This window comes from Citrobacter sp. Cpo065, assembly GCF_030332805.1.
Taxonomy (GTDB): Bacteria; Pseudomonadota; Gammaproteobacteria; order Enterobacterales; family Enterobacteriaceae; genus Citrobacter; species Citrobacter portucalensis.
Genome location: NZ_JAOWHC010000034.1, coordinates 496,005 through 726,690, shown reverse-complemented (window position 1 = coordinate 726,690; position 230,686 = coordinate 496,005). Strand labels below are relative to the sequence as shown.

General features: G+C 50.9%; 204 protein-coding genes, 3 tRNA genes, 1 other RNA gene, 5 pseudogenes and 1 other annotated feature (1 of these 214 running past the window's edge). Of the genes and pseudogenes, 110 read left to right on the top strand and 103 right to left on the bottom strand.

Annotation, left to right across the window (positions count from 1 at the left end; all coding sequences use genetic code 11):
- Positions 1-13, bottom strand: partial view of a SpoVR family protein gene (locus OGY68_RS19540; protein WP_003833557.1) — the beginning only. Its footprint begins 1,520 nt before the window's first position; 13 of the gene's 1,533 nt are visible here — the first part of the coding sequence; its start codon is at positions 11-13; its stop codon lies off the left edge, out of view.
- Positions 14-335: 322 nt separating this feature from the next.
- On the opposite strand from OGY68_RS19540, the gene OGY68_RS19535 reads away from it, so the two are divergent.
- Positions 336-1,634 (top strand): D-amino acid dehydrogenase, encoded by a 1,299-nt coding sequence (locus tag OGY68_RS19535; RefSeq protein ID WP_003833553.1) that lies wholly within the window; start codon positions 336-338, stop codon positions 1,632-1,634.
- Positions 1,635-1,646: 12 nt separating this feature from the next.
- Positions 1,647-2,717 (top strand): catabolic alanine racemase DadX, encoded by a 1,071-nt coding sequence (gene dadX, locus OGY68_RS19530; RefSeq protein WP_048235226.1) that lies wholly within the window; start codon positions 1,647-1,649, stop codon positions 2,715-2,717.
- Positions 2,718-2,821: 104 nt separating this feature from the next.
- On the opposite strand, the gene OGY68_RS19525 is transcribed toward dadX, so the two are convergent.
- Both OGY68_RS19525 and ldcA read right to left on the bottom strand, forming a co-directional pair.
- Entirely contained in the window at positions 2,822-4,555 is a 1,734-nt protein-coding gene (locus OGY68_RS19525) for a potassium/proton antiporter (RefSeq protein WP_057066789.1), read from the bottom strand.
- A gap of 97 nt (positions 4,556-4,652) precedes the next feature.
- Positions 4,653-5,567, bottom strand: a complete 915-nt coding sequence (gene ldcA, locus OGY68_RS19520; RefSeq protein WP_057066787.1) for a muramoyltetrapeptide carboxypeptidase — start codon at positions 5,565-5,567, stop codon at positions 4,653-4,655.
- Positions 5,568-5,665: 98 nt separating this feature from the next.
- On the opposite strand from ldcA, the gene emtA reads away from it, so the two are divergent.
- On the top strand, positions 5,666-6,277 hold the full coding sequence (emtA, locus tag OGY68_RS19515) for a membrane-bound lytic murein transglycosylase EmtA (RefSeq protein WP_016153365.1): 612 nt from the start codon (positions 5,666-5,668) through the stop codon (positions 6,275-6,277).
- Positions 6,278-6,288: 11 nt separating this feature from the next.
- On the opposite strand, the gene ycgR is transcribed toward emtA, so the two are convergent.
- Positions 6,289-7,023 (bottom strand): flagellar brake protein YcgR, encoded by a 735-nt coding sequence (ycgR, locus tag OGY68_RS19510; RefSeq protein ID WP_008785008.1) that lies wholly within the window; start codon positions 7,021-7,023, stop codon positions 6,289-6,291.
- Positions 7,024-7,224: 201 nt separating this feature from the next.
- Here ycgR and OGY68_RS19505 point away from each other — a divergent pair, with 201 nt between their 5' ends.
- Positions 7,225-7,479, top strand: a complete 255-nt coding sequence (locus OGY68_RS19505) for a GlsB/YeaQ/YmgE family stress response membrane protein (RefSeq protein WP_003020908.1) — start codon at positions 7,225-7,227, stop codon at positions 7,477-7,479.
- A gap of 772 nt (positions 7,480-8,251) precedes the next feature.
- Here the strand turns inward: OGY68_RS19505 and OGY68_RS19500 are convergent.
- The 19 genes from OGY68_RS19500 to OGY68_RS19410 form a co-directional block, all read right to left on the bottom strand.
- Positions 8,252-10,222, bottom strand: coding sequence for a TonB-dependent receptor plug domain-containing protein (locus tag OGY68_RS19500; RefSeq protein ID WP_275382846.1), 1,971 nt, complete (start codon positions 10,220-10,222; stop codon positions 8,252-8,254).
- Between the two features lie 23 nt (positions 10,223-10,245).
- Entirely contained in the window at positions 10,246-11,103 is an 858-nt protein-coding gene (gene modD, locus OGY68_RS19495; protein WP_057066782.1) for a ModD protein, read from the bottom strand.
- A complete protein-coding gene (locus tag OGY68_RS19490; protein ID WP_032943738.1) occupies positions 11,100-11,912 on the bottom strand; it encodes a class I SAM-dependent methyltransferase in 813 nt (270 codons plus the stop codon). Before OGY68_RS19490 ends, modD begins: the two co-directional genes overlap by 4 nt.
- Before the next feature lie 9 nt (positions 11,913-11,921).
- The gene (locus OGY68_RS19485; RefSeq protein WP_057066780.1) at positions 11,922-12,683 is read right to left on the bottom strand and encodes an ABC transporter ATP-binding protein; all 762 of its coding nucleotides are present in this window, start codon (positions 12,681-12,683) and stop codon (positions 11,922-11,924) included.
- Complete coding sequence (locus OGY68_RS19480) at positions 12,680-13,639, bottom strand: FecCD family ABC transporter permease (RefSeq protein ID WP_394810792.1); 960 nt, start codon at positions 13,637-13,639, stop codon at positions 12,680-12,682. Before OGY68_RS19480 ends, OGY68_RS19485 begins: the two co-directional genes overlap by 4 nt.
- Before the next feature lie 26 nt (positions 13,640-13,665).
- A complete protein-coding gene (locus tag OGY68_RS19475; protein WP_057066776.1) occupies positions 13,666-14,688 on the bottom strand; it encodes an ABC transporter substrate-binding protein in 1,023 nt (340 codons plus the stop codon).
- Between the two features lie 207 nt (positions 14,689-14,895).
- Positions 14,896-16,608, bottom strand: coding sequence for an alpha,alpha-trehalase (locus OGY68_RS19470; RefSeq protein ID WP_057066774.1), 1,713 nt, complete (start codon positions 16,606-16,608; stop codon positions 14,896-14,898).
- Between the two features lie 170 nt (positions 16,609-16,778).
- On the bottom strand, positions 16,779-18,209 hold the full coding sequence (gene dhaM, locus OGY68_RS19465; protein WP_008785000.1) for a dihydroxyacetone kinase phosphoryl donor subunit DhaM: 1,431 nt from the start codon (positions 18,207-18,209) through the stop codon (positions 16,779-16,781).
- 10 nt (positions 18,210-18,219) lie between these two features.
- Positions 18,220-18,852 carry a dihydroxyacetone kinase subunit DhaL gene (dhaL, locus tag OGY68_RS19460; protein ID WP_020996617.1) on the bottom strand — a complete coding sequence of 211 codons (633 nt, stop codon included), beginning with the start codon at positions 18,850-18,852 and terminating at the stop codon, positions 18,220-18,222.
- Between the two features lie 11 nt (positions 18,853-18,863).
- A complete protein-coding gene (gene dhaK / locus OGY68_RS19455; RefSeq protein ID WP_008784998.1) occupies positions 18,864-19,934 on the bottom strand; it encodes a dihydroxyacetone kinase subunit DhaK in 1,071 nt (356 codons plus the stop codon).
- Between the two features lie 275 nt (positions 19,935-20,209).
- The gene (locus OGY68_RS19450; RefSeq protein WP_057066772.1) at positions 20,210-22,321 is read right to left on the bottom strand and encodes a hypothetical protein; all 2,112 of its coding nucleotides are present in this window, start codon (positions 22,319-22,321) and stop codon (positions 20,210-20,212) included.
- A gap of 38 nt (positions 22,322-22,359) precedes the next feature.
- Positions 22,360-24,219, bottom strand: coding sequence for an STY4199 family HEPN domain-containing protein (locus tag OGY68_RS19445; protein WP_131820868.1), 1,860 nt, complete (start codon positions 24,217-24,219; stop codon positions 22,360-22,362).
- Positions 24,220-24,615: 396 nt separating this feature from the next.
- Positions 24,616-25,890: a Glu/Leu/Phe/Val family dehydrogenase gene (locus OGY68_RS19440; protein WP_032943729.1), complete on the bottom strand. Its 1,275-nt coding sequence runs from the start codon at positions 25,888-25,890 to the stop codon at positions 24,616-24,618.
- A gap of 322 nt (positions 25,891-26,212) precedes the next feature.
- Positions 26,213-27,181: a Csu type fimbrial protein gene (locus tag OGY68_RS19435; protein WP_057066769.1), complete on the bottom strand. Its 969-nt coding sequence runs from the start codon at positions 27,179-27,181 to the stop codon at positions 26,213-26,215.
- A 13-nt stretch (positions 27,182-27,194) separates the two neighbouring features.
- Positions 27,195-29,480: a fimbria/pilus outer membrane usher protein gene (locus tag OGY68_RS19430; RefSeq protein ID WP_286617328.1), complete on the bottom strand. Its 2,286-nt coding sequence runs from the start codon at positions 29,478-29,480 to the stop codon at positions 27,195-27,197.
- A gap of 55 nt (positions 29,481-29,535) precedes the next feature.
- Positions 29,536-30,258, bottom strand: coding sequence for a fimbrial biogenesis chaperone (locus tag OGY68_RS19425; protein WP_048235238.1), 723 nt, complete (start codon positions 30,256-30,258; stop codon positions 29,536-29,538).
- Positions 30,259-30,272: 14 nt separating this feature from the next.
- The gene (locus OGY68_RS19420; protein ID WP_048235239.1) at positions 30,273-30,803 is read right to left on the bottom strand and encodes a Csu type fimbrial protein; all 531 of its coding nucleotides are present in this window, start codon (positions 30,801-30,803) and stop codon (positions 30,273-30,275) included.
- Positions 30,804-31,112: 309 nt separating this feature from the next.
- The gene (locus OGY68_RS19415; RefSeq protein ID WP_008784993.1) at positions 31,113-31,844 is read right to left on the bottom strand and encodes a MerR family transcriptional regulator; all 732 of its coding nucleotides are present in this window, start codon (positions 31,842-31,844) and stop codon (positions 31,113-31,115) included.
- A gap of 203 nt (positions 31,845-32,047) precedes the next feature.
- On the bottom strand, positions 32,048-33,277 hold the full coding sequence (locus OGY68_RS19410) for a diguanylate phosphodiesterase (protein WP_286581249.1): 1,230 nt from the start codon (positions 33,275-33,277) through the stop codon (positions 32,048-32,050).
- 318 nt (positions 33,278-33,595) lie between these two features.
- On the opposite strand from OGY68_RS19410, the gene ycgZ reads away from it, so the two are divergent.
- The 4 genes and pseudogenes from ycgZ (at position 33,596) to OGY68_RS22925 (ending at position 35,130) form a co-directional block, all read left to right on the top strand.
- Positions 33,596-33,832, top strand: coding sequence for a regulatory protein YcgZ (gene ycgZ, locus OGY68_RS19405; protein ID WP_003833500.1), 237 nt, complete (start codon positions 33,596-33,598; stop codon positions 33,830-33,832).
- Positions 33,833-33,872: 40 nt separating this feature from the next.
- Complete coding sequence (locus tag OGY68_RS19400) at positions 33,873-34,145, top strand: hypothetical protein (RefSeq protein WP_008784991.1); 273 nt, start codon at positions 33,873-33,875, stop codon at positions 34,143-34,145.
- Positions 34,146-34,179: 34 nt separating this feature from the next.
- Positions 34,180-34,446, top strand: coding sequence for a biofilm development regulator YmgB/AriR family protein (locus OGY68_RS19395; RefSeq protein WP_008784990.1), 267 nt, complete (start codon positions 34,180-34,182; stop codon positions 34,444-34,446).
- A gap of 133 nt (positions 34,447-34,579) precedes the next feature.
- Positions 34,580-35,130: pseudogene (locus OGY68_RS22925) on the top strand (LuxR C-terminal-related transcriptional regulator).
- 76 nt (positions 35,131-35,206) lie between these two features.
- Here the strand turns inward: OGY68_RS22925 and OGY68_RS19380 are convergent.
- From OGY68_RS19380 to OGY68_RS19370, 3 genes are all read right to left on the bottom strand, one after another.
- Positions 35,207-36,466, bottom strand: coding sequence for an MFS transporter (locus OGY68_RS19380; RefSeq protein WP_286581252.1), 1,260 nt, complete (start codon positions 36,464-36,466; stop codon positions 35,207-35,209).
- A gap of 65 nt (positions 36,467-36,531) precedes the next feature.
- Positions 36,532-37,479, bottom strand: a complete 948-nt coding sequence (locus OGY68_RS19375; RefSeq protein WP_191227115.1) for a PfkB family carbohydrate kinase — start codon at positions 37,477-37,479, stop codon at positions 36,532-36,534.
- A 30-nt stretch (positions 37,480-37,509) separates the two neighbouring features.
- On the bottom strand, positions 37,510-38,946 hold the full coding sequence (locus tag OGY68_RS19370) for a glycoside hydrolase family 32 protein (protein WP_191227116.1): 1,437 nt from the start codon (positions 38,944-38,946) through the stop codon (positions 37,510-37,512).
- Positions 38,947-39,120: 174 nt separating this feature from the next.
- Here OGY68_RS19370 and OGY68_RS19365 point away from each other — a divergent pair, with 174 nt between their 5' ends.
- The 7 genes from OGY68_RS19365 (at position 39,121) to fucO (ending at position 47,215) form a co-directional block, all read left to right on the top strand.
- Positions 39,121-40,116 carry a LacI family DNA-binding transcriptional regulator gene (locus OGY68_RS19365; protein ID WP_048216224.1) on the top strand — a complete coding sequence of 332 codons (996 nt, stop codon included), beginning with the start codon at positions 39,121-39,123 and terminating at the stop codon, positions 40,114-40,116.
- 522 nt (positions 40,117-40,638) lie between these two features.
- Positions 40,639-41,493, top strand: coding sequence for an amidohydrolase family protein (locus tag OGY68_RS19360; protein ID WP_103014332.1), 855 nt, complete (start codon positions 40,639-40,641; stop codon positions 41,491-41,493).
- 13 nt (positions 41,494-41,506) lie between these two features.
- The gene (locus OGY68_RS19355) at positions 41,507-42,886 is read left to right on the top strand and encodes a PTS transporter subunit IIC (RefSeq protein ID WP_053071042.1); all 1,380 of its coding nucleotides are present in this window, start codon (positions 41,507-41,509) and stop codon (positions 42,884-42,886) included.
- Positions 42,887-42,914: 28 nt separating this feature from the next.
- Positions 42,915-43,910 (top strand): aldo/keto reductase, encoded by a 996-nt coding sequence (locus tag OGY68_RS19350; protein WP_079934766.1) that lies wholly within the window; start codon positions 42,915-42,917, stop codon positions 43,908-43,910.
- Between the two features lie 47 nt (positions 43,911-43,957).
- Positions 43,958-45,058 carry a mandelate racemase/muconate lactonizing enzyme family protein gene (locus OGY68_RS19345; protein ID WP_057066762.1) on the top strand — a complete coding sequence of 367 codons (1,101 nt, stop codon included), beginning with the start codon at positions 43,958-43,960 and terminating at the stop codon, positions 45,056-45,058.
- A gap of 29 nt (positions 45,059-45,087) precedes the next feature.
- Positions 45,088-45,984, top strand: coding sequence for a dihydrodipicolinate synthase family protein (locus OGY68_RS19340; RefSeq protein ID WP_057066760.1), 897 nt, complete (start codon positions 45,088-45,090; stop codon positions 45,982-45,984).
- A 79-nt stretch (positions 45,985-46,063) separates the two neighbouring features.
- On the top strand, positions 46,064-47,215 hold the full coding sequence (fucO, locus tag OGY68_RS19335) for a lactaldehyde reductase (protein WP_057066758.1): 1,152 nt from the start codon (positions 46,064-46,066) through the stop codon (positions 47,213-47,215).
- A gap of 53 nt (positions 47,216-47,268) precedes the next feature.
- Here the strand turns inward: fucO and OGY68_RS19330 are convergent, their stop codons facing one another.
- Positions 47,269-47,880 carry a GntR family transcriptional regulator gene (locus tag OGY68_RS19330; RefSeq protein ID WP_048216229.1) on the bottom strand — a complete coding sequence of 204 codons (612 nt, stop codon included), beginning with the start codon at positions 47,878-47,880 and terminating at the stop codon, positions 47,269-47,271.
- Between the two features lie 529 nt (positions 47,881-48,409).
- On the opposite strand from OGY68_RS19330, the gene OGY68_RS19325 reads away from it, so the two are divergent.
- From OGY68_RS19325 to OGY68_RS19300, 6 genes and pseudogenes are all read left to right on the top strand, one after another.
- Positions 48,410-49,330 (top strand): helix-turn-helix transcriptional regulator, encoded by a 921-nt coding sequence (locus tag OGY68_RS19325; RefSeq protein ID WP_286617323.1) that lies wholly within the window; start codon positions 48,410-48,412, stop codon positions 49,328-49,330.
- 38 nt (positions 49,331-49,368) lie between these two features.
- Positions 49,369-50,466: a hypothetical protein gene (locus OGY68_RS19320; RefSeq protein WP_048216231.1), complete on the top strand. Its 1,098-nt coding sequence runs from the start codon at positions 49,369-49,371 to the stop codon at positions 50,464-50,466.
- Between the two features lie 46 nt (positions 50,467-50,512).
- Positions 50,513-52,084, top strand: a complete 1,572-nt coding sequence (locus OGY68_RS19315; protein ID WP_057066754.1) for a hypothetical protein — start codon at positions 50,513-50,515, stop codon at positions 52,082-52,084.
- Positions 52,081-52,347: a YkgJ family cysteine cluster protein gene (locus tag OGY68_RS19310; protein WP_048235250.1), complete on the top strand. Its 267-nt coding sequence runs from the start codon at positions 52,081-52,083 to the stop codon at positions 52,345-52,347. Before OGY68_RS19315 ends, OGY68_RS19310 begins: the two co-directional genes overlap by 4 nt.
- Positions 52,348-52,450, top strand: a tRNA-Thr gene (locus tag OGY68_RS19305).
- Between the two features lie 153 nt (positions 52,451-52,603).
- Positions 52,604-52,804 (top strand): annotated as a pseudogene (locus OGY68_RS19300) (tyrosine-type recombinase/integrase); the annotation flags it as partial.
- Here the strand turns inward: OGY68_RS19300 and OGY68_RS19295 are convergent.
- Positions 52,803-53,165 carry a FidL-like protein gene (locus OGY68_RS19295; protein ID WP_133158642.1) on the bottom strand — a complete coding sequence of 121 codons (363 nt, stop codon included), beginning with the start codon at positions 53,163-53,165 and terminating at the stop codon, positions 52,803-52,805. The pseudogene OGY68_RS19300 and the gene OGY68_RS19295 overlap by 2 nt on opposite strands.
- A 127-nt stretch (positions 53,166-53,292) precedes the next feature.
- The gene (locus tag OGY68_RS19290; RefSeq protein ID WP_231504598.1) at positions 53,293-54,084 is read right to left on the bottom strand and encodes a winged helix-turn-helix domain-containing protein; all 792 of its coding nucleotides are present in this window, start codon (positions 54,082-54,084) and stop codon (positions 53,293-53,295) included.
- A 277-nt stretch (positions 54,085-54,361) separates the two neighbouring features.
- Here OGY68_RS19290 and OGY68_RS19285 point away from each other — a divergent pair, with 277 nt between their 5' ends.
- Both OGY68_RS19285 and OGY68_RS19280 read left to right on the top strand, forming a co-directional pair.
- On the top strand, positions 54,362-54,895 hold the full coding sequence (locus OGY68_RS19285; protein ID WP_048216235.1) for a hypothetical protein: 534 nt from the start codon (positions 54,362-54,364) through the stop codon (positions 54,893-54,895).
- A 371-nt stretch (positions 54,896-55,266) separates the two neighbouring features.
- On the top strand, positions 55,267-62,232 hold the full coding sequence (locus OGY68_RS19280) for an autotransporter outer membrane beta-barrel domain-containing protein (protein ID WP_286617465.1): 6,966 nt from the start codon (positions 55,267-55,269) through the stop codon (positions 62,230-62,232).
- A gap of 221 nt (positions 62,233-62,453) precedes the next feature.
- On the opposite strand, the gene ychF is transcribed toward OGY68_RS19280, so the two are convergent.
- Entirely contained in the window at positions 62,454-63,548 is a 1,095-nt protein-coding gene (ychF, locus tag OGY68_RS19275) for a redox-regulated ATPase YchF (protein WP_003020818.1), read from the bottom strand.
- A 115-nt stretch (positions 63,549-63,663) separates the two neighbouring features.
- A complete protein-coding gene (gene pth, locus OGY68_RS19270; RefSeq protein WP_003020814.1) occupies positions 63,664-64,248 on the bottom strand; it encodes an aminoacyl-tRNA hydrolase in 585 nt (194 codons plus the stop codon).
- A 274-nt stretch (positions 64,249-64,522) separates the two neighbouring features.
- On the opposite strand from pth, the gene ychH reads away from it, so the two are divergent.
- Complete coding sequence (gene ychH / locus OGY68_RS19265) at positions 64,523-64,804, top strand: stress-induced protein YchH (RefSeq protein WP_003833480.1); 282 nt, start codon at positions 64,523-64,525, stop codon at positions 64,802-64,804.
- Between the two features lie 126 nt (positions 64,805-64,930).
- Here ychH and lysC read toward each other — a convergent pair whose 3' ends face one another.
- Positions 64,931-66,292 carry a lysine-sensitive aspartokinase 3 gene (gene lysC, locus OGY68_RS19260; protein WP_048216237.1) on the bottom strand — a complete coding sequence of 454 codons (1,362 nt, stop codon included), beginning with the start codon at positions 66,290-66,292 and terminating at the stop codon, positions 64,931-64,933.
- 608 nt (positions 66,293-66,900) lie between these two features.
- Between lysC and OGY68_RS19255 the strand changes: the two genes are divergently transcribed.
- Positions 66,901-68,286: a diaminobutyrate--2-oxoglutarate transaminase gene (locus OGY68_RS19255; RefSeq protein ID WP_057066752.1), complete on the top strand. Its 1,386-nt coding sequence runs from the start codon at positions 66,901-66,903 to the stop codon at positions 68,284-68,286.
- A 15-nt stretch (positions 68,287-68,301) separates the two neighbouring features.
- Positions 68,302-69,765 (top strand): pyridoxal phosphate-dependent decarboxylase family protein, encoded by a 1,464-nt coding sequence (locus OGY68_RS19250; protein ID WP_057066750.1) that lies wholly within the window; start codon positions 68,302-68,304, stop codon positions 69,763-69,765.
- A gap of 97 nt (positions 69,766-69,862) precedes the next feature.
- Here the strand turns inward: OGY68_RS19250 and dauA are convergent, their stop codons facing one another.
- From dauA to lolB, 4 genes are all read right to left on the bottom strand, one after another.
- Positions 69,863-71,545 (bottom strand): C4-dicarboxylic acid transporter DauA, encoded by a 1,683-nt coding sequence (gene dauA / locus OGY68_RS19245; protein ID WP_071692414.1) that lies wholly within the window; start codon positions 71,543-71,545, stop codon positions 69,863-69,865.
- 124 nt (positions 71,546-71,669) lie between these two features.
- A complete protein-coding gene (gene prs / locus OGY68_RS19240) occupies positions 71,670-72,617 on the bottom strand; it encodes a ribose-phosphate diphosphokinase (protein WP_001518537.1) in 948 nt (315 codons plus the stop codon).
- 269 nt (positions 72,618-72,886) lie between these two features.
- Complete coding sequence (gene ispE, locus OGY68_RS19235; protein WP_008784980.1) at positions 72,887-73,738, bottom strand: 4-(cytidine 5'-diphospho)-2-C-methyl-D-erythritol kinase; 852 nt, start codon at positions 73,736-73,738, stop codon at positions 72,887-72,889.
- On the bottom strand, positions 73,735-74,358 hold the full coding sequence (gene lolB / locus OGY68_RS19230; protein WP_057066748.1) for a lipoprotein insertase outer membrane protein LolB: 624 nt from the start codon (positions 74,356-74,358) through the stop codon (positions 73,735-73,737). Before lolB ends, ispE begins: the two co-directional genes overlap by 4 nt.
- Positions 74,359-74,569: 211 nt before the next feature.
- Here lolB and hemA point away from each other — a divergent pair, with 211 nt between their 5' ends.
- From hemA to kdsA, 6 genes are read left to right on the top strand one after another with little or no spacing between them, the layout of a single operon-like run.
- Positions 74,570-75,826: a glutamyl-tRNA reductase gene (gene hemA, locus OGY68_RS19225; protein WP_003833420.1), complete on the top strand. Its 1,257-nt coding sequence runs from the start codon at positions 74,570-74,572 to the stop codon at positions 75,824-75,826.
- A 41-nt stretch (positions 75,827-75,867) separates the two neighbouring features.
- Positions 75,868-76,950 carry a peptide chain release factor 1 gene (prfA, locus tag OGY68_RS19220; protein ID WP_003020786.1) on the top strand — a complete coding sequence of 361 codons (1,083 nt, stop codon included), beginning with the start codon at positions 75,868-75,870 and terminating at the stop codon, positions 76,948-76,950.
- Entirely contained in the window at positions 76,950-77,783 is an 834-nt protein-coding gene (gene prmC, locus OGY68_RS19215) for a peptide chain release factor N(5)-glutamine methyltransferase (RefSeq protein ID WP_057066746.1), read from the top strand. Before prfA ends, prmC begins: the two co-directional genes overlap by 1 nt.
- Positions 77,780-78,172 carry an invasion regulator SirB2 gene (gene sirB2 / locus OGY68_RS19210; protein WP_032943708.1) on the top strand — a complete coding sequence of 131 codons (393 nt, stop codon included), beginning with the start codon at positions 77,780-77,782 and terminating at the stop codon, positions 78,170-78,172. The genes prmC and sirB2 overlap by 4 nt, the downstream gene beginning before the upstream one ends.
- A gap of 2 nt (positions 78,173-78,174) precedes the next feature.
- On the top strand, positions 78,175-78,984 hold the full coding sequence (gene sirB1, locus OGY68_RS19205; RefSeq protein ID WP_003020775.1) for an invasion regulator SirB1: 810 nt from the start codon (positions 78,175-78,177) through the stop codon (positions 78,982-78,984).
- Between the two features lie 35 nt (positions 78,985-79,019).
- Positions 79,020-79,874 (top strand): 3-deoxy-8-phosphooctulonate synthase, encoded by an 855-nt coding sequence (kdsA, locus tag OGY68_RS19200; protein ID WP_003020772.1) that lies wholly within the window; start codon positions 79,020-79,022, stop codon positions 79,872-79,874.
- 67 nt (positions 79,875-79,941) lie between these two features.
- Here kdsA and bdcA read toward each other — a convergent pair whose 3' ends face one another.
- Positions 79,942-80,655, bottom strand: a complete 714-nt coding sequence (gene bdcA / locus OGY68_RS19195; protein WP_008784974.1) for an SDR family oxidoreductase — start codon at positions 80,653-80,655, stop codon at positions 79,942-79,944.
- A 72-nt stretch (positions 80,656-80,727) separates the two neighbouring features.
- On the opposite strand from bdcA, the gene OGY68_RS19190 reads away from it, so the two are divergent.
- Positions 80,728-81,321 (top strand): TetR/AcrR family transcriptional regulator, encoded by a 594-nt coding sequence (locus OGY68_RS19190; RefSeq protein ID WP_286581266.1) that lies wholly within the window; start codon positions 80,728-80,730, stop codon positions 81,319-81,321.
- A 91-nt stretch (positions 81,322-81,412) separates the two neighbouring features.
- On the top strand, positions 81,413-81,739 hold the full coding sequence (locus tag OGY68_RS19185) for an amidohydrolase family protein (protein WP_323849069.1): 327 nt from the start codon (positions 81,413-81,415) through the stop codon (positions 81,737-81,739).
- A gap of 54 nt (positions 81,740-81,793) precedes the next feature.
- Here the strand turns inward: OGY68_RS19185 and chaA are convergent, their stop codons facing one another.
- Positions 81,794-82,894 carry a sodium-potassium/proton antiporter ChaA gene (gene chaA, locus OGY68_RS19180; RefSeq protein WP_003833407.1) on the bottom strand — a complete coding sequence of 367 codons (1,101 nt, stop codon included), beginning with the start codon at positions 82,892-82,894 and terminating at the stop codon, positions 81,794-81,796.
- A gap of 400 nt (positions 82,895-83,294) precedes the next feature.
- On the opposite strand from chaA, the gene chaB reads away from it, so the two are divergent.
- Together chaB and OGY68_RS19170 are read left to right on the top strand one after the other, a co-directional pair.
- Positions 83,295-83,525 (top strand): putative cation transport regulator ChaB, encoded by a 231-nt coding sequence (gene chaB / locus OGY68_RS19175; RefSeq protein WP_008784971.1) that lies wholly within the window; start codon positions 83,295-83,297, stop codon positions 83,523-83,525.
- A 196-nt stretch (positions 83,526-83,721) separates the two neighbouring features.
- The gene (locus OGY68_RS19170; protein ID WP_016156738.1) at positions 83,722-84,417 is read left to right on the top strand and encodes a gamma-glutamylcyclotransferase; all 696 of its coding nucleotides are present in this window, start codon (positions 83,722-83,724) and stop codon (positions 84,415-84,417) included.
- Positions 84,418-84,471: 54 nt separating this feature from the next.
- Here the strand turns inward: OGY68_RS19170 and OGY68_RS19165 are convergent, their stop codons facing one another.
- Entirely contained in the window at positions 84,472-84,717 is a 246-nt protein-coding gene (locus OGY68_RS19165) for a DUF1883 domain-containing protein (RefSeq protein ID WP_286617321.1), read from the bottom strand.
- Positions 84,718-84,979: 262 nt separating this feature from the next.
- On the bottom strand, positions 84,980-85,333 hold the full coding sequence (locus tag OGY68_RS19160; protein ID WP_003833402.1) for a DsrE/DsrF/TusD sulfur relay family protein: 354 nt from the start codon (positions 85,331-85,333) through the stop codon (positions 84,980-84,982).
- Between the two features lie 73 nt (positions 85,334-85,406).
- On the opposite strand from OGY68_RS19160, the gene nasR reads away from it, so the two are divergent.
- The 7 genes from nasR to OGY68_RS19125 all read left to right on the top strand — a co-directional run bounded on the left by nasR (position 85,407) and on the right by OGY68_RS19125 (position 97,905).
- Complete coding sequence (gene nasR / locus OGY68_RS19155) at positions 85,407-86,588, top strand: nitrate regulatory protein NasR (RefSeq protein WP_100272318.1); 1,182 nt, start codon at positions 85,407-85,409, stop codon at positions 86,586-86,588.
- 222 nt (positions 86,589-86,810) lie between these two features.
- Positions 86,811-88,070, top strand: a complete 1,260-nt coding sequence (locus tag OGY68_RS19150; RefSeq protein ID WP_057066736.1) for a CmpA/NrtA family ABC transporter substrate-binding protein — start codon at positions 86,811-86,813, stop codon at positions 88,068-88,070.
- Position 88,071: 1 nt separating this feature from the next.
- Entirely contained in the window at positions 88,072-88,947 is an 876-nt protein-coding gene (gene ntrB, locus OGY68_RS19145) for a nitrate ABC transporter permease (RefSeq protein WP_008784966.1), read from the top strand.
- A gap of 9 nt (positions 88,948-88,956) precedes the next feature.
- Complete coding sequence (locus tag OGY68_RS19140) at positions 88,957-89,745, top strand: ABC transporter ATP-binding protein (RefSeq protein ID WP_003833396.1); 789 nt, start codon at positions 88,957-88,959, stop codon at positions 89,743-89,745.
- Positions 89,746-89,755: 10 nt separating this feature from the next.
- A complete protein-coding gene (gene nirB, locus OGY68_RS19135) occupies positions 89,756-93,820 on the top strand; it encodes a nitrite reductase large subunit NirB (protein ID WP_074439554.1) in 4,065 nt (1,354 codons plus the stop codon).
- Complete coding sequence (locus tag OGY68_RS19130; protein WP_057066734.1) at positions 93,817-96,417, top strand: nitrate reductase; 2,601 nt, start codon at positions 93,817-93,819, stop codon at positions 96,415-96,417. Before nirB ends, OGY68_RS19130 begins: the two co-directional genes overlap by 4 nt.
- Before the next feature lie 102 nt (positions 96,418-96,519).
- Positions 96,520-97,905, top strand: coding sequence for a YchO/YchP family invasin (locus OGY68_RS19125; protein ID WP_057066833.1), 1,386 nt, complete (start codon positions 96,520-96,522; stop codon positions 97,903-97,905).
- 21 nt (positions 97,906-97,926) lie between these two features.
- On the opposite strand, the gene narL is transcribed toward OGY68_RS19125, so the two are convergent.
- Positions 97,927-98,577, bottom strand: a complete 651-nt coding sequence (gene narL / locus OGY68_RS19120) for a two-component system response regulator NarL (protein ID WP_003833392.1) — start codon at positions 98,575-98,577, stop codon at positions 97,927-97,929.
- Complete coding sequence (narX, locus tag OGY68_RS19115) at positions 98,570-100,366, bottom strand: nitrate/nitrite two-component system sensor histidine kinase NarX (protein ID WP_003833391.1); 1,797 nt, start codon at positions 100,364-100,366, stop codon at positions 98,570-98,572. The genes narL and narX overlap by 8 nt, the downstream gene beginning before the upstream one ends.
- Before the next feature lie 340 nt (positions 100,367-100,706).
- Here narX and OGY68_RS19110 point away from each other — a divergent pair, with 340 nt between their 5' ends.
- From OGY68_RS19110 to narI, 5 genes are all read left to right on the top strand, one after another.
- Positions 100,707-102,098, top strand: a complete 1,392-nt coding sequence (locus OGY68_RS19110; protein ID WP_003833390.1) for a NarK family nitrate/nitrite MFS transporter — start codon at positions 100,707-100,709, stop codon at positions 102,096-102,098.
- A 395-nt stretch (positions 102,099-102,493) separates the two neighbouring features.
- On the top strand, positions 102,494-106,237 hold the full coding sequence (locus tag OGY68_RS19105; RefSeq protein WP_057067316.1) for a nitrate reductase subunit alpha: 3,744 nt from the start codon (positions 102,494-102,496) through the stop codon (positions 106,235-106,237).
- A complete protein-coding gene (gene narH / locus OGY68_RS19100; protein WP_003833388.1) occupies positions 106,234-107,772 on the top strand; it encodes a nitrate reductase subunit beta in 1,539 nt (512 codons plus the stop codon). Before OGY68_RS19105 ends, narH begins: the two co-directional genes overlap by 4 nt.
- Positions 107,769-108,479: a nitrate reductase molybdenum cofactor assembly chaperone gene (narJ, locus tag OGY68_RS19095; RefSeq protein ID WP_048216248.1), complete on the top strand. Its 711-nt coding sequence runs from the start codon at positions 107,769-107,771 to the stop codon at positions 108,477-108,479. Before narH ends, narJ begins: the two co-directional genes overlap by 4 nt.
- On the top strand, positions 108,479-109,156 hold the full coding sequence (narI, locus tag OGY68_RS19090) for a respiratory nitrate reductase subunit gamma (protein WP_003833386.1): 678 nt from the start codon (positions 108,479-108,481) through the stop codon (positions 109,154-109,156). The genes narJ and narI overlap by 1 nt, the downstream gene beginning before the upstream one ends.
- Positions 109,157-109,767: 611 nt before the next feature.
- Here the strand turns inward: narI and OGY68_RS19085 are convergent.
- The 5 genes from OGY68_RS19085 to OGY68_RS19065 all read right to left on the bottom strand — a co-directional run bounded on the left by OGY68_RS19085 (position 109,768) and on the right by OGY68_RS19065 (position 111,656).
- A non-coding RNA gene (locus OGY68_RS19085) (RtT sRNA) lies at positions 109,768-109,898 on the bottom strand.
- Positions 109,899-109,942: 44 nt separating this feature from the next.
- A tRNA-Tyr gene (locus OGY68_RS19080) sits at positions 109,943-110,027 on the bottom strand.
- Positions 110,028-110,061: 34 nt separating this feature from the next.
- A tRNA-Tyr gene (locus tag OGY68_RS19075) sits at positions 110,062-110,146 on the bottom strand.
- A gap of 156 nt (positions 110,147-110,302) precedes the next feature.
- On the bottom strand, positions 110,303-111,145 hold the full coding sequence (purU, locus tag OGY68_RS19070; protein WP_048224038.1) for a formyltetrahydrofolate deformylase: 843 nt from the start codon (positions 111,143-111,145) through the stop codon (positions 110,303-110,305).
- A gap of 55 nt (positions 111,146-111,200) precedes the next feature.
- Complete coding sequence (locus tag OGY68_RS19065) at positions 111,201-111,656, bottom strand: YchJ family protein (protein WP_008784957.1); 456 nt, start codon at positions 111,654-111,656, stop codon at positions 111,201-111,203.
- A 111-nt stretch (positions 111,657-111,767) separates the two neighbouring features.
- Here OGY68_RS19065 and rssA point away from each other — a divergent pair, with 111 nt between their 5' ends.
- From rssA to galU, 3 genes are all read left to right on the top strand, one after another.
- The gene (gene rssA, locus OGY68_RS19060; RefSeq protein ID WP_008784956.1) at positions 111,768-112,679 is read left to right on the top strand and encodes a patatin-like phospholipase RssA; all 912 of its coding nucleotides are present in this window, start codon (positions 111,768-111,770) and stop codon (positions 112,677-112,679) included.
- 90 nt (positions 112,680-112,769) lie between these two features.
- Positions 112,770-113,783: a two-component system response regulator RssB gene (gene rssB, locus OGY68_RS19055; RefSeq protein WP_032943688.1), complete on the top strand. Its 1,014-nt coding sequence runs from the start codon at positions 112,770-112,772 to the stop codon at positions 113,781-113,783.
- 204 nt (positions 113,784-113,987) lie between these two features.
- On the top strand, positions 113,988-114,896 hold the full coding sequence (galU, locus tag OGY68_RS19050) for a UTP--glucose-1-phosphate uridylyltransferase GalU (RefSeq protein WP_003020727.1): 909 nt from the start codon (positions 113,988-113,990) through the stop codon (positions 114,894-114,896).
- 137 nt (positions 114,897-115,033) lie between these two features.
- Here galU and hns read toward each other — a convergent pair whose 3' ends face one another.
- Positions 115,034-115,447, bottom strand: coding sequence for a histone-like nucleoid-structuring protein H-NS (hns, locus tag OGY68_RS19045; RefSeq protein WP_003020723.1), 414 nt, complete (start codon positions 115,445-115,447; stop codon positions 115,034-115,036).
- Positions 115,448-116,057: 610 nt separating this feature from the next.
- Between hns and tdk the strand changes: the two genes are divergently transcribed.
- On the top strand, positions 116,058-116,675 hold the full coding sequence (tdk, locus tag OGY68_RS19040; protein WP_008784954.1) for a thymidine kinase: 618 nt from the start codon (positions 116,058-116,060) through the stop codon (positions 116,673-116,675).
- Positions 116,676-116,911: 236 nt separating this feature from the next.
- Here tdk and adhE read toward each other — a convergent pair whose 3' ends face one another.
- The gene (adhE, locus tag OGY68_RS19035) at positions 116,912-119,590 is read right to left on the bottom strand and encodes a bifunctional acetaldehyde-CoA/alcohol dehydrogenase (protein WP_057067319.1); all 2,679 of its coding nucleotides are present in this window, start codon (positions 119,588-119,590) and stop codon (positions 116,912-116,914) included.
- Positions 119,591-120,077: 487 nt separating this feature from the next.
- Here adhE and ychE point away from each other — a divergent pair, with 487 nt between their 5' ends.
- The 7 genes from ychE (at position 120,078) to OGY68_RS19000 (ending at position 128,112) form a co-directional block, all read left to right on the top strand.
- Entirely contained in the window at positions 120,078-120,725 is a 648-nt protein-coding gene (ychE, locus tag OGY68_RS19030) for an NAAT family transporter YchE (RefSeq protein ID WP_003020714.1), read from the top strand.
- Positions 120,726-121,496: 771 nt separating this feature from the next.
- On the top strand, positions 121,497-123,128 hold the full coding sequence (gene oppA / locus OGY68_RS19025; protein WP_048216252.1) for an oligopeptide ABC transporter substrate-binding protein OppA: 1,632 nt from the start codon (positions 121,497-121,499) through the stop codon (positions 123,126-123,128).
- Between the two features lie 232 nt (positions 123,129-123,360).
- Positions 123,361-124,281 (top strand): oligopeptide ABC transporter permease OppB, encoded by a 921-nt coding sequence (gene oppB / locus OGY68_RS19020; RefSeq protein ID WP_003020708.1) that lies wholly within the window; start codon positions 123,361-123,363, stop codon positions 124,279-124,281.
- A 14-nt stretch (positions 124,282-124,295) separates the two neighbouring features.
- Positions 124,296-125,204, top strand: coding sequence for an oligopeptide ABC transporter permease OppC (gene oppC / locus OGY68_RS19015; RefSeq protein ID WP_008784950.1), 909 nt, complete (start codon positions 124,296-124,298; stop codon positions 125,202-125,204).
- Positions 125,205-125,215: 11 nt separating this feature from the next.
- Complete coding sequence (oppD, locus tag OGY68_RS19010; RefSeq protein WP_003833364.1) at positions 125,216-126,229, top strand: murein tripeptide/oligopeptide ABC transporter ATP-binding protein OppD; 1,014 nt, start codon at positions 125,216-125,218, stop codon at positions 126,227-126,229.
- Positions 126,226-127,230 carry a murein tripeptide/oligopeptide ABC transporter ATP-binding protein OppF gene (oppF, locus tag OGY68_RS19005; protein ID WP_008784949.1) on the top strand — a complete coding sequence of 335 codons (1,005 nt, stop codon included), beginning with the start codon at positions 126,226-126,228 and terminating at the stop codon, positions 127,228-127,230. Before oppD ends, oppF begins: the two co-directional genes overlap by 4 nt.
- 45 nt (positions 127,231-127,275) lie before the next feature.
- The gene (locus OGY68_RS19000; protein ID WP_003833361.1) at positions 127,276-128,112 is read left to right on the top strand and encodes an ion transporter; all 837 of its coding nucleotides are present in this window, start codon (positions 127,276-127,278) and stop codon (positions 128,110-128,112) included.
- Between the two features lie 37 nt (positions 128,113-128,149).
- Here OGY68_RS19000 and OGY68_RS18995 read toward each other — a convergent pair whose 3' ends face one another.
- Positions 128,150-128,479, bottom strand: a complete 330-nt coding sequence (locus OGY68_RS18995; protein ID WP_003020691.1) for an HI1450 family dsDNA-mimic protein — start codon at positions 128,477-128,479, stop codon at positions 128,150-128,152.
- Positions 128,480-128,513: 34 nt separating this feature from the next.
- Positions 128,514-129,974 (bottom strand): cardiolipin synthase, encoded by a 1,461-nt coding sequence (gene cls / locus OGY68_RS18990; protein WP_003020687.1) that lies wholly within the window; start codon positions 129,972-129,974, stop codon positions 128,514-128,516.
- A gap of 142 nt (positions 129,975-130,116) precedes the next feature.
- Between cls and OGY68_RS18985 the strand changes: the two genes are divergently transcribed.
- Positions 130,117-130,290 carry a YciY family protein gene (locus tag OGY68_RS18985; RefSeq protein ID WP_003020684.1) on the top strand — a complete coding sequence of 58 codons (174 nt, stop codon included), beginning with the start codon at positions 130,117-130,119 and terminating at the stop codon, positions 130,288-130,290.
- 50 nt (positions 130,291-130,340) lie between these two features.
- On the opposite strand, the gene OGY68_RS18980 is transcribed toward OGY68_RS18985, so the two are convergent.
- Positions 130,341-130,637, bottom strand: a complete 297-nt coding sequence (locus OGY68_RS18980) for a YciI family protein (protein ID WP_048211485.1) — start codon at positions 130,635-130,637, stop codon at positions 130,341-130,343.
- 215 nt (positions 130,638-130,852) lie between these two features.
- Between OGY68_RS18980 and tonB the strand changes: the two genes are divergently transcribed.
- Positions 130,853-131,581 (top strand): TonB system transport protein TonB, encoded by a 729-nt coding sequence (tonB, locus tag OGY68_RS18975; RefSeq protein WP_168150127.1) that lies wholly within the window; start codon positions 130,853-130,855, stop codon positions 131,579-131,581.
- A gap of 64 nt (positions 131,582-131,645) precedes the next feature.
- Here tonB and yciA read toward each other — a convergent pair whose 3' ends face one another.
- The 4 genes and pseudogenes from yciA to OGY68_RS18955 form a co-directional block, all read right to left on the bottom strand.
- A complete protein-coding gene (yciA, locus tag OGY68_RS18970) occupies positions 131,646-132,047 on the bottom strand; it encodes an acyl-CoA thioester hydrolase YciA (protein WP_008784945.1) in 402 nt (133 codons plus the stop codon).
- Between the two features lie 165 nt (positions 132,048-132,212).
- Positions 132,213-132,752, bottom strand: a complete 540-nt coding sequence (locus OGY68_RS18965; protein WP_003020667.1) for a septation protein A — start codon at positions 132,750-132,752, stop codon at positions 132,213-132,215.
- 54 nt (positions 132,753-132,806) lie between these two features.
- A complete protein-coding gene (locus OGY68_RS18960; RefSeq protein ID WP_003020663.1) occupies positions 132,807-133,550 on the bottom strand; it encodes a YciC family protein in 744 nt (247 codons plus the stop codon).
- Positions 133,551-133,578: 28 nt separating this feature from the next.
- Positions 133,579-133,656: pseudogene (locus OGY68_RS18955) on the bottom strand (YkgJ family cysteine cluster protein); the annotation flags it as partial.
- A gap of 292 nt (positions 133,657-133,948) precedes the next feature.
- Here OGY68_RS18955 and ompW point away from each other — a divergent pair.
- The 4 genes from ompW to OGY68_RS18935 all read left to right on the top strand — a co-directional run bounded on the left by ompW (position 133,949) and on the right by OGY68_RS18935 (position 138,255).
- A complete protein-coding gene (ompW, locus tag OGY68_RS18950; protein WP_057067321.1) occupies positions 133,949-134,587 on the top strand; it encodes an outer membrane protein OmpW in 639 nt (212 codons plus the stop codon).
- Between the two features lie 415 nt (positions 134,588-135,002).
- Positions 135,003-135,719 (top strand): YebC/PmpR family DNA-binding transcriptional regulator, encoded by a 717-nt coding sequence (locus OGY68_RS18945; RefSeq protein WP_003020658.1) that lies wholly within the window; start codon positions 135,003-135,005, stop codon positions 135,717-135,719.
- Between the two features lie 601 nt (positions 135,720-136,320).
- Positions 136,321-136,596 carry a hypothetical protein gene (locus tag OGY68_RS18940; RefSeq protein ID WP_057067323.1) on the top strand — a complete coding sequence of 92 codons (276 nt, stop codon included), beginning with the start codon at positions 136,321-136,323 and terminating at the stop codon, positions 136,594-136,596.
- Between the two features lie 186 nt (positions 136,597-136,782).
- Complete coding sequence (locus OGY68_RS18935) at positions 136,783-138,255, top strand: GGDEF domain-containing protein (RefSeq protein WP_275382848.1); 1,473 nt, start codon at positions 136,783-136,785, stop codon at positions 138,253-138,255.
- 32 nt (positions 138,256-138,287) lie between these two features.
- Here the strand turns inward: OGY68_RS18935 and trpA are convergent, their stop codons facing one another.
- From trpA to trpL, 6 genes are all read right to left on the bottom strand, one after another.
- Positions 138,288-139,094, bottom strand: coding sequence for a tryptophan synthase subunit alpha (gene trpA, locus OGY68_RS18930; RefSeq protein ID WP_057067326.1), 807 nt, complete (start codon positions 139,092-139,094; stop codon positions 138,288-138,290).
- Positions 139,094-140,287 carry a tryptophan synthase subunit beta gene (gene trpB / locus OGY68_RS18925; protein WP_003020645.1) on the bottom strand — a complete coding sequence of 398 codons (1,194 nt, stop codon included), beginning with the start codon at positions 140,285-140,287 and terminating at the stop codon, positions 139,094-139,096. The genes trpA and trpB overlap by 1 nt, the downstream gene beginning before the upstream one ends.
- A 10-nt stretch (positions 140,288-140,297) precedes the next feature.
- The gene (gene trpCF / locus OGY68_RS18920; RefSeq protein WP_048236417.1) at positions 140,298-141,656 is read right to left on the bottom strand and encodes a bifunctional indole-3-glycerol-phosphate synthase TrpC/phosphoribosylanthranilate isomerase TrpF; all 1,359 of its coding nucleotides are present in this window, start codon (positions 141,654-141,656) and stop codon (positions 140,298-140,300) included.
- Positions 141,657-141,659: 3 nt separating this feature from the next.
- A complete protein-coding gene (trpD, locus tag OGY68_RS18915) occupies positions 141,660-143,255 on the bottom strand; it encodes a bifunctional anthranilate synthase glutamate amidotransferase component TrpG/anthranilate phosphoribosyltransferase TrpD (RefSeq protein WP_057067328.1) in 1,596 nt (531 codons plus the stop codon).
- Positions 143,255-144,817, bottom strand: a complete 1,563-nt coding sequence (locus OGY68_RS18910) for an anthranilate synthase component 1 (protein WP_057067329.1) — start codon at positions 144,815-144,817, stop codon at positions 143,255-143,257. The genes trpD and OGY68_RS18910 overlap by 1 nt, the downstream gene beginning before the upstream one ends.
- A gap of 23 nt (positions 144,818-144,840) precedes the next feature.
- Positions 144,841-144,935 (bottom strand) — a sequence feature (Trp leader region).
- Positions 144,912-144,956, bottom strand: coding sequence for a trp operon leader peptide (gene trpL, locus OGY68_RS18905; protein ID WP_012905981.1), 45 nt, complete (start codon positions 144,954-144,956; stop codon positions 144,912-144,914). (Overlaps the previous feature by 24 nt.)
- Before the next feature lie 135 nt (positions 144,957-145,091).
- Between trpL and rnm the strand changes: the two genes are divergently transcribed.
- From rnm to rluB, 3 genes are all read left to right on the top strand, one after another.
- Positions 145,092-145,970, top strand: coding sequence for an RNase RNM (rnm, locus tag OGY68_RS18900; RefSeq protein ID WP_057067330.1), 879 nt, complete (start codon positions 145,092-145,094; stop codon positions 145,968-145,970).
- A complete protein-coding gene (locus tag OGY68_RS18895; RefSeq protein ID WP_286617318.1) occupies positions 145,967-146,587 on the top strand; it encodes an L-threonylcarbamoyladenylate synthase in 621 nt (206 codons plus the stop codon). Before rnm ends, OGY68_RS18895 begins: the two co-directional genes overlap by 4 nt.
- Before the next feature lie 100 nt (positions 146,588-146,687).
- Positions 146,688-147,563, top strand: coding sequence for a 23S rRNA pseudouridine(2605) synthase RluB (gene rluB, locus OGY68_RS18890; RefSeq protein ID WP_003020625.1), 876 nt, complete (start codon positions 146,688-146,690; stop codon positions 147,561-147,563).
- Between the two features lie 83 nt (positions 147,564-147,646).
- Here rluB and cobO read toward each other — a convergent pair whose 3' ends face one another.
- A complete protein-coding gene (gene cobO / locus OGY68_RS18885; protein WP_003833333.1) occupies positions 147,647-148,237 on the bottom strand; it encodes a cob(I)yrinic acid a,c-diamide adenosyltransferase in 591 nt (196 codons plus the stop codon).
- The gene (locus OGY68_RS18880) at positions 148,234-148,995 is read right to left on the bottom strand and encodes a YciK family oxidoreductase (protein WP_008784935.1); all 762 of its coding nucleotides are present in this window, start codon (positions 148,993-148,995) and stop codon (positions 148,234-148,236) included. The genes cobO and OGY68_RS18880 overlap by 4 nt, the downstream gene beginning before the upstream one ends.
- Before the next feature lie 221 nt (positions 148,996-149,216).
- Here OGY68_RS18880 and sohB point away from each other — a divergent pair, with 221 nt between their 5' ends.
- Entirely contained in the window at positions 149,217-150,263 is a 1,047-nt protein-coding gene (sohB, locus tag OGY68_RS18875) for a protease SohB (RefSeq protein WP_032934465.1), read from the top strand.
- Positions 150,264-150,371: 108 nt separating this feature from the next.
- On the opposite strand, the gene OGY68_RS18870 is transcribed toward sohB, so the two are convergent.
- Positions 150,372-150,623: a YciN family protein gene (locus OGY68_RS18870; RefSeq protein WP_003020616.1), complete on the bottom strand. Its 252-nt coding sequence runs from the start codon at positions 150,621-150,623 to the stop codon at positions 150,372-150,374.
- 398 nt (positions 150,624-151,021) lie between these two features.
- On the opposite strand from OGY68_RS18870, the gene topA reads away from it, so the two are divergent.
- From topA to acnA, 5 genes are all read left to right on the top strand, one after another.
- Positions 151,022-153,619, top strand: a complete 2,598-nt coding sequence (gene topA / locus OGY68_RS18865; protein WP_003833325.1) for a type I DNA topoisomerase — start codon at positions 151,022-151,024, stop codon at positions 153,617-153,619.
- A gap of 208 nt (positions 153,620-153,827) precedes the next feature.
- Entirely contained in the window at positions 153,828-154,802 is a 975-nt protein-coding gene (gene cysB / locus OGY68_RS18860) for an HTH-type transcriptional regulator CysB (RefSeq protein ID WP_003020610.1), read from the top strand.
- 311 nt (positions 154,803-155,113) lie between these two features.
- On the top strand, positions 155,114-155,254 hold the full coding sequence (locus OGY68_RS18855; RefSeq protein ID WP_213732144.1) for a YmiA family putative membrane protein: 141 nt from the start codon (positions 155,114-155,116) through the stop codon (positions 155,252-155,254).
- 2 nt (positions 155,255-155,256) lie between these two features.
- On the top strand, positions 155,257-155,427 hold the full coding sequence (locus OGY68_RS18850; protein WP_165755481.1) for a YciX family protein: 171 nt from the start codon (positions 155,257-155,259) through the stop codon (positions 155,425-155,427).
- Positions 155,428-155,735: 308 nt separating this feature from the next.
- On the top strand, positions 155,736-158,411 hold the full coding sequence (gene acnA / locus OGY68_RS18845) for an aconitate hydratase AcnA (RefSeq protein ID WP_057067364.1): 2,676 nt from the start codon (positions 155,736-155,738) through the stop codon (positions 158,409-158,411).
- A gap of 48 nt (positions 158,412-158,459) precedes the next feature.
- Here acnA and ribA read toward each other — a convergent pair whose 3' ends face one another.
- Positions 158,460-159,050 carry a GTP cyclohydrolase II gene (ribA, locus tag OGY68_RS18840; protein WP_003020601.1) on the bottom strand — a complete coding sequence of 197 codons (591 nt, stop codon included), beginning with the start codon at positions 159,048-159,050 and terminating at the stop codon, positions 158,460-158,462.
- 201 nt (positions 159,051-159,251) lie between these two features.
- Between ribA and pgpB the strand changes: the two genes are divergently transcribed.
- The 5 genes from pgpB (at position 159,252) to yciH (ending at position 162,904) form a co-directional block, all read left to right on the top strand.
- Complete coding sequence (gene pgpB / locus OGY68_RS18835) at positions 159,252-160,016, top strand: phosphatidylglycerophosphatase B (RefSeq protein WP_003833318.1); 765 nt, start codon at positions 159,252-159,254, stop codon at positions 160,014-160,016.
- Between the two features lie 149 nt (positions 160,017-160,165).
- Positions 160,166-160,474 carry a LapA family protein gene (locus OGY68_RS18830; RefSeq protein WP_003020595.1) on the top strand — a complete coding sequence of 103 codons (309 nt, stop codon included), beginning with the start codon at positions 160,166-160,168 and terminating at the stop codon, positions 160,472-160,474.
- Between the two features lie 6 nt (positions 160,475-160,480).
- Entirely contained in the window at positions 160,481-161,650 is a 1,170-nt protein-coding gene (gene lapB / locus OGY68_RS18825; RefSeq protein ID WP_008784929.1) for a lipopolysaccharide assembly protein LapB, read from the top strand.
- 189 nt (positions 161,651-161,839) lie between these two features.
- Complete coding sequence (gene pyrF / locus OGY68_RS18820; protein ID WP_103285296.1) at positions 161,840-162,577, top strand: orotidine-5'-phosphate decarboxylase; 738 nt, start codon at positions 161,840-161,842, stop codon at positions 162,575-162,577.
- Complete coding sequence (gene yciH / locus OGY68_RS18815) at positions 162,578-162,904, top strand: stress response translation initiation inhibitor YciH (RefSeq protein WP_003833315.1); 327 nt, start codon at positions 162,578-162,580, stop codon at positions 162,902-162,904. It abuts the gene before it with no gap.
- 91 nt (positions 162,905-162,995) lie between these two features.
- On the opposite strand, the gene osmB is transcribed toward yciH, so the two are convergent.
- The 7 genes from osmB to fabI all read right to left on the bottom strand — a co-directional run bounded on the left by osmB (position 162,996) and on the right by fabI (position 171,126).
- Positions 162,996-163,214 (bottom strand): osmotically-inducible lipoprotein OsmB, encoded by a 219-nt coding sequence (osmB, locus tag OGY68_RS18810; RefSeq protein WP_003020583.1) that lies wholly within the window; start codon positions 163,212-163,214, stop codon positions 162,996-162,998.
- Positions 163,215-163,482: 268 nt separating this feature from the next.
- Entirely contained in the window at positions 163,483-164,235 is a 753-nt protein-coding gene (gene yciT / locus OGY68_RS18805) for a DNA-binding transcriptional regulator YciT (RefSeq protein ID WP_003020580.1), read from the bottom strand.
- 95 nt (positions 164,236-164,330) lie between these two features.
- Positions 164,331-164,513, bottom strand: a complete 183-nt coding sequence (locus OGY68_RS18800) for a YciZ family protein (protein ID WP_003833313.1) — start codon at positions 164,511-164,513, stop codon at positions 164,331-164,333.
- A 183-nt stretch (positions 164,514-164,696) separates the two neighbouring features.
- A complete protein-coding gene (pdeR, locus tag OGY68_RS18795; protein WP_008784927.1) occupies positions 164,697-166,688 on the bottom strand; it encodes a cyclic di-GMP phosphodiesterase in 1,992 nt (663 codons plus the stop codon).
- Between the two features lie 265 nt (positions 166,689-166,953).
- Positions 166,954-168,888, bottom strand: a complete 1,935-nt coding sequence (locus OGY68_RS18790; protein ID WP_057067367.1) for an exoribonuclease II — start codon at positions 168,886-168,888, stop codon at positions 166,954-166,956.
- A gap of 89 nt (positions 168,889-168,977) precedes the next feature.
- Positions 168,978-170,123, bottom strand: coding sequence for a CMD domain-containing protein (locus OGY68_RS18785; RefSeq protein WP_057067368.1), 1,146 nt, complete (start codon positions 170,121-170,123; stop codon positions 168,978-168,980).
- 214 nt (positions 170,124-170,337) lie between these two features.
- A complete protein-coding gene (gene fabI / locus OGY68_RS18780; protein WP_020996373.1) occupies positions 170,338-171,126 on the bottom strand; it encodes an enoyl-ACP reductase FabI in 789 nt (262 codons plus the stop codon).
- Positions 171,127-171,568: 442 nt separating this feature from the next.
- Here fabI and OGY68_RS18775 point away from each other — a divergent pair, with 442 nt between their 5' ends.
- A complete protein-coding gene (locus OGY68_RS18775; RefSeq protein WP_032943595.1) occupies positions 171,569-172,261 on the top strand; it encodes an EAL domain-containing protein in 693 nt (230 codons plus the stop codon).
- A gap of 38 nt (positions 172,262-172,299) precedes the next feature.
- On the opposite strand, the gene sapF is transcribed toward OGY68_RS18775, so the two are convergent.
- From sapF to sapA, 5 genes are read right to left on the bottom strand one after another with little or no spacing between them, the layout of a single operon-like run.
- Positions 172,300-173,106: a peptide ABC transporter ATP-binding protein SapF gene (gene sapF, locus OGY68_RS18770; protein WP_003020558.1), complete on the bottom strand. Its 807-nt coding sequence runs from the start codon at positions 173,104-173,106 to the stop codon at positions 172,300-172,302.
- A 1-nt stretch (position 173,107) separates the two neighbouring features.
- Positions 173,108-174,100, bottom strand: coding sequence for a peptide ABC transporter ATP-binding protein SapD (gene sapD, locus OGY68_RS18765; protein ID WP_003020556.1), 993 nt, complete (start codon positions 174,098-174,100; stop codon positions 173,108-173,110).
- On the bottom strand, positions 174,100-174,990 hold the full coding sequence (gene sapC, locus OGY68_RS18760; RefSeq protein WP_003833291.1) for a peptide ABC transporter permease SapC: 891 nt from the start codon (positions 174,988-174,990) through the stop codon (positions 174,100-174,102). The genes sapD and sapC overlap by 1 nt, the downstream gene beginning before the upstream one ends.
- The gene (gene sapB, locus OGY68_RS18755; RefSeq protein ID WP_003020545.1) at positions 174,977-175,942 is read right to left on the bottom strand and encodes a peptide ABC transporter permease SapB; all 966 of its coding nucleotides are present in this window, start codon (positions 175,940-175,942) and stop codon (positions 174,977-174,979) included. Before sapB ends, sapC begins: the two co-directional genes overlap by 14 nt.
- The gene (gene sapA / locus OGY68_RS18750) at positions 175,939-177,582 is read right to left on the bottom strand and encodes an ABC transporter substrate-binding protein SapA (protein WP_003833288.1); all 1,644 of its coding nucleotides are present in this window, start codon (positions 177,580-177,582) and stop codon (positions 175,939-175,941) included. Before sapA ends, sapB begins: the two co-directional genes overlap by 4 nt.
- A 534-nt stretch (positions 177,583-178,116) precedes the next feature.
- Here sapA and OGY68_RS18745 point away from each other — a divergent pair.
- Positions 178,117-178,569 (top strand): SgcJ/EcaC family oxidoreductase, encoded by a 453-nt coding sequence (locus OGY68_RS18745; protein ID WP_003833285.1) that lies wholly within the window; start codon positions 178,117-178,119, stop codon positions 178,567-178,569.
- Positions 178,570-178,610: 41 nt separating this feature from the next.
- On the opposite strand, the gene OGY68_RS18740 is transcribed toward OGY68_RS18745, so the two are convergent.
- Both OGY68_RS18740 and pspF read right to left on the bottom strand, forming a co-directional pair.
- Positions 178,611-179,255 carry a quinolone resistance pentapeptide repeat protein QnrB2 gene (locus OGY68_RS18740; protein ID WP_012695489.1) on the bottom strand — a complete coding sequence of 215 codons (645 nt, stop codon included), beginning with the start codon at positions 179,253-179,255 and terminating at the stop codon, positions 178,611-178,613.
- 95 nt (positions 179,256-179,350) lie between these two features.
- Positions 179,351-180,340 (bottom strand): phage shock protein operon transcriptional activator, encoded by a 990-nt coding sequence (gene pspF, locus OGY68_RS18735; RefSeq protein WP_172111135.1) that lies wholly within the window; start codon positions 180,338-180,340, stop codon positions 179,351-179,353.
- A 155-nt stretch (positions 180,341-180,495) separates the two neighbouring features.
- Here pspF and pspA point away from each other — a divergent pair, with 155 nt between their 5' ends.
- From pspA to pspD, 4 genes are read left to right on the top strand one after another with little or no spacing between them, the layout of a single operon-like run.
- Positions 180,496-181,164 (top strand): phage shock protein PspA, encoded by a 669-nt coding sequence (gene pspA / locus OGY68_RS18730; protein ID WP_057067370.1) that lies wholly within the window; start codon positions 180,496-180,498, stop codon positions 181,162-181,164.
- Positions 181,165-181,218: 54 nt separating this feature from the next.
- Positions 181,219-181,443, top strand: coding sequence for an envelope stress response membrane protein PspB (pspB, locus tag OGY68_RS18725; protein WP_003020509.1), 225 nt, complete (start codon positions 181,219-181,221; stop codon positions 181,441-181,443).
- Entirely contained in the window at positions 181,443-181,802 is a 360-nt protein-coding gene (gene pspC / locus OGY68_RS18720) for an envelope stress response membrane protein PspC (RefSeq protein ID WP_003020497.1), read from the top strand. Before pspB ends, pspC begins: the two co-directional genes overlap by 1 nt.
- A gap of 8 nt (positions 181,803-181,810) precedes the next feature.
- Positions 181,811-182,041 carry a phage shock protein PspD gene (pspD, locus tag OGY68_RS18715; protein WP_057067371.1) on the top strand — a complete coding sequence of 77 codons (231 nt, stop codon included), beginning with the start codon at positions 181,811-181,813 and terminating at the stop codon, positions 182,039-182,041.
- Between the two features lie 165 nt (positions 182,042-182,206).
- On the opposite strand, the pseudogene OGY68_RS18710 reads toward pspD, so the two are convergent.
- A pseudogene (locus OGY68_RS18710) lies at positions 182,207-182,332 on the bottom strand (LacI family DNA-binding transcriptional regulator); the annotation flags it as partial.
- Positions 182,333-182,488: 156 nt separating this feature from the next.
- Here OGY68_RS18710 and pspE point away from each other — a divergent pair.
- From pspE to tyrR, 4 genes are all read left to right on the top strand, one after another.
- Complete coding sequence (gene pspE / locus OGY68_RS18705) at positions 182,489-182,806, top strand: thiosulfate sulfurtransferase PspE (protein ID WP_057067372.1); 318 nt, start codon at positions 182,489-182,491, stop codon at positions 182,804-182,806.
- Between the two features lie 142 nt (positions 182,807-182,948).
- A complete protein-coding gene (locus tag OGY68_RS18700; RefSeq protein ID WP_032944430.1) occupies positions 182,949-184,346 on the top strand; it encodes a YcjX family GTP-binding protein in 1,398 nt (465 codons plus the stop codon).
- Positions 184,343-185,404, top strand: a complete 1,062-nt coding sequence (locus tag OGY68_RS18695) for a YcjF family protein (protein ID WP_032943592.1) — start codon at positions 184,343-184,345, stop codon at positions 185,402-185,404. The genes OGY68_RS18700 and OGY68_RS18695 overlap by 4 nt, the downstream gene beginning before the upstream one ends.
- 147 nt (positions 185,405-185,551) lie before the next feature.
- Complete coding sequence (tyrR, locus tag OGY68_RS18690; protein ID WP_008784910.1) at positions 185,552-187,096, top strand: transcriptional regulator TyrR; 1,545 nt, start codon at positions 185,552-185,554, stop codon at positions 187,094-187,096.
- 53 nt (positions 187,097-187,149) lie between these two features.
- Here tyrR and tpx read toward each other — a convergent pair whose 3' ends face one another.
- Positions 187,150-187,656, bottom strand: a complete 507-nt coding sequence (tpx, locus tag OGY68_RS18685) for a thiol peroxidase (RefSeq protein WP_003020437.1) — start codon at positions 187,654-187,656, stop codon at positions 187,150-187,152.
- Between the two features lie 115 nt (positions 187,657-187,771).
- Between tpx and ycjG the strand changes: the two genes are divergently transcribed.
- The gene (gene ycjG / locus OGY68_RS18680; RefSeq protein ID WP_008784909.1) at positions 187,772-188,737 is read left to right on the top strand and encodes an L-Ala-D/L-Glu epimerase; all 966 of its coding nucleotides are present in this window, start codon (positions 187,772-187,774) and stop codon (positions 188,735-188,737) included.
- On the opposite strand, the gene mpaA is transcribed toward ycjG, so the two are convergent.
- Positions 188,712-189,440 (bottom strand): murein tripeptide amidase MpaA, encoded by a 729-nt coding sequence (mpaA, locus tag OGY68_RS18675; protein ID WP_057067374.1) that lies wholly within the window; start codon positions 189,438-189,440, stop codon positions 188,712-188,714. The two genes, ycjG and mpaA, sit on opposite strands and share 26 nt — an antisense overlap.
- A 184-nt stretch (positions 189,441-189,624) precedes the next feature.
- On the opposite strand from mpaA, the gene mppA reads away from it, so the two are divergent.
- Positions 189,625-191,238 (top strand): murein tripeptide ABC transporter substrate-binding protein MppA, encoded by a 1,614-nt coding sequence (gene mppA / locus OGY68_RS18670; protein ID WP_008784907.1) that lies wholly within the window; start codon positions 189,625-189,627, stop codon positions 191,236-191,238.
- 194 nt (positions 191,239-191,432) lie between these two features.
- Positions 191,433-192,008, top strand: coding sequence for a hypothetical protein (locus tag OGY68_RS18665; protein WP_048235285.1), 576 nt, complete (start codon positions 191,433-191,435; stop codon positions 192,006-192,008).
- Positions 192,009-192,544: 536 nt separating this feature from the next.
- Here the strand turns inward: OGY68_RS18665 and OGY68_RS18660 are convergent.
- Entirely contained in the window at positions 192,545-192,709 is a 165-nt protein-coding gene (locus OGY68_RS18660; RefSeq protein WP_158654536.1) for a hypothetical protein, read from the bottom strand.
- An 80-nt stretch (positions 192,710-192,789) separates the two neighbouring features.
- A complete protein-coding gene (locus tag OGY68_RS18655; RefSeq protein ID WP_032943585.1) occupies positions 192,790-193,353 on the bottom strand; it encodes a MarR family winged helix-turn-helix transcriptional regulator in 564 nt (187 codons plus the stop codon).
- A gap of 114 nt (positions 193,354-193,467) precedes the next feature.
- Here OGY68_RS18655 and OGY68_RS18650 point away from each other — a divergent pair, with 114 nt between their 5' ends.
- Both OGY68_RS18650 and OGY68_RS18645 read left to right on the top strand, forming a co-directional pair.
- A complete protein-coding gene (locus OGY68_RS18650) occupies positions 193,468-193,698 on the top strand; it encodes a glutaredoxin family protein (RefSeq protein ID WP_008784905.1) in 231 nt (76 codons plus the stop codon).
- A 66-nt stretch (positions 193,699-193,764) separates the two neighbouring features.
- Positions 193,765-194,049, top strand: a complete 285-nt coding sequence (locus OGY68_RS18645) for a Rho-binding antiterminator (RefSeq protein WP_057067376.1) — start codon at positions 193,765-193,767, stop codon at positions 194,047-194,049.
- On the opposite strand, the gene OGY68_RS18640 is transcribed toward OGY68_RS18645, so the two are convergent.
- Entirely contained in the window at positions 194,046-194,816 is a 771-nt protein-coding gene (locus tag OGY68_RS18640; protein WP_008784903.1) for a DeoR/GlpR family DNA-binding transcription regulator, read from the bottom strand. The two genes, OGY68_RS18645 and OGY68_RS18640, sit on opposite strands and share 4 nt — an antisense overlap.
- Positions 194,817-194,936: 120 nt before the next feature.
- On the opposite strand from OGY68_RS18640, the gene OGY68_RS18635 reads away from it, so the two are divergent.
- The 4 genes from OGY68_RS18635 (at position 194,937) to OGY68_RS18620 (ending at position 197,658) form a co-directional block, all read left to right on the top strand.
- A complete protein-coding gene (locus OGY68_RS18635; RefSeq protein WP_057067377.1) occupies positions 194,937-195,320 on the top strand; it encodes a VOC family protein in 384 nt (127 codons plus the stop codon).
- A gap of 172 nt (positions 195,321-195,492) precedes the next feature.
- On the top strand, positions 195,493-196,122 hold the full coding sequence (locus OGY68_RS18630; RefSeq protein WP_057067378.1) for a carboxymuconolactone decarboxylase family protein: 630 nt from the start codon (positions 195,493-195,495) through the stop codon (positions 196,120-196,122).
- 32 nt (positions 196,123-196,154) lie between these two features.
- Entirely contained in the window at positions 196,155-196,562 is a 408-nt protein-coding gene (locus OGY68_RS18625; RefSeq protein WP_020996378.1) for a cupin domain-containing protein, read from the top strand.
- 43 nt (positions 196,563-196,605) lie between these two features.
- Positions 196,606-197,658, top strand: a complete 1,053-nt coding sequence (locus OGY68_RS18620) for an NAD(P)-dependent alcohol dehydrogenase (protein WP_057067379.1) — start codon at positions 196,606-196,608, stop codon at positions 197,656-197,658.
- Positions 197,659-197,696: 38 nt separating this feature from the next.
- On the opposite strand, the gene OGY68_RS18615 is transcribed toward OGY68_RS18620, so the two are convergent.
- On the bottom strand, positions 197,697-198,728 hold the full coding sequence (locus tag OGY68_RS18615) for a mechanosensitive ion channel family protein (protein WP_003840804.1): 1,032 nt from the start codon (positions 198,726-198,728) through the stop codon (positions 197,697-197,699).
- A gap of 245 nt (positions 198,729-198,973) precedes the next feature.
- Between OGY68_RS18615 and OGY68_RS18610 the strand changes: the two genes are divergently transcribed.
- A complete protein-coding gene (locus OGY68_RS18610; protein ID WP_003020403.1) occupies positions 198,974-199,234 on the top strand; it encodes a DUF2534 family protein in 261 nt (86 codons plus the stop codon).
- A 48-nt stretch (positions 199,235-199,282) separates the two neighbouring features.
- Here OGY68_RS18610 and uspE read toward each other — a convergent pair whose 3' ends face one another.
- The 4 genes from uspE to ogt all read right to left on the bottom strand — a co-directional run bounded on the left by uspE (position 199,283) and on the right by ogt (position 202,863).
- A complete protein-coding gene (gene uspE / locus OGY68_RS18605) occupies positions 199,283-200,233 on the bottom strand; it encodes a universal stress protein UspE (RefSeq protein WP_003833229.1) in 951 nt (316 codons plus the stop codon).
- A 205-nt stretch (positions 200,234-200,438) separates the two neighbouring features.
- On the bottom strand, positions 200,439-201,254 hold the full coding sequence (locus tag OGY68_RS18600) for an APH(3')-I family aminoglycoside O-phosphotransferase (RefSeq protein ID WP_234103841.1): 816 nt from the start codon (positions 201,252-201,254) through the stop codon (positions 200,439-200,441).
- 146 nt (positions 201,255-201,400) lie between these two features.
- Positions 201,401-202,153: a fumarate/nitrate reduction transcriptional regulator Fnr gene (gene fnr / locus OGY68_RS18595; RefSeq protein ID WP_003020397.1), complete on the bottom strand. Its 753-nt coding sequence runs from the start codon at positions 202,151-202,153 to the stop codon at positions 201,401-201,403.
- Positions 202,154-202,347: 194 nt separating this feature from the next.
- A complete protein-coding gene (gene ogt, locus OGY68_RS18590) occupies positions 202,348-202,863 on the bottom strand; it encodes a methylated-DNA--[protein]-cysteine S-methyltransferase (RefSeq protein WP_057067381.1) in 516 nt (171 codons plus the stop codon).
- A gap of 225 nt (positions 202,864-203,088) precedes the next feature.
- On the opposite strand from ogt, the gene smrA reads away from it, so the two are divergent.
- Complete coding sequence (gene smrA, locus OGY68_RS18585; RefSeq protein WP_032943576.1) at positions 203,089-203,652, top strand: DNA endonuclease SmrA; 564 nt, start codon at positions 203,089-203,091, stop codon at positions 203,650-203,652.
- A 12-nt stretch (positions 203,653-203,664) separates the two neighbouring features.
- Here smrA and OGY68_RS18580 read toward each other — a convergent pair whose 3' ends face one another.
- Both OGY68_RS18580 and OGY68_RS18575 read right to left on the bottom strand, forming a co-directional pair.
- The gene (locus OGY68_RS18580) at positions 203,665-204,897 is read right to left on the bottom strand and encodes a GGDEF domain-containing protein (protein ID WP_008784893.1); all 1,233 of its coding nucleotides are present in this window, start codon (positions 204,895-204,897) and stop codon (positions 203,665-203,667) included.
- Between the two features lie 67 nt (positions 204,898-204,964).
- The gene (locus OGY68_RS18575) at positions 204,965-207,079 is read right to left on the bottom strand and encodes a putative bifunctional diguanylate cyclase/phosphodiesterase (protein ID WP_286617464.1); all 2,115 of its coding nucleotides are present in this window, start codon (positions 207,077-207,079) and stop codon (positions 204,965-204,967) included.
- A gap of 411 nt (positions 207,080-207,490) precedes the next feature.
- Between OGY68_RS18575 and OGY68_RS18570 the strand changes: the two genes are divergently transcribed.
- The 4 genes from OGY68_RS18570 (at position 207,491) to dbpA (ending at position 211,583) form a co-directional block, all read left to right on the top strand.
- Positions 207,491-208,600: a methyl-accepting chemotaxis protein gene (locus tag OGY68_RS18570; RefSeq protein ID WP_032943572.1), complete on the top strand. Its 1,110-nt coding sequence runs from the start codon at positions 207,491-207,493 to the stop codon at positions 208,598-208,600.
- A gap of 154 nt (positions 208,601-208,754) precedes the next feature.
- Positions 208,755-209,738 carry a zinc transporter ZntB gene (gene zntB / locus OGY68_RS18565; protein WP_057067383.1) on the top strand — a complete coding sequence of 328 codons (984 nt, stop codon included), beginning with the start codon at positions 208,755-208,757 and terminating at the stop codon, positions 209,736-209,738.
- 275 nt (positions 209,739-210,013) lie between these two features.
- Positions 210,014-210,181 carry a proline-rich small protein YnaL gene (ynaL, locus tag OGY68_RS18560; RefSeq protein WP_100247256.1) on the top strand — a complete coding sequence of 56 codons (168 nt, stop codon included), beginning with the start codon at positions 210,014-210,016 and terminating at the stop codon, positions 210,179-210,181.
- A gap of 28 nt (positions 210,182-210,209) precedes the next feature.
- The gene (gene dbpA / locus OGY68_RS18555) at positions 210,210-211,583 is read left to right on the top strand and encodes an ATP-dependent RNA helicase DbpA (RefSeq protein ID WP_057067384.1); all 1,374 of its coding nucleotides are present in this window, start codon (positions 210,210-210,212) and stop codon (positions 211,581-211,583) included.
- A 78-nt stretch (positions 211,584-211,661) separates the two neighbouring features.
- On the opposite strand, the gene ttcA is transcribed toward dbpA, so the two are convergent.
- The 7 genes and pseudogenes from ttcA to nifJ form a co-directional block, all read right to left on the bottom strand.
- Entirely contained in the window at positions 211,662-212,597 is a 936-nt protein-coding gene (ttcA, locus tag OGY68_RS18550; RefSeq protein ID WP_032943567.1) for a tRNA 2-thiocytidine(32) synthetase TtcA, read from the bottom strand.
- 49 nt (positions 212,598-212,646) lie between these two features.
- A pseudogene (locus tag OGY68_RS18545) lies at positions 212,647-212,916 on the bottom strand (tyrosine-type recombinase/integrase); the annotation flags it as partial.
- A 315-nt stretch (positions 212,917-213,231) separates the two neighbouring features.
- Positions 213,232-213,474: a DinI family protein gene (locus tag OGY68_RS18540; RefSeq protein WP_003840850.1), complete on the bottom strand. Its 243-nt coding sequence runs from the start codon at positions 213,472-213,474 to the stop codon at positions 213,232-213,234.
- Positions 213,475-213,660: 186 nt separating this feature from the next.
- The gene (gene uspF / locus OGY68_RS18535; RefSeq protein WP_003833207.1) at positions 213,661-214,095 is read right to left on the bottom strand and encodes a universal stress protein UspF; all 435 of its coding nucleotides are present in this window, start codon (positions 214,093-214,095) and stop codon (positions 213,661-213,663) included.
- An 81-nt stretch (positions 214,096-214,176) separates the two neighbouring features.
- A complete protein-coding gene (locus OGY68_RS18530) occupies positions 214,177-214,389 on the bottom strand; it encodes a KTSC domain-containing protein (RefSeq protein ID WP_003833205.1) in 213 nt (70 codons plus the stop codon).
- A gap of 147 nt (positions 214,390-214,536) precedes the next feature.
- On the bottom strand, positions 214,537-215,691 hold the full coding sequence (gene ompC, locus OGY68_RS18525; protein ID WP_032943564.1) for a porin OmpC: 1,155 nt from the start codon (positions 215,689-215,691) through the stop codon (positions 214,537-214,539).
- A 366-nt stretch (positions 215,692-216,057) separates the two neighbouring features.
- On the bottom strand, positions 216,058-219,582 hold the full coding sequence (nifJ, locus tag OGY68_RS18520; protein WP_241176483.1) for a pyruvate:ferredoxin (flavodoxin) oxidoreductase: 3,525 nt from the start codon (positions 219,580-219,582) through the stop codon (positions 216,058-216,060).
- A gap of 274 nt (positions 219,583-219,856) precedes the next feature.
- Between nifJ and OGY68_RS18515 the strand changes: the two genes are divergently transcribed.
- Positions 219,857-220,123 (top strand): putative hemolysin, encoded by a 267-nt coding sequence (locus OGY68_RS18515; protein ID WP_003833199.1) that lies wholly within the window; start codon positions 219,857-219,859, stop codon positions 220,121-220,123.
- Positions 220,124-220,136: 13 nt separating this feature from the next.
- Here OGY68_RS18515 and hslJ read toward each other — a convergent pair whose 3' ends face one another.
- Together hslJ and OGY68_RS18505 are read right to left on the bottom strand one after the other, a co-directional pair.
- Positions 220,137-220,556 carry a heat shock protein HslJ gene (gene hslJ, locus OGY68_RS18510; protein ID WP_057069038.1) on the bottom strand — a complete coding sequence of 140 codons (420 nt, stop codon included), beginning with the start codon at positions 220,554-220,556 and terminating at the stop codon, positions 220,137-220,139.
- Between the two features lie 112 nt (positions 220,557-220,668).
- Positions 220,669-221,658 carry a 2-hydroxyacid dehydrogenase gene (locus OGY68_RS18505; RefSeq protein WP_003833196.1) on the bottom strand — a complete coding sequence of 330 codons (990 nt, stop codon included), beginning with the start codon at positions 221,656-221,658 and terminating at the stop codon, positions 220,669-220,671.
- A 616-nt stretch (positions 221,659-222,274) separates the two neighbouring features.
- On the opposite strand from OGY68_RS18505, the gene OGY68_RS18500 reads away from it, so the two are divergent.
- The 4 genes from OGY68_RS18500 to OGY68_RS18485 all read left to right on the top strand — a co-directional run bounded on the left by OGY68_RS18500 (position 222,275) and on the right by OGY68_RS18485 (position 225,752).
- Positions 222,275-224,914 (top strand): YdbH family protein, encoded by a 2,640-nt coding sequence (locus OGY68_RS18500; protein WP_057068882.1) that lies wholly within the window; start codon positions 222,275-222,277, stop codon positions 224,912-224,914.
- Positions 224,911-225,102 carry a YnbE family lipoprotein gene (locus tag OGY68_RS18495; RefSeq protein WP_008784882.1) on the top strand — a complete coding sequence of 64 codons (192 nt, stop codon included), beginning with the start codon at positions 224,911-224,913 and terminating at the stop codon, positions 225,100-225,102. The genes OGY68_RS18500 and OGY68_RS18495 overlap by 4 nt, the downstream gene beginning before the upstream one ends.
- A 7-nt stretch (positions 225,103-225,109) precedes the next feature.
- Complete coding sequence (locus tag OGY68_RS18490; RefSeq protein ID WP_057068884.1) at positions 225,110-225,436, top strand: YdbL family probable chaperone protein; 327 nt, start codon at positions 225,110-225,112, stop codon at positions 225,434-225,436.
- Between the two features lie 124 nt (positions 225,437-225,560).
- Positions 225,561-225,752: a hypothetical protein gene (locus OGY68_RS18485; protein ID WP_008784880.1), complete on the top strand. Its 192-nt coding sequence runs from the start codon at positions 225,561-225,563 to the stop codon at positions 225,750-225,752.
- 43 nt (positions 225,753-225,795) lie between these two features.
- On the opposite strand, the gene azoR is transcribed toward OGY68_RS18485, so the two are convergent.
- Positions 225,796-226,401 carry an FMN-dependent NADH-azoreductase gene (azoR, locus tag OGY68_RS18480; RefSeq protein ID WP_003020341.1) on the bottom strand — a complete coding sequence of 202 codons (606 nt, stop codon included), beginning with the start codon at positions 226,399-226,401 and terminating at the stop codon, positions 225,796-225,798.
- 201 nt (positions 226,402-226,602) lie between these two features.
- Here azoR and hrpA point away from each other — a divergent pair, with 201 nt between their 5' ends.
- Positions 226,603-230,505, top strand: a complete 3,903-nt coding sequence (gene hrpA / locus OGY68_RS18475; RefSeq protein WP_286617315.1) for an ATP-dependent RNA helicase HrpA — start codon at positions 226,603-226,605, stop codon at positions 230,503-230,505.
- The last annotated feature ends 181 nt before the right edge of the window (positions 230,506-230,686 follow it).

Genomic DNA, 230,686 nt, shown 5'->3' with positions numbered 1-230,686 from the left:
CAATCGTAGCCATTCGCGCACCCTCATTGTTGGCGGCACTCTCTGTCTGGAGTACCTCATGTCAAGCATAGATCATGGTGTTAAAAAACGTGCTGCGGCAGAAATTTTTTCTTTGCGATTTCACGTTAGCGAGGCGTCGAAAAATGGCATGGCCGCAAAATTATATGCTGGATAAAAATAACGCACAGCAGGAGATGCCAAAGCGGAGAGTCCCCAGCTATCACCGCTATATGTGAGGTAAGTCACCATAAAAAAGCCATATGTTGAATAATATTTTCAACTGAGTTATCAAGATGTAATTAGATGATTGTTCTTTTACTGTTAACGGAGTGGCTATGCGAGTTGTCATACTGGGAAGTGGTGTCGTTGGCGTGACCAGCGCCTGGTACTTAAGTCAGGCTGGACACGATGTCACCGTCATTGATCGTGAGCCCGGTCCGGCACTGGAAACCAGTGCGGCGAACGCGGGGCAAATCTCTCCAGGTTATGCAGCACCATGGGCGGCACCAGGCGTACCGCTAAAAGCAATTAAGTGGATGTTTCAGCGCCACGCTCCGCTGGCCGTCCGTCTTGACGGAACCCAGTTCCAGTTGAAATGGATGTGGCAGATGCTGCGCAACTGCGACACCAGCCACTACATGGAAAACAAAGGACGCATGGTGCGACTGGCGGAATACAGCCGTGATTGCCTGAAAGCGCTGCGCGCCTCTACCGGTATCGAGTACGAAGGGCGCCAGGGCGGAACCCTGCAACTTTTCCGTACTGCCCAACAGTATGAAAACGCCACCCGCGACATCGCCGTGCTCGAAGACGCTGGCGTGCCATATCAACTGCTGGAAGCAAACCGTCTGGCGGAAGTCGAACCCGCACTGGCAGAAGTGGCGCACAAACTGACCGGTGGTCTGCGTTTACCGAATGATGAAACCGGCGACTGCCAGCTGTTTACCCAGCGTCTGGCTCAGATGGCGGAGCAGGCGGGCGTTAAGTTTCGCTTTAACACCCCGGTCGATAAGCTGCTGAGCGATGGTGAGCAGATTTATGGCGTCCAGTGCGGCGAAGAGATAGTTAAAGCCGATGCCTATGTGATGGCGTTTGGTTCGTACTCCACGGCAATGCTGAAAGGGATCGTTGATATCCCGGTCTATCCGCTCAAAGGCTATTCGTTGACTATTCCGGTGGCGCAAGACGACGGTGCGCCGGTTTCTACTATCCTTGATGAAACCTACAAAATCGCTATTACCCGCTTTGACAATCGTATTCGCGTTGGCGGCATGGCGGAGATTGTCGGCTTTAATACAGAATTGCTACAACCTCGTCGTGAAACGCTGGAAATGGTCGTACGCGATCTCTTCCCGCGCGGCGGTCATGTGGAGCAGGCAACCTTCTGGACCGGACTGCGTCCGATGACGCCGGACGGAACGCCTGTGGTGGGGCGCACCCGCTTTAAGAATCTGCTGCTCAATACCGGCCACGGCACGCTGGGTTGGACCATGGCCTGCGGCTCCGGTCAGCTACTGAGCGATATCCTTTCTGGCCGCACGCCAGCCATACCTTATGACGATCTGAGCGTGGCGCGTTACAGTCCGGGGTTTACCCCCTCTCGTCCACGGCACTTACATGGCGCACATAACTGATAAGGACGTGAGATGACCCGCCCGATACTGGCCAGCATTGACCTGCAGGCGTTGAAACAAAATCTGACCATTACCCGCCAGGCCGCGCCGGACGCCCGCGTCTGGTCGGTGGTGAAAGCCAATGCGTATGGACACGGTATTGAACGCGTCTGGAATGCGCTGGGCACAACCGATGGTTTTGCCATGCTCAATCTTGAAGAGGCGATAACCCTACGCGAGCGCGGATGGAAAGGCCCGATACTCATGCTGGAGGGTTTTTTCCACGCCGAAGACCTGACGGTATATGACAATTATCGACTCACCACCTGTGTACACAGTAACTGGCAGCTAAAAGCATTGCAGAATGCGCGCCTGAAGGCGCCGCTCGATGTTTACCTGAAGGTGAACAGTGGTATGAACCGCCTTGGTTTTTTACCGGAAAGAGTTCCCACGGTCTGGCAACAGCTGCGGGCGATGCCCAACGTCGGTGAAATGACGCTGATGTCCCATTTTGCCGATGCAGAGCACCCGGAAGGTATCCAGGAGGCTATGACACGTATTGCGCAGGCAACTGAAGGGCTGGAGTGCAGACGATCGCTGTCGAATTCGGCAGCCACGCTGTGGCACCCTGAAGCGCATTATGACTGGGTTCGTCCGGGCATTATTTTGTATGGTGCGTCGCCTTCAGGACAATGGCGGGACATCGCTAACACCGGCCTGAAGCCAGTGATGACGCTGAGCAGTGAGATCATCGGCATACAAACGCTGAAAGCTGGCGATCGGGTGGGCTACGGTGGACGCTACACTGCCAGCGGCGAGCAGCGCATTGGCATTGTAGCGACCGGCTATGCAGACGGTTATCCACGCCATGCGCCAAGTGGTACTCCGGTGCTGGTGGACGGTGTACGTACCGGGACGGTGGGGACAGTCTCAATGGATATGTTGGCGGTAGATCTGACACCATGCCCGCAGGCAGGGATCGGGACGCCGGTAGAGCTGTGGGGCAAAGAGATTAAAATTGACGATGTGGCCACCGCCGCAGGTACGGTAGGCTACGAGTTAATGTGTTCTCTGGCGCTGCGCGTGCCAGTTGTGACGGTGTAACTTTATATAGCATTGCCTGATGCTGCTGCGTTTATCAGGCCTCCGGAGTCAGTGCATTTTGTAGGCCGGGTAAGGCGCAGCCGCCACCCGGCAAAACATCCGCTTTACTCATCCTCATCTTCAGCAACGCGAACACCGACCTTCAGCACCGCATTATCTTCCTTCTCGGCTACGGTCCAGATCATGCCAGCGAATTCCACCTGGTCACCGACGACCGGCGCGGCACCAAGCAGATGCTGGACAATTTCACCCAACGTTTGCTGCTTATCACGATACTCGGTGCCATCTTCCAGGCCATAAATCAGCGCCACATCGGCATATTTTGCGCTGGCTTCAAGAATAAAATCACCGAAGAAGCGCTGGTCTAACGACACAGGTGGCGACTGGCTGAACAGCTTGCCAAGAGCCGGGAGATCGCGCTCGCGGCCAATAACACACAATACGTCGCCTTCGCGCAGACGTGTGCTGCCGGAGGGGTGAAACAGCACGTTGTCACGAAACAGGGCGGCTATTCGCGTTTCTTCCGGCATATGTAGGTCGCGCAATGCGGCTCCTACGCACCACTTATCGGCGCTGAGCTGATAAACAAACTGCTCCCACGGGTTATCCGGATGAATATCCAGGCCAATGCGCGACACGGGCCAGCCAACAGGAGGGACCACCACTTTGGCTTTTTTAGCGGCCCAAGAAAGAGAGGTTCCCTGAAACAGCAACGAGATCAGTACCACGAAGAACGCGACGTTAAAGAACAGGCGCGCGTTCTCCAGACCCGCCATCATTGGGAAGACGGCGAGGATGATGGGTACCGCACCGCGCAGACCCACCCAACTGATGAAAATGCGCTCGCGCAGATTGAAGCCGCGAAACGGCAGCAGTCCGGCGAAAACCGAAAGTGGGCGGGCAATGAAAATCATCCACGCAGACAAAATCAGCGCAGGAACCACGATAGGCAGCAGGTCGGACGGCGTAACCAGCAGTCCGAGCACCAGGAACATGGCGATTTGCGCCAGCCAGGCCAGACCGTCGAAGTTTTGCAGAATGCCAAACCGGTTGCGAATAGGGCGATTACCCAGCAAGAAACCACACAGATAAACCGCCAGAATACCGCTGCCTTCCAGCGCAGTGGTCAGGGCAAAAATCAGGATCCCACCGCTTAACGCCAATAGCGGATACAGTCCGGCAGGCAGAGAAATGAGGTTAATCATCTGCTGGAGCATATATCCACCGCCCAGACCGATAACGATGCCTAAGCCAAACTGCTGGATAATGTGCACCGCGAACATCCAGCTTAAACCGGTTTCGTGGTTTTGGATCATGGCGATGAGCGTGATGGTCAGAAATACGGCCATCGGGTCATTACTGCCGGATTCAATTTCCAGCGTAGAGCCAACGCGTTCGTTAAGCCCCTTACCGCCAAGAAGAGAAAAGACCGCCGCGGCGTCGGTTGAACCAACAATCGCGCCAATCAGGAGTCCTTCAATAAGATCCAGATGAAACAGCCACGCGGCCATCATGCCAGTAAGTCCGGAAGTAATCAGCACACCGACCGTCGCCAACGATAGCGCCGGGCCTAACGCAACGCGAAAAGAGCTGGCCTGGGTGCGCATCCCGCCGTCGAGCAGGATAACTGCCAGTGCCAGGTTACTCACCATGTAGGCGAATGGATAGTTATCGAAAGGTATGCCGCCTATACCATCTACGCCCGCTAACATACCGATAGCGAGAAATATCACCAGGATAGGGATACCGAGGCGTGATGAGAATGAACTGAGTAAGATACTGCAGGTGACGAGAACGGAACCCAAAATAAAAAGGCTAATAATTGCTGCGGCATCCAACGTTCGGTTACTCCTGAATTACGCTGTTTCGTATTAATAAACCCTACCATAATAACGACAGAAACAGCGTTTTGCTTAGCCCCATTAGCCGCTTTTTTTACGATTTTAGTACCGGATGCCCACTTAAGGTGAGCTGAGTGCCGTTTTTATCATTTTTCAGCACCGCATTGGCTCCCAAAGGCAGGGTGACAGTGCGTTGTTCATGGCCAAAATCGAGGCCGCAGATCAACGGTACTGACAATCTGGCGCGCAGAAAATCACAAACTGAATCAAGATTGTAACCAGCGTCGTAATCATTTGGCGCGCTGCCGCTAAAACTGCCGAGGATAATGGCGTTTTGCTGGGCCAGTATTCCGGCGTGGTACAGCTGCAGCAGCATACGCTCGACACGGAATGGATGCTCGTTAATGTCTTCCAGCACCAAAATGCCGTTTTTGATGGCCGGCATCCACGGTGTACCCATCAACGAAATGATCATCGCCAGATTTCCGCCCCACAGTGTACCTTCAGTTGCGCACTGTGGACCGTCACCCTGCCATTCGAGGGTAAATTGGGCATTACGCAAAGCCTGCCAGAAATGGTGCTCGGTGAATGCGTTCATTTCTTCGGCGCCGAAGTTCGCCGCCAGCATCGGGCCGCTGAAGCTAATCACATTCCCCTGTGCCAGCAGACCACACTGGATCGCCGTAAAATCGCTGTGTCCGCACAGCAGCAGCGGATCTTGTTGCTGGCGGGCTGCCAGCCCCTGCCAGTCAATATCTTCCAGTAAACGGCTCGCGCCATAGCCGCCGCGTACCGCCATCACAACGGTATCGGGGGTTTTCAGATTAACGAGCGAGTTCACATCAGCAAGCCTTTCTGCCTCTGTCCCCGCAAAACGCTGGCAGCGGCGCGCAATGACCGCTGAATTGTCGACCTGATGACCGGCCTCAATAAGACGCGCAAGCCCACGTAAGGCAGCCTGCTGATTGATACAGTAGCCCGACGGGGCAATTAAGTGAAACCGGGACATGGCATTTCCTTGCTACAACTAAAACCAAATGTATATCATGCCGCGTAGGTATGTCGTTGTCACCTCAGCGACAGGTTCCGGCTATAAGGATAGATGACGTGAAATTGAGATGGTTTGCTTTTTTGGTTGTATTACTTGCGGGCTGTAGTTCAAAACAGGATTACAAAAACCCGCCGTGGAATGCTGAGGTTCCGGTTAAACGCGCAATGCAATGGATGCCGATCAGTGAAAAAGCCGGTGCGGCCTGGGGTGTCAGTCCACAATTGATTACCGCTATTATCGCCATTGAATCAGGCGGAAATCCGAATGCGGTCAGTAAGTCCAATGCGATTGGTCTGATGCAGTTGAAAGCCTCAACTTCAGGACGCGATGTTTATCGCCGCATGGGCTGGAGCGGAGAGCCGTCGACCAGTGAGTTGAAAAACCCTGAGCGCAATATCTCGATGGGGGCCGCATACCTGAGTATTCTCGAAACCGGGCCGCTGGCCGGGATTGAAGATCCGCAGGTGATGCAGTACGCGCTGGTAGTATCGTACGCCAACGGTGCGGGCGCACTGTTACGCACGTTCTCATCCGACAGGAAAAAAGCGATCAATAAAATCAACGACCTCAGCCCGGATGAATTTATTGAACATGTTGCGGACAATCATCCGGCGCCGCAGGCCCCGCGCTATATCTGGAAGCTTCAACAAGCGCTGGATGTGATGTAGTTCGTGTGAGTTTACTCGCGCACCTTATTCGATTTTTCCCGGGCCTCGCGTTCAAGGGAAAAAATAATCCGCTGTAAGTTCCGCTCCACCGCCGGGCCGACGTTGAGAAAACGAAAGCTCAAGCGGGGAGTGGTAATCGTTTCGTTTTTCCCATCGATAACCTTGCGCTCACTAATGGAAATAAGCTGGGCGTCAACGTGATACACCCCCCATTGCTCCATATTTAGTTCAACCTGCGAGAAGCGCATACCTTCTGCCAACCCCTCTGGTTTTGCCACTTCTAACAGCCCGCCCATGCCACCGAGAGACAGATCGAATAAGCGAAAATGCAGAATGCTGTTGTCTGGCATTTTTGCCGTGCAGCGATAGGGAGGATGCAGCGGAGCGCCGATGCGGAAATATTCCCGACGCTGCACAAACCACAGAGAAGGCGGCAAGGATGAAATAAAGGCCGGCAGTTGCTGATACTCACCTTTTTTCAGCTGTGGCAGGGTGAATTCTACTTTGGCTCCCTGCGTTTCGGCGATAATTGAGATCTGGCTGGCCCGCTGTACGGCCTGGTTTTCATATTCCTGGCTGCCAAAATCCATGATCAGTTCATCGGGACTGACGGTCAGAATTTTGCTGATGAACTGGCCGCCTGACCAGGAGATACGCAGTGGAACCTGCTGCGACTTCAAGTCCCGAAGTACACCTAACACCGCTAACGGATTTTGCTTCAGGAACTGCTCATTGTAGTTACTCACACCTAATGACTCCTGGATGCCTGGTTTGTCGTTGGGTTATCGGCATTAATCTACGGAACTTAATACAAATGGATGAAATTTTTTACCAAACCCAATGAATTAAGTCTGAGTGATAAAAGCATGTCGCGATGGCTTGCCTATACTTTAAGTGCTGGCGCAGGAATGTCTTGCGCGTGCGTTCACTGGAAAGAGGGCCTGAAAATGGGAATTATTGCCTGGATTATTTTTGGTCTGATTGCGGGGGTTATCGCCAAACTGATTATGCCGGGGCGCGATGGCGGGGGATTTATCCTGACCTGTATTCTGGGTGTCGTCGGTGCTGTGGTCGGTGGATGGCTGGCAACGATGTTTGGTATTGGCGGCGATGTCAGCGGATTTAATCTCCATAGCTTCCTGGTGGCCGTGGTCGGCGCGATTGTTGTGCTGGGTGTCTTCCGGCTTGTACGACGAGATTAATCGAACGGCCCCTGTGCGGTAATGCCGTTCAGTTAAGCATGTAAGGTGAACATGTGATTCTTGTTCAGGGTTCCGTTCACCTCAACGGTGTCATTTCTCTGAAGCGCCGATACCCGTGAACGTGCAAGGGAGGCTTGCCGCCGCCTCCCTTGCAACCCAGGCTCCCGGCGGGAAAATCGTCGCTACGCGATTCATTCGTCTTATGCCGCCTGCCTGTCGGGTCGGGGCCGAGCCTGCGTCCATGCAGGCCGTCCCCTCTGTCCGCATCCCTGCGGACAGCCCCGGTCAGCCGTCAACGCCTCATCGATTTTCAGCCGGACCGGGGGTATCGCTTCAGTGAACTGACTTCCAGTTAAATCTTTTTTGCTGTTTAAACAAAAAACACAGATGGTCAGGTGTGGACTGGTCCGGCTGAAAATTGCCGACGTGTTTCCGTAAGGCCGGGAGAGCCAGCATGGATGCTGGCTCAGGGCGCGCTTTGCAAGGACGCTACCTCGCGCCCGGCCCGGTAGCCTGGAGGAATAAGCGGAGGGTATTGCGTAGCAATAATTTTCCCGCCGGGAGTCGGGATTGTAAAGGGCGTGACGGAGAACGCCCTTTAAACGTTCACGGGTATCGGCGTTTCAGAGAAACGATGAACAGGAGGTGAACGGAACCCTTTTTCTGAGAGTGCATATTCAAAACTTCTACCCACACCGGCGATACTTTCTGAAACTAAGGCGTTAACTGAAGAGCATTACTCCGAGTGGGGCCGTTTCTTTGCATCGTTAAATCAGAACTGATACTCAATCCCCGCCCAGTAATTACGGCCTTCTTCGATAAATCCTTCGCTGTACACGTATTGTGTATCGAACAGGTTATTGACCGAAGCGTTGACGCTGAACCCGTGACCGATGGCGTAGTCTGCGCGTAAATGGGTAATGGCGAAACCTGCGGCTTTCTGCGAGCCGTCGCTATTGCTATAGCTCGATGAGCGGGCCTCTTCAGACAGCGTAATGCTCAGCGGATCCCACGGTTTCAGCGTCATCCATGCGGTGAGGGTTTGCGTCGGCAAATCGGTTATTTTGCCGATGTCGCTGCGTTTGACGTCCGCATGAATCAGGCCATAGCTCAGCCCAACATCCAGCATATCAAAGACTTTACCTTTAACGCCTGCATCCAGACCGGTGTAATCCACCCGGCCGCTGTTCTGATTCTGGATGGTATCGGCATCAATATTGTGTGAAAGAATGGCATCGCTGATGCGGTTGTAATAGACGCTGGCTTCGAATCCCCAGTCTTTGCCAAGTGAACCATTCCAGGTCAGATCCACGCTGCGGGCGCGTTCCGGTTTAAGCTGCGGATTGACCAGCGTCACCTGGTTATAGGCCGGTTTCGAGGTGGTGTAGCGCTCTTTCAAAGTCGGGAAACGTGTTCTGTCAGAGTAGGACAGCGCTAATGTGTCTGAATTTTCAAAGTGATATTTGGTCATCATCTGCCAGTTGAAGGCCGACTGATTGTTGTCATCATAGTGGGTGACGCTACCATTTTTTTCGTGCTTCATGCCTTCCAGACTGTCGCGCCAGTCATAGCTTATTCCAGCTACTACATCGACGTTATCCGCCGCTGCCCACTGGTATTCGCTGGCAACGGACCAGGTGCGGTCTTCGTAACGGTCGTAAGCTGCATTCGGAGCGCCTTTCTCGCGGTGAACATCATCTTTCCAGTTCACGGCGAAAGAGAGCAGGTCGTTTTCTCGCATTTCCGCAGCGAGCTGCAGGCCAGCGCCATCGCTGTAGTCTGAATAATGACTGTAGTTGCCTTTCTTGTTTTTCAGATCGGCAAGTGAGTTGTACATCATCAGCGTATTTTCAAAGGTGTCGCGATACAGACGGCTTTTCAGGGTGAAACGATCACCCAGATGGGTGGTGCCCTGATAGTAATAGCTTTCTTTATCGTACTGTGGCCATTGCCAGTAGCGTGATTTCTGACTGCTGGCTCCAGCGTACGGCGGGTTATCTTTTTCACCGTCCTGATTAATATAGGTCAGCACATATTCGTCATTACCACGTGGGGTAAAGCCCAGCTTCACGATACCGCGTTTGTCATCGGCGGAGGAGTTAATCATCTTGCCGTTGCTGCCCGCAATAGGGTTGTCCACACCGTGCGGTAAGCCAAGGAAATCCTGCTTCAACTGACTGCCGCTGAGCTGGATGTAGCCGAGATCATTGCTGGCGCCAAATGAAGCGTGCATATCGTGGGCATTGTCTTTGCTACGACTCCAGCCCTGGCGATAGCCAATGCTGCCTTCAATCGGTTTGGTAGTCTTTTGGGTGGTGATATTGATGGCGCCGCCCATCTGGTTCGGCCCTTGTAACAGCGACGAGTAGCCTTTGGAGACTTCAACCGAAGCGATATCGGAGGTCAGAAAACGGCCTAAATCGAGGTTGCCATCATAGGGGATGTATACCGGCACGCCGTCAAAATAGACGGGAACCTGACGGCTGTCAAAACCGCGGACTTTCACCTGCTGTTCATTGCGGTTGCCTGACTTTTGCAGCACGACGCCGGGGACAACGCTCAGTGCCTGCGCCACGTTTTGCTTATCCAGTTGCTGCATCGTTTCCTGGCCGAGAACCGTAGTGGTTGCGGCGGAGGCCGGACTTGACCAGACGGTCATGGTTTCGCTTTCCTGCCCAGCAAAAGCACTGTGCGCGAAAGCAAACGACAGGGCTGTGTAAAGACAACTTTTGTTGAAATTCATTATTTTTAGTCCATTTATTAATGTTATATGCCACGTGCGTCCGGGCTCAGGCTAACTTTGATATCCGCGGGCGGAGCGTAGTAAGGCGCGGAAGTGATGAAAAGTCTGATGCCACAGTCGAGATAACTCGCCAGCGAGGCGAGGGTAATGCCGCCAGTCAGCGCCAGCGTGCAATGGGGGGCCAGAGAAGGGGCCTGGCGAACAATTTCTGTTGCTTGCTCAGGGGTAAATTTGTCGAGTTGCAGGACATCGGGCGCGGCGCGTAGCGCGGCTAATGCCTCATCTGGCGTATCTGCCTCAACCACAATCTTTTTTTCTGGCGCATGGCTGCGTAAGCGCGCAATCGCACCTGACCAGTCGTTTGGATTGGTAAGAAAATGGCGGTGATTAGCAAACAGCAGTACCGTTTCGGCGCATCCTCCGCGATGGATAATGCCTCCCGCGGCGAGTATTGCTTGAGTCGCCAACAAACGCGTGCCGGGAATGGCTTTTCGGGTACAGGCAATCTGCCCATCAGGATAGCGTTGGCGCAGTTGGCTCAACATGCACTCAAGATAGCCCGAAACCCCGCAGCTCCATTCCAGGACATTTTGTACCGCTTTCCAGCCCTGGTGCAGCGCCGCCGCATTCCCATGTGCGCAAATCAATCGCTGTCCTGCACTTACCTGTTCACCATCGGCAACCATGTCGCTGATGGTCAGCCCTAATGAGGCGAGCATTTGCCTGGCAACGGCGGTGCCGCTAACGCACCCGCCCTGGCGATGGTAAAATTCCATAACGCCCGGCTGTGCGCCAATACCCAACGCGCGGGTAGTCAGGTCGCCGCCCTGAATATCTTCCAGCAGCAGCGCGTCGGTTTGCGCCTGCGAAAAGTAGATCATCGCAGCGCCTCCCGCGGCACGCTGTCCCACCAGATAAGCGCCCAGTCACGGCTGGCGGGGGCAATCGTGCGTGGATCCTGCTGTTGATACCAGGTTTCCAGACGTTCGACCTCGTCGGCGCTCAGTTCACCCATACTCCAGCGCACGTTTTCCAGAAAACGCGTCCAGGTGCTGTTGTCCTGCTGGCAGTTGGGTCCGCGGATAAAATCAACATGCGCGTGGATCCCCATCTGATACAGGACATTAAGCGCATAGATATAGTTGGGAAGCTCAATCACTTCGCGGCCCAGTGCACGCTGAATGGTGGGGGAAACGAAAGATGAACTGACGAGATGAGTGGTGTAAACCCGCAGTCGGGCCTGATTATTCAGTTTGGTCATCGCCTGGCGCATATCGGCAACCAGCGTAGAGCGCGAAGCGACGGCGATATCGCACTGGGGTAAATCATCCCAGTGTTCCTCCCAGGCCCGCTGCACCCACTGCACGTGACGGGCGTTCATTTGCGCAGCGCGGCGGGCAGCTACGCTAAGCATGCCCTGGCTGTAATCTACGCCGTAAATTATTGGCATCTTTTTAGCCAACGCCAGCGAAACCGTACCGGGACCGCAGCCCATATCAAACAGCGACTCCGCCCCTTTCAGGTCGATTTTTCCCAACAGCTGTAGCAGATAGCTGTCGGTTAATGAGGCGCAATTCTCTGCCATTTTTTCCGCACGCTTATCCCAGTGCTCCGGTTTTTTCTCGGTTCTGTTCGCCAGCTGTAACTGTTTACGGTAAAGATCGGCAAAATCAATGTCGTCAATGAGCATTCTTATTCCTTAGTTGTGTGAGCCAAAGAGGTGATGGGCGATTTGTGACGGTGTAACGCGATACAGCGCTGCCAGACGATCGGTGGCGAGCTGCTGTTCAGGAAGCCCCTGCGACACTGCACCGTTCGGTTCAACGCGTACCACGCTGTCGGCGATTGCCCGGGCGTGCAACGGATGATGGGTCGACATCAGCAGGGCCATACCCGAGTTTTTCAGCGTCACTAGCGTGTCGAGCAGACGGATTTGATGCCCAAAATCCAGGCTGGAAGCGGGTTCATCCAGCAACAAAAGACGCGGACGCTGCGCCAGCGCGCGGGCAATTAACACCAGTTGCCGCTCTCCGCCGCTCAGCGTGTTCCAGCGTCGGGGCGCCAGGTGAGAGATTCCCAGCATCGTCATCTGCTGGTGCGCATTTTCACGCTCTTTAGCGCCGGGAACCGCAAATGCCGCCAGTTGCGGGGCCAGCCCCATCATCACCATGTCCAGCGCAGTGAAGGCAAACGCGCCGTCATGTGCCTGAGGAACCCAGGCGATAGCGGCGGCGCGTTGCCGATCGCTGAGATGATTTATGGCGACGCCATCAAGCAGAATGTCACCGTGAAGCGGCGAAAGAACGCCGAGAATGGTGCGCATCAGGGTGGTTTTTCCACTGCCGTTGGCCCCAATCAGACAACAGACGGAGCCGGGCGAAACCTGAAATGAGACATCGCGTAACACGAGCTGGTGACTGTGGTATCCCAACGACGCATGGCGGACGGTCAGAAGCGTCATGGGCGATTTCCCCGTAGCAAAAGCAGCAAAAAGAACGGTGCGCCAATAAATGCCGTCAGGATCCCCAGCGGGATTTCTGTGCTGCTCAGCGTGCGGGCAAGAGTATCGGTGAGCAGCAGCAAAATGGCGCCGATCCCCATGGAAACTGGCAGCAACTGCTGGTGGTTATTGCCACTGAGGAGTCTGCCGATGTGCGGTACAACCAGCCCAATCCAGCCGATAATGCCCGCGATGGCGACGGTACAGGCGGTGATTAACGTTGCGCAGACGATCAGTCCCAGTCGTAATCGCGAGACATTGATCCCAAGCGATCGTGCTTCATCATCCGACAGGGTGAGCAGGTTCATGCGCCAGCGCAGCAGCAATAGCGGGATCAGTCCTGCGAAGATCAGCGGTGCCGAGAACCACAGATCGTGCAGCGTGATCGTCGATAAACCGCCAAGCAGCCAGAAGGTGATAGACGGGAGTTGGGTATACGGGTCGGCCAGCGTTTTGATGAGCGAAATTCCCGCACCGCATACCGTACCCAGCGCAATCCCGACCAGCACAAGTGTTAACACCGGGTCGTGACGCTTGACTCGCCGGGTAATCAACCAGACACCGGCGACCACGAATAAACCGCCCATGAACGCATACAGCTGAATGAACAGGATCGGTAAACCTAACAGGATTGCTAAACAGGCACCTAAACCCGCACCCGCCGCCACGCCGAGAATATCCGGCGAGACCAGTGGGTTGCGGAACATGCCCTGATAGGTGGTTCCTGCGCCCGCCAGCGCCGCGCCGAGCAGCAATGCAGCCAGTATGCGTGGCAGGCGGATTTGCCAGAAAACGATTTTGTCCTGCATTGGAACGCCATCTGTACCGGCCACGAGATTCAGAACCTGCTGTGCATCCAGGCGATACGCGCCTGATACCGCAGCGACGCTCGCGCAAAGCACCACCGCAGCAATCATCAGAAAACCGAGGGTTGATGTTTTCATCAGACTGCCACCAACCTTTGATACTGTGCGTCGCTTAGCGTGGTGTGCCAGAACAATTCACTGTAGCGCTGCATATCGGCTTTAAAGCTCGCGTTAACCTGAGGATCAAGCCAGGCATGAAGGCGGCGTAACCCCAGTAAACGGTTGATGCCAGGAGGTGCATCCAGCCAGCCAAACGGCAGACCGCTGAGAAACAGAATGCGCCGGTCAGCAACCGCTTTGACTCCTTGCCAGACCGGATCTTCTCGTAGGAACTGCGCTGTCACCGCATCCTGCACCAGGATAATATCCGGCTGCCAGCTGAGCAGATTTTCCATTGAGACCTGTGTGAGCCCCTGTCGTCCGGGGATGTGCGCCACATTGTGCAACCCCAGTAGTTCTGCTGCTTCGGTATGCAGAGAACCTTGTAAACCAGTCTCCAGTCCTCTGGCACCGCGCGCGGCATAAAAACGCAGATTCGCCGCGGGTGAATGCGAGAAAGCTATTGCATCATCGATAAATCGACGGGCCAGCGCGGCCTGCATTGCGGTTCGCGAGACGACGCCCAATACTTCACCGACTGCGCGCAGCTGTTCTGGGGTATGGCGCAATTCGCCGTTAATCAGCAGCCAGGGAATCTGTGTTTGTGTGCTCACTTGTCTGGCCTGAGAAAGCCAGGTTTCATCGGCATTACCGCAGTCAATAACCAGGTCAGGTTTAAGCGCCAGGAGTGCTTCAAGCGAGAGCGTGCTGGCGCGCCCCGCCAGCCTGCCGAGTTTCGGCAAAGTCCGAATGTTATCGTTAAACGGGATGGCGGTCTGGCGAGAGAAATCAAAGGAGGAAAGCCCCACCAGTTTTTCCGGTGCGACGGCCAGCAGCAGCATGTCAGCAGGCGCGCCCGCGCTGACCACGCGTTGGGTCGTTTCTGGCTTCGGAGAGTCTCCAATGGCCACAGTCAGCGAGGTTTGAGCAAACGCGGGAAGATGGCGTAGCAGCAGTGCAGATGCCACGAGTTGGGCAAACATCCGTCTTGTCAGTGGCATTATTGTTATCCTGAAGGTTACAAAATCGCTATATATTTACATATACAGCGAATAAAAACATGTTCAGAATCAATTTCTCACGGATGAAAACCCCGGATACCCCATAAGGGCTAGAGGCCATAGAGACAGCTGGAAGGGGGAAATATAAGAAAGAAAAATCCGCGACGAAGCGCGGATTCAGGAAGTAAAACGGCTCAGGCTATGATGTTATGGCGTCGGTTGAGTCTGTTTTTTAGACTCGACTGGCGCAGTACTTGCCGGGGTAGGTCGCGACGCGGGTACGTTGTCACAGGGCTTTTCTTTGGCGCAAATCAGGTCGAGCATTCTCAGCGTTACGCCGTTGGTCCAGCCGAAACCATCCTGCAACGGATACTCACCACCGCCACCGCCGGTTCCAGTGGTGCTCACGTCATACTTCTCAACCAGCTTTTTCTCGCGATCGTAGGTGTGTTGAACATTGGTGAGGAATCGCCAGGTCACGTCCATGGCGACAGTATCCTGACCGTAATTCTGTAACCCGGATGCTGCTACCCACTGGAGCGGGGCCCAGCCATTGGGGGCATCCCACTGCTGGCCGCTTTTCACCGACGTGGTAGCAAGGCCGCCCGGTTGCAGCAGATGTGCCTGGGTGGCCGTGGCGACTTTACTGGCGCGATCTTTTGCCGCTGCATTGACATATAGCGGGAACAGGGCGGCAGCCGTGAGCTGGTTGCGTACTTTGTGGCTTTTCAGATCGTAGTCGGCATACCAGCCTTCTTTGTCGTTCCACAGGTACTTCTCAATCCCTTTTTGTCGGGCATTAGCGAAGCCATCGTACTGCGCCGCTTTAGCATCATCACCAGCAGCCTTGCTGGCGAGGGAGATCATTTTTTCCATTTTGTACATCAGCGCATTGAGATCGACCGGAACGATGCTGGTGGTGCGCAGAGTGCCCAACTGATTAGGATTGTCCATCCAGCGGGAACTAAAATCCCAGCCGGACGCGGCAGCTGAACGCAGGTCGCGGTAGATTTCTGTGGCCGGGCGGTTCGGGTTGCTTTTAGCGGTGGCAATATCCTCTACCCACGACTCTGGCCGAGGCGAATCGCGCTCATCCCAGTAGCGGTTCAAAATGGTGCCGTCATCCAGTTTAACTACGCGCTTATTTTGCTGACCGGGCTGGAGTGTTTCGACGCCCTCCATCCAGTAGCTGTACTCTTTGAGCATCTGCGGGAGGTATTTTTTCAGCGCGTCATTCCCGTCGTGCTGCGCCAGTAGTTCAACCATAAAGGCAAAGAACGGCGGTTGCGAACGGCTCAGGTAGTAGGTGCGGTTACCGTTAGGAATGTGTCCCCAGGAATCAATCTCGTAAGCGAAGTTTGCCACCATGTCCGAGACCTTATCCCAGTGATTGCTCTCGGCAAGCCCCAGCATGGTGAAATAGCTGTCCCAATAATATATTTCGCGAAAACGCCCGCCAGGAACCACATACGGTTCCGGGAGCGGCAGCAGCGAATCCCATTTTTCAGCGTCGGTTGTCGAACGGGTGAGTACCGGCCACAGGCCATCGATATGTTCGCGTAATGATTGCCCGGCCGGGGGCACGTATTTCTCGCCGTCTTTCGGCAAGGTGAAATTCACTTGCACAAAATGGCGTAAGTCGAATCCGGACTGGTTTTTCTGCATCCGGTAATCGGCAAGGATCATTAATGGATCGCTGTTTGGCACCGCGTCCGCAAAGGTTTTCTGGTCAGGAAACAGTTTGGCTGTTTGTACATCGTTAAACAGGGGGCCAAGCAGAATATCAGGCGGCGCAGGCGTAGCGGCTGGTGCGTCCTCGGCGTTGACGGTAAAAGAGGAAAGGGCAAAAAAGGTGCTTGCGAGCGTCAGTTTTATTGAAACAGAGAGCAGGCCAGGATGGCGAGTTGCTGGCGTTATCATCGGTTAATCTCCTTAGCGGCGTGCCGAAGTAGCGGCATTTACCATGAGAAAACCTTAGTTCAGGAATGACCGTTGCGCGTGATCGGCTCCCCATTTTGCGAATAAACAGACATTTCCCGACGCGAATAGAGAAGAAGCACACCCTTTGTTGGAAAGGGTGTGCTTCGGTATCAGTTTGCGCGGGTTATCCGCTGTGTGACACAGTCAATGGTCAGAGTATCACCCATCTTGATGCTATCGAGAGCCGCGCCTTGCTGACACATCCAGCACAGACCCATTTCACGAGCGATAATCGCCGGATGCGAGGCTTCGCTGCCGTCCCGCAGGCAGATACCTTTGATGGTCTTCGGATCGAGTTGCAGGACCGTAGACGGATAAATGACATCAGCGACCAGGATAGTGGGGCGCAAGAACGCGGGAATTTGTGCGCTCTCTCCCGTCAAATGCTGCAGTGAACGGGACAGCAAATCTTCAATATCAATGTATCGCGCCTGCAGATAAGGATCATCGAGCTGTAAATACTGCTGGCTGAGATCGCTCAGCACCTGATGCCAGGCCCAGGCGGCGCTGCACTGCTTTTCGCGCATTACATCGCAGGCCATTTCAAACAGTTCAGGATCGTCCAACAGCGTATGGTGACCGGAGAAGATGGCGGCGATATCTGCGGAATATCGTTCTTCAGCAAGTGCGGTGAGTTCGCTCAGATCGTTCAGCGTACTTTGGATGGCGGTCTGTAATCGCTGCTGCTCAGCCTGGAGTGATGTGGCTGGCTGCGGGTTTACCTCGGGCGAGAACGGGGTGTGACAGAATGCCGTCCCCGTGACTTTTGAGGGAGCCTGAGTTGCCTTGTTATCAGCATTAGCGGACTCGAGCGATTCACCAAAATTCTCCGCTGCCAGCTGTTTAAATGCGGCCAGCGCATCCTCTGCCTGTTCGCCTTTGGCAATCAGGCGCAGCGTGTCATTACAGCGTACCTGCAGCAGAGCTATCTGATTCAGGCTATCAGGAACCACACACTTGCCGTTTTTCTCCAGCCACATGTCGGCGTTAAAACCAGACAACGCGGAAACCAGCCGCGAAGCCGGGCGAACGTGGATGCCGTTAGGGTTTTTCACCACAATGGCAACAGAACGGGCATCTGCATCGGGAGACAGTGCAGCAGATGCGGGTTTCGCTGCGGATGGCGAAGGTAAACCCAGTTGCTCACATTTGGCGTCGAGGGCGTTCATGGCATCACGGATGACCCGATCGATATCAGCACCCGCGGCGGCGCTAACCGTCGCGGCCAGTGTGCCTTCAACCAGTGGTGCTGCGCACAAACGCACTTTGGCGGCAATGCCAGGGTCGAGCAGTTCCAGCGCGGTTTCCGCACTCAGTAATGCACTACCTATATCCATCATCACCAGCACGTGGTCCGTATCGGCCACGGACTCGATGGCTTCCATCACCTTGATCGGATCGGTGCCAATCGGATTCTCAGGATCATCAATGCCTGCGGCAATGGCGATTTTGCAATCACCGCCCATTAACATCTGCCGGGCCAGCGCACCGACGCCTTCGCCCAGTTGGGCGCTGTGAGAAACAATAACCAGGTTTACCATCGCTTTATCCTTACTCTCTGGACGCCTGAGCTAGCATTTGCATCATAAACATGACCGACGTTGCGCCGGGATCCTGATGCCCAATACTGCGCTCACCAAGATAGCTGGCACGGCCTTTGCGAGCCTGCATGGTGATGGTGCTTTGCGCTGCGGCTTCCGCTTGCTGGCTTGCCGCTTCCAGCGCTGCCTGTACGCTTAACTTTTGCTCGCAGGACTGACGTAAGGATTCGACAACCGGTAGCCAGACGTCGCACATGGTTTTGTCGCCAGGTTCAGCCTTACCGCGGCTAATCACACCTTCTGCGCCATCACGCATCATTTGATACAGCTCTTCAAGCGTCAGGCTTTGATGAGCCTGAGTCACCTGAGCGGCGCGAATAAAAAAGGTGCCAAACAGTGGTCCACTGGCCCCGCCGACGCTTGAGAGCAGCACCATACCGGTGTTTTTCAAAATAAAGCCGATGTCTTTGTCTGCGATGGACGGCAGCTTTTCAACGACTTTGCTGAAACCACGATGCATGTTCAGACCGTGGTCGGCATCGCCGATCTCCCGGTCAAGCCCGGTGAGAAAATCACTTTCTGTGGTGAAGATCTCGCCGCAACGATAGAGCCAGTTAACAATTTGCGTTCTGTTGAGGGACATCATGAATCTCCTTATTTACCCCAGTTGAGGGCAGGGGTGTGAACCGGTGCATCCCATAAGCTCAGCGTTTCGTCATCTACCTGTAACAAGGTGATCGAGAAACCGGTCATATCCAGAGAGGTACAGTAAGAACCGATCAGGTTGCGCTCAATGACGATGCCTGCATCCTGACAACGGCTTTCCAGGCGGTTATACACGCCGAAGAGCTCAGACAACGGCGTCGCACCGAGATTATTGACCAGCGCAATAACGCGATCGCCACTTTGTAACGCACGCTTGCTTTCTTTACCTTCCTGCCACGCGCCCTGGACGTTGTCCCAGTGGCGGAGTGTACGGCTGTAGTTACCGTTTTCCAGCAGGGTATCGAACATTTCATCAACGGTCTGATCGAGAGAGGTGAAGGGGCGACGGTCAATGCCGGGTTCCCCGTGGATACCTACGCCAAACTCCATTTCGTTATCCTGCAGCGTGAACGACGGTTGTCCGGCGGCTGGAACGGTACAGGCGCCAATGGCTATGCCAATGGAGTGGCCCAGGTTATTCAGCTTACGGCCCAACGCCGCACAGGCTTCCAGCGAATCACCGCGTTCGGCGGCCGCGCCGACCAGTTTTTCGATCAATACGGTATTCGCCACGCCACGTCGACCGGCCGTATACAAACTGTCTTTCACCGCCACGTCGTCATCCACAACCATGGTGGTGACTTTGACACCGCTTTCATGCAGCAGCTCGGTAGCGGTTTCGAAATTAAGAATGTCGCCGGTGTAATTTTTGATTATCAGCAGCACGCCTTCGCCACCGTCAATTTGCATGGCGCATTCGAACATTTTATCTGGCGTGGGTGAGGTAAAAATCTCGCCCGGGCAGGCGCCAGAGAGCATGCCCTGACCAATGTAGCCACAGTGCATAGGTTCGTGTCCGCTGCCGCCACCGGAAAGCAGTGCCACTTTGCCCATCACCGGCGCATCTGCGCGGGTGACATATACAGGATCCTGATGCAGTGCCAGGGAAGGATACGCTTTCGCCAGTCCGGCGAGTTGTTCATTCAGTACGTCTTCAACACGGTTGATCAATTTTTTCATTATTTATGCTCCGCAGACAGTCCTGGATGGCTGCCAAATTCGGGCAGGCATCTGATGTAGGGTATCGGTTGGTTCAACGTCACGGCGACCGCTCGCTGCCGATAAGGTAATTTTGCACACGGGTAGTCAAAAGAAAATTGATGTGATTGGTGTTTCAATACGGAACATTAGCATCTTTTAATGTTCCATATTGAAACGTGGTGGTGCATAAAACAGCGGAAGTGAGAGATGCGGCAAAGTTTATGCTGACGGCATCATGAGTAAAACGTTATTCCTTACTCTTCTTTGCCATTAAAATCGAAAAACCAGAACAAGATAAAACCAATAAAACCAAAAATTAGCAGAATAGCCAGGGTATAGACTTCATATCGCGCGGCATCTGCAGCAATCGCCTGTAACTTGTCCATTGCTGGGGCTGGCTGCTCTTTGAATAGCATGAGTTGCCATTCATAAAGGTTTGTTGTTTTTATCTCTTTAATCGGTTCCCAAATATGGTTAGCCGCCGCGCCGAGTGCTAAAGCAGAAAACAGTGCGCCGTAAATACGTTGGCGTTTTTCCTGACGCTGACTAATAGCCTGGCGCATGAGCTGATCCAATTGCTCTATCTGCGTCATGAGCTCCTGACGTTGCTCAGACAATCCCCACTGCCGAGAGAGATCTTCACTCAGCTGGTTATGTAGGGCATCGTTGCCGACTAAAGCACCTTTATTCATGGCTTTTAGCGCCTGGGCTTTGGTTTCCAGCATCATTTCGGACCAGTCAGATAGACGACGAATTTTTCCCTTTCGGTTGTGTTTTTGCTGCGACTCGAGCAGATCCTTGAGCCACTGTTCAATCTGTTGGGCTGAGTTCGCCAGAAAATTTTCATACTCATGGCTTACATCCGCTACAGAAATGGCCGCTTTAATCAGTATCGCCAGATGTTTATCCTCTTCTTCGCGACAGAAGATTGTGACGCCATGACGGTGAGCGACAACCAGAATATTGCTGTACCATTGGCAGTGGTACTCGCTGGTGGGGGGGAGATCCGCAGGACTCCTAACGACGCGCGTGCTATCGCTCTGTGCTGCCAGCCAGGCATGAAAGGTGGGGGTATCGATCATTCGCATCAGCGGGACGATCGTAATATCACCACCCTCCGGGATGCGATGCTGATAGACACGAATGCATTTACCTTTTGTGCGGCAATCAAGTTCGGGTAAAGCTATTGGCACAATGGCGTTATCAAGATAACGGGTAAAATAATTTTCCCAGATTGCGGGCAAAACGTCTTTTTGCCAGGTCAGTTTCGAGCCGGGCTCTCCGGGAGCAAGCTGCTTCGGTGCCGCAATTAGCGTCATTCTGCCTTGATCGTCGTACCAGGGTTGGTTCGGTGCGCCTGGGATCAATTTATCGCTTCCGGCCAGGCGATAGCTTTCGAGAAAACGCGGAGTATCGTGCGGGCGTAGTCCTTGCCAGGCCACATCTTCACGTTGTTCCAGAGCGGACCACAGGGCATCAAGGCGTGTCCCCTGAATCGGGTTGAGCGAAATAACGATATCATTTCCCGTACCCACTTCTCGTGGTCGATAAATGGCCAGCAACCCAAATCCATTGTGCGTCCAACTGCGTTCTTTATCGCAGCGCGCGAGAATTTTCAACATCCCAGAAGGGAGCGTTTCGGTAATAAACAATGCATCAACCACCGTTTGCCGCCGGCCTGTGCCGAGATCCAGCAGGAGTTGGCAGGTAACCGAACGCTTGATCACGTGTTGGTAAATCTGTTGCTCATACGCCAGACTTGCGACCGCACTTGCATAACATTGCGTGTGCATGGGCATAATGCCTGCGGTGGGGTCTGGGTTGGCTATCATCATATCGCTCAACAGGCGAAGGCAGGCCAGCATGTTGTGGCGAACAACGACAGTATCATCCATGGATTGCTCGCACAGGCTGCTATGCGCGAGTGCGGATAACAAGCAAGCGGCAGAACGAGTTGTATCATCACCGTCCAGATAAATACCGCTTTCCCATGCGGTGACGTATTCCAGCCACGGATGTGCTGATAGCGACAGCGAACCAGCGGCATCGAGATGGTTCAAAAACAGCAACAGCGTAAAACAGGTATCCAGAGAGAAATCTTCGATAACGATTCGTTGTATTCCCTGGACACTTGAGAGTTTACTGCGCCATATAGACCATTGACGATCGTCGGCATTTGCCACCAGTTCACTCACCGAATTGTAGTGACCTGCACGGTATCCTTTGTTATTGAGCGCGACACCCTTATGGCTTTCCGTATCATTGCCGTCGCCCAATCCGATCAGTAGGCTGCCTGCCGGTGCATCACGCTGCGACGGATTGAACTCGAAAGTAAACAGCGGCCATGCATTATTGAATGCGAACATATAATTCTCTTTCGATGAATGTGTTGTTGGATCGCTCATTATTTGACTACGTTATAAATGACCCGTTGTGAGCGACTCCAGTTATCGCCAATCGCAATATTGGGTTCATGGTTTTCTTGTTTTACGCAGTAGTTCTTAACCAGGCTTTTTAACTCTGCCTCGTTGAGTGTGCCGAACATCAGACGCGTATTCAGTTCTTTCAATAACACATCATGGAGTGAATAAGTGGTCGGTCTTTGCAGTGAAAATTGCGCCGCGTCAGCCAGTAACTCACGCGCATTATCGGCCATCAGACGGCGCTCACAGCGACCTGCAGGTTCATTTTTGGCCATTTCTTCATCGTAAGCTTTCTTCTGGGCTTTCTCAAAATTAAGCGCTCTGTCGAGTTCCGCTTTAATACCCTGAACATCCTTGGCAGAAGAACAGAATGTTTTTAAATAACGAATCTGTATGGGGGTCAGCGTGCCATTGTGGTCCGCTTGCTGACGTAATTTACCGGCCATTCTGAGGCAGCCGTTTTTTTCATCCATCAACGATGCTGATTGTAATAGGGCATTCAACGTTTCCTGGCGATCTTCCTGTAATGCGGCTTCGGCATAATACAGTTTCCAGCGCATGCCTCCGGCAAGAAACAGATTGACAACCTGGGTATCACCGCGATCGATAGCGGCGCGAAGATTTTTTTCATCCCAGGCAATGCCGATATTCGCCAGTTCTTTACGCGGATCGTTACTGGTTTCTTTTTTCGCCCCAGCAACCGTTTTACCCACTTCCCCGAGATCGCTACGGATGGACTCCGTATTCACCAGCGTCTTGGTTGAGGTTCCGAAAGTCAGTACTGAGCCAACAATAATGACGACGATACCGCCCAGCACCCAGGCTACTCGATTGCGAATGATGCGCGTATCAATTTTGATTTTTCCAATATCCTGAGCCTGAGCCACCAGATCATCCTTTATTTCCTGAACGTCACCGCCGAGATCTTCAATTTTTTGGGCTGTCTGTTCGAAATAGTGAGCAACCTCAGCATTGCTGTCATCAAAAAAGCGATCAGGGTTAACTTTTACCCGGCCTTCGTCGAAGGCCTCCTGTACCGGCTCAGTAATTTCTTGGTAATAGTAATTCACCAATGTTGTTTGGACGGAGGTTACCCGCTTATGATGCGCCAGACGGTTGCGAATTACGCGAATATCGTCAAGAAAGGTATTCAGTGTTCTACGTTTATCGTTAACAAAGCTGAGCAAAGGGGTATATTGATAAAGTGGAGAGTAGTGGATGGGATATTCGTCTTTATCAATAAATAGTGAGGCGAGTTCACTGAAAAGGGTACCGCTCAATACGTCATCACGATCGGCAACGTTGAGCCATTTTTTTACACGTTCCTGACCAAATAGTTTGTTTAGGTGCTCAAGTAGGGCTTGTTGGTTATTGTACGCTTCATTAATTAAACTACGAATGGTCAGCTCTAATGCTCGTACCTGCTGCAAACTACGTAACTGCTTTTCTTCGCCTTCGTTATGCAGCGTCGTTGAATAAGTTAATTGAGGCTGTTTTTCTCGCAAATATTCGAGCTGCCACAAAAAACGCAACGCGGCAATGGTCAGATTTCTGTCGGCAGGCTGGCCATCTGTATTTCTGCCGAGCCATTTGTTCAAGGTGCGTAATGCCGCAAGAAAGCTCGCCATTTCCTGCTCATTATAGTTAAACCGGGCCGCTACACTGCTCCAGTTGCCCAATCTCTCTCGGGCTTTATCAAGTGAATAATAAAACGTATCAGGCGAAAGTTGCGTGGGGGCTGGCATACCCAGCAGGGATAAGATTTGTGGAAATGCGCTGTCGAAAAGAGACAGGCAACGAGTAAAATCGTTGTGCTCAGAAGCAGATGAATGATCGACCATTATATTCTCACGTGGTTATTCGCTGAGTTTTCCCGGCCCGATCTAATCGCACTGTGTCAGGCAACTTTCCCTGCAGCCAGAATGCCATAATTCGACAATTATTCGGGATTTTTAATCAGTTCGTCAATATATATGGGGGGCGTAATATTGGTAGTAGACATTGCAACCAATAATGCGTTGCTATGGGTTCTTAACGCAAATTATGGTTGCAGCGATGGAATTTAATGTTTATTGGCTAACAAAATGCGCAGATATTGGGTAAGTAAAACGCAGAAAGCGGGGCAGATGAATCAGGCTACTACACGCCAATAATGCCACAAATAATGCAGCATTATTGGCGTAACTCACGACTGGCGTTTATCGTCGGTCAAAAACGTTGGTGTATCTGCCGTCGTATTAGCCCGGATAAATTCCGCGATCTTTACGTGCCAGCAGAATGCGTTCGCAGGCAACAATGTAGGCTGCGGTACGCAGGGAGCAGGATTTCTCAGCTGCTTTTTCCCATACGTGCACCATTGCATCAGTCATGATTTTGTCCATGCGATTATTGATCTCTTCTTCACTCCAGAAGAAGCTTGCCATGTCCTGGACCCATTCGAAGTAGCTGACGGTTACGCCGCCTGCGTTACATACGACGTCAGGTACCACGATGATACCGCGGCTTGCCAGCATATCATCGGCATCCGGGTAAGTCGGGCCGTTAGCGCCCTCAAGTACCAGTTTGCAGGTCAGTATTTCTGCACGCTGACGGGTAATCTGTCCTTCCAGCGCGGCAGGGATCAGGATATCCATCTCCACGCTCCAGAAGGCTTCGCTGGCGATGGTTTCAGCGCCTGGGAAACCGGCAATCTGTTTGTGCTCTAACTGCCAGGCAGACAGCGCGGTCATGTCGATACCCGTGGAGTTAAACAGCGTTGCGGTGTGATCCTGAATAGCGACGACACGCGCACCCGCTGCGGCGAACAGGCGGGCGGCTTCGCTGCCGACGTTACCGAAACCTTGTACCGCCACGCGAGCGCCTTCAACTTCAATGTTCGCACGACGCGCGACTTCCAGACCGCTGACGAAAACGCCGCGACCGGTGGCTTTATCACGGCCTAACGAGCCGCCGAGGTGAATAGGTTTACCGGTGACCACACTGGTCACGGTGGTGCCGTGGTTCATGGAGTAGGTATCCATCATCCAGGCCATGACTTTTCCGTTCGTACCTACATCCGGCGCAGGAATGTCTTTCTGCGGCCCAATGATAATGCCGATTTCGCTGGTATAACGGCGGGTTAAACGCTCCAGTTCACCTTCAGAAAGTGAGAACGGATCGACGCGCACACCGCCTTTGGCTCCGCCGTACGGCAGGTTCAACGCTGCGCATTTGATGGTCATCCATGCAGACAGGGCCATCACTTCATTAAGATCAACATCAGGATGATAACGCACACCGCCTTTGCCCGGACCGCGGGAGAGGTTATGTTGCACGCGATACCCTTCAAAATGACGGATAGTGCCGTCATCCATCTGCACCGGGATATCGACAATCAGCGCGCGTTTTGGGTGGCGCAGGGTATCCACCCAATGGGAAAGTTCGCCCAGGTAAGGGGCCACACGCTCGATTTGTTGCAGGTAGGTATTCCAGGCAGATGTGCTGCTATCTGAAGCGTAAGATAACTTATCCATGATAAACCTTAGTTTTAAAAGTAATATGTTCTTAATTTGGCCGTGGTATACAGTGAATCTCACCATATAAACCTAAATTTAACATTTTTTTCATAGAACAGCCTGTCTGGCTAACACGGATTATCAGTATGAGTAGTGTGGGTTTTGGCTTGGTGGTGAATAGTTATTCTTAGTTTTGGCTTTCATCGCGGTTGTTTTGCGGTTTGTGTAGTTTAATATGCATAAATTGTAAAAATCGCAATTTGTCAGATTTATGACGCACCTCTAAAAGTAAATAATATGATAATAAAATGTGTTTGCTTTATTGCTGTTAAGCTGGGCGTCAGTAGGTCACTGCGATGGTGACAGTATCGGCATAGTTGTCTGGCGTGTAGTTTGCGCTGGGAACGGTGGCGTAAACCGGGTAGGTAGTCGTTGTCCCCGTGCCGCTGCCCGCAACGGTATTGAGCGATGTATTGCCCCACACCATACCGGAAGGACCTGGCGTCGAACTAAGCTGGTAGGGGACTTTATCCGTATTTGACCCCGAGCCTGCCATCACGCCGCTGCCTGCCGTATTGCCGTTGGAGGGTTGAAGTCCGATGGTGTAAGGCGTGTTATTGGAACAGGCTACGCCTACGTTATTTGACGCCGTGAGATTACGACCCGTTCCGCTGGTGGGAGCAAAGCTGATGTTAGTCGCGGAGGTGATATTACACTGTTTGCTGACAGCAGCTGTGACGGTGAAAGGAAACCTGGCGGCAACGGTATCACCACAGGTGGTTGGCGGGAAAAGCAATCCGGGATTGAGGGTGACAAGGGCTGTTGCCGTCGTATAGCTATCCTGATAATTTCCGGGGACGGCTGCCGTTTGTGGCGTGACGATCTGCGCCGATACCGTGAGTGAACCCGTCACTGGCGTCAGATTCAGCAGGTTAAGCTGTACCATGGGAAAAGTGGTTCCTGACTGATACTGGCTGCCCCAGACTTTGGTGCGCCCGCTATCCTGGTAAAGCTGGTATGCCAGCGTTCTGGCGGGGTTTCCGCTTAACGACATATTTCGGGTTGTCACCTGGCCACTGACGGCCGAGGCGCCAATATTAAAACAGAGATTGATCCCTGCCAGCACGTCACCAAGCTCTTTGGTGCAAGTGTAACTGAACGTCATTGATGACGTTGCGCCTGTCGCAGACAGTGGATTGACCGAACCTAAATTTATGGGTTGCACATTGCTCACCGAACAGGTTACCGCATGGCTAATTGCCGGACAAAAAAGTACGGCAGCGATGAGTAGCAGATGTCTTAACCTCATGAGCGCACTCCTGTTAGTGTGGGCGACAAACCAGTGGGCCTATTTGCACAATCCCCTTTGCTGACGCGGGATAATCAAATTGCACGCGACAACTACCGGTGTCCGTATCAACGCGCAGCGTGTTGTGCTGCTCAAGAGTGTCGAACCATGTCATTCCATCAAAGCCAACGACAGACGATTGTCCTTTTTCGTTGATGGCGTTAGCCATGCTGCCTTGAGGAATTGGCTTACCCTGATTGTCGACGAGGATAATCTGCGCAGCGCGGACGGGGGTGATGCCAAAGCTAACCAAAGTACCGGAACGATCGGCTGGCGTGGCATTCGTCTCAACGCGTGCGATCCGCATATTGGCAGGGAGATCCATCGGGTCAATACTGATCAGGTTTTTTTGATAACTGTTGAGCGGTGTGACCAGCAGTAGTCCCTGGTCATCGCTGCGACCGATCAGGTTATTTTGCAATTTGACCGGAACATCAGGCACGCCGTCAGTTGAGACGACGGCAAAACCATTATTGATTTCTCTTGCTGCAAACAGGCCGCCTCCCATGGTCACCAGCGATCCGGTTGCGCCTGCATAACCGTAATGGTTATCCGGTAAACGGCTGAAGCCCGCGTACGCTTTACCATAACGTCCCAGATATCCCACTTCGCCCTGGCCACTTTGCCGGGAAGCCTGCTGACTGGCAGCCAGATTCCAGCCCCAGCCGCCGTCGGCAGGGGGCGTCAGGCTGGCGTTGAGCTGGTAACCGGTTTCGTCGTTGGTACGTTGTAGGGTGCTGCTGGCGCTCAGATTGTTGTCGGTCGTGATGGTTACCATCAGATAGAGGCTACGATCGCGGTTGTCGTCAATGTTCTGGTTGAATCCGGCATTCAGTGAGATGTTGTCGGTGAGAGATTTAAACCAGCTGGCATTGGCGTAGCGCACCGCATTTTCGTGTGGATATCGAAACTGCAAATAGCTCAGGCTGACATTTCCAGCTGCTTCCAGCGAATAACCAATAACCGTGTTGCTGTTGAACGTGGGGGGCGGCTCACCGTAATGGGTGGCGACATCGCGATAATCGCCGGAAGTTGCCGTGGTACTGGTACTGAAATTAAACCGTTCGCCGGACCAACGGTAACCAAAACTGTACAAAAACCCGTTCTTTCCTGAGTCGGTACTTGCGGCAAGTGAGGTCGAAAACGTGCCGCTGCGGGTTCCTGGGATCCAGTCGTTACTGAAGCCCGCGTTAATCAGTCCATCGCTGGTTTCCGCGTGAGTCCCGGCGGTGAACGTATTGCTAAACCCGCGACGCCACGTAGCGCTCAATACCGGTACGCTGGCATAATCAAAAGAGGAGTAACCATAATTTTCGCGTACCGTGCCTAATTCTGCCGACCAGGCGGTTAATCCTTCCCGCAGGAGTTGCTGATCGTTGTAGAACGAGAAATTTTGTACGCTCGTTCTGCCCAACGCATCTGTCATCATCACCTGACCCGTTCCCGCGCCGCTGATGTTAGGCATTGTGTTGATCTGAAAGCTACCTGCGGGGACTTCTCCGTTGTAGTACCTGACGCCGTCGACGTACAGCTCAACGTTTGACGGTAACGTCGCGGATCCCAGATATGCTGGAAGCGGGGTGGTTGGCATATAGGGCTGTAACCCAAAATCGGTGCCTATCTGAATGCCGCCGATTCGCGTCGGTCGGGACCAGATGAGTGAACTAGTCAGGGTATCGCCCACGGTTAACGCCAACATCGAATCAGGAAATGACGTACGCCAGCTGGTGTCGAGGCGCTCAACGCTGTTATCGGCATATTCCTCGGTAGAGTACTGCGTCAACTGAGTGGTGCTGAGCACGCCGGTCGCATTGAAGGCGCGAATTTCGCTGAAGGTATTGATTGCGCTTTCATCCCCCTGTTGCGTATAGATATCATAATTGAGCAGCGCCCCGCGTGATGTTGTTGCCGTTGGCGCGGTTTCGGTGGGCGAGTTAAGCTGCGTGGTCGCAAGATCGAGTGAACTGAGCGGCGCAGTAAGCGAGAGCGTTTGCAACTGAACGTTGTAGTCAATGGTTAGCTGGGGGATATCGTTCAGGCAGACGGCGTTAGTGGCGTCTGGAGCAAAGCGAAAGCCCATTTTACGCAGAGTATCTGCTCCTGCATAAAGCTTTCCATTATCGTAGCCAAAATGAACCAGCCCAACGGGATTCCCATTTAAGGTGACGTCGAGATACAAATCGACTCCCGTAATCTGCGAGGCGCTATTAATAACACCATTTTCGTTCTGGTTATTATTCAGCGTTTGTGCGCAAACCATTCCCGATATTAATACTCCATTGAGAAAGCAATATTTCACCAGAAGCCAGGATCTGTTACAGATCTTGTACTGTTTTTTGGCCATTGATTGTGACTTCAACTTTCCCGCCGTAATGATTATTCCTGGCTGACGGGGAGACTATCCAGCGCATTGTTGATCCGGGTAAAACGTAGCCTAATAGTCCGGGTGTAATGACTTTTTTAGTACCGTCAGGGCTTATAAATGTTGCAGCAGATAACTGTGCATGCCCATTTCCCTGATTACTGACTTCAATAAATTTTTTGCCATCCAGCTGCTGTAATTTCCATTGCAGTTTTGCCTGCGTTTGTGCCGCTGATGTTGGTTGAATGAAAACGGGAACAGAATAATGCAGCACAAACTGAAGCTTGTTTTTTTCTACTTTTGCAGGCGGTAACTCATCTATCGACAAACGATAAGCGTCTTCGGCATGTGCCGAGGGAGGGCTTGTACGAATAACGCGTATCAGCTGTCGTTCTCCAGGGGCCAATGCCAACATCGGCGGGCTAATCACCAGCCCCTGAGAGGGGGAGAGTTTGTCGTCATAAGCGCTTTGACTCCAGCGAAAAACCCGAACCTGGGCATTGAGCACATTTTCACCCGCGTTACTCAGCCAGATACCATCGGCATTTTGCGTCGCTTGCAACGTTAACGTGACCGGGGCTATTTGCAGTCCGCTGGCGGTGGCAAGATTGATGCTCGCAACCATCCCTAGCAGGCATGCGCAGGCACACTGCTTTACAGGCAGTTTTACTCTCATATGGCTTCCTGAAGTTAGTAGTTAACGTTAACCGTTACCGTGTCGGCATAGTTGTCAGGCGTGAAGTTGGCGTTCGGTGCGGTGGCATAAACGGTAAAAGTCTGCGCCAGCCCAGTTCCGGTTGCCGCAACGCCGTTTCCTGGTTCGGTAGTGGTGGCAGTATTCCCCCAAACCGGGCCTGTTGCTGATGTTTGATTGAGTTGATAGGGCACTTTGTCGGTATTCGTCGCCGAATTAGCCACTGAGGACATCGCCCCGGCGCCGAGGGCATTACCGCCGTTAGCCGTTGAAGGCGCGAGGCCAATAAAATAGGGCGTCGTCTTTGAACAGTTGACAGAAATCGTGTTGTTTCCACTCGTGTTAGTTGCCGTAGTATTGACGGGCCCAAGCGTAATATTTGAAGCTGAACCGGCAGTCACGGTACAGGCCTTTTGAATCGTCATCAGCACCTGAAATGTTCCGTTAACGGTTGCTGCATTTGCCACAGAAATAATGGAAAAGGCGCAGCAACAAAGAATTAAGCGTTTGTCTAAGACTAGAGCCATATCCTTTACCTTTTTCAAATAACCACATTTATTACTTTAGAAAAACAATAATGTGGCACAAGAAGACATAATTTAACCCTAGAATAAGTATTAGACGTACGCCAGTTGATCTAATGAATTTTACTTAGGAAAAAGGTGATGTCGTCTGCAAAAAAATAATACCAATGGGTTAGTATATTGTTTTATTTTTATGCTATGGCCGGGGTTAAGTCAGGAGGATAGAGGGCAACATATTCCTTGGGTGGTACTCAAAATAACCAGCCAAAAAATGAGAGTTGTATGATTTATCTTACACGTATTACGTGTAGGTTACGGGCTGTGGAAAATGACCTTATAACCTTGTTCATTCCAGTGTTGGAGCAGTTCATTTTGTCTGCGGGTTGGCGTAATACCGGTCCAGACAAAAAGGGTTTGCCCAGGGAAAAGTTCAGGTCTTGGCGATTCAATGGGTTCAGCCAGAACGGCAATATGCCAACCAGATTGCGATAAGCGCCAGGCTTCGAGCCACAGACGGGTTCTGTCTTCAACATCCCAGGCCATCAGGAGGGCATCCTTTCCTGACTTGCGCCGCGTTTCAGACAGCAGTGTGGCAACATATTCAATCAATGCGCCATCAAGCATGCTGTTCATTATGCGGGATGTATTATGGTCAAGTATCAGCCGTTGACGTACGGGAAGATAAACGTGATCGATCAGCGCATCTACGGGGTGAACGCGACCGAGTGCAGTAATTTTGGCTCGCAGCTTCGGTGGATGCGCCATGCGAAGAATGCTCATCATCTCTTCTTGTAATTGATTCCAGTCGTCGTCAGCTTGACGGGTACTGGTTTCCAGCAATGCCTTAACTTTCCCAACAGGTATGCCATTGCTAATCCAACGTTTTATTTCTTCAATACGCTGAATATCTTCTTCATCAAAGAGTCGGTGGCCGCCTTCACTGCGTTGAGGTTTGAGTAAACCGTAACGTCGTTGCCATGCCCGAAGGGTGACAGGATTTATCCCGCAACGTTCTGCGACATCCCCAATGCTGTAATAAGCCATAGTTCCCCCGGGCACTCCTGATTCTCCGTCACCGATATGCGGTTCCTGTTACTTTGTACAACATGCATCAAATTGTACAAAACATACAGAGGATTCTAGCAAAATTAAGATTTACTTTACTATCACGCAGGGAGTAAATGCTGAATTTTTATGTTCAGCATGAGGGCGGTTGTGGTGATTGTTTATTTATAACAATGCGTTAGTTATTTTGACGCTGAGAAATCATTTTTCTCTGGCCATGCAACAGACGGAATACCATTCAGGCAGGCTTGTGCAAAAAGGTTACCCTGGAAGATTTCAATACCTGCGGACTCAAGCCACATCCACTCTTCAGGTTTTTCAACGCCGACTGCGGAAATCATGATTTCCAGTGAAGTGCAGCATTTTATAATTGCCTGAATGATGGCCTGTCTTGGTCCACTTTTATGCACATCCGTGATCAGCTCGCGGCTTATCTTAATTCGGTCGGGTTGAAAACGAGACAGAAGCTGAAGCCCGGCAAAACCTGCCCCAAAATGATCTATCGCCACACAGATCCCCGCAGCCTTGAGTGACTTTACGGCCTGCGCGAACGTATCAAAGCGCGATATAACTTCGCTTTCGGTAAACTCTACAATGATTTGTTCAGGCACCAGTCCGTGCGCCGCGATTTCGTTTATCAGAAAGCTGACTGCATTGGGTTTGTTTACCAGGGTCATAGGGAGCAGATTGACTGACAGCATTTTGTCGTTAAGTCCCAGCGCGCTTGCCATTGCAAAAGCAGTCTTTTTGCTCTGCAGATCCGCGGTATACAGTTCTTCAGGAGTTAAGTTGCCAAAATAAGTTGCGGGCGTTTCACCGTCTCTACCACGAATAAGTGCTTCCAGAGCAATGACGCGCTGCGACATAGGATCGATAATGGGTTGAAAAGCAAAGCTGAAATCGATATTGGACTGGAGTGTGCTTTCATCCAGGAGAGTACAAGAGTTGTCGGTAATAAAACTCCAGTAATCAGGCGCAGGTATTTCAAAATAACTCGATTTTTCCGTCGCAAGGACAAATGTGCGGAAAAACTGTAATGCCCGGTCATCATAGGTGAGCTGAAATTTTGATGTTCCCTTGTTAAGTACCGCTTGCAGGACGTCATTGCGTTCATGTTTTTGTAAATCAAATAACTCCATTCCCACCTTTCCGAATCTTCTCGCAGGCGCGTAATCACACATCAGCTCAACGATATTGTGGTGCCGTGGATCGTTACATATACAACGATAAATCTCTTTTACCTGCTCCTCAGGTCCTTCAAGCAGTTGGAAAAAGTGGCGGCCATTAAAGAGTAAAATCCCCGTAACATCGGATCGCCGGTTTTTTAGATTTGCGGCTGTCACCATATCCTCAAGCGCTCTGAGGGGGGCGTCATCACGTAGATGGCTACGGTAAATAATGGTCGTGAGCATGGACAGTCCGGGATCAAGGGAAGGGAAGAGATATGGACAGTATCAAACAAACCAGCTTATGTCCTGATTTTAATACATTATTCTAACTTTATTTTTACAAACAAAGACCCTCAAACAGATCGAATTCATTCGTTAAACGAAGTGAATTGTACAACCGAATTTGATTTCATGTAGTTTGGTATTTATCTAACTTACTGATTGTATTGATTTAGCACTTTTTGATAAAAATTGATGGTTCTCGTTGTACACATTTTTGGTACAACTTTGCTACTGTTATAAAACTTAATATTCACCAGCATTTTGTTACAGGAGCATGACATGCAGCAGCATACCGTTCGCACTGATACTGCAAGCGCGATTTCTCGTTACTTTGCGAAGGCGCATCTGCCAACTCAACAGGAAACATTGGGAGAAATCGTCACTGAGATACTCAAGGATGGACGAAATCTGAACCGCAAATCACTTTGCACCAAGCTTCTGTGTCGTCTTGAAAAAGCATCCGGGGAGAAAGAACAGAAACATTACAATGCGTTAATTGGTCTGCTTTTTGAATAAAATAAACCCCTTACTTATAGGGGTAAGTAGTGAAGGAGTTATGAAGAAAACTGATAGTGAACGCCTGAAACATGAAATTACAGGTTTGGCTGTGCTAGAAATTTTGCGAATGCATACAGACGTTTCGTTAGCCGCAGTGATTAAGCAATTGCGACTTATGCAGGCCAGTGAAATAGATGGCACACGCAAGCAATTAATTGACAGCGTTATCAATGATTTTACAAACATTAATCCGGGGAAGATAAGTAGAAAACCGGATAAAACCAGAGATGAGAGTGCTTTCAGTGCCAGCAAAAACCCTAAATTACATTAAAGATAATCTTCCAGACTATACAAGCGAGGTTACCATGCTTCATGAAATTAATGTCCACAGTGTAATGACGGATAAAGCTTTATCAAGTTACTTCCATAATGCAGGTGAGCTATTAGCAGATGAGTCTGTGGTATTGGGACAGGCGGTAACAAATGTAATTCTGGCAGGTGATAATGTTAATAATAAAAACATCATTTTAAGCCTGATTAGTTCTCTGGAATCAACAGTTGATGTTGTCCAGGCAGATGTTATCAGAAAAACCCTGGAAATAGTGCTGCGCTACACAGCTGACGACGTCTAAAAAATCTTCATATTAATATAATATGTACAGTACCTTTGTTATATGCTGAAAGCACTCATGCTGAGCATTTTTTTGATTAAGACTATACATAGCACCCTCTATAGAACAATTGTGATTTTTCATTGAGGCCATAATGATGAACATCGTTCAGGAACACACTGGAAACGCAGAGTTATGGATTGATGATATTTTTATCAGGCAAGGGCTAAAGAATATTCTTGCAGATATTGTTTTCGAAGATGATAAGACGCATCTGGATTTTTCACCGCCAATCACTTTGAGGCGGTAAAAAGGCAAAATTACGATCTGAAAACGCATCGTCTGGTACTGCTGATTGATGGTCATCTGTACAGATATCTCAATGATTTATCACTTTACAGACTGCCAATAGATGTTAGCGTTGCCACCTTCAAACAATTTATTATTGATATTACTCGTTCTGGCGGTATACACGACAATCAGTCGGAACTAAATATTTCGCTGACTGCGCGAGATAAATATATTCTAACGCAGTTAGGAGAAGGTCGAACTATTTTTGAGATATCCGCCTTGTTAAATCTACATTTGAAAACGATTTACCAGGCCAGGCAGAATCTGATCAAGAAGCTTGGTTGTTCTGGGCTGATTGATTTTCAGGGAATACTGCGAGCGAAAATATTCCGCAACTGGCTGGAACATGCCTGAATAAATCGACAGTTCGTACTTACTTTTGGGGGATACGACAGGGCCAATGGCCCTGTCCGATATATTTTAAACTTCGCTACTCTGTCACCAGTTCATTTCCCATCTTCTGCTGATGATGTTTTTTGCTCAACGAGAAGTAGCCAAATATTAGCGTTATTACCACAATGCTGGTCATAATCAGGAAGATTTCCTGATAGCCCACTTTATCAAACAACTTACCGACAGGCAGTGACAGCACGATAATGCCAATGGAACTGGCGATATTGAAGCCAATAAGATATATCGTTGATGACAGGCGTTTGTCAAAATTCGCTACGCTGAATTTAAACACTGAAATAACAAACAGTGGAACTTCCAGCGCATGAAGCATTTTAATCAAGGAGATAATATAGATATCGGTGAACAGTGCTGAACCCAGGATTCGACAGGTCATGATTGTGCCACCCAGCAGCAATGCGGATTTAGGCCCGATGCGGTTAATCAGGAATGGAACCAGCGCCATACCGACGGCTTCCATAAAGACCTGTACCGAATTGAGATAGCCGTATACGCGTGGTGCCAGTTCGGGATCGTCAAATAAGCTGGCGTAAAACACCGGGAACATCTGCTGATCGTAGATGCTATAGAACGACCAGGTACCGACGACAAAGATAACGAAAAACCAGAACTGCGTATCTTTAAAGATAGTGAGAAAATCCTTTCGGGTCAGCGCGTCGGGTTCAGGAGAACGCGTTTTTACAGAAGATGGGGCGGGTGAGTTGGTTTTGAACAACACGTTAATCAACAGGAATAACACCCCCATTACCGATACGCACCAGAAGTTAATGTGTGGGTTGATGCTGAAGAAGATACCGCCAACAAATGTCCCTGCGGCGTAGCCAAGCGATCCCCACAAGCGGGCGGTGCCGAATTCAAAGTTGAATTTGCGGCTCACTTTTTCGACGAAGCTTTCTACCAGACCACAACCCGCGAGGTAGCCAAGGCCAAAGAAAATGGCTCCCAGCGCCATACCAAGTTTGAAGTTGGAGGTCAGCAGCGGTTCGTAAACATAAATCAGGAACGGGCCGCTGAGCGTGATGACTATCCCCATCAGCCAGATAAGGTGTTTACGGGTGCCGAGCTTATCCTGCAGAAAACCGTAGACCAGCATAAACAGCATGCTAAAGAACTGGTTTACGGCATACAGCATTCCCAGCTCCGTTCCGGATAGGCCAAGTTTATTTTTTAGCCATATTGCATAAAAAGACCACCACAACGACCAGGCGGCAAAGAAAAAGAGCAGATACCCGGATGAGTATCGATATTTGTCATTACTGAACGGCATATTTATCTTCATGATTTTTCCAATCCAGATCAGGTCATTGTAAGGTCTTTCTGATACGACGTAACGAGTGCGCTTTATTACGGGGTAATCGTTCTCCGTAGCGACGGTTGTGACTGAATAAAGCTGCTCAGGTGTTGGCTGTCGGGAAACGCGCTTAGCGCGCCACGCCGGGTGGTCGCCAGAGCACCACAAGCGCTGGCCTGCTCGATAAGTGGAAGTAGCGTTGCCGTCGATGTGGGCCAGCCTTCCTCGGCGAGTGCCGCCAGCAGCCCGGCCATAAAGGCGTCACCGGCGCCGGTAGTATCGATACTTTCGACGTTATAGCCGCTTAAAGTTAGCCTGCTGTTTTGCCAGAAAGCGATAGCGCCGTCGGCACCGCAGGTGACGATTTTCAGGCGTGCAGGAAAATCAACCAGACGTTCGCAGGCGCTACTGAGACAGTTGGTCTGTGTTAGCCACAGCAGCTCTTCTTCCGACATCTTCAAAATGTCGCTCCGCCGGGCAAACTCGTTGACAAGGTCAAACATCTGCATCTCGTTGCTCCACATCTGCGGACGCAGATTGATGTCAAAGCTCAGAGTACCGCCGGTCTGTCGCAATGCGGCCATAGCCTGGGCGAGGGTGGCGCGGCAGTCAGGGGCAACCAGCGCCAGCGAACAGAAGTGCAGAATATCGGCGCCAAAGCCGGGCAGTCTCGCCGGGCTGAGAAATTGATCGGCAGACGGATTGACCAAAAACTCAAACTGCCGCTCGCCGTTGGGAGCCAGTGAAACCAGTACGGTACTGGTGTGCTGATGTGCATCAAACTCCAGACTTCCTGTATCCACCTGCGCTGTTTCCAGCGTCTGATGCAGAAATCGACCAAAAGTGTCATTGCCCACACGGCCAATAAAACCGCTGGCGCGGCCAAGGCGAGCCACGCCGATTGCCACATTGAAGGGAGCCCCTCCCGCGCAGGCTTCAAACTGCATATTGTCGCGCGGCAATAAATCCACCACAGCGTCTCCGAGCGTCCAGATAGTCATTATTTTTCCCCAAAGCAGTAAGACGGGTGTTTATTTGGCGCTGAGCGGCCAGGCATGCCCTTGATTAAAAATGGCGTGTCCGTTCAGGCTGAATAAGGTCAGTTGGCGATCGTCCGGTTCAGGATAAATACGACTGCTAAGGGTATATTCACCGTGATTGACAAATACCTCTACCGAGGAGCTGTCGATAAATAAGCGCAGATCCAGCCGGTCACCAACTGGCAGCGGCACGCTGCGATAACCAGAGAGACCATGCTGCGGGTAGCGACGATCCAGCACCAGACGCTGTGCCTGAGCATCGACGTAGACCCGTAGTCCGCCACCCAGCGCGATACCATATTCTTCAGCACTGCTGCGGGCGATATCGATGCTCAGTTCGACTTCAATAGCGTGCGCCTGCTCCTCTACCATCAGGATGCGATTGTGCAGTTCGCTGACCGGCCAGACATGAAGCTCACCGCGTAATAATTCCAGCTCTTTCACCGGGTTCATACGCAGCCGCTGATCGGTATCGAGCGTCACCTCGCGGGGGAGAGTAAGCATGCCCGCCCAGCCGTCGGCTTGTTCTGGCATTGGCGATTCCCACATCGACAGCCAGCCAATCACGATGCGGCGCCCATCCGGGGTGGTAAATGACTGGGGGGCGTAAAAATCATGCCCGTGATCCATCTCCTGGAAGGCGTGGGTGACGTGAAAATGGAGATTATCCTGCCATTCGCCGACCATATAGCCGCTCTGGAACAGGTTACGGCAATCGTATCCGTCTGCGGCGATGCCCTGAGGCGAGAACATGAAGACGAGCTTATCGTTGAGTGGGAAGAGGTCTGGGCACTCCCACATGTAGCCCATGCCGTCATCGGCCCTGCCGAGCGTGCTGGCAAACTGCCAGTGCTGTAGATCTTGCGAGCGATAGAGCTGCACTTCGCCCACGTCATCGACCCGGGCGCCCACCACCATGTACCAGTTGTCTCCCTCTTGCCAGACTTTCGGATCGCGAAAATGGTGTACACCTCGCGGGGTATCCAGAATCATGCCCTGGCGTTCAAAGTGAATCCCGTCGGTGCTGGTGGCCAGGCACTGTACCTGATACAGGTTTTCCTCTTTCGCCTCGCCGTCAAACTTATGTCCGGTGTAGATCAGAGCCAGCTTATTGCCTTCAACCACCGCTGAACCGGAAAAACAGCCGTCTTTATCTTCCGGCCCTTCTGGTGCCAGTGCGATGGGTAAGTGCTCCCAGTTCACCATATCGCGGCTGCGCGCATGGCCCCAGTGCATTGGTCCCCAGACCGGCTGCCACGGATAGTGCTGATAGAACGCATGGTAGTAACCATCGAACCAGGACAGACCGTTGGGATCGTTCATCCAACCCGTTGGTGGCGCCAGGTGATAGCGTGGATACCAGCGCGGGTTTACAAGGTCTTTCTGCTGGCTTAAGGCTTCGTTGGCTTTGGAAAGTAGTGACGTCATTTGCTTGTCCCTGTAAGTGAATTGATCAAAAGATAACGTTAACATTCTCGGTTTTCTCGCAGATTTGATGGTAATATCGATGTTAATCACAAAAGTTAACGTTAACATTTTGCGGGCGTTATCGAGATCGCATTTTCAGACCCCGGCAAAGTGAACATCGGCGAAGGAGAGGGTATGGCATCTTTAAAGGATGTGGCGCAGCGGGCTAACGTCTCGTTAATGACCGTATCGCGGGCGATTAACGAGCCCGAACGACTACGGCCTGAAACCTATAAAAAGGTGATGGAAGCGGTAGATGCGCTGGGGTATGTCTCCGATCTCTCCGCTAAAAAAATTCGTGGTGCGAAAACCACAGCTAACACGATTGGGGTGCTGGCGTTGGACACCATGACTACGCCATTTTCCGTGGAGATAACGCTCTCTATCGAAGAGACTGCGCGGGCGCACGGTTGGAATAGCTTTGTAGTGAATATGTTCAGCAATGACAAGCCAGAGAAAATGGTTGATCTGCTGTTGGCGCATCGCCCGGACGGTATTATCTACACCGCGATGGGACTGCGCCAGGTACCGGTACCGGAAAAGCTGCATAAGTATCGCTGCGTGCTGGCGAACTGTGAAAGCACAAGCGGCCCTTTCCCCACCTATATTCCCGATGATGAACAAGGGCAATATCTTGGCGTGAAAGCTCTGTTGGCCGCAGGCTATCGCCGACTGCTGTGTATCCACCTACCGAAAGGAATTGTGGCGACCGATCGCCGTCGGGCGGGAATGGAGAGGGCTTGTCGTGAAGCGGGTGTCGACCCTGATGCAATGTTCCACCACTATCTTCCGCCGGGCGAGCGCCACCATATTGATGCGGCGGAGATTGCCGGGCATTACCTGAGCGGCGCGCGCCCGATGTTCGATGCGGTGGTGTGCGGTAACGACCGCGTGGCTTTTGTTATCTACCAGCTCTTGCTGGGGCGAGGGCTGCGCATTCCGCAGGACGTCGCTGTGCTGGGCTATGACAATATGGTGGGCACCGGCGAGCTATTTTTGCCGCCGCTCTCAACGGTACAGCTGCCGCACTATGAAATCGGTCGTCTTAGCGCGCTGCATCTTATCCAGGGGCTCGATCACCGGGATACCGTGCGGGTAGACAGCCCCTGGCTTCCGCGCGCCTCAATATGATTAACCTAACTGCTTCGTTTCATCAACCGGAGGGATGTGTGAATTATGTGGGGGGGGCGCTAATTTGCTGGTGGATGTTACAAAACTGAAACGTGGGGGTACTGCTAAGTCACGGTTTAGCGCGCAAGGCTCAAAGTTGGGGCGTGTATTAAGCTCTCGTCGTAATTTAGGGTTTCAATAAAATAACCGTTATTTATTAATGTTAACGTATCAATACATCGTAACTTACGAAACGTTTAGATTTTAGTTCGTACTTACCCATCTATCGCTCTTCTCTGCTCATTCTGCTTCTGTAACTTCAGCGGGACGCACAAGCGTCCACCACATTAACCGCATGCAATAGTTCAGCTCAGTGACATCGGATTCTACGGCGGTTATAGGCTTTTACGTCCCTTTTTTAGCCTACAGATAAACCGTGAAAATTGTGATCCCGTACTCAGATAGTGCATTCCGTGGTTGCCTTTTAAACACAGACTTTTATTGTATTCTCATTGTATACAATTAAAATACAGGATGGTGAGTATGAAAGTGATTGATACCCATAACCATGTTTGGCATTGCCAGGGAGAGCATTTTGCCTGGATCACAGACGATCTGGCGGCAATTCGCCGTGATTTTCTTATTGACGATTTGCAGGCCGTATTGGCTGAAAACCACATCGAAGGCGCCATTTTAGTACAAGCCATCCCTTCAATTGAGGAGACCGAATGGCTGCTGGAAATAGCTGAGCATCACGATGAAGTAAAAGGTGTTGTGGGATGGGTGGATATAAACCGCGGGGCTGGGATCGCAGAGGATTTGCAGAGACTGCAGAGAAAATCCCGCTATCTGAAAGGGATCCGCTATATGTCTCAGGGCTTGCCTGAGAGCCATTTAGTGACCCCGCAATTTATCCAGGGGGTACGTTGCGTTGGAGAGCAGGGGCTGGTGTATGAACTGCTGGTTACGCACCAACAGCTGGAGGCGGCAAGCCAGCTTATCTCTGCTTGTCCGGAAGTGACCTTTGTTATCGAACATGCGGCAAAACCCGCAGTTCGCGACGGAGAAATTACCCGCTGGCGTGAACAGTTAATGTTGATTGGTGAGGCTTACAGCAATGTTTTTTGCAAACTATCAGGCCTGGTCACGGAAGCAGATTATGCCCGCTGGACGGGACCTGGGCAGGCGAGCCAGGAGCTTGAACCTTATTTTAGCTCGGTTTTTGCCGCATTTGGTGATGAGCGAGTGATGTATGGATCCGACTGGCCTGTTTCTCTACTGGCATTACCGTATGCCGACACTTTAGGGCTTTACCAGAACTACCTGCAATCTCATCAGGCTCTTTCCAGCGATAACTTTTTTTATCGCGTGGCAGAGAAGGTTTACTCATTAAAGTAACAGGGGGGCACTTATGGAAGTCGTTCAATATATCCTCGGATTTGGCCCGGCAGTGGTCATTCCAATGATTATGTTTTTATTTGCCGTGCTATTTGGCGCGAAACTTGCTGATGCGGCGAAAAATGCAATGACGGTAGGTATTGGGTTTCTCGGTCTTTCGTTGCTGATCGGTTTTATGGTGACATCACTTAGCAGCTCGACAGAAGCGATGGTAAAAAACCTCAATCTTCATTATGAAGTATTGGATCTGGGCTGGCCGTTAATTAGCGCCTTCAGTCTGGCTGCGCTTTCTCTGCCGATTGTTTATGCGTTATGTTTTGCCACTAATTTGTTGATGATTTCAACCAATACCACCAAAACCCTTAACGTTGATTTTTGGAATTACTGGCACTTTGTATTTGCCGGAATCATCGTTGAACAGGTGACGGGTTCATTTTGGATGGGGATTTTTGCAAGTTGGATCACATTTATTATTACGCTAAAAATCGCCGATTACATTGCCCCACATGTGCAGAAATTCTGTGACACGCCAAACGTGACCATTACTCAGGCGGAGATCGTCGCATGGGCCCCGCTGGCATTTTTGATGGACCGTGTAATTGATCGCATTCCGTTGATTAACAAAATTGACCTTAATCTCAGCAAAATTGAAGCCAAACTAGGGTTTTTTGGTAGTCCGTTAGCGATGGGGGCCATTCTGGGGGTGATCATCGGTATGCTTGGCGCGCTACCGTTCAGCGATATTATTAAGAGTGGAATGAATTTTGCTGCGGTCATGGTGTTATTACCGACGATGGCGGGAGTGCTGGTCAGTGGTCTGGTACCGATTACTGAAATTGCTTCTGAATGGGTAAAGAAACGTTTTCCAACAAAGTCACTTTATTTTGGTATCAGCGGTGAAATTGCTTTTAAAAATCCTGCGGTATTGTCTGTAGGTATTTTGATGGTGCCACTCACGATTCTGATTAGTACTATTTTGCCTTTTAATACCATGATGCCATTCGCCGATATTCCTTATCTGCCGATATTTGTTGTCTTTGGTACGGTTGCATGCAACGGAAACATGTTCCGTGGATTAATTAATGGCATTGTCATCGTGTGTGGGATCCTGTGGTTTGGTTCGGATCTCGCTGTAGTGTCGCAGGCTTTGGCCGAAAAGGCACAATTGAATGTGCCAAAAGAGATGATGGCCTCATCAATCGATGGTGGCTCACACGCTATATCTTATATCTTCTACAAAATGTTCGAGCTGTTAAAAGGAATGAATCCTGCGCTCTTGTGTCTTTTTTCTATCGTAGTGACCGGGATTATTATTTATGTGCTGAAGTTGATTTTTAATATTAATAATAAATCAACAGCAGCGACCTCATTAACTGCAAACAAAGTTGACTAAGAATACTGATAAACATCAGGGGAATATTATGATCACTCAAAATACAATTAAAAGTGTAGGGCTTAGTGTACCTTCTTTAACCTTCGGCGCAGCCAGCCTGGCTAATTTATTCAGAACGCTGAGCAATAACGAAGCCATGGACATTGTTGATAAGGCCATTCAGGTTGGCTGGCGCTACTTTGATACTGCACCACATTATGGCAGCGGACTTTCTGAGTTGCGTTTAGGTTTGGGATTACGTGGACTGGAGCGTAGCGAATATGTTTTGTCCACCAAGGTTGGTCGTCTGCTGCAATCCCGGAAACAAGAGCCAGGCCTTGAAGCAGGAGAATTTTTTTATGATGAGAACCCTTTTAACCGACAGGCTGATTACTCCTATGAGGGCATCATGCGCTCATACGAAAACTCTATCCAGCGACTGGGAACCCGTTATATCGACATTCTCTATGTACACGATCTCGGCACTTATACCTACGGCAATACGGAACTGGAACGCCAACATTTTAAAACCTTCTGTGAGTCAGGGCAGAAAGCACTAGAAGAGCTTAAGCGCAATGGCGATATCAAAGCCTGGGGCGCAGGCGCGAATGAAGAGGCAATCCTGATGGAGGTGATGGATAACGCTGCCCCGGATATCTTAATGCTCGCCAACCGCTACAACCTGCTGGAAACAGACCGCCAGGCGTTCTTTGCCAAATGTGAAAGCAACAATGTTTCGGTGGCTGTTGCTGCACCTTTCGCTACCGGAGTTTTAGTCGCGAAAGATAAATCGAAGGCGTTGTATGAATACGGTTCCGCGCCAGCGCAGGTTATTGAAAAAGTAAATGCGATAGAAGCGCTATGTGCAAAACATGCCGTGCCGATTGGTGCTGCGGCGCTGCAATTCCCATTAAGAAACCAAAATGTGGTCACCGTAACCTGCGGCGTTCAATCCGTAGAACAAGCGTTGACTAATTTTGCCTGGGCTAACTGGGATATTCCGCAGGAATTGTGGGATGAACTGGCCAGCATTGGTATTCAGTAAGCATCATTTGTAACTTTGCGAAAAAATTAACAGATATTGAGGATGTAATGAAAATAGTTAAAGCCGAAATCTTTATGGTTGATTTGAAACCTAAAGTAAAACGTGTCGATGCGATTCAGTCTTTTGTCTCACAAGAGACGCCGATTATTCGTTTAACAACATCGAGTGGAGAAATTGGTGAGGGCTATACCTACACAATTGGCACCGGCGGCTCATCTGTGGTTGCGCTGTTACGAGATCACCTGTTACCGAAATTGATTGGTCAGGATGCGACGATGATTGAGGGCATCTGGGAATCATTGCTGTTCTCAACTCACGCGACCTCGGTTGGCGCCATTACGTCTCTGGCACTGGCAGCCATTGATACCGCATTATGGGATTTGAAGTGTAAGCGCATGAATTTGCCGCTGTATAAAGTCGCAGGTGGTGCGAAGTCGCGCATGAAGTTATACACCACCGAAGGGGGCTGGCTGCATTTAAGCACTCAGGAATTAGTTGATGATGCGCTGGCTGTTAAGGCGCAGGGATTCTGCGGTTCTAAAATCAAAATTGGTTCTGAAAGTCCGGTGCGTGATATCGAGCGTTTGACTGCTGTACGTGAAGCGGTGGGTGATGAGTACGTGATCATGACTGATTGCAACCAGGCGTTTAAATTCTCGGAAGCCAAACAGCGAGCAGCGTTGTTGGAGCATATTAATCTTTCATGGATTGAAGAGCCGTTTCTGGCACATGATGTTGATTCTCATCAAAAATTGTGTGAGTCAACCACCATTCCTGTCGCGGTGGGTGAGTCCATTTATTCTATCCAGCACTTCAAAGAGTATTTACAGAATAATGCCGCAGATATTATTCAGGTTGATGTGGCTCGTATTGGTGGTATTACACCATGGCTTAAAGTTGCACATATGGCGGAATGCTTTAATAAAATTGTCTGCCCGCATTTCTTGATGGAATTGCATATATCATTATGTTGCGCCATTACTAATAGCCGTTGGCTGGAGTATATTCCACAGCTCGATAGTGTTACTCTTAATAATGTGAATATTCACGAGGGATATGCTTTCCCACCAGAAGAACCTGGTTTGGGTATTCAGTGGGACTGGCAGAAAATACAGGCTGATACTGTTGTTTACCATGTCATTGAATAAAACAATTTTTATTTTCTCAGGAATATACTATGTCTGATAATCATGCTCAATTTCACGGTGCATGGTGCCCATCAATTACGCCTTTTGATCAACAAGGAAATATTGATTTATCGGCACTGCAGCAGCATTTGCGACGGTTGGAAGAGGCTGGGACTCATGTCGTATTGCTAATGGGAAGTATTGGGGAGTTCACCGCATTAACGCTGGATGAACGACTGATGCTTATCCGTGAGGCACGGAAAATGTCATCGCTGCCGCTGGTGGCAAATATATCAGCTACCTGTATGGCGGATATGATACGTCTGGCAGAAGAGGCCTGGCATTGCGGGTATCAGGCAGTGATGATTCTACCTCACTACTATTTTCAACAAACGCCGGCCCAACTATTGGCATACTACCGCGATCTGGGGCAGCGCCTGAATGGAAAATGGTTCGCATACAACTTTCCTGCCCGAACTGGATGCGATCTGGACGCGGTACTGGTAGCGCAATTAGCGGCAGAATTTCCCAATTTTGTGGGTGTTAAAGATACTGTTGATTGCCTCTCTCATACTCGCGCAATTATTCAGTCAGTCGCGTCCGTTAGAGACGATTTTGTTGTTCTGTCCGGTTATGATGAATATCTTATCCCAAATCTTCTGGCGGGTGGCGCGGGAGTTATTTCAGGATTAAATAATATTTGTCCCGAACTTTTTGTGCAGGCAATTAAAGCCTGGGATGAAAATGATCTTACCCAGCTTACTGGCATACAGCGTGAGATAAGCCGACTTTCTGCTATTTATAATATTGGTAATGATTTTGTTACTACAATTAAAACCGCGGTGGCTCATAAGTTTCAGTATTCTGGGGAGAAATCAAGAAGCTTTGCGGGGGAACTAACTCGTCAGGAATCGCAACAGATTGACATAATGTTCAGTATCAAATAATCAAAAATCAATAACAGCATACATTATGCTACGGCAATGCTGTATTGCTGTTATACCTCTCTGTTATAAGGTATAGAATATGTCTTATAGAATGATATTAAATGAAACCTCATATTTTGGCGTGGGTTCAATTAACGCTATCGTTGATGAAGTTAAAAAGCGAGGTTTTAAAAAAGCGCTGGTAGTTACTGACCACGATCTTATCCAGTTTAATGTAGCGACCAAGGTACTTGATATTCTTGATAGCGCAGGGTTGCCTTATCAAATTTTTGATAAGGTCATACCTAACCCGACGATTGACGTCGTGCAGCAAGGTGTTGAGGCATTTCGTCAGGCGGGCGCGGATTACCTGGTCGCTATTGGTGGCGGTTCACCGCAGGATACGTGCAAAGCGGTAGGGATAATCATTAACAACCCTGAGTTTGCCGATGTCCGCAGCCTCGAAGGTGGGGCTGACACTAAAAATGCCGCTGTACCGATGATTGCCATTCCAACGACCGCGGGTACGGCAGCTGAGGTGACTATTAACTATGTGATTACCGATGTAGAGAACCGACGTAAGTTCGTTTGCTATGATCCTCATGCTATTCCGGTCGTTGCCATTATTGATGCTGACATGATGGCCAGCATGCCGCCCAGTTTAAAAGCGGCAACCGGTGTTGACGCGCTGACTCATGCAATCGAAGGATATATTACGAAAGGGGCATGGGAATTAACCGATACGCTTCATTTAAAGGCGATTGAGATGATAGGGCGTTCGCTACGCGGTTCGATACAGGGAATCGCCCAGGACGCTGAAGGCATGGCGGTGGGGCAGTATATTGCCGGGATGGGCTTCTCTAATGTCGGATTGGGCCTGGTGCATGGAATGGCCCATCCTCTGGGAGCATTCTATGGTACGCCACACGGCGTCGCCAATGCTGTGCTATTGCCGCATATCATGGCATACAACGCCGAGTTTACTGGAGACAAATATCGCCAAATTGCACAGGCTTTGGGCAATACTCAGGCCATGGTGATGCCGATTGAAGAGGCGCGTCAGGCGGCTGTAGAAGCAGTGGTGCAACTTAACCGCGACGTAAATATTCCCGCCCGACTGCGCGATATCGGCATGAAATATGAAGATATCGATGCTCTGGCAGCCGCGGCAATGGCGGACGTCTGTACCGGTGGAAACCCTCGAGATACCTGTATTGAAGAGATTAAAGCGTTGTACCGACAGCTCTACTAATTTTTAACTTCCCACATGACCGGTAGAAATACCGGCCATGTTATATGCATAGTCTATTTAAAGCTGGAGAACAGGCGGTTGTAGGAGTTGTTGACGTGATGGGCAATGGCTTCACGGGTTTGTTCTATATCGCGGGCAATAATACCGGCGCAAATTTTCAAATGTTCTTTGGATGAATCAATGATTGAATCATTTTTCATTTTGTCTGAACGCAGCATGCGTAACCTGTCATACATGAAGGTCAGCGTTTTAGTCACAATAGCGTTGTGGCAATCGGATAGCATTTGTTCATGTAGCTCGTTATCAGCTTCGAGTAATAAAGACACATTCGAATCATGAAAGCCGACTTCAATTTTATCTTTAATCGTCTGGTACCGTTGCGGGTCCTGGTTCTCCCATGACAAATTCAATACCATTATTTCAATATCTTTTCTGATCTGGAAAATATCACGTATTTCACTGAGCGTAATGGGTTTAATGGTTTTCGTTTTATTTTTGGAAGGCTCAATCCAGCCTTCAGTCATCAGGCGAAACAAAGCTTCGCGCAGCGGCGTACGGCTGACATTAAGTTCCTGACATAGCTCATTTTCTGAGATAGCCCCCACCAACTCATTGGCGATGATTTTGGCCTTCAATTGATGATATGTTTTTTCGCTGATGTTCATAGTCTGGCTTTAATGAGGGTCATAATCATGTTTAATGAGATACAAATTAGCCCCTTGTCACTATGAAATCAATGGGTAAGCCCGGTTGTACAACGAATTAGCTCGTGTTTCAACGACTCAGTCAGCAGCACTAACAGCCGCCAGCGCGTCCACATCCTTCTGCAGATGATGTTTTTTTACTCAGCGTGAAGAAACCAAATACCGGCGTTCATACCACGATACTGGCCATCATCAAGAAACTCTCCTGACAATCCACCTTTGCAAACTCAACCTTGAATTTGGCTTAGTGGAAGAGATAGCCGTTAGCCAGTTTGATGAGGATGTATGTAGGTGGTCTTTTGGCCGCCATGTCTCTGGCATTTACTCCTGATGAGGAGCGCTTTTTGTCCCTAAAAATTGTCCAATGCGACTAATGGTCAAATAAATTGTCGATTTCTCTAAAAAAAATGATCAGCGTGCCGATACACTGACAGGATATGTCAGCATTTTATATATAATTCATGTCAGGAAAACAGAAAAGTAGGTGCTTATGGCTGATTCAGCAAGGAGTTGCTCAGCAGAACGTTTAGTCGATATCCTAATAGAGCTGCAAACTTGTGGCGTTGTGAATCGCTATCAGTTGATGAAGAAATTTAATATCACTGAACGAACGGTCTATCGTGATCTTAATATGCTTTCCTCCTTTATTGAGGGGTGTGGTGGTGGAGAGTATCGATTGATACCGATTCGCGCGCAGAATAATAGCGCCTATGCCCTTCATGACCCTCTGGCAAAGCTGCTGGACGCCGACGCGGTTTTTCCTGATAGAGATGAGGATTTTTGGCTTAGCTTAGAAAAACGAGCGGTAGAACAGCATGTTAGAGTTCAGTTTGGTCGCCCTGAACATTCAGTCAGAAATGATTTGCGAAAGTATTTTAACTTATTAGAAAAAGCGATTCAGAAAAACAGTGTCTGTCATATTTTATATAAAGACAAAACGCGCACCGTTCACCCTTATAAATTAGTTAACCAGAAAAATATTTGGTATCTGCAGGCGACCGAGGACGGAAAGCTAAAGTCTTTTTCGTTAAGTAAAATTCGGTGGTTGGATATCCGGAAAGAGCATTTTACGGTCGATACACCCACACTGTCATTAATTGATGAGCATCGCGATCCTTGGGTAAGTGAAGAGACGTTTGAGGTGCGGGTGCGTATTAAACACAGCATTGCTGGCTACTTCGCAAGACGAGATTTACTGCCTCAGCAAGAATTAGTGCGTGAAGAGAATGATGGCGTGACTTTGCTTTGCAAGGCAGCCCATCAGAATCAAATTATTCCATTAATTCTATTCTGGTTACCGAATATAGATATTCTGGAACCTGAATGGTTGAAAAAAACGGTCATCAACATACTGCATAACTACATCACTGGCGATCGCGACTCTGTTCCTGTTCTGGAATGTGATGCGTAGCGGGTAACAACGACTTATTGCACAGGAGATTTTTATTTATGGCATTACCTTTCATTATTCTGGGCGTCGCGGCAGCGGCAACGGCGTTTGGTGGCAAAAAAGCTTATGATGGCTACCAGAAAAAATCAGAAGCCGACGATGTTTTAGATCGCGCGCAGCGTCGCTTTGATAAGCATAAAGAGAGCTTTGATCTGGCGAATGAAACAACGTCGAAAAAACTGGCCGAGCTGGGTGAAAAAGAACTGAAGATCGGTAAAGATTTCAATGAATTTAAAACGATTGCCGACGATCTGTTGGCGCGTATGGCTAAGGATGGACATAAAGATCTTCGTCTGAAGGTACCGCAGCACAACATCAATAAAATTCAGAGTCTGGCGATTTCCGCCACGGAATACCTGACGACGGTCGTCGGTGCCGGGGTGTCCGGTGCTGCCGCTGGTTTTGCCGTGTACAGCGGCGTGATGGCGTTTGCCGCAGCGTCTACCGGTACGCCGATTGCCGCCCTGTCTGGTGCGGCGGCGTATAACGCCACAATGGCGGCTATCGGCGGCGGTTCTCTGGCTGCAGGCGGCTGGGGAATGGCGGGCGGTGCGATGGTACTTGGCGGCGCGGTAGTGGCTCCGTTGATTGCTATCGCAGGCTGGGCTTACGATAGCCATGCCGAAAAGGCGCTTAACAATGCTTATCAAAGCTCCCGTGAAGTGACAGCTGCGGTGGAAAAAATGAATGCGGCTGAAGCGCAGCTGACGAAGGTGCAGCAGTATGTAAATAGCATTTATGAATCAATAACCCGTATGCATAGCGTCTTTGTTCAACACTACTTTGAACCGCTGAAAGCGATGCATGCCATCATTGTTGAACGTCATGAGAAGAATATAACCACCGAGATTAGTGAGTCGGAAGAGATCATGGCGATTATCGACCATGGTTATGAATTAGCCGCCATCATGACCGACGTGATCACCACGCCGCTGTTCAAGCCGGTGACGCAGGAAAACGGTGAAGCCGTTATCGAAGATGGCGTGATCCAACTGCAGACCGACAGCAACGGTATGAACCTGCTGAACAAAGAGATTCTGGACGAAAAACTGGCGGTTTCTGCTTCTGAGTTTGACGCATTTTCTTCTCGTATTTAATCGACGCGCCGGGCGAATCTGCCCGGCATTGCTATGGGCGAGCACAATGAACACAGCCAGGTTTGACTGGGGTGAAGAGTTACATCAGACGGTGGTTAAGAGTCTGACCACCTCTTTTGGGTTGGATTTTCTCTTGCTGGAGGATAAACACGGCGGCGATGTGAATACCATTCATAACGCTCGCGAGGGAGTGTATGCCACCGACGCCGAGCGTCAACGGTACGAGCAACGTGAAGGGTATGATTCTCATCATTACCATAGCCACGAAAACTACATTGCCACCAACCGGGCGGGAAAAAAGGCGCACGAGGCCGGTACGTTGACCGATACCTACACCGGTGAGAAATTTGCGGCTAATGATAAAAAGAACCTCGACCATATTATTGCCGCCCATGAAATTCACAACGATCCAGGGCGTATCCTTGCCGAATGCGATGGTGCCGATCTGGCTAATGATTCATCAAATCTGACCTTCACGAATGAGTCGCTGAATAAGGCGAAGAAGGCGAAAACGATGGATGCCTTCGTGCAAACGCTACAAGAACAGCATGCTGTGACCACGCAGGAAATTGCCCGTTTACGCAGCCAACCAACGCTTTCCGAGCAAGAGCAAAAACAGCTGAATAAGCTGGAAAATAAAGCCGCCGCAGATTTTGAACGGATGAAAGAGGCCGACAAAAAGGCGCGGGCAAAATACAACAGTACGATCAATCAGGAATATTATACCAGCAGTAAGTTTGTGAAGAATGTCGCCACCGCCACAATGAACAATGCGTTTCGCATGGGAACGCGGCAGATGTTGGGACTGATTCTGGCAGAGACCTGGTTTGAGTTCCGCGAGCGTATTCCCGTGATGTTTGAGAAGCATCGTCATTCATTCGATGCCGGAGACTTCCTGCAAGATGCGGCGGAGGCATTACGCGCAGTCTGGCAGCGAGTGCAGGGTAAATTCAGCACTTTCCTGACGTCCTTTAAAGACGGAGCCATCGGTGGCGTGCTCTCCAGCATTACGACGACGCTCTTCAATATCTTCTTTACGACTAAGAAGATGATGGTGCGCCTGATTCGTGAGATGTGGAACAATTTGGTACAGGCCTTTAAAGTTATGGTCTTTAACCCCGAAGGCTTAGCGCCGGGGCAGCTCGCTAAAGCGGTAAGCAAGCTGGTGGCTGCGGGTGTGGCCGTGGCTGCTGGTGTGGTGGTTAACGAAGCTTTAGCCAAGATGCTCGTCTTTCCTTTTGGTCCGGAACTGGCCGCTTTCTGCGGTGCGCTGGCGACAGGTATTCTGACGCTGGTAATGAACTACTTCCTGGAACACAGCGCATTGATGAAAAAGGTCTGGGCGTTTCTGGATACGTTTAAAGATAAGTATCAGAAAGCACTAGAGTATTATCAACAGGTGAATGCTGAACTCGATCGTTATCTACTGGAGCTTTCGGCGTTAGAGTTTGCTATTGATACGTCAGCGTTATCGCGTTTCTCGCTGCATCTTAACGCGGTGAACAGTGAAATTGAGCGTGGTTTGTTGCTGCGTGCAGAGGTTGAGCGCCGAAATATTGCGCTACCGTTTGAAGCAGGGAATACCCGCTCTGTACGTAGCTGGTTAAGTAAGCTATGACGCTCACGCCCGCGTTTCCCTGTAACCAGTGTGGCGCTTGTTGTCGCCACGTCGATCGCGCCAGTGAAACGCAGTTTCTTGATCGCGGTGACGGCATTTGTCGTCACTATCAGATGGAGACAAAGCTGTGCGCGATTTATGAAACACGTCCGCTTATTTGCCAGGTAGAAAAGCAGTATCAGCTTAACTACCAACAGCAATATAGCTGGCAGGAGTTTATTACGCTTAATCGTGAAGCGTGTTTAATTCTGGAGAAAATGTAGGGCGGTATGCTTCACGGAGGGGTCAGCGTCAATATGTACTCATTATGGAGTTGGCTCGCTTTCGTAATGCGAAGGTCGTAGGTTCGACTCCTATTATCGGCCATTTAAATCAATGGGTTACAGTTTCTTATTTGCATATAATCTTACTGTTTTCTCTCCCGCGTACTTACTGGCGTACTTATTTAGCATGGCATAGCTGAGTGTCATGTTCCCGTTCTCAAATAAATTCAGACCCTACAAACTATTCCCTTCATAGGCTACTAAAAAGCCAATCCAACAGAAGTATCTAACTGAAAACTCATTGCGTTTACATGAAAGTGGTCAAATGCTTGATATACCTCATTGGACGTCCCATGATCTGTGCCGTACTGTACGGACAGGGCTATCTCGTTTGCAATGTCCAAACGAGGTAGCTGAGGCTATATTGGGGCATATGCGTGGCGGCGTTGAAGGTATTAGGATTTACTGACACATAAAAGTGATGGTGAAAAAATGTTGCCTATCAAATATGCATTTTGAAGTTTTGATACATGCATTCGTTTCTCTGGTTCAGAGCTATCGTAGATGGCTTTAGTAAAAAAATCATCAGGCATTGTGTCAGCTGATTTCTTTCTCAGTCGTGCTTCAGAAAGCCTTACGGTGCCAGAATCTAGCATCACGTATTCAAACGCAATGGTACGCTGGACGCTACTTTTCCCAACGCCATGCTCTCCTGTTTCCGTAACGACACCAGAAAAATCAACCTCACCGGATCCGTCTTTATAAATCTGAACGTATACACTGCCATTGAATTTCACCCCATGAGGTAATTCTGGCATCGAGATCGTCGATACACAGTTGATGCTTATCCCATTATTGGGTGCCCAGTCAGCGATTCCTGTCGCGCGAACAGCAATTGCTGAAATAAACGCAATTGCTGAGACGCTTATCAGTGTTTTTTTCTTATTAATTTTCATGGATATAGATATCCTTGCAACCTGCAAATTTAGTTTGTTCTTTGTTATTCCAGGTGCAGCGGGACAAAAATACGCGTCCTTTTTCACCGTAGGTGTATAGATCGTCAGGCTGGAAGAAGTAGGTCGCACCCTGAATGCACGGAAGGTAAGTGTTTGTTAACAATCTGGCTTTTTCGAGTTTGACGGACATCATTTCTGGGGAGTTGTTATAAAAAGTATACACAGGGCACTGATCAATCTTACCGAGTTTCCAAGTCTTTATAGCTGAAATCATATCAGAAGCACCATTTTGTAATGGGTAAAAGGCTATAACCAGTGAACTCAGCAACAAAGTCATTACCAAAATCCAGATTTTTGCCGATACTTGCGTTTTTTTTATTTGCACCGATGCCTTAACATTTAATGAATTGATTTCACGGTAGTTATCAGTCTCTCTGATAGATATAGAGTCATCAGGAACCAAGAAGCCCACCCGGGGTATAGTCTGAATGACTTCCTGATTACAGCCGAGATCGTGGAGTCCTCTTCGTATAAATGAAATGTACTGGCTCAGAGAGTTATTCGAGGCCTGAAACCCATTCTTATCCCAAACATTAACTAAAAGATCCTCACGGGAAACGACCTTACCTCGTTGCTCAAGCAGGAACGAAAAAATACGATTCGCCGTGATGGAAAGTACAACCGAATTTTCGGGTGATGAAAGACTGGCAAGGACACCATCATCAGTTCTGAATGTTACTTCGTTGTAAATTTGGTAAAGCATATGTGTATTCATCTGCATATGATTGTTCCTCTCTATTTTAGCTGATATTTCACGTTTTGACATTGTGCTCTATCACGCATACGCATTTTGCAGTTAGATATTTTATAAAACCATTTCTTCTATTGCTTTATCAGAATATCTACCTATATGACATGACATTACTTCTATAGATTCCTGGGCAAGGTGTTGTTGTATTATTATTTTCGTCTCAAACCCTCCCAGTAACGAGGCTCTTCGTGAAGGTTCTGTCAATTAATTTTGAGAACATCATGAAGGGCATTATCAGGATTTACTCATGATGGATAGGCAAACATTCATGGTCATCACGCATGATACTTTTCTTCGTCAGTCTATTTTCGCTTTAATGAAACAAATTTGTTGTGAAAATAGAATATGTTTCATTGATGTCGATTCATTTAACTCGCTTGGAGAACTGAATGACACCCTATATCACTTTTCCAAAGAAGATGAAATTCGAACGATTTTGATCTCTCGCGGGTTATGGATCTCTAAGGTTATCTCATCTCAAATTGATTTATCTGTGTATGATGATTTAAACAAATGGCGACACCTTATAACGATAGCTAAACTAAAATCGGTGAGTAATGTAATTGAAAAAATTGAATTCTTCAAGGACTTCAAAGGAATGAGCCAATGTGAAGTTAAAACAATTCAATCACTAAAACTTTCAGAGAGTATTTTCTTGGCTGCAAAAAAATCAGGCGTAAGTTATAAAAACTTTTTGAGAAGTACACTCGCTATTGCAAAGAGGTATAATCTTAAAAACACCGCCAACCTGCACTTCTTTGTTTACAGGTTTAATAAATAGGATTACTCTCAAAAAAGTTTTTCCAGGGTGGTAATCCCCCCTGGAGCTTTTTAATCATGAAGCTATTAGTTAACGACATGCTGAAAATATATATCGATAATATGTACTCACCAGAATGTATCCTTCCGCTAACCAATAAAATGTCGTGTAACACCATTTAAAATTCAGCACGATAATCTTTAAAAATTTATTTTTATAGATGATATATCTATAAATAACGCATTATTCATTATATATACCCTAGAAGAGGGGCGGCAAGTAAAATCACTCACGAAACGCCTGAGCTAAAAATCAGGCACTGATAATTTTGGCCCAAATTCACCTGTGAAGTAATCGCGAAAGAAAATGGGCTGTTAAAAGCGAGTGAGATGATGAACAAAGTATTTAAGGTTATCTGGAGCGTAGCCCGCTCGTGTGCCGTTGTTGTTTCCGAACTGGCACGTGGAAACGTACAATCAAGCAGTTCTTCGCTTATTACGGAAGAACAATATAGCGCAGAATTCCAGAATGCATATGTTTTTCGAATGGCACCTGTCGCTTTATTAATGCTTGCACTTTTTCCAGCGAAATCACAGGCAATAGATTATGTAGTAGACTCCATGACCCCACAAGATGCCATAGAGATAACAGTGAGTGGACGGGATAATACATTGTCAGGTAGCTTTTCGAATGTTTCGTATGGTAATAGTGGTTACACCAATATGACTCTGGGTGAGGCTTATGATAAAGGTCTTCTAGGTACTAATAGTGAGTATGTTAAGAATAACAACATATTTAACATCGGCTCGCAAAGCAAAGTAATTGACTTTATAGATCCAGTTACCGGGAATACGACATCAATAGCGGTCTACGATAATGATGCGATGGTCATTAACTCTCTCGCCGACTTTAATGTTACGATTTCAAATGCCGTGGGTGCTAACGGCCAGTATATAGATCGTAATCTATACAACGTTAATAGTGGAGCCACTCTTGATGTCAATGTTGGAAGTCAGGATGCCAACTGGATTAATGATAGGGAAAACTTATTTAGCGCTGTTTTCAAAAGTTCAAATACGAGTAGCATAAATAAAGCATCAGTTTTTAATGTTTCCAGTGAGTCTGGTGACAAAGCAGAGCTTAATTACCATTCTAAAACAATAGCCCAGTTAGGTAATGATTACAACAATCACAGTGGTGGCACGGCTATTGCGTACCCAGTGATTGACGAATTTACAGGTGAGTTCACCAGCAAACTTGGGCCACAAAATGTGACAAATGTGGAGGAGTTTAAAGCTTACAACGCTGCGTTAATCGCAGCGATTGAAAAAGGTGAGCTCTCAATGACTAGTGCAGAGTACAACGCTGAACTGAATTTGGCGCGAACTACCGGGTCTATCCCTATTTATGCGAATGAGGATGGGATTGCGTCTGATGATGCAGTTAGAGGAACGGTTAATCGTGATACCGTCTCCTACATCCACGGAACCGGCAAAGATGCCGTTATTAACATTGATAAAGACGCTAATCTGCAACTTTTTTGGTCTGATGCATCGCTGGTTAACCTGGAAAATGGTGCAACCTTAATCAATGAGGGCACACTAGGGTCGAATAACAATACGCTTCGTGGGGCCTATGTCGTCGCCGTTCACAGTGGTTCTGTATTTGAGAACAACGGGGTTGTTGATGCAGGGACTAACCCTGACATGGCTGAAAAATTGGGTTCGAGCGCAGCATTAGTCGCAGCAGGCCAGCACACGGCTATCCTGGCAAACGGCACATCCACTGTTAATAACAATGCCACTGGCGTGATTAACCTGGCGACGAGCTCTTCTCAATACAGTAATAAAGGTGTCCTACTCTCTTCGTCTGCGGTGCTGACAAATGATGGCACGATCAATGTCGCATCAACAGCGCAGACGAGTACCACTGGCACACCGGTCACAACAGGTGTTGAGGCCGGCCAGCAATCAACATTCAACCATAACGGCATGTTGTACATTGGCCGGGAGGCTCAACGTGAGGGTTCGGATGCAACTAACGACCTTCGTATTTCGGGAGACTCCATCGGTGTTCTGTTATCAGGCAGTGCGACGTATAACGGAGATGCGGCCTCAAAAATCGTAATAGGTTCTCAGACAACGAACGCAACAGCCATCGTTGTTAAAAATACCGCGACGTTGAATCAAAATGGCACGATAGAGATCAATGGCGAACTGCCTGGCGAATCCTCGATTGCCAACGTGGGGCTCAACGTAAAATCAGGTACCAGTGAAAACCGGGTCGTGAACAAAGGCATTATCAATCAGAACGGGCAAAACAGTATCGGTATTGATGTGGAAGCCGGTGGGAAAATCACGCACGCTGGTGTCATTAACGTCAACTCCGGTATTGATGAGGGTACGCATTACGCTAACTACGGTATCCGGGCAAGCGGTGAGGATGCCCTCGCGGTAGTATCAGGCGAAGTCAATCTCAATGGCGATTATGCCATCGGTGTGCAGGCGCGTGATAAAGGCACTATCACCCTGGTGGATAACGGAACGGTCACTTTCAATGACGGGAGTCACCAGACAGGGTATTACATATACGGTTCTGGATCGTCAATTATCGATAATTCCACGAGTAATCAAACGGTTTCGACGACAGATTCGACGCTTTATCGTGTCGATGGCGGCGCTGCGTTTGATGGCTCCAACACCAATATGTCACAAATGAATGCAACGGGTGATAACTCCACCATTATCCTTACGACGGACGCAGGCAGCAGTTTTAACTCCGGCAAGCTGGCGTTAAGCATTATAGGCGAAGGCTCAACTGGTGTTCGCATTGAAGGCGGCGCGACGGGGACAATCACGGCGGATGCTGATATTGTTAAAGTCGCCGGTAAGGGCACAACGGCGGGCGTTGTTGACGGAAACTACTATGCCCTGGATGGCGAAGTCGTAGACGCCAAAAAAGGTGAGTCGGTATTAACCAGCTATGCCACCCTTGAAACGGCCAACACCGCTGACGGTGCTTTCGGCTATATCGCCCGCAATGGCGGTACGCTAAATCACAAAGGCACCATTGACTTTGATCAGCCTGACAGTACCGGGGTGCTGATTTCCGGCGGTACGCTGAACAATGACGGCGATATTCAGGTGAATGGCGTGGCGGTCAATATTCAGGGCGCAGATTCCGTGGTGAACAATATCGCGACAGTTTCTGCCACCGATGGCACCGCGGCGTATCTGGTCGGGAGCGACGCAACGCTTAACCTGACCGGTGAAGGGCAAACTACCGCTGACGGCACGGCGCACGCCATTCTGTTGGCAAGCGGGGCGAAAGGGCTGGTCGTTGATGGCGCAACCATCACGATGGCTGCGGGCGGCAGCGGTAACGCCATTGAAAACCAGGCCAACCTTGCCGGTATTCAACTCAAAGAGACCCACATTACCGTCGGAAACGGCGTTGGTGTGCATACCGGGGCTTCCATGGATCGGATCAACTCTGGCACCATCAACGTCACTGGCAGCGGCACAGGTATCCTGTTTGAAAACATTGATGGTTCGCAAACCAATCAGACTCTGGATATGTCCGATTCGCGCGACCTGGTCATCAACGTCCAGCAGGCGAGCGGCAAAGGGATCGTCACCAATTCGTCCGCAGACCTGAAAACCGGTGCCAGCGTGAACGTGCTGGACCGCGATGGTGCAGAAGCGCTGGTCGTCGGCGGGACCACGAAAAATATTGAACAGTCGGGCGAACTGACGTCGGTTTCCACCTCGCATGCGGTGGTCGATGCAGATAACGGCTCACTGGAAAGTTTCCTTAATAAAGGGGTGATCCGCGCGCTGGATGCTTCGCAAAAAGCGTTGGAAATCGTCAAAGGTAAGGGTATTGCCTTTACCAATGCCGCGGAAGCCAGCATCACTGGGATGGTGAATTTACTGAGTGGTGACAACACCATCACGCTGGAGTCCGGCAGTACGGCAACGGATATCACCACCGGTGACGGCAGCGATCTCTTCGTGCTGAAAGACATCAAGACGACTGAAACGTCGCTCTTCACCAGCCTGAATGGCGGAGAAGGCGAAGACACGCTCCGGTTGCAGAACGCGCAGTACAGCCTGAACAGTGCCGACGCTATTACCGGCATGGAGCATATCGATCTGACCAGCAACTCGGTGTTTACCGTCAATGACGTCGACTTCGCCCTGGGTGATTCGAAAGATGATGCATCAAATACGGGTTACAGCATCGATGCGAATAGCACGCTGCAACTGAACGCGACCGGCGATCTAGAGTTCAACAGTCACCTATCGGGAACCGGGAGCGTGTCTGTGGATGCGTCCGGCAAGGCGTTTGATTTTACCGCTAACAATGCCGCAGACGGTTTCCAGGGCACGCTTGCGCTGCAAAACAGCACCTATGAATTGACCGGACTGAACACTCAGGCGCTGACTCAGGCGAGGCTGATCGCGGGTGAAGGTAGCATCACGCATGTTGGCAAGGGCGAACAGAATATCGGTGGGCTGGCGTTTAACGGCGGCACGGTGAGCTTCGACGGTGTTACACCGGGCAAAACGCAAGCGGATGGTACGATCCATGCGGGTGAAATGGATCTGAGTGGTCGCGGGACCGTTCAGGTGGATACCGGCAGCGTCAGCAACGCTCGTCCGCTGACGGATACGACGCTCTCCCTGCTTGAACAGGACGACGCGCAGGGATTGATCAAACTGGTCACCTCTGACACCGCTGTGCAGGGTGGTGCGGGCAACCTGACGTTAACCGACAAAGACGGCAACGTTATCAGCGATGGCGTGGTGGCTGACATTGAGCAGAATGGCGACGTGGTGGCCAAAGGCACTTACGATTACCGCCTGACCGGTGGCGAAAACGACGACGGGCTGTATATCAACTACGGGCTGACGCAGGTCGAACTGCTGGCGTCCGGCAGTAACGCACTGGTGCTGGATGCTAACGGTAAAACAGGTAATGCCGCTGACCTCAGCGCCCGCGTCACCGGTTCAGGAGACCTGGCCTTCGACAGTGCCAGAGGCCAGACCGTGTCTCTCTCCAATATGGATAACGACTACACCGGTGTCACCGATGTGCGCAGCGGCAACCTGCTGATGAAGAACAACGACGTGCTGGGGCAGACCAGCGAACTGAGTCTGGCATCTGACACCGGTTTTGATATGAACGGCTACAGTCAGACGGTCGGTAAACTGACTACTACTGTCGATTCTCTGCTGAACATTAATGGTGGCAGCATGACGATTGCGGACGGTGGCGAGGCTAACGGCACTTTAACAGGTAGCGGCGCGCTCAACCTGAATGGCGGAATGCTGACTGTCACGGCTGAAAACAGCACTCTGGCAGCGAAAACCACTATTGCCGAAGGGGCAACGGCGCTGCTGAACTCCACGCTGGGCCTCGGCACCGGCGACATCGTGGCGGCCGGTACGCTGGCGTTAAGCAATGCCGCAGGCGTACTGTACAACGCCATCAGCGATAACGGCAGTGTTGAACTCGCCGACAGCGATGTGGTGCTAGTCGGTAACAACAGCGAGTTTGCCGGAACATTTGATATTGATGCTGCCTCGCAACTGACCGCATCTGTGGCAGAGCATCTGGGCGATGCGGCGGTAAAAAATACTGGTTCACTGGTGCTCAACAGCGCCAGTAACTGGGACCTGAACAACATTGTTTCCGGTGCGGGCAGCGTTACCAAGCTCGGCAGTGGCACCATCACCGTGGGCGAGAATGCCGAGTGGACCGGTGCCACACACATTGAGCAGGGGGGCCTGCAGCTGGGCAGCGAGATTGCTTCAGTGGTGCTGAGCAGCAAGCAGGTCAATATCGCAGAACAGGGAACGTTATCCGGGTTTGGCGGCGTGGCAGGTGATATCAACAACGCTGGTCTGCTTCAGGTTGGCACCGCTGAGAGTATAGGTACGCACACATTTACGGTGGGCGGAAACGTCACCAACAACGGTACGATGGCCACCGGTGTGTCCGGTCAACAAGCCGGTAACCAACTGGTGATTAAGGGTAACTATGCGGGCAACGATGGGCTGCTGTCACTTAACACCGCGCTTGGCGACGATAAATCTGTCACCGATAAGCTGGTTGTGGAAGGTGACACCTCCGGCAACACGTATATCACGGTGACGAATGCCGGTGGCAAAGGGGCGGCAACCACCAACGGTATCGAAGTGATCACCGTTGAGGGGGCGTCCGACGGCGATTTCACTCAGAACGGCCGTATTGTTGCCGGGGCATATGACTACACCCTGAACCGCGGTACCGGCGAGAACAGCAGCAACTGGTATCTGAACAGCAGCAAAACGGACCCGGGCACGGACCCGGGAGATAAGGAAACGCCGGACCTGCGTCCGGAAGGCGGCAGCTACACTGCGAACCTGGCAGCGGCTAACACTCTATTTGTGACCCGTCTGCACGATCGTCTGGGCGAAACGCAGTATATCGACGCCTTAACCGGCGAGCAAAAAGTCACCAGCATGTGGATGCGTCACGTGGGCGGCCACAACAACTGGCGTGATGGCAGCGGGCAGCTCAAAACGCAGAGCAACCGTTACGCCGTTCAACTGGGCGGTGATGTGGCGCAGTGGAGCCAGAGTGGTCTTGACCGCTGGCATCTTGGGCTGATGGCCGGTTACGGCAACGACCACAGCAATACCCACACGTCACGTACGCAGTATGGTTCGAAAGGGTCTGTGAACGGCTATTCCGCCGGGGTTTACTCAACCTGGTATGCCAACGACGAGACGCACAGCGGGCTGTATGTCGATACCTGGGCACAGTACAACTGGTTTAACAACAGCGTGAAGGGTGAAGGTCTGCAGGGCGAATCCTATAAATCGAAAGGGGTGAACGCCTCGGTGGAAACCGGCTACACCTGGAAAATGGGGGAATACCAGACGCGTGAAGGTTCGACCAACGAATGGTATATCCAGCCGCAGGCACAGGCCGTGTGGATGGGCGTGAAAGCCGACGATCACCGTGAAAGCAACGGCACCCGCATCACCAGCAGCGGTGACGGTAATGTGCAAACGCGTCTTGGTGTGAAAACCTGGATCAAAGGCCACAGCCAGCTCGATAACGGTAAAGCGCGTGAGTTCCAGCCGTTTGCCGAAGTTAATTGGCTGCACAATACCCGTGATTTCAGCACCCGGATGGACGGCGTTAACGTCAGCCAGGCCGGAACGAAAAACCTGGGTGAGGTGAAAGTGGGTGTCGAAGGGCAGGTCAGTCCACGTTTCAACCTGTGGGGCAATGTCGGCGTGCAGGTGGGTGATAAAGGCTATAATGACAGTGCGGCAATGATCGGCGCGAAATGGAACTTCTGATAATCGTCTCCTGACCTTTTTGCCAGGCAACCAGTGGTTTGCCTGGCAATCCTGCTGGTTGGACTGACCCCACGCTCGTAGACAAATTCTTTCCTCACGACGGGGCCTGTTCAATAAGTTGAGACATTATGAAATGAAAAATCCACGCAATTGCGTGGATTTTATAGGGTTTATTCATTTTCATGAGATTCGTTGCAACCTCATGAGACAACACATTTTATTTAGACGTTGAACAGGAAGTTCATGATATCGCCATCTTTGACGATATAGTCCTTACCTTCGGCACGCATTTTCCCAGCTTCTTTCGCACCTTGCTCACCTTTATAGGTGATGAAATCTTCAAACGCGATGGTTTGTGCGCGGATAAAGCCTTTCTCGAAGTCGGTATGGATTTTACCGGCTGCCTGCGGAGCCGTGGCACCGACAGGAATGGTCCATGCACGGACTTCTTTCACGCCAGCGGTGAAGTAGGTCTGCAGGTTCAGCAATTCGTAGCCAGCACGGATAACGCGGTTCAGGCCCGGCTCTTCCAGACCCATTTCAGCCATGAATTCTTCACGGTCAGCATCATCGAGTTCTGCGATGTCAGCTTCAACGGCTGCGCAAACGGCAACCACAACAGAACCTTCGGCAGCCGCGATTTCGCGCACTTTATCGAGGTACGGGTTATTTTCAAAACCGTCTTCGTTGACGTTGGCGATGTACATTGTTGGCTTCAGCGTCAGGAAGCTCAGGTATTTGATGGCCGCTTTGTCTTCGTCAGTCAGCGTTTTCAATGCGCGCAGCATGCCAGCGTTTTCCAGCTGTGGCAGGCATTTTTCCAGCGCAGCCAGTTCTGCTTTAGCGTCTTTGTCGCCGCCTTTGGCCTTCTTCTGCACGCGATGGATAGCGCGCTCACAGGTGTCGAGGTCGGACAACGCCAGCTCGGTATTGATAACTTCAATGTCGTCAGCCGGATCCACTTTGTTATTAACGTGGATGATGTTGTCGTTTTCAAAGCAACGCACCACGTGGCCGATAGCTTCGGTTTCACGGATGTTGGTCAGGAACTGGTTACCCAGACCTTCACCTTTGGACGCGCCTTTTACCAGACCGGCGATGTCGACGAATTCCATCGTTGTTGGCAGGATACGCTGCGGTTTGACGATTTCGGCCAGCTGATCCAGACGCGGATCGGGCATCGGGACAACACCGGTGTTCGGCTCGATAGTACAGAACGGGAAGTTTGCCGCTTCAATACCCGCTTTTGTGAGCGCGTTGAACAGGGTGGATTTGCCTACGTTTGGCAAACCGACGATACCGCATTTGAATCCCATGTTTAAATCACCTTAATCTTTTAATATTCAACCTGTTATGGAAAACAGATTGTAGAAATGTAAATAACTTTGCCTATTATACACAGCACGCGAGAAAAATGCCGCACATCGCTGCTTATTGCGCTTTAAAGGTGTGTAACCGGCTCGTCGCTTTGGTCAGGCCGTCTTTGAACAAAATCTCGGTACAACGTGCCGCTTCGTCAATTGCTTCATCAATTAACTTCTGTTCTGAAACAGGCGGTTTGCCTAAAACAAATCCGACAACTTTGTTTTTATCGCCCGGATGGCCAATTCCAACGCGTAAACGATGAAAGTTGGGGTTATTACCTAACTTACTAATGATGTCTTTCAGGCCATTATGTCCGCCATGACCGCCGCCAAGCTTAAATTTGGCCACTCCAGGGGGCAGGTCTAACTCATCGTGTGCGACCAAAATTTCATCGGGGTTAATACGATAAAAACTGGCCATCGCACCGACAGCCTTGCCGCTCAGATTCATAAATGTGGTTGGCACCAGCAGACGGACGTCTTCACCTTCAAGCGTAACTCTGGAGGTGTAGCCGAAGAATTTCGGCTCATCGCGCAGGGGAGCGCGTAATCTTTCTGCCAGCAGATCGACATACCATGCGCCTGCATTGTGTCGCGTTGCCGCATACTCTGCGCCGGGGTTTGCCAGGCCGACAATCAATTTAATCGCCACGTGTTTTGTCCTGAGTGTTTCGATAAACGACGTGTAGTTTACTGTCTGACGCTGCTGTTGACAAAAAACTGCGTGCTTATCGCCAAAAGCTGAATAATTGCACAAATGGACTATTAGAAAATGAGTATGTTCAGTAGCTTATTTGTAAAGTTTTGTTGCATGAGTGTTTGTAATTGTGATCGCTCCCGCACTTGCGAACGGCAGTGTTGTCTATACTTTACACATAAGGATTAGGGGTATTCCCTGTAACAACCCAAAGTTCCGGAGGTGACACATGAAACGCAAAAACGCTTCGTTACTCGGTAACGTGCTCATGGCTTTAGGGTTGGTGGTGATGGTGGGTGGTGTTGGTTACTCTATTTTAAACCAACTGCCGCAATTTAATCTGCCACAGTTTTTCGCACATGGTGCCGTGCTCAGTATTTTTGTTGGTGGTGTCCTCTGGTTGGCGGGTGCCAGAGTGGGGGGGCACGAACAAATCAGCGATCGTTACTGGTGGGTGCGCCATTATGACAAACGCTGCCGTCGCGGTGATACCAATCATCGGCATAACTAAATAGCTTTCCCAGCTTGGAGTGCAGTTGTTTGAACACAAAGTCCTGGTTTAAAAACCAGGGCTCTGCTTGTTCGTCAGTACTGGGTTAAACGACTTCTACCCTTGGTGGCATACTACAAAGAAGCGTTATTCGAATAACCGATAATGTAACGCTTTGATCGCGCTGTCTGCATTGTCAGCCGGCAACAGAATGCTCAGGTTATCGTTTGACGCCCCATGGCAAATCATTCGTACCGTATGTTCTTCAAGCCAGGCAAAAACGTCTTTGCAAACTCCCGCAGCCTGTGTGAGTTGATTCCCCACCAAAGTGACCAGCGCCAGCCCGGTTTCCACTTCCACACGACAGTGGGAGGACAAGGCGGTAAACAATGCGGTGGTCAGCACATGGTCTTCACCTGAGGTTGCATGAGTGGCGTCCAGCGCCAACGCAATACTATTCTCTGAGGTTGTAACCAAATCCACCGTGACCGCATGGCGAGCTAAAATGGCGAAGGACTGCGCCAGGAAAGAACAGGAAGTTTGCTTCTCCAGACTGTGTAACCGCAACAGCGTCTGTTTACGACGCACGGCGAGCGCGCGATAGCGAGGTGGATTATCGGTGGTGTTGTGCACCAGCGTACCTCCGGCGGCAGTATCCTTACTTGAGCCAACAAAGACCGGAATGCTTTTACGCATTGCCGGGAGCAGTGTCGCCGGGTGGAGGACCTTCGCACCGTAGGCGGCCATATCGCTGGCCTCGGAAAATGAGATATGGTCGATTCGTTTGGCCCGCGGCGCAATGCGTGGGTCGGTGGTGTAGATCCCTGCGACGTCGGTCCAGATGTCAACGCGTGTGGCGTGAAGCGCCTCACCGAGAAGCGTAGCCGTGTAATCACTACCGCCGCGTCCAAGCGTTGTGGTGTGCCCTGCGGCATCACGCCCGATAAATCCCTGAGTCACCATAATCGCTTGCTCAAGACGAGGGCGCAGGTGAGTCTCCACCTGGTGGTGCAGTGTGCCAAGCTCGGGTTCGGCACAGCCGAAGTTCGAGTTAGTACGCATCACGCTACGGGCGTCAAACCACCCGGCCTCAGCATGCCGTTCACGTAAGACTTCAGTAAACAGTAGCGAGGACATCAGCTCGCCATGGCTGACTAATTCATCGCTTAACGCATCAGACGGCGAAACCATCGCCGTTTGTGCAAGACGACGGATATTGTTTAGAAGATTATCGATTTCCGTGCTGATAACGGACGGCTGCTTCAGGCGGGAAATAATGTTGTATTGGATGGCGCGTAAAGTCTCAATCTTATCTAATTGTTGATGTGTTTCCAGACCTTCAGAAAGCTCAACCAGTAAGTTTGTCACGCCTGCTGAAGCAGACAAAACGACTAAACGGACATCTTGATCAGCAAGGACAATGCTGGCGCTGCGGTTCATCGCATCAAAATCAGCGACGCTGGTGCCGCCAAATTTGGCAACGACGGATGGTGGATAAATGCGAGTCATAACAATCTCATATCAGGGCGCCATAAAAGTATGGCTAGAAAATTTTCATTCTCGGCATAAGGGAACGAAGTTCGCCTTACGAAATGTCCGCCCGCGAACATTTCTGCTGACAACCCAGGGAATACCTGTTGTCGATAACGCGTGTCGCCTGTACGCGTTATCGGGTGCTGCGCATTAATTTTATCTACATAGCCTGCAAATAAGCGCGCCATACTAAGTGATTTATATTTAGGGATCGACTTTTTTATTCGATTTATCGACAAATAAGTGAAAAATCATGGCATCACAAGATATCGCGAGCATCATTAATGGTAAAAACGTGTAAAAAAATAATAAAAACACGAAAATTCCATGGTTTTTATTAGATTGTCTGCGTTGCAATTAGCTACAACATTGTTAATTAAATAGATATATTTCTTTAGGATTTAGTAATGGTAAGTAGTTGTAACGCTTTGAATTTAAAGGGAAAGGTTGTTATTTTCAATGCCGAAAAATAAATGATTGAGTCCTAAGCTAAAACAACATATATTAGCCGCGCTTTTTTACAGGTAATCCTTATAACCATTTATTCAATCAGGCGTTAATCTACACCTGGTTGTAGGAGTGATATGATGACGGATAAAGTCCGTATTGATACTTTAAGTGCTAATTCATTACCACAGAGCAATGATACCTTTTTAGCAAGACAGGCTGAGTTTGAATCTAATGTCCGCAGCTATCCACGTAAACTGCCATTAGCGATCGCTAAAGCGCAGGGCGTCTGGATTACTGATGTAGAAAATAATCAATATCTTGATTGCCTGGCAGGTGCCGGAACCCTGGCGCTTGGTCATAACCATCCTGAAGTGCTGCAGAGCATTCAAAGTGTCATCACAAGCGGCTTACCGTTACATACGCTTGACCTTACCACGCCGTTAAAAGATGAATTCTCATCATATTTACTTTCTTTATTACCGGGTCAGGGCAAAGAATATTGCCTGCAGTTCACCGGTCCGTCCGGCGCTGATGCTGTTGAAGCGGCGCTGAAGCTGGCGAAGAAAGTCACCGGCCGTTCCAGCATCATCAGTTTCTCCGGTGGCTACCACGGGATGACCCACGGTGCGCTGTCCGTGACCGGCAACCTGTCGCCGAAAGAAGCGGTCAGCAACATGATGGCGGAAGTGCAGTTTATGCCGTATCCGCATCAATACCGTTGTCCGCTGGGTATCGGCGGCGACGCTGGCGTTAAAGCATTAACCTACTACTTCGAAAACCTGATCAACGACGTTGAAAGCGGCGTGCGTAAACCGGCTGCCGTGATCCTCGAAGCGGTGCAGGGTGAAGGTGGCGTGAATCCGGCTCCGGTCGAGTGGCTGCAACGCATTCGTAAAGTGACGCAGGAACACGGCATTCTGCTGATCATCGATGAAGTTCAGGCGGGCTTTGCACGTACCGGTAAACTGTTCGCCTTCGAACATGCCGGTATTGAGCCAGATATCATCGTGATGTCCAAAGCGGTTGGCGGTGGTCTGCCACTGGCGGTGCTGGGCATTAAAAAGCAGTTCGATGCGTGGGCTCCGGGCCACCACACTGGTACTTTCCGCGGCAACCAGTTGGCGATGGCGACCGGTCTGACAACGCTGAAGATCCTCAAAGATAACAAGATTGCCGATAAAGTTGCTGCCCAGGGCGAGTGGCTGAAAGGCAAACTGGCTGACCTGCAGAAACGCTACCCGGTTATCGGCCAGGTGCGCGGTCTGGGTCTGATGATCGGCCTGGAAATCGTGAAGCCGAACGAAGCGCAGGATCACATGGGCTGCTACCCGGCCGATGGCGAACTGTCCGCGTTGCTGCAGAAAAAATGCTTCGAAAATGGGCTGATTCTGGAGCGTGGTGGCCGCAACGGGTGCGTGCTGCGCCTGCTGCCGTCACTGCTGATCACCAACGCTGAGCTGGAAATCTTCCTCGATAAATTCGAAAACGCCCTGCTGGGCGCTGGCGTGAAGCCGGTTTAAACGGAGTTGGATCGAATGTCAGACGTAAACCCGATTCTGTCCGGCTCGGCGCAAAGCATTGCAGCTTATCAGGACGCTATCGAGCAGAGTACGCAAGCGGTCGTTGAATGGTTGAAGCAGCCTGAGATGTATCAGGGTAAAACCGTTGAGCAACTGCGTGAACGTATCAACCTGAATTTTACGTCTCAGGGCCTGGGCAACCAGGCCGCCATTGAGCGTGCGGTTGAATACTTTCTCAAAGACAGCTTGTTGGTTCACCATGCGCAGTGCGTGGCGCATCTGCACTGCCCAAGCCTGGTAATTAGCCAGGCGGCGGAAGTGCTGATCAACGCCACCAACCAGAGTATGGACTCCTGGGACCAGAGCCCGTCGGCCACCATCATTGAGATCAAGCTGATCGAGTGGTTGCGTGAGCAGGTTGGATACCCGACAGGCGATGCGGGCGTATTCACCAGCGGCGGTACGCAGAGTAACCTGATGGGCCTGATGCTGGCGCGTGATGCTTTCTTCGCTCGCCAGGGGCACTCCATTCAGCAGGATGGTCTGACCGGTGATCTGAGTAAAATCAAAGTGTTCTGCTCTGAAAGCGCGCACTTCTCCGTGCAGAAGAACATGGCGCTGATGGGGCTGGGCTACCGTTCTGTCACCCAGGTGAAGACCGATGCGTTTTCACGCATGGATCTGGCTGACCTGAAAGACAAGCTGGCCCAGGCGAAAGCCAACGGTGAGCAGGTGATGGCAATCGTCGCCACTGCCGGTACTACCGATGCGGGCGCAATCGATCCGTTAGCGGATATTGCAGCGCTGGCGGCAGAACATCAGATCTGGATGCACGTGGATGCGGCATGGGGCGGGGCGTTACTGCTTTCTGAGAAGTACCGTGACTTCCTGAACGGCCTTGAACTGGCAGATTCCGTGACGCTGGATTTCCACAAGCAGTTCTTCCAGACCATCAGTTGCGGTGCGTTCCTGTTAAAAGATGCGCGCCACTACGAGCTGATGCGTTACCAGGCGGCGTACCTGAACTCTGATTTCGATGAAGAGGCTGGCGTACCAAACCTGGTATCGAAGTCGCTGCAGACCACGCGTCGTTTCGATGCGCTGAAGCTGTGGATGGGCCTCGAAGCGCTGGGCAAAAAGCAGTATGCCGAGATCATTGATAACGGTGTGACGCTGGCGCGTGATGTTGCTGAGTTTGTCAAAACCCAGCCGCATCTTGAACTGGTGATGGAGCCGCAGCTGGCAAGCGTGCTGTTCCGCTTCCGCCCGCAAAGTGACGACGTGGCATTTGTCGCGCTGCTGAACCAGCGTATTGGTGACGTTCTGCTGGCTTCTGGTAGCGCCAACGTCGGCGTGACCGAAGCAGATGGTGTCACCTGCCTGAAGCTAACGCTGCTCAATCCGACGGTATGTCTGGAGGATGTTAAAGTCCTGCTGGCAAGCGTGAAGGCAACGGCTGAGCAACTGTTGAACGCGTAAGCAATAAGCTTGTTATAAAAATGGCTCCCAGGTAAGGGAGCCATTTTTTTGTCTGTCATTTGCAATCCGGCGGCGTTTCGCCTGGCCGGGCTACACGTTAGCGGATATCTGCTAGCGCAGCATCTTTATTCGGGAAGAACGTCAGGCGCCCGGCAATCGGCTGAATACCCGCGCGCGCCATGGTGCGTAGCGGCTGGAATTCCAGATTACTGATGCGTAATTCACAACCTTCCGGCAGACGTTTTACAAAGCGCTGGAAAGCGTCCAGACCACCGGCATCCAGTACCGGGACCGCGTCCCACTTCAAGACTACGATGCGTTTACCTTCAATACGCGACTCAAGATCGGTAAATAATCCTTCCGCCGCGGCAAAGAACAGCGGACCAATAACGCGCAGCACCAGCACATCGTCCGGTACGTCTACGTTGACCGGCGCCAGGCGAGTCATGCGCGCAATACGACGCATAAACAGCAGAGAGGCGAGAACGATACCGACGCTGATGGCAATAACCATGTCGAACAGTACCGTCAGCGACATACACATCAGCATGACAATGATGTCGTCTTTCGGTGCATGGCGCAGCAAATCCACCACTTTATGCGCTTCACTCATGTTCCATGCCACCATCAGCAGCAGGGCGGCCATGGCGGAAAGCGGTAACCAGGAAAGCAGCGGTGCAAGTACCAGCAGGGCGAGGATCACCAGAATCGCGTGGATAACCGCAGAGATTGGCGAGGTCGCCCCGGCGCGGACGTTTGCCGCAGAGCGGGCAATTGCCGCTGTGGCGGTGATACCGCCAAAGAACGGTGCCACGATGTTACCCAGCCCCTGGCCAATCAACTCGCTGTTAGCTTTATGTTTGGTGCCGGTCATTCCATCGAGTACGACGGCGCACAGCAGAGATTCAATTGCCCCCAGCATCGCCATCGAGAAGGCTGCCGGTAACAGCGCCTGTAACGAGCTCCAGCTCAGGGTAAAGTTTGACTCCGGCATATTCCACGGCAGGACCAGCTGCGGCAGCAACTGCGGGATACCATTACCCTGTGAGCCGTCAGCCAGAATGTAGTGGAACTGAGAACCAATGGTGGCGACATGGCCGCCGGTCAGGTTCACGATACCCATTACCGCACAGCCTGCCAGCAGTGCGGGAAGGTGACCCGGCAGTCGGATCCCCAGGCGCGGCCAGAAAATCAGGATCCCCAGCGTCACTACGCCAATGGCGGCATCGCCGAAATTGATGGTCGGCAAGGCCATAAACAGCGCACCAACCTTCTGCAGATAGTGCTCCGGGACATGGGCCATCTGCAGGCCAAGAAAATCTTTAATCTGCATGGTACCGATGGTGATACCAATACCCGATGTAAAACCTAACGTTACCGACACGGGGATATATTCGATCAGGCGGCCAAAACGAGCGAGGCCGAAAAGGATCAGGAATATCCCGGACATGAGCGTGGCAACCAGCAAGCCTGCCAGCCCAAACTGTTGCGACACCGGATACAGAATCACCACGAAGGCGGCGGTTGGGCCAGATACGCTAAAGCGCGATCCCCCGGTAAGGGCGATAACAATCCCAGCGACGGCTGAGGTATACAGGCCGTACTGCGGCGCAACGCCACTGCCTATTGCCAGGGCCATTGCCAGCGGAATGGCGATGATCCCAACGGTTATCCCGGCGATCAGGTCACGGGTAAAGCGAGAGGCAGTATATTTTTCTTTCCAACAAGCGTCGATGAGGGCGCGGAAAGGCATCACATGTGAGGAAAATAATCTGTTCACAATAATGTTTCATCCATGAGCGCATCATCTGTCAACTAAATGGCAGGTGAAGGAGGCATAAGTCATACAAATAAGTATTGCAGATAAAAAAACCCGCCGCAGCGGGTTTTTGAGCCGGGCTTGATTAATGCTCGAACATAGCAGAGATGGATTCTTCGTTGCTGATACGACGAATCGCTTCGGCCAGCATACCCGACAGGGTCAATGTACGCACGTTTGGCAGCGCTTTGATTTCGTCAGTCAGTGGAATAGTGTCACAGACAACGACTTCATCAATCACTGAGTTGCGCAGGTTGTTTGCCGCATTACCTGAGAAGATCGGGTGAGTGGCGTAAGCAAATACGCGTTTAGCACCACGTTCTTTCAGTGCTTCTGCTGCTTTGCACAGCGTACCGCCGGTATCGATCATGTCATCAACCAGAACACAGTCACGACCTGCAACGTCACCAATAATGTGCATCACCTGAGAAACGTTCGCACGCGGGCGACGTTTGTCGATGATAGCCATGTCGGTATCGTTCAGCAGTTTAGCGATAGCGCGGGCACGCACGACGCCACCGATATCCGGAGAAACCACAATCGGGTTGTCCAGGTTCAGCTGCAGCATGTCTTCTAACAGGATCGGGCTACCGAATACGTTATCAACCGGTACGTCAAAGAAGCCCTGGATCTGTTCAGCATGCAGGTCAACGGTGAGGACGCGGTCAACGCCAACGCTGGACAGGAAATCAGCGACGACTTTAGCGGTAATCGGTACACGAGCTGAACGTACGCGACGATCCTGACGTGCATAGCCGAAGTAAGGAATAACGGCGGTGATACGGCCTGCGGAAGCACGGCGCAGCGCATCAACCATAACGACCAATTCCATCAGGTTGTCGTTAGTAGGGGCACAAGTGGACTGGATGATGAAAATATCACCACCGCGTACATTTTCATTAATTTGTACGCTGACTTCGCCGTCGCTAAAGCGACCTACAGCGGCGTCGCCGAGTGAAGTGTACAGGCGGTTGGCAATACGTTGTGCTAGTTCCGGGGTGGCGTTACCAGCAAAAAGCTTCATATCAGGCACGAGAAGAACCTCAGGCATGCGTCCATTGGTGGAAAGAATCTGCCGAAAACTGTGCGGGCCAGGCAGTATCCTCTCCATGCGGTGTATTAAAGAGCGCGATGCAACGTCTGGAACAGGGTGACGTTGTCACCGCAACTCAGCTTGCCCGGTTTACTCTTTATCTTTCGCGTTTCATTTGCGCTGGCATCAATTCCTCACACCAGTTACATACTGAAGTTGTATGCACCTGGCGATTCGTCATTTCGCCATCTTCCTGAAATCCGAAGGATTTAGAGTAACGCTCTGTGCAATGGGGAGAGGTTGACGCCTTTCGCCACAAAGCCTTTGAGCCATTCCGGGGCTTGCTCAAGCACCTGGCGAGCACGAGACTCAGTGTCAAATTCAGCAAAGACACAAGCCCCTGTACCAGTCAGGCGCGACGGCGCGTATTCTAACAGCCAGGAAAGCGCCGCATCAACCTCGCGAAAACGTTTTCTTGCGATAACCTCGCAATCATTGCCGAATTCACATTTTAGTAACGTTTTTATTGACCTTTTTGGCGTGTTGCGCGGGAGGTCGGGATCGTTAAAAATCACCGGTGTCGGAATACTGACTCCCGGATGAGCAACCAGATACCACTTTTCCTCAGGCTCGACCGGCGTCAGAATTTCGCCAACGCCTTCGGCAAAGGCCGCATGGCCGCGCACGAATACGGGAACATCCGCCCCCAGCGTTAAGCCGAGTGCCGCCAGTTCATCAACCGAAAGTCCGCACTGCCAGAGATGATTCAGCGCCACCAGAACGGTTGCCGCATTAGACGAACCTCCGCCAAGACCGCCGCCCATCGGCAGGCGTTTGTCGATGCTGATGTCCGCACCGCTCCCTTTGGGAAGGCAATTGCTTTCAGATGCCGCTTTCATCAGCGAACGTGCCGCACGGACGATCAGATTGTCTTCATGCGCAACGCCTTCCACTGGGGTTAACAGGTGAATTTCGCCGTCGCTACGCGGCGTAATATCTATCGTGTCGCCATAATCAAGAAACTGAAATAAGGTCTGCAGCGTGTGGTAACCGTCCGCACGCTGTCCGGTGATGTATAAAAACAAATTCAGTTTTGCCGGAGAGGGCCAATGGGTCATCATTTCACAATCCAGTTATCCATTTTCAGCTTAATACGCTGGGAGCCGTCGGACAGCTCCATGTTTGCTGGCATCGCTGGCTGGGTTTTGCTGTCGTAGGCGCTATAGACCACTTTCCAGTTTTTACCGTCTTTGCTGTAGTTCACTTCACTCAGACGATATTGGTCGTCGAGCTTATAATCGGTGGCGTCACCTGGCAGTCCAAGGATCCACTGGCGCAGGCTGTTTAATGGGATAGGCATGCCGGTCAGTTTGCCGATCATCTCTTCAGCGTCGTCGGCGGTGTAATGCTTGCCTTTGTTATCGACCAGTTCGACGTTGCCCGGCTGCGCATTAAGTTCCAGTTCAGTGCTGCCCAGAGGGTTGGTCAGCAGGAGACGATAGCGATCCTGACCGGTTTGCTGCCAGAAAAAGCGGGCATACACTTTCTGTTGATCGGAAATATAGGCAAACGCACCACGCGTCTGATACTGGTTCAGGGCGCGAATTTCCTGTTGGTGCTGGCGCCACTGCGGAGAATCGGGGCTTTTACCGGGACCTTTAGGCGCGTTGAGCGTACAGGCAGTAAGAACCAGGGCCGCCAGCGGCAGCAGGCGAATCAGGCGAAAATCAGGCAGGGTCATAATGATGACAAATCCTTGAGATACGTTGCAGTTATAACTCTTAATGCTAGCGCCGCCATCAGACATCGTCTACGTTCAAGTTATCTTAAATCGCTTAAATTTGTGCACTAAGCTATTACTCCAAAAGGGGTCAGTCTCTTTTATTGACCGCACGCATCCTGTATGATGCACCCAGTCTAACCTTATCAACGCTGGTACTATTCCCGCACACATGACCCTTTTAGCGCTTGGTATTAACCATAAAACGGCACCTGTATCGCTGCGAGAACGCGTAACGTTTTCGCCGGATACGCTCGATCAGGCGCTGGACAGCCTGCTCGCGCAGCCAATGGTGCAGGGCGGGGTAGTGCTGTCGACGTGTAACCGCACGGAGCTGTATCTCAGCGTTGAAGAGCAGGATAACCTGCAAGAAGCGCTGGTTCGCTGGCTGTGTGAATACCATAACCTCAATGAAGAAGATCTGCGCAACAGCTTGTACTGGCACCAGGACAACGACGCGGTCAGTCATTTGATGCGTGTTGCCAGCGGTCTGGATTCACTGGTGCTCGGTGAACCGCAAATTCTGGGGCAGGTGAAAAAAGCGTTTGCGGATTCGCAAAAAGGTCACCTGAACGCCAGTGCGCTGGAACGCATGTTCCAGAAATCATTTTCTGTCGCAAAACGTGTACGTACAGAAACTGACATCGGCGCCAGCGCCGTGTCGGTGGCGTTTGCCGCCTGTACCCTGGCGCGGCAGATATTTGAATCGCTCTCCACGGTAACCGTGCTGTTAGTCGGTGCGGGCGAAACCATTGAGCTGGTAGCGCGACATCTGCGCGAGCACAAAGTGAAGAAAATGATCATCGCCAACCGCACTCGCGAGCGTGCGCAGGTGCTGGCGGATGAAGTCGGCGCCGAGGTGATTTCACTGAGTGATATAGACGCGCGTTTACAGGATGCCGATATCATTATCAGTTCTACCGCCAGTCCGCTGCCGATTATCGGTAAAGGAATGGTGGAACGTGCGCTTAAAAACCGCCGCAATCAGCCTATGTTGCTGGTGGATATCGCCGTACCGCGCGATGTCGAGCCGGAAGTGGGTAAATTGTCTAACGCCTATCTGTACAGCGTTGATGACCTGCAAAGCATCATTTCGCATAACCTGGCCCAGCGCAAAGCGGCGGCGGTGGAAGCCGAAACAATAGTGGAGCAGGAAGCCAGCGAGTTTATGGCCTGGCTACGCGCCCAGGGCGCAAGCGACACTATCCGCGAGTATCGCAGTCAGTCAGAACAGATCCGTGATGAACTGACCGCCAAAGCGTTAGCCGCTCTTCAACAGGGCGGTGATGCGCAAGCCATTATGCAGGATCTGGCCTGGAAACTGACCAATCGCCTGATTCATGCACCAACCAAATCACTTCAACAGGCCGCCCGTGACGGGGATAGTGAACGCCTGAATATTCTGCGCGACAGCCTCGGGCTGGAGTAGCAGCACACCAATCTTATTTTTTACAGGGTGCATTTACGCCTATGAAGCCTTCTATCGTTGCCAAACTGGAAGCCCTGCATGAACGCCATGAAGAAGTTCAGGCGCTGCTCGGTGATGCGGGTACTATCGCAGACCAGGATCGCTTTCGTGCGCTGTCGCGTGAATATGCGCAATTAAGCGATGTATCTCGCTGTTTTACGGACTGGCAACAGGTTCAGGAAGATATCGAGACGGCTCAGATGATGCTCGACGATCCTGAAATGCGTGAAATGGCGCAGGATGAACTGCGCGAAGCAAAAGAGAAATGTGAGCAGCTGGAACAACATCTGCAGGTCCTGCTATTACCTAAAGATCCCGATGACGAACGTAACGCCTTCCTCGAAGTGCGCGCGGGGACTGGTGGTGATGAAGCGGCGCTGTTTGCCGGCGATCTGTTCCGCATGTACAGCCGTTACGCTGAATCGCGTCGCTGGCGGGTTGAGATCATGAGCGCCAGTGAAGGCGAACATGGCGGGTTTAAAGAAGTCATTGCCAAGATTAGCGGCGAAGGCGTTTACGGGCGACTGAAGTTTGAGTCCGGCGGCCATCGCGTGCAGCGCGTACCTGCGACGGAATCGCAGGGGCGTATTCATACCTCTGCCTGTACGGTCGCGGTTATGCCGGAACTGCCGGATGCCGAACTGCCGGATATCAACCCGGCCGATCTGCGTATTGACACCTTCCGTTCATCAGGCGCGGGCGGTCAGCACGTTAACACCACCGACTCCGCAATCCGTATTACCCACTTACCGACCGGTATCGTAGTGGAATGCCAGGACGAACGTTCACAGCATAAAAACAAAGCCAAAGCGATGTCGGTGCTGGGGGCGCGAATTCGTGCGGCCGAAGTGGCAAGACGTCAACAGGCGGAAGCCTCTGAGCGTCGCAACCTGTTGGGCAGTGGCGATCGCAGCGATCGTAACCGTACCTATAACTTCCCGCAGGGGCGTGTGACCGATCACCGCATTAACCTGACGCTCTACCGTCTGGATGAAGCGATGGAAGGCAAACTGGATATGCTCATTGAGCCGATTGTCCAGGAATACCAGGCCGACCAACTGGCGGCGTTGTCCGAGCAGGATTAATGGATTATCAGCACTGGCTGCGTGAAGCGATTAGCCAATTACAGGCAAGCGAAAGTCCGCGCCGTGACGCCGAGATTTTACTCGAGTTCGTTACTGGCAAAGGGCGCACCTTTATTCTCGCTTTCGGCGAAACGGAGTTAACCGAGGCGCAGCGTCAACAGCTTGATACGCTACTGGAGCGGCGTCAGCGGGGAGAGCCGGTGGCGCACTTAACCGGCGTGCGTGAGTTCTGGTCGTTGCCGCTATTTGTGTCTCCAGCCACGCTTATTCCGCGTCCGGATACCGAGTGTCTGGTGGAGCAGGCGCTGGCTCGTCTGCCGGCCTCAGCGTGTCGTATTCTTGATTTGGGAACCGGCACGGGTGCCATTGCGCTGGCGCTGGCAACCGAGCGTCCGGATTGTGCGGTGACTGCTGTAGACCGCATGCCTGATGCCGTGGCACTGGCCATTCGCAACAAGCAGCAACTGGGCATCGACAATGTTTGCGTGCTGCAAAGTAACTGGTTCAGCGCATTGCAGGGACAGCAGTTTGACATGATTGTCAGCAATCCGCCGTATATCGACGAACAGGATCCGCACCTGGCGCAAGGTGACGTTCGCTTTGAACCGCTGTCGGCGCTGGTGGCGGGCGATCAGGGGCTGGCGGATATCGTGCATATCATCGACCAGTCTCAGCGCATGTTAACGCCCGGCGGCTATCTGTTGCTGGAACATGGTTGGCAGCAGGGCGAGGTCGTCCGTGATGCCTTTACTCGTGCGGGTTACCTGGCAGTTGAAACCTGTCGTGACTATGGCGGCAATGAGCGAATTACGATTGGACGCATCCCATCATGAGTACCTTCGGTGTGTTACTCAACGTCCATCTCATCAGCATTGCGCTTTCGGTTGGTTTGCTGACGCTGCGATTTTGGTGGCGTTACACCGACTCGCGCCTTGCCTGCGCGCGCTGGACGCGCATCGTGCCGCCGGTTGTCGATACCGTTTTATTACTCAGCGGCGTAGCGTTAATGGTTAAAGCGCACATCCTGCCATTCACTGAGCACGGGACATGGCTGACTGAAAAGCTGTTTGGGGTTATCATTTACATCGTTTTGGGTTTTATTGCGCTCGATTATCGTCGGGCGCGCAGTCAGCAGGCGCGATTAATCGCTTTTCCGCTGGCGTTGGTGGTGCTGTACATCATCATTAAACTCGCCACCACAAAAATACCGTTACTGGGGTAAGCATGAGGTCGTTAGCTGATTTCGAATTTAATAAAGCGCCATTGTGTGATGGGATGATCCTGGCGTCGGAGTCTATCCGTCTGGATTTTCCAACACAAACTGTCTATGACGAACTGGAACGTCTGGTCAGTCTGGCGCAAGAAGAAATTAGCCAGCTCCTGTCTCAGGATGAGCAACTGGAAAAACTGCTGGCACTTTTTTACGGCGAATGGGGGTTTACGGATACCCACGGCGTCTATCGTCTTTCTGATGCACTATGGCTTGATCAGGTACTGAAAAATCGTCAGGGCAGCGCCGTATCCCTGGGCGCGATCTTATTGTGGATTGCCAACCGACTGGAGCTGCCACTGGTGCCGGTGATTTTCCCGACACAACTCATCCTGCGTATTGAATCGCTCGATGGCGAAATGTGGCTAATCAATCCGTTCAATGGCGAAACGTTAAATGAGCACACGTTGGAAGTGTGGCTGAAGGGGAATATCAGCCCGGTCGCGGAGCTGTTTAACGAAGACCTGGATGAGGCGGATAATGCAGAAGTAATTCGTAAGCTGCTCGACACGCTGAAATCATCGCTGATGGAAGAGCGGCAAATGGAGCTGGCGCTGCGTGCCAGCGAAGCACTATTACAGTTTAATCCTGAAGATCCGTATGAAATACGCGATCGTGGATTAATTTACGCGCAGCTGGAGTGTGAACATGTTGCGCTGACCGATTTAAGTTATTTCGTTGAACAGTGTCCGGAAGACCCGATCAGCGAAATGATTCGTGCGCAGATTAATACTATTTCGCACAAGCAAATTGTATTGCATTGATTAATGACACTTTACCTACCGTTTAAGGCGATCCTATGAAACAAAAAGTGGTTAGCATTGGCGACATCAACGTGGCAAATGACCTGCCGTTCGTGCTGTTTGGCGGAATGAACGTGCTGGAATCCCGCGATCTGGCGATGCGCATTTGTGAGCACTACGTAACCGTTACTCAAAAGCTGGGTATCCCTTACGTGTTCAAAGCCTCCTTTGATAAAGCCAACCGTTCTTCCATCCACTCTTACCGTGGGCCGGGCCTTGAAGAAGGGATGAAAATCTTCCAGGAACTGAAGCAGACTTTTGGCGTAAAAGTGATCACCGACGTTCACGAAGCCAGCCAGGCTCAGCCTGTTGCTGACGTGGTGGATGTGATTCAGCTGCCGGCATTCCTCGCTCGTCAGACCGATCTGGTGGAAGCGATGGCGAAAACCGGTGCCGTTATCAACGTGAAAAAACCGCAGTTCGTAAGCCCGGGCCAGATGGGCAATATCGTGGACAAATTCCATGAAGGCGGTAACGACAAAGTAATTCTGTGCGACCGTGGCGCGAACTTTGGTTATGACAACCTGGTTGTGGATATGCTGGGCTTCAGCGTGATGAAGAAAGTTTCTGGCAACTCGCCGGTGATTTTTGACGTTACCCATGCGCTGCAATGCCGTGACCCGTTTGGCGCAGCAAGCGGCGGTCGTCGTGCGCAGGTTACCGAACTGGCGCGCGCAGGTATGGCGGTAGGTCTGGCCGGTCTGTTTATTGAAGCGCATCCGGATCCAGCCAATGCGAAATGCGACGGTCCATCCGCGCTGCCGCTGGCGAAACTGGAACAGTTCCTGACTCAGATTAAAGCGATTGATGACCTGGTTAAAAGCTTCGACGAGCTGGATACCGAGAACTAAGAAAGTATTGCAGTCCGGAGAGATATCTCTTCGGACTGCTGTTTGAGAAAAGTGTTAAGGGTGGCCGTCAGGCGCCAAACGCACCGTCAATTGTATGCATTGCCCCCGTCACAAACCCAGCCTCAGGGCCTGCAAGCCAGGCAACCATTCCCGCAACTTCCTCTGGACGGCCATGTCGTTTTAGCGCCATAAAACTGTGCATCACCTCTTTCAGTGGGCCATTTTCCGGGTTGGCATCGGTATCAATAGGACCCGGTTGAACCACGTTTACCGTAATGCCCCGCGGTCCAAAATCACGTGCCAGCCCCCGGGCCAGCCCTTGCAGCGCTGATTTGCTCACCGCATAAGAGGCCAGGCCAGCAAGAGGCATGCGGTCGCCATTCACAGAACCAATAATGATAATGCGTCCGCCGTCAGGCATCTGTCGTGCCGCTTCCACGGCCGCATAGTATGGGGAGTGAATGTTAATCCGGAACAGACGCTCCACGTCATCCGGATCCTGCTCCAGCGCATCACCAAACAGAATAATGCCTGCATTAACTACCAGCACGTCCAGCGGGCCGCTTTCGCGTACCCGGTTGATGACGGCGTTACGATCGGCGCTATCGGTTTGCGCTGTCTGGGTACCCGTCTCATCAGCAAGCGCTTTGGCAGCGTCAGGGGAGCCTGAATAGGTAAAGGTAACCGATGCGCCATCCGCGGCAAAACGGCGCACGATAGCCGCGCCAATCCCACGACTGCCGCCAAGAACCAGAACTGACTTGCCGTTAAAAGAAGACATGAGGTACTCCTTGAACAATTATGTAGTGATCGATATATAATTGGTGCACAGTTTTCTGTCAATGGATTTGTAATGAGCACTACAAAATGCACTCGTGCACCTGGACGCCCACGTAATTTTGATCCAGAAATGGCCGTTGCCAAAGTACAACCCTTGTTTCACGCACATGGCTATGACGCGGTTAGCGTGGCGGATGTCACCGCGGTGTTGTCGATCAAGCCCCCCAGTTTCTATGCTGCTTTTGGGAACAAAATCGGTCTTTATAAACGAGTTCTTGACCGCTACGTACAAACCGAGGCGATCCCTTTTGATGACATTCTTCGCCCCGACAAACCCGTTTCTGCATGTCTTACCGATCTGCTTGAGGAGGCGGCGCGACGTTATGCCGCAGATCCGCATACGCCGGGATGTTTGGTCCTGGAGGGCACGCACAGTAACGATCCGCAGGCGCGGAAGGTCGCGCGGAATTTCTACTCGGCTGCCGAACATAAAATTCGCGACTTTATCGCACAGCGGCATCCTAAAGAGGCTGACAGCCTGACTGATTACGTCAGTACCACAATGCTTGGCCTGTCGGGAAAAGCGCGTTGCGGGCATTCGTTCGAACGTCTGCTAGCCAGCGCGCGAATCGCCAGCGTAGCGGTGCGGCATCAGCTTTCCAGATGATCATCACAAGATAAGGTAGATAAATATGATGGGGAAAATGGGAACTTAATCAGGCGGTGCCTCATATCAACCCGCATCAAAGCAGGGGGTTATCGTTGTAGGTGGTACGGATGCGACGCGGATTGGCGTTGCAGGAGTATGGCATGCCATTGAATATCATGTAACAGGTAAAGCGCTCGACGGTTCGGTACGTCATGATACGCGCCAGTTAAGCCGAGAAGATGCTTTAAAAATGTATACCCTCAATGCCGCCTGGATAGCTTTTGCAGAACAGCAGAGGGGAAGTTTGCAGGCAGGTAAGCTCGCCGATTTTGCGGTGCTTAATCAGGATATTATGGCTATTCCGGCAGACAAATTGCACCAAACGGAGTCGTTATTAACGTTTGTCGATGGTCAACAGGTTTATCCGGAGCTGTGAGCGGTAAAAGAAAACGGCCCTGAGAAGGGCCGTGGGTTCTATCAGAAAGACTAATCAGGCAAATATCGTCATCAGATAGGCGATAAACAGCGCCAGATGCGCCGCACCGTTAAGCACGTTGGTGCGTCCGGTGGAGAAAGAGATGTGACACAGTACCAGTGATGAAACCATCACAATCATCTCTGGTGCGCCCAGCGCAAAGACCAAATCATTCCCGGTTGCCCATGCGATCAGGGTCACTACCGGAACGGTCAGTGAAATGGTGGCTAATACTGAACCGAAGAACAAATTCATCGCCCGCTGTACCTGATTACTCAGAACCGCTTTCAGCGCACCTAGCCCTTCAGGGGAGAGGATCAGCAATGCGACCAGGAAACCGGTAAAGGCGACCGGCGCATTCAGTTCAGTCAGCAATGTTTCCAGCGGGCTGGCGTTCATTTTGGTCACGGCAATAACAGCGATCAGATGAATGATAAGCCAGGCGGCATGCCACATATTGCTGTGGGCTGACGGTTTACCGTGATGCGGATCGTCGTCGTCACCCTCGTCTTCATGCTCATAAATGAACAGGCTCTGATGCGTTTTAGTTTGTATCAGCAAAAATACGCCGTACATCGCCGCAGAAATTAATGCCACTAATAGCGCCTGGGCGGTAGTGAAATTTGCACCCGGTAAAGCCATCGGGAACACCAGTACAATAATGGCCAGCGGAAACAGGGCGATTAAATACTGCTTAATACCAAACAGATTCATATACTGAGTGGCAAATTTACGGCCACCTAACAGTAATGAAAAACCGACCAGGCCGCCGGTTACGATCATAATGATTGAATATAGCGTATCGCGCATGAGCGTAGGCGCTGCATCGCCGGTCGCCATTAATGCGGAGATTAAGCTGACTTCAAGAATAACAACGGACAGGCTGAGGATCAGCGACCCGTAGGGTTCGCCAAGTCGATGTGCTAATACATCAGCATGACGGACAACGCTGAATGCGCTGCTTAATATACCAATAAGGGCCAGCGCATTAATACCGATGACCACTGGTAGTGACTGACTGCTCCCCCAGAAGAACAGTACTACCAGCGCCAAAATCGGGAAGACGAGAGAGGTCTCCTTGTGGCGGGTTTTTACCGCCTCATGTACGTGTGTCATTGAATTAATTCTCCGTCTCTGCAGGTATTTATACCCGTCATACTTCAAGTTGCTTATGCGTTGGCTACGTTCGCTCACTCCAGTCACATAGTTATCTATGCTCCTGGGGATTCACTCCCTTGCCGCCTTTAAGCAACTCGAATTATTTAGGGTATATAATTATAAAAAGTATTAAAGAATGTAAAAAATAACAGAAAACCTGGTTTTGTAGGTGACATTTTACGAAATTTTACTACATCGCTTATTTTTCCTCTCAAAGCGGTCAAAAACAAAATTATTGTTTATAGACTGTTTAATTAACAGAAGGTTAGATGAAGAAATTTTCTATAAATGTCCATTATTGGCGCATCGCCGCATTGTTAACCACACTTAAGGTTTAGCCTAAAAAGAGGAGTTCACAATGCCATATAAATCCAAAAGCGATCTGCCTGAAAGCGTGCAGCATGTTCTGCCAGCCCATGCTCAGGACATCTACAAAGAAGCTTTCAACAGCGCCTGGGAACAGTATAAAGATAAATCTGACCGTCGTGATGATGCTACCCGTGAAGAGACAGCACACAAGGTGGCGTGGGCCGCGGTCAAAAATGATTATCAAAAAGGTGATGATGATAAATGGCATAAAAAGGCGTAACAGTATCAATTATAATGCCTTTATGAACTAGCCAGCATCAGGCGTTAGCGAATCGTGCTACGCCGCGCCGTTGCTGGCTTGCAAGCGAGCGGTGAATTGCCTATTGTCCAGCTATTGGTTTCAAAATGAGCAGCAAAAAAGCCCGGAAGGCGTCAAAAAAGTTGTCGCAGGGAAGCAGCAGTGGCGGAGGTGTAAGGTGTTAACGCGTGATTTTTTATTGAATGCCGACTGTAAGACGGCATTTGGTGCTATTGAAGAATCACTACTCTGGTCAGCGGAACAACGTGCAGCCTCACTGGCTGCCACGCTTGCATGCCGACCAGATGATGGACCGGTGTGGATCTTCGGTTATGGATCATTGATGTGGAACCCGGCCTTAGAATTTGAAGAGTCCTGTACCGGGACGTTAGTCGGCTGGCACCGTGCCTTTTGCCTGCGTCTGACGGCGGGGCGAGGAACGGCGTGTCAGCCAGGACGTATGCTGGCCCTGAAAGAGGGCGGACGCACCACCGGTGTGGCCTACCGTTTGCCGGACGCGTCCTTGGAACAAGAGCTTTCACTGCTGTGGAAGCGAGAAATGATCACCGGCTGTTATCTGCCGACCTGGTGTCAGTTGGCGCTTGATGACGGCAGGACGGTGAACGCACTGGTCTTTATTATGGATCCGCGTCATCCGCTGTTTGAGTCAGACACGCGCGCGCAGGTGATTGCGCCGCTTATCGCCGCGGCGAGCGGACCTTTAGGTACCAACGCCCAGTATCTGTTCTCACTGGAACAAGAGCTGGTCAAGTTGGGGATGCAGGATGATTGTCTTAACGATCTGGTGATCACGGTTAAACGATTGTTGGGAGAGAACCTGCCGGAAGGCGTTATGCGGCCTGGGTTTGCCTGAACCCAGCTTGGAACTGAATGCCCGAAAGCCAGGCGCTTTTCGGGCAATTAACGCTTAGGCTGCAATATAACTTATTGAATGCTCTAGCGACTGGCTGTGGCTGTCAATCAGCACATTCCAGATGCCGGTATAGGGCACGGTCAACCATGCGTTATCACGATCCTGCACGCTTAAGATGTCGGACTGCATGTCTTTGACGTGATTTTTCTCGCTCATCAGATGGATGTGACAACGCTCGGAACAGCGCACAACCACCGTATCGCCACCAAATAACTTTAAACTCGCCTTCACTAATGCCATTTTTCACCCCGTTCTTGAAAACAACGTACTTTCTGTCGAAAGTGCTGCGTGATGTTGTTCACATTTCACTCATTGCATAACACCAAAGGGGGAGCAACGGGATGCTGATTTTGATCAAAAAATGGCATAACGATTAAACAAAAGTGACAAAATTCCTTAAAAGGGTTGAAAGGGCGTGCTAACGTTCAACGAAACCGCGCCCATCTACGATTAAATCCGGAAATTATCGACACTTTCAGTGTGCTTGCCTGAAAACGGTGTATCAGAAGGTCAGCACTTTATCTGCAGCCAGCGTCCATTGAGCCAGTTCAACCAGCGTGCCGACGGCCACTCCGTCAATTAACGGCAGCGTCGTGATCCCACGGCCATCGGTGCAGGTTTTGCACAGTTTGACCGGCACATTTTGCGCCGTCAGGATCTCCAGCATTTGCTGAATATTGTATCCTTCTGCAGGTTTCTGACCTCGTAATCCCGCGGTTACCGCGTCCGACATTAAAAACAGACGCAGGTCGAGATCCGCTTCCTGTTCGCGCAGGGCGATTGCCAGACGCAGGCTGTTAAATAACGATTCGCTTCCATAGGCCGCACCGTTCGCGACGATCACTATCTTTTGCATTTTTACTCCTGTTGTCAGGGGGGCATGGATATTGCTTGTCCTCAGGGATAACCCGTTATCGGTGAGGGCAGAGATGATGACAAATGCACAAAATTCCGGCGCGACGCAATGGTTTCGCCATGCCCGCCAGCTTGAGAACACCCAGCTTCGCCAACTGGCACAGTCCGGTAAGTTGGTAATGCGTATTAGCCATCTGGTGCATATGCTACAGTGCGAACGCGGTGCATCCAATATCTGGTTGTGTTCTCAAGGTACGCTTTATGAGCGGGAGGTCCGTGCCAGTCGGGCGCTGGTGGATGAAGAGTGTCGGCAACTGCATATCCTTTTCCAGCACATTATGCCGGTGGCGGGCAGTGCGTTGTGCCACCGCATTGCTGGCACCGTCTGGTGCCTCGATCAGCTAACGACGCTGCGTGAGTCTGTCAGCGGGCAGACTATCGATGCTCAGCAGGCGATGGAGCAGTACAGCCGGACGTTACGCCATCTGCTGGGTATTGTGCCGCAGCTTAACGACAGCATCGATTATCCCCATGTCGCAGGTGGGCTGGTGGCGCTATACAGTTTTATGCAGGGTAAAGAGCTGGTAGGACAAGAGCGGGCGTTAGGGGCCATTGGCTTTACCCAGGGCGAGTTTAACCCTCAAATGCGCCAGGAGCTGGTGGACAGAATAGACGGGCAGCAGCCGTGCTTTGATACCTTTATCTCCCTGGCTTCGCCTGTACTGGTGCAGCATTTTCGTCAGCAATGCGAGGCATCGGGCGCCATCGAACAACTGCGGCGCCAGGCCTGTACGCGACAACCTCAACTCGATAACGGTGAACACGCGCTACGCTGGTTTACCCTACAGACGCAGCGCCTTGAACAATTACGCCATCTCGAAGAGATGTTGATTACCGAATTGCTGAACGCCGTGGCGCGTCGGCTGGCGGAAGAAACCTACGCCTTGCCGCTCGACAACTGGCTTGACGACCGTGCTGACGAACCCCTCTCGCTGCGCCGGGATAAACAATTATTGTGGGTTGTTCGCCAGCAGGCTCGCCAGCTGGAGCAAATGAGCGCCCAACTTGCCTCATTGCAGGATGCCTTAGAGGAGCGCAAGGTGATTGATAAAGCAAAAAGCATCCTGATGAATTACCAGCAGGTCAGCGAAGAACAGGCGTGGCAGCTATTGCGAAAAATGGCGATGGATAAAAACCAACGGATGGTCGATATCGCCCGGGCATTGCTTACCGTTAAATCCCTGATGCAGGGATAGCGACTGCACAACAGGCGGGCAGTGTCTGCCATATTTGGGTGCACCGCGGCGTCTGGTACGCGTCGAACCCGCTAAAACCGCCAGTGTAATTCTGGCATCTGAATTGCATTCACTCATACATACAATTTAGCAGCAGGCCAACGGCGGTCTGACTGTTTTGAGGATAAAGGCGTCCCGCAATGCTTCGGCATTGTTGGACGCCTTTTTTTATGGGGAGCATGTATGGGTGACAGAACAGTTTCGTTAACGCGGCGGCGGTTTTTACAGGCAAGTGCCGTGATGGGGGCCAGCTCGCTGATTCCAGGACTGATGTCTTCGGTCTGGGCGGCAGGGTCTGATGCGCCGGAGATGACTACCGTTCGGGTCGGTTTTATTCCGCTAACCGACTGCGCGCCGCTGGTTATCGCCACGTTGAAAGGTTTTGATAAAAAATACGGCATTACGCTGGTGCCGACCAAAGAGGCCAGTTGGGCTGCAGTGCGTGACAAACTGGTCTCTGGAGAGCTGGATGCGGCTCATGTTCTGTACGGCCTGTTGTATGGCCTGGAACTGGGTATTGCCAGTAAAGCGCAGCCCATGGCCAATCTGATGACGCTCAATCAGAACGGGCAAGCGATCACGCTCTCCGCAACGCTGCTGGAGCAGGGGATTACCGATGCGTCTGCGCTGAAGAAACTGATCGTCTCGCAGGCGCCTGGAACCTATACCTTCGCGCACACCTTTCCCACTGGCACACATGCCATGTGGCTCTATTACTGGCTGGCCAGCGCTGACATCAATCCTTTCACCGATGTTCGCACCGTTGTGGTACCGCCTCCGCAAATGGTGATGAACATGCGCATTGGCAATATGAGTGGCTTCTGCGTCGGCGAACCGTGGAATGCGCGGGCGATCAATGACCGCATCGGTTTTACCGCGGCGACGTCCCAGGATATCTGGCCCGACCATCCGGAAAAAGTACTCGGTACGCGCCGGGAGTGGGTAGAAAAATATCCACATACTGCCCGGGCACTGGTTAGCGCGCTGCTTGAGGCATCGCGCTGGATAGACGCCAGTGAAGCCAATAAACGCGAAACAGCACAAATTCTGGCGCGCCGGGCCTGGCTCAATACCAAAGAAGGCTATCTGACGGCGAGAATGCTGGGCGAGTACGACAACGGTGCCGGTCGTCGCTGGCAGGATCCGCATGCCATTCGCTTTTTTCGCGACGGCGAGGTGAGTTTCCCCTGGCATTCCGATGGCATGTGGTTTCTGACCCAGTTCCGCCGTTGGGGATTGTTGAAGCAGCAACCGGATTATGCAGCCATTGCCGCGCGCATCAACCGGACCGACATCTGGCGCGATGCGGCAGCGGCGGTTGGAGGGATAACACCTCCTGCGAAATTGCTACGAACCAGTACGCTGATGGACGGTTCCGTATGGGATGGCCGCAATCCAGAAGCCTATGCCAACAGTTTTACCCTCCACCGTACAGGAGCCTGAGATGAAACAAAATACGCAGCTTAAATCCCCTGAGCCGGTAGTCGGTGAGGTCATCACGCTATCAACGATGAAGGTCAGAAAGCGCAAAATGCCATGGTCAATGTGGCTTAGTACATGGCTAAGACGCGCCGTACCCGCTCTGTTGGGGATTGCCTTGCTGGTGGTGTGCTGGCAACTGGCCGCCATCAACAGCAAAGGCTTTCCGACGCCGCTGAGCACCCTGGATTCAGCCCTGACGTTGTTTGCCGATCCGTTCTATAACGGCGGGCCGAATGATATGGGTATCGGCTGGAACGTGCTGGCGTCGTTGCAACGGGTCGCGATCGGTTTCGGATTAGCGGCGCTGGTGGGGATCCCGCTGGGCTTTCTGATTGGGCGTTTCACCTTCTTTTCGCACATGTTTTCGCCGCTGATTGCGCTGTTGCGCCCGGTCAGTCCGCTGGCCTGGCTGCCGATTGGACTGCTGTTGTTTCAAAAAGCGGAACCCGCATCGAGCTGGACCATCTTTATCTGCTCTATATGGCCGATGGTGATCAACACCGCCGAAGGGGTGCGGAGAATCCCTGACGATTACCTCAACGTTGCTCGCGTACTGCAACTCTCTGAGTGGACGGTGATGCGGCGGATACTTTTCCCCGCCGTGCTGCCGGCGATCCTCACTGGCGTACGCCTGTCGATCGGCATCGCCTGGTTGGTGATTGTGGCAGCAGAAATGCTCACCGGCGGGTTGGGGATTGGTTTTTGGATCTGGAATGAGTGGAACAACCTTAATGTCGAAAACATTCTCATCGCTATCGTCATCATCGGCGTTGTCGGTCTGCTGCTTGAGCAGGGGCTAATGCTGGTGGCGCGTCGTTATAGCTGGCAGGAAAAATAAGGAGACAACATGAAACCCATTATTCAGGTCCAGGCGGTCAGCCAACGTTTTTCGACCGCCAGCGGTGAGTTCCTCGCGCTACACAATGTTTCTTTTGATATCCATGAAGGGGAGACCGTGAGTTTGATTGGTCACTCCGGTTGCGGAAAGTCGACGCTTTTGAATCTGATTGCCGGCATTACGCTGCCTACTGAAGGTGGCCTGATTTGCGATAACCGCGAAATCGCCGGGCCGGGGCCTGAGCGGGCGGTCGTTTTCCAAAACCATTCGCTGCTGCCGTGGCTGACCTGTTTCGACAACGTAGCCCTGGCCGTCGATCAGGTCTTTCGCCACACCATGAGTAAAGCCGAGCGACGTGAGTGGATCGAACACAACCTGCACCGCGTCCAGATGGGCCACGCGATGCACAAACACCCCGGTGAAGTCTCTGGTGGGATGAAGCAACGCGTGGGCATTGCCCGGGCGCTGGCGATGAAACCCAAAGTCCTGCTTATGGATGAACCGTTTGGCGCACTGGATGCGCTCACCAGGGCGCATTTGCAGGATACGGTGATGCACATCCAGCAGTCGCTGAATACCACCATTGTGCTGATCACTCACGACGTTGATGAAGCGGTGCTGCTTTCCGACCGGGTTCTGATGATGACCAACGGGCCAGCGGCGACGGTGGGCGAGATCTTGACGGTTGATTTACCGCGCCCACGCAATCGGGTCCAGCTTGCCGATGACAGCCGATACCACCACCTGCGACAACGCATTCTCCATTTTCTGTATGAGAAACAGCCGAAGGCGGCGTAAGGAGGGGAAGATGACGCGACTGGTCATTGTGGGTCATGGCATGGCGGCAACTCGTCTGATTGAGGCGCTTGTTATGTACAAAAACGGCGGCATTTCCGTCACCGTTATTGGTGAAGAGCCGCAGCTTGCCTACAACCGGATCCAACTTTCCCCGGTGCTGGGGGGAGAAAAGCCCTTTGCGCAAACTTTGCTTCATCCGGCGCAGTGGTATCTCGATCACGGCGTGACGGTTCTGAGCGATGAAGCTGTGTTGGCCGTTGATGCCACCAGCCGCAGCCTGACCACCACAAAACGGCTTCTGTTCTGGGATGAGCTGGTATTTGCCACCGGATCGTATCCGTTTATTCCGCCCATTCCCGGCGTCCAACAACCGCATGTTCATGCTTTTCGCACGATGCAGGATGTCGAGGCGATTCTCCAACGGTCTGGGCCAAAGGTGGTGTTGGGTGGTGGCGTTCTCGGCGTGGAGGCCGCGGCAGCCTTACGTCTTCACGGTGACGATGTCACGTTGATTCATCGCGCGGGAAGGCTGATGGAACAACAGCTTGATCAACAGGCCAGCGATCTGTTGCAGGCACAACTAACAGGACGCGGTATTCGCTGCGAGCTTAGTTCCGGGCTCGTCAGTATCGAAGCCGACTGCGTAACGTTGCTCGATGGCCAGCGTATTGCGGCGAATGGCGTGGTGATTGCCACGGGGGTCAGACCCAATATCACCCTGGCGCAGGCGTGCGGTGTTGTTTGTCAGCAGGGGATCGTGGTGGATGAACAGCTTCGCACCTCAATGCCCGGCATTAGCGCCGTTGGGGAATGCTGCGAGATTAACGGCCAGACGTGGGGACTGGTTGCGCCGTGCCTGAAACAGGCTGAGGTGTTGGCTGCGCGACTGGCGGGTTTTACCGATGCTGGATTTGGCTGGCAGGCGAGCGGAACGCGCCTCAAGGTGACGGGAATTGATCTGTTTAGTGCAGGCGTAACGGACACGACGGCGACGGATGCCACCCTGAGCACATACGATCCGCTCAGCGGGCACTATCGCCGCTTGCTGACGCGTGATGGAAAACTCCATGGTGTGCTGCTGATGGGCGATTGCCATAGCGCAGCGCCATTAACCGATTTGCTGGCCCAGGGGGCGACAGCACACTCCGACTGGCTCTTCGACCGCTTTGATACGCAGCCATCGGCTGCAGGACAGATGACGATGACAAAACCGACGCTGGCTGTTGTGGGACACGGTATGGTTGGCCACCATTTTCTTGAGCAATGCGTAAGCCGTAATCTGCATTTGCATTATCACATTGTGGTGTTTGGCGAAGAACGTTATGCCGCCTATGACCGGGTGCATCTGTCAGAGTATTTCGCCGGGCGCAGCGCGCAATCACTTTCGCTTGTCGCTGATGATTTCTTTGCCCGTAGTGGCATAGAGCTACGTTTGGGGCAATGCGTGACCGAGATCGATCGTGAGATGCGCGTCATCCGCAACGCCGACGGACATGAAACCCACTGGGATTCGCTGGTGCTTGCCACCGGATCGTATCCGTTTGTCCCCCCTGTGAAAGGTGGGGACTCACCCGCCTGCTTTGTTTATCGTACGTTGGACGATTTGGATGCCATTGCAGCGAAAGCGAAAAGTGCGCGCCGCGGGGTGGTGATCGGCGGTGGCCTGCTTGGTCTGGAGGCTGCGAACGCGCTGCGTCAGCTTGGGCTGGAAACGCATGTTGTTGAGTTTGCCGCTAATCTGATGGCGGTGCAGCTGGATAACGCCGGTGCCGCGATGTTACGAGAAAAGATAGAGGCGCTCGGCGTTGGCGTCCACACCGCAAAATCGACCACGGAAATTGAAAGCACCACTGACGGACTGGTACTGCACTTTGCCGACGGCGAAAAGCTGGAATCCGAAATGGTGGTTTTTTCTGCGGGTATTCGTCCGCAGGATGCGCTGGCGCGTCGCAGCGGTTTAGATATTGGCGAACGCGGTGGGATTTGTATCGATAGCCACTGTCGCACGTCAGATGACGCCATTTTTGCGATCGGCGAATGTGCGCTGTGGGAAGGGCGAGTCTTTGGCCTTGTCGCGCCGGGATATCAAATGGCGCGGGTAGTCGCCGCACAGCTGGCCGGAGAAGATGTCAGTTTTAGCGGTGCGGATATGAGCACCAAGCTCAAGCTGCTGGGCGTTGATGTCGCTTCTTTTGGCGATGCGCATGCCCGTACGCCGGGCGCGAAAAGCTATCAATGGACGCATGGTCCCGAGCAGATCTACAAAAAGATCGTCGTCAGCGCAGAGGGCAAAACGCTGTTGGGCGGAGTGCTGGTTGGCGATGCTGGCGATTACGCCACGCTATTGCAAATGATGTTGAATGGGATGCCGCTTCCTGGTCTGCCGGAATCGCTGATCCTGCCCGCGCTGGCGGGCGATGCGCCAAAAGCGCTTGGGGTTGCGGCATTGCCCGATACAGCGCAAATCTGCTCTTGTCATAACGTCAGTAAGGCCGATATATGCCGGGCGGTAAGTGCTGGTGCGACGGACATTGGCGCCATCAAACAGTGCACTAAAGCGGCGACCGGTTGTGGCGGATGCAGCGCGCTGGTGAAACAGGTGATGGAGCACCAACTTGCGGCCCAGGGCGTTGAGGTCAAAAAGGATATCTGTGAACATTTTCCCTGGTCGCGCCAGGAGATTTATCACCTTGTACGGGTGAACCATATCCATACTTTCGAACAGTTGATTAGCCGTTACGGCCAGGGTCACGGCTGCGAAATCTGTAAACCTCTGGTGGGGTCAGTGCTGGCGTCCTGCTGGAATGAGTATCTGCTTAAACCAGCGCACTTACCGCTGCAGGACACGAACGATCGCTATTTTGCCAATATTCAAAAAGACGGTTCCTATTCTGTGGTCCCGCGTATGCCTGCGGGAGAGGTCACACCGGACGGCCTGATCGCCATAGGACAGATTGCGAAACGTTATCAGCTGTACAGCAAAATCACCGGCGGGCAACGGGTGGATCTTTTCGGCGCGCGTCTGGAACAGTTACCCGATATCTGGCGCGAACTGGTGGCTGCGGGATTTGAAACAGGACATGCGTACGGGAAGTCGTTGCGAACGGTGAAGTCCTGCGTTGGATCGACCTGGTGTCGCTACGGCGTACAGGATTCAACGGCAATGGCGGTGATGCTTGAAAATCGCTACAAAGGGTTGCGTGCACCACACAAAATTAAAATGGCAGTGTCCGGTTGTACCCGGGAATGTGCCGAGGCACAGAGTAAGGATGTGGGCGTCATTGCGACGGATAAAGGCTGGAATCTCTATCTGTGCGGCAATGGAGGAATGAAACCACGCCATGCCGATTTGTTTGCCAGTGATTTAGATGATACCGCGCTGATGCGCACTATCGACCGTTTCCTGATGTTCTACATTCGCACCGCGGATCGTCTGCAACGTACCAGCACCTGGATGGATAACCTGGAAGGGGGCATTGCGTATTTGCGTGAAGTGATCCTCGACGACAGTTTAGGGATTGCCAGTGAACTGGAACAAGAGATGGCGCGGGTTGTGGAAAGCTACCAGTGCGAATGGCAAACCACGCTCAGTAGCCCGCAGCGTCTGGCGCTGTTTCGTTCATATATCAATAGTGATGAGGCGGATGAGACGGTTGCCCGTGCGCCTTTACGCGGGCAACCGCAGTTGGCTAAACCTGCATCCAGGGGCCGTGAGTCATTACCGACAAAACCCTGGCAGGAGATATGCGCCCTTGATGCTATCCCTGAGCAGGCGGGTATTGGCGCACGTCTGGGAGATGTGCAAATTGCATTATTCCGCTTTGGGCAGACGATTTATGCCCTTGATAACCTTGAACCCGGTAGCGCTGCGCAGGTGTTATCGCGCGGTATTCTGGGGGATGTGCAGGGTGAGCCGATTGTTATCTCGCCGCTGTATAAACAACGTATTCGTCTGCGCGATGGCCGCCAGTATGACAGCGGAGAACAGGCGGTACGCGCCTGGCCGGTGAAAGTGGAGGCGGGCAAAGTGTGGGTGGGAACTCAGGCGTTGATCCTGCGGGCGGAGGCATCATGAGTGAGACTCGTACAACGTGCCCGTACTGTGGCGTTGGCTGCGGCGTGATTGCGCAGGTAGACGATAATGGCGTCACCGTCAGAGGCGACCCCGAACATCCGGCAAACTTTGGCCGCTTGTGCGTCAAAGGCGCGGCGCTGGCTGAAACCACAGGACTTAGCGGCAGGTTGTTGCAACCGATGGTGGATGGCGAAACGGCGAGTTGGTCGCAGGCGCTGGACACCGCCGGTGAACGTCTGCGCGCTATCATCGCTCAGCATGGACCGCATGCTGTGGCCTTTTATGCCTCTGGGCAACTGCTGACGGAGGATTACTATGCGGCGAATAAGCTGATGAAAGGCTTCATTGGCGCGGCCAATATTGATACCAATTCGCGGCTTTGTATGTCGTCTGCGGTGACCGGATACAAGCGGGCGCTGGGAGCGGATGTCGTGCCCTGCAGTTATGAGGACATCGAACGCAGTGATTTGGTGGTATTGGTGGGATCGAATGCAGCATGGACGCATCCGGTGCTGTATCAGCGTCTGGTGCAGGCGCGTAATGCTAATCCGTCGATGAAAGTCGTGGTTATCGATCCTCGTCGCACCGCAACCTGTGATATCGCCGATCTGCATCTTTCCCTGCTGCCCGGTAGCGATGCTGGGCTGTTTGTCGGCTTACTGAACACGATTGTGGCTGAGGGGAATGCGCAAAGTGAATTTGATGACGCTGTAGAAACGTTTGCTATCGCGCACGACTGGAGCCTCGCGCGTGTGGCGCAGTTTTGCGGGCTGGATGTTGCCGATGTTGTCACCTTCTATGACTGGTTTATGCGCGCGCCAACAGCCATCACGTTATACACCATGGGCATTAACCAGTCTGCCAGCGGTAGCGATAAGTGTAATGCGATTATTAACGTGCATTTGGCCAGCGGTAAGTTTGGTCGACAGGGGTGCGGTCCATTTTCGCTGACCGGGCAACCCAATGCGATGGGCGGCCGGGAAGTTGGCGGGTTGGCGACGCAGCTGGCGGCGCATATGAATTTTGAACCCCAGGATCTTGCCCGCCTGTCCCGCTTCTGGGGGACTGAAAGGTTGGCGCAGACGCCTGGTTTGATGGCCGTGGATTTGTTTGAGGCGATCGGTAAAGGCGACGTTAAAGCGGTATGGATCATGGGGACAAACCCGGCGGTGTCATTACCGGACAGCCATGCCGTGTGCCAGGCGTTGGCAGCCTGTCCACTGGTGATCGTCTCTGAAGTCGTGGCAGACACGGACACCAGCCGCTACGCGCATATTCGGTTTCCGGCGCAGGCCTGGGGCGAAAAAAACGGTACGGTGACGAACTCAGAACGACGGATCTCGCGCCAGCGTGCATTTTTACCTGCGCCGGGTGAGACGAGGGCGGACTGGTGGATCGTTGCGCAAATGGCGAAACAGTTGGGTTTTGCCCATGCGTTTGGCTGGCAAAGCGCATGGGAGGTATTTTGTGAACATGCGGCGCTTTCCGGTTATGAAAACAGGGGGGAACGTGCATTTGATATCGGCGCGTTAGCGGAGCTGACGCATCAACAGTGGGATGAGATGACGCCGGTTCGCTGGCCAGTGAGTACCGGCTCATCAACGCTAAATTTTTGGCAGGGGTGGCGTGGTAACCAACGTTTACGCCTGGTATCTGTTACACCACAGGGGATGAAAACGGCCTGTGATGCCCTCTATCCATTGGTGCTAAACAGCGGTCGCATTCGCGATCAGTGGCACACTATGACGCGGACGGGGACGATTTCACGCCTGATGCAGCACATCAATGAACCGCTGGTAGAAATTGCACCAGAGGATGCCTATCGCTTCAAGCTGAATGAAGGTGCGCTATGCCGGGTTAACTCCCCGCTCGGCGTAATGGTTGGTAGGGTGACCATTCACCGTGGACAGCGGCCAGGGAGCGTCTTCACTTCAATGCATTGGAATAATCATTTTGCCCGTCAAGGGCGGGTAAATGCATTGGTGGCGCCGATTTGTGATCCTGACTCTGGACAGCCGGAAAGCAAACAGACAGCGGTGCGCATTATGGTATGGCAGCCCCGGTGGCTGGGAGAGCTGTTTTGTCGCTCCGCGCTGACGTTTCCGGGGTTCGTTCACTGGTGGCGCAAAAGTGCTGACAATGCCTTGCGTTATACGCTGGCGGGCGACAGCGATATTTCTACGTGGCTGCAACAATATTGTGTGACGCAAAGCTGGCAACTTCAGCAGGCGAAATGGGAGCAGGGACTGAATCTGTTGGCCTGGCATGAAGGAAAGCTGATGCTTGGGCTCTGGTCAGCGGCAACGCTGCCGCAGATTGATGATGCGGCGATCCTCAGCGCATTCGTGCAAACGCCGGAAAATGCTCAGACTCGTCACGCACTGTTGGGCGGGAAACCCGGTGGTATTACGGCTGATAAGGGCGCGACTATTTGTAGTTGTTATAGCGTAGGAGAAAAGGCCATTACCCAGGCTATCGCTAACGGTTGTGATACGGTTCAGGCATTGGGAAAAGCGTTACGTTGCGGGAGTAATTGCGGATCGTGTATTCCGGAACTGAAGACATTACTGGCACAAAAAATCACACTCAATGATTAAGGATATTCCTGAAAATTTGAGAAAAAGCTGCAAAGGGGACGTCGGACAGGTAGGATTTACGCTGTGGTCCCCAAATTCAATGATATAAAAGCCAGTAACGATTTGAGCCGTTTTGTTTGCTGCAGATTTTCTCTTCTCCTACTCTTGCCGCTGGCAGGCGGTATTGCCAGCGCGCAGCCATCTTTTGTGCACCAGGCTGAAAATCCTTTCGATAACAATAGTGATGGCTTGCCCGATCTCGGTATGGCGCCGGAGTCGCGGGCAGGCGAAAAGCACTTTGCCGAAATGGTCAAAGCGTTTGGTGAAGCCAGCATGACCGATAACGGGCTTGATACGGGTGAACAGGCGAAGCAGTTCGCGTTTGGTCAGGTGCGTGACACGGTCAGCGAACAGGTTAATCAGCAACTGGAATCCTGGCTCTCTCCCTGGGGAAACGCCAGCGTTGGATTGCAGGTGGATAACGAAGGCAGCTTTACCGGAAGTCGGGGAAGTTGGTTTATCCCATGGCAGGACAATCAACGATATTTAACCTGGAGCCAGTTGGGGCTGACGCAACAAGACGAAGGTTTAGTCAGCAATGCGGGGATTGGGCAGCGCTGGGTACGCGACGGCTGGTTTCTGGGTTACAACACCTTTTATGACAACCTGTTGGATGAAAATCTGCCCCGGGGAGGCCTTGGCGCCGAGGCGTGGGGCGAATACTTGCGCTTATCCGCTAACTATTACCAACCGTTGTCCTCCTGGCAGGAGCGTTCCGCAACCCAGGAACAACGGATGGCCCGCGGCTACGACCTGACTGCGCAAATGCGCATGCCGTTCTATCAACACCTCAATACCAGCGTCAGCGTGGAACAGTATTTTGGCGACCGGGTGGATTTGTTTCATTCCGGAACCGGGTACCACAATCCTGTGGCGGTGAATCTGGGATTGAGCTATACGCCGGTGCCATTGATTACCGTGACGGCACAACATAAGCAGGGCGAAAGCGGAGTCAGCCAAAATAACCTTGGCTTAACGCTGAATTACCGCTTTGGCGTGCCGCTAAAAAAACAACTGATGGTCAGCGAGGTGGCAAACAGCCGATCGCTGCGCGGCAGTCGTTATGACGATCCGCAGCGTAACAATCTGCCGACGCTGGAATATCGCCAGCGTAAAACATTGTCGGTATTTTTGGCCACGCCGCCCTGGGATCTCAAGTCTGGTGAGACGGTGGCGCTGAAGCTGCAGGTGCGTAGTTTGCATGGGATCCGCCATTTGACCTGGCAGGGTGATACCCAGGCGTTGAGTTTAACGGCGGGTAGCGATAACCGAAGCGCGCAAGGCTGGACGATTATTATGCCGAAGTGGGACAGCAGCGAAGGCGCGACAAACCGCTGGCGGTTGTCTGTGGTGGTAGAAGATGAGCAGGGTCAGCGTGTCTCTTCCAATGAGATCACGCTATCACTGACCGAACCGTTTATTACCGTTTCGGAAAATGATCCTCGTTAGCAATGAAGCATCAACGCGTTATCAGAAAATGCGTTCCTGATGTACCCATACCGCGGCTTCGACGCGTGATTTGAGCTTCATTTTTTTCAACATATGCTTCACATGGACTTTTACCGTACTTTCAGTGATGTCCAGACGACGGGCGATCATCTTGTTCGGCAGCCCTTGGGCAATGAGCTTGAGAATGTCGCGCTCACGCGGTGTCAGTTGGGTGACATCACGGTCCGACGTTGCACGATTAGCACGCAGGCTGGCGGCCAGAACCGGCGTTAAGGCTTCACTCAGCACCATTTCACCGGCCGCTGACTGTTGTAAGGCTTTGAGTAAATCTTCAGGCTCCATATCTTTCAGCAGATAACCGTCAGCGCCGCGTTTCAGTGCGGTAACTACGTCTTCTTCATGATTGGATACGCTAAACACAACGATACGGCCCGACAGTGACTTTTCACGCAGCTTATCGAGAGTTTCCAGACCGTTCATGCCGGGCATGTTGAGATCAAGCAGGATCAGATCGGGATCAAGGGATTCAGCCAGCTCGATACCCTGCTCACCATTGCTGGCTTCGCCGACAACGGTAATATCGGGCGCCATGCTGACAAGCTGTTTTACACCGGTTCGCAGCATCGGATGATCGTCGATCAACAGGATGGTTGCCGGTTCCAGATTACTCATGGGTATCTCCTTGGACTTCTGTGAAGTTTGTTTCGGGAATAAAAGTGACAGCAACTTCAGTACCGCCCGTCTCGCGACGGCGTACGCGGCAATCGCCGCGCAAGCTCTGCGCACGATCGCGCATTATAATCATGCCGTAGTGGTTACTGCGTTCGGCGTTTTCCGGTACGCCGCAGCCGTTATCTTGCACTGTTAGTTTGACCTGCTTGCCATTTTGCACCACCGTCACGACCACTTCATTGGCCTGAGAGTGTTTAAGTGCATTACTCAGGGCTTCGCGCGCAATTTGTAGCAGGTGAATCGCCTGATGCGAAGGGACCAGGCGTGGCGGTAGCTGATAATCCAGCTTAACCGTAAATCCAAAACGGGCGCTGTACTCCTGACAGCTGGCTTCCAGCGCCGGCCGTAATCCAGGTTCCGTGAGCTGTAAACGGAAGGTGGTTAACAGCTCACGCAGTTGTGCCCATGAAGCATTCAGCTCGTTACGAATCTGGCTGAGCAACTCGCGACAGTTATCTGAAAGCGCATCGCCCTGCATCTGCAAACAGCTAACCTGCATCTTCATACAAGAGAGCGATTGTGCAATAGAATCATGAAGTTCGCGTGCAATGGTGGCACGCTCTTCCATCACGATCAACTGCTGCTGACGCTCCTGATGTCTGTCGAGCGCGAGCGTTGCGGTCAGTTGCTCAACCAGGGTATCAACCAGCTGTTGCTGATCGTGGCTGAGATGGCGTCCGTTCGGCAAGGTAGCGAGCAGAATACCATACTGGGTATGCGCATCGGTCAGCCGCCATTTCAATGTGATCCCGCCGTCAATCGCGGGCAGCGTTCCGCGAGGACACAGATGGCAACCTTTTTCATCACAGCTGGCATTGGACTGACAGGTAAATTCCTGATGATTGTCTTCATCTTCCAGGTCGTAAACCCGGAGTTCAATATCATGTAGCAAGGTCAAATTTTGCAGACCGTTCAGCACCGGAGAGAGGCGTTCGCACAACGGCACCTGAGAGTGCAGGCGGCGGTTGGCTTGCCACAGAAAAGAAAGGATCTGATTTTTGTGCTCCAGTCCCGCCGTTTTTTCCTGCACCCGCTGTTCCAGCACGGCATAACTTTCGGCCAGTTCTTCCGACATATTATTCAGTGCCGAGCCCAGAGCGGCCATCTCATTACGCCCGCTGATACGCGCGCGTTGGGTAAAATCACGTTGGCTGACGGCTCGCGCCATCGCCAGCAGCTGCTTCCACGGCTCTAACAGGCGCACGCGCAGCCAGATAATGGTGAAAACCAGCAGCAATGCCATAAATATGGCCATCAGGCGATGCAGCAGGACGACGCGTTCAATGCGTAATTCGGTGGTATGGTCAAAGGCGGTAACCAGCTTATCCAGACCGCCTACAAAGCGCGTCACATCCTGCGCTACCGCATCAGGCGTTTGCGCATGCGCAAGCCCCGGCGCCAGTTCAGTGTGCCAGTAATCCTGTAGTGCTTTTAACTGCGCCTGTTGTCCGTCTCGCTTTGCGGCACGCGTCAACTCCGGGCTAAATGCCGTTTTCTCCATTTCATCCAGAAGCGGTTGATCGCTAGCGTCCAGCGGTACGGCTGCCAGCAGGCGATAACTCTGCATGCGCAGCGATCCCGCTTTGTTGATTGCATGGGCGCTACCCTGAACGCCCTGAACCAGCCAGCCGGAGACAGCCATACCCGCCACGCCGATGGCTGTGGACAATAAAACAATCAGCGCCACCTGGTTGACCAGCGTAAGCGGGGAGAGACAACGTTTAAACATGGTGACTTGTTCCTTCGGGTTTTCGTCGAACAGAAAACCTTATTGAATGACGATTCTGCTGCAGGCAGTGGCGTTATTCTCGGCGATACACTGGAGTATACCCATACCTCAAACGGGCTACCTCTTAATTGCCAGTGGAGGGATAGATCCTGGGCGAGGGGGAGTAGGGGGCGACAGAAGCGTGAAAAACCACATCTTTTTTACCGAAGTTATGTACTCATTTAGGGTAATGATAAATTTTAGGCATGAATAATGACACCTTTTCCTTTGATTTATATCAACTTACCTCCAGCTGTAAACCCTAATGTTGCAGGCATCGAAACAAGTATCAGAGGTGTCTATGAGTCACTCATCTGCCCCGGAAAGGGCATCTGGAGCTGTAATTACCGAATGGCGGCCGGAAGATCCCGCCTTCTGGCAGCAGCGTGGTCAACGAATCGCCAGCCGTAACCTGTGGATTTCAGTCCCTTGCTTGCTGCTGGCGTTTTGCGTGTGGATGTTATTTAGCGCCGTGGCGGTGAACTTACCGAAAGTCGGATTTGATTTCACCACTGAACAGCTGTTCATGCTGACGGCATTACCTTCGGTGTCCGGCGCGCTGCTGCGTGTTCCGTACTCCTTTATGGTTCCCCTGTTTGGTGGACGTCGCTGGACAGCGTTTAGCACCGGTATCCTGATCATTCCTTGCGTATGGTTAGGTTTTGCGGTGCAGGATACCTCCACGCCGTTTAGTACCTTTATTATTATCTCTCTGTTGTGCGGTTTCGCCGGTGCGAACTTTGCGTCCAGCATGGCAAACATCAGTTTCTTCTTTCCAAAACAGAAACAGGGTGGTGCGCTGGGTCTGAACGGTGGCCTGGGCAACATGGGCGTCAGCGTGATGCAGTTGGTTGCGCCGCTGGTGGTTTCACTGTCAATCTTTGCCGCATTTGGTAGCCACGGGGTTGAACAACCGGATGGTACGCAGCTGTATCTGGCAAACGCCGCATGGATTTGGGTACCGTTCCTTGCGGTGTTAACGCTGGCTGCATGGTTTGGTATGAATGAACTGGCAACCTCAAAAGCGTCGCTGAAAGAGCAATTGCCGGTGCTGAAACGTGGGCATCTGTGGATTATGAGTCTGCTGTATCTGGCAACCTTCGGTTCATTCATCGGTTTCTCTGCCGGTTTTGCCATGTTGTCAAAAACGCAGTTTCCTGAGGTACAGATCCTGCATTACGCCTTCTTTGGACCGTTGATTGGCGCGCTGGCTCGTTCAGCGGGTGGCGCAATCTCTGACCGTCTGGGCGGAACCCGTGTAACGCTGGTGAACTTCGTGCTGATGGCTATTTTCAGTGCCTTACTGTTCCTGACGCTGCCATCAAACGGTGTCGGTGGCAACTTTATCGCCTTCTTCGCGGTGTTCCTTGCATTGTTCCTGACGGCTGGTCTGGGGAGTGGTTCAACCTTCCAGATGATCTCTGTTATCTTCCGCAAGCTGACGATGGACAGAGTGAAAGCTGAAGGCGGTTCAGAAGAGAAAGCAATGCGCGAAGCAGCAACCGACACCGCGGCAGCGTTGGGCTTTATCTCAGCCATTGGTGCGATTGGCGGCTTCTTTATCCCGAAAGCATTTGGTACGTCTCTGGCGTTAACTGGTTCGCCGGTCGATGCGATGAAAGTCTTTCTGATCTTCTATGTCGCTTGTGTGGTCATCACCTGGGCGGTATACGGACGTCATTCTAAAAAGTAAAAAAGTAGTAGCAGTTGATTATCCATTGCGCGGTGTTAGACCGCGCTTTTTTTTGTTCTAAATTAGTTACAACATACTTATATGTGAGCTCATGACGAAAGTCTGCGAAAACGGAGCTGGTAATATGCTAAGCAGGGGGGATACCCCTTAATACCCACTTATAAAGAATTTAACATTTGTATGATAAGTGAATTATTTAAAATCCTTTAAATTCAAAACATTACGTTAAAAAACAATATCCCACTTTGGGGGTATGTAAAAACCAACCTCCATTTTTCATCCCTGCATGCCTTGATCGTTATCAATTCTCACGCCCTTTCAGAGCGTTACCTTCGCTCTCAATCAAGCAATGTCGATTTATCAGAGAGCCGTCAGGCTCCTACAGGAGAAAACCGATGAGTAAATTCCTGGACCGGTTTCGCTACTTCAAGCAGAAGGGCGAAACCTTTGCCGATGGGCATGGCCAGCTTCTCAATACCAACAGGGACTGGGAGGACGGATACCGCCAGCGTTGGCAGCATGACAAAATCGTGCGTTCAACCCACGGGGTAAACTGCACGGGCTCATGCAGCTGGAAAATCTATGTTAAAAATGGTCTGGTGACCTGGGAGACCCAGCAAACTGACTACCCACGCACGCGTCCAGATATGCCTAACCACGAGCCTCGCGGCTGCCCACGTGGTGCAAGCTATTCCTGGTATCTCTACAGCGCTAACCGTCTGAAATACCCACTGATGCGCAAACGTCTGATGAAGATGTGGCGTGAAGCAAAAAGACTGCACAGCGATCCGGTAGACGCATGGGCATCCATCATCGAAGACGCCGACAAAGCAAAAAGCTTCAAACAAGCGCGTGGTCGTGGTGGATTTGTTCGTTCTTCCTGGCAGGAAGTGAATGAACTGATTGCTGCATCTAACGTTTACACCATCAAAACCTATGGCCCTGACCGCGTTGCAGGCTTCTCTCCGATTCCGGCGATGTCGATGGTTTCTTATGCTTCCGGCGCACGCTATATGTCGCTGATTGGCGGTACCTGCCTGAGCTTCTACGACTGGTACTGTGACCTGCCGCCGGCTTCCCCGCAAACCTGGGGCGAGCAAACCGACGTACCGGAATCTGCCGACTGGTATAACTCCAGCTACATTCTTGCATGGGGCTCTAACGTACCGCAGACCCGTACTCCGGATGCACACTTCTTTACTGAAGTTCGCTATAAAGGCACCAAAACGGTAGCGATTACTCCGGACTACGCAGAAATCGCCAAACTTTGCGACCTGTGGCTGGCACCGAAGCAGGGAACCGATGCTGCGATGGCAATGGCGATGGGCCATGTCATGCTGCGCGAGTTCCACCTCGATAACCCGAGCCAGTACTTCACCGACTACGTTCGTCGTTATACTGACATGCCAATGCTGGTGATGCTCGAAGAGCGTGACGGTTACTATGCTGCTGGTCGTATGCTGCGTGCGGCGGATCTGGTCGACTCTCTGGGCCAGGAAAATAACCCAGAATGGAAAACCGTCGCTATCAACAGCAACGGCGAAATGGTTGCGCCAAACGGTTCAATTGGTTTCCGTTGGGGCGAAAAGGGCAAATGGAACCTTGAGCAACGCGACGGTACGTCCGGTGATGAAACCGAACTGCAGCTCAGCCTGCTGGGTAGCCAGGACGATATCGCTGAAGTGGGCTTCCCGTACTTTGGCGGCGAAGGTACCGAGCACTTCAGTAAAGTAGAGCTGGAAAATATTCTGCTGCACAAACTGCCGGTTAAACGCCTGCAGTTGGCCGATGGCTCTACCGCGCTGGTGACCACCGTTTACGACCTGACCATGGCTAACTATGGCCTGGAACGTGGTCTGAACGACGAAAACTGCGCGACCAGCTACGATGACGTGAAAGCGTACACGCCGGCATGGGCAGAAAAAATCACTGGCGTATCACGTTCTCAGATCGTGCGCATTGCCCGTGAATTTGCGGATAACGCCGATAAAACACACGGTCGTTCGATGATCATCGTTGGTGCGGGCCTGAACCACTGGTACCACCTCGATATGAACTATCGTGGCCTGATCAATATGCTGGTGTTCTGCGGTTGTATCGGTCAGAGCGGCGGCGGTTGGGCCCACTATGTGGGTCAGGAAAAACTGCGTCCGCAAACCGGCTGGCAGCCGCTGGCGTTTGCTCTTGACTGGCAGCGTCCGCCTCGTCATATGAACAGCACTTCCTACTTCTATAACCACTCCAGCCAATGGCGCTATGAGACGGTTACTGCGCAGGAGCTGCTGTCCCCGATGGCAGACAAATCCCGCTACAGCGGTCATTTGATTGATTTTAACGTTCGCGCTGAACGTATGGGCTGGTTGCCATCTGCGCCGCAGTTAGGGACTAACCCACTGCGTATCGCCGAAGAAGCGCAGAAAGCAGGTATGACGCCGGTGGATTACACCGTTAAATCCCTGAAAGAAGGTTCTATTCGTTTTGCGGCAGAGCAGCCGGAAAACGGTAAAAACCATCCGCGCAACCTGTTTATCTGGCGTTCTAACCTGCTCGGTTCTTCCGGTAAAGGCCACGAGTACATGCTCAAGTATCTGCTGGGTACTGAACATGGTATTCAGGGCAAAGATCTCGGCCAGCAGAGCGGCGTGAAGCCTGAAGAAGTGGAATGGCAGGATAACGGCCTGGACGGCAAACTGGATCTGGTTGTCACGCTGGACTTCCGTCTGTCGAGCACCTGTCTGTATTCCGACATCGTGCTGCCGACCGCAACCTGGTATGAAAAAGACGATATGAATACCTCGGACATGCATCCGTTTATTCATCCTCTGTCTGCGGCCGTTGACCCGGCCTGGGAATCGAAGAGCGACTGGGAAATCTACAAAGCCATCGCCAAGAAATTCTCTGAAGTTTGCGTGGGCCATCTCGGTAAAGAAACTGACGTCGTTACGCTGCCTATTCAGCACGACTCTGCCGCAGAACTGGCACAACCGCTGGACGTGAAGGACTGGAAAAAAGGTGAATGTGACCTGATTCCTGGTGTTACCGCACCGCACATCATGACCGTTGAGCGTGATTATCCGGCAACATACGAGCGTTTCACCTCCATCGGCCCGCTGATGGAAGAAATCGGTAACGGCGGTAAAGGGATTGCCTGGAATACCCAGAGCGAAATGGATCTGCTGCGTAAGCTCAATTACACCAAGGCTGAAGGTCCGGCAAAAGGCCAGCCTTGGCTTAATACCGCAATTGATGCAGCCGAGATGATCCTGACGCTGGCGCCGGAAACTAACGGTCAGGTAGCCGTTAAAGCCTGGGCTGCGCTGAGTGAATTTACCGGTCGTGACCATACGCATCTGGCGCTGAATAAAGAAGACGAAAAAATTCGCTTCCGCGATATTCAGGCGCAGCCGCGCAAAATTATCTCCAGCCCGACCTGGTCAGGACTGGAAGATGAACACGTGTCTTATAACGCCGGCTATACCAACGTTCACGAGCTGATCCCATGGCGTACGCTGTCTGGTCGCCAGCAGTTGTATCAGGATCATCAGTGGATGCGTGACTTTGGTGAAAGTCTGCTGGTTTACCGTCCGCCAATCGACACCCGTTCGGTGAAAGCGGTGATTGGGGAGAAATCTAACGGTAACCCGGAAAAAGCGCTCAACTTCCTGACGCCGCACCAGAAATGGGGTATCCACTCCACTTACAGCGACAACTTGCTGATGCTGACGCTGTCACGCGGTGGCCCGATTGTGTGGATGAGCGAAGTCGATGCGAAGGATCTGGGAATCGAAGATAACGACTGGATCGAAGTCTTCAACAGCAACGGTGCGCTGACGGCACGTGCAGTTGTCAGCCAGCGTGTACCGGCCGGGATGACCATGATGTACCACGCGCAGGAACGTATCGTTAACCTGCCGGGTTCAGAAATCACCCAGCAGCGCGGTGGGATCCACAACTCGGTGACCCGTATTACGCCGAAACCGACCCATATGATCGGCGGCTATGCGCAGCTGGCCTACGGCTTTAACTACTACGGCACCGTCGGTTCAAACCGTGATGAGTTCGTAGTTGTACGTAAGATGAAGAACATTAACTGGTTGGATGGCGAAGGCAATGACCAGGTACAGGAGAGCGTAAAATGAAAATTCGTTCACAAGTCGGCATGGTGCTGAATCTCGATAAGTGCATCGGCTGCCACACCTGTTCAGTGACCTGTAAAAACGTCTGGACCAGCCGTGAAGGTATGGAGTACGCCTGGTTCAACAACGTCGAAAGTAAGCCTGGCGTTGGCTTCCCGAACGACTGGGAAAACCAGGAAAAATGGAAGGGCGGTTGGATCCGTAAAATCAACGGCAAACTGCAGCCGCGCATGGGTAACAAAGCGCTGCTGTTGGGTAAAATATTTGCTAACCCGCATCTGCCAGGCATGGATGATTACTACGAGCCGTTTGATTTTGACTACCAGACGTTGCATAACGCCCCGGCAGACAGCAAAGCGCAGCCGATTGCTCGTCCGCGCTCGCTGATCACCGGTCAGCGAATGGATAAAATCACCAGTGGTCCGAACTGGGAAGAAATTCTGGGCGGCGAGTTCGAAAAACGCGCCAAAGACCAGAACTTCGAAAACATGCAGAAGGCGATGTACGGTCAGTTCGAAAACACCTTCATGATGTACCTGCCGCGTCTGTGTGAGCACTGCCTTAATCCGGCGTGTGTGGCGACCTGTCCGAGCGGCGCTATCTACAAGCGTGAAGAAGATGGCATCGTGCTGATCGACCAGGACAAGTGCCGCGGCTGGCGTATGTGCATCACCGGCTGCCCGTACAAGAAGATCTACTTCAACTGGAAGAGCGGGAAATCTGAGAAGTGCATTTTCTGCTACCCGCGTATCGAAGCTGGTCAGCCGACCGTTTGCTCCGAAACCTGTGTAGGTCGTATCCGTTACCTCGGCGTACTGCTGTATGACGCAGATGCGATCGAAAGTGCAGCAAGCACCGAGCACGAGAAAGATCTGTACCAGCGTCAGCTGGACGTGTTCCTCGATCCGAACGATCCGGCTGTTATTGAACAGGCGCTGAAAGATGGTATTCCGCTGAGCGTCATTGATGCCGCACAGCAGTCTCCGGTTTACAAAATGGCGATGGACTGGAAGCTGGCGCTGCCGCTGCATCCGGAATACCGCACACTGCCGATGGTCTGGTACGTGCCGCCATTGTCACCGATTCAGTCAGCTGCTGATGCGGGCGAGCTGGGCAGCAACGGTATTCTGCCGGATGTTGACAGCCTGCGTATTCCGGTTCAGTACCTGGCGAACCTGCTGACTGCAGGTGACACCCAGCCGGTACTGTTGGCGCTGAAACGTATGCTGGCGATGCGTCACTACAAACGTGCGGAAACTGTTGACGGCAAGGTTGATACCCGTGCGCTGGAAGAGGTGGGCTTAAGCGAAGCACAGGCTCAGGAAATGTATCGTTACCTGGCAATCGCGAACTACGAAGATCGTTTCGTGGTACCGAGCAGCCATCGTGAACTGGCACGTGACGCGTTCCCGGAGAAAAGCGGTTGTGGCTTTACCTTCGGCGACGGTTGCCACGGTTCTGATACTAAATTCAATCTGTTCAACAGCCGCCGCATCGACGCTGTCGATGTGACCAGCAAAACGGAGCCGCACCAATGATTGAACTCGTCATTGTTTCGCGTCTGCTCGAGTACCCGGATGCTGCCTTGTGGCAGCATCAGCAGGAACTTTTCGATGCACTCGCGTCATCTGAGAACCTGGATAAAGAGGATGCCCAGACTCTGGGCGTTTTCCTGCGCGATCTAACCGCGCAGGACATGCTGGATGTGCAGGCAGCCTACAGCGAACTGTTTGACCGTGGCCGCGCGACATCGCTGCTGCTGTTTGAACATGTTCACGGTGAATCCCGCGATCGCGGTCAGGCTATGGTTGACCTGATGGCACAGTATGAGCAGCACGGTTTGCAGCTCGACAGCCGCGAACTTCCCGATCATCTGCCGCTGTATCTGGAATACCTTGCGCAACTGCCGAAAAGCGAAGCGCTAGGTGGCTTACAGGATATTGCGCCGATTCTGGCACTGCTTAGCGCTCGTTTGCAACAGCGTGAAAGCCGTTATGCGGTGCTGTTCGATCTGCTGTTAAAACTGGCGAATACCGTTATCGACAGCGATAAAGTGGCTGAAAAAATTGCGGATGAAGCCCGTGACGATACTCCACAAGCGCTGGATGCGGTCTGGGAAGAAGAGCAGGTAAAATTCTTCGCCGATCAGGGGTGTGGCGAGTCGGAAATCTCCGCTCACCAGCGTCGTTTTGCCGGGGCCGTTGCGCCGCAGTATCTGAATATCACCACCGGAGGACAGCACTAATGCACTTCCTGAATACGTTCTTCTTTGACATCTATCCGTACATCGCGGGTTCTGTCTTTCTGATCGGCAGCTGGCTGCGTTATGACTATGGGCAATATACATGGCGTGCGGCTTCCAGTCAGATGCTGGATCGCAAAGGGATGAACCTGGCGTCAAACCTGTTTCACATCGGGATCCTGGGAATCTTTGCTGGGCACTTCCTTGGCATGTTGACGCCGCACTGGATGTATGAAGCCTGGCTACCGCTTGAAGTGAAACAAAAGATGGCAATGTTTGCGGGCGGTGCCAGTGGCCTGATGTGTCTGATTGGTGGTGTACTGCTGCTGAAACGTCGTCTGTTCAGCCCACGCGTGCGGGCCACCACCACCGGAGCGGATATTCTGATCCTCTCACTGCTGGTGATCCAGTGTGCGCTGGGCCTGCTGACCATTCCGTTTTCCGCTCAGCATATGGACGGTAGCGAGATGATGAAGCTGGTGAACTGGGCGCAGACAGTGGTGACCTTCCAGGGCGGAGCGTCTCAGTATCTCGATGGTGTTGCGTTCATTTTCCGTATGCACCTGGTGCTGGGTATGACGCTGTTCCTGTTGTTCCCATTCTCTCGTCTGGTACACATCTGGAGCGTCCCGGTCGAATATCTGACACGCAAATACCAGATTGTTCGCGCGCGTCACTAATCGTATATTTGAGAATGACAAAACCCTGCTTCGGCGGGGTTTTTTTATGCCTGTTTGCCGGATGGCGGCGCAAGCGCCTTATCCGGCCTACGAAGGTATCAGCGAGCGCTGTAGGCCTGATAAGTGCAGCGCATCAGACAAATAGCGGGCACGTATCGAGTTCGTAGGCCAGATAAGTGCAGCGCATCAGACGAATAGCGGGCACGTATCGAGTTCGTAGGCCTGATAAGCGCAGCGCATCAGGCAAATTGCGGGCACGTGTTGAGTTTGTAGACCTGATAAGCGCAGCGCATCAGGCAAATTGCGGGCACGTGACGAGTTCGTAGGCCAGATAAGCGCAGCGCATCAGACGAATAGCGGGCACGTATCGAGTTCGTAGGCCTGATAAGCGCAGCGCACCAGGCAAATTGCGGGCACGTGTTGAGTTTGTAGACCTGATAAGCGCAGCGCATCAGGCAAATTGCGGGCACGTGACGAGTTCGTAGGCCTGATAAGCGCAGCGCATCAGGCAAATTGCGGGCACGTGTTGAGTTCGTAGGCCTGATAAGCGCAGCGCATCAGGCAAATAAAGGGCATTGCAGAGGAATTGAGTGTGTTGCTTTATGAAGTGATGGTGGTGGGGGAAGGATTACTCAGCGCTACGCGCTTCGCCCTTCGGGTCGTTGCCTGTGGCAACGCTTTCTCGCTACGCTCGAATCGAACCTTAGTCAAAGCTTCTCATCCTTCCCGCATGGGCAGAATATGGGGCATTAGAGATTGATTTGCTGTTGGTGCTTTATGAAGTGATGGTGGTGGGGGAAGGATTCGAACCTTCGAAGTCGATGACGGCAGATTTACAGTCTGCTCCCTTTGGCCGCTCGGGAACCCCACCAGGGGTAATTCAAATTGTAGGCAGTGCTAGAAGATGGTGGTGGGGGAAGGATTCGAACCTTCGAAGTCGATGACGGCAGATTTACAGTCTGCTCCCTTTGGCCGCTCGGGAACCCCACCACGGGGTAATGCTAATTACTGGCCTGCTTCCGTTGGAAGCGGGGCGCATCATATCAAATGATGCGCCCCTGTAAAGCATTCCGTTGATAAAAAAGAACTGGTTGCCTGATTTTTACACGTAAAGATGTAAAGGTAACCAATTAACTTATCAATCGATTACAGAATAATCGTTCGGTTACCGTAAACAAAGACGCGTTGAGCCAGAACCTGATACAGCGCACGGCTTAATACATTTTTTTCAACGTCGCGACCCGCGCGCATCATATCTTCGGCGGTGTAGGTGTGATCAACATGGATCACGTCCTGCATAATGATTGGGCCTTCATCGAGGTTATCATTCACGTAGTGGGCCGTCGCACCGATGATCTTCACGCCGCGTTCATAAGCCTGATGGTACGGACGAGCACCAATGAATGCTGGCAGGAATGAATGGTGAATATTGATAATCTTATTCGGGAAGCGTGAAACAAATGTCGGGGTCAGAACGCGCATGTATTTAGCCAGCACGACATAGTCCGGCTGGTGGGCGTCGATAGCATCAGCCATTTTCTCATCATGTTCGTCACGTGTTAAACCTTCATGGCTCACCAGCTCAAACGGAATATCAAACCGTTCAACCAGAGGACGCAAGGTCTCGTGATTGCCGATCACCGCGGCGATTTCAACATCCAGCCCGCCATAATTGGCCTTCATTAATAAATCGCCCAGGCAATGCGCTTCCTTGGTGACCAAAATGACGATGCGGCGGCGGCCTGCTGGGGTTAATTCACGAATCGAGCCTTCAGGTAAGGCGCTGTCCAGATCGGCAAGCAGCGTGACGTCGTTAAAAATGCCCTCCAGTTCGGTGCGCATAAAAAAGCGTCCGGTACGGTGGTCCACAAACTCATTGTTCTGCACGATGTTCAGTTCATGCTTGTAACAGATATTCGTAATGCGCGCGATCAGACCTTTTTGGTCCGGGCAAATAGTACGCAGCACTTTTCGTTGTAATGAATGCATTTGCAGCGGTGATCCTGTTGAGAATGTTTGCAAAATTGATACTGTCGGGCGTTGATTAGCCGCAGCACTTTTTAAATTTTTTACCTGAGCCACAAGGGCAGGTATCGTTTCGTCCAATTTGAGGGCGTGTACCGTCTATATAGTACCACTGACCGTTTTCTTTTAAAAAACGAGAGCGCTCGATAATTGCACCTGTTTTACCTTGTTCAGAAAACCGTGCGACAAAACTGACGTAGCCGATATTTTCTGTGTCTGCCGTCTCTTGTTCAAAAACGGTCAGTCCAAGCCATTCGGTATGAGTAAATCCTGCGATAATGTCGTCGCGAAACTCGGCCGCATGGCAATCCGGATGCCAGGTTCTGATAAGGTAATCTGCGTCTTTCATCACGAAAGCACAGTAACGAGAACGCATGAGGTGTGACGGCGTAGGTGCTACTTGCGCGCCGGACACATAACGGTAGCAACATAGGCTATACTCGACAGCGCTACCACAGGGACAAAGCTGAGACACAAAGTACTCCCTGGAATATAAAAACGGCGTAAAAACGCCAGAGTGGCACTATGTTAACTGAGCGGTAGCGATGTTGCTACGTCTGCAAGCCAGGGGAAGTTTGTACGTATAATGAGAAAAATAAAAATTGGGCTGGCGCTAGGTTCCGGCGCGGCGCGAGGTTGGTCGCATATTGGCGTTATTAAAGCCCTTAAGCATATGGGCATTGATGTTGATATCGTGGCAGGGTGCTCCATCGGTTCGTTGGTTGGCGCTGCCTACGCCTGCAATAAGCTGCCTGCTCTCGAAAAGTGGGTCTGTTCTTTCAGCTATTGGGATGTTTTACGGTTGATGGATCTCTCGTGGCGCAGGGGAGGTTTACTGCGCGGTGAACGGGTATTCAATCAGTACCGTAATGTGATGCCGGTAGAAGCAATTGAGCAATGTACTCGCCGTTTCGCAACAGTGGCCACCAATCTGAGTACGGGTCGGGAACTTTGGTTCACCGAAGGTGATTTACATCTGGCTGTCCGGGCCTCCTGCAGTATTCCTGGCCTGATGTCACCTGTGGCGCACAATGGTTACTGGCTGGTCGATGGTGCGGTGGTGAATCCTGTCCCTGTCTCCCTGACTCGCGCGTTGGGGGCCGATATTGTTATAGCGGTCGACCTGCAACACGATGCGCATCTCATGCAACAAGATTTACTCTCCTTCAACGTCAATAGCGATGCCGAATCGGGTGATGATGCTGACGAACTCTCATGGCATGCCCGTCTGAAAGAACGCTTGAGCAACATTACGGCCAGGCGTGCAGTAACTGCACCCACGGCGATGGAGATTATGACGACGTCTATTCAGGTTCTGGAAAACCGACTGAAACGTAACCGCATGGCCGGTGACCCTCCAGACATTCTGATTCAGCCGTTTTGTCCACAAATATCCACGCTGGATTTTCACCGCGCCAGTGCGGCAATTGCTGCCGGGCAGTTAGCGGTCGAGAAGAAAATGGATGAGCTTCTACCCCTGGTGAAAACCAACGTCTAACGCATTTTTTATCAACACTTAAGCTAATTCTGACAGGCGTGAGTGGCAATAGCATGCCACTATTTATTAAAGCCAGTCAGGGGGGAGAATATGACGCAGCCATTGGTCGGAAAACAGATTCTTATCGTTGAGGATGAGCCGGTATTTCGCTCACTCATGGACTCATGGTTTTCCTCTTTGGGAGCGACAACGGCGGTAGCTGGTGACGGACTTGAAGCACTGGACTTGCTTGGGCATTTTAAACCCGACCTGATGATTTGCGACCTGGCTATGCCAAGAATGAACGGTCTCAAACTGGTTGAGTATTTACGTAATCGTGGCGATCAGACCCCGATACTGGTGATTTCTGCGACGGAAAACATGTCCGACATAGCCAAAGCGCTACGACTCGGTGTGGATGACGTCCTGTTGAAGCCGGTGAAAGACCTTAATCGCTTGCGAGAAACCGTCTTTGCATGTCTTTATCCCAACATGTTTAATTCACGCGTGGAAGAAGAAGAGCGGCTATTTCGCGACTGGGATGCGATGGTGGACGATCCTGCCGCCGCCGCGAAGCTGCTAAAAGAATTACAGCCTCCAGTGTCGCAAGTGATTTCGCACTGTCGCATTAACTATCGACAATTGGTGGCAGCCGACCAACCGGGGCTAGTGCTGGATATTGCGCCGCTGTCGGATCATGACCTTGCATTCTATTGCCTTGATGTGACGCGTGCAGGGGATAATGGCGTGCTGGCTGCATTATTACTGCGGGCGCTATTTAATGGTTTACTGCAGGAGCAACTGACACAACAAAATCAACGGTTGCCGGAGTTGGGTACGTTATTGAAACAGGTAAATCATTTGTTGCGGCAAGCCAATTTACCAGGGCAGTTTCCCTTGCTGGTGGGGTATTACCACAGCGGATTAAAAAATCTGATTCTGGTATCGGCAGGGCTGAATGCGACATTAAATACAGGTTCCCACCAAGTGCAAATCAGCAATGGCGTTCCGCTGGGTACCTTAGGTAATACGTATCTTAATCAGCTGAGCCAACATTGTGAGTCATGGCAATGCCAAATTTGGGGGGCGGGAGGTCGCCTGCGCTTGATGTTGTCTGCGGAATGAACAATTGAGAGGCGTGCAAATGAAATTGGTTCACCCTCCCCATGTTGCGAGTGCTACTATCAACGCCAGATTTATTCGTATTTATCTTAATTATACCGACGCGCGTCCTTTTCAGACCAGAAGCTTGTCGCTGTACTGATATACTCGGATGCGATACAGAATGATGAACACGTTCAATACATGAACAGTCCAGGAGAGTTTTAAATGGCTGCCCTTAATTCAAAAGTCAAAAAAGCCGTTATCCCGGTTGCGGGATTAGGAACCAGGATGTTACCGGCTACGAAAGCAATCCCGAAAGAGATGCTACCGTTGGTTGATAAGCCATTAATTCAGTACGTCGTAAACGAATGTATTGCTGCGGGCATCACTGAAATTGTACTTGTAACTCACTCGTCTAAAAATTCCATTGAAAACCACTTTGATACCAGCTTTGAACTTGAAGCGATGCTGGAAAAACGTGTAAAACGCCAGCTGCTGGAAGAAGTGCAATCTATTTGCCCGCCACATGTGACTATTATGCAGGTGCGTCAGGGGCTGGCTAAAGGTCTGGGCCACGCGGTATTGTGCGCGCACCCTGTGGTTGGCGATGAACCGGTAGCTGTAATCCTGCCGGACGTAATTCTTGACGAATACGAATCTGATTTATCCCGCGACAACCTTGCCGAAATGATTCATCGTTTTGATGAAACAGGTAGCAGCCAGATTATGGTTGAACCGGTAGAAGATGTTACGGCTTATGGTGTTGTGGATTGTAAAGGCGTTGAATTATCCCCGGGCGAAAGCGTCCCGATGGTTGGCGTGGTTGAAAAACCAAAAGCTGATGTTGCGCCTTCTAATCTGGCCGTTGTGGGTCGTTACGTTCTTAGTGCCGATATCTGGCCTCTGCTGGCTAAAACCCCTCCGGGAGCGGGTGATGAAATTCAGCTGACAGATGCTATCGATATGCTGATTGAAAAAGAGACGGTTGAAGCTTATCACATGAAGGGCAAAAGCCATGACTGTGGTAATAAACTGGGCTATATGCAGGCGTTCGTTGAATATGGTATTCGCCATAATACTCTCGGCGCCGAATTTAAAGCCTGGCTGGAAGACGAGATGGGTATTAAGAAGTAACCTTCTGGTATTATCTGGTCAGAACGGCGCTGTATTAACAGCGCCGTTTTTTTTATACCTAATCCGGGTAGGGTTGAGCGAAGTACCGGTAAAAAAAATCCCGCCAGTGGCGGGATTTTAAGCAAACTATTTCTGAATTATTCCTTGATCAGGAAATCGTCCAGTTGTTTACCTTGTTCTTCCATCGCTTTTTTGATCACTGCCGGTGTACGGCCCTGGCCAGTCCAGGTTTTAGTTTCACCGTTTTCGTCAACATAGCTATATTTAGCCGGACGTGCAGCGCGTTTAGCTTTGGTGCCAGATTTAACAGCAGCCATGCTATTCAGCAATTCGTTCGGATCAATGCCGTCAGCGATCAGCATTTCACGATATTGTTGCAGTTTACGAGTACGTTCTTCAACTTCAGCAGCAGCAGCGCTTTCTTCTTCGCGACGCTCGCTAACTACAACTTCTAATTTTTCCAGCATTTCTTCAAGCGTTTCCAGAGTGCATTCTCTTGCCTGCGCACGAAGAGTACGGATGTTGTTCAGAATTTTAAGTGCTTCGCTCATTGTAGTAATCTCAAACTTATATTGGGGTGGTTTGTTGAGCTAATAATAGAGCGATAAATTCAGTTGTGCAATAGCCAGGAATGTAAGGAATTCAAAATTGCGCTTTATTTAGTATCAGAATTAATTCTCCTGTCTTAAATTCCCCATGATGTTGGGCATAAAAAAGGCTTATTGACGAGGGGGCTTCTCAGCGGCTGAGAGTAAAAATTCAAGATTCAGGTCACATTTTATGGTGTACAAATAGTATCTCTTTGCAGTGATTTCAACCTTTTGTATTAGTTTTGCTTACGTGAATTCGCTAATACACGGCGACAGTGGGTAGATTCAATAACAATATGGGAAGGGTTTCTTTATTGCCGTATGATGATAAGTGACATTGATAAATTTCATGAGCACTATTTGTGAAAGAGTGTGTATATACGCGTCCGAGTTCAGGCTGTTTGGTCGATGGTTGTATGCTCTCTCACTATCCGTTACTTAAATTCAGGCGGCACTGTGCGAGCTTGCCCGCTCATTTATACGCCTTTGTGGCCAACGCTACACCGACATGTTTGTGAAATATGATACAATCCAGCCCATATTTATTTCCCCTGGTGAGGGCCTTCGGTCAATGGCACAACTATATTTTTACTATTCTGCAATGAACGCAGGTAAGTCGACTGCATTGTTGCAATCTTCGTACAATTATCAGGAACGTGGGATGCGTGCCGTTGTATATACAGCGGAAATTGATGACCGTTTTGGTGCTGGAAAAGTAAGTTCACGTATAGGTCTGTCGTCACCTGCAAAATTGTTTAACCAAAATTCATCATTGTTCGAAGAGATTCGCGCCGAGAATGCGCAGCAAAGAATTCACTGTGTACTGGTCGATGAGTCTCAGTTTCTGACCCGACAACAGGTTTATGAATTATCTGAAGTTGTCGATCAACTGGATATTCCTGTTTTGTGTTACGGCTTACGCACTGATTTTCGTGGTGAGTTATTTGGTGGCAGCGAATACCTGCTTGCCTGGTCAGATAAACTGGTTGAATTAAAGACCATTTGTTTCTGTGGCCGTAAGGCCAGCATGGTATTACGCCTTGATCAGGCTGGAAGACCTTATAACGAGGGCGAGCAGGTGGTTATCGGCGGGAATGAACGCTATGTGTCGGTATGTCGTAAACACTACAAACAAGCGCAGTCTGAGGGCTCTCTGACGGCGATACAAGAACGACACAGCCACGATTAACCCTGTACGCTTCTGAGCGCTTATAAACACAGGGTAGGCCGGAACCTTCGTCAATGTTCTCTACCCTGTCAGACTCTTTTCTGACGGCTGGTCTCACATCTTCCTGAATACATCTCTTACACTGCCATTCTATTCACATGGTTAAATTGTGTATTCCCCGATTTTCATAACACAAGACGAAAAAAACGGCCCCAATTGGGACCGTTTATGATGAAGCTAAAACTTATCTGAGCAAATTAAGCGGATTTCTTCGCTTTCTTTTCTGCTTTCGGTGCAGCTACTGCTTCAGTCTTAGCGGCGGTCTGACCTTCGCTATACTCACGACCGTAGTAGGTATCCAGCAGGATCTGTTTCAGTTCAGAAATCAGCGGGTAACGTGGGTTAGCACCAGTACACTGGTCGTCAAACGCATCTTCAGACAGTTTGTCCACGTGTGCCAGGAAGTCAGCTTCCTGAACGCCAGCTTCACGGATAGACTTAGGAATACCTAGTTCAGCTTTGATTTCTTCCAACCAGCCCAGCAGTTTCTGGATTTTCGCGGCAGTACGGTCACCCGGTGCGCTCAGACCCAGATGGTCTGCGATTTCAGCGTAGCGACGGCGTGCCTGCGGACGGTCGTACTGGCTGAATGCAGTCTGTTTAGTCGGGTTGTCGTTCGCGTTATAACGAATAACGTTGCTGATCAGCAGGGCGTTCGCCAGACCGTGAGGAATGTGGAACTGAGAACCCAGTTTGTGCGCCATTGAGTGACATACACCCAGGAAGGCGTTAGCAAACGCGATACCGGCGATAGTTGCTGCACTGTGTACACGCTCACGCGCTACCGGGTTCTTAGAACCTTCATGGTAAGACGCTGGCAGGTTTTCTTTCAGCAATTTCAGCGCTTGCAGAGCCTGACCGTCAGAGAACTCAGAAGCCAGTACTGAAACGTAAGCTTCCAGAGCGTGAGTGACGGCATCCAGACCACCGAACGCACACAGTGACTTCGGCATATCCATAACCAGGTTGGCGTCAACAATCGCCATATCCGGAGTCAGCGCGTAGTCTGCCAGCGGGTATTTCTGCCCAGTTGCATCGTCGGTAACGACCGCAAACGGAGTCACTTCAGAACCGGTACCGGAAGTGGTGGTAACTGCAACCATCTTCGCTTTTACGCCCATTTTCGGGAACTTGTAGATACGTTTACGGATGTCCATAAAGCGCAGTGCCAGTTCTTCGAAGTGAGTTTCCGGGTGCTCGTACATAACCCACATGATTTTCGCGGCGTCCATCGGGGAACCACCACCCAGTGCGATGATTACGTCTGGTTTGAAGGAGTTAGCCAGCTCAGCACCTTTGCGAACAACGGTCAGAGTCGGGTCAGCTTCAACTTCAAAGAACACTTCGGTTTCAACGCCAGCAGCTTTCAGAACGGAGGTGATCTGGTCTGCATAACCGTTGTTGAACAGGAAGCGGTCGGTCACGATCAGCGCACGTTTGTGACCATCGGTAATCACTTCATCCAGTGCGATTGGCAGAGAGCCACGACGGAAGTAGATAGATTTCGGAAGTTTGTGCCACAACATGTTTTCAGCTCGCTTAGCAACGGTTTTCTTGTTGATCAGGTGCTTAGGACCAACGTTTTCAGAGATGGAGTTACCACCCCAGGAACCACAACCCAGTGTCAGGGAAGGTGCGAGTTTGAAGTTGTACAGGTCACCGATACCACCCTGAGAAGCCGGGGTGTTGATCAGGATACGTGCGGTTTTCATCATCTGGCCGAAGTAAGCAACACGCTCTGGCTGGTTGTCCTGGTCAGTGTACAGGCAAGAGGTATGACCGATACCGCCCATCGCAACCAGTTTTTCAGCTTTGATGACTGCGTCTTCGAAGTCCTTCGCACGGTACATTGCCAGCGTCGGAGACAGTTTCTCGTGAGCAAACGGTTCGCTTTCGTCAACAACCTTCACTTCACCGATCAGAATCTTAGTGGTTTCTGGTACGGAGAAGCCTGCCAGTTCAGCAATCTTGTATGCCGGCTGACCAACGATAGCTGCGTTCAGCGCGCCATTTTTCAGGATAACGTCCTGGACTGCTTTCAGCTCTTTGCCCTGCAGTATGTAGCCGCCGTGAGTCGCAAAACGCTCACGTACAGCATCATATACAGAGTCAACCACGACGACAGACTGCTCAGAAGCACAGATTACGCCGTTATCGAAGGTTTTAGACATCAGAACAGATGCAACAGCACGTTTGATATCAGCGGTTTCGTCGATAACAACAGGGGTGTTACCTGCGCCTACGCCGATAGCCGGTTTACCGGAGCTGTATGCCGCTTTAACCATGCCTGGACCACCGGTCGCAAGGATCAGGTTGATGTCCGGGTGGTGCATCAACGCGTTAGACAGTTCAACGGAAGGTTGATCGATCCAGCCGATCAGATCTTTCGGTGCGCCAGCAGCGATTGCTGCTTGCAGAACGATGTCAGCTGCTTTGTTAGTTGCATCTTTTGCGCGCGGATGCGGAGAGAAGATGATGGCGTTACGGGTCTTCAGGCTGATCAGTGATTTGAAGATTGCAGTCGAAGTCGGGTTAGTGGTTGGAACGATACCGCAGATGATACCAATCGGTTCAGCAATGGTAATGGTACCAAAAGTGTCGTCTTCAGACAGCACACCACAGGTTTTTTCATCTTTGTAAGCGTTGTAAATGTATTCAGAAGCGAAGTGGTTTTTAATCACTTTATCTTCGACAATACCCATGCCGGATTCGGCAACGGCCATTTTCGCGAGAGGAATTCGAGCGTCTGCGGCAGCCAGAGCGGCGGCACGGAAGATTTTGTCAACCTGTTCTTGAGTGAAACTGGCATATTCACGCTGGGCTTTTTTTACGCGCTCTACAAGTGCGTTAAGTTCAGCGACATTAGTAACAGCCATGATGCTCTCCTGATAATGTTAAACTTTTTTAGTAAATCATCTGCTCGATACGAGAGTATAGACAGACCGACGAAAATTTGTGTAATGGTTTGAAAATCAAACGGTTAATTAACGTCCACTTTACTTTGATTTACTAAAAGAGCTTATACGCTAGCGCCTGTTAACTCTAACGCGTTACCTCCAGGTGGCGTAAGCAAGATTACTCACTTCTGAGTAGTAATTGCGTGATCTGGATCAAAAATTCGCAAAGCTGACACCTTTCAGCAGGCCCTTTTAGCGTTTCTCGTTAAGTGTTAATAAATTGGCGTAATGAATGCTAATAACATTAGCATATTTAATACATATTAATAACACTGAGTATTGGTAGCGTATTTACATTGATATACGCAGATAGAAGGTGAAGTATGCTGACAAAAGGCGTATCTTCAGCGCGGATTTTATCAATTTTTATGACTCATTTTATCCGGCTAACGCTTCGGAGCTAACCGTGATCCAAACGCTATTTGATTTTCCTGTCTATTTTAAATTTTTCATTGGGTTATTTGCGTTGGTCAACCCGGTAGGGATCATCCCCGTCTTTATCAGTATGACCAGCTATCAAACTGCCGCAGCACGAAACAAAACCAACCTCACGGCAAACCTATCGGTCGCAATCATCCTGTGGACTTCGTTGTTTCTTGGTGATGGTATTCTGCAACTCTTCGGCATCTCAATTGACTCGTTCAGGATCGCTGGCGGCATTCTGGTTGTGACTATCGCGATGTCAATGATTAGTGGAAAACTAGGGGAAGATAAACAAAACAAACAGGAAAAATCAGAAACCGCAATCCGTGAAAGTATCGGCGTTGTGCCGTTGGCATTGCCGTTGATGGCGGGGCCGGGGGCGATAAGCTCAACTATTGTTTGGGGTACGCGATATCATAGCGCGATTAACCTGTTTGGCTTTTTTGTAGCGATTGCGTTGTTTGCCCTGTGCTGCTGGGGGCTGTTCCGCATGGCACCATGGTTAGTGCGCCTGTTGGGCCAAACCGGTATCAACGTCATTACGCGTATTATGGGGCTGCTGTTAATGGCTTTGGGTATCGAATTTATCGTTACAGGCATCAAATCCATTTTCCCTGGTTTGCTGGCCTGAAACCTCTCTTCTGTGCAAACGGAGTCGTGTCCGGCTCCGTTTCCTTTCATTATCAGTAAAACTTCTCACTAAAGTTGAAAATCAGCAGAGCAATAATAAAAAATGCTGATGATTAACTCTCCTGTTAGCCATTGATTCTAAAGATATAACACGTCCCAGTACGCCCGGCGAAGACCGATACTGCTGTTATTTTATTAACATCATACTCTGGGGCTTGCTGAAGGATTATCGAAATGTTATTAGTTATTTCAGCCTTTATTTCAGATGAATGTGCTAATTAATAACCAATTGTTAAATTTATGTGCATTTTGACATGGCGTTGACTTCGGACAGGATGGTTAACACCATAGTCGACATAATGCATTGATTTTTGTGAGCTTTCCATAATAAATCTTCATTCGTAAGACTTTTTAAGTGAGATTTATTTCCAATAAAAGAGAATTGGTTAACAAATTTGTAAAATGTATTGGCGGTTAAGAAACGCATTTGATACTTTCCGGCCAAGTATTATGCAGAAGAATTCACGTTGATGAGAATCATTTGCAGTTAGTTTCTCTCAACAGGGTAATAGCGTGTTTCCGGCAGGGGAGGCACGTAGAGAATCGACGCAAGGCGGTCATACGAATCGCCAGAATAAATAAAGTCGGTGATAGCAAGCAGTAAAACAATAAACCACCTGACGGCAGAAAATCTCCGGTGCCGTACAGGGATCCTGACAGGATTAACAGTCTGGTTAAAAAACCAGCCATAATAATGAGGGAGTACAACACAATGACTAACATCACTAAAAAAAGTTTAGTAGCTGCGGGGATCTTAACTGCGCTAGTCGCTGGAAATGTTGCCACGGCGGCAGTAGTGCCCGCGGGTGTGCAGCTTGCTGAAAAGCAGACTCTGGTGCGTAATAACGGTTCGGAAGTGCAATCACTCGATCCCCACAAAATCGAAGGTGTACCTGAATCCAACATTAACCGTGACCTGTTTGAAGGTTTATTAATCAGTGATGTCGATGGCAAACCATCGCCTGGCGTGGCTGAAAAATGGGAAAATAAAGATTTTAAAGTCTGGACATTCCATCTGCGTAAAGATGCTAAGTGGTCTGACGGCACGCCTGTTACCGCGCAAGATTTCGTGTATAGCTGGCAACGTTTGGCTAATCCAAATACTGCATCACCGTATGCCAGTTATTTGCAGTACGGTCATATTGTCAACATTGATGATATTATCGCCGGTAAAAAGCCGGTCACCGATCTGGGCGTAAAAGCTCTCGACGATCATACTTTTGAAGTTACCCTCAGCGAACCAGTTCCTTATTTCTACAAACTGCTAGTGCACTCTTCCGTTTCACCGGTTCCCAGAGCGGCTGTTGAAAAATTCGGCGAGAAGTGGACCCAGCCCGCTAACATCGTTACTAACGGTGCGTATAAACTGAAAGACTGGGTTGTGAACGAGCGCATTGTGCTTGAGCGTAATACCAACTATTGGGACAACGCCAAAACGGTTATTAACCAGGTAACTTACCTGCCTATTTCTTCTGAAGTGACTGACGTTAACCGCTATCGCAGCGGTGAAATTGACATGACCTATAACAACATGCCGATTGAGTTATTCCAGAAACTGAAAAAAGAGATCCCGAACGAAGTCCACGTTGACCCGTATCTGTGCACCTATTATTACGAAATCAACAACCAGAAAGCACCATTCAACGATGTTCGTGTTCGTACCGCCCTAAAGCTGGCGTTGGATCGTGACATAATCGTCAATAAAGTGAAAAACCAGGGTGACCTGCCAGCATATAGCTTTACTCCTCCATACACCGATGGTGCGAAACTGGTTGAGCCAGAGTGGTTCAAGTGGTCTCAGGAAAAACGTAATGAAGAAGCGAAGAAACTGCTGGCTGAGGCCGGATATACCGCTGAGAAACCGCTGACCTTTGATCTGCTGTATAACACCTCAGACCTGCATAAGAAGCTGGCTATTGCCGCGGCATCTATCTGGAAGAAAAATCTGGGTGCTAATGTGAAGCTGGAAAATCAGGAATGGAAAACGTTCCTCGATACGCGCCATCAGGGCAACTATGATGTTTCACGTGCGGGCTGGTGTGCGGACTATAACGAACCTACCTCCTTCCTGAATATGGTGCTGTCCGACAGCTCCAATAATACCGTCCACTATAAGAGCCCGGCATTTGATAAGCTGATTGCGGATACGCTGAAAGTGACGGATGAAGCGCAGCGCAGCGAACTGTATTCGAAAGCGGAACAGCAGCTGGATAAAGATTCTGCGATTGTACCGGTTTATTACTACGTTAACGCCCGCCTGGTGAAACCATGGGTTGGCGGATACTCCGGTAAAGACCCGATGGATAATATCCACGTTAAAGACTTGTATATTATCAAGCATTAATGGCAAGACGTGGGGCAATCATATTGCCCCACAGTGTCTTTTTCTTCGAACTATAAATACCTCTTTAGACAAAGAGAGGTATACCCTAAATAATTCACGTTGCAGGAAGGCGGCAACGCAGCGAATCACCAGGAGCTTACTTAAGTAAGTGACTGGCGTGAGCGAGCAAAGCCAACGCACTTGCAGCTTGAAGTATGACGGGTATAAAGGCACACGCCAGAAGGTACGGGCAATGTTAAAATTTATATTACGTCGCTGTCTGGAAGCGATTCCGACGCTGTTTATTCTTATTACGATTTCATTCTTTATGATGCGCCTTGCGCCCGGAAGCCCATTCACCGGGGAACGCGCGTTACCGCCAGAGGTGCTGGCGAATATTGAAGCGAAATATCACCTTAACGATCCCATCTCGACACAGTATTTCAGCTATCTGAAACAGCTGGCGCACGGCGATTTTGGACCATCCTTTAAATATAAAGACTACACGGTTAACGACCTCGTTGCCTCGAGCTTCCCGGTTTCTGCGAAGCTGGGTGCGGCAGCCTTTATTCTGGCGGTGCTCGTCGGTGTTAGCGCCGGAGTGATAGCCGCGTTGAAGCAAAATACACGTTGGGACTATACGGTGATGGGGGTGGCAATGACCGGGGTGGTTATCCCCAGTTTCGTGGTCGCTCCCTTATTGGTCATGATATTTGCCATAACCTTGAAATGGCTACCCGGCGGGGGCTGGAACGGCGGGGCGCTGAAATTTATGATCCTGCCGATGGTGGCCTTGTCACTGGCCTACATCGCCAGTATCGCCCGTATTACTCGCGGTTCGATGATTGAAGTACTGCACTCTAACTTTATTCGTACCGCGCGCGCTAAAGGGCTGCCGATGAGGCGGATTATTTTCCGCCATGCGTTGAAACCTGCGCTGTTGCCAGTGTTGTCCTATATGGGACCGGCATTTGTCGGCATTATCACCGGTTCGATGGTTATTGAAACCATTTATGGTTTGCCGGGTATTGGCCAGTTGTTCGTCAATGGGGCGTTAAACCGCGACTATTCGCTGGTTCTTAGCCTGACCATACTGGTGGGTACGCTGACCATCGTGTTTAACGCGATTGTCGATGTGCTGTATGCCGTTATCGACCCGAAAATTCGTTACTGATACTGGAGCTCGCTATGATGTTAAGTAAGAAAAACAGCGAGGCACTGGAGAATTTCAGTGAAAAGCTGGAGGTCGAAGGCCGCAGCCTGTGGCAGGACGCGCGTCGACGCTTTATGCATAACCGCGCGGCGGTAGCAAGCCTGGTGGTGCTGGTAATTATTGCGCTGTTCGTGACGCTGGCACCGATGCTGTCGCAGTTTACCTACTTTGATACCGACTGGGGAATGATGTCCAGCGCGCCGGATATGGAGTCCGGGCACTATTTCGGTACTGACTCGTCGGGACGCGACCTGTTGGTGCGCGTGGCGATTGGCGGGCGCATTTCGCTGATGGTCGGCATTGCGGCGGCGCTGGTGGCGGTAGTTGTCGGTACGCTGTACGGTTCTCTGTCGGGCTACCTTGGCGGAAAAATTGACTCGGTGATGATGCGTCTGCTGGAAATCCTCAACTCCTTCCCGTTCATGTTCTTCGTGATCCTGCTGGTCACCTTCTTTGGGCAAAATATCCTGCTGATTTTTGTCGCTATCGGAATGGTCTCCTGGCTCGATATGGCGCGTATCGTGCGTGGACAAACGCTGAGTCTCAAGCGCAAAGAGTTCATTGAAGCAGCACAAGTGGGTGGGGTATCTACCGTACGTATCGTTATCCGTCATATCGTGCCGAACGTGCTGGGCGTAGTGGTGGTATACGCTTCATTGCTGGTGCCGAGCATGATTCTGTTTGAATCCTTCCTGAGCTTTTTGGGATTAGGTACGCAAGAACCGTTAAGTAGTTGGGGTGCGCTGCTCAGTGATGGTGCCAACTCGATGGAAGTCTCACCATGGCTGCTGCTGTTCCCGGCAGGTTTCCTGGTGGTCACTTTGTTCTGTTTTAACTTTATTGGCGATGGCCTGCGTGATGCCCTCGACCCGAAAGACCGTTAAGGAGTGCAGCCATGAGCGTAATTGAAACCTCAACCGCGCCGCTCGCGCAACAACAGGCTAACGCACTGCTAAACGTAAAAGATTTGCGTGTGACGTTTGCGACCCCTGACGGCGATGTAACTGCGGTCAACGATTTAAACTTTTCTCTGCGAGCCGGAGAAACGTTGGGTATTGTCGGTGAATCCGGTTCGGGTAAATCGCAAACGGCCTTTGCCCTGATGGGGCTGCTGGCGGCGAATGGTCGTATCGGGGGCTCCGCAACGTTCAACGGGCGTGAAATTCTGAATTTACCGGAACGTGAACTGAACAAACTGCGCGCCGAGCAAATCTCGATGATTTTCCAGGACCCGATGACGTCCCTCAATCCATACATGCGGGTCGGGGAGCAGTTGATGGAAGTTCTGATGCTGCATAAAGGCATGAGCAAAGCGGAAGCTTTTGAAGAGTCGGTCAGAATGCTGGATGCGGTGAAGATGCCGGAAGCGCGTAAGCGTATGAAAATGTATCCGCATGAATTCTCCGGTGGTATGCGTCAGCGCGTAATGATCGCCATGGCGCTGCTGTGCAGGCCCAAATTACTGATTGCCGATGAACCAACCACTGCGCTCGATGTGACGGTACAGGCGCAAATTATGACGCTGCTGAATGAACTGAAAAGTGAATTCAACACCGCGATTATCATGATCACCCACGATCTGGGGGTTGTTGCCGGTATTTGCGATAAAGTCCTGGTGATGTACGCCGGACGTACTATGGAATACGGCAGTGCGCGGGATGTTTTTTATAAACCCGTTCATCCGTATTCGATTGGTTTGCTAAATGCCGTACCTCGTCTGGATGCCGAAGGGGAAGAGATGCTCACTATCCCTGGCAACCCACCGAACTTACTGCGTCTACCAAAAGGTTGTCCATTCCAGCCGCGTTGCCCGCATGCGATGGAAATCTGTAGCAGTGCTCCGCCACTGGAGGAATTTAGCCCAGGCCGTCTACGTGCCTGCTTTAAGCCGGTGGAGGAACTGGTATGAATACGGTGACCGAACAACGTAAAGTGCTCCTTGAGATTGCCGACCTTAAAGTCCATTTCGATATTAAAGATGGCAAACAGTGGTTCTGGCAACCGTCTAAAACCCTGAAGGCGGTTGATGGCGTAACCCTGCGACTGTATGAGGGCGAAACCCTGGGCGTGGTCGGTGAATCAGGCTGCGGGAAATCGACCTTTGCCCGTGCGATTATCGGCCTGGTGAAGGCCACCGATGGAAAGGTTGCCTGGCTGGGTAAAGATTTACTGGGCATGAAACCCGATGAGTGGCGGGAAGTGCGCAGCGATATCCAGATGATTTTCCAGGATCCGCTGGCATCGTTAAACCCGCGCATGACCATTGGTGAAATCATTGCCGAACCGCTGCGAACTTATCATCCGAATCTTCCTGGTCAGGAAGTCCGCGACCGTGTGAAGGCGATGATGATGAAGGTAGGATTACTGCCCAACCTGATTAACCGCTACCCACATGAGTTTTCCGGTGGCCAGTGTCAGCGTATCGGTATTGCCCGCGCGCTGATCCTCGAACCGAAGTTAATTATCTGTGATGAACCAGTTTCGGCGCTGGACGTGTCAATCCAGGCCCAGGTGGTTAACCTGCTGCAACAGCTTCAGCGCGAAATGGGATTATCGCTAATCTTCATTGCCCACGACCTCGCGGTGGTTAAACATATCTCCGACCGTGTGCTGGTTATGTATCTCGGACATGCGGTGGAATTAGGGACTTATGACGAGGTGTACCATAACCCGCTGCATCCTTATACCAAAGCGCTGATGTCTGCGGTGCCGATCCCCGATCCGGATCAGGAAAGGAACAAGGTTATCCAGTTGCTGGAAGGCGAGTTACCGTCCCCGATTAATCCTCCTTCCGGTTGCGTGTTCCGTACGCGCTGTCCGATTGCTGGACCGGAATGCGCAAAAACGCGCCCGGTTCTGGAAGGAAGTTTCCGACATGCAGTTTCCTGCCTGAAAGTAGACCCGCTATAATCCTGAGGGCTGACAAAGGTCAGCCCTTTTTTTGGTGAGGTATCTGTGCCAGGTTTAGTCTCTTCTGTCCGCCGTGCGCTCTATCGCAAATTATTTGATTTAAATACCCGTTCAGGGCGTCGCTTTGAAGGTATGTGTGCGCTATTTGCCTTGCTCAGCGTTATCGTTATCTTCATTGAGTCCGGAGTAGGGACGCAATACCATTTAACCTTTGAGGAATGGCGCGTTTTTGTCTGGCTGGAGATCTTTATTACTCTGGTCTTCACCCTCGAATATCTTCTGCGCTTATGTTGCTGGGCCAACCCCGCTAAATATGTGTTCAGCTTCTGGGGGATAATTGACCTTGCCACCATTCTGCCGCTGTATGTGATGTGGCTATGGCCGGAAATCAGTCTGAGCTATGTTTTCGCCTGGCGAGCGATGCGTGTCCTGCGCGTCCTGCGTATTCTCAAGCTGCTGCGCTTTATGCCTTCTCTACGGGTGTTCTGGAATGCGTTAAAAAGCGCCCGACATCAGCTGATGCTGTTCTATTCCTTTATCGCCATCCTGATGGTGGTTTTTGGCGCGATGATGTATCTGATTGAAGGGCCAAAATATGGGTTTACTACGCTGAATGCGTCGGTGTATTGGGCGATTGTTACTGTAACCACCGTCGGTTATGGCGATATCACGCCGCACACACCGTTGGGGCGCATGGTGGCGTCTGTGCTTATCCTGATTGGTTACTCGGTGATTGCAATACCGACGGGATTGATTACCACGCACATGAGCAGTGCGTTCCAGCAGCGCGGGCACCAACGAAAATGTCCGCAGTGCCAGCAGGCGCAGCACGAACATAGTGCGCAATTTTGTAACCGCTGTGGAAGTAAACTGCCGGGTTAAAAATGAAAAAAGCTGCGAGAGCAGCTTTTTTGTTTGATTATTCGCGCCAGAGAATATGGCAGAGCTTATGATCTTTTTCGCGACATAATAAAACGCGCGCGAAAATATCGTTAATCTCGCCGTCTTCTGTATCTGCCAGACCAATCACCACCTCGGCAAAGAAGTCAGGGTTCAGGTCAAAATCAACATGCTCCTGCCAGTCTTCTGCCGGATCGAACAACTCGGCACCGCCACGCTCTTCAAACTGCAAATTGAACAGAATGATGTCGGCTGGATCCAGATTGTCCGCAGCCAGTTCGAGAAAAATGTCATAAGCCTGCTCAAGCGTTTCGTCTTCGGTCAGGCGATTGTTCAAATCCATATCCATAATGACTACCTGTTTACTGTCTAATGGGCACGTTTTACAGCAACGGACTAAAGAAGTAAAACAGTCGCTCTGCTATCCGCTGCCAGAGTGGTCGTTTTACCCACAAACGGGCATCAAGCAGGCGGGAACGCGAAATATAATCATCCTGTACTGCCGCGAGATCGCCACCGAATCCGGCATCATCAATGACCAGCGTGATTTCAAAATTGAGCCACAGACTGCGCATATCCAGGTTAACCGTACCGACCAGGCTCAGCTCGCCATCGACCAGTACGCTCTTGGTGTGCAGCAAGCCACCTTCGAACTGATAAATTTTAACGCCAGCCGCCAGCAGCTCGGTGAAAAAGGCCCGGCTTGCCCAGCCAACCAGCAGGGAGTCATTTTTACGTGGAAGAATGATACTGACGTCAACCCCACGCTGCGCTGCTGTGCAGATCGCGTGCAACAGATCGTCGCTGGGGACGAAGTAGGGTGTGGTCATTATTAAATATTCACGTGCTGAATAAGCAGCGGTTAGTAGCGCCTGATGAATCAAATCTTCAGGGAAACCAGGACCCGAGGCGATAGTGTGAATGGTGTGGCCGCTGGCTTGCTCAAACGGCATGATATTGACGTCTGGTGGCGGGGGCAAAATGCGCTTCCCGGTCTCAATTTCCCAGTCGCAGGAATAGACAATGCCCATAGCAGTGGCGACAGGACCTTCCATTCTGGCCATTAAATCAACCCATTGCCCGACACCCGCATCTTGTTTGAAGAAACGCGGGTCGACCATGTTCATGCTGCCGGTATAAGCAATGTAGTTATCGATCATGATCATTTTGCGGTGCTGACGCAGGTCCATACGGCGTAAAAATACACGCATCAGGTTCACCTTCAGCGCTTCTACAACCTCGATACCTGCGTTACGCATCATCGCCGCCCAAGGACTGCGGAAGAACGCTACGCTGCCGGCGGAGTCCAGCATTAGGCGACAGTGAATGCCACGTCTCGCAGCAGCCATTAACGACTCGGCTACCTGATCGGCCATACCGCCTGGCTGCCATATGTAGAACACCATTTCGATGTTGTGGCGCGCCAGCTGAATATCACGGATCAGCGCCTGCATCACGTCATCTGAACTGGTGAGCAACTGCAGCTGGTTTCCCTTTACGCCGGCTATTCCCTGACGACGCTCGCACAGTTTAAATAACGAAGAGGCGACGCTGCTATTTTCCTGGGCAAAAATATGCTTGCAGGCCTTGAGGTCGTTCAGCCATTTGGCGGTTGAAGGCCACATCGCCCGGGCGCGTTCGGCACGTCGCTTGCCCAGGTGAAGTTCACCAAAAGACAGATAAGCAATGATTCCTACCAATGGCAGAATGTAGATGATCAACAGCCAGGCCATTGCGGAGGGCACTGCGCGTCGCTTCATCAGAATGCGTAACGTTACGCCAGCAATGAGTACCCAGTAACCCAGAATGACCAGCCAACTCACCACGGTGTAGAAGGTTGTCATAAATTTAAAAATCCTTTTGAAAGCGTATTGTTAAGAGTTTACGCATAAGGATTAATCTGGCAAATAAAAACACGGGAAAACCACTGGCCTGCATTCGGTCTGGCGTTATAATGGCCGCTCAGTGACTGGAAGAGTAGTTAACATGAAGCGTAGTAGAACGGAAGTGGGACGCTGGCGGATGCTGCGTCAGGCTAGCCGCCGTAAAGCACGTTGGCTTGAAGGACAATCGCGTCGTAATATGCGTATCCACACTATCAGAAAGTGCATTCTCAACCATCAACGCAACTCGTTGCTGTTTGCAATCCACAGTATCTGATCTAAAAGGGCACCGCTGGCGGTGCCCAATGTCTGCGTTTGTTCTGTTTTTTAAAATACTTTCTTGTAAGGTTTTACTGAAACCTGCGCATAAACGCCCGCCGCAACATACGGATCGGCATCTGCCCACGCCTGTGCCGCCTCCAAAGATTCAAATTCGGCAATCACCGTCGAGCCGGTAAAACCCGCCGCACCGGGATCGTTACTGTCGACCGCTGGCATGGGGCCCGCCGTGAGCAAACGACCTTCGTCATGAAGGAGTTGCAGGCGAGCCAGATGAGCAGGGCGCACGGAAAGACGTTTTTCGAGAGAGTCTGCGATATCTTGAGCGTAAATAACATACAGCACGGGTAGAGCTCCTTGAACGGTAAAAGTCGTTAATAACGTTATTGGAAAGGCCTAACAACTGCAACGGAAAGATAACTGATATGTTAAGGCCATACTCTGAAAGTGGTTTTTTATCATAAAATCGCGTTTTAAATGTCAGTTAGCACCACGGGCTTATTGAATATGATTGCTATTTGCATTTAAAATCAGGGCCTGGTTTTTTTACTGAAACGATTATGACTTCAATGACCCTTGATTTACCTCGTCGCTTTCCCTGGCCAACGTTACTGTCTGTCGGCATTCATGGTGCCGTAGTGGCTGGTTTGCTGTATACCTCGGTACATCAGGTTATTGAACTACCTGCGCCAGCGCAGCCGATCTCTGTCACGATGGTCGCGCCTGCCGATCTCGAACCGCCTCAGGCCGTTCAGCCGCCGCCGGAACCCGTTGTCGAGCCTGAACCGGAACCTGAACCGATTCCAGAGCCACCAAAAGAGGCGCCGGTGGTGATTGAAAAACCGAAGCCCAAGCCTAAACCGAAGCCAAAACCGGTGAAAAAGGTGGAAGAGCAACCGAAACGCGATGTTAAACCAGCAGAACCGCGCCCGGCCTCCCCACTGGAAAATACGGCACCTACTCGCACAATGACCAATACCGCGCCGGCAACTACCAGCAAACCGGTGGTCAGTGCGCCATCGGGTCCACGCGCTTTAAGCCGTAATCAGCCTCAGTATCCGGCGCGAGCTCAGGCGCTGCGCATTGAAGGCCGGGTAAAGGTCAAATTTAACGTAACGCCGGATGGCCGGGTTGAAAATGTGGAGATCCTGTCGGCACAGCCTGCCAATATGTTTGAACGTGAAGTGAAAAACGCGATGCGTAGATGGCGTTATGAAGCAGGTAAACCCGGTTCCGGACTTGTGGTGAATATTGTTTTCAAATTAAACGGCACAACGCAGATCGAGTAAGCATCAGGCCGTCCGGCAATGATCAAGAGTGATGATTGCCGGATAGCAGTACTGACGTGTGCTATCAGACCAACGTGGGAATTGGACGTGGTTTCCCGTCTTTATCAACAGCAACGTAGATAAACAGAGCTTCGGTAGCCTTATAGCGCTGTCCAATTGGTTCAGAAGCAACTTTCTTCACCCAAACTTCAATATTGATGCTGATCGAGGTTGTCCCGCGTTTCACACAGCGTGCATAGCAACACACCACATCACCTACGGCGACCGGGCGCAAAAAGCTCATCCCTTCCACTCGCACCGTTACCACACGACCATGTGCGATCTCTTTGGCCTGAATCGCGCCACCTATATCCATTTGTGACATCAGCCAGCCGCCAAAAATATCACCGTTCGCGTTGGTATCGGCAGGCATGGCCAGAGTACGTAAAACCAGTTCACCCTGGGGAGTGTTATTCGTTGTTGTCATTGTAGAACCGACTATAGAGAAAGATTACAGGCGCGATGCTACTAGAATTTATGCGTTGAGAACAGAGGGGATGCGGCGTGCGGAGCAGATGTAAGTCAGGTTGTCAGCTCTATGGAACGCGAAGGGATAAAAATTCGCCAGATCCGCAGATCTGGCGAGCATGTATTACGATTTATCTTCTTGCGGCAGATGACGGTAAATATAGACCCCACTCAGCAGCGTAAAGAATAAAGTCAGGGCGGTCAGGCCGAACACTTTGAAGTTGACCCAAATGTTCTGCGGTAGCCAAAATGCAATATAGATATTCGCCAGGCCACACAGGATGAAAAATACGGCCCAGGCTAGATTAAGTTTCGACCACACCGGCTGCGGCAGGGTCAGCTCTTTACCTAACATGCGTTGAATCAGCGGCTTTTTCATCACCCACTGGCTAACCAGCAGAGCACCAGCAAACAGCCCGTAAATCACCGTTACTTTCCACTTAATGAATTCATCGTTGTGGAAAAAAATAGTCAAACCACCAAATACGGCCACCAGGACAAAGGTGATTAACGCCATCTTCTCGACCTTGCGATAGCGAACCCAGCTGTAAATCAACACCACAGCCGTCGCGACAATCAGCGCCGAGGTCGCCGCATAGATGTCGTAAAGCTTATAAAAAGCAAAAAAGACAACCAGCGGTAAAAAATCAAGAAACTGCTTCATTCTTCGATTCCGTAATCAAAAGCACCGGGTACAAGCCCGGAATGCGTTCAGGGTTTATTGGCGAATCAGCATGTACAGGCGGAACAAATAGATCAGCAACACGGCGGAGATCATATTGCTCAGCGTATTCGCCAATACCGCGCCTACATTCGGCGTAAGTACTGCAAAACTTGGCGCAAAAAGCAACAGCAGCGTTTTTGCCAGCAACCAACCGATCACTGCCGGCGCAACTAGTCGCATATTCGACCACGCCAGACGCATACTGTTGCGCATCGCGGCAAAGACACCCATTTTGTCCTGTACCAACATCACCGGTGCGAGTGCCAGCAGGATCGCCAGCAGAATACCGGGAACAACAACCAGCATAATACCGATTTGCACTAGCAGAGTAGTCAAAAAGATCAGAATAAACAGCTTCGGTAACACTGGCGCACTGGCGCCGATAGCACGTAATGCGCTGACGCGATGACCCGCTGAAATCAGCTGAATCATCAGGATGACTCCCCCGGCGAGGATGGCATTACCAATCAGACCGGAAAACGTCGACGCTGCGGATGCGCGTAGCAAAATTTGCTGTTGCTCCGGGGTCATGTTTTGCACCAGATCGAACAGCCCCACGCTGCTGGTTAACTGATCGCCTTCACTGAGTTGCGCAATTTGTGCGTCAGTGGGGGAAAAGGCATGCCCTAACACCACTGTGATAAACGCGCACAACAACGATACCAGCAAGATGGTAATGAATTGATTACGGAAAAAGTTTCCCGTGTCACGGTAAACGGATTTCGCCGTGATAGACATGCACTCTCCTTGAGTTTTGCAGGTGTTCATTTGCGGGCAATTGTACCCTGGATAACTCTACAGTGGCAGCATCGCGCGATGTATGGAAAAGCATATCTTTGTAAAGCTGCAGTAATTTTTGGCTATGACTTCAGCGTCGTGCATGAACGCTGTTTGTTATCTGCGCATCACGCGCAGATATCCATCACCCATCAGCAATGAGCTGGAGGTACTTGCACATTGAAAATATATCAAAATTGATCTGAATTAATTTAACCAGGATTTTGAATGCAAGTTCTAACTTAATCTGGATCAATAAATGTTAAATTATCAAAGTCAATGTGATCCATGTTAGATCACTTATTACTCCAATGTGGGTATATTCGTTCCGCTTTTATAACCATAACGATGGAGCGGACATGAAAAAATTAACAGTTGCAGCATTGGCTTTAACAACTCTTCTCTCTGGTAACGCATTTGCGCATGAAGCTGGAGAGTTCTTTATTCGTGCAGGTTCAGCCACCGTCAGGCCGACGGAAGGTGCAGGTGGTACGCTGGGCAGCTTAGGTGGCTTTGATGCCAGCAATAACACGCAGTTGGGTCTGACATTTACCTACATGGCAACCGACAATATCGGTGTTGAATTACTGGCAGCTACGCCGTTCCGCCATAAAATCGGTACTGCTGCAACGGGGGATATTGCCACCGTACATCATTTACCGCCGACGTTAATGGCGCAGTGGTACTTCGGTGACTCCAGCAGTAAACTGCGTCCGTACGTAGGTGTTGGGGTGAACTACACGACCTTCTTCGATGAAGGCTTTAACGATAACGGTAAAGAAACAGGGTTATCGGACCTGAGTCTGAAAGATTCCTGGGGGGCAGCAGGGCAAGTCGGTATGGACTATCTGATTAACCGCGACTGGCTGATTAACATGTCGGTCTGGTACATGGATATCGATACCACCGCAAGCTATAAAATGGGTGGCGTCCAGCAGCGAGACAGTGTACGCCTCGATCCGTGGGTGTTTATGTTCTCTGCGGGTTATCGTTTTTAAGTTCTTCTGCAAAACCCCTGCAAAACTGGTCATCAAGTGACCAGTTTTTTTTTATTCTTTTCCACGCGTGTCGTTGTCTTGAACGGCCATTATTTTGCTCCTCTGGCCTGACAAAATTTGTGTGTCGAAACCTCGCTATAAGCAGTGCAGCAGCAACTTTAATAGTAGAAGTGTTTGTCTGGAATATCACTTTTGTTTCTCTTCACTTATGCATTATTGCTGCGGACCATTTATTAAGAACAAAAAAGAACCAGAGGATAATTTATCAATAATGTTAACTATTGATAAAATTAAAGTAACATGTCGTAAAATTATAATATTTTTAATAGACGAGGATTTATACGTCATGATATAATGTAATGCTAGGTTATTTACCTGTCGGCTATGTAAATGAATTTTTGAGGAGATCATTCCAGTGGGACGTAAGTGGGCAAATATTGTTGCTAAAAAAACAGCTAAAGACGGTGCAACGTCTAATGTATATGCAAAATTTGGTGTCGAAATTTATGCTGCTGCTAAACAAGGCGAACCAGACCCAGAATTAAATACATCTTTAAAATTCGTTATTGAACGTGCTAAACAAGCGCAGGTTCCAAAACACGTTATTGATAAAGCCATTGATAAAGCCAAAGGCGGCAGCGATGAAACGTTCGTGCAAGGGCGTTATGAAGGCTTTGGTCCCAGTGGCTCACTGATTATCGCTGAAACATTGACTTCAAATGTTAACCGTACGATTGCTAATGTCCGCTCAATTTTTAATAAAAAAGGCGGGAATATCGGAGCGGCTGGTTCTGTCAGCTATATGTTTGATAATACCGGAGTGATTGTATTTGAAGGGACAGATCCTGACCACATCTTTGAAATTTTGCTTAATGCTGAAGTAGATGTTCGTGATGTAACCGAAGAAGAAGGAAACATCGTTATTTATACAGAATCTACAGATCTTCACAAAGGCATTGCAGCTTTAAAAGCCGCAGGGATTACTGAATTCTCTACCACAGAATTAGAGATGATTGCTCAATCAGAAATTGAACTTTCACCAGAAGATTTAGAAGTCTTTGCAGGGCTTGTTGATGCCCTTGAAGATGACGATGATGTTCAAAAAGTATATCATAACGTTGCTAATCTCTAATGATAGATTAAAAGAATCTGTCATTATGGCAGATTTTTTTAACTCATAAAGTTGTTATGAATAAGAATATCTAGCCAGGTATGGCAATTCTAAAAAACAGATAAAAACCACTATCTTAAAAATGAAATAATTAAAACCTATGGTCTTAACTTCTTAGGTACGCGATAAACGTTATACGTCCAATATGCCCCGCGATATCCTGCATCCACTCAGCGCCGCTATGAACAATTGAGATGTTAACTCCATCATTCCAGATAATCCTGGTGTAAGCACAACGTGAGTTTCTCACTCATCACTGTCCCGACATTATCAGTGAAGCTTTACATCAGATTATGTGGTCCGCTTCTTGCACAGAATAGTCCAATGATTGACAGTCTCAGACAGTATGGAAAAAATGAGTGCACCATTATTACAAACTCGGATATTTTCCATCGTCATCAACTAAATTTTCTGATCTTCGCCAGAGATTCGCACGGAGCTGTCTGTTACCGTTTTCAGACAATATCCTTACCTCGACCCATCGTTTAAACAATCCCATCCTACCTTTCTCCTTTTGATGTAGTGCTACTCTTTAAGCAAAACAACTTTGAGGGTATTGCTGATGATGTTGACCCGCCATCTGCTACAGCAAGAAATCGCACTTCTGGAACCGTTCTCCGAAGATCAAACGGCAGCGTTTGCCGTGAGTGCTGCACGTGAGTTATTGCTTTGCATGGATAAAATTGAGGCGCTGGAGAAACTTATTGCGACTCCGGTTAGACTACCTTATTGCAGCGCCAGTCCGGTTTGTGAGATTGAGGCGGGCTATGCCGCAGGCGTAAACGACTGCCGCGAGGCCATTCGACGGGCAGGGTATCCTATTGAAGGTGATGATTAGTTTGCGCTTATGTTAACAAATATGTGCTTTTGTTGTATAAAACTGTAACCTAAGCGCGCGACTGCGGGCTGCATCAACTTACCTGCTTCGGGGTGGCGAACATTCTCTATCAACGTACAACGCTGTTATGCAACAACATAAACGGGTAACCGATTTGGCAATACTGTTAACTATCAGGGTGGACTCGTGAAGATTGTGCAGGATAAGCTCAGAAACAGGCAGGCACTGCTGGTATCAGGGCTCATTACGTTGGTATTTACGTCGTTGTTTCTGTTTATTATTTATGAACAGCGAATGTCCGCTGCCAGCGAAGGTGTCAACCGCCTGCAAGCGCGCATGATGGACATTTTTAACGATAATGAGCTGATCGCTGATGCGATTGGTGAGCGCTATCACCACATCAAAAATGGCGAGCAATGTGGCGATATGTCTCGATTTGTTCCTCGGAATGATCAGGAATGGGGAATTAACGCCGACCCAAAGCGGCTGCATTCGGCGACCGGGACAATGGTTGCCCAGCAAACCAGCCACAATGCGCTGTGTATGTATACAGCGGCTGAATTTATTCGTGGTATGGTCAATGAGCTAAACCCGGGCAGTTTTGATGCACATCGTTATATTATCGCCAAAAACTCAGATTATTTTTACTGGTTTATGGCTTCCGATTCCCGCAATTTCAGTTTCTCTAATTCTGAAATGGCACGGGATATCACCAACTTTTTCTATCCTCCGGTCGATTTCTATACTCGATTACTGCAAAAAAACGTCAAAAACAAAGCCCTTAGTTCGACGAATTTTTATACCGATAAAATTACCGGTGAAAAAGCTTATAGCGTGGTGAGTTATATCTACGATCTGTCTGGCAAAGAGATATCAGACCAAATCGTAGCCTATCTGGTCTATGACCATTCAAAGCCCGAATTGCAGGAAGCGTTAGCCCAGGCATTTGACAACCAAATTCCACCGGAGCTGAATGTGGAGTTGGTGAATTTAACAAACCATGAGAGTCTCTGTTTATCCGGTAAATGTACCGGTCAATCCCGCTTTATGGTGCGCAATTTTTCGGAGAAATATGCGCTGCACTATTCGCTTTCATTAGGCCGTTTTATGGCGCGTGACGCACATGCCGGGATTGTTATCCTGCTGGCGCCGTTCTTTTTCATCATCATTAGCTTCTCGTTAAAGTCATGGCTGAACGAAAGTGACCTCAAAGTTTATATCGATACTCTGACCGGCTGTTTTAACCGTCGAATTCTCGACATCATCAAGCGTCGGGATTTATCACACTGCTCGGTGGTGCTACTTGACTGTAATAAGTTCAAGGCCGTCAATGACACCTGGGGCCACGCGGCAGGCGATCGTGCGCTGCAAATTATCGCCAACAGAATGCTGTCAAACACCCGCACCAGTCACGATATTGTGATTCGTACCGGCGGGGATGAATTTATGATCCTGCTGTTTCGATCGCAGGCAACTGACGCTATAGCAATCGCGCAACGTATTAGTGGGCAGGTGACCAGCCATGTGTTTGTGGTGGATGGACATACCGTGCCATTGTCAGTATCGTGGGGGATTGCAGAGGTGAATGGTGAACTTGATGTGGCCATTCAGAATGCGGATAGCGCTATGTATAGAATGAAGCACACGAAAGAAGGATAAAACCGCCAGAAATTTCTGGCGGTTGATTTAGCTTATTGGTGGGTGGCGGCTTTCATCGCGCTGACAAACGCTTTCAGCTCAGCCAGCATCTGTTCCGGTGCCGCAACATTTTTCTCAATGATTTTCACAATTGCCGAGCCGGAAATTGCACCGGCAGCACCGGCTTCAATAGCACCAGCGACCTGTTCAGGCGCAGAAATACCAAAGCCCTGTAAAGAAGGTGGCGCACCATATTGTTTCAGCTTTTCAACCAGATGATGCAGCGGTAATGCCGCACGATTTTCGGCACCGGTCACGCCTGCACGTGAAAGCAGATAAGTGTAGCCACGACCATAAGAGGCAATCTGGCGTAGCAGTTCTTCATCAGCGTTCGGCGGGCAGATGAAAATTGGTGCAATATTGTGACGGAGCGCTGCAGTTCTGAATGGTGCAGACTCTTCAACGGGAACATCGGCCACTAACACAGAATCCACACCCACTTTTTCGCACTGGGCGTAAAACTCGTCAATGCCCTTGCTGAAGACCAGGTTGGCATACATCAGCAACCCAATGGGAATCGTCGGATGCTTCTGGCGAATCAGCGCCAGCATTTCAAAGCATTGCGACGGTGTAACGCCGGCGGCAAACGCACGCAGGGTGGCTTCCTGAATAGTTGGGCCATCTGCCAGCGGATCGGAGAACGGAATGCCGAGCTCAAGAGCGTCGGCACCGGCTTCAATCAGCGTATCAATGATTTTCAGTGACTGCTCAACAGACGGATCGCCCAGGGTTACGAAGGGGACAAAAGCGCCTTCTTTGCGGTCCTTCAGCTGTGCAAACAGGTTTTCGTAACGTTCCATCAGATTTCCCCTCGCGCTTTCAGAATATCGTGTACGGTGAAAATGTCTTTGTCGCCGCGACCGGAGAGATTAACCACCAGTAACTGCTCTTTTTCCGGATTCTCACGCATCATTTTCAACGCGTGTGCCAGGGCATGGGAGGACTCCAGTGCCGGAATAATTCCCTCGTGCAGACACAGCGTTTTGAAGGCTTCCAGTGCTTCATCATCGGTGATTGAAACATAATCGGCGCGACCAATGCTGTTCAGGTACGCATGCTGTGGCCCGACCGATGGGAAGTCCAGCCCTGCAGAAATAGAGTAAGACTCTTCAATCTGTCCTTCTTCAGTCTGCATCATTGGGGACTTCATGCCGAAGTAAATCCCGACACGACCATGCTTCAACGGTGCGCCGTGTTCTCCAGACTCAATCCCGTGACCGCCTGGCTCTACGCCAATCAGACCTACGCTGGTTTCATTAATAAAATCGGCGAACATCCCGATGGCGTTAGAACCGCCGCCTACGCAGGCGATAACGGCGTCCGGCAGACGACCTTCTTTTTCCAGAATCTGCGCCTTGGTTTCTTCACCGATCATGCGCTGGAACTCACGCACAATGGTCGGGAAGGGGTGCGGACCAGCCGCCGTACCGAGCATGTAGTGCGCGGTATCGTAGCTGCCAGACCAGTCGCGAAGCGCTTCGTTACAGGCATCTTTCAGCGTTGCGGAACCGCTGTGAACGGGGATAACTTCAGCGCCCATCAAACGCATACGGAAAACGTTAGGCGACTGACGTTCAACATCTTTCGCGCCCATATAAATACGGCATTTCAACCCCAGCAGCGCGCTGGCGAGAGCAGATGCAACACCGTGCTGACCCGCGCCTGTTTCGGCGATGATTTCCGTTTTACCCATGCGCTTCGCCAGTAACGCCTGACCCAGCACCTGGTTGGTTTTGTGCGCGCCGCCGTGCAGTAAGTCTTCACGCTTGAGATACAGCGTCGTGTTGGTGCCTTGAGTAATGTTCTGGCACTTGGTCAGTGCGGTTGGGCGACCCGCATAGTTTTTCAGCAGATCTGTAAACTGCGCCTGAAATTCAGGATCCTTTTGTGCGCTGACAAAAGCTTCTTCCAGCTGGCGCAGGGCAGGCATCAGAATCTGTGGCACATACATACCGCCAAATTCACCAAAGTACGGATTGAGTAATGTTGTCATGTCCTTTTCCTTAATATGCGCGCAGCGTCTGAAAGACCGAAGCCAGAAGACGTGCATCTTTGATGCCCGGCTGTGACTCTACGCCAGAATTGAAATCGAGACCGGCACAGCCGGTTTTTGCCGCGTCAACGCAGTTATCTGCGCCGAGTCCGCCAGCCAGTAAAACGTTATCCAGCGATTGTCCGCCTAAAAGTGACCAGTCGAAGCGTTGACCGCTGCCGCCCTGGCCGTTGTCGAAGACGTATTTATCGACATGCTGATAATCACGGGCTGGCAACGTCTCGCTGACGCTGAGTGCCTTCCAGATTTGCACCTGTGCGGGCAGTAAGTCGCGCAGGGCGTCAACATAGGACTGGTCTTCGTTACCGTGCAGTTGCACGGCAGTTAGTCCCAGCTCCGCCGCTGTTGCGCTCACGTCGGTAATATCTGAGTTGCGAAACACCCCGACGTATTGCAGCGGCGCGCCGGTCATGACCTCTCGCGCCTGTGCTACGTTGACCGCGCGCGGGGATGTGGGGACAAAAATCAAGCCGCCGTAAATGGCACCCGCTTCGTATGCCGCATTTGCATCCTGAGCCCGGGTTAAACCGCAGACTTTATTCTCGCCGAGCAGTACACGACGCACGGCGGCGTGCAGATCATCATGCGACATCAGCGCGGAGCCAATCAGAAAACCGTTGGCGAAGTGGCTGAGCTCGCGCACCTGACCGTAAGTATTGATGCCGGACTCGCTGATGACGGTCACACCGTGCCCTAGTCGCGGCGCCAGTTGACGGGTGCGATTCAGATCAATCGACAGATCGCGTAAGTCACGGTTGTTGATACCAACGACTTTGGCGCCCAGTGCGATAGCACGCTCCAGCTCTTCTTCGTTACTGACTTCGGTCAGTACGCCCATTTTCAGGCTGTGGGCGACGGCGGCGAGTTGACGATATTGCTCATCATCGAGCACCGACAGCATCAGCAAACAGGCGTCCGCCTGGTAGAAACGCGCCAGGTAAATCTGGTAAGGATCGATAATAAAGTCCTTGCACAGAATCGGCTGCGGTGCGATGCGGCTGACGATAGGCAGGAAATCAAAGCTCCCCTGGAAATACTTCTCATCGGTCAGTACGGAGATCGCGGAAGCATAATGTTTATAGATGCTCGCAATCTGTGCCGGATCGAAGTCATCACGGATCACGCCTTTTGATGGAGATGCTTTTTTGCACTCCAGAATAAAGGCGGTGCGTGCACCTTGCAGCGCATCGTAGAAATCACGTGAGCCAGGCTGAACATCATTTTGAAAGCTGGCCAGCGGTTGTTGCTGTTTGCGGGCTTCTACCCAAATCGCCTTGTCTGCGACAATTTTCGCTAAAACGGTTTGCATCATTTACCCTCTTGCTGCCAGTGCAGTGACGCGGTCATAGGCCGCACCGCTACGCAGTACATTAATCACGGTTTGCGCATTGGCTTTTAAATCTTCTTCACCGTGCAGGCGCATTAACATGGCGACATTCGCGGCAACAGCAGCTTCATGAGCGGCTTCACCTTTACCTTGTAACAAGCGACTAAGAATGTCACGGTTTTCTTCCGGCGTGCCGCCAGCCAGCTGTTCCTGGTGGTAAGGCGTCAAACCAAAGTCTTCTGCCGTCAGTTGATAACTCTTGATTTCCCCATCGTGCAGCTCTGCCACAATGGTCGGCGCATGCAGCGAAACTTCGTCCATGCCACCACTGTGCACCACGGCTGCTCGTTGATATCCCAGCACACGCAGCGTTTCAGCAATCGGTAGCACCAGTTCCGGGCTGTAAACGCCGATCAACGCCAGCGGCGGATGCGCCGGGTTAATCAACGGGCCGAGCACGTTAAACAGCGTGCGGGTTTTTAACTGCTGGCGTACTGGCATGGCATGGCGAAAACCGGTGTGATATTTCGGCGCAAACAGGAAGCACACCCCGAGGTCATCTAGAGCCTGACGGGATTTATCAGCGTTCATATCCAGATTGATGCCAAATGCCGCTAACAGATCCGAAGAGCCAGACTTGCTGGAGACGCTGCGGTTGCCGTGTTTGGCAACTTTCAGCCCGCAAGCCGCCGCAACAAAGGCGCTGGCGGTAGAAATATTGATGCTGTTGCTGCCGTCGCCGCCGGTACCGACAATATCGGCAAACAGATAATCAGGGCGCGGGAACGGTGCGGCGTTTTCCAGCAGCGCGGTTGCCGCACCGGCAATTTCATTCGGGTGTTCGCCACGAATTTTCATGCTCACCAGCGCCGCAGCCAGTTGTTCCGGCTTCAGTTCACCGCGAACGACTGCGGAAAACAGCTGGTGACTTTCCTGCTGGGACAGCGTCTGGGCCTGATACAGTTTCTCCAGAATGGGTTGCAGCGTATTGGTTTGTTCAAGCTTCTGTTGCGCCCAGGCCAGCGTTTGTTCCAGCAAACGCGCGCCCTGGGTGGTCAGAATTGATTCTGGATGGAACTGGAAGCCGCAGACGCGATCGGTATCGTGACGTACCGCCATCACCATGCCGTTAAAGTGGGCGTTAATGGTCAATCCAGCAGGTACGTTGCTGCCAACCAGCGAATGATAGCGTGCCACCGGCAGCGGATTCGCCAGACCAGAAAACATCGCCTGACCGTCGTGTTCAATGCTGGACGCTTTGCCGTGAAGGATCTCTCCGGCCTGGCCCACATATCCACCATAGGCTTCAACAATGGCCTGGTGTCCCAGACAAATACCGATGATTGGCAGCTTGCCGCGCAAACGGGTTAACAGCTCCGGCATGCAACCCGCTTCGCTTGGCGCGCCTGGTCCTGGAGAAAGCATCAGCACCGGATTTTTCATGGTTGCTAAGCGGTCAATCAACGTCTGGGCCGGAATATGGTTGCGGTAAATCACCACGTTGTGACCATTAGTACGCAGCTGATCCGCCAGGTTATAGGTAAAAGAATCGATGTTATCAAGCAGCAGAATGTCAGCCATTAGAAGGTCTCCTGTGCGTGGTGCGCGGTAGCGATAGCACGCAGAACCGCGCGCGCTTTATTACGGGTTTCATCGGCTTCAGACTGCGGTACAGAATCCAGAACAATCCCGGCACCGGCTTGTACGGTGGCAATACCGTCTTCCACGAGGGCGGAGCGAATGACAATACAGGTATCCAGATCACCATGCGCCGTGAAGTAACCTACCGCACCGCCGTAGCTGCCACGGCGGCGACCCTCTGCCTCGGCGATAAGCTGCATGGCGCGAACTTTTGGCGCTCCGCTTAACGTGCCCATATTCATACAGGCGCGGTAAGCGTGCAGCACATCCAGATCGCTACGCAGTTCGCCGACCACGCGCGAAACCAGGTGCATAACGAAGGAGTAACGATCGACCTTGGTGAGGTCAGCAACATAGCGGCTGCCAGGCGTACAGATGCGCGCCAGGTCGTTACGCGCAAGGTCAACCAGCATCAGGTGCTCAGAAAGCTCTTTATGGTCGGTACGCATCTCCAGCTCGATACGGCTGTCGAGATCGCGATCAAGCGAACCGTCCGCACGACGACCGCGCGGGCGAGTACCAGCAATCGGGTAGATCTCAATCTGGCGGCTGGTGGCATCGTATTTCAGCGAGCTTTCCGGGGAGGCGCCAAACAGCGTGAACTCGTTGTCTTGCATGAAAAACATGTATGGGCTGGGGTTACTTTTCTTCAGCACATAGTAGGCCGCCAGCGGAGATGGGCAGGGCAGCGAGAAACGGCGGGATGGCACCACCTGGAAAATTTCGCCCGCGCGAATCGCTTTTTGCATGCCACGAACTACGGCGCCAAACTCTTCATCGCTCTGATTGCACTCGCAGCGCATCTGCGGGACTTCAGTGACCGGCAACGGCGGCGCAGGCTCGGTAAGCTGCTGGCTCAATTGCGCCAGACGAGCATTAAGACGCTGTTTTTCCGCATCATTGGGGATAAAAATACTGGCCTGAATACGGGTGCTTTTTTTCTGGTGATCGATAACCATCAGCGTTTCTGCCAGATAGAAGCAGTAGTCAGGGCAACGGTTGCCCGCTTCAAGCTGTGGCAACTCTTCAAAACCCGCAACCAGATCGTAAGAAAACAGACCGCCGAAGAACATTGCTTCACGTTCTTGCGCTGGAACATTAACCAGCTCCTGCAATAAACGGAATGCATCAAATACGGACAGGGAGCATAAGCGGGCGTCTTCATCGAGCAGTGGGCTGACGGCAGGGAATCGCAGATGACGACCATTCGGCTGTTGTTCGTTCTCAACGCCAGCGGGCAGGGCAACATCCAGCAGCGACAGCAGCGATGCGCCGTTTGCGGACAATGCCTGAATAGTGACAGTGTCACCGAGAGCGGTAATGCGTAATGCGCTGTCGACCAGCAGCAGGCTTTTCAGATCGTCTTTGCTGTCGATATCTGCAGATTCCAGCAGCAGTGTTGCTGGACGTGCGCCACACACTTGATGAAACAGCGCCGTCGGATTCTCACGGTAGGCGGCATCGCAGGCAAGCAGTTCGAGTGTCGGTTTTTGAGTTTGCATCGTTATTCTCATTAATTTTGTTCAAAAAAAAGCCCGCTCATTTGGCGGGCCGGGTATCTGGTTGCATATTGCAGACGTAAGACACTGCCCGAAATCAGGAAGTGCGCCACCAACCGTGCAGAACAAATGTTGCTTTCATCTCAGATACCTTCTTCATGTGAACTTGCGTACTAGTTAACTAGTTCGATGGAATAAAGTCAACACCTGATTTCAGTATATTTGTCGAAACCGCTATGATGGGCGTGATACGACATTTATTGAAACGGGAGCCGCCTTGAGCGACACGAATTACGCAGTGATTTATGACCTGCACAGTCATACTACAGCCTCCGATGGGCGATTAACGCCAGAAGCCTTAGTACACCGTGCGGTAGAGATGCGAGTCGGTACACTGGCGATCACCGATCATGACACCACGGCCGGCATTGCGGCGGCAAGAGAAGAAATTTCACGTTCAGGTTTAGCCTTAAATTTGATCCCTGGCGTCGAGATATCAACGGTCTGGGAAAACCATGAGATCCATATAGTGGGTCTGAACATTGATATCGCCCATCCCATGATATGTGAGTTTCTGGCGCAACAAACGGAACGTCGTCAGCAGCGTGCACGCCTGATTGCTGAACGACTCGACAAAGCGCATATCCCCGGCGCGTGGGAAGGGGCGTTACGCCTGGCTGATGGCGGGGCGGTTACGCGGGGCCATTTTGCACGTTTCCTGATGGAATGTGGAAAAGCCACAACCATGGCGGATGTCTTTAAAAAGTATCTTGCCCGTGGGAAAACCGGTTACGTTCCGCCACAGTGGTGTACAATAGAACAAGCTATTGATGTCATTCATCATTCTGGCGGTAAGGCTGTTCTGGCTCATCCTGGGCGGTACGATCTTAGCGCTAAGTGGCTGAAAAGACTGGTTGCACATTTTGCTGAACATCGCGGCGACGCGATGGAAGTAGCACAGTGCCAGCAGTCTCCCAATGAACGCACCCATCTGGCGACGCTTGCGCGTTCGCATCAACTGTGGGCATCGCAAGGGTCTGATTTTCATCTACCCTGCCCATGGATTGAGTTGGGCCGTAAACTTTGGTTGCCCGCAGGCGTAGAAGGCGTCTGGCAACTTTGGGAGCAGCCCGCGATCACAGAGAGGAAAGTATGAGTCAGTTTTTTTATATTCATCCCGAAAACCCGCAGCAGCGACTGATCAATCAGGCCGTTGAAATCGTGCGTAAAGGTGGGGTGATCGTCTATCCAACCGATTCCGGTTATGCGTTGGGCTGCAAAATTGAAGATAAAGGCGCCATGGAGCGCATTTGCCGCATCCGTCACCTGCCGGACGGACACAACTTTACGCTGATGTGTCGTGACCTGTCCGAACTGTCGACCTATTCGTTTGTCGACAACGTGGCATTCCGTTTAATTAAAAACAACACGCCGGGTAACTACACCTTCATCCTGAAAGGGACGAAAGAAGTTCCGCGCCGTTTGTTGCAGGAAAAACGTAAGACCATCGGCCTGCGTGTGCCATCGAATCCGATTGCGCTGGCGCTGCTGGAAGCACTGGGCGAGCCGATGCTATCTACATCGCTGATGCTGCCGGGCAGTGAATTTACTGAGTCAGACCCGGAAGAGATTAAAGACCGTCTGGAAAAACTGGTGGATTTGATTATTCACGGTGGCTATCTCGGTCAGCGGCCGACCACGGTCATCGATTTAACCGACGATTCTCCGGTGGTGTTGCGTGAAGGCGTCGGCGACGTTAAACCTTTCTTATAAGGGCGCGAACCGCTATACTACGCGGCCTTAAAATGGCGCTGACTGGCGCCGTTGATTCTCCTGTTCGACGCCTGTGAAGGCGACATCTAAAGGAAGCTCTATGAGCGAAAAGTTACAAAAAGTGCTGGCGCGCGCTGGCCACGGTTCTCGCCGTGAAATCGAATCTATTATTGCCGCGGGTCGCGTGAGCGTTGATGGCAAAATTGCCACGCTCGGCGATCGCGTTGAAGTCACTCCGGGTCTGAAAATCCGTATCGACGGTCATCTGATTTCGGTTAAAGAGTCTGCGGAGCAAATCTGCCGCGTTCTGGCCTATTACAAGCCAGAAGGTGAACTGTGTACCCGTAACGACCCGGAAGGTCGTCCGACCGTGTTCGATCGTTTGCCAAAACTGCGTGATGCGCGCTGGATTGCCGTAGGGCGTCTGGACGTGAATACCTGCGGTTTACTGCTGTTTACCACCGATGGTGAACTGGCTAACCGTCTGATGCACCCAAGCCGTGAAGTTGAACGTGAATATGCGGTACGTGTGTTTGGTCAGGTTGATGATGCCAAACTGCGCGATCTGAGTCGTGGCGTACAGCTGGAAGATGGTCCGGCGGCATTTAAAACGATCAAATTCAGCGGTGGTGAAGGGATCAACCAGTGGTATAACGTCACGCTGACCGAAGGGCGTAACCGTGAAGTCCGTCGCCTGTGGGAAGCTGTAGGTGTACAGGTAAGCCGTCTTATTCGTGTTCGTTACGGTGATATCCCGCTGCCGAAAGGCCTGCCGCGTGGTGGCTGGACCGAGCTTGACCTCGCGCAGACCAACTATCTGCGTGAACTGGTGGAGCTGAAGCCGGAAACGACATCTAAAGTTGCCGTCGAGAAAGATCGTCGTCGCATGAAGGCAAATCAGATCCGTCGTGCGGTGAAGCGTCACTCACAGGTCGGTAGCAGCCGTCGTCCGGGTGGTCGTAGCAACAACGGTTAATCATGAGTAGGCCTGATGAGCAAAGCGCCATCAGGCGTTAGCATGGAGCCGGATGCGGCGCAAGCGCCTTATCCGGCCTACTGTCAGTAATCAATCCCTATCTGGGCCTTCACGCCCGCTTCAAACGCATGCTTGACCGGGCGCAACTCGCTGACCGTATCCGCTAACTCCAGAATATCGCGATGACATCCACGGCCGGTGATAATCACCGTTTGATGGGCAGGGCGCGCGTTTAGGGCAGTGATGACCTCTTCAAGCGGCAGATAGTCGTATGCCACCATGTAGGTCAGCTCGTCCAGCACCACCATATCCAGTTCATCGTCGGCCAGCATCCGCTTACCGTGTTCCCACACGGCCATACAGGCCGCGGTGTCGGACTCACGGTTTTGCGTTTCCCAGGTAAATCCTGTTGCCATAACCTGAAACTCTACGCCGTGGGGTTCAAGTAAGTTACGTTCTCCGTTTGGCCACGTACCTTTAATAAATTGTACGACGCCGACTTTTTTACCGTGGCCCACCGCGCGCGTGGCGGTACCGAATGCGGCGGTGGTTTTACCCTTACCATTTCCGGTGAATACGATGATGATCCCGCGCTCGTCCGTAGCGGCGGCAACGCGTGCGTCAACCCGATCTTTTACGCGCTGTTGACGTTGCTGATAGCGTTCTTCACTCATTGGGCAATTCCTGGTTTACGGCCCGGCTGGGCGTCAAAAGTCATACCGGTTTTACGGCGGCTGTCATCGCCCATCAGCCACAGGTAGAGCGGCATAATATCGGCGGGAGTTTTCAATTTTTGTGGATCTTCCGTGGGGAATGCGCTGGCTCGCATGCCAGTTCGTGTTCCACCAGGATTGATACAGTTTACGCGCAGATGACGGTTTTGATACTCATCAGCCAGAACCTGCATCATCCCTTCGGTAGCAAATTTTGATGTGGCATACGCCCCCCAATTGGCGCGTCCCTGGCGGCCGACGCTGGAAGAGGTAAAGACCAGCGATCCGGCATCGGATTTGAGTAACAACGGCAGCAATGCCTGAGTCAGCATAAAAGTGGCATTCACATTTACCTGCATCACATCCTGCCAGACCTGCGGGTTTTGTTCACTCATTGGGCAAATATCGCCGAGTAATCCGGCGTTATGCAGTACGCCATCCAGACGTGGGAAATGTGCGGCAATGCGCTGTGCAAGCTGGTGACATTCTTCAGAGGTACAGGTCAGTAAATCCAGCGTAAACCACTGTGGTTGTGTTCCGTTTTCATCGGCGATAGTGCGGGCAACCTGACGCAGTTTTTCTTCGTTACGCCCAAGCAGGATAACGGTCGCGCCATAGCGTGCATAGGTCTGCGCGGCTTCGCGTCCGATACCATCGCTGGCACCGGTGACAAGAATAATGCGGCCCTGTAAAAGGTCTTGTTTAGGTTGGTAATGCACGGCTACTCCTCGGCGACGCCCTGGCCATCTCGTTCGCAATAACTTTTGGGCTTTATGCCTTAAACCCTGTTCTTTTTCAATCAGCCAAAGGCAATAACACCGCAAAATGAACGCTTTGTCATGCTTTTTACTGATTCAGCACTGGATGTATGAAGCAAGACGAGGTGACACGCCTGTTGTACACTGAGCGGAAGTCGCGTTGTTTAACCAAGGTGGGTCTCGTGGAATTGTTGTCTGAATATGGGCTGTTTTTGGCAAAAATTGTCACTGTCGTGGTGGCTATTGCAGTGGTGGTGATGCTGATCGTAAACGCGACACAACGCAAACGTCAGCGTGGGGAATTGCGGGTTATTAACCTCAGCGATCAATATAAAGAGATGAAGGAAGACCTGTCGCTGGCCTTATTGGATGGGCATCAGCAAAAATTCTGGCATAAGGCGCAGAAAAAGAAACAGAAGCTGGAGGCGAAGGCCGCCAAGGCAAAAGCAAAACTGGGTGACAGTACGTCATCAGATAAACCTCGTGTATGGGTGCTTGATTTTAAAGGCAGTATGGATGCCCATGAGGTCAGCGCATTACGCGAAGAGGTGACGGCGGTGCTGGCGGTTGTTAAACCTCAGGATCAGGTGGTGGTTCGTCTGGAAAGCCCGGGCGGTGTGGTACATGGTTATGGCCTGGCTGCGTCCCAGTTACAACGCCTGCGCGATAAGCAGATCCCGCTGACCGTCACGGTAGATAAAGTCGCTGCGAGCGGCGGATATATGATGGCCTGCGTGGCAGATAAAATTGTTTCGGCGCCGTTTGCTATCGTCGGCTCAATTGGCGTGGTGGCGCAGATCCCGAACTTTAACCGCTTCCTGAAAGGGAAAGATATTGATATCGAACTGCACACCGCCGGACAGTACAAGCGTACGTTGACGCTGCTTGGCGAGAACACGGAAGAAGGACGGCAGAAATTCCGTGAAGACCTGAACGAAACGCATCATCTGTTTAAAGATTTTGTGCATCGTATGCGCCCGACCCTGGACATTGAGCAGGTTGCCACGGGTGAACACTGGTTTGGTCAACAGGCGCTGGCAAATGGGCTGGTGGATGAGATCAATACCAGCGATGAGGTGATCCTCGGGCTGATGGAAGGTCGTGAAGTGTTGAACGTTCGCTATCTGCAGCGTAAAAAGCTGATGGATCGTTTTACCGGTAGTGCGGCGGAGAGCGCCGATCGTTTGCTGATGCGCTGGTGGCAGCGGGGGCAGAAGCCACTGATGTAAAATTGTCATTGCCGGATAGCGATGCTCACATATCCTATCCGGCCTACAAATAGGCATCAATGTAGGCTGGATAAGGCGTTGCCGCCATCCGGCAAATTATTTCTCGAGTTAATCGATCAAGTGATACTTTTCAGAAAGTACGTGCGCCAGGTGTTTAAACATATTAAACACAGCCGTACTTTTGGGCGTTGGTAGCCCTTGCTCGTCTAAAAAGTAATCTCCGCTGAAAACCAGCACGCCGTTTCGCTGCGTAACGCCGGTGGCGACAATCCCCGCCAGCGTGTCCTCATGCTCACGAATGATTTTGTTGGCTTCAATCAGCAGTGTTTCGCGATCGATGGGTTGAGTGTCTTTATGCATGATTTACTCCTTAAACAAGGACATTAGTCTACGCTGAGCCCGCCTTATGGGCAAATATTCCCTGACATAAATGAAGGTTTTACGACAGTGTTACAACTGGCGAGATTTGTTTTTGCATGCTAATAAAGTTGCGTAACGCATTTTATCAGGTACAGTGTGACGCTTTCGTCAATCTGGCAACAGATTTGCTTGACATTCGACCAATACTTCGTCGTGCTAGAGCGTTTGTGAGAAAAAAAGCCTGTTAACTCAGTTACATGAGAGTTACATTACAAGCGCGAAACAGTTTAAGGGGTTGATATCCGCCGACGCAGAGACCATATCGATGTCTCGTCGCCAGTGGAAGGTGAATCAACGTGCGACGCATTCTGGAAGAATCAAATTAGGTAAAGGTGAATATGGGTAAAGCTCTTGTCATCGTTGAGTCCCCGGCAAAAGCCAAAACGATCAACAAGTATCTGGGTAATGACTACGTGGTGAAATCCAGCGTCGGTCATATCCGTGATTTGCCGACCAGTGGCTCAGCAACTAAAAAGAGCGCCGACTCAACCTCCACCAAAACGGCTAAAAAGCCCAAAAAGGATGAACGTGGCGCTCTCGTCAACCGTATGGGTGTTGACCCGTGGCACAACTGGGATGCGCGCTATGAAGTGCTGCCTGGTAAAGAGAAAGTTGTTTCTGAACTGAAGCAACTGGCTGAAAAAGCCGACCACATCTATCTCGCAACCGACCTTGACCGCGAAGGGGAAGCCATTGCATGGCACCTGCGGGAAGTCATCGGTGGCGACGACACCCGCTACAGCCGCGTGGTGTTTAACGAAATTACCAAAAATGCTATTCGCCAGGCGTTTGAAAAACCGGGCGAGTTGAACATCGATCGTGTTAATGCGCAACAGGCGCGCCGCTTTATGGACCGTGTGGTGGGCTATATGGTGTCGCCACTGCTGTGGAAAAAAATTGCGCGTGGTCTGTCTGCCGGTCGCGTACAGTCTGTGGCTGTGCGTCTGGTGGTTGAGCGTGAACGCGAAATCAAAGCATTTGTTCCAGAAGAGTTCTGGGAAATTGATGCTAACACGACCACGCCGGGCGGTGACGCGTTGCCGCTTGAGGTGACGCATCAAAATGATAAACCGTTCCGTCCTGTAAATCGGGAACAAACGCTTGCCGCGGTTAGCCTGTTGGAAAAAGCGCGCTATAGCGTCCTGGAACGTGAAGATAAACCGACCAGCAGCAAGCCGAGTGCTCCGTTCATTACCTCCACGCTACAGCAGGCTGCGAGCACGCGTCTGGGCTTTGGTGTGAAGAAAACCATGATGATGGCGCAGCGCTTGTATGAAGCGGGTTACATCACTTACATGCGTACTGACTCAACCAATCTGAGCCAGGATGCTGTCACCATGGTTCGCGATTACATCAGTGATAATTTTGGCAAAAAATATTTGCCGGAGAGCGCGAACCAGTACGCCAGCAAAGAGAACTCGCAGGAAGCACACGAAGCTATCCGTCCTTCCGATGTCGCCGTACTGGCGGAGTCGCTGAAAGATATGGAAGCCGATGCGCAAAAACTGTATCAGCTGATCTGGCGCCAGTTTGTAGCTTGTCAGATGACGCCAGCGAAATATGACTCTACCACCCTGACCGTGGGTGCGGGTGATTTCCGTCTGAAAGCGCGTGGTCGTATTCTGCGCTTCGATGGTTGGACCAAAGTGATGCCAGCGCTGCGTAAGGGCGATGAAGATCGCATCTTACCGGCGGTGGACAAAGGCGATACCTTGACGCTTATCGAGCTGACACCTGCGCAGCACTTCACCAAGCCGCCTGCACGCTTCAGTGAAGCTTCGCTGGTTAAAGAACTTGAAAAGCGTGGCATTGGTCGTCCATCCACCTATGCGTCGATCATTTCTACGATTCAGGATCGCGGTTATGTTCGCGTTGAAAACCGTCGCTTCTACGCTGAAAAAATGGGTGAAATCGTCACCGATCGTCTGGAAGAAAACTTCCGCGAGCTGATGAACTACGATTTTACCGCGCAGATGGAAGACAGCCTCGACCAGGTGGCGAATCACGAAGCCGAATGGAAGGGCGTACTCGACAACTTCTTCACTGATTTTACTCAGCAGTTAGATAAAGCCGAGAAAGATCCTGAAGAAGGCGGTATGCGTCCGAACCAGATGGTGCTGACCAGCATTGATTGCCCGACCTGCGGACGCAAGATGGGTATTCGTACCGCCAGTACCGGCGTTTTCCTTGGTTGCTCCGGCTACGCACTTTCCCCGAAAGAGCGTTGCAAAACCACCATTAACCTGGTGCCGGAAAACGAAGTATTGAACGTGCTGGAAGGCGATGACGCGGAAACGAACGCATTGCGCGCCAAACGCCGCTGCCAGAAGTGCGGTACGGCAATGGATAGTTATCTCATCGATCCTAAGCGTAAATTGCATGTGTGTGGTAATAACCCAACCTGCGACGGCTACGAGATCGAAGAGGGTGAATTCCGTATCAAGGGTTATGACGGTCCTATCGTAGAGTGCGAAAAATGTGGTTCTGAAATGCACCTGAAAATGGGACGTTTCGGCAAGTACATGGCGTGTACTAACGACGAGTGTAAAAACACCCGTAAGATCCTGCGTAACGGTGAAGTTGCTCCGCCGAAAGAAGATCCGGTTCCGCTGCCGGAACTGCCGTGTGAAAAATCTGACGCGTATTTCGTGTTACGTGATGGTGCTGCAGGTATCTTCCTGGCGGCCAATACGTTCCCGAAATCACGTGAGACTCGTGCGCCGTTGGTGGAAGAGTTGTACCGCTTCCGCGATCGCCTGCCGGAAAAACTGCGTTATCTGGCAGATGCGCCGCAAACAGACCCGGATGGTAACAAGTCTATGGTTCGTTTCAGCCGTAAAACCAAGCAGCAATACGTTGCCGCTGAGAAAGACGGTAAGGCGACTGGCTGGTCCGCGTTCTTCGTTGACGGTAAATGGGTAGAAGGGAAGAAATAACAGCGTTACGGCTGAATTTCTCCTCAAAGGGTCGCGTAAGCGGCCCTTTTTGTTTCTGGCATATTATTTTTTGTCATACCTATACAGCGTACATATAAATGATATAGTGGTTATAGTTAACAGACTTTTTATTATTAAATCGTATTAGCAGCGCCCACGAGCCTGCACTGAAACGATGATTTGATGGCGCGAATCGGGATGGCATAACATGAAATTACAGCAGCTTCGCTACATTGTTGAGGTGGTGAACCACAACCTTAATGTCTCCTCAACGGCGGAAGGGCTTTATACCTCTCAGCCCGGTATCAGTAAGCAAGTTCGTATGCTGGAAGATGAACTTGGCATCCAGATTTTCGCCCGTAGTGGTAAGCATCTGACCCAGGTTACGCCAGCGGGGCAGGAAGTCATCCGTATTGCGCGTGAAGTACTGTCTAAGGTAGATGCTATTAAGTCCGTTGCTGGCGAACATACCTGGCCGGATAAAGGCTCGCTGTATATCGCCACCACGCACACCCAGGCACGTTACGCTTTGCCGAACGTGATTAAGGGTTTTATTGAGCGATATCCTCGTGTTTCATTGCATATGCATCAGGGATCGCCGACGCAAATTGCCGAAGCCGTCTCGAAAGGGAATGCGGATTTTGCCATCGCGACGGAAGCCCTGCATCTGTATGACGATCTGGTGATGTTACCTTGCTACCACTGGAACCGTTCGATTGTCGTCACGCCGGATCATCCGCTGGCGGGAAAATCCTCGGTTTCTATTGAGGAACTGGCACAGTATCCACTGGTGACCTACACCTTTGGATTTACCGGGCGTTCGGAGCTGGACACCGCGTTTAACCGTGCGGGTCTGGAGCCGCGTATTGTTTTTACCGCGACCGATGCCGATGTTATTAAAACCTATGTCCGTCTGGGTCTCGGCGTGGGTGTAATTGCCAGTATGGCGGTTGATCCTGTTTCCGATCCTGACCTGGTACGTGTGGATGCGCACGATATCTTCAGCCATAGCACCACCAAAATTGGTTTTCGTCGCAGCACCTTCTTACGTAGTTACATGTATGATTTCATTCAACGTTTCGCGCCGCATCTGACGCGTGATGTGGTGGACACGGCGGTGGCGCTGCGTTCCAACGATGATATTGAAGCCATGTTTAAAGATATTAAATTGCCTGAGAAATAATAACGGTTGTTACCTCGTCGGTATCTGTAAGCATAAAGTGATACCGACGGGGGAGTCTGAATTCATTATTTCTCCTCCTATATATTAACCATATATTATTTATGGAAAAAGTTCTCTAAAGTAGTTTCAAATTAGTCAGCTTGCCAAAAATCACGCTCAAATATTCATAATTGATCAAACAATTGATTTATTTATCAGATCGAGTCCGAAAATTAACTGGCTTTTTTTTGCCTTTTTTATTAGGATTCCTCCTATCTGATGATTAATTGTACCAATTGTTTGGTGCCTAAATGATAAGTGATTTCGATAGTATGAGGTTAGCGATGCCTTCAGGAAACCAGCCTGCACGCCGGGATCCCGCGATGAAACGTAAAGCCTGGTTCGCCGTGTTTCTTGGCTCTGCGATATTCTGGATTATTGTCGCACTCGTGGCCTGGAACGTGTGGGGGTAAGTATGTCCGCACCGGAGCAGCACTCTACCGTGACGCCAGCGTCTCATGACCATGAGCAAGAGAGCAAAACCGTCGCCGAGAAGGAGCCAAAGATACCCGAATCCTGGAATCTTTCTCCTGAACAACGGGCGTTTATTGATCTGTTAACCGGTGATGATGAACAGAAACAATAATTCGTACGTATTTTATAATAATAACGATTACCTCGTGGCCTTAAATATCGAATTGTTTATCCCATGTATTCACCATCAGCCACCTAATCAACGTATTATCGATTGCGCTATTGCCTGCTGAATATTCATCCTATTAATCTACACGGCTAGACCTTCTTCCCTACCATTGACCTCACTTCGCGCTTTTGTATCGCGCGCTACTTTTATCAATTTGAGTTGTTATCAAAGCGTTACATTTTGTTTGTGTTATCTTTAATACTAACCCTGAGGAAATCAGGGGATCCAACCCTGTCATTTAAGGAGGAGCTATGTCGTCGACCCTACGAGAAGCCAGTAAGGACACATTGCAGGTTAAAGATAAAACCTACCGCTACTACAGTTTACCTCTGGCCGCTAAATCACTGGGTGATATCACCCGACTACCCAAATCGCTGAAAGTGTTACTGGAAAACCTGCTTCGTTGGCAGGATGGTAATTCCGTAACCGAAGATGATATTCATGCGCTCGCGCATTGGCTGAAGACTGCCCATGCCGATCGTGAAATTGCCTATCGACCCGCTCGTGTTCTGATGCAGGATTTTACCGGCGTGCCGGCGGTGGTCGATCTGGCCGCCATGCGCGAAACGGTGAAACGTCTGGGTGGGGATACGGCAAAAGTGAATCCGCTTTCGCCAGTGGATCTTGTCATTGACCACTCGGTAACGGTGGACCGTTTTGGTGATGATGATGCTTTCGAAGAAAACGTTCGCCTGGAAATGGAACGTAACCATGAGCGTTACGTGTTCCTGAAATGGGGACAGCAGGCATTTAGTCGCTTCAGCGTTGTACCACCAGGAACGGGGATTTGCCACCAGGTTAACCTTGAATACCTCGGCAAAGCCGTCTGGAGCGAGTTACAGGACGGTGAGTGGGTGGCTTACCCTGACACGTTGGTCGGAACCGATTCCCATACGACAATGATTAATGGTCTCGGTGTGCTGGGATGGGGCGTTGGAGGCATTGAAGCTGAAGCAGCAATGCTGGGTCAACCGGTCTCTATGCTTATCCCGGATGTTGTGGGCTTCAAACTGGTGGGCAAACTGCGGGAAGGCATCACCGCTACTGACCTGGTTTTAACCGTCACCCAGATGCTACGTAAGCACGGCGTGGTCGGTAAATTCGTTGAATTCTACGGTGATGGGCTGGACACCTTACCGCTGGCCGATCGGGCAACCATTGCGAACATGTCACCGGAATACGGCGCAACCTGCGGTTTCTTCCCGATAGATAGCATCACTCTTGAATATATGCGTCTGAGTGGGCGCAGTGAGGAGCAGGTTGAGCTGGTCAGCGCCTATGCCAAAGCGCAGGGAATGTGGCGTAATCCGGGGGATGAACCCGTATTTACCAGTTCACTGGAGCTGGATATGGGCAGTGTGGAAGCTAGTCTTGCCGGACCGAAGCGTCCGCAGGATCGGGTGGCACTGGCTGATGTCCCGAAAGCGTTTTCGGCGAGTAATGAACTCGAAGTGAATAGCTCGCTGAAAGATCGCCAGCCAGTGGATTATACAATGAACGGTCACCAGTACCAGCTGCCGGATGGTGCTGTGGTTATTGCAGCGATCACTTCCTGTACCAACACCTCTAACCCAAGCGTATTGATGGCGGCGGGGCTGCTGGCGAAAAAAGCAGTGACGCTTGGTCTGAAACCTCAGCCGTGGGTGAAAGCCTCGCTGGCTCCAGGATCGAAGGTGGTGTCTGATTATCTGGCGCAGGCTGGGTTCACGCCATACCTTGATGAGCTGGGATTTAACCTTGTAGGTTATGGCTGTACCACCTGTATCGGTAACTCGGGTCCGTTACCCGATCCTATCGAGACAGCTATCAAAAAAGGCGACCTCACCGTTGGTGCTGTGCTTTCCGGCAACCGAAACTTTGAGGGGCGTATCCATCCGCTCGTGAAGACCAACTGGTTGGCGTCTCCGCCGCTGGTGGTGGCCTATGCTCTGGCGGGGAATATGAATATCAATCTGACGAAAGATCCGTTAGGGCATGACAGAAAGGGCGATCCCGTATATCTGAAAGATATCTGGCCGACGGCTCAGGAAATTGCCCGTGCCGTGGAGCAGGTTTCTACCGCCATGTTCCATAAAGAGTATGCTGAAGTGTTTGAAGGCACGCCGGAATGGAAAGCAATCCAGGTTGATCGGGCTGATACTTATGGCTGGCAGTCTGACTCAACCTATATCCGCTTGTCGCCGTTCTTCGATGGTATGCAGGCGACGCCGGATCCGGTCCAGGACATTCATGGTGCGCGTATCCTTGCAATGCTTGGAGATTCCGTCACCACCGACCATATTTCTCCTGCAGGTAGTATTAAGCCGGATAGCCCGGCAGGTCGTTATCTGCAAAGCCACGGCGTGGAGCGTAAAGATTTTAACTCCTACGGTTCACGACGCGGGAATCATGAAGTGATGATGCGTGGTACCTTTGCCAATATTCGTATTCGCAATGAGATGGTACCTGGCGTGGAAGGTGGGATGACGCGTCATTTGCCGGGAACTGAGGTAGTGGCTATCTATGATGCGGCTATGCAATATCAACAAGAGAATATTCCCCTGGCGGTTATTGCCGGGAAAGAGTATGGCTCTGGCTCCAGTCGCGACTGGGCGGCAAAAGGCCCGCGTTTGCTGGGGGTTCGCGTGGTTATCGCTGAATCCTTTGAGCGAATTCACCGTTCTAACCTGATTGGTATGGGGATTTTGCCGCTGGAATTCCCGCAGGGCGTCACGCGTAAAACGCTGGGACTCACCGGTGAGGAAGCGATCGATATTACGGATCTGCAAAACATCAAACCGGGAGCAACAGTGCCGGTGAGTATGGTTCGCTCGGATGGACGTAAAGAGGTGGTTTTATGCCGCTGCCGTATCGATACCGCGACGGAGCTAACGTACTACCAAAACGATGGCATTCTGCACTACGTGATTCGTAATATGTTGAGCTAGAAGTAAAAAGCCTGCGAGAGCAGGCTTTTTTATCGGCGGTAACAACTATTACTTGCCCAGTAAATGTCCCATCTTGGCGGCTTTGGTGTCCAGGTAATGTTCATTGTTCGGGTTACGACCCACAATCAGCGGCACGCGTTCAACAATGTTGATTCCCGCTTCGGTCAGAATTTCCACTTTTTTCGGGTTATTGGTCAGCAAACGAACTTCGTCCACACCAAGCAGCTTGAACATATCCGCACACAGCGTGAAATCACGCTCATCTGCCGCAAAGCCCAACTGATGGTTAGCTTCAACGGTATCATAACCCTGGTCCTGCAACGCGTAGGCGCGGATTTTATTGAGCAGGCCGATATTGCGTCCTTCCTGACGATGATAAAGCAGGATACCGCGCCCTTCTTCAGCAATATGGGTGAGAGCCGCTTCGAGCTGGAAACCGCAATCGCAACGCAGGCTAAACAATGCATCGCCAGTCAGACATTCGGAGTGGACACGCGCCAGGACAGGCGTTTGGCCTGTGATATCGCCAAAGACCAGTGCGACGTGATCGTGTCCGGTTGCCAGTTCTTCAAATCCCACCATCAGGAAATCACCCCAGGGGGTTGGCAGTTTGGCTTCTGCCACACGTTTAAGCTGCATGTAATTCTCCAGATTATGCTGGCACTGTCGTGCCGTCGCCTGTTGGCTTCTGTTCTATATTGCACTATTTTGCCATAAGGCAACGATGTTCACCTAATCGCGACAACGGATTCGCTTTTGGAATGGCACAAAATTGTCAATTTCCCCGGCATGCGCTTTTTTCAGTTATGATTGTGAGACTTATCGACGAAAGGAGAGGCAATGCTGTCAATTGCAAAGCGCACTGCGGTCGGGGCCGGGCTGCTACTTATTATGCCGGTTGCCGTATGGGTATCGGGCTGGAGCTGGCAGCCGGGACATAACGTTTGGTGGCTAAAATCTCTGTACTGGATAACGGAAACGGTGACCCAGCCGTGGGGTATTATCACTCACGTTGTTCTCTGTGCATGGTTTCTGTGGTGTCTGCGTTTTCGTCTGAAAGCTGCGGTAATGCTGTTTGCGATCCTGGCTGCGGCAATTTTAGTCGGTCAGGGCGTGAAGTCCTGGGTTAAAGACAGGGTGCAGGAACCTCGGCCCTTTGTCGTGTGGCTGGAAAAAACGCACCATATTCCGGTTGATGAGTTCTACACTTTAAAACGTAAAGATCGTGGTCACTTAGTTAAAGAGCAATTGGCAGAACAACAGGATATTCCGACGTTTCTACGTAAGCACTGGCAAAAAGAAACGGGTTTTGCCTTTCCGTCAGGGCATACGATGTTTGCCGCCAGTTGGGCTTTACTGGCAGTAGGGCTGTTATGGCCACGCCGACGTACGCTGACGATTGTGTTTTTACTTATCTGGGCTACGGGTGTTATGGGGAGTCGCTTGCTATTAGGCATGCACTGGCCCCGTGATTTGGTCGTTGCAACGCTGATTTCATGGTTGCTGGTAACACTGGCGACATGGCTTGCGCAGCGGGTATGCGGACCATTAACGCCGCCTGTGCAGGAGGAAAAAGAAATCGCTCAGCGTGAACAAGAAAGTTAGCCATGATTGATTTTTCGAATTTTGCCCTTAAATCAGAAAGGGGAAAGCGCTTTTCCGTTTCGCACTCGTTGTGAAAATGGTAATTTAAAGGGCTCAACGCGGTAAGTTGTACACGATTTATTCGCTCAAACCACATAACGGGAAGTAATGTGAAATATTTACTCATTTTCTTACTGGTGTTGGCGATTTTTGTTATTTCGGTGACATTAGGTGCGCAAAACGATCAACAGGTTACGTTTAATTACCTGCTGGCTCAGGGTGAGTATCGTATCTCTACGCTGCTTGCTGTATTGTTTGCCGCAGGTTTCGCGATTGGTTGGTTAATTTGCGGCCTTTTCTGGCTGAAGGTTCGTGTGTCTCTTGCGCGCGCCGAACGTAAAATCAAACGACTGGAAAACCAGCTTACGCCTGCGACCGACGTTGCGGTTTCTGCCGATTCGTCGGTTGTGAAGGAATAATTATTTATGTTGGAGTTGTTGTTTCTGCTTTTGCCTGTAGCCGCTGCCTATGGGTGGTATATGGGTCGCAGAAGTGCGCAACAAACCAAGCAGGATGAAGCTAACCGTCTTTCCCGTGACTATGTCGCCGGGGTTAACTTCCTCCTGAGCAACCAACAAGACAAAGCGGTGGATCTGTTCCTCGATATGCTAAAAGAGGATACGGGCACCGTTGAGGCTCATCTCACCCTCGGAAACCTGTTTCGCTCGCGCGGTGAAGTCGACCGCGCAATCCGCATCCATCAAACGTTAATGGAAAGTGCTTCGCTAACCTACGAGCAGCGTTTGTTGGCCGTACAACAGCTGGGGCGCGACTACATGGCCGCAGGTCTGTACGACCGCGCGGAAGACATGTTTAATCAGCTTACCGATGAAACAGATTTTCGCGTCGGTGCATTACAGCAACTGCTGCAAATTTATCAGGCGACCAGCGAATGGCAGAAAGCGATTGATGTTGCAGAACGCCTGGTGAAGCTCGGTAAAGATAAACAACGTATCGAGATAGCTCACTTCTACTGCGAACTGGCCTTACAGCAGATGGGCAGCGACGATATGGATCGCGCCATGACGCTGTTGAAAAAAGGGGCTGCGGCAGACAAAAACAGTGCACGTGTTTCCATCATGATGGGCCGTGTGTACATGGTGAAAGGCGATTACGCGAAGGCCGTTGAAAGTCTGCAACGCGTGATTTCTCAGGATAAAGAACTGGTCAGCGAAACGCTGGAAATGCTGCAAAGCTGCTACCAGCATCTGGGGAAAAACGATGAGTGGGCCGAGTTTTTACGTCGGGCCGTTGAGGAGAATACTGGCGCCGCCGCAGAGCTGATGCTGGCCGATATTCTTGAAGCGCGTGAGGGGACTGATACCGCTCAGGTTTATATTACCCGCCAGCTACAACGCCATCCTACGATGCGCGTGTTCCACAAGTTGATGGATTACCATCTTAACGAAGCAGAAGAAGGGCGCGCGAAAGAGAGCCTGATGGTTCTGCGCGATATGGTCGGGGAGCAGGTGCGCAGCAAGCCTCGGTATCGTTGCCAGAAGTGCGGATTTACCGCATATACACTGTACTGGCACTGCCCATCCTGTCGCTCATGGTCAACCATTAAGCCTATTCGCGGACTTGATGGGCTGTAATTTTTAAAAAAACTTCACTTTAGTTACAACATACTAATGATGTGTAACCAATCCATCCTCAACCCCGTTGCCAAATTCGCCTGGCAGAAATGTAATCGCGCCTGTTAATTTTCCATTGCCGCAGGTAGAATGCACGCCGTTTACCCATTTTGCGCCGCCGATGGCGCCCATCCTCAGGAAGGTCTGGTCATGACGTTTACTGCTTCATCTTTTTCTCGTGCTGTTACTGATTCTCCTGTCGTTGTCGCTCTCGATTATTCCAATCGTGATAAAGCATTAGCTTTTGTCGACAGAATTGATCCTCGTGATTGCCGTTTGAAAGTGGGCAAAGAGATGTTCACGCTTTTTGGACCTCAGTTGGTTCGCGATTTACAACAGCGTGGCTTTGACGTTTTTCTTGATTTGAAATTTCATGATATTCCCAATACTACCGCGCATGCCGTTGCGGCAGCTGCCGAGCTTGGCGTGTGGATGGTTAACGTTCATGCTTCAGGTGGGGCGCGTATGATGACCGCCGCACGTGAAGCCCTGGTGCCTTTTGGCAAGGATGCGCCGCTGCTGATTGCAGTAACAGTTCTGACCAGTATGGAAGCCAGCGATCTTGCCGACCTTGGCGTGACGTTGTCACCTGCCGAGCATGCGGAAAGGCTGGCGCGTTTAACCCAACATTGTGGTTTGGATGGCGTCGTATGCTCCGCGCAGGAAGCAGTGCGATTCAAGCAGGCATTTGGCCAGGCATTTAAACTGGTTACGCCGGGTATTCGCCCTGAAGGTAGCGAGGCAGGCGACCAGCGTCGCATTATGACGCCTGAACAGGCACAGTCAGCTGGCGTGGATTATATGGTTATTGGTCGTCCGGTCACACAGTCGGCAGATCCGGCTCAGACGCTGAAGATGATCAATGCCTCCCTGAAACGAGGTGCGTAAATGAACGACTCAAATTCTCGTCTGGTCTACTCAACTGACACCGGGCGTATTGATGAACCGAAAGCCGTCCCAGAGCGTCCCAAAGGCGATGGCATTGTCCGTATCCAGCGACAGACCAGTGGCCGCAAAGGTAAGGGCGTGTGCCTGATTACTGGAATAGATCAGGACGATGCTGAACTGACCAAATTAGCTGCGGAACTGAAGAAAAAATGTGGTTGCGGCGGGGCAGTGAAGGATGGCGTGATTGAGATACAGGGTGATAAACGCGACCTGATTAAATCGCTGCTGGAAGCCAAAGGAATGAAAGTTAAATTGGCTGGCGGTTAATAAAAAAAGCCACGGAATTATTCCGTGGCTTTTTAATAATACAGACCTGAAAAAGTAAACGTATTATTATATCGAGCCGTTTAACCGTAAATTATTTACCCACCTGGTGGCCAATAATACCACCTACTGCAGCACCACCCAGCGTGCCCAGCGTGCTGCCGTCAGTCAGGACTGCACCACCGATTGCACCAGCACCAGCACCAATTGCGGTGTTACGGTCACGTTTGGACCAGTTAGAGCAGGCACTCAGCGACATTGCCAGAGTAATTGCCAAAATGGCAGCGGTCATTTTTTTGCTCGTTACTAACATAATACTTTCTCCTGAATTATTGATTCACGGAATCCAGTGTTCTTTAAGAGTAGCGCTAAATTTAGGCTAACGAAGATATTTCCGTGAAACCGTTTAGCGAAGGCATGACAAACACTATCCTGAGATTGGAGGTTCGTTCCTGTTATATCGCTAACATTAATTTTACGACTTAATCCTGTTAACGACAGGTAAAAAGTCTTAATTGGACTGTCAGATAACTCTCAGAGAGGGGATGATTTGCCGACTGACAAATCATCTGCTGAAGATTTTATGCGTGCGCATCAATGATATTGACGGTTAATCCTGAATGCTCGAGCTGCATTTGTACGCTGGCGCTGAGTCTGGAATCCGTGACTACGCGGCTGAATCGCTCTAATGGACCCAGCGTGTAAGGGTGAATGGCTTCGAATTTTGAGCTGTCAGTAAGTACAATAACTTCTGCACCTTTTTCCAGCACCGCGTTAACCACATCAGAACGCATCATGTCGCGTCCGGTGAAGCCGGTGTCAGCCTGCCAGCCATCAATGCCGATAAAGGCCTTGCTGAAGTGTACCTGCTGGATAAACTGGCGAGTTAAGGGCCCCACCATGCTTTCGCTTTTTTTCTGATAGATGCCGCCAAGGAGAATCACTTCGCAGGGGGTTTCTTTCAGCAGATGGGCTATATAACTGCTGACGGTAATGATGGTGACATCTTTTTGCTCCGCCAGCGTTCTGGCCAAGAGCGCATTGCTGCTGCCGTTTTCAATGAATACGGACTCGCCAGGGCTTACCAAAGATGCGGCAAATTCGGCCAGTTCACGCTTCAGAGTAAAATTAGTCATCATGCGCGTTTCCACATCATCACTGTTCAATGAAACGGCAAAACCGTGCGCACGGCGTAAATAGCTCTGTTTCTCCAGTGTGTTCAGATCCTGTCGAATCGTCACTTCTGAGACACCGGTGATTTTTGCCAGTTCGGCGACGCTCATCTGACCTTTATCAGTCACCATCTGCAAAATAGATTGTTGTCGGGAATTCATAATATTAATTTTATTGCGATATCGTATCGGAAATTAAACGGAAACTGCCTCACGTGCAGTTTGCTTATAGCAGCGACATTAAAGGGTTAATGTCATCAAATCTCCCAGGGAGCCTTGTGCTTTTTGGGCAAAGACTCGGCATCTTCTTTGGCCGTGTCTAGCAGCTCAGCCTTCAGAATTTCGAGATTGTGGATGGCTGAGTGGTAATCACCTGCAACGAGGATATCCAGCACGGTATCAATGCGTTCGGCCAGACGCTGAGCGTCGATATCAGACATGGTTATCATCCTAATAGCAATAGAGTTTGAATTTCATGATGCAGAATTTCATGGCAAAAGAGAAGGGAAAAATAGTATTAACTATCAATGATAGAAGAATATTATATATTCTGTGATTACATGCAGATAGGATCGTTACGTAATGTCCATTTATGGCTATTAATGACGTTTGATCCCACAGCATTAGCGCGTTTTTTTATTCAGATGTCGTCGATACCAACGTTCAAATGCAGCCGCTGGCATTGGTTTGGCAAACAAAAAACCCTGACGCTCGTTGACACCATTTTTGGTTAAAAACGCATCCTCTTTCGCGCTTTCAACACCTTCGGCGATGACCTGCAGATTGAGTGCCTGTGCGACCGCAACAATGGCACGTACCAGCGACTGCGAAATAGGTTGTTTGTGTACATCCCTGACAAAGGTCTGATCCAGTTTAATTGCATCAAGCGGGAAGCGGGCCAGTTGAGACAGTGACGAATATCCAGTACCAAAATCATCCAAATGGATTTGCGCCCCCAACTGGCTAAACTGCTGAATGACGGACAGTGCCAACTGCTCATTTTCAATCAAACTGCTTTCCGTTAACTCGACATCGATGGGGCAATATTCAAAGTCGAGTTCATGAAGCACCTGTTTGAGATCGGTAAATAGCGTCTGATCGGCGAGCTGGCGGGCAGAAACGTTTACCGCCACGCGCAGATTGATTCCCTTGGCGCGCCATTTTGCGACCTGACGCACAACGTCCAGAATAACCCAGCGACCCAGCGGAACGATAAGCCCTGACTCTTCGGCGTAGGAGATAAATTCCAGTGGTGGAATGAGGCCGCGTTCCGGAGACTGCCAGCGTACCAGCGCCTCCAGGCTGCGCACTTCGCCTCGCCAGGTTATCTTTGGCTGATAATGGATAACCAGTTGATCGTTTTCCAGCGCCTTGCGCAGGTTAGTATCCAGCCACAGGTATTCAAATACCCGCTGATTCATTTCCGGAGAGAAAACACAAAACTGTCCGCGGCCGCCTTCTTTCGCGGTGTACATGGCCGTATCGGCGTTACGAATGACGCTCTCGCAGTCCTGACCATGCTGTGGAGCAAGGGAAATACCAATAGAGCAGCCTGTATAGACTTCAATCAGGCCAATGCGAAAGGGCTGACGCAGGCGTGTCAGAATGCGCGATGCGGTAGCTTCCAGAGTGCTCTGGGACGTTTCGGTGGCAAGGACGATAAATTCATCACCGCCAAACCGAGCCAATAGCTGGTTGTCGTCAAGACAACTGAGGATTGCAAGCGACACACTCTGTAATAGCTGATCGCCAAACATATGCCCGTAGGCATCGTTCACCTTTTTGAAGTTATCCAGATCGAGATATACAATCCCAACCTGAGTATCACCTGCGTTCTCAATCGCGTCGCTTATCAGCTCATGAATGGCGTTACGGTTCGGTAATCCGGTGATGGAGTCGGTATTAGCCAACATACGCAGGCGTTCCTGCGCGCGGCGTTCTTCAGTGATATCGGTGCCGGAACAGATCAGAAATATTTCGTTCTTGCCGCTACCGTTATGTACAAACTTATTGCGAAAAAGAAACAGGCGCTGACCTTTGCAGGTCTTCACCCAACGTTCGACTTCATATGAGTTGCCTTCGCGAAAAAAGACCTCGATGTTGCGTCTGGAGGCTGCGGCTTCACGTCGACTCATAAACAGTGTGAATACGCTTTGGCCAATGACTTCACGTTCTCTGAGTCCGGTGTACTCTTCGCACAGACGGTTAAAACGCTGAATGTTGCCCATGCGGTCAAGAATGACAATAACGGAGTTGGCTTCTGAAACCACCTGCTCGGCAAAAGAGAGACCTTGAGCCAGATCGCGTGCGACGGAAGGGGTGTCATCCCAGGCTGATGCGCTGCCGGCCCATTCGCGCTTATTGATTTTCCGCCCGACCAAATGTACCGGAATATCGTCATCTTCAATAGGTAATGTCATCAACAGGCTTGACGTAATTACCGTCATCTCGCGAATGCGGTCGGCCTGCTCGGGTGATAATTCGATGGTCTGCTCAGCGTCTGCTGTTTCGTCAATAGAGAAATGCAGGATGTTGCAATCCTCTGACAAACGCCAGTAGGGGTTATGAGTGCCCACATAGCTATACAACGTAACCAGCTCCCGGACGTCTTTCATGATGTGTACTATCCCGTTTAAAGCGCATAAAGCCTCAAAAGTAAGGGTAGCCATGATTCATTCAGGGTGATTATGGCTGAACGTATTGTTTTATTTATATATTTATATGTAATCCAGAATCCATAAAAAGCAAAGCCAGCGGAACTGAAAAATAGTAAAAAAAAATTTTGACTGGATAAGAGAAGTGTAGTGTGTGGTTGAAATTTGGCCGCTAAAAAAAGAAAACGACCTTTCAAAAAAGAGAAAGGTCGTTGGATTTGTCAGTTTACGCTGCTGGACGCGCGATAACGCTACGGGTTTCCATGCGAACTTCGGCGATAGTTACGTCAATCACATCAGTGACTTTGTAAACCACTTCACCTTTGATTTGTACGGTACCACTTTCCTGGCTGCAGACCAGTTCATCACGCACGGCGTGCAGGAAGGGTGCAGGAATAAAGGCAACAGCGCCATTATCAACCAAACGTACGCGCATGCCGCCGCGGCTGACGTCGATGATCTCGGCCGCAAAGCGGGTGTCAGTTCCGGCTTTATCACTCAGGAAACGGGCGTATAGCCAGTCACCCACATCACGCTCAGCCATCCGGTTCAGGCGACGGCGTTCTGCCATTTGCACGGTGGTATCATCCTGAGGGCGGGCGACGGTTTCGCCTTTGATAACAGCCTTAAGCAGACGGTGGTTGATCATATCGCCGTACTTACGGATTGGGGAAGTCCAGGTGGCATATGCCTCCAGACCCAGCCCAAAGTGTGGACCTGGCTCAATACTAATTTCAGCGTAAGACTGGAAGCGGCGAATTCGGCTGTCGAGGAAGCCGGATGGCTGTGCATCCAGTTCGCGGCGCAGTTTGCAGAAACCTTCCAGTGTCAGTACTTCTTCGGCATCGACGTGCATACCGTGGGTTTTCAGCAGCGCGGCCAGAGCGTCGGCGTTGGCCGGGTCGAATCCCATATGGACGTTATAAATACCGAAGCCCAGCTTGTCGCGAAGCACACGGGCGGCGCAAATATTTGCCGCAATCATGGATTCTTCCACGATACGGTTTGCGATGCGGCGTGGCTCAGCGACGATGTCCAGTACTTCACCTTTTTCACCGAGAACGAAACGGTAATCCGGGCGATCTTTAAAGACCAGCGCGTGGTTATGACGCCACTCTCCTCGGCTCAGGCAAATACGATGCAGCAGACGGATTTGTTCCGCAATCGCGTCGTTTTCTGGTTGCCACTCGCCAGTACCTTCCAGCCAGTCGGAAACATTGTCATAGGCCAGCTTCGCTTTAGACTCGATGGTTGCGGCGAAGAAGGTGATGTTGTCTTCAATCGTGCCATCGGCGGTAATGCTCATACGACAAGCTAAAACCGGGCGCACTTCGTTCGCGCGCAGAGAGCAGAGATCGTCAGACAATTCACGTGGTAACATCGGGATATTGAACCCCGGTAAATAATTGGTGAACGCGCGAATTTTAGCCGTTTTATCCAGCTTGCTGCCTTCTGCAATCCAGGCTGTTGGGTCGGCAATGGCGACGGTTAATTGTAGCGTGCCGTCAGCTTGTTCTTCAGCATACAGCGCATCGTCCATATCTTCGGTGCTGGCGCTGTCGATGGTGACGAAATTGAGGGCGGTTAAATCTTCACGAACAAGGCCTTCGTCCAGCATTTCGGTTGCTACACCGTCTGGTGCTTCTTTTTCCAGATTATGGCGTGCCAGTGTGACCCACCACGGGACAAAGTGGTCATCAGCAAAAGTGATAAATTGGGTTAACTCGGCGTAGAAGGTGCGATCGCCTTTCAGCGGATGGCGGCGCATTTCTGCAACAGCCCAGTCGCCTTCTTTAAATTCATGTTCAACGCCGCGGGCTGCACGACAAGGAATAGCATCTTTCAGTAACGGATGATCCGGCACAATGGACAGACGGTCATTTTTGCCCTGAACTTTACCCACGAAGCGCGTCAGGAAGGGTTCGATCAGTTCTTCCGGCTCAGCAGACTCACGGTCTTTTTCTGTATGGATAACCGCAACAATACGGTCGCCATGCATCACTTTTTTCATCTGCGGCGGTGGAATGAAATAGCTTTTTTGTGCATCGACTTCCAGGAAGCCAAAGCCTTTTTCCGTGGCTTTTACCACCCCTTCAGCACGTGGCGTCTGGGAATGTAGTTGCTGTTTAAGCTGCGCTAGCAGCGGGTTGTCCTGAAGCATAATTGTCTATTTTCGTGGCTAAAAGAGCGGCTGACAGTTTTACGCGATTCTGCCAGTTGCAGCAAGCGCTCTTTCAGTAAGTGGATCGGTTAATCAGTGTCGCCCAGCGCGATTTTCAAGCGATTCAACCATCCGCACAATCCACTCCAGGCTAGCAGGTTAATGGCCTGCTCTGAAGAGATTCCCTGATCGAACAAAGGCGTTAACAGTGCGGTGCTAAAGCGGTCGGGCGCCCGGGTCAGCCATTGTACCGCCTGTAGGGTGACGCGCTCAACCGGATGTCGTTGTTCCCAACGTTGTAATTCACGTTCATCCTGACGAAGAACGGTAATGGCCTCGGTTAATTCATGAGCTGAATACGCATGTTCATTAAAACAGGCCACGCTGCCATTAATCCGCGAAGTCATCAGCGCCGCCAATGAAAATGCCTGTACCGGTATCCCGCTACGTTGCGTGCTGGAAATGAGCGACCCGAGTAAATCCAAAATGACGGGGGAATGTATCAGTAATGGCAGTAACGCTTGCAGTTCCTCGGGATAACGTCTGTCTATCGACTCATCATGATTAAGATGTTTTTCAATCGGGAATGGCGAAGCGTGCCAGGTAGCGTTTGCTGCACTAAATGGTGAAGCGTGAGCGAATTGTTGTATATCGAGACCCGGAATTCGGCGCACCGGATGTCCACACCAGGCCTGAAACAGGGCCACGATACGGGCCTGAAAACCGACGAATCCGATAATTTGATTCATCAGAATGCTATCGCTGGTGGTCAGCCCGACTGCATCCAGATGCTGGCGATCGCGCGCGCCTATCACGGCAGGAGAGCTGGCAAGTTGACGAGCATATTGGGTGATTTGCGCCAGTCGATGGTTACTTTCCCGCGAGGAGTCCGGCCCAGGAAGCGGTGTTAGACGCGCGGCATAGTGATTACATAATCGCTGGACGCCATATACCTGAGCGACGGTTAACGCCGTACTCATCCGTTCATAGGCGCTGAATGTGTGCATCTGACTCAGGTTTACGTGGGTCGGGAAGAGGATCTGTGCAAGTTTACGGGCAGGGATTAACCAGGATTGAAAAGGTAAAAGGGCGTCATCAGATATCGCCAGATCCAGTAAAAAGCAGTCGTCGACATGAGCGGCTTCCGGCACCAGCGGCAGAACATCTTGTGGATACATGCTGGATTGCGTCTCATGATACCAGTGGCTTTTGCCTTCAATTCGGCGTTGTTCCATGGGCGGTCCTTGGTCTAAAAAGTGGCGACCCGGACACGTCGTCATACCACTACGCCGGATCGTTTGCGCTGCAATATCCTGACGTAAGCAGAAGAGGGGATGAAAGATTGTTACGTGATAATAAATATCAGAAAAGCATATATGGGACAGGGTAGAGGGGAATTAAAAACGAGCATCACGGGCGACAGTGGGCCGCCCAGAGAAGAGTGGATGATTATTTCAGTTCTAGTTCATTCATTGCAGCTATGCTGAAACCACCGTCAACGTGTACAACTTCACCTGAGATACCGGCAGAAAGATCGGAACACAGGAATGCCGCAGAGTTGCCCACATCTTCAATGGTAACAGTGCGGCGAATCGGCGTAACAGCTTCGCAATGGGCCAGCATTTTACGGAAATCTTTGATACCGGAAGCGGCGAGGGTGCGGATTGGACCTGCGGAAATTGCGTTTACGCGTACGCCTTCAGGCCCCATTGCGTTAGCCATATAACGGACGTTTGCTTCCAATGAGGCTTTCGCCAGGCCCATCACGTTATAGTTCGGGATTGCACGCTCTGCGCCCAGATAGGACAACGTCAATAGCGCAGAGCCAGGGTTTAGCATGGAACGACATGCTTTTGCCATCGCAACAAAGCTATAAGCGCTAATGTCATGCGCAATTTTAAATCCTTCGCGGGTAACTGCATTCACATAATCACCATCCAGTTGGTCAGCAGGTGCGAAGCCGATGGAGTGTACGAAACCGTCGAATTTCGGCCAGGCTTTGCTCAGTTCAGCAAACATGGCGTCAATGCTGGCATCTTCAGCTACATCACACTGCAAAACAATGTTGGAGCCTAATTGCGCTGCAAATTCTTCCACACGACCTTTCAGCTTGTCGTTCTGGTAGGTGAACGCCAGTTCGGCACCTTCGCGATGCATCGCCTGAGCGATTCCCCATGCGATAGACAATTTACTGGCAAGGCCTGTCACCAGAATGCGCTTACCTGATAAAAAACCCATGGCTTTAATCCTTTTGGTTAACACTTATCTTTTATCAATCAATGAGTTATGATTGACGCATCAAACACACTCGAAATTGGCCTGAAATTATATCCCACGCTTTTTCCCTGGAGAATGGTTATCCGCCTCACGTGACCTGTCACGTCATTACAAGTGAGGAGTATATCATCCCCCTCCGCTTATGCTTCGTTCAGGCATCTAACGTCGGTGAATCAGAGAAAATACGAGGTTTCAAAGGCATTGAAATGGTATTATTTCATTGCTAGCTGATGTTAATAAACATAGCAAGGTAGGAACTTTCTTAAAACATAAAACATGACAATATTCAGCTTGTTATGATATATTGTTTTTATCGATCAATATTGATTCATTGATCGATATTATTGATTGATTGTGATTAGAAGTGCATTATCAGGATGTTATGATCAATTGGAGTGGTCTTATGCACTATCATTTCATCGCGGAACCGATGAGAGACACAACAGATAAATTACTGGGTGTAGAGATTAACGCCCGGTTTACTTCAGATACGGTTCACCCGTTGCATCCAGATTTCATCATTTCAGCGTGGGATAGCGAACAAAAGCGTAATTTCATGCTCGAGCAAATTCGACTAATTGCCGAAAAGCGTGACTGGTTTGAGCGCAACAGCCTTATTTGCACCCTGAACCTCATTGACGAAATGGCACTGCTGGCGATTGGTGATCCAGCCATCAAGTCGGCCTTACATGCTCTACCATTTATTGCACTGGAACTTTCAGAACGTTTTCTGTCGAATACCGTGTGCCTGAATAATCTGTTGATTAATTCACTTCGCGACGGCCCAAACGCATTGTGGTTGGGCGATCTTGGCTCCGGCAGCGTAGGGGCCAGTCCGCTGGTTTGCGGTCATTTTGACGTTGTGAAACTGGATCGCGGTTTCTTCCTGGAACAGGTAGAAAAACCGATGTTCCCGGTGCTTATCAAAAATATCAGGGAATATTGCGACCGTGTTGTGGTGAAGGGAGTAGAAACAGTACGACTTATCGACGAGGCCAGTACCGCAGGTGTCTGGGCAATGCAAGGTGGTGCCCTTTACCCGTCAGTCGCGTTTACCGAAGTTGATACGCTGCTCTTACCCACGTTGTGTCACTGATGACAGATTGCCCCCCGGTTGAGGAGGGCAGCCGTTTGCTAACGATCTTTTCGCCAGGCATCAGCGGTGAGCGCTTCGCCGAAATGACCTGCAATCAGGCGGCGGGTAAGCTCATGAAGCGGGGATGCCAGAACATCCGCTGTACTGCCGCGTTCTACCACTTCGCCCTGATGCATGACTAATACCTGATCGCTGATGTGCTTCATCATGCCAATATGTTGGGTCACATAGATATACGAAATCCCCTGTTTTTCCTGCAATTCCAGCATCAGATTGATGAGCTGTGAACGCATCGACATGTCCAGAGAGGCCAGGGCTTCGTCGGCGATAATGACTTTGGGGCGTAAAATGAGCGCACGGGCAAGGCCCAGACGCTGTTTTTGCCCTGGGGCCAACATATGTGGGTAATAGCTTACGTGATCGGGCAGCAGCCCGACCATGCGCATGGTCTCCACGATCTGTTTACGACGCTGCTCAGGCTCGAGGTCGGTATTCAGACGTAGCGGAAAATCAAGGATCTGCGAGATACGTTGCCGCGGATTAAGCGATGTTGACGGATCCTGGAAAATCATACGGATCCGCTGACTACGAAATGAATAATCGCCATATTTTAACGGATGATCGTCAATCAGCAGCTCACCGCTGGTGGGTTCAATCATACCCGCCAACATTTTTGCCAGCGTAGATTTCCCCGAACCGTTTTCACCAATGACGGCGAGCGTCTGACGTTCACGCAGGGTGAAACTCAGGGGCTTAACGGCCTCAACGGTCTGGCGGCGAAATAAACCTGTCCGGTAGCGAAAGGTTTTGCTCAGATTACGAACTTCGAGCAGGGTTTCTACCATCTCACTCTCTCTCCATGTTCAGCGGGAAATGACAGGCGTAGAGATGATTTTTTGCTCCGGTCAGTCTTGGGGTTTCAATACATTCGCGTTGTGCATAAGGACAGCGTGGCCCCAGACGGCAGCCGATGGGTAATTGTTCCAGCAATGGAATAGCTCCTGGCATGGTATTCAGGCGGCTTTTGTGCGGCATTGCGCTACCAAAATCCGGAATAGCGCGAATCAACGCTTGAGTATAAGGATGATGAGGAATGGTCACCAAATCTTTACTTGGCGCGGTTTCGACCGTTTGCCCGCAGTACATCACGTTGATTTTGTCAGCCCACTGGCTGAGCATTTGCAGGTCATGGCTTATCAACAAAATGGTGGTATTGCTGTTTTGATTCAGACGGGTTAGCAGACGGAAAATTTGCGCCTGGGTGGTTGGCTCCATCGCGTTCGTTGGTTCATCGGCAATCAGCAAACGCGGCTGATTCGCTAATGCGATAGCGATCATGACCTTCTGGCATTCGCCATCGGTCAGCTCATATGGAAAGCTGCGCATGGCGTCTTTATGGTCTTTTATCCCGACGCGGTGCAAGAGTTCAATCGCACGGCGTTTGCGCCAACCGATGCGCTGCCACCAGCGACCTTTGTAGGTCCATGCCGGAATATTTTGCATCAGTTGACGTCCGATACGCTCGGACGGATCGAGACATGACTGCGGCTCCTGAAAGATCATGGAGACGTTATGACCGACCAGTTTGCGTCGTTCACGCGCGGAAAGGCGTAGCAGATCGATATCATCAAAACGCATACGGTCTGCGGTTACGCGCCAGTTATCTTTAGCGACGCCGCAAATGGCCTTAGCGATCAGACTTTTGCCGGAGCCAGATTCGCCGACCAGCCCGCGGATTTCACCCTCATTCAAGGTCATGCTGACACGATCAACAGCCTTTACCCAGTCGTCACCGGTCCTGAATTCAATGGTCAGGTTGCGGATATCCAGTAATGGCATTACTCCACCCCCGCAATAATTGCGCGGCGCACGCCGTCACCCAGTAGGTTAACCAGCAACACGCTTATCATAATTGCCGCGCCTGGCAGCATCACCGTCCACGGTGCGACATAAATCAGCTCCAGCGCGTCGCCGAGCATGGCTCCCCATTCCGGGGACGGCAGCTGTGCGCCAAGATCGAGAAAACCCAGCGCGGCGATATCCAGAATCGCCATCGACAGTGCGCGGGTGATTTCAGTAATAAGGCCAGCGGTAATATTGGGCAGAACGGCGAACCACAGAATATTCAGTGTGGTTGCACCGTCCAGGCGAGCGGCAATGACGTACTCTTTCTCCAGCTCGTCATGCACCATGCTGTAAACGGAGCGCACCATGCGCGGCAGCAGCGCCAGCCAGACGGCAAACATGGCGTGTGTCAGATGCGGCCCGGCAAAGGCCACCACAATAATCGCCAGCAGCAGAGAAGGGATCGACAGCAGGGTGTCCAGAATGTGGTTCAGCACCGCAGAGCGCAAGCCGTGCGTCGCACCGGCAACTACGCCCAATACCAGGCCACACAGCGTGGCGGCAAGAGTGACGACAAACGCGCCGCCAACGGTCGGGGCCGCACCGCTGAGCAGACGACTTAAAACGTCACGTCCCAGATCGTCAGTCCCGAGGAAGAATGAGACTTCGCCATAGCGCGACCATGACGGCGGTAAAAGCTGATAGCCGAGAAATTGCTGATCGATGCCGTAAGGGGCAAACCAACCACCAAAAATACACAGAATAGCCAGTCCCGCACAGCCGTACAGGCCGATCATCGCAGTCGCATCGCCATAGAAATTGCGCCATGCGGTGCGCAACGTACCTGGCGGGCGTTTTTCGCTGTAGACGCTATCGTAAGGCATACCATTCCTTATGTTTCAGAGGGTTAGCCATAGCACCCAAAATATCAGAGATGACGTTAACGATAATAACCAGTGAGCCAATCACCATCACGCCCGCTGAAATCGCCGCGTAATCCTGCTGGCGAATCGCGTTAATCAGCCAACGACCAAGACCGGGCCAGCTAAAGACCATCTCGGTGATCATCGCCAGCGTCAGCATGGTGGAAAACTGTAATCCCAGACGCGGGATCACTGGCGGAAGGGCATTGTGCAGGACGTGACGACGCAGAATCGTTAATCGTGACAGACCGCGCGTGGCCGCCGCTTTGACGTAGTTCTGGTCAAAGACCTCAATGGTGCTGATACGCATCAGGCGGATAACTTCTGTGGTGGGCGCAACGGAGAGCGTCAGCACCGGGAGCACCATATGACGGATAGCGCTGACCAGCATTTCATCGCGCCAGGGCGAGTCGGAGATCCACGCATCAATAATGGCAAAACCGGTAACAGGTTTCACCTCGTAGAGAAGATCAAAACGCCCGGAAACGGGTAACCAGCCGAGGGTCAGCGAGAAGAGCAATGTCAGCAGCAGCGCCAGCCAAAAAACGGGGATAGAAAACCCCATCAGAGCCAATGCGCTGATGCAGCGGTCCTGCCATTTGTTCCGCGTGATACCGGCCAGCATACCAACGGGGATCCCAACCATTAGTGCAAAACCAAAGGCAAGAATGCACAGCTCCATTGTGGCCGGGAACACCTCTTTCAGCTGCTCTGAGATCAACTGGCCGTTGATACTGGATACGCCGAAATCCCAGTGAATGAGACCATTGAACCAGAATACCCATGCGTTCCACAGCGATGCACCCTGTAACGGCGCATGAGGCGTGAAGTAGCTCAGGCTGAAGCCAATAAAGGTCAGGAAGAACAGGGTTACCAGTAGCAATAAAAATCGACGCAAGGTGAAGATAATCATGGTTTTTTCACCTCATCTTTCTTTTCCCTGGACACGCCGGCAAAAGAGGCATTACCGAATGGACTGAGTACCAACCCTTTGATGTCGTAGCGGTAAGCCTGTAGACGCAGTGAAGAGGCCAGTGGCAGGATCGGTAACTCTTGGGCAAGAATATTTTGCGCTTCGTCATAGGCATCAATTCGCGATGAAAGCTGCTGCGAAGAAAGAGCCTTGCGCAGAATGCTGTCAAACTGCGGATTACACCAGTGGGCAAAGTTGGTCTGTGAATTGATGGCGGCACAGCTGAGCAACGGCCGGAAAAAACTGTCAGGATCGTTACTGTCCGTCGCCCAGCCGGATAACGTCAGATCATGGTTCATATCCATTAATCTCGCCTCCTGAAAACGACCTTCTACAGGGATGATCTTCACTTTCACACCCACCTGAGCCATATCTGCCTGAATCAGCTCGGCGGTTTTCAGCGGACTGGGGTTCCAGGCCTGAGAGCTGGTAGGGACCCAAAGTTGTAACGTCAGATTCTCCAGCCCCAGCGCTTTTAGCTGCTCGCGCGATTTTGCCGGGTTGTATTCTGTAATTTTAGCTTCGTTATCATAAGCCCACGAGGCGCGAGGCAAAATAGATGCCGCGGTTTCTGCCGTCCCGTAGTAGATAGACTGCATTAAGCGCTGGTTGTTGATCGCTAGCGCCAGCGCATGCCGCACGGCAGGGTTATTCAACGGCGGTTTATTGGTGTTGAACGCCAGATAGGCAATGTTCATCCCCGGGCGCAGCGTCAAACGCAGGCGAGGGTCATCACGCAATATGCTGAGCTGGCTGGCGGCAGGCCAGGCAAGGACGTCACATTCGCCAGTGAGTAATTTCGATAAGCGTCCGGTTCCACCAGAACCGAGATCCACTACGACCTGCGGCATCAGAGGAGTGCCACGCCAGAATTTTTCATGTCGCTGCAACCGAATATATTGGCCGGCACGATTCTCCGAAAGCTGATACGGGCCTGTGCCGACGGGTTGTCTGTCGAGCAACTCCTGGCGATCCTGTTTTGCCAGATTAGCGGCATATTCCGCCGACATTACGGAGGCATAGTGTGTGGCAAGGTGCCACATAAAGGAGGCATCCGGTTGCGTTAAGCGGAATTCAACGGTGTTGTTGTCCAGTTTGCGCACGCTTTGGACGTTATCGGCAAACTGCAGGCTGTCGAAGTAGGGGAAACTGCTGCCGTTCACATTGTGCCACGGATGGTGGCGATCAAAGATGCGCTCGAAGGTAAACACCACATCGTCTGCATTCAGTTTGCGGGTGGGGGTGAACCAGGCCGTCTTCTGAAACTGAACGTCACGACGCAGATGGAAGCGGTAGGTTGCGCCGTTATCCAGCACCTCCCAGCTTTCAGCAAGCTCAGGCACCAGCCGATAGGTGTAGGGATCTACATCAAGCAGTCGGTCATACAATTGGGCCGCTAACGTATCGACGATGAGACCGCTGCTCGTTTTTTGTGGGTTGAACGTATTGACTTGCCCGCTGACGCAATAGACAAACCCACTGTCACGGATATCAGCGTGCGGAGCTTGCTCAGGCGCAGCAGCAGCCTGACCACTCAGAAATCCAGCCATCACGATCAGAGATGATAAAACCAGGCGCATAATTTTAATGGATTATATAAAGAGGCTATCTTACTAATACTTAATGACATTTGCCATTACCGTTTGTTTTTGGGAGTAACAGGCTCGATAAGCGCGAGTTCAACACCGCGACATGGTCAAAATTCATACCTGCTATCCACTTTGAATCTACTCTGTTAACTATCTTAGCATTTTCATGGCCCATCTGACTTGCTATAAACGTGGGGGCGTACCTGTCGTTGTTTACTGATTGATATCAGTGTGTGCTCGGAAGATGGAGTATGGCATCGATAACGAAGTGTGGAGCGAGCATTTAGAGTGTCACTATCAATGCTGAACTATAATCATTCAGGAAGCAGTACACGTTATGTGAGTTGTAATAGCTAAAGTATCTATAATTATTTCAATATGTTAATTCCATTTTTTCTTCATGGCATCTTAATCTTCTCACCCATTTATGGTGATGATTTCCATTGGTTATTAAATGCATTTTGGCTTTGATCCTGGTTATGAACGGTTTTCTGTTGCCATTTAACTTCTAATGGAATGAATTGTATGAATAAATTACTGAGCCTTGTTGTTTCACTTGCCCTATTGCCTGGAGCCGTTTTTGCAGCGTCGACTCCAGACTGTGTGAAGGTGAATAAAGCGCAAATCGAAGCGCTATTTGATAAGTGGAACGAGTCATTGAAAACAGGTAACGCGCAGACGGTATCTGAAAATTATCTTAGCGATGCGGTATTGTTGCCTACTGTATCCAATAAAGCGCGTTTAACGGACGCTGAACGTGTTGATTATTTCGAGCATTTTCTTGCGAAAAAGCCGACCGGGAAAATTGACATGCGTACCATTCGCCTGGGGTGTAATAAGGCGATAGACACCGGTACCTACACATTTACCTTCGCGGACAAATCAACGGTTTCAGCCCGCTACACATTCACTTATGCATGGGACGGTAAAGAGTGGAAAATTTCCACACACCACTCTTCAGCGATGCCTGAAGGGTAAAAAGCTGTGCAGGGGGCGGAATATTCACCGCTCCCTGAAGACTAGCCAATAATCGCGATGCCAAGACGTTCCATGAGCAACGATGCCTGGTAGTTGTCCAACTTAACGCCTTGTAAATCAACGCGCCGAATATCTAAGTCACCCAACTCCGAATTGGTCAGATCGCAATGTGTGAAGTTTGCTGCTCGCCAGTCGAAAGTCGAAAACTCGCCGCCGGAGAGATCTGAACCACTGAACGTCGCGCCCAGTACCTGGGCCCCCATCCAACGGTTTTCCCACAGCTCACACTTTTCCAACACGACTTTCGAAAAATTGGCGTAGCTTAGATTTGTGTTAGTGATATATGCACTGCAAAACCAGGTGCGAGTAGTGATCATATTCATAAAACTTGCGCCGCGAAAATCTGCGCCTTGCGCACGACAGTGGCGAATTTCAATGCCAAGCGCACTGGCATTGCGAAAATCCGCCATGGATAAATCACAGCTTTTAAAAATGGCATCTTTCAGCATCGCACGACTAAAATTGCACCCTTTCTGGCTTTCACGATCATAGAACTGACAGCCGATAAATTCAGTGCCGCTCAGGTCGGCACCTGAAAAATCACAGTTAAAAAATGTACTATTTTCAATTTTCTCACCGGTGAAGCGGTTTCTGTTAATTTTTTCGCCAACGAGTGCCAGAGCCATATTTTGTGCCTGTTTTTTTATACAGTAATGGCGTCATGGTAAACCCTGATGAGGTTATGCGTCAAATCCGCCAATATAACATCTGCAAATGTGCGTTAAATCTGGTGTTTTTTCAGCAAAGCGCGAAGCTGATGGTAAGTCAGACCCAGTAATTCAGCGGCTTTTTTCTGGTTAAATTTTGCCTGCTGTAAGCTGGTTTGTAGAAAGTCTTTCTCTTGCTGCTGCTGGAATTCACGCAGATCCAGCGGTAACCCTACAGACATCGGTTTAGTTTCCGGCGCCTGCGGCTGCGTAGTGTGGCGGCGGAAGGGGTCAATGATTATCTCATTCAGCGGGTAATCACTGGTTCCATGCCGGTAAACGGATCGCTCCACGACGTTTTTCAGTTCACGAATATTGCCCGGCCAACGGTAGTGGAGGAGCGTTTCTCTGGCCTCGGCACTAAAACCCGGAAACAGAGGTAATCCGATCTCGCGGCACATCTGAATGGCAAAATGTTCGGCCATTAACATAATGTCACTTTGACGCTCGCGTAACGGTGGGAGTTGCACCACGTCAAAGGCCAGGCGATCCAGCAGGTCCGCGCGGAAAGTGCCTTCGCTAACCATGCGAGGTAAGTCGGCATTGGTCGCGCAAACAAGTCGTACGTTAACCTGTAATGGCTGGCTGCCACCAACGCGCTCCAGCTCGCCATATTCAATAACGCGCAGCAATTTTTCCTGTACCAACATCGGGGCGGTTGCCAGTTCATCGAGAAACAGCGTACCGCCGTCGGCGCGTTCGAAACGTCCCGGATGGCGTTTTTGCGCGCCGGTAAAGGCACCCGCTTCGTGACCAAACAGTTCGGAATCAAGCAAATTTTCGTTTAGCGCCGCGCAGTTAAGCGAAATAAACGGGCCTTGCCAGCGGGTGGAGAGGTAGTGCAGGCGGTTGGCAATAAGTTCTTTCCCGGTCCCGCGCTCACCTATAACCAGTACAGGTTTATCCAGCGGTGCCAGATGAGAAACCTGCTCCAGCACTTCAATAAAGCTGTTCGCTTCACCCAGAAGATTATCTTTGTATCCAGCCATGATGAAATTCACCATTTGTTAGTGTTATTCACCAATTTACGCTAATTAGCCTGGCAGGTAAATTTATATAATTGCAATAAAATCAATTACATAAAAAGTTGGCACGCCAAGTGCATTACGAAAACAGCAGGGCATAGCCCGATATCAGAACAGTAAGTGAGGATTACATTATGGGTATTTTTTCTCGTTTTGCCGACATCGTGAACGCCAACATTAATGCGTTGCTGGAAAAGGCTGAAGATCCGCAGAAACTGGTGCGGTTGATGATCCAGGAAATGGAAGACACGCTGGTTGAGGTACGTTCTAACTCAGCGCGTGCGCTGGCAGAAAAGAAACAATTATCTCGCCGTATCGAACAGGCCAGTGCCCAACAGGCAGAGTGGCAGGAAAAAGCAGAACTTGCGCTGCGTAAAGAGAAAGAAGATCTGGCGCGTTCTGCGTTAATTGAAAAGCAGAAACTGACCGATTTAATTGCCTCTCTGGAGCATGAGGTGACGTTGGTTGACGATACGCTGGCGCGTATGAAAAAAGAGATCGGTGAGCTGGAAAATAAACTCAGTGAAACCCGTGCTCGTCAGCAGGCGTTGATGTTGCGTCATCAGGCAGCGAGTTCTTCGCGTGATGTTCGTCGTCAACTGGACCGCGGTAAACTCGATGAAGCGATGGCGCGCTTTGAATCTTTCGAGCGTCGTATCGATCAGATGGAAGCTGAGGCTGAAAGCCATAACTTCGGTAAACAGAAGTCTCTGGATCAGCAATTTGCTGACCTGAAAGCAGATGATGAAATCAGCGAGCAGCTGGCGCAACTTAAAGCCAAAATGCAGCAAGACAAGCAATAATAACATCTGGCGGCGCCCGAACGCGCCGCCGCTCATCACCTGTAAGGAGTACTCATGAGCGCGCTATTTCTGGCCATCCCGTTAACCATCTTTGTGTTGTTCGTTTTACCGATTTGGCTCTGGCTGCATTACAGCAACCGTTCCAGCCGTGGCGAACTGTCGCAAAGTGAACAGCAACGCCTGGTTGAACTCAACGATGACGCACAGCGGATGCGCGAGCGCATTCAGGCGCTGGAAGACATTCTTGATGCTGAACATCCAAACTGGAGGGACCGCTAATGGGAGGCGTTAATCTGAACAAAAAACTGTGGCGTATTCCGCAGCAGGGCATGGTGAAGGGGGTTTGCGCAGGTATTGCGCATTATCTCGATGTGCCTGTGAAACTGGTACGGATCCTGGTGGTGTTGTCAGTCTTTTTTGGCCTGGCCTTTTTCACCTTCGTCGCCTACATCGTGCTGACCTTTGTGTTGGACCCGATGCCGGACAATGTGGTTTCCGGCGAGCAGCAGCCATCAAGCGGTGAGCTGTTGGATGCCGTCGATCGCGAGCTGGCTGCTAGTGAAAAGCGTTTACGTGAAATGGAACGTTATGTGACGTCCGATACTTTTTCCTTACGTAGTCGCTTCCGTCAATTGTGAGGACAGAAATGAACAATCGCTGGCAACGTGCCGGGCAAAGGGTTAAGCCGGGCTTTAAAATAGCAGGTAAGCTGGTGCTCCTGACCGCGCTGCGCTACGGCCCGGCGGGTGTAGCAGGGTGGGCGGTGGAGTCCGTCGCCCGACGCCCGCTAAAAATGCTGCTGGCGTTGGTTCTGGAACCGGTGTTGAGTCGGGCTGCGGCAAAATTGTCGAAACGCTATTCAGGTAATCAACCCTGATATTTGAATCAGCAAAAGAAAGCAACAATTAATCAACATTCCCTCAGTTAATTTGCGGCAGCTTACAAATATAATTTGTGGGCTGTCAGAATTCTTTTGGGTCGTTACCACGGGTATTGAGGGTGAACTAAAAAATCTATTTCGCAGAGCATTAATACCTAGGTTTTATATCAGGAAGTCGGTCAGCAATATTTGTGTTCCTATCGTGATATTCTGTAATCCTTTCTCACCTGCAATCAGATTAAATAATAAATTACAGCTTTGCTCACCTAATTGTTGGGTAGGAACATCAAATGTGGGTACAAAAATCAACAGGCTAACTGCAGCATGGGTAACCTGAGGAACAATCGTCCGCGCCTGCAGACGGTGATAATGCAGTCGCAATATTTTCTTAAGAACTGGCGTATAGTGTTGTAGTGAAATCCAACTCTCGATCAGGAAGATATTATGTTTAAAAAAGGCGTATTAGCGTTGGCACTGGTCATTGGTATGCCGGTTTACGCTGCCGAACACTGGATTGATGTTCGTGTTCCTGAGCAATACCAACAGCAGCATATTCAGGGTGCCGTCAATATTCCGTTAAAAGAAATGAAGGCACGTATTGCAGCTGAAGTTCCTGATAAGAACGACACTGTGAAGCTGTACTGCAACTCCGGGCGTCAATCGGGACAAGCGAAGGATATGTTGACTGAAATGGGCTATACGCAGGTGACGAATGAAGGTGGCATCAACCAGATCTCGCTTCCTAAAGTAGAGAATAAATAAGCCGTACGCAGTTCTTCTGCTCCTGGCGGTAAGAATAATGCCGCCAGGTACCGCCCAGGTAGTTGATAAGTAAGAATTGACCCCTATCTTTACTTCCTGTTTGTTATAATTTCTTCGGTTCCTTCAGCAAAACGGGATGGCGATGAAGCGACTTAAAAATGAACTCAATTCGCTGGTTAATCGCGGCGTAGACCGGCATTTACGCCTGGCTGTCACCGGACTTAGCCGCAGCGGTAAGACGGCGTTTATCACTGCGATGGTAAACCAGTTACTCAATATTCATGCCGGTGCGCGTCTGCCGTTGCTCAGCTGCGTGCGCGAAGAGCGTTTGCTCGGCGTGAAACGGGTTCCTCAACGCGATTTTGGCATTCCGCGCTTTACCTATGATGAGGGACTGGCGCAACTGTACGGCTCTCCGCCAACCTGGCCGACCCCTACGCGCGGCGTGAGTGAAATACGTCTGGCGTTGCGCTATAAATCCAATGACTCTTTACTGCGCCACTTTAAAGACACCTCCACGCTGTACCTGGAGATCGTCGATTATCCGGGGGAGTGGCTGCTCGATTTACCGATGCTTGCCCAGGATTATCTGAGCTGGTCGCGGCAAATGACCGGATTATTGCAGGGGCAGCGGGGCGAATGGTCGGCAAAATGGCGGCAGTTATGCCAGGGGCTGGATCCGTTGGCGCCTGCTGATGAAAACCGTCTGGCGGAAATTGCTGCCGCCTGGACGGAGTATCTGCATCAGTGTAAACAGCAGGGCCTGCATTTTATTCAACCGGGCCGTTTTGTCCTGCCCGGGGATATGGCGGGCGCGCCTGCGCTGCAATTCTTCCCGTGGCCGGATGTCGATGCCTGGGGGGAATCAAAGCTGGCGCAGGCAGACAAACACACCAACGCGGGCATGTTGCGCGAAAGATTCAATTATTACTGCGAAAAGGTCGTCAAAGGGTTTTATAAGAATCACTTCCTGCGCTTTGACCGCCAGATTGTGCTGGTCGATTGCCTGCAGCCGCTCAACAGCGGGCCACAGGCGTTCAACGACATGCGCCTGGCGCTTACCCAGTTGATGCAAAGCTTCCATTACGGGCAGCGTACGCTGTTTCGTCGGCTATTTTCTCCAGTGATCGACAAGCTGCTGTTTGCCGCCACCAAAGCCGACCACGTCACGGTCGATCAGCACGCCAATATGGTGTCGTTATTGCAGCAGCTGATCCAGGACGCATGGCAAAACGCGGCGTTCGAAGGTATCAGCATGGATTGTCTGGGGCTGGCATCGGTGCAGGCAACCACCAGCGGCTTGATCGATGTGAAAGGTGAAAAGATCCCGGCGCTGCGAGGTAATCGTCTGAGCGATGGCGAACCGCTGACAGTTTATCCGGGCGAGGTTCCCGCGCGACTGCCCGGACAGGCATTTTGGGACCGCCAGGGCTTTCAGTTTGAGGCGTTTCGCCCGCAGGTTATGGATGTCGATAAACCCTTACCGCATATCCGCCTTGATGCCGCGCTGGAGTTTTTAATAGGAGATAAATTGCGATGAGCGAGCCGTTAAAACCGCGTATCGATTTCTCAGGTCCGCTGGACGTGGAACAAAACACGGCGTTTAAAGCGCAGCAAATGTTCAACGAAACGGAGGCGCAGACTTTTTCTCCGGCGAAAGTGGATGAACCCCTGGAAGACGAAGGTCAGGCGGAGGCCGTCATTGATGCGGCCTTACGCCCCAAACGCAGTCTGTGGCGCAAGATGGTGATGGGCGGGCTGGCGCTGTTTGGCGTAAGCGTTGTTGCTCAGGGTGTGCAGTGGACCATGAACGCCTGGCAGACTCAGGACTGGGTCGCGCTGGGAGGATGTGCCGCAGGCGCATTGATTATCGGCGCAGGTGTCGGATCGGTGGCGACCGAGTGGCGCAGATTGTGGCGATTGCGTCAGCGCGCGCACGAACGTGATGAAGCGCGAGACTTGCTCCACAGCCATGGAACCGGAAAAGGTCGTGCATTTTGTGAAAAACTGGCGCAGCAGGCGGGTATCGATCAGTCTCATCCAGCATTGCAGCGTTGGTATGCCTCAATTCATGAAACACAGAACGATCGCGAAGTGGTCAGCCTGTATGCCCATCTGGTGCAGCCGGTGCTGGATGCGCAAGCCCGGCGTGAGATCAGTCGTTCAGCAGCAGAGTCCACGCTGATGATTGCCGTCAGTCCGTTGGCGCTGGTGGATATGGCGTTTATCGCCTGGCGAAATCTGCGGCTGATTAATCGCATTGCATCGCTGTATGGTATTGAACTTGGTTATTACAGCCGTCTGCGCCTGTTCCGCCTGGTGTTGTTGAATATCGCTTTTGCCGGGGCCAGTGAGCTGGTGCGGGAAGTAGGGATGGACTGGATGTCGCAGGATTTAGCCGCCCGCTTATCAACGCGTGCCGCACAGGGCATTGGCGCGGGGTTATTAACGGCGCGTCTGGGCATTAAAGCTATGGAGCTTTGCCGACCGCTGCCGTGGATCGATGATGATAAGCCACGACTGGGCGATTTTCGCCGTCAACTGATTGGTCAGGTGAAAGAGACCTTACAAAAGAACAAATCTCCGCGCGAAAGTTAGCTATAAAACAGGCGCCGATCGTATAACTTTACGCCCCGGCGCCTAATTTTCCAGCGCGCTGTCAATATTTGTTGACAGAGTTCTTCCTGCAAACCAAATACTGTCTTATCATTTAACACATAATCCCTTGTCCAGGTGAAGGTTCCTATGCGTTTGGAAGTCTTTTGTGAAGACCGTCTTGGTCTGACCCGCGAATTGCTCGATTTACTGGTGCTGAGAAGCATTGATTTACGCGGTATCGAGATTGACCCCATCGGGCGAATTTACCTTAATTTTGCGGAGCTGGAGTTCACCAACTTCAGCAGTCTGATGGCTGAAATCCGCCGTATTTCAGGGGTTACGGATGTGCGTACCGTACCCTGGATGCCTTCCGAACGTGAACATCTGGCGCTGAGTGCTCTGCTTGAAGCGTTGCCAGAACCGGTCCTTTCTCTTGATATGAAAAGCAAAGTTGAGATGGCGAACCCTGCGAGCTGTCAACTTTTTGCGCACACCCAGGAGCGGATGCGCAACCATACCGCAGCCCAGTTAATCAATGGGTTTAACTTTCAGCGCTGGCTGGAAAGCAATCCGCAGGATTCCCATAGCGAACATGTCGTGATTAACGGGCAGAATTTCCTGATGGAAATTACGCCTGTCCATTTGCAGGGCGAAAATCAGGAGCAGATGCTGACCGGCGCGGTGGTGATGTTGCGCTCCACCATCCGAATGGGACGTCAGCTGCAAAATATGACAACGCAGGATCTCAGCGCGTTTAGCCAGATTATTGCCGTCAGCGCCAAAATGAAACACGTCGTAGAACAAGCGCGCAAGCTGGCGACGCTGAGCGCACCGCTGCTGATTACTGGTAATACCGGCACCGGCAAAGATCTTTTTGCTCATGCATGTCATCTGGCAAGCCCGCGTGCGTCGAAACCGTATCTGGCGCTGAACTGCGCGTCAATCCCTGAAGATGCGGTTGAAAGCGAGCTGTTTGGCCATGCGCCGGAAGGCAAAAAAGGGTTCTTTGAGCAGGCGAATGGCGGTTCGGTTCTGTTAGATGAAATTGGCGAAATGTCGCCGCGTATGCAGACCAAATTGCTGCGTTTTCTCAATGACGGTACGTTCCGTCGCGTGGGAGAAGATCACGAAGTTCATGTTGATGTCCGTGTGATTTGCGCGACGCAAAAGAACCTTGTGGAGCTGGTGCAGAAAGGACTTTTCCGTGAAGACCTCTATTATCGTCTGAATGTACTGACGTTAAACCTGCCGCCGCTGCGCGATTGCCCACAAGATATTATGCCGCTTACCGAACTGTTTGTGGCGCGTTTTGCCGATGAGCAGGGCGTGCCGCGTCCGAAGCTGTCCGCCGATCTCAGCACGGTGTTAACCCGTTACGGTTGGCCAGGCAACGTGCGTCAGCTTAAAAACGCTATCTACCGGGCGCTGACCCAGCTTGAAGGCTATGAGCTGCGGCCACAGGATATTTTGCTGCCGGATTATGATGCGGCAACGGTTGCGGTCGGAGAAGAGGTGATGGAAGGGTCGCTGGATGAAATTACCAGCCGCTTTGAACGCTCCGTGCTGACGCAGCTGTATATGAATTATCCCAGCACGCGCAAGCTGGCCAAGCGCCTCGGCGTTTCGCATACCGCGATTGCCAATAAATTGCGCGAGTACGGCCTGAGCCAACAGAAAAAAAGCGAAGAGTAATGCCGTAAATGAAAATGCCTCCATCCGGAGGCATTTTTGTATGCAAACGCAGCTTACGCTTTCAGAACGTCCAGCGCTGCTGTGTAGTCTGGTTCGTTGGTGATTTCATTGACCAGTTGGCTGAAAACAACATTGTCATTTTCATCGATAACAACTACGGCACGTGCGGCCAGACCTTTCAGCGGGCCTTCAGCGATTTCAACACCGTAGTTTTTCAGGAATTCTGCGTTGCGCAGGGTGGACAGCGTGATAACGTTGCTCAGACCTTCCGCGCCGCAAAAACGAGAGTGGGCGAATGGCAGGTCGGCCGAAATACACAGTACGACGGTATTGTCGATTTCTGTCGCCAGTTGGTTAAACTTACGTACCGATGCCGCGCAAACGCCAGTATCGATGCTTGGGAAAATATTCAGCACTTTGCGCTTGCCTGCAAACTGGCCCAGCGTAACGTCAGACAGGTCTTTAGCCACAAGGGTAAAAGCCTGAGCTTTGCTTCCAGCCTGAGGAATGGAGCCGGCAACTGCAACCGGGTTGCCCTGGAAATGAACGGTTTGTGACATGGTTATCTTCCTGTTTACATATAGTTAACGTCGAGGCTAGTTTATGCCATCAACAGTTAACACGGCAAACGCTATTTGCGGATATCCGCTTCAGGGACTGCATTAAGGAAAACAAATGAGAACAGTTAAGGTATATGAGGAAGCCTGGCCGCTGCACACTCCCTTTGTCATAGCCCGTGGGAGCAGGACCGAAGCGCATGTGGTTGTCGTCGAATTGACAGAAAATGGCGTCACAGGTATTGGCGAGTGCACACCGTACCCACGCTACGGTGAAAGCGATGCCTCTGTCCTGGCGCAAATTATGAGCATTGCACCACAACTGGAAAACGGACTGACGCGTGAAGAGCTGCAAAAGCTGCTGCCAGCAGGGGCTGCACGAAATGCCGTAGACTGCGCGTTGTGGGATCTAAGTGCGCGTCAACAGCAGAAGTCGCTGGCGGAATTGGTGGGAAGTGAACTGGCGGAAGTGGTGACGACGGCGCAAACCGTAGTGATTGGCTCGCCGGAACAAATGGCTGCGAGCGCGGCTGCGCTGTGGGGAAATGGCGCAAAACTGCTGAAAGTTAAACTGGATGCTCGCTTGATTAGTGAGCGGATGGTTGCCATTCGTGCGGCTGTTCCTGACGCCACGATTATTGTCGACGCCAATGAATCCTGGCGGGCAGAAGGCCTTGCGGCACGCTGTCAGCTGTTGGCTGATTTAGGGGTGGCAATGCTGGAGCAGCCGCTGCCGGCTCAGGATGATGCCGCGCTGGAGAATTTTGTGCATCCGCTGCCCATCTGCGCAGATGAAAGTTGCCACACTCGCAGCAGCCTGAAAGCGCTGCACGGACGCTATGAAATGGTCAATATCAAACTGGACAAAACAGGCGGTCTGACGGAAGCACTGGCGCTGGCAACGGAAGCCCGCGAGCAGGGATTTGCGCTGATGCTGGGCTGCATGCTGTGTACCTCCCGGGCTATCGGTGCGGCGTTACCGCTTACGCCGCAGGTTAACTTTGCCGATCTTGATGGCCCTACCTGGCTTGCCAGCGATGCGGAGCCAGCCCTGCATTTTACGACCGGGCAGCTCCATCTCTAGGGTGCCAGCGCAGCAGATTGGACATGGCCAGCAGGTATTTTTCGCTCGCTTCATCCGATGAAAGGGGCGGAAATTCGGCGGTTATGCAGTGTAAATTCAGGTCTGCGCACCAGCTACCAAAAGAGCCGGGCGTTTCATAACCTACGCTGGTGACCAGAGGCAATTCAAACGACTGTGCCAGCCACGCACCCAGCTCGCTGCTTCTGGGATCTTCAATACAGGCCAGTGGATCGTGAAAAGAGACTACCCAGGCGGGATGAATTCGGTGAATAAGCTGACACAACGCCTGGGTTTCTGGTTCCGAACCCGGACTTTCTCCGGTCAACAACACCACATCACGCTCTTCTGCGCTACTGTTCCAGCGATACACCGTTTCGCCCGCTCTCCAGTTTGCGGCGGGAAAATTACGGTTCAGATCGACGCCGTTCGCATTTGCGCGCAGCCCAAGCTGGCAACCGTCAGGGTTTACGGCCAGCACCACATGGTGGCGACGCAGGGAAGGGTTAAGCGTACGCAATGCGCAAGAAAGGGTAACGATCGAGGAGTTTTCGTCGCCGTGCGTTCCCGCCAGTATCAGGCCGCTTTCACGATCGGCTGCCAGTGCAGGAAACCAGATTAGCGGTGCGCCTAACAATGAACGTCCGTAATGTTCGGTTCCAGGTGGGAATGCGCCGCGCTCGGCACGGGGACGGGTAACGGTCATAGTCATCTCTGAATGCTTGGATTGTTACTCGCAGTGTTGTGCAAAATGTATGGATAATCAAATCGTTTTCACACACTTATCTTTTCAGGTGTAATATCACTTTCTTGTCGGAAGTTAATTGCATTTCCTGCTGGCGATACAAATAATTACACATTCACTTAGTAGCCGGAATTGAGGGTATCTTATGCAGCATTCTGTTTCAGTAACCTGTTGTGCGTTGTTGGTTAGCAGCATTTCTTTATCCTGGGCTGCTGATGTTCCCAGCGGAACGGTACTGGCAGAGAAACAAGAACTGGTGCGTCATATAAAAGACGAACCGGCGTCGCTTGATCCGGCAAAAGCCGTAGGGTTGCCTGAAATACAGGTTATTCGTGATCTATTTGAAGGGCTGGTCAACCAGAATGAGAAGGGTGAGATCGTACCTGGCGTCGCTACCCAGTGGAAGAGTAACGATAACCGCATCTGGACGTTTACGCTGCGTGACAATGCGCAATGGGCGGATGGTACGCCGGTAACGGCGCAGGATTTTGTCTATAGCTGGCAGCGTCTGGTTGATCCAAAAACGCTGTCGCCGTTTGCCTGGTTTGCGGCGCTGGCGGGAATTAATAATGCTCAGGCTATTATCGATGGCAAAGCCACGCCTGATAAACTTGGCGTTAGTGCTGTCGATGCACGGACATTGAAAGTTCAACTGGATAAACCGCTGCCCTGGTTTGCCAATCTGACAGCGAGTTTTGCATTCTATCCGGTACAAAAAGCTAACGTTGAGAGCGGCAAAGAGTGGACCAAACCAGGCAATCTTATTGGTAACGGCGCCTATGTGCTCAAAGATCGCGTCGTGAACGAAAAACTGGAAGTGGTACCAAACACACATTATTGGGACAACGCCAAAACGGTGCTGCAAAAAGTCACCTTCCTGCCGATCAACCAGGAATCAGCTGCGACCAAGCGCTATCTTGCTGGTGATATTGATATCACGGAATCCTTCCCGAAAAATATGTATCAGAAACTGTTGAAGGATATCCCGGGTCAGGTTTACACCCCGCCGCAGCTTGGTACTTATTATTATGCTTTCAATACCCAGAAGGGACCGACCGCCGATTCACGCGTGCGGCTGGCACTCAGCATGACTATCGATCGTCGTCTGATGGCGGAGAAGGTATTGGGTACAGGTGAGAAACCGGCATGGCATTTTACACCGGATGTAACGGCAGGATTTGTGCCGGAACCTTCACCGTTTGAGCAAATGAGTCAGGAAGAACTGAACGCGCAGGCAAAAACGCTGCTGCGTGCGGCGGGCTATGGCCCACAGAAACCGCTTAAACTGACGCTGCTGTACAACACCTCAGAAAATCATCAGAAGATTGCTATCGCAGTGGCTTCTATGTGGAAGAAGAACCTCGGTGTTGACGTCAAACTGCAGAACCAGGAATGGAAAACGTATATCGACAGCCGTAATACCGGTAATTTTGATGTGATCCGCGCCTCATGGGTGGGTGACTACAATGAGCCTTCTACGTTCTTGTCGCTATTAACATCGACCCATACGGGCAATATCTCCCGCTTTAATGATCCGGCTTACGACAAAGTGTTGACCCAGGCAACTCTGGAGAATACAGAGAAAGCGCGCAATGCCGATTATAACGCCGCGGAGAAAATTCTGATGGAACAGGCACCTATTGCACCGATTTATCAGTATACCAACGGGCGTTTAATTAAACCGTGGCTGAAAGGGTATCCGATTACTAACCCTGAAGATGTGGCCTATAGCCGCACAATGTATATCGTTAAGCACTAGTTGAATACACCCTCCTGATAACCTTCGTTAACCTCATCTAAAACCAGAGCTGGCGCGGATTTCAGCGCCAGCACCTCTCGTATAATCGTAGTGGATGATGGCTTCTTTGAAACAGAGCGACGGGAAGAGGGTCATTGGATGCCACTACCAGCAGCACCGCAGCTGGACTGGGATAATCAGGTGAAGATTACTCTATGGGCGTATTCGCAAGGAAGATGAGAAAAATATTAATGATAATAAGGTTGCCAACAAAGATAGAGTTGATTTCATTCTGCTGTGCAGTCATTTGGGTTATTTGGTGTGCATGGGCAGACAAAATCACTCACGACACGTACCTTTTTGATGAGGGGCTTTATAAGTCAGTAATTGTTGGGACTTCCTTCCTAATAGGAATGTTCATTGCTTGGCGTGTGTACCTAAAGAATAAGTTCGCTGCAGGTATGGTTAAGAGGCTTTTTGGCGTTTGCCTCACCGTTATGATGTACCTGACTTTTATCTTTTGGAACGTTCCAGAGTTACTAATGATCTCATCAGCTAATAAGCATGTGAGTGACAATTACCGATTCAAGATGAGATACCCAACACAATCTGGAGGAAAAACCAGGTCATGTAAGGCTCATGTTATCTACTATGACACATATCTGAAGCGTGAAATCGCACTCTGTCACTGGGATGATGCTCCATCTTTTTTCTATACGGATTATATTCGCGTAGATAAGCTGATTTCAGGTATGGGCGCACAGATTATTTATCACGAAGCAGTTCATTGAGAAAATCCTATTCAAAGTTTAGCGGTCGCCATATGTCGGCCTTTTCTACTTCAGACTCACGGGAATCAACCACTACGTGCTTTGTTGATAAATCCAGCCGGTGAAGCCTGATCCTCTACACACAGAATAACTATGTCTGAGCCAATCATAATTGCCAGTGGGGTGACCTCCGCTACGGTAGGGATCACTTTCGCCACTAGTTCTTGGATTTAAGGGATTGATCCTTAATCTGATTGCAATGTAACTCAGACTCGAAGTCTGTATCTCGCAGGACCAGTATGTCGTAGCTATCAGCGTAAGCCCCCCATTTAAAACGGGCTAAATGTTTAGACTCACCATTAGGGTCGGTTAAATATAGGACACCATCCACCATCCACCATTCCTGCGTCGTACTTGTATAGCGTTTTTAACGCCAGCACGGGTGATCATCAGAGGCATATCCTGACCACGTTCATCATACCTCGCACAGCCAGTATTGATTCACCACTCCCGTTGGCGTTAGTACAATTCCAGGCATTCAGTACAGAATTGAAGCCTTATGCGATGATGTTATGTTGTTCTTTAGCCGCTTGAGTTTGAGCACTGCGGGCCAGCGCTTTCTCTTCATCGTAGTGAGAGCCATAGCCAGCAAGGACAGTCGTCGCGGCAAACAACAACATTAATTGACGATATTGGTTGTCTGTATTCGTAATTTTATCCATTTAGAACAATGAAATACCATGTTCATTTATAATCAAACACTAACAGAGATAATGGCTGGTGTGATTTTGCACCAACCATTTTATGTTTCCGGCGGCTGATGCTCCCGGCAAATCAGCAATGAATCTTCTTCACTCAATCTCTCTTTCGTCAGATTACAAAATCCCTGACCATCAATTTTTTGGTGGAACCGACAGCTATGGCAAAGACCAAAGCCAGGCACATTGTTGGTCCTCTGGATCCCGCGTAACAGTTCTAACAGCAGCTCTCTGAGCACGATCGCCCGTTCACCCATTGCCGATTCACTCTCCACTAAAAACGTGGGGGGCAGCAGGGCTTCCAGTAAGTTATTGGCCGACTCACTTAAGTGTAGATGGACGCTACGTTTATCACGGTGATCCGGCTTACGAACAATCAACCCTTTGTTTTCCAAAAGCTTCAGCGATTGTGACACGGTACCTTTGGTGAGACCGAGGTAGTCTGTCACGCCAAGCGGCGTATTGGAATAACGGTTGCAACGGGCCAGATACATTAACGCGCTAAGTTGTACTGGCTGGAGATCCGCCAGTAAAGGATGCTGGCGAAACCACATCCTTGTCAGGCTGGAAAGCCGGTCAAGTACGTCGAAAAGTGACATGTCGGGCATAACAAATCCTCCTCGGCATATAGTATCGATTAAAAACTATATTGACAAAGGGTAAAAGCAGCGTAGCATGAATTATAGTATCGAATCGATACTATAATTTAAAGGAGATGTATCATGACTAAAGCTCGTTTCTATCATGCAGGTTGCCCGGTTTGTGTTTCCGCAGAACAGACACTTTTGCAGCATTTGTCTGCGGATGTTGAAATCGATGTGGTTCATCTGGGAGAGCAACCTGATCGGGTTGCTGAGGCTGAAGTGGCTGGCGTGAAATCTGTTCCGGCGCTGGTGATTGACGGCAATGTGCTGCATATTAATTTCGGCGCTCCCATTGAAGCGTTGAAATAGCTGGAAAGTTCGGGAAGTTGCGTTGGCGATTTCCCGAATATACAAGACGTTGGAGAAGGTAGCGTGATGAAAACGACCGAAGAGTATCACCCGATAGATTGCGATCTTCATGATTATCTGGAAATCGCCTGCATGTACCACTATTGGTTGCACATTGAACTAACGGATGGCACATGTTTTGATGCTAAAGCGCTGACGACGTGTACCACCGTGGAAAAAGAAGAATTTCTGGTAGTGGATCAATCTGAAAACCAGCAAAAAATCCGTCTGGATTATCTGTCAGCGATCACCGCGCTGACACCAGGAGCGACGTTTAGCACAGTAAATTTTCAGCGGGCCTACCGCGGTTAGACGGTATAAATTCGAATGTCGTGCGCCTGGAACGCTGTGGCGTACTCTTTGCTGATGTTGTCCTCTACAACAATCACATCGATATTGCTGCTTTCGGTAACGACATATCGGGCGACGGCTGGGATTTTTTCAGCCGTTAGCGCGACGATAGTTTCATTACATTGTTTAATCACCGCTTTTTTGAATTCACAATCCGCATAATCAAATCCCGTTAAGCCGGATTCAGGCGACATCGCGCAGCCGCCAATAAACCCCTGATCGAATAAAATGTCCTGCACTTGTGCGATGGCGGAAGCTCCCACGCACCCACCTGAAGATCTCTGCACCACGCCACCCAGCATAATGACTTCAAACAGCGGTTTTTTTAGCAAAACAGCGGCAATCTCCGGTGAATTTGTCACCACGGTTAACGCCAGTTCGGCGGGCAGAGCTTCTGCCATCGCCAGATTGGTGCTACCCGTGTCGATAAAAATACAGCTTCCGGATTTGACCAGTCGGGCACATCTCTGCGCGATGTTGCTCTTTTTGGCTACATTAATACTCTTGCGCACGTCGATGTCTTCGGATTCAGGGAGTGTAATGACCGCACCACCATAAACTTTTTTACACACGCCATCTTTGCTCAATTCATGCAAATCACGACGAATTGTGTGTTCAGAAACACCTAATCGGTTAGCAAGTTCAGAACAAATGACCCTGCCGTTTTCTTGCAGGATCTGAAAGATAAGCGCCTGGCGCTGTTCCGGGAATGCGGCGTAATCGAGCATAGATACTCCAGGTGAAATAAACATCGAGCAATAAAGTGCATGATCGTGCATTATGATTAACTATGTCAACATCCCTTACAGGGGCCGTACTATTCTGGATACAACAGGAAGAGGTTCGCTATGAAGATTGCGCATATGGCGTTATGGACACAGGATCTCGAGCAGCAAGCTCGCTTCTGGGTCTCGTTTTTTGACGGCAAGATCAACGAGAAATACCGCAGTAAAACCAATCCTGGGTTTGAATCTTATTTTGTCAAAATTGGCGAGGAAATTGCGATTGAGTTAATGACCAAACCGGGTCTTATTGGGCAGCAACCTGACAATAATCGTTGCGGATGGGTACACCTCGCCATTTCTGTTGGCGGCAATGAAAGTGTTGATGCCATTGCAATGCAAGCGCAGGGACAGGGGATATTAGTCTCAGGTCCGCGCACTACTGGCGATGGTTATTACGAAGCGGTGATAAAAGATCCTGACGGCAATTTAATCGAGATTGTGGCGTAAGTCTTCAATCAGTTACCTGCAAATAAAGAGTACCTGCTGCTCATTATTGATGAGCACAGCTCATAAGTTTGTCCTTCTTTTCCTCTCTAATCACCGACACGTCTAGTCTCTATAATTTTACTGTTTTCAGCCCCCGGTGGTGCAATGTTGCCACCGTTTTGGAGAGTCGAATATGCAATACCAACTGGATGCCAGACAACAGGCAATCATCCCCATTGCGGCATTCACTGCCACAGGACAGATGGAAAAGTTGGACGTCGCGCTCAACGCCGGACTGGATGCGGGACTCACGTTCAGTGAAGTAAAAGAGATCCTGCTACAACTCTACGCATACTGCGGTTTCCCTCGCAGCCTGAACGGCCTGTCCTGCTTTATGTCGGTGGTGAAAAGTCGAAGCGAGAAAGGGCTTTCAGACGACGAAGGTAGAACGGCCACGCCGCCACCTGCAGACTGGAACAGTGTTCAGGCTGGGAGCCTAACTCAGACGCAACTGGTTGGACAGCCTGTAAGCGGTCCGCTGTTTGACTTTGCACCCGCTATTGATGTCTGGCTTAAAGCACATCTGTTTGGCGATATTTTTCAGCGAGATGTACTTGACTGGCAGGACCGTGAATGGGCGACCGTTTCGGCGCTGGCCGTTCTGGGCGGCGTTAACAGCCAACTGAAAAGCCATTTTGCGATATGCCTTAACATCGGGATCCTCCCTGAGCAACTCAGTGAGTTTATTACGATACTCGAACAGCACTGTGGAGCCGGGATTGGGGAAAATGCCTGTACGGTTCTTGATGAATGTCTGGTATGAACACCGCGGACATTATCCATACTGGAGTCACTATGAACGAACAATTTGATGGTAACAGCGTCTTTCCACGTGGAGAGAAAAATGAAGCGTATGCGAAGTATTTCACTGGCGACAGCTATCTGACCATGCTCTCCATGGAAGGCGTGGTAATTGGCAATGTCGCATTTGAACCGGGTTGTCGTAACTTCTGGCATGTTCATCATGAGGGTGGACAAATATTGCTGGTGACCGGTGGCAGAGGTTGGTATCAGGAGTGGAATAAACCGGCACGTGAGCTGAAAACCGGCGATGTCGTGCACATTCCGGCTGGAATGAAACACTGGCACGGCGCCGCGCGTGATAGTTGGTTTGCCCATATCGCCGTGGAAATCCCGGCCCCTGGCGCGTCGAACGAATGGCTGGAACCGGTTAGCGACGCTGAGTACAACCTGCTGCCCTGAACTATGCTGGTTCTGGTAACACCTAATCCCTGAGGAGATCTCAATGGTCATGAATGTGAAGGGTTATGCTGCTCTGGCGGTGAAAGAAGATTTAGTCCCCCATAATTTTGTTCGTCGCGATCCGCGTGAAGATGATGTGGTTATCGATATTTTATACAGCGGTGTATGCCACTCGGATATTCACAACGCCTACAACGATTGGGGCGGCGCTAAATATCCGATGGTACCAGGGCATGAGATCATTGGCCGCGTGGTGCATGTTGGTAAGTCGGTAACAAAATTCAAAGTGGGCGATCTCGCAGGGGTCGGCTGCATGGTTGATTCGTGTCAACACTGTAGCGCCTGCGAGCAGGGGCTAGAGCAGTATTGCGAAGAAGGTAACACGCTAACGTATAACGATATCGACCGTCATGACGGTCTGCCTACTTTCGGCGGCTATTCTGACAAAATTGTCGTTACCGAAAAGTTTGTGGTGAAGGTCCCTGAAGGGATCGATTTACGCGGTGCGGCGCCGCTGCTTTGCGCCGGGATCACAACATGGTCGCCTCTGCGCCACTGGCAGGTAGGCGAGGGCAGTAAAGTCGCGGTTGTCGGTCTGGGTGGACTCGGGCATATGGCAATCAAACTTGCAAATGCGCTGGGCGCGGAAGTTACGCTGTTTACGCATTCACCGGGCAAAGAAGCTGATGCCAGACGTTTGGGTGCCAGTCACGTTGTGCTTTCCACTGACAGTGAACAGATGAAAGCGACAGCGAATCAGTTTGATCTGATTATCGATACTGTGCCCTACGTTCATGACCTGAACCCTTATATCCCAACCCTGGCGCTAAGCGGTACGCTGGTGCTGGTCGGTTATCTTGGTGCGTTGGATCCGTTTCTGAATACGGTTCCCCTGATCCTTGGGCGTAGGTCTGTGGCGGGTTCAGTTATCGGCGGCATTGCTGAAACGCAGGAGATGATGGATTTTTGCGGTCAGCATGGTATTACCGCCGATGTCGAAGTGATCGATATTCAGGATATTAATCGTGCCTGGCAGCGGATGTTGAAAAGCGATGTGAAATACCGCTTTGTAATTGATATTGCCTCATTGAAATAAGTACAAAAAAGACGCGGATTTCCGCGTCTTTTCTTTTGTTAGTGTGTCAATGGCGATGCTTCAGGATTATCCATATACAGCGTCTGGCTGGGGAATGCAAAGTCGGCGCCGTTTGCCTGGACTATCGTGATAATCTTTAAATAAACGTCTTGCTGTACCGCGAGCCATTCCTTCCAGACGGTGGTTTTCGTGAAGCAATACACCATGATATTCAACGATGAATCGGCAAATTCATTAAAATAGACCAACAGAGTTTGTTTCTGGTCTATTCCAGGATGGTTTTGCAGCATTTCTCTGACCGACTCGACAACGGCACCGACTTTATCGGCATCCTCATATCGTAACCCGATCACCGTTTTAATTCGCCGGTTGGTCATGCGCCCTGGGTTTTCTACGCTGATGGAGGAGAAAATCGAGTTTGGCACATACAACGGACGATGGTCGAAGGTGTTTATTTTAGTCATTCGCCAGCCAATTTCTGCTACCGTGCCTTCAATATTGCGGTCCGGGGAGCGGATCCAATCGCCTATGCTAAACGGTCTGTCGAAATAGAGCATAATGCCTGAGAAAAAGTTGCTCAGAATATCTTTCCCCGCCATACCCACTGCGATACCGCCAATACCGCCAAAGGTTAACAGGCCGGATAAGCTCATACCGAAGTGTTCGCCATACAGTAAAATGATGGCAACCACGATGGTAATCTTGATGATACGCGACAGGATCCTCGCGCTGGTGATATCTCTGCCTTTATTAATCTGCGTCTTTTCAAACTGATTAATCACCAGAAAAAGTTTGATGGTCAGGATCAACGCAATCAACGAGGTGCAGATAAAGTCGACCACGCTGGGGGAGATAAATTTCAGGCTGTAACTTTCGATAACGTTATTAGCAATGCTGCCAAACGTCCCAATGATAATGGCATAGACAAAAAATTGTGCGGCATGAAATATGAATCCTTTGCAGCGACGCTCTCCACGATGATACCAGACGCTCATCAGGACCAGCGCGGCACAGCAGCTAAGAATTACCGTCAAATTAAACGCATTATTCATAAATAGTTCAGCGATCATGATTCTTCCTGGCAACTCCGTGTTAGCTAAATATCATCTGACATCCTAATCCCCAGATATTTTACTCAGTTAAGGCGGTCAGATCATTAATCAAAAGGAGAGATAAATAATGCAATCAGCGCTATTTTCAGCGAAATAACGTTGACGTCAACCCTGTATGCGGTTTATGTAGCAGACAGTCAGTTGATGTCATGGTATTGTTAGCGCAAAGTAACAAGGTTTTTCATTTGCAAAAGGACAGTACTATGATCATGGCTAAGCTGAAAACAGCGAAGGGACGGAAGTTTCTGTTGTGCCTGCTTGGAGTGTTTATTATCGCAGCGTCGGTCGTGACGCGAGCGACGATCGGTGGCGTTATTGAACAATATGACATTCCGCTATCCGACTGGACCGCTTCAATGTACGCCATTCAATCTGCAATGATTTGTGTCTACAGCATGGTGTTTACGATTCTGTTGGCTATCCCGCTTGGTATCTATTTCCTCGGCGGTGAGGAGCAACACTAGGCGTTTAAAATGCCGGATGATATCGCCATCCGGCATTTCATTGTGTGGTTAATCGTCTTCTTCGTCGTCCAGTTCAACTGGCGTCTGATATTCATCCGGCTTGATGACCAGCAGGTCACAGCGTAGATGATCGATAACCTGTTCCGCGGTATTACCAAGAAACGCAGCAGAAATACCGGTACGTCCGACGGTCCCCAATACCACAATACCCGCCTGCAAGTGCTCGGCTAAATCAGGAATGACCTCTTCAGGTAAGCCTTTTTCAACGTGCGTCACTTTCTCATCAATACTGAATTTCTGGCGTAGTGCCTTCATGGCCAGCAGATGCTGTCCACGGATTGCGTCGTTATAAACGCTGGGATCAAATTCAGGCAGTTCAATCGCGATGTTGATTGGTGTGACAGGGTAGGCGCCTACCAGATGCACTTCGGTATGGTTAACCTGTTCTGCAAGCTGTAGCGTCTCTTTGACCAGTTTTTCATTGAGCGCGTTGTGATAAGCCTCTTCACTGGCGAGGTTTACGGCAACCAGTGCTTTACCCCCTTCAGGCCATGGCTGGTCTTTCACCATCCATACCGGACTTGGACATTTACGCAATAAATGCCAGTCGGTTGGCGTAAATATTACGGCTTCGAGGCGGTCGTGTTGGTGCGCCATCTTGAGGACCAGGTCATGCCTGGCGCTGATGACTTCCTGGATGATGGCTTCAAAGGGTCGGTTATGCCAGACCACTTTAATCTCCAGAGGGATCCCTGCTTCGATATAGTATTTCGCTTGTTCACGTATCCATGCAGTTCGCTGGCTGATGACTCCCTGACGCATTGCCGTACGCTCATCAGGCGACAGCAGGGTAGTCATCTCATAGGAAAAGTCATAGATTGGCAAAAAGGCTTTAATTTTTCCACCAATCCGTTGATGCAAATAAACAGCTCGCCGTAATGCTGGTTGATCGTCCTGGTTAGGGTCGATGACGACCAGCATATTTTTATACATAGCCATACAGGGTCTCCTTACAACTGTCATCGCAGTTTGTAACTAAAAGAGTAACCCAATAATGTGGTTTGAAACAGGGGAGAACCTCTAGCCAGATCAATAAATTGGGGAAATCTCCAGCTTTTATCTACATCCCGCTCAATTTAAACAATTTTTCTCAGCCTGTAGTGCACCGACTCTTCCGCTCGCTTTGGCAGTAATCGCTGTAAATTTAAAAAAACTCATCAAGCATCAAGTGAAACTGCAATTTTTTCTCGTCGGGTTGAGGAATGCCATATTGTTGAAAAAGCCTGTTTTGCAGTGAATGTGAAAATTCACCGAGGCAGTTCCAGAGAATAGCGAGATCCTGGTATTGATCGGCGATGCCAACTCGTCCCACATCAAGACACCCCACTATTTCATCATTACAAAAAATAATGTTATCCAGTGAAAAGTCACCATGAGTAACAACAGGAACAGATGAGAAGGGCAAAAGAGTGTGCATCTTTTCCCAGACCTGTTCAACAGAACAGCCATTGCGTTCATCATCAAAATCCTCGGCATCAACAAGATTATTTTTCATCCGGTTTTGTGCCAGTGTGAGACGAAATTGGTGATTGCTGTTAAAGGGGCAGCTATTTACTGGAATGGCATGTAACCGACGCAAAAATGTCGCCATAGTATCAACAATATCATTACTCATATCAGGGTGCTCTTCTAACATCTGGAAGGCAGTTTTCCCTGGTATTGCCGTGGTGAGTAGCAATGCTACGTCAGGCGTTCGGGAAAAATGCTTAACGTTTGGCAGCGGGATGTAATCTTTCAACCAGATGAGCCTGACCATTTCATCCGTAATATCATTGGCAACGCTACCGTTACCTTGCTTCAGATATAATTCAGGGGCATCCACTTTGTCGTAAAGTCGGTAGATGGCAGCACCAGATTGACCGACATGGTCACGTGCCCATTTATAGCCATCAAGCTCATGGTCCAGGCTTGAGTTTAATTGCAAACGCGCGCAGGTGCTTTCCCTGTGAATATGATTCATAACATTCCTTTGTCTGAGTATGGATAAACGGCGGGTGCACACATTACAAGTTGATTATTAAAACAGGGAATAACCTCCTGCCAGATCAATAAATCGGGAAAATTTAGCGATTTGACAGAAGGATAACAGAGAGGCTTGCGGAAAGATTACGCAACGTTACGCGTGTGGCCGGCAAGAACTGCCAGCGCGTCGCTGTTCTCAATAGTGATATATTTGCCTTTCACCGCCAGCATGCCGCTTTTCTGGAAACGACCCAGCAGGCGGCTGATGGTTTCAACCGTCAGACCGAGGTAGTTACCGATGTCGCCACGGGTCATGGTCAGGCGGAATTCACGAGGCGAGAACCCACGCTGGGCGAAGCGACGAGACAGATTGTAGATAAAGGCCGCCAGGCGCTCTTCAGCGTTTTTCTTCGACAGCAACAGAATCATATCCTGGTCGCCTTTGATTTCGCCACTCATCAGACGCATCATCTGCTGACGCAGGTTCGGCATCTTACCGGACAGGTCATCAAGGGTTTCGAAAGGAATTTCGCATACCATTGAGGTTTCCAACGCCTGAGCAAAGCTCGGGTGATGGCCGCTGCCAATGGCGTCAAAACCTACCAGGTCACCCGCCAGATGGAAACCGGTAATTTGCTCATCGCCTTGTTCGGTAATGGTATAGCTTTTTATCGTTCCGGAGCGGATAGCGTAGAGTGATTTAAGCTCATCACCTGCTTTAAAGAGCGTCTGCCCTTTTTGGATAGGCTTTTTGCGCTCGATGATGTTATCGAGCTGGTCAAGCTCATGCTCGTTAAGTGTGAACGGGATGCAAAGCTGGCTGATGCTGCAATCCTGGCAATGGATAGCACAACCGCCAGACTGAATGCGCCGTATAATTCGCTTTTCCGGGATCATAGGTCTGCTCAAGCCGTAATTGATATTTGTCAATTTTAACATCTTTTTGGTGAGCACGTAAGCCTGAGCTACTCCCAATAGAGAATAATTCAGGCATAACTGGAGCGAATGTTTGTATCTGCTTGATTAACCACACTTAATTTAGGGTCGCATTATGCGGAAGTGTGATCAATAAGGCATTAATTGCCTGGAATCTAGAGTAGCAAATAACCTTCGTGGCGCAATAACCACTCTTTTCGTTGTACACCGCCGGCATATCCGGTCATGGTGCCGTTACGTCCAATGACGCGATGACAGGGAACCACAATGCTTACTGGATTGGAGCCATTAGCAGCGCCGACGGCTCTTGCAGCGCCGGGGCGCCCCAACTGTTCGGCCAACTGACCATAATGCATGACCTGCCCGCAGGGGATAGTGCGTAATGCTTGCCAGACTTCACGCTGGAAAGGCGTCCCAGCGGTTGCCGTTTCCAGCGTGTCAATGATGCTGAGGTTTCCGGCAAAATACTCAGAGAGTTTGTCGCTTAATCCACCAGGATTTTTGGCGGCAATGCGCTGATAACCTTCTGTACGGTAATGAATATCAAGCAATTGTTCCATGCGATCGCTGTGCTGATCCCATTCCACTGCGCGCAGGCGAAATTGCTCATCACAAATAACCCACAGCGGGCCCAGCGGCGTGTCGATGGTGTCTTCCAGTAAGTTAAGCATCCGTTTCTCTCATTACAGCATTCAGGCGAGGCTACACATTATCACGCCAGTGACCGTCGCAGCTATACCCCTAAAAACGGATATCAACTTGTCGTGGGTAGATCGGTTCAGCGCGGAGGATCCGGTTAATTATTGGAAATAATCGTAAACCGTTACCAGTACAGTTGTCGGTATAATAGTGCGCGGTTATGATAATGCCCGTCGCAATACGCTGGAGGATGAAACATGAACCTTGATGATGCATCGCTGTTTCTTGACGCAATGGGGGATGTTCAACCGCTGAAAAACCATGCCGATGTGCACTGGCAGCCCATGCGTAATCTTCGCACTCCGGCGCGTATCGATACGCTACAACTGGATAATTTTCTCTCGACGGGATTTCTCGATATTGTCCCGTTGAATGTGCCGCTCGAGTTTCGTCGCGAAGGTTTACAGAACGGCGTGACCGACAAGCTGCGAAACGGAAAATACCCGCAGCAGGCGAGCCTTAATCTTATTCGCCAACCTGTTGAAACATGTCGCCAGATGCTCTTTAGCTTTATTCTGCAGGCGCAGCAGGAAGGGTTGCGTAACGTGCTGGTGATACACGGCAAGGGACGTGACGATAACTCCCATGCCAATATTGTTCGCAGCTACGTGGCGCGCTGGTTGACGGAATTTGACGACGTGCAAGCATACTGCGCCGCACTGCCGCATCATGGCGGCAGCGGGGCATGTTATGTGGCATTGCGTAAAACCGCACAGGCAAAACAGGACAACTGGGAGCGTCACGCTAAACGCAGTCGCTGAACGACGTAAACATCAGGCGGCCAGCACTCTGTTCCTGCCTTCGTTCTTGGCTTTGTACAACGCGTCGTCAACGCGTTTGAATAGCTCATCGATGCTTTCATTTGTTTCGTGCCGAGCTACGCCAATGCTGACGGTAAAGCGGGGAAGGCCCGGGAGAGTCACTTTGGCCACCGTCGCCCGTATCACTTCTGCGAGATTGAGGGCAATATCTAACGAGGTTCGCGGCAGCAGCAGCACAAATTCTTCACCTCCCCAGCGAAAAATCAGATCATCCTTTCTTGCACAGGATTCCAGTGTGCGTGCCAGAGCGCAAAGTACCTCATCACCTTTTAAATGACCAAAAAGATCGTTAATGCTTTTAAAGCGATCGGTGTCGATCAACAGCAGGCTGTAATCCTGTGTCAATGACATCGCGTGGGTCTGTTCCGGCTCGGTTACCTGATAAAAATGTCGGCGGTTAAGCAATCCCGTTAAGGCGTCACGCAGGGCCGCACGCTCAAGCTCCTGTTCCAGCCGTTTTTGCTCGGTAATATCATGAATAATGCACAGCATGAGCTTATTACCGTAGATTTCAATTGGCCCGGCGTAGGTTTGTACGTGACGGGATGTGCCGTCTGCCAGTTTATGCACAAAATGCAAAGGTTTATGGCCACCGGGAAGATGGGCGATTTCATGCATCACCGGGAGTATATGACGGCCCAGCGTATTGATTTCCCATGTATGTTTCTGACACATCGTATCATGGCTATAGCCATAAAAATTTAGTGCACTGAGATTTGCATCAACGATAAGCCCATCACGGGACGGATCGATAAGCAACATTGGGGCCGAGTTAGTCTGGAAAAAACGCGCGTAAAATCCCTGTTTTTTTCGCTGATAATTCGCTGAACGGCTCGCTTTCAGACCTTGTGAAGTCGGTGTTTCAATGCCTTCGAAAAGAATAACGTCACCTGATTCCGGCAGAGAGCGGATGGACAGGCGGCTGGCCATCGCGACGTCTTCACCTTCGCGGCAAACCGTAAGGATTTCTACAATGTCGTGATGATTTCTCAAATCGCTGAGATACATGGTTAAATCATTTTGGGCATGAGTTGAAAATATGCCCTTGCGGAGTAGAGAAAAGCAGGGGGCTTGCATCAGTTCCCGTGCAACGGTATTAGCGAACACCAGTTCTTCGGTATGCGGCGAAACAATCCACACCGGCAGGGTTAATAAATCCAGTGAATGCAGCTCGGTTGTGCTCATCGATAATCCCGTTATCTTTATCTGCTGTGTAGCCCGTTTAATGGCATCTGTTTTTTATATTACAGTCTCATAATGTTATTGATTGTTGAGGAGACAAAGACTGTACGATTCGCTGCTGCTTAATGTTACTTTCCGTTGGAATCAATTCATGGATCTGATGCGCAGGCAACGGTTTTGCAAACAAGAAACCTTGCAGCACGCCACATCCCATCTGGGTCAGGAGCATTTCCTGCTCCTGGGTCTCTATTCCTTCAGCCACTACTTGCATATTCATGGAGTGGGCTATGTCAATAATAGTAGACACAATCTTTGTATTTTTGCTGTTCTCGCTGATATCTTTAACAAATACTCTGTCAATTTTTAATTCCTGTGCCGGAAGAGACTTCAACATCAATATATTTGAATAACCGGTACCGAAATCATCAATTGAAACGGTGATCCCTAAAGCTGAAAATGCATTTAAGACTTCAGCGCTACGTTTTAAATTTTTAAGTGCTGTACTTTCAGTCAATTCCAGCGTGAGATATGCAGGTGATAGTTGATATTGTGCAAGGGCGCTGCAAACCACATCAACGATGTCATGTTGTTCAAACTGGGAAGGGGAAAGATTAACGGCGAGGGTCCATTCCGCATGGCCCTGTAACTTCCATTGATGTAACTGCTGGCATGCCTGCTGGATAACCCATTTCCCGACCGGAATGATAAGGCCTGTTTCTTCCAGCGCAGGCAGAAACTCTGCGGGTAACAGCATGCCGCGTTCCGGGTGATGCCAGCGTAATAACGCTTCAAAACCGGTCAGGGAATGATCTCCGGCGGTGTATTTGGGTTGATACCAAAGCTCAAATTGATCGTGTTCCAGTGCTTGTGACAGTTCCTGTAAAAATGTCGGCGGTTTATCGGCGATAGCTTCCATTTCCGGGCTATAAATAGCCCAACCGTTTCTGCCAGCCTGTTTGACATGATACATCGCCATATCAGCCTTTACTTTTAACTCATGCAACGTGGAACCATGCTCAGGATAAATACTGCTTCCCGCACTTAACGAAACCCGAATGGTGTACCCAAACAGCGTGAAAGGATCGCCAATCGCAGCGGCAATCCGGGTCAGCAGAGCGGTGATATCCTTTTTATTGCAGTCAGGAACCAGAAGAATAAACTCATCTCCCCCCAGCCTCGCCAGCGTCATGGTGTCATCAAGGCAGCTGTATATTCGCTGCGTACTGGCGATGAGCAACTGATCGCCGATGTGATGTCCCCAGGTATCGTTAACGACTTTGAAGCGATCGAGGTCGATGAATACCAGAGCAAATTGATGCTGATGCAGTTTGGAATGCTGCAAACAGGCCTGTAAGCAGGCATCTATCTGTGTGCGATTGGCAAGTCCGGTAAGTGCGTCGAAGTGGACCTGATGCTCAAGCTGGCAGTTAAGTTGATGTAAGTTGTCAGCCAGTCGGGAGGTACGCAATTGCGAATCCACCATCGACACCACCAGCATGATACCCAAAATAACCAGCGTGACGGCGCAGACCCAGACAGAGAGTTCCAGTGTGCTGAGCCCATTGTGTACTGTGTGTCCAAAATGGGTGAATGTTGCCGCTCCCATCCCGGTGTAATGCATAGAGGCAATCGCCAGCGCCATAATAAGGGCGGCGACAAGCCGATTGATCAGGGCTCGACGGGTATTTTGGCGCAAATGAAACGCCAGCCACAGACCCACACCAGATGCAACGATGGCAATCATCACTGAGAGCAGTATCAGCGAATGATTCCATAGGATGGCAACATGCTCAATAATGGCATACATGCCAACGTAGTGCATGGTGACGACGCCGGCGCTTAATATTCCTGTGGCTACGACTAATCGTTTTGTTGAAAGCGTATTACCGGAAATGGCGATATTAATAGCGAGAGTTGCAGAAATGAGCGCAATAAAGAAAGAAAATGCCGTGAGCGAAAAATGGTAATTGATCGGCATACTCATTTTAATGGCCAGCATACCTATAAAATGCATTGACCAAATACCCATCCCTAGCGTAGCCCCGCCAGACAGGCGCCAGAAGGTTGATTCACGTCGATTGGAGATTGCCACCTTGCCCGCACTATCGAGAGCAATAAAAGAGGCAATAAACGCGACAACAAAGGAAATCCCAATCAATACAGGGTCCCACGACACGTTCAACATCATACTACCTATCGAAAAAAAGCCGTGGTAATAAATCTAGCAGGTTTTGTCCAGTTAACATGATAAAACCGGGAATGTTCTTATGTTTTTACACTGGTATTAGAGGAAACAGGAAGATAGTGAAAATAACGAGCCATTACTTATATAAACATTCACCAAATTTATAGTTCTGTGTGTTTTATGCTCTCCATGTGCTTGTCATCACAATAACCTGATGACTGGCACCATCACAGCCATTTGATGGAATAAAACACTGAACTAACAGGAATAAAAGGTGTAATTTATTGCCTTAAGTAAAAGGATTGCAGGCTCTCATTGAAAGTTCAGCTTTCGTCGCAGAGCAATGGCATTCTGCATTGCAGGTGCTATAAAAAATAATATCTACATAATTTCTTAGTGCACAGGACTAAAATGTTAAATGATATTAGCGTCAGAACCTTTATTATTTTATTTCTGCTCATTTCGGCAGTTGCTCTCAATATTGTTGAGATGATTTTCTCGGCCGCGCCGGAAATTATAATTGGTACAAATGTGGTAAGCGTTATTTCTATATTATGCTTATGGTGGTATATGACGAAATATCTGGTTATGCCGATCAATACGGTAAAAAGGAGCATTGAGGAAGTGACGTCTGGGAATCTGGCGATCAGTATTCCAGAGTTTGGTAATAATTGTGCAGGTAGACTAATACCGGGCATCAATAGTTTATCGAGTAATATTTCAACACTCGTTAATGAGATCAGAACATCCTCGCAAACGGCGATGGCGCTCTCTGAACAGCTTGCGGAACGCAGCGCCGAGCTTTCAGTGAAAACGGAACAACAATCCGGAGCATTGATGCAGACGGCTGCTAATATGGATGAGATAGCCGTTAATACGCGAAATAATGCTGACAACACGCAAATCGCCAGCGTCCAGGCAACAGTTGCCACGCAATGCGCCATTCAGGGTGGCGAATTAATGGTGCAGGTTGCGACAAATATGCGTTCAATCACCGAATGTGCACAGCAGATGACGGAAATTATTACGCTAATTGATGGTATCGCATTCCAGACAAATATTCTGGCATTGAATGCTGCCGTGGAAGCGGCGAGGGCCGGTGAACATGGCAAAGGTTTTTCCGTGGTGGCCGGTGAGGTCAGAATGCTTGCACACCGAAGTGCGGATGCCGCTAAGAATATTAAGCAGCTGATTGCGCAAACCCATCAAAATGTTCAGCAAGGTGCAGCTATTGTGCGTGAAGCAGAAAAAAATATGCATGATATTGTCGGTGGTGCCGGTCAATTAAACCAACTGATGGGCGAGATATTAACCACTACACAGGAGCAGGAGAAAGGAATTATCAGAATTACTCATGCACTGGCCGAACTGGAGAATGTAACCCAAAGTAATGCCATTATGGTTGATGAGCTTTCTGATTCCTCAGGTATCCTGAAAAACCAGGTGATTGATCTCCAGTCGCGAACACATAAATTTCGCTTAAGTAACGCTCTTGAGTCAGCGAGATGGCAGCGGGCTTAACCGGACATCTCGATGCAAGCGTCGCAATCGTCGGCGCTTTTTGTATTATCAGATATTTTCATGAATCATTTCAGCACAATGGGACAATGAGATATTGCTTAACATATTCTGACAGCTAGACTAACGAAAAAAGCTGAATGTTTGTGGAGGCGCTGTGGAAGCCATTAAGGGAACGGATGTTAATGTGCCGGATGCCGTGTTTGCCTGGCTGCTGGATGGTCGAGGTGGCGTAAAACCGCTGAGCGATAATGATGTAATTGATAGTCAGCATCCCTGCTGGCTACACCTTAATTACACTCATCCTGAAAGCGCCCAATGGTTGGCGACAACACCTCTTCTTCCCAACAATGTGCGTGATGCGCTGGCGGGCGAAAGCACCCGACCACGCGTAAGCAAAGTAGGGGAAGGTACCTTGATCACGTTGCGCTGTATTAACGGCAGCACCGACGAGCGTCCTGACCAACTTGTGGCGATGCGTTTATATATGGATGAACGTCTGATTGTCTCAACCCGTCAGCGCAAAGTGCTGGCACTGGATGATGTGGTCAGCGATCTCCAGGAAGGGACAGGACCGGCTGATTGTGGCAGTTGGCTGGTGGATGTTTGTGATGCGCTAACCGACCATGCCAGCGAATTTATCGAACAGCTGCACGACAAGATTATTGATCTGGAAGATAACCTGCTCGATCAGCAGATCCCACCGCGTGGTTTTTTGGCTTTACTGCGTAAGCAGCTAATTGTGATGCGCCGTTATATGGCACCACAGCGTGATGTCTATGCCCGTCTGGCGAGTGAACGTTTACCCTGGATGACCGACGACCATCGGAGACGGATGCAGGATATCGCTGACAGGCTGGGGAGAGGGCTGGATGAAATAGACGCCTGTATTGCCCGGACCGGTATTATGGCGGATGAAATTGCGCAGGTGATGCAGGAGTCTCTGGCTCGCCGAACGTATACAATGTCATTGATGGCAATGGTTTTTCTTCCCAGCACATTTTTAACTGGGCTTTTCGGCGTTAACCTTGGCGGTATCCCCGGCGGTGGTTGGCAGTTTGGTTTCTCACTTTTTTGTATTCTGTTAGTGGTCCTGATTGGTGGTGTTACTTTATGGTTGCACCGTAGTAAATGGTTGTAACAACAACGTTTTTTAGTGGCTTTTGCGCATGAAAACGTCCTGATTTTTGAGCGAAGTCAATAAACCATCTACCTATTCGGGGCAATATCTCTCTCGCAGGTGAATGCAACGTCAAGCGATGGGCGTTGCGCTCCATATTGTCTTACTTCCTTTTTTGAATTACTGCATAGCACAATTGATTCGTACGACGCCGACTTAGATTAGTCGGCTTTTTTTTGCCTGCAGGAAATCAGCGTCTACCCTAAAAGAGTCAACCTGAATGACTGGAGGGGTATATGACCTGTCTGATTGCCACTGCGAACACTGATTCGCTACCGACCGATCCGGTTCCCATTCCCGACCCTATACCTCGTCCGCAGCCCATGCCGGATCCGCCGCCGGATGAAGAACCGATTAAATTGTCGCATCACGGGCACAGATCTGCGAGGATACGCGCCTGCTGAATGTGAGTTTTTACCGCGAGATTAAATTGTGACCGCTTTTTCAACCCTGAATGTTTTACCTGCTGCTCAACTCGAGAATCTTAACGAGCTGGGCTATCTTGAAATGACGCCTGTTCAGGCTGCTGCGTTACCGGCAATCCTGGCGGGTAAAGATGTTCGCGTGCAGGCTAAAACCGGCAGTGGCAAAACGGCTGCTTTTGGTCTTGGGTTATTACAGCATATTGATGCCGCGCTGTTTCAGACGCAGTCTCTGGTGCTGTGCCCAACGCGCGAGCTTGCCGACCAGGTGGCGGGTGAACTGCGTCGTTTAGCGCGCTTCCTGCCAAACACCAAGATCTTAACGCTGTGCGGTGGGCAACCCTTTGGCGCACAGCGTGACTCCCTGCAACATGCACCACATATTATTGTTGCCACACCGGGTCGTTTACTTGACCACCTGCAAAAAGGCACCGTTTCTCTGGATGCCCTGAATACGCTGGTTATGGATGAAGCCGACCGCATGCTGGATATGGGCTTTAGCGATGCGATTGATGATGTCATTCGCTTTGCGCCTGCGTCACGTCAGACTTTGCTGTTTTCCGCAACCTGGCCGGAAGCCATTGCTGCTATCAGTGGCCGGGTACAGCAAAATCCATTAACGATTGAAATTGATACGGTCGATGCGTTACCGGCGATTGAACAGCAGTTTTTCGAAACCTCCAGCCACGGAAAAATTCCGCTGCTGCAAAAGCTACTCAGCCAGCATCAACCCGCATCGTGCGTGGTTTTTTGTAACACCAAAAAAGATTGTCAGGCAGTTTGTGATGCACTGAATGCGGCAGGGCAAAGCGCACTGTCATTACATGGCGACCTGGAACAGCGCGATCGCGATCAGACGCTGGTTCGTTTTGCCAACGGTAGCGCGCGCGTCCTGGTCGCAACCGATGTGGCCGCACGTGGCCTGGATATCAAATCACTTGAGCTGGTAGTTAACTTCGAACTGGCGTGGGATCCGGAAGTACACGTCCATCGTATCGGACGTACCGCGCGTGCCGGCAACAGCGGTCTGGCGATTAGCTTCTGTGCGCCGGAAGAAGCGCAGCGTGCCAACATTCTTTCTGAAATGCTGCAACTGAAGCTGACCTGGCTAACTGCGCCAGCTAACGGCTCAATCCTGCCGCTGGAAGCAGAGATGGCGACATTATGCATTGATGGTGGTAAAAAAGCGAAAATGCGCCCTGGTGATGTTCTGGGGGCTCTGACCGGTGATATTGGTCTGGATGGTGCTGATATCGGCAAAATTGCCGTTCATCCGGCACACGTCTATGTCGCCGTTCGCCAGAACATAGCGCATAAGGCGTGGAAGCAATTACAAAACGGTAAGATTAAAGGCAAGACTTGCCGGGTCCGGTTATTGAAATAACTACCCGTTGGGGCGCCTGATGGCGCTCCGCTTATCAGGCCTACAGGCGCTTATGCACGTTGTAGGCCTGACAGACGCTTACTTCACTTCCACCACGTTCAGGCGTAACTCATCCAGTTGAGCATCATCTTCTTCTGGCTGCCAGCCCGCAGGCTGCAGCGGGATCTCTTCACGATCGAACGCTAAATCCCCGCCGTCCACAACCTCTGAACCGTGCTTAATGCCTTTAAAATCGAACAGATTGATATCGCTCAGATGTGAAGGTACAACGTTTTGCATCGCACTGAACATGGTTTCAATGCGGCCTGGATAGCGTTTGTCCCAGTCACGCAACATATCAGCAATGACCTGACGCTGTAGGTTAGGCTGTGAGCCGCACAGATTGCACGGAATAATCGGGAAACCTTTCGCTTCGGAGAAACGCTCGATATCTTTCTCACGGCAGTAAGCCAGCGGGCGGATCACGATGTGCTTACCGTCATCACTCATCAGCTTCGGCGGCATGCCTTTCATTTTCCCACCGTAGAACATGTTTAAAAACAGCGTTTGCAGGATGTCGTCGCGATGGTGGCCGAGCGCAATCTTGGTGGCTCCTAATTCGGTTGCCGTACGGTACAGAATGCCGCGACGCAGGCGAGAGCAGAGCGAGCAGGTCGTTTTGCCTTCAGGGATTTTGTCTTTGACGATCCCGTAAGTGTTTTCTTCGACAATCTTGTACTCAACGCCCAGCTGTTCCAGATACTCTGGCAGAATGTGCTCCGGGAAACCGGGTTGTTTTTGATCGAGGTTAACCGCAACTAAGGAAAAACTGATCGGGGCGCTTTGTTGCAAATTACGCAGGATCTCCAGCATGGTATAGCTGTCTTTCCCGCCGGAAAGGCACACCATAATGCGATCGCCGTCTTCGATCATATTGAAATCGGCAATGGCTTCGCCCACGTTACGACGCAGACGTTTTTGCAGTTTGTTCAGGTTGTATTGTTCTTTCTTTGTAACTTGTTGATTATCTTGCATTCTTACCGTTCTCAAAAACCAAAAGGGGCATGTAATGGGCAAACTTCAATCACAGGGCTAGTTGGTTATTCAACATTGCAACCCGATCGTCATTCATTTCTTCAATCCATGTACTGTAGACGTCGTACACTATTTGCGCGTTTTCATGCCCCATCTGATTAGCTATAAATGATGGGTTCGCTCCAGCCGATTACAGCCAGCAGGCAAAAGTATGCCGCGTATGGTACGGATTACGGCGACGAATACCAGCACGTTTTACAGCTGCGTTCTATCTGGCACCGATGCTACTCATAGAGTAGTAAGATTTTTGCTCTCCGTGACCAGACCAGAATAAACTGTGAACCGAACGATTGAATAAAGGTACATGGTCCCGGACAGGAAGCAATTAATCAGCTGAAAGCAGATATTGAAGCGCTGAAGAAAATTGTGGAGCAGTTCACCGCCAGATAATTCAGTTCTGAACTATCAACGAGCAATGTCAGGGAGCGAAAAACGCAGGGTGTGGCGAACTGCCGCAACCATGCCGTATGCAAGAGCATGGCTGCGGCCAACCGGCAAACATCCGATAGTGCGAGTATTGAATGATTGCCAGTCACAGCGGATGGTACTTAAGCAATATGACGGTTCAAGGCGTTTAATCTGAAACCAGCCACATATCAGCCTCTTCAAACATTTCCTGCACAGTTCGGCTTATCTGTTCTTTCTCATGCTTGCTGGCGTCAGTATTGATCGCCGGCAGTGTCATCATCGGTTTAACCCGAACATCAGCATCGGGGAAGATCCGGTGAACCCTCTTAGTTAACTCGCCCAGAATGATATCTTTTGCACCGGGCAGACCATCAAAATTCCTTTTGTCATAAACGAGTTCCACGAACATTGCTTATCGCTCTTTTTGCTGGATGTATATACAGTATTTATACTCTGTTTTTATCCGGGTTTCAAGAGAGGGCGTAATGATGTCACGACATAGCGATACTGAAATGGCCTTGTATGCTTCGATCAGGAATCGTGGGGAAAATGAGGGAGAAACAAAAAGCCCGCAGCGATGTGCGGGCCAGACAGCTTAGCGGACTACCAGTACCGAACACTCCGCGTGACGCACTACAGCCGCGGCGTTAGAGCCCAGCAGGTAGGTGGTGATGTCAGGTCGGTGTGAGGCAATAATGACCATATCGGCCGGTAATTTTTTGGCGATCTCCAGAATCTTATCTTTCGGCGCACCTTCTGCGACATGAACGTGCACTCTGTCCGTTGGGATATTGAACTTCTTGATAATCTCTTCCAGTTGAGATTTCGCTTCGGCTTTCAGATCGTCCATGGCCGGTAACTCTGCCGAGTAGGCCAGTCCCAGGGAAGCGTAATAGGGCAAGGACGGAATAACGGTCAAAAAATGAACCTGCGCATCGTCGATCTTTGCTTCTGCTTCAACATGGGCAATAACGCGTTGAGTTAATTCTGAGTCTGAAATATCGATGGGTACAAGAATCGTTCTGTTCATAAAACCTCCTGTTTAAGTATCCACGTAAAGCTTACCGCGTAATGGCACTTTATGTACAATGACAACGATCACATTTTGGCATCACTTTATTTTGATTTCAGGAAATTTTCCTTTTATTACCCCATCGTAAAATCGGCCTTTAGAGACCACGATCAGGAAATCACGAAAAATACGGGCAGGGACCTGCTGATATTGCAGGGTAGCCAACTGGTGAAAGCGAATTTCTAGCGTGCAAGAGGATTCGTCATAGCCGACGGATGCAATACGGGATGATTTTACAGGATGATGATTCATTGCAGGTATCCTCTACTACAGACCTTAATGCAAGATATCATCTATCAGAGATGTGTTTTAACGCAACAGATATAATATTTCGAATGAGATAAAACAGAGTTACACAGAAAATAAGGATAGCCCGCCGTTGCCAGCGGGCTTACGAATTTAGAACTGGTAAACCATACCCAGTGCTACAGTGTCATCGGTAGAGATGTCATTGCGAGTGTAGAAGCTGTCGTCTTCGTCCAGCAGGTTGATTTTGTAATCAACATAGGTGGAGAAGTTTTTGTTGAAGTAGTAAGTAGCGCCTACGGAAGCATATTTAACCAGATCTTTGTCGCCGCTTGTTCCTGCTGGGCTTGCAGCAGTACCAGGCATAGTCAAATCCTTACCTTTAGACATCAGGAAAGAAACTTCCGGACGCAGACCGAAGTCGAACTGGTATTGTGCAGTCACTTCAAAGTTCTGCGTTTTGTTGGCAATAGTATTATCGCTACCGTCTGAACCACCATACGGGGTCATATTGCGGGTTTCGGAGTACATGGTTGCCAGGTAGATATTGTTGGCGTCGTATTTCAGGCCGGCAGTCCATGCGTCAGCCTTATCGCCACCAGCGGTAGAATCGTTAACCTGCTCATTAGTACGGTCAGAAGAGGTGTACGCTGCACCGAAGCTTACGCCCATACCCAAATCATAGGTAGAGGAGATACCGAAGCCGTCACCGTTGGAGTTCTTCATGTTACGATCGGCGCCACCGTTATTGGTGCCTTCCTGCTCTGGTGACTGATTTTCGTTCGCGCCCTGGTACTGCAGCGCAACGTTCAGACCGTCAACCAAACCAAAGAAGTCAGTATTACGGTAGGTTGCAACACCGTTTGCACGACCGGTCATGAAGTTGTCAGCTTTGGTGTAAGAGTCGCCACCGAATTCTGGCAGCATATCGGTCCAGCCTTCAACGTCGTACATTACGCCGTAGTTACGGCCGTAGTCGAATGAACCGTAGTCGCCGACTTTAATACCTGCGAATGCCAGACGAGTCCAGGAGTCGCCTTTATCACCTTCGGTGCCGTTGGCCTGAACCTGATATTCCCACTGGCCATAACCGGTGATCATATCATTAACCTGTGTTTCGCCTTTGAAGCCCATACGCATATAAGTCTGATCGCCATCGCTGTTAGCGTCGTCAGAGAAATAATGCAGGCCGTCTACTTTGCCATAGAGATCTAATTTGTTGCCGTCTTTATTATAAACTTCAGCAGCGTGAGCTGCGCCTGCAGCCAGCAGGGCAGGAATTACGAGAGCCAGTACTTTTCTGTTCATTGAAATAATCCTTTAGTTTTTTTATTAACCTGTGACCACCCATGTAGGGAGTAAAAGCATGCTAAAGGAGAAGTTCCGTAAAGAGATAAATATGAATTGTTACGTCTTAAGTAAAACCTTAAACAAATAATTCTACGGAAATAGTGATAATTGCCGTGAATGAGTTTGTAAAATATATATAAAATAAAAATTATACAATTGAATTTTGTTGGGCTATTCTGCGCGTGTTATATGCCTTTATTGTCACGTTTTATTTTTCGTTGGTATATTGATGACACTTATTAATTAGCCAGCGAATAAATTGACAAGCCCGAACAACTGTTCGGGCTTTTTTTTTGGTTCCGGGCTAATACTGAGAAAAACGTATTATTCGGTACCGCTCTTTTCCGCTTTGCCTGCCAGTTGGGCCAGGAAGTCGTAGCGTTTTTGCAAATCAGCCGTTGCATCCTTCCACAGCTGTTCTGCAACTTCTGGCTGTTGGGCGTTCAGGCGGCGGAAACGCTGCTCGTTAAGCAATGTTTCGGCCAGCGCATCTGACGGTGGGCGCGAGTCGAGCGCCAGCGGCAGCTTACCTTCGTCTGCTCGGCGTGGGTCAAAGCGGTACAGCGGCCAGAATCCGGTAGCCGTGAGTTGACGCATCTGATCGTGGCTTAGCGCGAGGTCATAGCCATGCTCCTCACATGGGCTATACGCGATAATCAGCGACGGGCCGGGGTAGGATTCAGCTTCCTGGATAGCTTTGACCGTCTGATTCAACTGGGCGCCCAGAGAAATCTGTGCGACATAAACATGCCCGTACATCATCATGCTGACGCCAAGATCTTTGCGAGCCTTGCGCTTGCCGTGCTCACCAAACTTGGTAACCGCCCCAAGCGGCGTGGCTTTCGACGCTTGTCCACCCGTGTTGGAGTAACACTGGGTATCCAGCACCAGAATATTGACGTTCTCGGTCAGGCTCAGGACGTGATCCAACCCGCCAAAACCAATATCGTAAGCCCAGCCGTCGCCGCCAATCAGCCAGATGGACTTCTCGACCAGCGCGTCGGCATCGGTTAACAGTTGCTGTGCACCTTCGACATCTTTCAGATGCTGGCGCAGCGCAGCAACTTGCTCACGGCGTACTTCTGGCGTCGCTTCTGCATGCAGGGCGTCATTCAGTTCAGCCGGAATATTATCCGCAAACTGCTCCAGCAAACGCATGACGCGCACACGGTGTTGATCCACCGTCAGGCGGAAGCCCAGACCAAACTCAGCGTTATCTTCGAACAGAGAGTTTGCCCACGCAGGTCCACGACCATTGGCATCGGTCGTATACGGCGTTGAGGGGAGGTTACCGCCATAAATCGATGAACAGCCGGTCGCGTTAGCGATCAGCATGCGGTCGCCATACAGCTGCGTAAGCAGTTTGATATACGGCGTTTCACCACAACCAGAACAGGCGCCGGAATATTCAAACAGCGGAGTGATTAACTGCGAGGTACGGATATCAATGCGTTCAAGCTTGCTGCGGTCGATCTCCGGCAGATTGAGGAAGAAGTCATAGTTAACTTTTTCTTCTTCAACATGCTCAAGGCGCGACATCATATTGATGGCCTTGATTTCCGGGTTTTGGCGATCTTTTGCCGGGCAAACTTCGACACACAGATTACAGCCAGTGCAATCCTCTGGTGCAACCTGCAGGACATACTTCTGACCGCGCATATCGCGTGATTTCACATCCAAAGAATGCAGACTGGCAGGGGCGTTTTCCATCGCTTCAGGTGAAACCACTTTGGCGCGGATTGCCGAGTGCGGGCAAGCGGCAACGCAGTGGTTACACTGGGTACACAGCTCTTCCTTCCAGATGGGGATCTCTTCGGCGATGTTGCGTTTTTCCCAACGCGTGGTGCCCATTGGCCAGGTGCCGTCTGGCGGCAACGCTGATACGGGGAGGGCATCACCCAGACCGGCGAGCATTGCCGCGGTGACGGTTTTCACGAAATCAGGTGCGGCATCAGAAACCACCGGTGGTCGGTTTGCGCTGTGCGGATCAACCGGCTGGAGTGCTACTTCGGCGACGGATTCGCGCGCCAGGGCCAGAGCCTGCCAGTTACGTTCAACAAGGTCCTGTCCTTTACTGCTGTAACTTTTCGCAATCGCCCCCTGCAATTCAGCCAACGCGCTGTCGCCGGGTAAGATTTGCGTCAAATGGAAGAAGGCCATTTGCATAACGGTGTTAATACGCGCTGCCAGACCGCATTCGCGGGCGATTTTGGCCGCATTAATCACGTAGAATCGGGCTTTCTTCTGATTCAGTACCGCCTGAACTTCCTGTGGTAGACGACCCCAGACTTCATCCACACTGTATGGCGTATTAAGCAGGAAGATACCGCCTGGTTTCAGGCGCTCGGCCATCTGATACTTATCGATAAATTGCAGCTGGTGACAGCCAACAAAATCGGCTTGTGAAACCAGATACGCTGATCGAATAGGCTGCTCGCTAACGCGCAGGTGGGAAACCGTCAGACCGCCTGCTTTTTTCGAGTCGTAGACGAAATAACCCTGCGCATACCATGGCGTCGAGTTACCAATAATTTTGATATTGTTTTTGGTGGCTGACACGCTACCGTCGCTGCCCAGCCCGTAAAACAGCGCTTCGAGCTTAGCCGTACCGGGCAGGGTGTTTTCCGGTAACGGTAGCGACAAGTTGGTGACATCATCATAGATGCCGACCGTAAAGCGAGGTTTCGGCTTCGCGCTGCTCAGCTCATTAAAGACCGCCATCACGCAGTCTGGACCAAACTCTTTGGAAGAAAGGCCATAACGTCCGCCAATCACGCGCGGCAGCGTTTCTCGCTCGCCACAGTTGAAGGCTTCTGCTAACGCGGTCATCACGTCCAGATACAATGGTTCGGCCTGTGCGCCGGGCTCTTTGGTGCGATCCAGGACGGCGATGCTGCGTACGGTTTCCGGAAGCGTGCGCAGTAAATGTCTGGCAGAGAATGGACGGAACAGACGCACTTTCAGAACGCCGACTTTCTCGCCATGCGCCAGCAGTTCTTCAACGACTTCTTCGCAGGTTCCAATCGCCGATCCCATTAAGATAATGACGCGCTCAGCCTGAGGATGGCCGTAATATTCAAATGGCTGGTACTGGCGACCTGTCGCTGCGGCGAAATCGTTCATCGCCTGTTCTACATGATCGTAAACCGCGTTGTACCACGGGTTTGTTGCCTCGCGTGACTGAAAATAGGTGTCCGGGTTCGCAGATGTACCGCGAATAACCGGATGCTCAGGATTAAGCGCCCGAGCGCGATGAGCATCGATTTCCGCCTGCGGCATCAGTCCGAGGATCGTGTCGTCGGCCAGTGGCACAATTTTATTGATTTCATGGGATGTACGGAAACCATCAAAGAAATGAATAAACGGAACCCGGCTTTTCAGGGTGGCTATTTGCGAAATCAGCGCAAAGTCCTGTGCCTCCTGAACGCTGCTGGCACACAGCATTGCACATCCTGTCTGGCGCACCGCCATCACGTCGGAATGATCGCCAAAGATTGATAATGCGTGAGTAGCAATTGTGCGAGCCGCAACGTGCAGTACAAACGGGGTCAACTGACCGGCCAGTTTGTACAGCGTTGGGATCATCAGCAACAGGCCCTGCGATGAGGTAAACGACGTAGAGAGCGCACCGGTCTGCAACGCGCCATGAACGGTTGCGATCGCACCGCCTTCTGACTGCATTTCTACGACGCGAGGGGTATCCCCCCACACGTTCTTAAGCCCGTTCCCGGCCCAGGCATCTGCCTGTTCAGCCATCGTCGAACTGGGCGTAATCGGGTAGATGGCGATAACCTCGCTGGTACGAAATGCGACTGAAGCAACCGCACCATTACCGTCAATTGTGATCATACTGACACCCTTACATTGCGCAAAAAGAGGGACACGCGTAACAGCGGCGAATCCTGTAGTTATCTTTCTATTTTAGCAAAAGCGCTAAAGACAGATTTTCGCTTTTGTGTCCCTGGAATAAACAGAATGAATGGTTTGATCAAAGGAGCAGGCAAAAAATTGCCAGAAAATGTAAACAGTACGCATAAATGCGTATTTTGCCTCTCGACGGCGGTGTTTCCGCTGCCTATTATTTATGGCTGTGTCGTTTGGTTAATATTCAGAGGGGAGTAAGATGCGCGCAGCGTTTTGGGTAGGATGTGCCGCGTTATTATTATCGGCTTGTAGCAGCGAACCTGTTCAGCAGGCAACCGCCGCGCATGTCGCACCGGGCATGAAGGCAGCAATGTCCAGTTCAGGAGAAGCTAATTGCGCCATGATTGGCGGTTCGCTCTCTGTTGCTCGTCAACTGGATGGTTCTGCTATCGGGATGTGTGCGCTACCCAACGGCAAACGCTGTAGTGAGCAGTCGCTTGCCGCCGGAAGTTGTGGGAGCTATTAAGCCACCACGTTTCCTACATTAAATCCGCGAGTTTATACGTCAGTGTTTGTTCTGCTGTCGCCAGCGTTAACTGGTCAGCAGTTAGATCGACCTGTGCGCCTTGCTTAAACATTTCGCTGACGATCCCGTCGAGCGCGTTAAGCTGTGGATCGGCGCACATCATACGCGTCATCGCCATATCTTTTACCTTCAACTCACCGTCGGACAGCTTGCCCTGACCGCGGAATTGATTACACATCTTTCCTGATACCGTCATGTTTTCGCCAAAACTTAACTCAGGTGGGTTGTTGGTGGTGGTGACGGCTTTACCATTCACGCTTTGCAAAACGAAGCGGTGATGCTGCAACTGTTCGCGATTGACGGAAACTTTTCCATTGCTCACACAGCCAGCCATCAGCATGCTGAGCGCAATCAACGTGACAACTTTCTTCATTAAATTTCTCTACGTTTGTGACGGGAATACATTCAATATAATAATGATACTGACTGTTTTATCATCGGTGATTATCTGAAAATGCTCCCCTGACGCCAGGGGAGCACAGGAATTAGAAGAGGGCGTTTGGACAGGTCTCGCCTTTGGAGATTTGGGCCAGATTCTGTAGCGTAGTCTCAGAAATACTGGTCAACGCTTCAGCTGTCAGGAACGCCTGATGTCCGGTGAACAACACGTTATGACAGGCTGACAGACGACGGAACACATCATCCTGAATGACGTCATTGGATTTATCTTCAAAGAACAGATCGCGTTCGTTCTCATACACGTCCATACCCAGAGAACCAATTTTCTGGTTTTTCAGCGCATCGATAGCGGCTTGTGAGTCGATCAATGCACCACGACTGGTGTTAATGACCATCACGCCGTTTTTCATCTGTTCAAAGGCTTCGTGATTGAGCAGATGATAATTCTCCGGTGTTAACGGGCAGTGCAGAGAGATGACATCTGACTCGGCAAACAGCGTTTTAAGATCGACATATTCAACGCCTAGCTCCAGCGCAGCAGCGCTCGGGTAAGGATCGAACGCCAGCAGACGCATACCAAAACCTTTCAGGATCCGCAGTGCAGCAATACCGATTTTACCGGTACCGATCACCCCAGCGGTTTTGCCATACATAGTAAAACCGGTCAGCCCCTCAAGAGAGAAATTGGCATCACGGGTACGCTGGTAGGCGCGGTGAATTCGGCGATTCAGCGTCATCATCATGCCAATCGCATGCTCAGCGACGGCCTCTGGTGAATAAGCTGGAACACGCACCACCTGCAGACCCAGCTCTTTTGCTGCGTCGAGATCGACGTTATTGAACCCGGCACAACGCAGCGCAATGTATTTCACGCCATGCTTTTTCAGTTCTTCCAGAACGGGGCGGCTGCCATCGTCGTTGACGAAAATGCACACAGCTTCACAGCCATGGGCGGTTTTCGCTGTTTTTTCCGTCAACAGAAAGTCAAAGAATTCAAGTTCAAAACCAAAAGCCTCGTTAACCTGCTGCAGATACTTCTTGTCGTACTGTTTTGTACTATAGATGGCGAGTTTCATAAGACTTTCTCCAGTGATTTTGACGTCACATTAATCCAATTCAAATTATTTTACAAAATCTAAAAAGTTATTGATAGTCATAGGCGTAATGAATAATGTCAGCGCATCTGTTGTTAGTGTGGGCAGGTTACACAATTTCAACAACTGGATATTTTTCTATCCAACTCACCCCCCGAATATCGCGGCAGGTAAAAAGCCAGCCGAATCACATCCGGACAGCTACGCTTATACAGGTAGCAATTATCGGGAGGGGTTATGCTGACTCACTCTGAAGCAAAACGATGGGCCACCCTAATGCTCAAGGCGGCATTATGCGATGGTATGAAACCTGATGAGATTTCCCGGCAGGTACATCTGGTCTGCGATCATCATGGTAGGGAGTGCCTCGAAGAACTCATTGAGGAAATTCTGATAGAAGCAGGTCGTATCGGACCTAAACATAGCGATGGACAACTTAGGCCTCATTGAGTCTGAATCTTAATATCCCAGACGGCACGTGTAACAGCGTGCCTGGAAATCGGTTATCTATCCTTAATGTGGGCATATCCAGTTAAACATGCCACAATACAGGCCTAAACCGGCTTAAATTTTTGCTAAATCAGGATATTAACTACCCATGAAGGGTAAATATAAAGCCGTTCTGGCACTCCTCTTATTATTGATTCTCGTGCCGCTGACGCTAGTGATGACGCTTGGCCTGTGGGTGCCTACGTTGGTAGGTATCTGGTTACCCGTTGGAACACGCATCGCGCTGGATGAGAGCCCGCGGCTGACACGGCATGGGTTGCATATACCTGAACTCCGCTATCTGGTTGAAGATTGCCCGCTAGCACGCATCACTCAGGCGGATCTGTCTCACCCCAGCCGCTGGTCGCTGAATGTCGGGACCATTGAGTTGGATTCAGCTTGCCTGGCCAAATTGCCGCAGGCAGAGCCATCGCCGGCAGCGCCTAAAACGCTGGCTGAATGGCAGTCAATGCTGCCCAATACCTGGATTAACATCGACAAACTTATTCTTTCTCCATGGCAGGAATGGCAGGGAAAACTGTCACTCTCGCTCACTCCCACCACTCAACAGCTGCGTTACCAGGGTGAAAAAGTTAAATTCCAGGGGCGTTTGCACGGACAAAACCTCACGGTAACTGAGCTGGATGTTGCGGCATTTGAAGGCCAGCCGCCGGTAAAATTGGTCGGTGAATTTACTATGCCACTGGTTCCCGATGGGCTACCGGTAAGCGGTCATGCGGTTGCGACGTTAAGTCTGCCGCAAGAGCCTACGCTTGTGGACGCCGAACTGGAGTGGCAAGAAAACAGCGGACAACTGATTGTCATGGCGCGTGATAATGCCGATCCGCTGCTGGACCTTCCGTGGGAAATAACACGCCAGCAACTGACCATCAGCGACGGACGCTGGAACTGGCCTTATCAGGGATTCCCGTTAAGCGGGCGGTTGGGCATAAAAGTTGAAAACTGGCAGGCCGGACTGGAAAACGCGGTGGTGAGCGGGCGTCTGAACGTTCTGACGCATGGCGACGCCGGTAAAGGAAATGCCGTATTAACGCTGGGGCCGGGTAAGCTTGGCATGGATAGTAGCGATATGCCGCTACAGTTGACCGGTGAAGCGAAACAGGGCGATCTGATCTTCTACGCGAAATTACCCGCCAGACTCACTGGAAGTCTGAACGATCCGCAATTGGCTTTTGAGCCAGGAGCGCTGCTGCGCTCACGTGGGAGGGTGATTGATTCGCTGGATATTGACGAGATTCGCTGGCCGCTGGCAGGCGTAAAAGTCACGCAACGTGGTGTGGATGGGCGTCTGCAGGCTATTTTACGTGCGCATGAAAACCAGATGGGGGGCTTTGAACTGCATCTGGATGGCCTGGCAAATGATTTTCTTCCTGATGCCGGTCGTTGGCAGTGGCGATATTGGGGGGAAGGCAGCTTTACGCCGATGCATGCCCGTTGGGACGTAGCGGGTAAGGGAGAATGGCATGACAACACCCTGAAGCTATTTGATCTTTCTACCGGATTTGATCATCTGCAATACGGCACGATGAAGGTGGAAAATCCGCGTCTGGTGATGGACGAACCGATAGTTTGGGTACGGGATGCAACCAAACCGACATTTAGCGGCGCGCTGTCGCTGGACGCAGGGAACACCACCTTCACCGGGGGAAGCGTGTTACCACCATCGACGCTGAAGTTCAGCGTGGAAGGTAGCGATCCGACAATTTTCCAGTTCAAAGGCCAGCTTCACGCGGGGGCGATTGGGCCCGTACAGCTGAATGGTCGTTGGGACGGTATCCGTCTGCGCGGACAGGCATGGTGGCCAAAACAATCGCTCACCGTATTCCAACCTCTGGTTCCACCTGACTGGAAAATGAAGCTACGTGAAGGTGATCTGTATGCGCAAGTCGCGTTTTCGGCAGCCCCGGAGCAGGGCTTTGAAGCAGGCGGTCATGGGGTGTTAAAAGGCGGTAGCGCCTGGATGCCCGATAACCAAATCAACGGTGTCGATTTTGTATTGCCTTTCCGGTTCAGTGAAGGCGCATGGCAACTGGGTACGCGTGGACCTATTTCACTGCGTATTGCGGAAGTGGTGAATCAGGTGACGGTGAAGAATATCGCCGCCGATCTGCAGGGGGCGTACCCCTGGAGTGAAAACAACCCGTTACTGTTGAGCGATGTCAGTGCCGACCTGCTGGGTGGCAAAATCATCATGCAGCAACTGCGGATGCCGCAGCACGACCCGGCCTTATTGCGGGTGCAGAATATCTCTTCCAGCGAGCTTATCAGTGCGGTTAACCCCAAACAGTTCGCCATGTCTGGCCCGGTCAGTGGTGCGTTGCCATTATGGCTGGACAACGAAAAATGGATCATTAAAGACGGCTGGTTGACTAATCCAGGGCCGATGACGTTGCGTATTGATAAGGACACAGCGGATGCGGTCGTCAAAGATAACATGGCGGCGGGGGCGGCCATTAACTGGCTGCGTTATATGGAAATAAGCCATTCGTGGACGAAAATAAATCTGGATAACCTCGGTGTCTTAACCATGCAGTCAACCGTGACTGGCAATAGTCGGGTAGATGGCAAAGTAGGTACGGTTAATTTGAATTATACCCACGAGGAAAACGTCTTTACGCTATGGCGCAGTTTGCGTTTTGGCGACAATTTACAGGCATGGCTTGAACAAAATGCAGCGCTGCCGGAAACCCATTGCCCGGAAGGCAAGGAATGTGAGGAACAACAATGAAAACGATAGCTGCCATGCTGGGTCTGCTGACTTCATCTCTGCTGGTAGGATGTACTCCCAGAATCGAAGTGGCTGCGCCAAAAGAGCCCATTACCATTAATATGAACGTCAAAATTGAGCATGAGATCCATATCAAAGTTGATAAAGACGTCGAAAGTTTATTGAAATCGCGCAGCGATTTGTTCTGAGGTCATGATGAGAAAACAGTTTGCAGTGGCGCTGGTCGTCCTAAGTTTACTCAGCAGCAATACGTGGGCATTGACCCTGAATGAAGCCAGAACTCAGGGGCGAGTAGGGGAAACGCGCAATGGCTATCTGGTGGCATTGAAAACCGATGCCGAAACGCAGGCGCTGGTGAGTGAGATTAATAAAGCGCGCAACGCCAGCTATCAGCAACTGGCTGAGAGCAATAATATTCCGCCAGATGAAGTGGCAAAAATGGCCGGGCAAAAGCTGGTTGCTCGTGCTAAACCGGGAGAGTATGTGCAGGGTATTAATGGTAAGTGGTTGAGAAAAGAGTAAATCGCTTTTTCACACAGCCAGAGGGACACGACGCTGGATTATTCATCGACATCGCAATAGTTGCCACACGGCATAAAATGGATGCTGATATAGTCCAACACCGGTCGCGTCGTAGGGTGAAATCATGTGGCTTCTCAAGTGGTATGTCTGGAATCGTTGGGTATTCAAGCTGTTAAGCCGGGATGTCGCGGAGCCTGAACAATTTTTGCTTCATTGCTGGGAAGAGAATCTGGCGAAATGCAGGGATTATGCAACCATCTGGCGTGATATTAATCGCATTCACGGCAAACAGATACAGATGCAGGGAAAGAAGTAAGTGTCGGAGAAACCCTCCCACCGGATGGTGAGAGGGGGAATTATCAGGCAGCTACCACGCTGTCGATAGCGGCTTTCGCGTCGGACTGTGCTTTAGACGCCACTTCCGGGCCGTACGCAATGCCTTCCGCAAAGACGACGTTCACGTCGGTGATGCCGATAAAGCCCAGGAATACGTTCAGATACGGCGTGATCAGGTCGGTCGGGGTATCTTTATGGATACCACCACGGCTGGTCAGCACCACCGCGCGTTTACCTGTCACCAGACCTTCCGGGCCTTTCTCGGTATAACGGAAAGTCACACCTGCACGGGCAATCAGGTCAAAGTAGTTTTTCAGCTGCGTTGGGATGTTGAAGTTGTACATCGGCGCGGCGATAACAATCACATCATGCGCTTTCAGCTCAGCAATCAGCTCATCGGACAGCGCCAGCGCTTCTTGCTGACGCGGCGTCAGCGGTGTATCGCTCGGGCGCATCGCACCCACCAGTTCGCCATCCAGTACCGGTACAGGATTTGCAGCCAGGTCGCGGACAGTGATTTCATCAGCAGAGTGCTTTTCACGCCACTGTTCAACAAAATAATCAGACAACTGACCAGACTGAGAGTACCCTGCCAGAATACTGGATTTAAGAACTAATACCTTGCTCATGGGTGTTTCCTTTTATGTGTTTGAAGGGGTAGTGCCCCGTTGCTTGTTGACACTTTATTCACAATCCTGTCGCAGTGATAGCGCAATATATCGAATCCTATGTTCGAAATTATTGAACAACACATGAAAAGCGCCGATGTGGTACTCTATACCCATCATCTAAAAGAGATTTAACCCGGCAGAGCACTGCCTTTTAACGCTATGACAGAACAACAAAAATTAACCTTCAACATGTTGCAGCAACAGCTGGACTCACTGATGCTGCGTGACAGACAGCGTTTTGCCCGCCGCCTGCACGGTGTGAAGAAGGTTAAAAATCCTGATGCACAACAGGCCATTTACCAGGAGATGGCGAAAGAGATTGAGCTGGCAGCCGGTAAAGTTGTGCTGCGTGAAGCGGCTCGTCCGGAAATTAGCTACCCGGAAAACCTGCCCGTCAGCCAGAAAAAACAGGATATTCTGGAGGCTATTCGCGACCATCAGGTGGTGATTGTCGCCGGTGAGACCGGTTCGGGGAAAACCACCCAGTTACCCAAAATATGTATGGAACTGGGGCGCGGGGTAAAAGGGCTGATAGGCCATACCCAGCCGCGTCGTCTGGCGGCGCGCACCGTGGCGAACCGTATTGCGGAAGAGCTGCAGACCGAGCCGGGCGGCTGTATCGGTTATAAGGTACGTTTCAGCGATCATGTCAGTGATAACACCATGGTCAAGCTGATGACGGACGGTATCCTGCTGGCAGAAATCCAACAGGATCGGCTGCTAATGCAGTACGACACCATCATCATCGATGAAGCGCATGAACGCAGTCTGAATATCGATTTTCTACTCGGCTATCTGAAAGAACTTCTACCGCGTCGCCCGGATCTAAAAATTATCATCACTTCGGCGACCATCGATCCTGAACGTTTTTCAAAGCATTTCAATAACGCGCCGATTATCGAAGTCTCCGGCCGAACGTATCCGGTGGAAGTGCGCTATCGTCCAATTGTTGAAGATGCAGATGACACTGAGCGTGACCAACTGCAGGCAATTTTTGATGCCGTAGATGAACTGGGGCGTGAAGGGCCTGGCGACATTCTGATCTTCATGAGCGGCGAACGTGAAATTCGCGATACCGCCGATGCGCTGAATAAGCTGGATTTGCGCCATACCGAAGTGCTACCGCTGTATGCGCGTCTTTCAAACAGCGAACAGAACCGCGTGTTCCAGTCGCACAGCGGTCGCCGTATCGTGCTGGCGACCAACGTTGCGGAAACGTCGCTGACCGTTCCGGGAATCAAATACGTAATTGACCCGGGCACCGCGCGTATCAGCCGTTACAGTTACCGCACCAAAGTTCAGCGCTTGCCGATTGAACCGGTGTCGCAGGCCTCTGCTAACCAGCGTAAAGGTCGCTGCGGTCGTGTTTCGGAAGGGATCTGTATTCGTCTGTATTCCGAAGACGATTTCCTGTCGCGCCCGGAGTTTACCGACCCGGAGATCCTGCGTACCAACCTGGCATCCGTTATTTTGCAGATGACCGCGTTGGGGCTGGGCGATATCGCGGCGTTCCCGTTTGTTGAAGCGCCGGATAAGCGCAATATTCAGGACGGTGTACGCCTGCTCGAAGAGCTGGGGGCGATAACCACCGACGAACAGGCAACCGCATACAAGTTAACGCCGTTGGGCCGTCAGCTGTCGCAACTTCCGGTGGACCCACGGCTGGCGCGAATGGTGCTGGAAGCGCAAAAACATGGTTGTGTGCGCGAAGCGATGATCATTACCTCAGCGCTGTCCATTCAGGATCCGCGCGAGCGCCCGATGGACAAGCAGCAGGCTTCCGACGAGAAGCACCGCCGCTTCCATGACAAAGAGTCTGATTTTCTTGCATTTGTGAACCTGTGGAACTATCTCGGCGAGCAGCAAAAAGCGCTGTCGTCAAACCAGTTCCGTCGCCAGTGCAAACTTGATTTTCTGAACTACCTGCGCGTGCGTGAGTGGCAGGATATCTACACGCAACTGCGCCAGGTGGTGAAAGAGTTGGGTATTCCGGTCAACAGCGAACCCGCTGAATATCGGGAGATCCACGTCGCGTTGCTGACCGGTTTACTGTCGCACATCGGGATGAAAGATACCGATAAACAGGAGTTTACCGGGGCGCGTAACGCTCGCTTCTCGATCTTCCCGGGTTCAGGTTTATTCAAAAAACCGCCGAAGTGGACGATGGTCGCCGAGCTGGTGGAAACCAGCCGACTGTGGGGACGTATTGCCGCGCGTATCGATCCCGAATGGGTGGAACCGGTAGCCCAGCATCTGATCAAACGTTCATACAGTGAACCGCACTGGGAACGCGCGCAGGGTGCTGTGATGGCGACAGAAAAAGTCACTGTCTACGGCTTACCGATTGTTGCGGCCCGTAAGGTAAATTACAGCCAGATCGATCCCGCGTTGTCGCGTGAACTGTTCATTCGTCATGCGCTGGTGGAAGGCGACTGGCAAACGCGCCATGCGTTTTTCCGTGACAATCTGAAGTTACGGGCTGAAGTGGAAGAGTTAGAACACAAATCACGCCGTCGCGACATTCTGGTCGATGATGAGACGCTGTTTGAGTTTTACGACCAACGCATCAGCCATGACGTGGTTTCTGCTCGTCACTTTGATAGCTGGTGGAAAAAGGTCAGCCGTGAAACACCGGATCTGCTCAACTTTGAAAAGAGCATGCTCATCAAAGAGGGTGCGGAGAAAATCAGTAAGCTGGATTATCCGAACTTCTGGCATCAGGGTAACCTTAAGCTGCGCCTGAGCTACCAGTTCGAACCTGGAGCAGATGCGGACGGTGTGACCGTACATATTCCACTCCCGCTGCTTAATCAGATCGAAGAGAGCGGTTTTGAATGGCAAATCCCGGGGCTGCGCCGCGAACTGGTGATCGCCCTGATTAAGTCGTTGCCAAAACCGGTACGACGCAACTTTGTGCCCGCGCCGAACTATGCGGAAGCGTTTTTAGGCCGCGTCACACCGCTGGAACTGCCGCTGCTGGACTCGCTGGAGCGTGAACTGCGCCGCATGACCGGCGTTACCGTTGACCGTGAAGACTGGCACTGGGATCAGGTGCCCGATCACCTAAAAATCACCTTCCGGGTGGTGGATGATAAAAATAAGACGCTACAGGAAGGGCGTTCGCTGCAAGATTTGAAGGATGCGCTGAAGGGTAAAGTTCAGGAAACATTGTCTGCGGTGGCCGATGACGGCATCGAACAGAGTGGGTTGCACATCTGGAGCTTCGGTCAACTTCCGGAAAGTTACGAACAAAAACGCGGTAACTATAAGGTGAAAGCGTGGCCGGCGCTGGTCGATGAGCGTGACAGCGTTGCCATCAAACTGTTTGATAATCCGTTGGAACAACAGCAGGCGATGTGGTGCGGTTTACGCCGCCTGTTGCTGCTGAATATTCCTTCGCCAATCAAATACTTGCACGAGAAGCTGCCCAATAAAGCCAAGCTGGGGCTGTACTTTAACCCATACGGTAAAGTTCTGGATTTGATTGACGACTGTATCTCCTGCGGTGTGGATCAGTTAATTGACGCCAACGGTGGCCCGGTGTGGACTGAAGAAGGCTTTACCGCGCTGCATGAAAAAGTGCGGGCTGAACTGAACGATACGGTGGTGGAGATTGCGAAGCAGGTCGAACAGATCCTGACCGCAGTGTTTAATATCAATAAACGTCTGAAAGGGCGTGTGGATATGACCATGGCGCTGGGTCTCGCGGATATCAAATCGCAAATGGGCGGAATGGTGTATCGTGGCTTTGTTACCGGCAATGGTTTCAAACGTCTGGGTGATACGTTGCGTTATTTGCAGGCTATTGAAAAACGTCTGGAAAAACTGGCTATCGACCCGCACCGTGACCGTGCACAGATGCTGAAAGTGGACAGTGTGCAGCAGGCCTGGCAGCAGTGGTTCAATAAACTGCCTCCCGCACGCCGTCAAGATGCCGATGTCAAAGAGATCCGCTGGATGATAGAAGAGCTGCGCGTCAGCTATTTTGCCCAGCAGCTTGGTACGCCGTATCCGATCTCCGATAAACGTATTCTGCAGGCGATGGAGCAGATTAGCGGCTGACTACGTTATACATTTTCTTGCTCTTTAATAAACCCGGTTAGCATAAGCGCCGGGTTTATTTATGAATTCTGAAAATAATACGAAGTATGTTGAATAAAATATAATAAGAGTATGCTGCCAGGGTGCAGATAGATAATCATGGTGTGGCGGTAGCATTGTATATATAGATGGCATTTATTCA

What these genes read in the sequence shown, in the direction of transcription:
- OGY68_RS19535 (WP_003833553.1), top strand. Translation starts at nt 336, where the DNA reads ATGCGAGTTGTCATACTGGGAAGTGGTGTCGTTGGCGTGACCAGCGCC.
- dadX (WP_048235226.1), top strand. Translation starts at nt 1,647, where the DNA reads ATGACCCGCCCGATACTGGCCAGCATTGACCTGCAGGCGTTGAAACAA.
- ldcA (WP_057066787.1), bottom strand. Translation starts at nt 5,567, where the DNA reads ATGTCCCGGTTTCACTTAATTGCCCCGTCGGGCTACTGTATCAATCAG.
- OGY68_RS19505 (WP_003020908.1), top strand. Translation starts at nt 7,225, where the DNA reads ATGGGAATTATTGCCTGGATTATTTTTGGTCTGATTGCGGGGGTTATC.
- OGY68_RS19500 (WP_275382846.1), bottom strand. Translation starts at nt 10,222, where the DNA reads ATGAATTTCAACAAAAGTTGTCTTTACACAGCCCTGTCGTTTGCTTTC.
- modD (WP_057066782.1), bottom strand. Translation starts at nt 11,103, where the DNA reads ATGATCTACTTTTCGCAGGCGCAAACCGACGCGCTGCTGCTGGAAGAT.
- OGY68_RS19490 (WP_032943738.1), bottom strand. Translation starts at nt 11,912, where the DNA reads ATGCTCATTGACGACATTGATTTTGCCGATCTTTACCGTAAACAGTTA.
- OGY68_RS19485 (WP_057066780.1), bottom strand. Translation starts at nt 12,683, where the DNA reads ATGACGCTTCTGACCGTCCGCCATGCGTCGTTGGGATACCACAGTCAC.
- OGY68_RS19480 (WP_394810792.1), bottom strand. Translation starts at nt 13,639, where the DNA reads ATGATTGCTGCGGTGGTGCTTTGCGCGAGCGTCGCTGCGGTATCAGGC.
- OGY68_RS19475 (WP_057066776.1), bottom strand. Translation starts at nt 14,688, where the DNA reads ATGCCACTGACAAGACGGATGTTTGCCCAACTCGTGGCATCTGCACTG.
- OGY68_RS19470 (WP_057066774.1), bottom strand. Translation starts at nt 16,608, where the DNA reads ATGATAACGCCAGCAACTCGCCATCCTGGCCTGCTCTCTGTTTCAATA.
- dhaM (WP_008785000.1), bottom strand. Translation starts at nt 18,209, where the DNA reads ATGGTAAACCTGGTTATTGTTTCTCACAGCGCCCAACTGGGCGAAGGC.
- dhaL (WP_020996617.1), bottom strand. Translation starts at nt 18,852, where the DNA reads ATGTCCCTCAACAGAACGCAAATTGTTAACTGGCTCTATCGTTGCGGC.
- dhaK (WP_008784998.1), bottom strand. Translation starts at nt 19,934, where the DNA reads ATGAAAAAATTGATCAACCGTGTTGAAGACGTACTGAATGAACAACTC.
- OGY68_RS19450 (WP_057066772.1), bottom strand. Translation starts at nt 22,321, where the DNA reads ATGTTCGCATTCAATAATGCATGGCCGCTGTTTACTTTCGAGTTCAAT.
- OGY68_RS19445 (WP_131820868.1), bottom strand. Translation starts at nt 24,219, where the DNA reads ATGGTCGATCATTCATCTGCTTCTGAGCACAACGATTTTACTCGTTGC.
- OGY68_RS19440 (WP_032943729.1), bottom strand. Translation starts at nt 25,890, where the DNA reads ATGGATAAGTTATCTTACGCTTCAGATAGCAGCACATCTGCCTGGAAT.
- OGY68_RS19435 (WP_057066769.1), bottom strand. Translation starts at nt 27,181, where the DNA reads ATGAGGTTAAGACATCTGCTACTCATCGCTGCCGTACTTTTTTGTCCG.
- OGY68_RS19430 (WP_286617328.1), bottom strand. Translation starts at nt 29,480, where the DNA reads ATGGTTTGCGCACAAACGCTGAATAATAACCAGAACGAAAATGGTGTT.
- OGY68_RS19425 (WP_048235238.1), bottom strand. Translation starts at nt 30,258, where the DNA reads ATGAGAGTAAAACTGCCTGTAAAGCAGTGTGCCTGCGCATGCCTGCTA.
- OGY68_RS19420 (WP_048235239.1), bottom strand. Translation starts at nt 30,803, where the DNA reads ATGGCTCTAGTCTTAGACAAACGCTTAATTCTTTGTTGCTGCGCCTTT.
- OGY68_RS19415 (WP_008784993.1), bottom strand. Translation starts at nt 31,844, where the DNA reads ATGGCTTATTACAGCATTGGGGATGTCGCAGAACGTTGCGGGATAAAT.
- OGY68_RS19410 (WP_286581249.1), bottom strand. Translation starts at nt 33,277, where the DNA reads ATGCTCACGACCATTATTTACCGTAGCCATCTACGTGATGACGCCCCC.
- ycgZ (WP_003833500.1), top strand. Translation starts at nt 33,596, where the DNA reads ATGCAGCAGCATACCGTTCGCACTGATACTGCAAGCGCGATTTCTCGT.
- OGY68_RS19400 (WP_008784991.1), top strand. Translation starts at nt 33,873, where the DNA reads ATGAAGAAAACTGATAGTGAACGCCTGAAACATGAAATTACAGGTTTG.
- OGY68_RS19395 (WP_008784990.1), top strand. Translation starts at nt 34,180, where the DNA reads ATGCTTCATGAAATTAATGTCCACAGTGTAATGACGGATAAAGCTTTA.
- OGY68_RS19380 (WP_286581252.1), bottom strand. Translation starts at nt 36,466, where the DNA reads ATGAAGATAAATATGCCGTTCAGTAATGACAAATATCGATACTCATCC.
- OGY68_RS19375 (WP_191227115.1), bottom strand. Translation starts at nt 37,479, where the DNA reads ATGACTATCTGGACGCTCGGAGACGCTGTGGTGGATTTATTGCCGCGC.
- OGY68_RS19370 (WP_191227116.1), bottom strand. Translation starts at nt 38,946, where the DNA reads ATGACGTCACTACTTTCCAAAGCCAACGAAGCCTTAAGCCAGCAGAAA.
- OGY68_RS19365 (WP_048216224.1), top strand. Translation starts at nt 39,121, where the DNA reads ATGGCATCTTTAAAGGATGTGGCGCAGCGGGCTAACGTCTCGTTAATG.
- OGY68_RS19360 (WP_103014332.1), top strand. Translation starts at nt 40,639, where the DNA reads ATGAAAGTGATTGATACCCATAACCATGTTTGGCATTGCCAGGGAGAG.
- OGY68_RS19355 (WP_053071042.1), top strand. Translation starts at nt 41,507, where the DNA reads ATGGAAGTCGTTCAATATATCCTCGGATTTGGCCCGGCAGTGGTCATT.
- OGY68_RS19350 (WP_079934766.1), top strand. Translation starts at nt 42,915, where the DNA reads ATGATCACTCAAAATACAATTAAAAGTGTAGGGCTTAGTGTACCTTCT.
- OGY68_RS19345 (WP_057066762.1), top strand. Translation starts at nt 43,958, where the DNA reads ATGAAAATAGTTAAAGCCGAAATCTTTATGGTTGATTTGAAACCTAAA.
- OGY68_RS19340 (WP_057066760.1), top strand. Translation starts at nt 45,088, where the DNA reads ATGTCTGATAATCATGCTCAATTTCACGGTGCATGGTGCCCATCAATT.
- fucO (WP_057066758.1), top strand. Translation starts at nt 46,064, where the DNA reads ATGTCTTATAGAATGATATTAAATGAAACCTCATATTTTGGCGTGGGT.
- OGY68_RS19330 (WP_048216229.1), bottom strand. Translation starts at nt 47,880, where the DNA reads ATGAACATCAGCGAAAAAACATATCATCAATTGAAGGCCAAAATCATC.
- OGY68_RS19325 (WP_286617323.1), top strand. Translation starts at nt 48,410, where the DNA reads ATGGCTGATTCAGCAAGGAGTTGCTCAGCAGAACGTTTAGTCGATATC.
- OGY68_RS19320 (WP_048216231.1), top strand. Translation starts at nt 49,369, where the DNA reads ATGGCATTACCTTTCATTATTCTGGGCGTCGCGGCAGCGGCAACGGCG.
- OGY68_RS19315 (WP_057066754.1), top strand. Translation starts at nt 50,513, where the DNA reads ATGAACACAGCCAGGTTTGACTGGGGTGAAGAGTTACATCAGACGGTG.
- OGY68_RS19310 (WP_048235250.1), top strand. Translation starts at nt 52,081, where the DNA reads ATGACGCTCACGCCCGCGTTTCCCTGTAACCAGTGTGGCGCTTGTTGT.
- OGY68_RS19295 (WP_133158642.1), bottom strand. Translation starts at nt 53,165, where the DNA reads ATGCCAGAATTACCTCATGGGGTGAAATTCAATGGCAGTGTATACGTT.
- OGY68_RS19290 (WP_231504598.1), bottom strand. Translation starts at nt 54,084, where the DNA reads ATGCAGATGAATACACATATGCTTTACCAAATTTACAACGAAGTAACA.
- OGY68_RS19285 (WP_048216235.1), top strand. Translation starts at nt 54,362, where the DNA reads ATGATGGATAGGCAAACATTCATGGTCATCACGCATGATACTTTTCTT.
- OGY68_RS19280 (WP_286617465.1), top strand. Translation starts at nt 55,267, where the DNA reads ATGAACAAAGTATTTAAGGTTATCTGGAGCGTAGCCCGCTCGTGTGCC.
- ychF (WP_003020818.1), bottom strand. Translation starts at nt 63,548, where the DNA reads ATGGGATTCAAATGCGGTATCGTCGGTTTGCCAAACGTAGGCAAATCC.
- ychH (WP_003833480.1), top strand. Translation starts at nt 64,523, where the DNA reads ATGAAACGCAAAAACGCTTCGTTACTCGGTAACGTGCTCATGGCTTTA.
- lysC (WP_048216237.1), bottom strand. Translation starts at nt 66,292, where the DNA reads ATGACTCGCATTTATCCACCATCCGTCGTTGCCAAATTTGGCGGCACC.
- OGY68_RS19255 (WP_057066752.1), top strand. Translation starts at nt 66,901, where the DNA reads ATGATGACGGATAAAGTCCGTATTGATACTTTAAGTGCTAATTCATTA.
- OGY68_RS19250 (WP_057066750.1), top strand. Translation starts at nt 68,302, where the DNA reads ATGTCAGACGTAAACCCGATTCTGTCCGGCTCGGCGCAAAGCATTGCA.
- ispE (WP_008784980.1), bottom strand. Translation starts at nt 73,738, where the DNA reads ATGATGACCCATTGGCCCTCTCCGGCAAAACTGAATTTGTTTTTATAC.
- lolB (WP_057066748.1), bottom strand. Translation starts at nt 74,358, where the DNA reads ATGACCCTGCCTGATTTTCGCCTGATTCGCCTGCTGCCGCTGGCGGCC.
- hemA (WP_003833420.1), top strand. Translation starts at nt 74,570, where the DNA reads ATGACCCTTTTAGCGCTTGGTATTAACCATAAAACGGCACCTGTATCG.
- prfA (WP_003020786.1), top strand. Translation starts at nt 75,868, where the DNA reads ATGAAGCCTTCTATCGTTGCCAAACTGGAAGCCCTGCATGAACGCCAT.
- prmC (WP_057066746.1), top strand. Translation starts at nt 76,950, where the DNA reads ATGGATTATCAGCACTGGCTGCGTGAAGCGATTAGCCAATTACAGGCA.
- sirB2 (WP_032943708.1), top strand. Translation starts at nt 77,780, where the DNA reads ATGAGTACCTTCGGTGTGTTACTCAACGTCCATCTCATCAGCATTGCG.
- sirB1 (WP_003020775.1), top strand. Translation starts at nt 78,175, where the DNA reads ATGAGGTCGTTAGCTGATTTCGAATTTAATAAAGCGCCATTGTGTGAT.
- kdsA (WP_003020772.1), top strand. Translation starts at nt 79,020, where the DNA reads ATGAAACAAAAAGTGGTTAGCATTGGCGACATCAACGTGGCAAATGAC.
- bdcA (WP_008784974.1), bottom strand. Translation starts at nt 80,655, where the DNA reads ATGTCTTCTTTTAACGGCAAGTCAGTTCTGGTTCTTGGCGGCAGTCGT.
- OGY68_RS19190 (WP_286581266.1), top strand. Translation starts at nt 80,728, where the DNA reads ATGAGCACTACAAAATGCACTCGTGCACCTGGACGCCCACGTAATTTT.
- chaA (WP_003833407.1), bottom strand. Translation starts at nt 82,894, where the DNA reads ATGACACACGTACATGAGGCGGTAAAAACCCGCCACAAGGAGACCTCT.
- chaB (WP_008784971.1), top strand. Translation starts at nt 83,295, where the DNA reads ATGCCATATAAATCCAAAAGCGATCTGCCTGAAAGCGTGCAGCATGTT.
- OGY68_RS19165 (WP_286617321.1), bottom strand. Translation starts at nt 84,717, where the DNA reads ATGGCATTAGTGAAGGCGAGTTTAAAGTTATTTGGTGGCGATACGGTG.
- OGY68_RS19160 (WP_003833402.1), bottom strand. Translation starts at nt 85,333, where the DNA reads ATGCAAAAGATAGTGATCGTCGCGAACGGTGCGGCCTATGGAAGCGAA.
- nasR (WP_100272318.1), top strand. Translation starts at nt 85,407, where the DNA reads ATGATGACAAATGCACAAAATTCCGGCGCGACGCAATGGTTTCGCCAT.
- OGY68_RS19150 (WP_057066736.1), top strand. Translation starts at nt 86,811, where the DNA reads ATGGGTGACAGAACAGTTTCGTTAACGCGGCGGCGGTTTTTACAGGCA.
- ntrB (WP_008784966.1), top strand. Translation starts at nt 88,072, where the DNA reads ATGAAACAAAATACGCAGCTTAAATCCCCTGAGCCGGTAGTCGGTGAG.
- OGY68_RS19140 (WP_003833396.1), top strand. Translation starts at nt 88,957, where the DNA reads ATGAAACCCATTATTCAGGTCCAGGCGGTCAGCCAACGTTTTTCGACC.
- nirB (WP_074439554.1), top strand. Translation starts at nt 89,756, where the DNA reads ATGACGCGACTGGTCATTGTGGGTCATGGCATGGCGGCAACTCGTCTG.
- OGY68_RS19130 (WP_057066734.1), top strand. Translation starts at nt 93,817, where the DNA reads ATGAGTGAGACTCGTACAACGTGCCCGTACTGTGGCGTTGGCTGCGGC.
- narL (WP_003833392.1), bottom strand. Translation starts at nt 98,577, where the DNA reads ATGAGTAATCTGGAACCGGCAACCATCCTGTTGATCGACGATCATCCG.
- narX (WP_003833391.1), bottom strand. Translation starts at nt 100,366, where the DNA reads ATGTTTAAACGTTGTCTCTCCCCGCTTACGCTGGTCAACCAGGTGGCG.
- OGY68_RS19110 (WP_003833390.1), top strand. Translation starts at nt 100,707, where the DNA reads ATGAGTCACTCATCTGCCCCGGAAAGGGCATCTGGAGCTGTAATTACC.
- OGY68_RS19105 (WP_057067316.1), top strand. Translation starts at nt 102,494, where the DNA reads ATGAGTAAATTCCTGGACCGGTTTCGCTACTTCAAGCAGAAGGGCGAA.
- narH (WP_003833388.1), top strand. Translation starts at nt 106,234, where the DNA reads ATGAAAATTCGTTCACAAGTCGGCATGGTGCTGAATCTCGATAAGTGC.
- narJ (WP_048216248.1), top strand. Translation starts at nt 107,769, where the DNA reads ATGATTGAACTCGTCATTGTTTCGCGTCTGCTCGAGTACCCGGATGCT.
- narI (WP_003833386.1), top strand. Translation starts at nt 108,479, where the DNA reads ATGCACTTCCTGAATACGTTCTTCTTTGACATCTATCCGTACATCGCG.
- purU (WP_048224038.1), bottom strand. Translation starts at nt 111,145, where the DNA reads ATGCATTCATTACAACGAAAAGTGCTGCGTACTATTTGCCCGGACCAA.
- rssA (WP_008784956.1), top strand. Translation starts at nt 111,768, where the DNA reads ATGAGAAAAATAAAAATTGGGCTGGCGCTAGGTTCCGGCGCGGCGCGA.
- rssB (WP_032943688.1), top strand. Translation starts at nt 112,770, where the DNA reads ATGACGCAGCCATTGGTCGGAAAACAGATTCTTATCGTTGAGGATGAG.
- galU (WP_003020727.1), top strand. Translation starts at nt 113,988, where the DNA reads ATGGCTGCCCTTAATTCAAAAGTCAAAAAAGCCGTTATCCCGGTTGCG.
- hns (WP_003020723.1), bottom strand. Translation starts at nt 115,447, where the DNA reads ATGAGCGAAGCACTTAAAATTCTGAACAACATCCGTACTCTTCGTGCG.
- tdk (WP_008784954.1), top strand. Translation starts at nt 116,058, where the DNA reads ATGGCACAACTATATTTTTACTATTCTGCAATGAACGCAGGTAAGTCG.
- adhE (WP_057067319.1), bottom strand. Translation starts at nt 119,590, where the DNA reads ATGGCTGTTACTAATGTCGCTGAACTTAACGCACTTGTAGAGCGCGTA.
- oppA (WP_048216252.1), top strand. Translation starts at nt 121,497, where the DNA reads ATGACTAACATCACTAAAAAAAGTTTAGTAGCTGCGGGGATCTTAACT.
- oppB (WP_003020708.1), top strand. Translation starts at nt 123,361, where the DNA reads ATGTTAAAATTTATATTACGTCGCTGTCTGGAAGCGATTCCGACGCTG.
- oppC (WP_008784950.1), top strand. Translation starts at nt 124,296, where the DNA reads ATGATGTTAAGTAAGAAAAACAGCGAGGCACTGGAGAATTTCAGTGAA.
- oppD (WP_003833364.1), top strand. Translation starts at nt 125,216, where the DNA reads ATGAGCGTAATTGAAACCTCAACCGCGCCGCTCGCGCAACAACAGGCT.
- oppF (WP_008784949.1), top strand. Translation starts at nt 126,226, where the DNA reads ATGAATACGGTGACCGAACAACGTAAAGTGCTCCTTGAGATTGCCGAC.
- OGY68_RS18995 (WP_003020691.1), bottom strand. Translation starts at nt 128,479, where the DNA reads ATGGATATGGATTTGAACAATCGCCTGACCGAAGACGAAACGCTTGAG.
- cls (WP_003020687.1), bottom strand. Translation starts at nt 129,974, where the DNA reads ATGACAACCTTCTACACCGTGGTGAGTTGGCTGGTCATTCTGGGTTAC.
- OGY68_RS18985 (WP_003020684.1), top strand. Translation starts at nt 130,117, where the DNA reads ATGAAGCGTAGTAGAACGGAAGTGGGACGCTGGCGGATGCTGCGTCAG.
- tonB (WP_168150127.1), top strand. Translation starts at nt 130,853, where the DNA reads ATGACTTCAATGACCCTTGATTTACCTCGTCGCTTTCCCTGGCCAACG.
- yciA (WP_008784945.1), bottom strand. Translation starts at nt 132,047, where the DNA reads ATGACAACAACGAATAACACTCCCCAGGGTGAACTGGTTTTACGTACT.
- OGY68_RS18965 (WP_003020667.1), bottom strand. Translation starts at nt 132,752, where the DNA reads ATGAAGCAGTTTCTTGATTTTTTACCGCTGGTTGTCTTTTTTGCTTTT.
- OGY68_RS18960 (WP_003020663.1), bottom strand. Translation starts at nt 133,550, where the DNA reads ATGTCTATCACGGCGAAATCCGTTTACCGTGACACGGGAAACTTTTTC.
- ompW (WP_057067321.1), top strand. Translation starts at nt 133,949, where the DNA reads ATGAAAAAATTAACAGTTGCAGCATTGGCTTTAACAACTCTTCTCTCT.
- OGY68_RS18940 (WP_057067323.1), top strand. Translation starts at nt 136,321, where the DNA reads ATGATGTTGACCCGCCATCTGCTACAGCAAGAAATCGCACTTCTGGAA.
- trpA (WP_057067326.1), bottom strand. Translation starts at nt 139,094, where the DNA reads ATGGAACGTTACGAAAACCTGTTTGCACAGCTGAAGGACCGCAAAGAA.
- trpB (WP_003020645.1), bottom strand. Translation starts at nt 140,287, where the DNA reads ATGACAACATTACTCAATCCGTACTTTGGTGAATTTGGCGGTATGTAT.
- trpCF (WP_048236417.1), bottom strand. Translation starts at nt 141,656, where the DNA reads ATGCAAACCGTTTTAGCGAAAATTGTCGCAGACAAGGCGATTTGGGTA.
- trpD (WP_057067328.1), bottom strand. Translation starts at nt 143,255, where the DNA reads ATGGCTGACATTCTGCTGCTTGATAACATCGATTCTTTTACCTATAAC.
- OGY68_RS18910 (WP_057067329.1), bottom strand. Translation starts at nt 144,817, where the DNA reads ATGCAAACTCAAAAACCGACACTCGAACTGCTTGCCTGCGATGCCGCC.
- OGY68_RS18895 (WP_286617318.1), top strand. Translation starts at nt 145,967, where the DNA reads ATGAGTCAGTTTTTTTATATTCATCCCGAAAACCCGCAGCAGCGACTG.
- rluB (WP_003020625.1), top strand. Translation starts at nt 146,688, where the DNA reads ATGAGCGAAAAGTTACAAAAAGTGCTGGCGCGCGCTGGCCACGGTTCT.
- cobO (WP_003833333.1), bottom strand. Translation starts at nt 148,237, where the DNA reads ATGAGTGAAGAACGCTATCAGCAACGTCAACAGCGCGTAAAAGATCGG.
- OGY68_RS18870 (WP_003020616.1), bottom strand. Translation starts at nt 150,623, where the DNA reads ATGCATAAAGACACTCAACCCATCGATCGCGAAACACTGCTGATTGAA.
- topA (WP_003833325.1), top strand. Translation starts at nt 151,022, where the DNA reads ATGGGTAAAGCTCTTGTCATCGTTGAGTCCCCGGCAAAAGCCAAAACG.
- cysB (WP_003020610.1), top strand. Translation starts at nt 153,828, where the DNA reads ATGAAATTACAGCAGCTTCGCTACATTGTTGAGGTGGTGAACCACAAC.
- OGY68_RS18855 (WP_213732144.1), top strand. Translation starts at nt 155,114, where the DNA reads ATGAGGTTAGCGATGCCTTCAGGAAACCAGCCTGCACGCCGGGATCCC.
- OGY68_RS18850 (WP_165755481.1), top strand. Translation starts at nt 155,257, where the DNA reads ATGTCCGCACCGGAGCAGCACTCTACCGTGACGCCAGCGTCTCATGAC.
- acnA (WP_057067364.1), top strand. Translation starts at nt 155,736, where the DNA reads ATGTCGTCGACCCTACGAGAAGCCAGTAAGGACACATTGCAGGTTAAA.
- ribA (WP_003020601.1), bottom strand. Translation starts at nt 159,050, where the DNA reads ATGCAGCTTAAACGTGTGGCAGAAGCCAAACTGCCAACCCCCTGGGGT.
- pgpB (WP_003833318.1), top strand. Translation starts at nt 159,252, where the DNA reads ATGCTGTCAATTGCAAAGCGCACTGCGGTCGGGGCCGGGCTGCTACTT.
- lapB (WP_008784929.1), top strand. Translation starts at nt 160,481, where the DNA reads ATGTTGGAGTTGTTGTTTCTGCTTTTGCCTGTAGCCGCTGCCTATGGG.
- pyrF (WP_103285296.1), top strand. Translation starts at nt 161,840, where the DNA reads ATGACGTTTACTGCTTCATCTTTTTCTCGTGCTGTTACTGATTCTCCT.
- yciH (WP_003833315.1), top strand. Translation starts at nt 162,578, where the DNA reads ATGAACGACTCAAATTCTCGTCTGGTCTACTCAACTGACACCGGGCGT.
- osmB (WP_003020583.1), bottom strand. Translation starts at nt 163,214, where the DNA reads ATGTTAGTAACGAGCAAAAAAATGACCGCTGCCATTTTGGCAATTACT.
- yciT (WP_003020580.1), bottom strand. Translation starts at nt 164,235, where the DNA reads ATGAATTCCCGACAACAATCTATTTTGCAGATGGTGACTGATAAAGGT.
- OGY68_RS18800 (WP_003833313.1), bottom strand. Translation starts at nt 164,513, where the DNA reads ATGTCTGATATCGACGCTCAGCGTCTGGCCGAACGCATTGATACCGTG.
- pdeR (WP_008784927.1), bottom strand. Translation starts at nt 166,688, where the DNA reads ATGAAAGACGTCCGGGAGCTGGTTACGTTGTATAGCTATGTGGGCACT.
- OGY68_RS18790 (WP_057067367.1), bottom strand. Translation starts at nt 168,888, where the DNA reads ATGCTTCAGGACAACCCGCTGCTAGCGCAGCTTAAACAGCAACTACAT.
- OGY68_RS18785 (WP_057067368.1), bottom strand. Translation starts at nt 170,123, where the DNA reads ATGGAACAACGCCGAATTGAAGGCAAAAGCCACTGGTATCATGAGACG.
- fabI (WP_020996373.1), bottom strand. Translation starts at nt 171,126, where the DNA reads ATGGGTTTTTTATCAGGTAAGCGCATTCTGGTGACAGGCCTTGCCAGT.
- OGY68_RS18775 (WP_032943595.1), top strand. Translation starts at nt 171,569, where the DNA reads ATGCACTATCATTTCATCGCGGAACCGATGAGAGACACAACAGATAAA.
- sapF (WP_003020558.1), bottom strand. Translation starts at nt 173,106, where the DNA reads ATGGTAGAAACCCTGCTCGAAGTTCGTAATCTGAGCAAAACCTTTCGC.
- sapD (WP_003020556.1), bottom strand. Translation starts at nt 174,100, where the DNA reads ATGCCATTACTGGATATCCGCAACCTGACCATTGAATTCAGGACCGGT.
- sapC (WP_003833291.1), bottom strand. Translation starts at nt 174,990, where the DNA reads ATGCCTTACGATAGCGTCTACAGCGAAAAACGCCCGCCAGGTACGTTG.
- sapB (WP_003020545.1), bottom strand. Translation starts at nt 175,942, where the DNA reads ATGATTATCTTCACCTTGCGTCGATTTTTATTGCTACTGGTAACCCTG.
- sapA (WP_003833288.1), bottom strand. Translation starts at nt 177,582, where the DNA reads ATGCGCCTGGTTTTATCATCTCTGATCGTGATGGCTGGATTTCTGAGT.
- OGY68_RS18745 (WP_003833285.1), top strand. Translation starts at nt 178,117, where the DNA reads ATGAATAAATTACTGAGCCTTGTTGTTTCACTTGCCCTATTGCCTGGA.
- OGY68_RS18740 (WP_012695489.1), bottom strand. Translation starts at nt 179,255, where the DNA reads ATGGCTCTGGCACTCGTTGGCGAAAAAATTAACAGAAACCGCTTCACC.
- pspF (WP_172111135.1), bottom strand. Translation starts at nt 180,340, where the DNA reads ATGGTGAATTTCATCATGGCTGGATACAAAGATAATCTTCTGGGTGAA.
- pspA (WP_057067370.1), top strand. Translation starts at nt 180,496, where the DNA reads ATGGGTATTTTTTCTCGTTTTGCCGACATCGTGAACGCCAACATTAAT.
- pspB (WP_003020509.1), top strand. Translation starts at nt 181,219, where the DNA reads ATGAGCGCGCTATTTCTGGCCATCCCGTTAACCATCTTTGTGTTGTTC.
- pspC (WP_003020497.1), top strand. Translation starts at nt 181,443, where the DNA reads ATGGGAGGCGTTAATCTGAACAAAAAACTGTGGCGTATTCCGCAGCAG.
- pspD (WP_057067371.1), top strand. Translation starts at nt 181,811, where the DNA reads ATGAACAATCGCTGGCAACGTGCCGGGCAAAGGGTTAAGCCGGGCTTT.
- pspE (WP_057067372.1), top strand. Translation starts at nt 182,489, where the DNA reads ATGTTTAAAAAAGGCGTATTAGCGTTGGCACTGGTCATTGGTATGCCG.
- OGY68_RS18700 (WP_032944430.1), top strand. Translation starts at nt 182,949, where the DNA reads ATGAAGCGACTTAAAAATGAACTCAATTCGCTGGTTAATCGCGGCGTA.
- OGY68_RS18695 (WP_032943592.1), top strand. Translation starts at nt 184,343, where the DNA reads ATGAGCGAGCCGTTAAAACCGCGTATCGATTTCTCAGGTCCGCTGGAC.
- tyrR (WP_008784910.1), top strand. Translation starts at nt 185,552, where the DNA reads ATGCGTTTGGAAGTCTTTTGTGAAGACCGTCTTGGTCTGACCCGCGAA.
- tpx (WP_003020437.1), bottom strand. Translation starts at nt 187,656, where the DNA reads ATGTCACAAACCGTTCATTTCCAGGGCAACCCGGTTGCAGTTGCCGGC.
- ycjG (WP_008784909.1), top strand. Translation starts at nt 187,772, where the DNA reads ATGAGAACAGTTAAGGTATATGAGGAAGCCTGGCCGCTGCACACTCCC.
- mpaA (WP_057067374.1), bottom strand. Translation starts at nt 189,440, where the DNA reads ATGACCGTTACCCGTCCCCGTGCCGAGCGCGGCGCATTCCCACCTGGA.
- mppA (WP_008784907.1), top strand. Translation starts at nt 189,625, where the DNA reads ATGCAGCATTCTGTTTCAGTAACCTGTTGTGCGTTGTTGGTTAGCAGC.
- OGY68_RS18665 (WP_048235285.1), top strand. Translation starts at nt 191,433, where the DNA reads ATGGGCGTATTCGCAAGGAAGATGAGAAAAATATTAATGATAATAAGG.
- OGY68_RS18660 (WP_158654536.1), bottom strand. Translation starts at nt 192,709, where the DNA reads ATGGATAAAATTACGAATACAGACAACCAATATCGTCAATTAATGTTG.
- OGY68_RS18655 (WP_032943585.1), bottom strand. Translation starts at nt 193,353, where the DNA reads ATGCCCGACATGTCACTTTTCGACGTACTTGACCGGCTTTCCAGCCTG.
- OGY68_RS18650 (WP_008784905.1), top strand. Translation starts at nt 193,468, where the DNA reads ATGACTAAAGCTCGTTTCTATCATGCAGGTTGCCCGGTTTGTGTTTCC.
- OGY68_RS18645 (WP_057067376.1), top strand. Translation starts at nt 193,765, where the DNA reads ATGAAAACGACCGAAGAGTATCACCCGATAGATTGCGATCTTCATGAT.
- OGY68_RS18640 (WP_008784903.1), bottom strand. Translation starts at nt 194,816, where the DNA reads ATGCTCGATTACGCCGCATTCCCGGAACAGCGCCAGGCGCTTATCTTT.
- OGY68_RS18635 (WP_057067377.1), top strand. Translation starts at nt 194,937, where the DNA reads ATGAAGATTGCGCATATGGCGTTATGGACACAGGATCTCGAGCAGCAA.
- OGY68_RS18630 (WP_057067378.1), top strand. Translation starts at nt 195,493, where the DNA reads ATGCAATACCAACTGGATGCCAGACAACAGGCAATCATCCCCATTGCG.
- OGY68_RS18625 (WP_020996378.1), top strand. Translation starts at nt 196,155, where the DNA reads ATGAACGAACAATTTGATGGTAACAGCGTCTTTCCACGTGGAGAGAAA.
- OGY68_RS18620 (WP_057067379.1), top strand. Translation starts at nt 196,606, where the DNA reads ATGGTCATGAATGTGAAGGGTTATGCTGCTCTGGCGGTGAAAGAAGAT.
- OGY68_RS18615 (WP_003840804.1), bottom strand. Translation starts at nt 198,728, where the DNA reads ATGATCGCTGAACTATTTATGAATAATGCGTTTAATTTGACGGTAATT.
- OGY68_RS18610 (WP_003020403.1), top strand. Translation starts at nt 198,974, where the DNA reads ATGATCATGGCTAAGCTGAAAACAGCGAAGGGACGGAAGTTTCTGTTG.
- uspE (WP_003833229.1), bottom strand. Translation starts at nt 200,233, where the DNA reads ATGGCTATGTATAAAAATATGCTGGTCGTCATCGACCCTAACCAGGAC.
- OGY68_RS18600 (WP_234103841.1), bottom strand. Translation starts at nt 201,254, where the DNA reads ATGAATCATATTCACAGGGAAAGCACCTGCGCGCGTTTGCAATTAAAC.
- fnr (WP_003020397.1), bottom strand. Translation starts at nt 202,153, where the DNA reads ATGATCCCGGAAAAGCGAATTATACGGCGCATTCAGTCTGGCGGTTGT.
- ogt (WP_057067381.1), bottom strand. Translation starts at nt 202,863, where the DNA reads ATGCTTAACTTACTGGAAGACACCATCGACACGCCGCTGGGCCCGCTG.
- smrA (WP_032943576.1), top strand. Translation starts at nt 203,089, where the DNA reads ATGAACCTTGATGATGCATCGCTGTTTCTTGACGCAATGGGGGATGTT.
- OGY68_RS18580 (WP_008784893.1), bottom strand. Translation starts at nt 204,897, where the DNA reads ATGAGCACAACCGAGCTGCATTCACTGGATTTATTAACCCTGCCGGTG.
- OGY68_RS18575 (WP_286617464.1), bottom strand. Translation starts at nt 207,079, where the DNA reads ATGTTGAACGTGTCGTGGGACCCTGTATTGATTGGGATTTCCTTTGTT.
- OGY68_RS18570 (WP_032943572.1), top strand. Translation starts at nt 207,491, where the DNA reads ATGTTAAATGATATTAGCGTCAGAACCTTTATTATTTTATTTCTGCTC.
- ynaL (WP_100247256.1), top strand. Translation starts at nt 210,014, where the DNA reads ATGACCTGTCTGATTGCCACTGCGAACACTGATTCGCTACCGACCGAT.
- ttcA (WP_032943567.1), bottom strand. Translation starts at nt 212,597, where the DNA reads ATGCAAGATAATCAACAAGTTACAAAGAAAGAACAATACAACCTGAAC.
- OGY68_RS18540 (WP_003840850.1), bottom strand. Translation starts at nt 213,474, where the DNA reads ATGTTCGTGGAACTCGTTTATGACAAAAGGAATTTTGATGGTCTGCCC.
- uspF (WP_003833207.1), bottom strand. Translation starts at nt 214,095, where the DNA reads ATGAACAGAACGATTCTTGTACCCATCGATATTTCAGACTCAGAATTA.
- OGY68_RS18530 (WP_003833205.1), bottom strand. Translation starts at nt 214,389, where the DNA reads ATGAATCATCATCCTGTAAAATCATCCCGTATTGCATCCGTCGGCTAT.
- ompC (WP_032943564.1), bottom strand. Translation starts at nt 215,691, where the DNA reads ATGAACAGAAAAGTACTGGCTCTCGTAATTCCTGCCCTGCTGGCTGCA.
- nifJ (WP_241176483.1), bottom strand. Translation starts at nt 219,582, where the DNA reads ATGATCACAATTGACGGTAATGGTGCGGTTGCTTCAGTCGCATTTCGT.
- OGY68_RS18515 (WP_003833199.1), top strand. Translation starts at nt 219,857, where the DNA reads ATGCGCGCAGCGTTTTGGGTAGGATGTGCCGCGTTATTATTATCGGCT.
- hslJ (WP_057069038.1), bottom strand. Translation starts at nt 220,556, where the DNA reads ATGAAGAAAGTTGTCACGTTGATTGCGCTCAGCATGCTGATGGCTGGC.
- OGY68_RS18505 (WP_003833196.1), bottom strand. Translation starts at nt 221,658, where the DNA reads ATGAAACTCGCCATCTATAGTACAAAACAGTACGACAAGAAGTATCTG.
- OGY68_RS18500 (WP_057068882.1), top strand. Translation starts at nt 222,275, where the DNA reads ATGAAGGGTAAATATAAAGCCGTTCTGGCACTCCTCTTATTATTGATT.
- OGY68_RS18495 (WP_008784882.1), top strand. Translation starts at nt 224,911, where the DNA reads ATGAAAACGATAGCTGCCATGCTGGGTCTGCTGACTTCATCTCTGCTG.
- OGY68_RS18490 (WP_057068884.1), top strand. Translation starts at nt 225,110, where the DNA reads ATGAGAAAACAGTTTGCAGTGGCGCTGGTCGTCCTAAGTTTACTCAGC.
- OGY68_RS18485 (WP_008784880.1), top strand. Translation starts at nt 225,561, where the DNA reads ATGTGGCTTCTCAAGTGGTATGTCTGGAATCGTTGGGTATTCAAGCTG.
- azoR (WP_003020341.1), bottom strand. Translation starts at nt 226,401, where the DNA reads ATGAGCAAGGTATTAGTTCTTAAATCCAGTATTCTGGCAGGGTACTCT.
- hrpA (WP_286617315.1), top strand. Translation starts at nt 226,603, where the DNA reads ATGACAGAACAACAAAAATTAACCTTCAACATGTTGCAGCAACAGCTG.